Source organism: Ochrobactrum vermis (assembly GCF_002975205.1).
GTDB lineage: Bacteria > Pseudomonadota > Alphaproteobacteria > Rhizobiales > Rhizobiaceae > Brucella > Brucella vermis.
On the sequence record NZ_PCOC01000002.1, the window covers coordinates 1 to 230,686 of the forward strand.

Below are 230,686 nucleotides of genomic sequence, written 5' to 3' on the forward strand. Positions count from 1 at the left end.
GCCGCAAGCCACACCGCGGCAGAAATCCACCTCGAAACCGGCCCATTTGCCACTGGCATCCAGCGTGCTCATGCCGGTTTGAACCCCGGTGGAAACACCGCAATTGAGCTCTCCGCGCGCCTTGATGGCGCCCACGGTATCTACCTTCTGTGCATTTGCACTGCCTGCAACAGCAAAAACAGCGACGACGCCAAAGGTAAGCTTTTGAATTGATTTGAGCATTCCCGTCCTCCCAATGTTGAATTCTGGCATGAGCCTTGCGGTAGTCGGCGATGTCAACACCAAGATGAAGCCAGCCCCCGCCAAAACTCCGTAAGCGATGGCTATTCACAAAGCATATAACATGTTATATATCAAGTTAAATTTATCGACCTCGAGGCTGGAATAAAGCTGAAACGAATTTCCATCGGGCAGCACCAAGCCAGGCTTCAGGCAAATTTCAGGAGTGGAAATTGAACCTCGTCACATTCACGGCAGATGGCCGCAACTATTGGGGGGCGGCTGTCGATAGCGGAGTGCTTGCACTGTCCGAGGAGTTTCCGCAGTGGGCGACCCTGCGCAACGTCGTAGCTGCCAATGCTATACAACAGGTTATCGAAGCTGCCCGGTCGCGCCAGCCCAGCCACCTCGATGGCACCTATACGTTACAGATGCCGGTTCCCGATCCCGGCAAGATCATCTGCGTTGGCGTAAACTTCCCCGACCGCAATGCCGAATATAAGGACGGACAGGCTGCGCCCGCGAATATGTCGTTATTCCCGCGCTTTGCCAGCAGCTTCACCGGTCACGATTCGGCTCTGATCCGCCCTGCGGAAAGTGAACAACTCGACTATGAGGGCGAGATCGCGATTGTCATCGGTAGGGGCGGCCGCCGCATTCCACAGGAAGAAGCGCTAAGCCACGTAGCAGCTCTCACTTTATGCAATGAGGGCACCATCCGCGACTGGACGCGTCACGCCAAGTTCAATGTGACGCAAGGCAAGAACTGGCAGTCGTCGGGCAGCATGGGGCCATGGCTTGTCCCTTTCACCGATGCGGCCCAGATACGCGACATCGGCCTTATTACGCGCGTCAATGGCGAGGTGCGCCAGCAAGACCGCACCAGCCGGATGTTGTTCCCCGTCGCCCGCCAGATCGCTTACATCTCGACCTTCACCGCGCTTGAACCGGGCGACATCATCGTGACAGGCACCCCCACTGGTGCAGGCGCAAGGTTTGATCCGCCCATCTGGCTGCGGCCCGGCGATATCGTTGAAATCGAAGCGGAAGGCATCGGCCTGCTGCGCAACGGAGTAGCGGACGAATGAAATCGCATGAGATCCAGGAAGCAGCAGACGCTCTTTTTGAGGCCGAAACCAGTGGCCACCAGATCGGTCTTCTATCGCTGCAATATCCCCAGCTCGACCTTGAAGGCGCCTATGCCGTGCAGGCCGCACTCATTGAACGCAAACGTTCGGCTGGGCGAAAAGTTATCGGCTGGAAGATTGGGCTGACTTCACGCGCCATGCAGCAGGCGCTCAACATCACGACGCCGGATTCCGGAGTGCTTCTCGATGATATGCTGTTTGATGACGGCGCACAAATTCCAGCCGGGCGGTTCATTCAGCCCCGTATTGAGGCTGAGATCGCCTTCATCATGAATGCGTCCCTCAAAGGCCAGCATGTCACGCGCGAGGATGTGTTGGTGGCGACAGAATTCGTAGCTCCCAGCCTAGAAATTCTTGATACCCGCATTCTACGTGTAGACCCTGCAACAGGAAAGGCGCGTATTATCACTGACACGATCAGCGACAACGCCGCAAATGCGGGCATTGTATTGGGCAAACAACGTCATGCTGTCGACGCTTTCGATTTACGCTGGATCGGCGCTATCGTGAAACGTGACGGTATAGTCGAGGAAACCGGGCTCGGAGCCGGCGTTTTGAATGACCCAGTGACCGGCATAGTATGGCTGGTTCACCGACTGGCTCAATACGATCAAGGAATAGAAGCGGGGCAGATATTGCTCTCCGGCTCATTCATCCGTCCGATGGAAGCGCCTCTCGGCAGCGTCTTCGAAGCCGACTTTGGCTCTTTTGGCAGTGTTTCATTAAAGTTCTGAGGTTTCCAGATGCCCGCACCTTCCAATCATTTCAAACATCGTCTCAAGGCAGGAAAATGCCTGCATGGCATTTGGCTTGGCTTTGCCGATCCGTACGCAACCGAAATGGCCGCCACTGCTGGCTTCGACTGGTTACTGATTGACGGCGAACACGCGCCAAACGACATCCGCTCAATGATGGCGCAGCTTGCCATTCTTGATGGAAAGGAAAGCGCCGCTGTAGTCCGCTTACCGGATGACGACCCAACGCGCATCAAGCAGGCGCTCGATATTGGCGCGCAGAACCTTCTGATCCCCATGATCGAAAGTGCTGAACAGGCAGAGCGCTGCATCCGCGCTGCACATTATCCACCCAAGGGGTTCCGCGGAGTTGGATCTGCCTTGGCGCGCGCTTCCAAATTCGGCGACATCACCGACTATCTTGCCACGGCGAATGACGAGGTCCTCGTCCTTTTACAGGTCGAAAGCATGCGCGGTCTCGATGCTCTCGACAACATTCTCGCTCTTGACGGTGTAGACGGCATCTTTATCGGCCCGTCGGACCTGGCTGCCGATATGGGGTATCTGGGCAATGTTTCAGCGCCACGGGTACGCGAGGCGGTGCTGGATGCGTTGCGGCGTATACGCGCCGCGGGACGCATCGCGGGCGTTCTTTCTGCCGACGCCGCGCTCATACAAGATTGCAAGATGGCCGGTGCTAACTTTGTTGGCGTTGGCATCGACGTCAGCCTGTTCACGAAAGCCTTGAGAACACTTGCGGCTCAATATCGTTCTTAACTGAAACTTTTCGGTCACGTGCCGGCCTGGATTGTGATCGTCAGTTCAATTACGGTTCTGGTCATCCGGGCGGGCAAACGGCCACTGCTGGGACCCGGATGTCATCCGATTCGGTTTCGCTGTGCGTAATTGCAGACGTAATGACTCTTTTGGTAGCGCAATTTTGGGAAACTGAAAACGCTTTTCTTGTAAGCAAGCAATAGCCCTAGCAAACGGGCCTTTCTCGTTATGTTGACAAATGGGGCTTCCAAAATAAGACGGTGAGCGAGAAGTTCGCGAAGTTGGTAGCGGCTACTCACAAGCCATTACCGTGACATCGCCTACTCGGAATCTCAATTTACGAATCTTGCTTTGCCCTAGCTGTCGCGTGGCGCTATCGATTCCACATTGGCTTGCTTTCACGTGAAGATACTGCGTTTTTGACGGTTGGATCGCTTTATCCACGAAGTATATTTACAACGCTTGTTGGTTAATTTTGAAAGGCTGGTTGCATGAATCATTGCTGTGTGCCGAATGACGCCGCACCGGTTCTGGAAACAGAACGGTTGATTTTGAGCGGGCATGAGGCTGGGGATTTCGGCCGACTTGTAGACGTCTGGGCGGAGCCTTCCGTCGTAGAACATATTTCCGGTAAACCATCTACACCTCGGGAAACATGGATGCGCCTCCTGGCCTATAAGGGGCTGTGGCCGCTTCTGGGATTCGGGTATTGGGCCATCCGCGAAAAGACGACGAGTCTTTATGTCGGAGATCTGGGTTTTGCTGATTTTCACCGAGACGTGAATCCGCCGTTACGAGGCATTCCGGAGGCTGGATGGGTGCTTTCGCCCTCTGCGCGCGGAAGAGGTTATGCATCTGAAGCACTTAGTGCCGCTTTGGCCTGGCTGGAAGCGCAGAACCGATTCGAACGCAGCGTCTGTCTGATCTCATCCGACAATCTACCATCCATTCGCGTGGCAGATAAAGCCGGCTACTCTGATGGCAAAACCGTATTGATGAACGGTACAGAGACGTTGTGCTTTTCCCGGACACTCAAAGGCTGCGAAAGGTAAATTGTTTTTTCTAATGATCGCTGATTAAGATCGCCGCCACTGATGACACTCTTCCTGAACGTTTCGCTTGGCCTACTGGAGCAGCCGTTCCAGGTTAATCGCGATCAGCGCAATAGCTGCGTGAAAACTGGTCAAAGCCAATCGAGCCGATCCAACTGGCCTGCGGCATCAAAAGCTAGGGGATCAGTTGCAATTTTTCGTCAACATTGCGGAGTTCTCCTTCTAACTTTCAACACACTGGGAATTTTCGATGTTCAAAGGCCATTATTTCGATGATTCCGTCATCGTTTCGCACGTGCGATGGTACATTGCTCGCAATTTAAGTCTAAGTAACCTGAAGGAGACGATGGCGGAACGCGGACTGAGCCAAATTGTCGTTGAAGGCTCCCAGAGCCAGACGGCAAACTTCTTACTAGCCTTAGACAGGTTTAAACACCCGCGCATGTTTGAGAAGTTCTGGCACTCTACTGGTGTAAACATATTGCAGCTGCCGTCACTGGCATCCCGAACCTGAACGAAGAAGTCACTCCCACTACTCCCAGATGCGCTCTCAGCTTAGAGAAAGCTTTTATGGCAATGACGATATCGCCACCTTCAACGACGGGTGCCGGGAGGTCTAGCGCTCAATTTGGCGATTATCGTGCAACGACTAATCACCACGCATCCGGTTCACGGACCATATGGATGATATTGGCTGGACTGGTAATCCAGCCGCCCTTGAATCCCTCCGGCAGCTTCTCGATAGCATCGCAGCGGACGACGCCAGCACGAGACAAATGGACGGCCGCATCATCGAAGCGGTCGGTAAACAGCTCCAGCCAGACCTCGGCTTGACTCAATTCCGGCGCCTCAGCGACCCAGAGTTTGTTAGGGCCGAACTCGAAGCCGACGTCCGGCAGCTTTTCGGTAATCGGTTTAAGCCCGATGGTATCCCTGTAGAACGCGATCATCGCCTCATATTGGTGAGGCGGCACCTTGATGGCGATATCGATACCGCCATAGAGTTTGGCTGTCATGTCCTCTCCTTTTCAGTCGCTACCTTCGGGGTGCATATGGGCGGGCTGAGCGCCGGCTCGCCCCCAAGCTCTGATTGGTAATAGCCTTCGCGCAGGTTGATGCCATATTCGAGGAACGCCTTCATGCAACTGAGCATCTGCGACCAGCCTTCACAGTTGATGTAGGAGGCTTGGTGTCCTTGGATATCCTCGCGCCAGCCGGCCTCAGCGATGGTCACGAGGGTTGCCTCGTCCTCCAAGGGTAGGAAGTTCATCTCGATGCGCGTCTTGTAGGGGGCAGGACCTTCGGTCACATTCGCGCCGTCCCAATACAGCACGATGCGCCTGTCGGGCACGATCTCGCCAACTTCTACTGGAACCTTGCCCCACCACACCACCGTCGTCCCGGCGACAAGCGGTGCGCTCGCCCCGCCAAGAGTCGTGAAATAGCCACTAAGCTTTCCCGGATTGACGACGGCGTCGAACACTTCGGGGGTTGGCCTCGCTATGCGCGCTGACACCCTAAACTCAGGCCTCATAGCCGATCTCCTCTTGCTTGAAACCATAATATGTTATATAAATATAACATGTCAAGCAGCGATACGGACGATCTGATTTTCAAGGCGCTGGCCCATCCGCGCCGCCGCGCAATCCTCGACCGGCTAAAGGACGAGCCGCGCACCACCGGCATGTTGTGTGAGATGTTAGCGGACTTGGATCGCTGCACAGTCATGCAGCATCTGAAGGTGCTCGAAGATGCTGATCTGATCATCGTCAGGCGGGAGGGGCGCGAGCGGTGGAACCTGCTCAATTCCCTACCGATCAAACGCGTACATGATCGCTGGATCAGCGAGTACGCCGCCCACGCGATGACAATCCTCAATCGATTGAAATCCGATCTATCGCAGAGCTCCTGAAGCGGTCTGCGGCGATCTGGAGCACCATAGAGAATAACCAAGCGCATCATAGAACGGGAAGGAATCCCAATGACAATCCGCCGTTCGATCCGAAGTCCCTCTTGAACACGTAACACTGAAGAACGGGCATATTGATCTGCCGACGTGTGACGCGGGGAAAAAGAACAGCTGCGTGAACTGGATACGCAAACGAGCATGCGCCATTTCGACCGCCTGCGCGAAGGTGCAACCCACAGTATCGAGACGAGCGGCATCCATCTCGACACCATCCGCGACCTCATGCAGATCAACTCGCTTCTCGCGTCAATGACCTAATCCGCCCTCGAAGAATAGGGACTCCTCGGCGATACAGGCTCAAGACTGTCAATTGGTAGGACCTCGGCAGAACTGTAAAATTGTTTCGTAATAACGAGTAAGTGTAGCTGGTTTTAATCGCAGAAAAGGGCGCCTTCATAATTACGTGTCACTCTCGCCTGCAGCATGAATCCTTTGCCTTGACGGAGATATGAACCGGCGACCCGCCATTGGAAAAGCTAAAAGTTTGACACGCCTCGGTGAGGATCATCGGCTTAGCTTACACGAAATGAGTGATATGGGGCCGTTCCTGGGATAAATTTGAGGGTGTGACGGCCATCTGGGAACCTCAGTCGCCGCTAGAATCGTGAATGGCGAGGCCAACAATCTGTGATAAAATTAGGTGCAGCGCACATAGAGTAAACTTCATGGTGAAAGCTGACAGTACATTCTCCGGGTCGGTTCCGGAAAATTATAACCGGTACATGGTGCCTCTCATTTTTGAGGTGTTCGCCGCCGACTTTGCGCGTCACGCATCATCCCTTTCACCTACCACAGTGTTGGAGACTGCTGCAGGGACAGGCGTTGTTTCGCGCGTTTTGAGTCCCCAATTATCTGTATCTGCGAAGTATGTCATAACCGATCTCAATCAGGCCATGCTCGACTATGCGATGACGCAGCAAGCTCCTGACACGCGTATTACTTGGTTGCAAGCGGATGCATTGGACTTGCCGTTTGAAGATGGAGCCTTTGATCTAATTTGCTGCCAGTTCGGCGTAATGTTTTTTCCAGATCGCGTCGTCGGGTATCGGGAAGCAAAGCGCACTTTGAGACCGGGTGGACATTTCTTGTTTAGTGTATGGGACCGCATCGAAGAGAATCTATTCGCAAACGAAGTGGAAAATGCGCTCGCCGACATTTTTGCTGATGACCCACCGCGTTTTATGTCACGTACGCCGCATGGGTACCATGATACGGCTTTGATACGGCTTTGATACGGCGTGAACTGGAGGCGGCCGGCTTTCTGCACATCGGGATTGATACAAAAGCTGAAGTGTCTAGGGCGTATTCATCGAAGTTTCTAGCCGCAGCGTATTGTCAGGGAACGCCCCTCCGTTTCGAAATCGAAGCCAGGTCGAATGGAAAATTGGAAGAGACAACTGATCTTATCGCTTTAGCGCTCGAAAAAAGGCTCGGCAAAGGCGAAGTAATCGGCAAAATTCAGGCACATTTAATTTTAGTGACAAACTGAGTTTGTAACCAGAGTCACGCACTTCACAAGTTAGTTCAACAGTTAACGCCCTGCAGCGGGGTTGTCTACGACGCCCGGCCGACCCACTGCCTGGGGCGGTCCCTGTCAATCTGGCTGAATGTTGGCTCCGGGCTGTGAACGTGACGTTTATAAATCAAATTGCTAGCAACTTAACATGGAGCAACCATGGCCTCATGGCCGCAAAATGATCGGCGACAAGGCTACTTTCAGGAAGCAGCAAAACCGATCTCAACGACCGAAAGGACGGTGCGTTGTGGTTCCCCAGCGATACGACCCCATCTCAGCCGTTCCGCTCCCAATGTTGCCGCCCAAAACCCGCCGGTCATCTGACGACCCAGGTCACAACGAAAGGCGATCTCTGCGGTGCAGCTTTCTGCTAGAGAGAATGTGAAAACTGCGTTGCGATCGGTAAGTCTGTCGCGGGTTTGCATTGCAAGGTCAGCCCGCCAATCACCTCAGCAGTGCAAGCACGTCGTCGAAGATGTCCTCCCACTCGCTGTCATCCATTTCGCGCAGACCCATGAACCGAAGCATGAAGGCGCCTTCAGCAGCTAAAAAGGCCACACGTGCCCTACGACCCTCTTTCGTCGTCATATCGATGCCGCTGAGGCGGCTTTGATACCAATTCCTCACGCGAGTCATGTGCTCAGGCGATTGCAAAAGTGCCGCAATGATGCTGGCTGCCTTCTTCTTCGCGACAACACTCTGCTTGAAGTCAAATACGATATCCCGCCGTACTTCATCGAGAGCATCGATTGGCTCAGGGTACAGAGAGGTTATATCGGCTTCGTATTCGCGACCCCATCTGTCGAACATCGCGGCGATCAGGGCGTCTTTTGAGCGGAAGGAATACTGTAGTCCACCAACTGACACCCCGGCTCTGCGCGCGACGGCCTCGATGGTCAAGCCGCCTGCGCCATTTTTTCGAATGACCTCTTCAGCGGCGTCGAGGATCGTGTTCTCGTCAATTCTCTTGGCGCGGCTCACGCTTGCTCCATTTCAATAAATATGTTCATATTTATAATAGTAGCGACTCTTTTCCAAAATCTCCAGCAGGCTTTCTCGTGACAATACAATCAGAGCCCCATCCAGCGTTCAAGACAGTCAACCGCCGTTCACCAGCCCGCGCCGAAATCGCGACGATGGCCGCCGAGAAATTACCGCTACGTTTCCTGAATTGCGATCTTGAAGAGGCCGACCTTTCCAACATCGACATGACCGGCTGGCGATTTGAAGATTGCATTTTAAAGCATACCAATTTTACCAGTGCCACGCTTGATGAGGCGGCGTTCGTCAGCTGCCGTGGAGCCTTTGTCAATTTCACGGCAGCGAGGCTTATCGAGGCGACCGTCGAGAAATGCGACTTCAATAACGGGAAATTCGTTGGGGCGACCATTACTCTCGCGACCTTCACCGGCTGCAAGCTCACCGGTGCCGACTTCACCAGAGCGCGCACCAATTCCGTCACTTTCAAGGAGACCATCTTGTCGGCAGCACTTCTTCCCGGTGTTTCCTTCCGCAAGGTGGAGATCGAACAGGTAGATTTCAGCATGGCCGACCTCGCAGGATGCGATTTTCGGGAGACGTTCTTTTCTGGTTCGAGTCTCAGGGATGCACATCTCGTCGATGCCCGTTTCGAGGGGGCTGATTTGCGCGGCGCGGATCTTGGAGGCATTCGTCTCAATGACGCCCGCAGATTCAAAGGGGCAACAATCTCGCGTGAACAAGCCGGCGCTCTTCTCGCCGAAATGGGTTTGAAGGTCCACTGACCATGGAATTCGAAGAGGCTATACGGCGAATTGAGCCGACAGAAGATGTCACGTTTAACCGTGTCGACATATCCGAATACCATCTCCATGAAGTGAGGTTTCGCAACTGTGTGTTCGTCGATTGCAATTTCGACGTCGCCCGCATCTCGAATTCGAGTTTCATCGCTTGCAATTTCCGTGAATGCAGCTTTCAGGGCACCGTATTCACCGACTGCACATTTGGCGACGAGGCTCAGGACGGTGGTAGCCGATGGCGGCGCGCAAACTTGGTGGATTCCGAATTTAGGAAGTGCAATCTCAGTTACAACACAATGGTCGACGGAAGTGCTTTTCGGGCCCTATTCGTTGAGTGCAAGGCCGTTGGGATCAAATTCTCGGTCGAAGCCTACCGCCCGGCTAAGAGGCACATCGGAACCGCAACATTCTCTCATTGCGCCATGATGTTCGGGGCATTCGGTCCCGGCGATTACCGGGACTGCGTGTTCGAGCACTGCGATCTGCGCGATTGCGATTTCTCGGAGAGCAACTGCGCGAATGCTAGCTTCTTTTCCTCCAACCTCAACAATGCGCGGTTTCTCCACTCCAACCTGGATGGGGCTAATATCGCCAGAGCGCAGATGGAAGGTTTCCAACTGACCGATCTTTCCTCCTACACCGATATCATGCTCAGCAGGGACCAGCACGAGCAGGTGCTGAAATCCCTTTTCATTCAGACGTTTGACTGAGAGCGGTGCTTGTAAGCGTTGATACACCTGGATGAAACGCCAATTCGTAGGCTTGGATGCGGGCACAGCATTTGTGGTAGCGGCAACAGAAGTCTGTAGTGGGCAATGGACGATGTCCGCTGTTGTAAATTGATCAGCTTAGCGTCCGCTTGCATTGCACTGTCGCCCAAAAGCTGAGGGGCGGGAATCCACCCAATCTCGGACATCCACGAATTGTGAGCGGATCGACCGTTTTCGCGAGTTCTCGAAATTCATTCCAATCACCGAGTAAAGGCGCAAGGCGGGCATTGCGATTATGTTGTGACCGGACAGCATGAACGATAGATGCTACTTCAATTGCTCACATACGATTGATAATTATAGTAGATGAACATGATGCTTCCAGAAATCGTGCCCCCTGACAGCAGGCTAACGGGTCGGCCATAACTGCCCCTTAGAATAGCACAAATGTATATCGGCCAGTCCCAATATGACGCCATGGAACGATTTCAAGATATAATCCGCGCTTGACAAGACTGGAGGTGGCGTTGTCGATCGCTTGATCGACGGCAAATAGCCTTTAAGCGCGCCGACAGCGCACAAGCTAATGACTAATGCTTGCTTGATGTTTCGTTCGATCGTATAGAGGCGCCCGCTTCAAAGTTTCATATACAATTTTGCGGATGTTATCGTTGCGCCTTAGTGCGTCGCGTGCCGCCGTCACAATAATATCAACGTCGGTACGAGCCAGTTTTAGCCGTGTCGGAACCGCATTCAGTCTCCCCAACAATTCAGGGCTCGCTTCGCGAAACGAGATATGCTCAGTTGTTATTGTCACATCCCGGCAATTCCACAGTTTAAGTGTACCGCGCAGTTTCAGAACTTCGGCACGAGACAAGCTGCACCGATAGTCTATTAGCGCGGTCTGCCACTGGTTCAAGGCGAGATCGACTGCATCGAAACTGCTTCGAGTGGCCGTAGAGATGGTGGTATCCGAGGCGGCAATCATCACCTTGTCAAGCCTAGTCGCGACAGGTGACAAGCCCCATTCGTATTGCTTCTGCACACCCGCATCTGTGACGATGAATAGGAAGTTACGCAGTCGTACCGCCTGACGCGGCGAGAGCGGCCCATGGGGTGTTTTAGCTTTGGCCCGTTCGAGTGCGAAGCCAGTGACGCCGAGATTGTCGGTCAGGCCGCCGTCAAGGACGCGGACATAGCTGAGGCTGGTATTGGACTGATAGGACTGAAGAGCGCGCGCGTAGGCTTGCAGGCGGATCGACGGGTTTTGTGCGGTAAGCGCCTGACCGATCCAGTCGGGCTCCCGATAATCGCAATCCGCTTTTGGTGTCTGCAGCACGACGGGCGCAAAAACCCCTGGAAAGGCCGCCGAGGCGCCCACCGCGTCCGCGATCTTCAATTCGTTAATATCGCTGCAAAGAGCTGCAAATGTATCGTTAGTAAAAAGAAACGGTGTGTTGTTGTAAATATCTGAAGCAGTCAACCAGACGATAGGCCGGTTCGCCTTTCGCAAAGCGGCAAAGGTTGCTCCTTCGAATAGCTTTTCATCCAGCCAACGCGAAAAAGTACCTTGGCCATTGGCCCCGCCCGAGACTGCCGCTGTCAGAAGTGTGCCTGGGAGGAAGTCGGTGGCCATGTACGCTTCGGCATCTTCGTAGAGGAACCTACTGCTGAAATCCTCGTAACCGTCTTTACCTTTGTAACCGAGATAGGCAGCCATCACCGATCCGCCAGATGTACCCGCAACTGTGCGGATGTTATCGACCAATGTGCGCTTGTAAGGGACCGTATCCACGACCATGGCATCGAGTTCAAGAAGTGTACCGTACGCCCATGCCGCCGCACGCATTCCGCCACCCGAAAAAGCAAGCGCCACGATCGTGGAGCCGTCATCGCCAAAATCGGGAATGTAATCCGGTGATGGCGTATGCGACTGGCTGGTGACTTTATTGACGGGTGTCGTGTCGACGCTACCGCAACCGGCCAGAACAATCAGTGCGCCTAATACAATACCTCGTAAGAATCCCGCGCTCATGATACCTCCGGTCTGTTACGGATAATAGTGGAAAACCGCGCATACTCGTCAACCAGAACGGGCCTTATCAGCGCCTTGTTCTTCACTTCGGCGAAGGGCAGATCGCTGTTCCCCAGTAGATTGTGATCATAGAGAAATTCAGGCAGATAGCCGGATAAAAGCACCCGATAATCGAACGGAAAAGCCGGTTCCAGCGCACGAACAAGATCGAAGACCACTGTTGTGCAGTTTGAGGTCAGAGTGTTGTAGAATGATGGATTGAGCGCCAAATCATTGGCTTTGTCGGCGTAGCATAGTAGCATCTCGCGTATAAGCGCGGGCTCGACGTTAATTGGGTAGCGATAGACGCGCTCTCCACGGACATTGGTACGCAGATAAACTATATCGCGCTCCTCGGAGGCGACCATGGCTAGTTCGTAGTTTCGAAAGAACCCACCGATCGTAGAAAACTCTTGCCCCCGCTTCTTGCGGATTTCAGCTGAGAAGACGAGATGCCGACCATCCTGGAACCCGAAGGAAACCAGCGTATGCGCTATGGCCGGGTGTGCCCAGTAGGAAAGTATCACCTCCACCCCTTCGATCTCGTTTAGACTGTAGGTTTCGCTCTTCCATCGCGCGTCGTAACCGCCCCCGTCATGCCAGTCGAAATCTCGTATGTTGTGAACGGATATATGCTTGTCGCGCAAATCAACCATTGCCGTATGCGCGACATCATCAGCCCATTCGCGTGTCAGTGAAGGTTGCATGGTTATCCACCACAACATCACGCCCATGACAAAGATGACGAAGGCCATAGCAGCTGCGAAAGTCAACGGGCTGCCGAGACGCGACGAGGCTATCGCCACCGTTTGAAGAATGAAGATCAATGCGATTGCGGCCATGGCACCGATCTTGAATCGCTTTATCGTACGTAGGTGAAACCAAATCGCACAGCCGGCCAGCAGGGAAAAAATGGCGCTACCAAATATCCATACGGAGAACACAACAATATTGATCATAATGCCCCGCCCAAAAAACCTGCCCTTGGAACCTTAATGTTTCTGGCTAGACAGAAGCAACGCAGGTTGAATTTCTCCGACACCATCATAGGGATTAGAATGAATAGCCAGTATCCAGAGGCTGGTCGACGCTGCAAGCGAAAACAAGATCAAGGCCTTCTTGCCAGCGCGAGGACGGTCGGCGTGAGTAACGGCGATGGTTGCGGCCGACAAAAGAGTCAGCATTAAAACCAGATACCATTTATATTGGTCGATTGATGTATTTGCTACTGCCAGCCGGTCGTTACGTGCATCCTGCAACTCATCGAAATCGTTCACGAGCTGGGACACAATCGGGTTTGGCACATCGCTCATCGCAATCGACTGCATCGCAATACGAATGGCGAGAATGGCATTTTCGACATCAGGCGTCGGCGTGATATTGTTGCCCTTCCCCCATTCGCCATCGATTACGAGGGTGCGGTAGTTCTCGACCGCCTGCCGCAGGATCGCATCGTTGAGGACCTGCGTGTGCGCGGTGCCGAGCAGACGATGTATCGCCGAGCGTTCTTTGCTTGCCGCACTGTCGGCACGCGCGTTAACACCCCATACATCTGCAGCCACGAATCCGAGTGACAGTGCCCATGCTGTCGAAATTGTTCCGATGAACGCGCCAATCGGCATGCAGTAGGGATCGCGAAGTGCACCGGCCGATTGCATCTTCAGAAATGCCAGGGCCAGATAATAAAGAACTATACCAAAAGCAGCAAAACCCAGAAAAGAAATGAAAATCGATGCGCCAGCCAACATCGCCATGAAACTATCCCCTCGCCCATTCGGTATGCCCCATTTTCCGCTTACACTCGTTTTAGCAAGAATAATAGAAGATGTTTGATATTGCTTACGATTTATTTCCCATATCCGCACAGCTCGTGCACAAACAAGTAGCTTCTGCCTCAAGCGCAGTTTATGAGGCGATGGGGCAATTCTTTATTATGTCGAACGACGAGACGGTAAAGATTTAGCCGGGGGAATAGGAGGCATTCCATGCATGATGGCGAGGGTAGCGTTCAGGGGACGCTGCAAGATACACATTATTTGTCGCTTGCAATCGTCATTGCCACGGCATCGGTCTTTGGCCTTACCTACAGTCTGACTGCGCCGCTGGTCGCGCAAATTTTGATCAACGATGGGGTGACGGAAACTCTGATCGGTGCCAATGCGGCCATGCACGCACTTGGCGTCCTTTGCATTGCGCCTTTCTTATCGAAAATATCGCTTCGTTACGCTCCCCGCCTGCTGATCATGCTAGCGCTATTGTTATCCGCGCTCATTCTTATCCTGTTTCCCATGGTGCCAAGTTTCTGGCTCTGGTTTCCCCTACGCTTCTTCCTCGGCATTTCCGCTGAGATTCTGTTCGTTCTGACGGAGTCATGGGCAAGCGAACTCAGCACAAACACCAATCGCGGCCGTATCATGGCCGCCTATACGGCATCGCTATCATTGGGCTTTGCCGGTGGGCCGTTGATCCTTTCCTTCACCGGCTTTGAGGGCCCCCTGCCTTTCGTCGTTGCGGCCAGCATTGCATTGGCGGCGCTCACGATCGTAAGCATGCCGGGGCTGCGCCAGATGGAAATGTCCACGCATCGTCAATCGAATTTCCTGCGCATGATTCGCCTATCACCTATTGCCATGGGCACGACCGCCATCAATTCCGCCGTAGAAACTGCAGGGCTTTCATTCCTAGCCATCTATGCGATGCGACTTGGCTGGAACGAAACGCAAAGCATGCAGTTGATTACTGTCTTGATGGTCGGCGCAATCGCACTTCAGCTCCCGATCGGCTGGCTATCGGACAAGATGAACAGAATTTCGCTGATTATTGGACTGACGGCGGTTTCCGCTTTCACAGCCTTTTTCTGGCCAATCCTTCTGTCAATCGAATGGCTCGCCTATCCAGTACTCTTCGTCTGGGGTGGCCTTTTCGTCGGCATCTACACGACAATGCTGGCAGTAATCGGTTCGCAGTACAGAGGTTCCGATCTGATTAGTATTTATGCCGCCATGGGCCTGTTCTGGGGTGGCGGCGCGCTGATCGGTCCTATGCTGGCGGGCGGTTTTCTTGATGTCTTTGAGCATGGTCTCCCAGTATTCGTCGGAGTCGCGTGCCTGACCTTTCTTATTTTCGCAATTCTTATCCGCAACACAATGCGGAGCGTGCCAGTAGACACCGCCATCAATGAGGTAAGTGCATGATCCGCATTCTGCTCATTCTCCTAGGTCGGGAAATTATCCAGCAACATTGGAAGACGCTGCTATGCGCGAGCATCATTTGGCTGAGCCTCGGCGCTTTCATTCTGATCGACGCTCTCGATGGCAAGACACTCATTCATTCCCGATATTTCGGCTATTTCCTGTTGCCCGATGGACTACTGAGCCTTGCGGCGGCTGCATGGAGTACCGGTACAGCTCGCAAAATGCGCATCGTTCAAGGTGTTGTTTTGCTATGCGTCGGGCTTCTGATAATCAGCGCCACGCCAGCCAGTAATTTCGCGCTCGCCATGGTGCTGGGTCTGTGCTTTCTAATCGACGGTGGAATGCGTATCGGAAGTGCGTGGGTTGTACGCTATCCACGATGGCGGCTCGGGTTAGCCAGCGGCATAATGGAAGTCATTATCGCAATCATTACCTTGCAGCCGTGGCCGACTTGGTATGCTGGTACGGTGGGCTTCAATGTCGGGGCGGCGATGATATTCGCAGGCATTGGCATCCTCAATATCGCCCTGCGTTTGCGCAAACTTGACGCAAGCACCACGCTCGGCAGTATTTTAGGACGCGGACATCGTCTGGCGAAGCGCGTCCATAGGCTGAAGCCGGATAGTACCGATCTTATCGTCCATGTCTGGACGCCAACGGGTACGGCCATGACACCGCTTCGCCAACGGGCAATTAGCCGATACATCGCTGCGGTAGATGTCAATGGGACCATTTCTACCGGCCATGCCGCGCTTGAAATGGGCAAGCATGTCTATATCAGCCACTATCCGGCGGTCGAGATCGACCGCTCGCCGAATGAATTCACCCGTATCTTGAGGGCAACCGCTGATAACAATGTGCCTGGCCGTTTCCTGCCAAGCTATGAGGAGGAAGCTGCTGAATGGTGTCAATCAACGGTGCAAGTAACAATTCGGAATATAGACGCGACGAGGCTCCTTCATTTTTGGACCCAATACAAATCCGACCCCACCTATAATCTGACCAACCGCAATTGTTCTAGCGTTGTTGCCGATGCACTGGACGCAGCCCTTGAAGGCGTTTATCGCAAACATCGATGGCCTCTGTTCGCCGCGTTGCATGCGCTCATCTTTCCGGAACTGCGTGCTGCTGCGTTGATCCGCAAACGTGCTGAACTGATGGCATGGACGCCTGGCTTAGTACTGGATTATTCACGCGCGCTGTCAGCTATCATCGATCCGCCCAGCTTTCTTATCAGCTTGTCCCGCCTTCGAATTGTGAGAAAACATACTCCTCTTGGTCAAGAGGACAACTGACGGCGTTTTCAGGTTAAGTTTTCCAGATGCCGCAGGAATCGAGGGGAAGTCATCGAATTGCTTGCGCTGAGCAGCGTTGGTACAATAGCTGCACCCGTTTCACAGCTGGGACAACGTGGTACGGGAGCTCATTCGCCGCGATGACTGGACTGTCGAGCGTATGCGTCGCGCTCTGCATTGCCTGACCTTTCAGTTATCATCGCGATATTATGCAACAAGATTAAGTTTCTCAGGAGGCTCCCGCGCCAAACATTATTGATAGCCGTCTCGCTAATGCGTTCTTCGAACAAGCAGAGCTGTAGGACGGCAGCTTTTTGACTGAGACAATCTCTCGTCAAATTAACGACCGTCGCCGCAAGCAGGCCGGATTGAGGGTCGGCGGCAAGTTCTTGTTGACCACCACAACTTAGCTTCAGCCTGAACGACACGAACCGGGCATTGCATGCTCGCTCTGGCGAACTGGAGGTCGAGATTTTGTTGTCGAGTATAATTGAGATTTCAGTTCGGCGAAGATTGATTACAGACGCCATAACCGTTCGATTTACCACAGAGGTTCTGAAAATCCGGTGCTTCAAAGCTAGGCCCTTTGCTGCAGCGATTGAGGCAACGCGGCTAGCTATACGTTACCTGTTTCGATACCGAGGGCTAGTTCGCCTTACAGAACTGCCCGGCCGTTTGTCCAACTCATCAAAATCGAAACTGCTCCATTGGCTTTTCATGGAAGGCCTAGATTCAGATCAACACAAATGCTGGCGCCTTGCTGATCACCCCGTAGGGCGCTGAGTATATCAGAAACTCAAACTGTTCTTGACCACATAACGATCCCGGTCGGAGCGTCTCATTGAGATCTTGCACAGTAAGCTCGGTTTTTGCAGCATTCATCGCCACCGCAATCGCCTGTCTGTTGCCCCAGACTTTTCCACGCAGCGTCCCATCCAGCGCATCATGAGGACTCGCGATACTGAATTCGGTCCAGTCGGCATCCACGCCATCACAGACAAGATGGCTGACTGCGTGCAGCAATGTTACAGCCATCTCGGCTCGGTGTATTCAAACTAATTCGATTGCAGTCTGACAGTGTCGAACATGCCCGTTGTATCAATTTTCAGAATTATTCCGTTTCACTTGCATCCGCTCACGGAGAAGGAGCTTAAGCCGAGCGTTTTCAGCTTCCAGTTCGGCCAGTTCCTCGTCTGTCACCTGACCATCTGTGATTTTTGGCTTTCGTACACGGGAGCGCTTTTGCGGTGACGTGGGAGCCGCAGCAATGGTGACTTTTCCGTCAGCCTCCACCTCGGTCTCTGGCCCCGCCTGACTTGACGACGCCGCACGCGTCTGCAGTTCGCCGGTATTCACTAGCGCAACTACAGATGGGTTTACCGGCTCTATCTTTGGAATTGTCTCTGCACCGGTTCCATCAAAGTCTTTCGCCGAGATTTTGATCGACAATATTGCATCTGGCTCCTGATCAGGCGGTTCTGGGCTTTGATCGGCTACGCCCTCAACATCAGGTATTTCATCTGTCGTACCGTCGTTCCGGCGCGACCGCCAGTTCTTCAATCCCGCAAGGATACGCTCGCCCCATGATTTCATAATCGATCGACTCCCTGTTTGCACCCAAACGGTTTGAAGCGATGCGTCTGCTGTTATCCAGACAACGCGACAGCCTAATCGACGATAACCCCATCAGGCCTTTATGACCAGAACGCAGGACACTATTAGATTATGCTAAATTCTTGAGACAGAGCACAGTTCAAAGTGAATGCGGATTGAATGAGTGATCATCTACTATTTGAGCTCCGCTGCTCTAGTTGTCTGAGCATTGTGAGCAAGTGCCTATTCTCGACACGCAGTTTCGCGACCAGTTCGCGCTTTAGAGAAGCATTCTCAGTTTCGAGAAACGACAATTCGGCCCGAATATCTGCATCGAGGTCAGATTCTGTTGCGATTTTCTGCATCTGCAGCGCAACGTTCTTCACCCCGCGCCTAACAGGCGGATTTTTCTGCCTATCAATAACGTCCTCGGCGATGTCTGGTTTTTGAAATGGATCCGGTACAATTGGCGTTGCTTCTATTTCAAGAAGACCAATGATGGGAGATTCTTGTACGAGCGGAGCGTTTGCAATCGTCTCAGTAACGGCCACAACCTTTGGCACAACTTCTGTGACATTGGTGTCAGCCTCATTGCTAATTATTTCAGAACGATGCGGCTCCGCGTGAACCTCTACCCGAGATTGTGGTGTATCCTCTTCCACTTCCCGGGCAATGGACTTCAAATCGAGCCCCCCCCATAAGGATACATTCTCCTTGCGAGCACGTCTATTCTTGTACTCGACGACAACATTGCGGACTGGATTTTTCATCCGTGAATAGCTTTCCTAAGGGAATATGACAGCAGGGAGCACCAAGAGCTTTGTCGCTATCTATAGATTTTGTATCCAGATTTCAACGATTGGCACAGCTTCGACGACGAAAATCGCCCTCGAAAGCAAGCCATTTTATTTTCACCCCCATGAAGCACACAACTTTATTTCTACATTAAGCATTCATCTGTATATTCAAGAACCGAGCAATTTCCCTAATGCCAATCCAGGAGAAACTCAAAATGGCTGATGAAACGATTACAGATGCAAAACCGACTGTAACTGAAACCAAAGCTGCTGAACCTGTCGGCAATAAACAAAAATCACGCGCCCCGCGGAAAAAAGCTGCGCCAAAATCCGCAAAGACTGGAGCGGCCTCCGCTTCAACGGCAACTAAAGTTGGAGCTAATCCTGCCAAATCTCCCAAAGCCACTGTAAAGGCAGAACCCGTTGCAGCTCAACCGACAGAGCGCAAGCGCAATAAGTACACCCCGGCGCAGCGCGCCTCCATCCTCGCAGCTGTCGAAAAAGCAACGAAAGGTGGAAAGAACACGCTCAAGGCTGCATTGCAGCAGGTTGAGGTAAGCGAACAGACTTATTACAACTGGAAAAATGCGGCCGGGACAACAGCGGCCGCGCCTTCAAAGGTGTCTTCAAGCGACGATCTTGCAACCTTGGTGGCTCTTGAAGCTGAGAACCTTAAACTGCGCAAGGAACTGGCTGCGAAGCTGCGCACCGAAAACGAAGAACTGCGCAAGCGTCTCGGTAAGACTTGAGAAAGACGCGGGGCATAGCTCCTGCGCCAAGCGTCATCAAAAACAGGTGATTTCGCATAATGAAGTCACCTGTTTTGTTTCTAAGCGAAATCGGGAATTCTTGATCTCTCATTTGAGATGTCGTCCAATATTTTTTGCAAGACCACAAGCGAGGAACAACTCCGCGTAAGCTATGCAGCTATCAATTCTCCAGCCTGGGGATCATGCAGATTGTCTGCACTGTTGGATTATGACCAAGAGCGAATGATCCCTGAAGTAGCGTTTAACACCGTTCATCTAACCCGCATACGGAGCCGCTTGATGATCCTGAACCCCACTCAGGTCTAGGCAATCTATAAAGCCATGCAAGTCCTGAATGATAGAGGAGGTCAGCTGCTTGCTGCGACGTTATACACAAATCCCTTTTCCGCACCCCTATCGGTGCATCTCCGACGCTTGACCTAATCTTGATTTCCTCGCCATTTTCTCGTTAACTCTATAACGTTTCGCGAGTTTTTCGGGGGAGCATGCGATCACCCTCGTTCCGCTCGGACAGAATACGTGGGCTTAGCGCTGGCAGGAAGAAATGGACCCATAGAGCGACCCTCTGCGAAGACGACAACAATGCACCATCACGCGGCATGACTAAACGCTCGGGGTTGTGTCATTTTTGATTTTGATAAGTAGAATAGCGTAATTCTTTCGCTTCCTGGAGCAGTGTTGCCATCTCCAAAGCGGCTAAATCCTCATCATGCTTGAACACAGCATTCGCGACACGTTTGTGACGTGTGATCCATCGATCGTCCTCTTCACTCGTGGCCTTTAATCCTGAATGGAATAGATGACGCAGGCCAACCGAAATGAGTTGACCGAGAGAGACAAACAAACGGTTCCCAGATGCGGCAAGAATCGAGATATGGAAGGCGATATCCTGCTCCACCCTATCGTTGGTGTCCAGATAGGTCGCCATGCCACGCAAGGCGCGCCGGATTGCTGCTTCGTCTTCCGTATTGTAATGCCGCGCCGCCAATCGAGCAGCCTCCGGCTCAATCGTCATACGTAGCGCGTAGAGATCGAGGATCATTTTTTCTGTCTGAACGGGGTCTTGCAACGCCCATTCCAGAATCATGGGATCCATCATGTTCCAGCGTTCACCAGGGCGAACGACAACGCCAATTTTCGGTTTTCCTTCCACCAGGCCTTTGGAACTTAAAATCTTCAGCGCTTCTCGCGTGGCGGTTCGGGAAGCGTTGAAGGTCTGCCCGATATCGGTTTCGCTGCCTATGACAGTATCTGGCGGGTAGACACCCGAAACAATTCGCATACCCATTGTCGTCACGATTGTTTCATGAACTCCAACCGTAGAACTCTCGTTCTCTCCAGTGTCGCCGCGTCTTAGCTTCAAACCCTGCCTCCGATGTTTTGTCGAAAAAGGCATAGCCGAGTCAGAGGAAGAACACAAACAAGCCTATTTAAATTTTAATAATACTACACTTGACATTAATAGTAATATTATTAGGTTCTTGGCGATGGGAGGCGGTGCATTGCGGCGACTGTATCGACAGAACATCCTGTCAGACCTGCTATTTTTCGCGGCGCGGGGAGCGCCCTTTGAGGACCAAAATGAAAATCACAAAGCTCGAAACATTCGTCGTGGCACCACGTTGGCTTTTCCTCAAGGTCTCGACGGATGAGGACATTTTCGGCTGGGGCGAACCCGTTCTGGAAGGTCATGCGGAAACGCTTGCTGCGAAGATCCGAGAACTAGAAACCTTGCTCATCGGGCGTGATCCACTCCACATCGAAGACACATGGCAGATGATCTACCGCAATGGCTGCTATCGTGGTGGACCTGTGTTGATGAGCGCTATGTCCGGCATCGACATGGCGCTGTGGGACATCAAGGGCAAAACTTATGGACAGCCTATACACGCACTTATGGGCGGCAAGGTCCGCGACAGGGTGCGCACCTATCGCTGGATCGGAGGTGACCGGCCCGACAATCTGGTCACAGATGCCAAAGCCTTGATCGAAGCGGGTTACGATGCGTGCAAACTGAATGCTACCGAGGAAGTTCAATTCCTCGATTCCTATGCAAAGATCGACAGGATCGTTGCGAAACTGGCTGACCTGCGTGACGCGGTCGGAACCAGCATGGATTTGGCATTCGACTTTCATGGACGTCTGCATGCACCGATGGCCAAGATATTACTGAAAGAAATCGAGCCGCTGCGTCCGATGTTTATCGAGGATGCCGTCGTCTCGGCTCAGGTCGATCATATGGCCGACCTTGCCCGTTCGACTTTCATTCCGCTGGTAATTGGCGAACGGATGCACAGCCGTTACGAATTCCGGTCGGTCTTTGAAAAGCGTGCAGCTGGCATCGTCAATCCAGATGCCGCACATGTCGGTGGAATTTCGGAAATGGTACGCATTGGACATATGGCGGAAGCCTATGACGTTGCACTGGCACCGCACTGCCCGCTTGGCCCGATAGCACTGGCCGCCAGCCTTCAGGTGGATGCGATCTGTTACAATGCCGTCATTCAGGAGCAATCGCTCGGTATTCATTACAACAAGGGTGGCGATCTGAATGATTATCTGGCTCCCGAAAGCCGGTTCGAGGTAGAACGCGGCTTTCTCGCAATTCCCGATGGTCCGGGTCTCGGCATCGAGGTGAACGAGGATGTGGTCCGCGCCCGCGCCGTTGACGGCCATGCATGGCGGGCACCTGTTTGGCGCCACGCCGACGGCTCGATTGCCGAATGGTAACTCGCGGCAACGCTCTGGTTTTCCGCGATGTTTCTTCAGTGTGATCGGCTTCGCTCACGCAAATCACTAAGCCGGCAAATTTTCGGCAGAAAACTATCAGCAGTTCAATTGCCTGACTTCCGCGGTCGCAGTGTGCGATCGCAAGCGACGGGGCAGCGCCCCGTCATTTTCTTGAGAACAGGAGGAGCCTCATGATCTTGGAAGAAAAAATAATAAAAAAGATAACTTGGCGAATGATGCCCTTTCTGGGGATACTGTACCTCATCGCCTATATTGACCGCCAGAACGTAAGCTTTGCAAAGCTGCAGATGGTCGATGCATTGAACATGAGTGAATATGCTTACGGTCTCGGCGCGTCACTATTCTTTGTGGGATACTTCTTTTTCGAGGTTCCAAGTAATCTGTTGCTCGAGAGGTTCGGGGCAAGCAAGTGGTTCGCCCGCATTCTGGTCTCATGGGGACTGGTCACCATCGCGCTTGCTTTCACCCAGAGCCCGACAATGTTTTATGTGCTGCGTTTTCTGCTAGGCGCATGTGAGGCGGGTTTCTTTCCGGGCGTCCTTTATCTGCTTACTTTATGGTTTCCCTCACAGTATCGCGGCTCAATGGTTGGGTTATTCATGATTTTCAGTGCGATCGCCAACGCGATAGGAGCACCCCTCGGTGGTTCGCTGCTTGCACTTGATGGAATTTTCGGCCTAGCCGGATGGGAGTGGGTCTTCCTCGTTACAGGAATCCCTGCAGTCATTGCGGGTATAATCACCTGGTTTTATCTCGATGATAAACCTGAACAGGCCAAATTCCTCTCAACGGAAGAAAAAGACTGGCTGAAACAGAAGCTGCTCCAAGAAAAGGAAGCTCTCGCGCCGAGTAGTAGCAATCCTTTCAAAGCGATGATCGATCCGCGCGTTTTGCTTATGTCGGTTTGCTTTATTGGCTTTCCGCTATCTGCCTATGGCCTCAGTTATTGGCTTCCGACCGTGCTTAAGAGTTTTGGTATCGGGGATGTTGCCAACGGATTCCTCAACATCATTCCCTGGGTGGTTGTGGGTATTGGTCTCTACGTTGTGCCAGCAAAGGCCGCCAAAGCCAAATCATCAACGCCTTACATCGTCATTCCGGCGGTTTTCGGGGCCGTGTGCCTTGTGCTCTCGGCAGTGGTACCAAACCAGACCGTTCAGTTCATTTTCCTCTGTCTGGCAGCCGGGGGCATTTTTGCTGGTCAGCCCGTATTTTGGAGCCTGCCATCGCGTTTTCTCACGGGTGCGGGGGCAGCGGCAGGCTTGGCGGCCATCAATTCGATCGGCAATCTCGGCGGATTTATCGCTCAGAACGTAGTCCCCTGGATCAGGGACATGACAGGCAGCACACTGACGCCGATGTTCTTTCTGGCGGCCTGTTTGTCTGTTACCGCATTCCTGTCGGTCATTGTCAGCCGTTTGATCAACCGGAGAGACTGATAAGGGAAATAGAGTAAAGCCGACGTTGCTACCTGCACCATCCGGCAAAACGCGGCGTTGCCCAAAGGCCACGCCGCGTTGCAAACAATTTAAATAATGGTTGAGCGAAGCAGGTTCAGCTTGGAATTCCGAATCCGTCTACTTTAAGCGCCGTCAGGTGATCTTTATAAAGGGCGGGATGCAATCGCCACGACGCCCGTTAGAGCGCATCCCGAAAAGTATGAAACGGCTTTCAAAAAAGATGCGCGTTTAAAAGCGCCGGTCCGGTTCATCCGGACTGCGATGCGCTCCGTTGCTTTGTCCTTCAATCATTGCCGTCAGTCAAAGGTCCAAGCGAACGGGCGAAACGCAAGACCATCTCCAATCCAGCCTGGGATGGTCTGAGCGCAGGCGCACGATCAAAAATCTCGATACCTGCTCGCAAGCCAAAAAGACGTTTGCCATAGCACATTAGATGTTCGATGCCTTGCATCGTGTTGACGACGGCAGGAAGCATCGTTTCGTAAGAGCTTTGCGCCTCCTCTTCCCATCCATCCATGAAGAACTCATAAGTCTTGACGGCATAATCGATACAATCGGGCGCCAGAATGAGCCCTTTGCAACCGGCCCGAAGATTATCCGGCAATTCAAGTCCGGCCCGTCCATTGAATACCGGCATGCGCCCAGCGGTGACCTGAATCAGATTGGCAATATCGACGACCGGCCCCTCGCCTTTGATGAGTTGTATATTGGGATGCCGCTCGCCAAGATCGCGAATGTCTTCGGCATTCAGGCCGCGGCCCATCAGGGCCGGAGCGTTCTGGATGGCGACCGGAAGAGAGGTGCTATCCGCGACGCGGCCGAAGAACCCCATATATTCCCGGGCCTGAAACTGGCCGATCATAGGTGGCTGGAGAATAAGCCAGTCAACGCCCAGTCTTTCAGCCTCACACACCTGACGTATCTGCTCTGCAACAGACGAACCGTAAATGGTGATTGCAACGGGCACCTGTCCCCCGGTGTCCTCAACAAGCCACTGCATGACCTTGCATCGTTCAGCTTCGCTCAGCTTAGAGGCTTCGGTGGCCAGTCCCAGCGCAGCCACGCCATGCACACCCTGCGCAAGACACAATTCGGTTTGCCGGCGCATCGCCTCACGATCGAGATTTTCATCCCGATCGAAAAGCGCATAGAGAATGGCGTGGATGCCGTGAAGGGCACCAGGAGAAAAACTGGACATATAGCAATCTCAATGTCTTCTGCTGAAATCGGCAGATTTGCGGGTATCGATAGTTATTTCACGATGTTTTGGCGTGGCGAGCATCTTTGCCAGAGAAATGCCCAATATGCCGCCCAGTATCAGCGCAGCCGACACCAGTGTCAGCGCGAGATCGTAGCTATTGGTTGCGTCCTTGATCCAGCCGATGGCCGGAGGCAGCACCAGTCCCGCCACATTGGCCAGCGCATTGATGAGTGCAATCGAGACAGCAGCTGTCAGTCCGGAAACATATTCCGTTGTCACGGCCCAGAAGATGGGAATAACAGCCCAGTTCAAACCAACGGACAGAACGATCAGAACATAGGAAACATGTGTGTTGCCAGCATAGACGGCCGCGAGCAACAGCAAACCTGCAAGCGTCAGCGGCACACCCAGATGATAGGCCCGTTCACGGGTGGCATCTGAATGGCGACCATTGAAGAACATGAAAATGCAGGCCGCTATGAAGGGTACTGCAGATAGCAGGCTGACTGCCAGGTCGTCACCGCTTGAAATGCTTCGCACAATCAATGGCATGAAGAGTGTAATTCCAATCGTTCCGAATGCCTGCAACAGCCAGAAAGCTGCAAGCAACCAGACATTCTTGTTTTGAAATGCTGTGTGCCAGCTCGCCTTATGAGCAGATTGCCCCGTGTTCTGTTCCGCATCAATCTTTCGCTCCAACGCACCGGATTCAGCCGGCGAGAGCCAGCCGGCGTCCGACGGGCGGTCTGGCAGGAACCGCAGTACGACAAATCCGAGAAGGACGGCCGGCAAGCCTTCCACGAAGAACACCCAGCGCCAGCCTGCCACGCCAAAAGCCCCGTGAGCATGAAGCAGCAACCCCGAAAGCGGGAGCCCAATGACGGATGCAAGAGCGGCACCGATGTAAAAGAAGGACATTGCATGCGCGCGTTCCTGCGAAGGATACCAGCGCGCCAGATAGTAGATAATGCCAGGCGTAAAGCCCGCTTCGGCGGCTCCCAGGAGCAATCGCATCCCGTAAAGCTGATAGGCGCTGGTGATAAAGGCCATACCCATGGCCACCAGCCCCCAGCTCATCATGATGCGCGCAATCCAGCGCCGCGCTCCAAACTTGGTGAGCGCAACATTACTGGGCACTTCAAAAATGATGTAGGTGAGAAAGAACAGACCTGCAGCCAGCCCGTACATACTGCTGGTTAGCCCCAGATCGGCATTCATACCCAGTGCCGCGACCGAAATATTGGATCGGTCGATATAGGCAATCAGGTACAGCAGCATCAAAAGCGGCAAGATGCGTAGATTTATCTTCCGCATTGTAGCCTGGTGTTCCTTACTCATGGTCTCCTCCCCAGTCGACATATAATGGCTGATCAAACATCATACGTTTAACATATGATGTTTGATTTTCAAGGCCGAAGTTTGCTAAGACTGGAGGAGAAGCTCGGGGTCTCGACAGCCAGGATAAGTTCCTGGAGCGCGTTTCGATCTGATTGAACCAGATCGGCGCTCCAGATACTTGTTTTGACGCGCATCTTGTCCGAAAACCGTTTCACACTTTTCGGGACGCGCTCTGGCCTGTTGCCAATCCCTTTCACCCGTGCCAACGCAGAAGTAGACAAACAGAGAAGTCCATATGAATCAGAAGAAGCCTAACCGGACACAGACAGTGGTCGATGCGCTGGGAAGACGTATCGTATCGGGCGAATTTGCTATTAATGCCGTGTTTCCTTCAGAACCTGAACTGGAACGGGAATATCAGGTCAGCCGGACGGTCATCCGCGAGGCGATAAAAATACTGTCCGCAAAGGGGCTTGTCACCGTGCGGCAACGGCATGGCACACATGTCAACAACAGGGAAGACTGGAGCTGGCTCGATGCTGATCTGATCAGGTGGCTGTCAACCAGCACTCTGGCCAAGCAGGAATTACTGGCCTTTTCCGAAATCCGCCAGATCATAGAGCCGGAGGCCGCCGCGCTTGCGGCCTTGCGCGGCGACGAGAGCCAGAAACAACGAATAGTCGACGCTTACCACCGAATGGCAGGTAATCAGGAAGAGGAGAGCAAGGCCGTTGCGGCTGACAAGGCGTTTCACCTGGCGATTCTTGCCGCTACAGGAAATCCGGTCCTGCTCAGCTTTCAGAAAGTCATCGAAGCCATTTTCGACGCATTGTTTCCTTATACGACGAAGGCATTCGCCGATAATATCGAGAACCACCACCAGGTCGCGGAAGCTATCCATCGCGGCGACGCCCCCGCCGCAAGACAGAACATGAAGGAACTGCTTGCGGAGACGGGGCGCTACATCGAAAAAAACACCTGAAGAATGCGCCGATCTTGTACAAACAACACAGTCACGGATATGCGTGACGAAGAACGAGTTGTCGCCGCATCTGGGTTCCCTACGCGCGATGTTGCTGGATGCTCAGCCCGCCGTCGATGGTTAGGCAAGTCGCGTTCATGAACGGGCATTCGTCCGAAATCATGAACACTGCCGCCATGGCGATTTCATGCGGTGAGGCTATCCGCCCGCCCGGATGCAGCGCCATAGTCTCAGCGCGCGCCGCCACGGGATCAGGAAAACTGTTCCAATAGTCGACATTCTTCTGGGTCTCGACATAGCCTGGAGCAATGGCGTTTACCCGGACCTGCTGTGGTGCATATTCCAGTCCCAGCGCCTTGGTCATTCCCATCAGCGCATGTTTCGCGAGCGGATATGGAAATGTATGCGGGATGATAGTGAAGGCATGCGTCGAGGCTATGTTGAGAATAACCCCGCCGCCCTGCTCTATCAGACCCGGCAGAACGGCTTTGCTGCAATTCCAAGCACCCTTGAGATTGACATCGAAGCAACGGTTCCATTCGTCGTCGGTCGTTTCCAGCGGCTTTGCAAATACATTGATGCCGGCATTGTTGACCAGCGCGTTAACGGGTCCGATCTCGTCACTCGCCTGCGCGACCGCTTTGAAGATGGCGGCAGCATCTGAAATATCCGCCTTCGCGAACCCGATTACGGCCCCCTGCTCGCGCAAAGCGATGGCTCCGCGCTCAAGGCGCTCCAGGTCCCTGTCGATGAGGAACAGCCGCGCACCTTCCTGCGCAAAAGCCTGTGCGATCGCAAGACCTATGCCTTGCGCCGCGCCTGTGACAAATATCCGTTTTCCGACAAGCCGGTCAGTCATATCCCTATTCTCCCCTTACCATTCCGCAACGCTACCGTCAGCGTGGCGCCAGACGGGATTGCGCCAGTCATGACCGATCTTGGCCCGCTCTTTGACGTATTCCTCGTCGATCTCAACGCCCAGGCCCGGTCCTTGCGGGATGGCGACATAACCGTCGTGATATTCGAAAACCTCGCGATTGGTAATGTAGTCGAGAATGTCATTGCTCTCATTGTAGTGAATGTTCAGGCTCTGTTCCTGAATAAAGGCGTTGTAGCTCACCGCATCCACCTGCAAGCAAGCGGCAAGCGCGATTGGTCCCAATGGACAATGCGGCGCCAGTGCCACGTCATAGGCTTCAGCCATCGCCGCTATTTTACGACATTCGGTGATACCGCCTGCATGAGACAGATCCGGCTGGATTATATCGACATAACCGCACGACAGGATCGATTTGAAGTCCCAGCGTGAATAAAGCCGCTCGCCCAGGGCAATCGGGGTCGATGTGTGATTGGCGATTTCAACCAATGCCTCTACATTTTCAGACAGCACCGGCTCTTCGATAAACATCAGTTTGAACTGGTCCAGTTCGCGAGCAAGAACCTTTGCCATCGGGCGATGGACGCGCCCGTGAAAATCGGCACCGATGCCGACATGCGGGCCGACGGCCGCACGCACAGCGCCAATCGTTTCGACAATTGCGTCGATCTTGGCGTGGCTGTCCACGATCTGGAGTTCCTGGGCACCGTTCATCTTCAGCGCCGTAAACCCGCGATCCACCATCTCCCGCGCATTGGTTGCCACATCGGATGGACGGTCGCCTCCAACCCAGGAATAGACCTTGATACGATCCCGGCACTGGCCTCCCAGCAGTTCGTGCACCGGCACACCGAGCGCCTTGCCCTTGATGTCCCACAGTGCCTGATCGATGCCTGCAATGGCGCTCATCAAAATGGGCCCGCCACGGTAGAAACCGCCGCGATACATGACGTTCCAATGATCCTCGATCCGTCGCGGGTCCTTACCGACGAGATATTCGGACAATTCGTGCACGGCGGCTTCAACCGTCCGCGCCCGACCTTCGATAACCGGCTCGCCCCAGCCGGAAATCCCTTCATCAGTCTCGATCTTCAAAAACAGCCAGCGTGGCGGAACAATATAGGTCGTCAGTTTGGTTATTTTCATCTCGATCATTCACTTCTGGAGGATTTGGGAAGAGTTTCGACCGCAAGGCGGATTGTTCCACCCAGAGATTCACCTGGAGCAAGAACACTCAAATCGCCAAGATCGCGGCGGTGATGCCCGTTAGCCTTGTGGGTCATAGGCTCAAGGCAAAAGAAATCCGGCATTGCCGTTGCGGAATTTGCTGCATAGGGCAGATACAGAAACGCATGAGCGAAAACCGGGTCGCAACGCATCTCCAGCGCAAGTCCTGTTTCCGGCCAGAGAATGCGGGCTGGTCCTTCCAGACCTGAAAACCCGTTATTGATCCATCGCCCCGGTAGCGGACGCGGCTTTCGAAAATCGAAAGTAGCGCTCAACTCCAGCTCGTCGCCCGGCAGCGAGCCTTCTGCTTCTTCATGAAAGCTCTCCGCCTGAAATTCGAGCAAAGTATCAGGTCGCAATGGAAAATAAGGATGCCAGCCGAGACCGAAAGGCAGGGCATGCGCGCCCTCGTTGACGACGGACATGTGCAGACTCAGGCCATGCTCGTCGACGCGAAATACCTGCCGGGCTGTATAGTCATAAGGATTGGCGCCGTCGCTATGGTGACGGTAACTCAGCGTCAGCGCGTTTTCCGACTGCTCCGCCACATTCCAGAGCGCCAGCCAGCCGTCCCCGTGCAGGTAGAGGGAATCACGCAGGCTGTTGGCTGGAAGATGATAAGTACGGCCTTCAAACACGAAACTGTTGCCGCCAAGCCGGTTTCCGAACGGAACCAGAGGAAATCCTGCACTATTTCCCGGCCCCGGTTGATTGTGTGTTGCAGACCGTAACAATGCAGTCTGCGAGCCGTTCTCCTGTCGCCACCACAGCCCCAGCATGAAGCCGCCTTGCGCGGAGATACTGGCCGACAGCTTGTTTGAACTGATGTGCAAAGCCATGAGAGCCTCTTTGTCAACGCACGGAGCTGGAACATTTCAAATCAAGACGGAACCGCCTCGCATTTTCAGCAAGCAGGCTAAGCCGTTCCAAAAACCCGATCATAGGCCGCGATGGTGCGGCGTGCGTTGTCCCCGACAGTCTCAACCGTGTCTCCAGGTCGATAAAGGCTGGTGCCGAGACCAAAGGTTCGAACTCCTACCTTGGCATAATCGGCAAAGCTCGCGTCGGAAACTCCGCCCACCGCGCCCACCACAGCATCTACCGGAAGGATAGTCTTGATTGCTGCAATACCGGATGGTCCGAGCGCTCCGGCAGGAAAAAACTTCAGCGCCGATGCACCACTTTTCAGGGCGAGAAGGGCTTCCGACGCTGTGTAACATCCGGGCATGGAGTAAAGTCCGCGTGCCGTGGCGGCATTGATGACTTCCGGATCCGTGTTGGGAGTGACCATGATGCGGCCGCCAAGATCGGCCAGCTTTGCAACATCATCCACAGTCAAGACAGTACCGGCGCCAATCAGTGCCTTGTCGCCAAACAGTTTCACGGCCTGCCCGATCGAGGTCCATGGCTGCGGAGAATTCAACGGGATTTCGATCGCCTCAAAGCCTTCCTCCAGCAGAACAGTGAGAATGGCTTCCACCTCTTCATTGCGAATGCCGCGGATAATAGCCACAAGCGAACGCTTGAGCGCAGGCCACACAGGTTTGGTATTCATCTCATACTCCAGACTGGGAATGGATTGAGCGGGCAGCGACCAACAACCCTTCCCTCACGACTTTCTCGCCATCGAAGAGCTGGACGCTGAACCCGGCCTGCTCCATTACGGGCTGATAAAGCCGGTTCAAGCGCTCCGACGCAACCAGCCCCGCTGCACCGCCACCGTAAATGCGTAGCGCCGTGCCGACTTCCGCTCCGATCAGCACACCCGACAAATGCGCGGCACCATCCGCGTGCTGCTCAAAGCCCAGCAGTTGGCTGGCGCGTATCTGGAACAGCATCGCGAGAGCCTGTTCCGGCGCCGCCAGGCTACGCTCGACAGCTTGGGCGAATGCCGCCGTCCCGGCGTCAAAACTGTTTGCGGGATCAACCGCATGTTTGAGTATCGAATGTTGCGACAGCACCGCAAACAGTTCACCGGTCATGAAGCTGGTGAAACCCGTCACTTGCCCGTCGGCAATATTGACCCATTTGCAATGGGTACCCGGCATACAGACGAGCCCGTCGGGCAAGGTTTCAACAACGCCCGCCAGTTGCGTTTCCTCGCCGCGCATTACATTCGCGGCATCGCTTCGAATTTGCGCAACGCCCGGGATGATGCGGATATCACGTCGGGCGCCCGATACCTGAACCGCATTCTCAACCAGCCGGTCCAGCCGCGCGGGAACGGACAGATAGGGTGCTTCCACCCAGCCCTGACGCGCGCCTGCCATTCCGCTGATGAGGACAGGCAGATTGGCGGGAGCGCCGAAATGGTGAAGATGTCGTTCCAGAACAGCGGCAAATCCAATTTCCGCTGCCTTCGTCATGCCTTCGTCGCTTTTGCTTTCACCCAGCACAGCACCATCCTGATCAACCAGCCAGAGCCGGAAACTTGAGGTGCCCCAATCGACCAGAGCATAGAACATGTCATTCACCATCATCTGCCGCCGTCAGCTTCTGAAGGCGATGGTGGAGGAACGCAGATTGTCGAGCAGCACCGCCAGCAGCAGAATGAAGCCGCGCACGACATACTGGTAGAATGCCTGGATATTCAGCAGGTTCATCACATTTTCTGCAATACCCATGATAAGCACACCCACAATCACGCCTGTCATGGCGGCACGTCCGCCAGCCAGCGAGACACCGCCCAATACACATGCCGAAATGACGGAAAGCTCGAGACCTGTTGCCGCATTGGGCTGACCGGAGGTAATGCGCGATGCCAGCAGGATACCTGCGATAGCGCAGATCAGCCCTTGCAGTGCAAAGATCCATACCCGCATCCCGACAACATTGACGCCTGCCAGCCGCGACGCTTCCGGATTGCCACCGATAGCCAGCGTATTCTTGCCAAAGACGGTGCGGTTCAGGATGAAGCCGAACACAATGAATAGAGCGACCATCACCCAGATCGGTGTCGGCACGCCGAGGAACTTTGAAAGAGCCAGCTGATAGAAGGAGGGATCGTTGATACCTACGGCGCGACCATCCGAGGAAATCAGTGCCAGACCACGGACAATCTGCATGGTCGCGAGCGTAGCGATCAGCGCATTGACCTTGAACCGCGCGATGACGACACCGTTGAAGAGGCCGACAACAAAGCCAGCCGCCAGAGCGGCCAGCAGGCCGACGAGAATGGACCCGCTGACATTGGAAGCCATCACGGCAATCATGCCCGTAAAGGCCACGTTTGAACCGACCGAAAGGTCGAAATCCCGCGAAGCCAGGCAAAGCATCATCGTGCAGGCCACGATGCCGATTGTTACGACCGATTGCAGCAGCCCCAGCATGTTGCGCTCGGTGAGGAAATTGGGAACCGTCAGCGCCACGACTGCAAAGGCGATGGCAAAAATCACCACCAGCCCCTGTTCGCCGAGAAGGAGTTTTTTCAAAGCGGTCATCGTGATGCAACCTTCTGACTGTCAAATTGGATGGATGCCGTACGATCCGGTAAGGCCGCGGCAAGAATGGTGCGCTCGTCAAAACCAGCGCGATCTACGGAAGCGGCAATGCGGCCTTCGCACATGACGAGAATACGGTCCGAAATACCCATCACTTCGGGCAATTCACTCGAAACAACGACAATCGCCATGCCGTTTTCGGCAAGACCGTAGAGAATTTCATAGATCTCGGCTTTTGCGCCGACATCGATGCCGCGCGTCGGCTCGTCGATCATCAGAACCTTGACGTTCTGCTCCGAAAGCCAGCGACCGAGAATGACCTTTTGCTGGTTACCGCCCGACAGATGGACGATATCCTGCTTGCGTGACGGCGTGCGCACGCGCAGCTGCTTGATGCTCTTTTCGGCAATATCGGCTTCCTTGCGCGGACTGATCAGTCCCATCGGGGAAAAATGCCGGCGTGTCGAAATGGCGATATTTTCTTCAATGGATCGTCCCTGCAAGATGCCGTCCGCCTTGCGATCTTCCGGGCAAAGCATGATGCCCGCCTCGATGGACTTGCGCGGACTGTTGGCAGAAACCTTCATGCCGTCGACTTCGACACTGCCATTGTGGCGGCTGTCGGCACCATAGAGCAGCCGCAGCATTTCGGAACGCCCGGCACCGATAAGGCCGAACAGGCCGAGGATTTCGCCGCTGCGCACCTCGAAGCTCACCGGATCCGGCAATTCGAGCCCGCTGAGATTGTCGACCCGCAGCCGCACCTGGTCGCTTATCGGCCGGCCGCGCCAGCCCCAGATATCGGAAATCTCGCGTCCCACCATTTCCGCGATCACCTGATCGCGCGTGACACCCTCAAGGCTGCTGTGATGGGCCGCAAGCTTGCCATCGCGCAACACGGTGAGGCTGTTGCAAAGATCGAAGACCTCGTCCAGTCGGTGAGAGACATAAAGGACCACTTTGCCTTCGGCTTTGAGCCGACGGATCAGCTTGAACAGAATTTCACTTTCGCGCGAAGACAGTGACGATGTCGGTTCGTCAAGCGCAATCACGCGTGCATCGACCATGATTGCCTTGGCGATTTCCACCATCTGGCGTTCGCCGATGGAAAGCCGCGCCACCTTGATCGAGGGATCGATGTCCAGGCCGATATCGGCAAGTTTCCTGGTGACCTCATCGGTCAACTGTCGGGAATTTATGACACCGGCCTGATTGGGAAAGCGGCCAAGCCAGAGGTTTTCAGCAACCGTCAACTCCGGAACGAGCTGCAGTTCCTGATGGACGACCACCACACCAGCCTGAAAGGCATCGCGGACCGACCCGTATTTCTGCTCGATGCCATCGATAGTTATCGTGCCGCTATTCGCAGCCTGATCACCGGAAAGGATGCGGATCAGCGTGGATTTTCCGGCGCCATTTTCTCCCATGAGGCCATGGACACTGCCCTTGGCCACGGTGAAGGAAACGTCGGAGAGCGCATGCACGCCCGGATAGGATTTCGAGATATGACTGAACGCCAGAAAGCTATTCATGACATCTCCGGAAGCTGTATTGGCATATGGTGAAGAAGGGACACGGCCGCTTGAAGTTCCAACGGCCGTGCCGGGAAGAGACTGCTCGACTTATTCGATGCCGAGACCTTTTCTCACCTGCTCGAAATTATCGCGCAGGGCAAGTTCACCAGTGGTAAGGGTGAGCTTTTCCGGTTCCTTTTCATTGGCAACCCACTCAAACATATTGAGTGCGGTTTCATAACCGTGACGCTTCGGCGAGATGATAACCGTGCCATAGAAACCGGTAGGGCTAGGCTTCTTGAATTCGTTGATGGCCGAATCCGATCCACCAATGCCCACGGCAATGACATTATCCGACGAAATACCCACGCTTTCGGTAGCGCGAACAGCACCCAGAACCGCCTCGTCGTTGAGACCGACGGCGACCCAGTATTTGATTTTCGGGTTCTTGTTCAGCACCACGGTCGATGCATTCAGAGCCGCTTCTGTATCGGTCTTGGCCTGCGGTGCATCGAAAACATTGCCTTCAGGCAGTCCTGCTGCCTTCATTGCCGAAAGCGCACCTTCGACACGATCAACGGCAGTCGGCAACTGGTCATAGGAAACGCGGACCGCGCCGACATCCTTCCAGTCCCAGCCACGCTTCTTCACTTCGTCGCTGATGGCCTGGCCGACAGCCTCACCGATCTTGGTGGCGGAAATGCCCATGTGGGGCACGTCTTCAAGCGGCTTGCCATCGGCACCGACAAGACGGTCATCAACCGTCATCAGCTTCAGATCGTTGGCAGCAGCTTTCGCCACGATGCCAGGTCCAAGCTTGACGTCAGGCGTGCAGATAATCACGCCCTGCGCGCCTTGCGCACCGAGGTTGTCGAGTGCGGCCTGAACCTTTTCGCCGTCTTGCGCAGCGATCTTGACCAGGGTGAACCCTTTTTCCTTCGCCGCGATATCGGCGAATTTCCATTCGTCCTGGAACCACGGTTCTTCCGGCTGCTTCACGACGAAGCCGATCTTCACGTCCGCGGCCATAGCCGAGGTTACGGTGACGAATGCAACAGTTCCGGCCACGAGCGCAGCCTTAAACAAACTCATGATGACCTCCCAAAAAAACTTGCCCCGTCACTCCCCGACGGTTGCAGATTCGTAGCTTCATTGATCGTATCCGTCAACTATCTAGTATGATGAATTATTTCTATTGTAATATTTATATATACGTATAATCATACAGGAAACCTGATCGACAGGTGCGCGCCGTTATGGTGGATTGAACCGTCGATTTCAGGTAATGCGCCAGAAGCAGCGATTCCGCGCACTGCTTTACAAATAAGCGCTATTACCGCAGCTTTGCATGGAGGTTGAGAGTGACAGCAGTATCATCGAACGAGGCGGCGCCGGTTTCCCCATCTGCTGCAGCGCGCCCACGCGTGAAAAGCAATGTCATTTCAGCGCTTGCTCTCGATATTTGCTCCGATACCTTCGCGCCAGGCAGTTTTCTGCCGCGCGAGAACGACCTTTGTGCACGCTACAATGTGAGCCGGACAGTCATTCGCGAAGCACTGAAAGTACTGGAGGCCAAGGGCCTGGTTCGCGGACGCTCCCGTGTCGGTACCGTTGTTTGCGAGCACGACGAATGGAACATTCTGGACCCGCAAGTCATAGAATGGCTTGGGGATCGGGTTGTTGAATTCAACTTGCTCGATTGTGTGCTGGAAGCAAGGCGTTGCATTGAACCGGCAGCCGTCGTTCTCGCCGCAAAAAAGGCTACCACGCAAGAAATTGCGGATATCGAGAAAGCCTGGCAAATGATGCGAGACGCTGAGAACGATATTGGAAGCTTCACGGAAGCTGACGTGCTTTTTCATTCATGCTTGCTCAAAGCCAGCCACAACCAGGTTTTTCGTCAGCTCTCGCATACGATCAGCGCAGCTCTCAAATACTCGCTTCAAACGTCCAATGAGATTGCAGATACACGTGACGATGCCATCGCAGCTCACGGCAATCTGGTAGAGGCGTTGCGGATGCGGGATGTGGCCAAAGCAATCGAAGCCATCAAGCTGGTGCTCGACATGGCGGAAAAAGATCTGGATCAGGCCAAAATCACGGCATCGTAAACTCGGGAGACAATCACCCCGATCACACTCATAATCAGCCGGCAAACAATTTTTCCGGACAATTGCATATCGCAATCATAATTTGCTTCTTGCTATCTCCATAAATGCTCTGATGAGCGCGCCTGAGCTTCGCTCATTCAGGCATATGGCAGCTTCGTCCATGAACATTTCGCCGGAGTTAATCTGGATTGCCTTCAACCGCATGTCGGCACTGAATTCGGCTTTGGAGACGAAGCCGACACCGGCACCGCTCGCAACGATCTCCCGCACGGCTTCGCGCCCTTCAGCTTCGATGACGGGCATCAGTTGAATACCCTTGCTTGCAGCAAGTTCCTCAAGCTTCTTGCGCGTCTTCGATCCCTGTTCGCGGAAGATCAGCGGCATTTCCGCGAGCTGCTCCAGGGTCAGGGCCTGTGCTTTGGATGCCGGATGATTGACCGACGCAAAGGCAATGATGGGCGATGAACTGAGTTTGTGTATCTCGAAATCCTGGGAATCGGGAACTTCTCCCAGGATGCCTATATCGGCTTCATAACTATAAAGAGCCCTGACGACTGAATCGGTATTCCCCGTATTCACATTGATTTTCACGTCCGGATAGCGATCGCGGAACACACGCAGAATGCCCAGGAGATGATGCGCCGCATCGGCAAAAATAGTCAGATTTCCAGTCCTGAATGCGCGCGACTCGGACAGCAATTCATTTGCCTGTTTCTCTACCTCGAACAAACGATGGGTAATTTCGAGAAGCCTTTGACCAGATTCCGTGAGCGTGACTTGTTTCTTATGTCTGTAAAAAAGCAGGATGTCATATTCGTCTTCGAGCTTGCGCACCTGATCGGAGATCGCAGGCTGCGTGAGATAAAGCGCTTCCGCAGCGCGCGAAAAGCCGCCGTAAATCGCCACATAGTGAAAAGCACGTAGTTGCACGTATCTCATCGCATGACACCTTGCTCATCGGAATTATCATAAATTAAATTTATGGACTGATCTGAAAGAACGATTTTACAAATACTCTTTCAAATCACACTTTATGTCCAGCCATTTGAAGCAAGTCCGATCGCGGCGAGACCGCGCGGAGCTTGATTGACACTCAGATGAAACGCTGGAACAGGAGGTTCAAGCACGATGGCGCTCTATGATATAGCTATTGTCGGTGGGGGCATTATCGGCCTTGCCCATGCTTACGCCGCAGCAGTTCGGGGCAAGAAAGTGATCGTGCTGGATCGGGATGCGCAGAACAATGGAGCGTCGATCCGCAATTTCGGATTTGTAACGATAACCGGCCAGGCACCGGGCGATTGCTGGACCAAAGCGCGGCGCACGCGTGAGATATGGGAAGATGTTGCCAATGCTGCCGGCATCGACATTCTTCAACGCGGCATGTTGCTTGCCGCTCGACATGGCCCGGCAGAAACACTCATCGATGCATTTCTGAAAACGGACATGGGTTCGGAGTGCAAGAAGATTACAACAAGAGAGGCACAACAACGCGTGCCGAACTTGCGGCCGGAGGCCGCTCAGTTCGCTCTATCCAGTCCGCATGAGATCCGCGTCGAATCCCGAGAAGCCCTCCCCCGTCTGGCCGCTTTCCTGCGTGAAAAACTGGGTGTTACATTTCAATGGAATACCCATGTTCACGCGGTCGATGCACCATCGATCCTGACAAGCAACGGAATTGTCGAAGCAGACGTGGCAATAGTCTGTCCCGGCGATGATTTCACGGGGCTCTTTGCCGAGCGGTTGCAGAAGTATGAACCGACACGCTGCAAGTTGCAGATGCTGCGCATTGCTTCGCAAGCAAGAGCAAAATTCGAGGCAACGATTCTCTCCGAGCTTTCACTCGCGCGTTCATCAGGCTATGCTGGGCTTCCAGCGCTGACCGAACTGCAACTTCAGTTGAACAGCGAGATGCCCGACCAGCGCCTGAACGACATCCACTTGATCGTTGCACAATCGTCCGATGGTTCGCTGGTCGTCGGGGATAGTCACCATTACGCCAAGACGCCCGATCCTTTTGGCTCAACCGAAGTTGAGGAGTTCATGCTTGCAGAGCTCGACCGCGTACTGGCGTTGCCGGGACGCAGTGTTTCCACACGCTGGGTCGGCACTTATGCATCCGCGCCCGGGCGCTGGCGCATCACGGATCAACCATCGGATGCAGTGCGGATCGTTGTCGTCACGAGCGGTTGCGGTGCTTCAACGTGCTTTGCAATTGCTGAAGAAACAATTGACGGCCTGTTTGGCAGCCAGGCCATCAATATGAAAAATTCTGTACCTCAACTGGTTTGACGGCGGTTTTAAACAGATGAACGGTTCTTTGGTCCTTTTGCATCTGGCCGGTGCAGTTGCGCTTTTGCTTTGGGCGACGCGGATGGTGCGGACCGGGGTGGAGCGTGCCTATGGCGACCGGCTGCGCAGACGCCTGCGCAACCAGATGCAGAACCCGCTGCTTTCCGTTGCCTTCGGCCTTGCCCTTGCTATCGCCCTGCAAAGCTCGACAGCGGTCACGCTTCTCGTCGGTTCATTCGTCGGTTCAGGTTTTGTCAGCGGTGTCGCAGGCCTCATGGCCGTGCGTGGCGGCGAGCTTGGCTCCGCCCTTGTCGTCAAGATCCTGAGCTACGATCTCACGCTTCTGGTGCCGCTCTGCCTGGTCATCGGCACAGGTATCTTCATGACCACCGAGCGCCGCGACTGGCGCCAGATCGGCCGCATTCTGGTCGGCATCGGTCTTCTCATCATGTCGCTGGAAATGACCGGCCAGGCCACAGAGCCGTTGCGGCAAAGCGAATTGCTGCCAGTCATCGTCGACTATCTGTCCGGCGATCCGATCACAGCCTATCTGCTCGCAGCCCTGATGACATGGCTGTTTCATTCCAGCGTTGCCGCCGTCATCCTGCTCACCACCTTTGCCTCGCGCGGGCTGATCCAGCCCGAACTTGCCGTGGTGATGGTTCTGGGCGTCAATCTGGGGTCGTCGATCATCGCCCCGATCCTGACCCGCCATGCGCCGCCGGAAACCCGCGTCGTGCCGCTCGGTAATCTTTTGATGCGCGGTGCCGGATCGCTCATCATGCTGGTGCTTTACCAGACATTCAAACCGTCGGTCGCCTTCCTTGGCGCCGATCCGGTCTCGCAGGTGGTCAATGCCCATATCCTGTTCAATGTCATCGTGATGATTGCCGGCATTCCGCTTTCCGGCCTCGTACTGCGCGCAACCGAGGCGCTGGTTAATCTCAATGCGGGCAAGAACGCTCCGGCTGCACAGCAACCAATCGAGATCGAACAATATAGCGCGCTCGATACTGCCGTTCTCGACCGGCCCTCGCAGGCGCTCGCCAATGCAACCCGCGAAGTGGTCGGCGTCTGCGACACGATCGAAGTCATGCTGCGGCGGATCATCGAGCTTTATGAAAAGCCCGATCAGCTGCGGATCGATGAGCTGGAAGCCCTCGATGACCGCGTGGACAAGCGCCATGCCGCGATCAAGCTTTACCTGACCCGGCTTGCAACCCATGAGATGACCGACTTCGAGTCATTGCGCATGCAGGAACTGCTGGGCGCATGTGTGAAGCTTGAACAGGTAGGCGACATCATCGTGCGCAACATGCTGGTGCATGTTCAAAAGAAGATGGACCACAAACTGGAGTTCACCGAGGAAGGCTGGACGGAACTCAGCCATTTCCACGCCATGGTTCTGGCCAATGCGCATATGGCGTTCAACGTGATCGTTTCACGCGACGGGCGCACGGCCCGCCAGCTCGTGCAGGAAAAGGACCGGCTGCGGGAACTGGAAAAGCAGACCAGCCTGCGCCATTTCACCCGGCTGCGTGAAGGCGCCACCCGTAGCCTTGAAACCAGCACCATCCATCTCGACACGATCCGAGACCTCAAGCAGATCAACTCGCTTCTCGCCTCAATGGCCTATCCAGTCCTCGAGGAACAGGGCCTCCTCAGCGATACGCGCCTTAAGACGGTCCGACAAGTTGGCCAGCTTCAGGATTAGAGCGCGTTTCGATCTGATTGGATCAGATCGGCGCTCTAATTTCTTCTATTTCAATCATAATCTTATCGATCCTCGTTTCACTCTGGTCGGATTATGCTCTAAGAGAGCACCACACCCAAACGGATGTAGACAAATTACCGGCTCTTCTTTTGCGTCAATTAACGGCACAATAGCCCTTGATACCGAAAGCCTATGAGTATGACTCATGGGTTTTTGGTTAAGCCCGAGTGGCGATTGAACTTCTTCAAGGCGTGATGCGTCAGCATCTAAGCGCCTTGGTATGAGCCGAAAAATTCTCAATACCATCGAGGATTGGACGCTTGCGAGGAGAAATGGTGATGAATGATCTGCGTCCCATATCCAATGAGACCCTCAATGTCGGCGGCGTCCAAGCCACATCTTTAGGCTCCACCGCCGGACATCTGGCGCTCGTGCCGACGTGGCTCCCTTTCGATGTAGCATCAGGTGCAACCGGTAATTCCGCCGGAAGTGGTGGAATGGGCCTTAGCGTTGGCGTCATCAGCAGCGACGCTTCTGCCATATTCGTTCCGTCGAATACTGCCATTGCCGGGCCGGGCGCCGAGGTTGGCGCAGATCAGTTCAACAATGCGTTGATCAACCAGCATGTCGTTGAGATGGCAGGATTGGGCGGCGACGGAGGAAACGGTAATGCTGTGATCGGCGGGACCGAAGGTGCAACCTCCAATCACGCGGGAAGCGGTGGCAACGGTGTTTTTTTTGGTGGACTGGTCAGTTCCGATGTGGCCGTCTTTGCTCCGGTCAATACTGCGGTCGCGGGTGGGTCTGGTTCCATCGCATCCGCCAACCAGACCAACAATGCGGCCTTCCTGCAAGGCGCGGACCAGATGGCAGGTATCGGCGGCTCAGGCGGAGACCATAACCTCGCCGGATCCGTCTCTCCAATACATACAGACACAGGACCCACCTATCTTTTCACCGGTGACAATTACGCCGGGCACGGCGGAGCGGGTATCTTTGCTGGTACCATGATCGATGTGAATGTTGCAATTTTCTCGCCCATCAATATTGCTGTCGCTGCCGCTGGCGGCAATGCAGACGCCCACCAGACAAACAATGTGATTTTTGATCAGGGCGGCACGCAGATTGCCGGAATCGGCGGCAATGGCGGTGGCTTCAACATGGCCTCGGACACAATTTTTACCGGCAGTACGGCCTCGGGAAGCGGTGGAGACGGTGTTTTCGCCGGCAACCAGGTGGATGTGAGTATCGGCTATTTCCACCCGATCAATATTGCAGTTCCCGCTGGTGGAACCGCCGACGCCCAGCAGATAGACCATCTGCTTGTCGATCAGCATGCTCTGCAGATTGCCGGGATCGGTGGTTCGGGCGGGCACGATAATCTGACCGACGCCAGCCATGATGCGCTTCTCGCGAATGATATTCTTGCTCTTCTTCACGTTTGATACGTGCCCACTTGATAGGTGCCATCCGCCCCCACCCTAAAGTAGGTACCCGAATTTCTAGCTAGTTCCGCAGCATCAACACGCGCACTCTTTGAACACGGTCGGTAGCGGTATTTTGCCAATGTCTCATCTGGAAATGCGGACTGCCAAGACCGGTGTTCAATCCGAAACAGGGCCGGGGCCATAACAGGGAGGACTTAGACGATGCCTATTCCGAGTGTTTCCGACACAATTCATCTCAGTGACGTTTACGCAGGCGATGCGAATGCCGGTAACGGTGCTGACGGCTATAATTATGGGAATATCAACTACAATCCCAGTGCGGTCGTGGCCAATACGCAAAGCGTAACAGGCGCAGCTGTAGATGTGCATAGTGGCGATTCCCCGTGGTTAAACGCAACCTGGGATGCAGGTCATGCGGGAGACGGTGGTGGAGCCGATGCAGCCAATGGCTTTCTTGCCAATATCACCAATAATGGCGACGGCGGAGCCGGCGGCGACGCGAACTCCAACGGCAGTCTGGGTTCTTCAAGCGGCGGCAATGTAGCAGCCGGTCAGGCGGATACCAGCGCCGTTCAATATACCGAACTTCTGGCCGACCAACACGCGACGATCCTTGCGGGTGTCGGTGGCAACGGCGGAGACGGGAACATGGCTCGTGGAGGTGATATTTCCTCTGCGCTTGTGCATTCGAACCCGGAAACGACGACAACGACCACCACGACCAACGATATTGCGAGCTTTGTCGACAGCTTTAACGACAATTTTCACGATATCGATCTAAGCCACCTGCCACTCTGACTGGCGGTTGGTTTTGTCGGGTAATCGAAAAGCTTGATTTGGGAGCAGCGACTGAGGTCGTTGCCTCCCATTTTTCCCACATATTTCCAACTGGCTGACGGGCATCGTGAGCGTACGTTAGAGCGCATCCCGGAAAGCGCGAAGCGGTTTTCAGAAAAGATGCACATTAAAACAAATGCTTAGAGCACCGATCTGGTTCAATCAGATCGAAGCGCGCTCTAACATCGGAGATATCGATGGAGGCGGGCCGATGACGGCGGCATTTACGCAAGCACGCTATACGGTGACTCCATTGGTCGCTGCCCTGCGTCGGTGTACCGGTGCCTTCGGCTTGGTTTTCGCCTATAGTTGCGGTTACAATATTTTTCTGCTCGCCCCCTCCATCTATCTTCTTCAGATCTATGACCGTGTTCTGTCGAGCCGCAGCGTCGATACCTTGGTGATGCTGACTATCATCATCGCGATTGCAGTTATTGTCGGTTCTCTGCTCGATATCGTACGTCGTGCCGCGCTTTCCCGGATCGGTAGCTGGGTCGACCGCCAATTACGGCCTATCGTGATGAATGCGTCGTTCGAATACGCGGCGCGCGCCGACGCCGGAATGGCCGCTGAAAATTATCGTGACCTTTCCGTCTTGCGCCAGTTTCTGGATTCACCATCATGTGCGTTGCTGTTCGATGTTCCTTGGGCTCCAGTTTTTCTTGTGTTGCTTTTTCTGGTTCATCCGCTGCTCGGATTTATCGGACTGGGCAGTGCATTATGCCTGCTGCTTTTGGCTTTATTGAATGAGTTCGTGACACGCGAGTTGAGTGAACAGGCAAACATTGCGCAGGCACGAAGTTATTCTCGTTTCACAATGGCGCTCAAATACATCGGCGTAATCCGCGCTATGGGAATGCAACAGGGTGCGGCTCACCTCATTTATAGGGATGCAGAAGCCGTCAGGACAGCTCAGGACGGTGTGGCGCGAAGGACGGAAGTGCTTCTGGCATTTTCGAAGTCACTACGTGCGCTGACCCAGATTGTGATGATGGGAACCGCGACATGGCTCGTACTCCAGAACAACAGCAATCCCGGGATTATTTTCGTCGCCAGCCTGTTGCTGGGGCGTGGACTGGCACCTGTAGAAGGAGCCATAGGCGCATGGCGAGCCCTCGCCTTTGCACGCGGCGCATTCAACCGCCTGAACAAGATGCTCACAATAGTTGCGCCCGGAGAGAATATGCGAACCATTCTGTTACCGGAACCCAAAGGCCAGCTCGTCCTCGACAATGTTAGCTATAGGCTCCCTTCATCGGACCGGTTCATTCTGCGAGGCGTTTCATTTCAAGTCGCTCCAGGTGATTGTGTTGCCTTGATCGGCCCGTCCGGATCGGGAAAATCCACCCTTGGGCGAATTTTGGCCGGCGTTTCGCGACCCACGTGCGGATGCGCTCTTTTGGGCGGCATCGATATTTCACTGCTTCGCCATTGCGACAACGTCCGGCATATCGGCTATCTTCCGCAGGATATTGAACTCTTCGGCGGTGCGATCAAAGACGTCATCGGGCGGCTCGATGGCTCGGATCCGCAAAAGGTCATCGAGGCCGCCAAGCTCGTCGGATTGCATGAGGCAATCATGCGATTGCCCCAGGGCTACGAAACCGATATCGGCGAAGGTGGCGCGTTGCTTCTACGGGCACAACGCCAGCAATTGGGGCTTGCGCGTGCAGCCTATGGCAATCCCCCCCTTGTGGTACTGGATGATCCGAACTCAAGTCTCGACTATGAAGGCGAGCGGCTGTTGTTCGGCGCCATCGAGCGTATGAAGTGCAGGCAGATTACCATTGTGATCATTACGCATCGAATGGGCATACTGCCCGTGACCGACAAAATCGCCGTAATGCGCGACGGTACGGTAAGCGCTTTCGGAGATAGCGAAAAAATCTTCGATGCTTTCCTTCGCGTACCCGCGAAAACCGGACTGTAAGGGGCGCTTCGTGATGACCCTTGTCCATTTCGAACTTCCAATGAAGGTAGCGAATGCATTTAAGTATTCACGGGACCTGCTCTCCTTGCGAATGATGCAGCTGAAGCTTCCGTCTCCTCCGGCACTACCGCGTCGGAAAAATACTTTGCCAGCGCCGCTGACTTCACGACCGCGGCTGCGCGGAGTGGCATGGACAGGAAACATGCTCGTATTGATCTTCGTTGCAGGCTTCGGAGTATGGGCGATTTTGGCACCGCTTAAAAGTGCGGCAGTCGCGGTGGGTGTTGTTGAAGCGGAAACCAGCCGCAAAACCATTCAGCATTTGGAAGGCGGTATCGTTCAGCAGATCTATGCCCACAACGGGGATCTGGTTTCTAACGGCCAGGTACTAATCAAGCTGGACGACACAAAACCAAGAACGGAACTAGTTGGCATTCAGGGACAGCTGTGGGACGCACAGGCGAGCCGCGCTCGACTTGTCGCCGAACAGGCAAACGAGATGCAACTCGCGTTTCCCCCGGAGTTGGAACAACTTGCTCCGCACAACCCGGCAGTGAACGCGATCGTCGTTGGGCAGCGAAGAATATTCGAAGCACGTCGCGATGTCTATCGATCCGAAATTGCCATAACCCACGAAAAAATGGGGCAAGTGAAGGAGGAAATTGCCGGTTTGGCGGCACAAAAAATGGCCCTGTCTTCGCGCATAGAGATCACGCGACAGCAATTGGACATGATAAACCCGCTTGTAAAAAAGGGGCTCGAACGCAAAACGAGCGTGCTGAATCTCGCACGCGAGAAAGCGGATCTTGACGGACAATTAGGAGAAACCACTGCTCAAATGTCTCGCGCTTATCAGGTAATCAATGAAGCCCGGGCCAATCTCGTGAAGCTGGAGAGCGATCGGCAAAATGAAATCGCAAAAGAACTGCGTGAGACCGAGAACCAGCTTTTCCTGTTAAGCGAACGGTACCGCGCAATCAATGATCAACTAATCCGAACGGAAATCAAGGCACCCGAAAATGGGATTGTCATGGATTTACGTATTCACACGACGGGCGGCGTTATCGGTGCAGGCGAGCCGTTGCTCGATCTGGTGCCACAGGACGGTAACATGATTGTTTCGGCTCATGTTCGACCCGAAGACATTAACGTCGTGCGCGCTGGCTTGAACGCACAGGTGCATCTTTTGCCTTATGATCAGAGGCGCGTGCCCCTTCTAAATGGCAAAGTAATCTATGTGTCCGCCGACCGACTCCTCGATAAAATGACAGGACAGCCATATTACGCTGCGACGATCCGTGTGACCGATGATGAACTGCTGCAGGCAGGAGACGTGGAAATGATCCCCGGAATGCCGGTACAGGCTTTGATTGAAACCGGAGAAAGCAGCGTTGCACTTTATGCGGTCAGACCATTGTTGGACAGCTTTCACCGTGCTTTTCGCGAAAACTAAACGACCTGCGCCTATTGAACAGCGCTTCCATTGAAAGCTACTTTCGCACCAAGCGATAGGACGACCTCGGTTCGATTCTGAACGCGCAACTTACGCATAATATGCTGTAAGTGCATCTTCACTGTGTTGTCAGATAGATTGAGTTTCTCAGCAATGATCTTGTTTGAATGACCGTGTTGTAGCTCGGCCAGGACATCAACTTCCCGAGGCGTAAATCCGGCAATGGCCGGTTGATGAGAACTGTAGTTGATAGGAATGACTGCATCTTCTGCTAATTCTGCTTCCAAATTGCCCCTAATGGAGATCGTTTCCTGGTTAGTTCCCTGAGCGCCAAGCGGATGTGGACAGAAAATTCCTCCCGCTAGCACCAGCCGAATGCCAGCCAGGGCGATTTCTATCGGAAGAGATGGCGTAAAGACGCCTCGCACCCCCATTTTGATCGCTTGCGACTCCATCAGAACATCGTCGCTATTAGAGAAAAGGGCAATCGACGCCCCTTGAAAATGGTACTCAACCGTAAGGAGATCTTCTAGAAAGGTGGTGTTATCCATTGCCCTTCCAGCTAAATCTAACGCGATCAGAGCTACGTCACGCCCACTTGCTTTGGCCAGTTCTGTTATTGAACCCACACCAAGAAAATCCCATCCGGCAAGTTCGTATTCGAGGAATTTTACGATGCATGTGCGCGCGAGGGTGTGTCTGGCCACGATAATCATCGTCGGGCGCTTTCGCACTACACGCGGTATTTTTTCATTCTTGGTTGACACTGCAGGCTCCGTTTCTCCAATCACCGGAGATCTTCTCCACGGCTCCGAAATTTTGATCGAAGGATGGATACGCCAAATAAAATTATGAAAACCCTCTAATTCAACGAAATACTTTAGCCATATACCTTACCATAAATGATGGGCACAGAGCCAACTAATCTTTGGTTTATATTTTGAAATCAAGTCTGAATATGATTATTATATCAGACTAACATAGATTAACGTGGTTAATCCTATAATTATGATGGAAATCCGTTGCTTTGAAACTTAAGCACCAAGGTAAACGGCGATGTCAAACCTTATGCTTTGAGACGTTTCGTGCATGAGGGCGCGAGCTCGTTTAACGCGACAGCTTCGGTTTGCCGCAACCGAAAACCAGCGTGATTGTAGAAAAGTTGCATGTATTGATCCCCGAACGTAGTGATCGCCATCGCGTTCGACTAAGAGCGATCTACATGAACTGCGCCGCTATTAAACTCATTTTGTCCGTATGATTGTCGGTGCATTCTATTCGAAGCCGCCTATGTCGAGGTCACAAAATGCCGGGACTAAACATCTAACTTATGCCAACATCAACGCATCCGTGCGATTCTCTTTCTCAACCAGCCAGACCCAATCTCGGCAACCAGAACCAGGCCGATAATGACCAGCAGAATAGCCGCGACACGCGCGGATTCGAGTTGCTGGGTCGTGCGCTTCAAATACCATCCCATTCCTCCGCCTCCAAAGAAGCCGACCACTGTGGCAGCCCGAAACGCCACGTCCCACGTGTAGATGGCAATACCTGTGAAAGCGACCCGCACCTGCGGTAGAACTGCGTATTGAAATACCTGCAGCGGACTTCCCCCGGCTGAACGGATCGCTTCAACCGGCCCCATATCAATAGCTTCAAGCTCATCGGCAAATAGTTTTCCTGCAAAGCCAACGCAGAACACGGTGAGCGCCAGAGTCCCTGCCAGCATGCCAAAACCAAGCACCGTAACGAAGAGGATTGTCCAGATAGTTTCGTGAATAGAGCGACTTCCGATAATCGCTGCCCGACCCAGAGGATATGCGATACGCTTGTTCAATGTGATGTTGCGCGCCGCAAGCCATGCGAGCGGAATTGACATGACCACACCAAAGAAGCCACCAAGCAATGACATTTGCAAAGTGTGCAGCACCGAGCGGAGAAAATCCGTGTCGGAGACATAACTCATATCTGGCGGAAAATATCGCGTCGCGAGAATTTCTGCTAGTCGTGGAAAAGCTCCAAGAACGCGAGTGATATCAATATTGAGCAGAACCACCGACCACGCAAGGAAAACCAGTACTGCCAGAAGCACAGCAAAGCGGGTGGTCGATTGCGGATGTCGGTAGCGGGACCACCTGCGTGTAGTGGCGGAGACGCTTTGAGCCGATGCAAACACCATTTGAACTCCTTGGAGCGCAATCGAAAGCAGTTTAGCGCTTTCGAAAAATCAGGATTGAAGGCCTAAAAAGTTCCGATTATTTGCGTAAATCGGAGATTTCTAAATGACTGCCTTGCGGGCGAAATGCGAAACTACTTCGCCAACGGCAATGAGCGCCAGAACTGCCAGCACGACCAACGTTACTCCGCCATAATTGAACATCGCCATCTGGCGGAAGAACACGAGCCCCAGTCCACCGGCACCCACGAGTCCCATGATGGCAGAGCGGCGGATATTGATATCCCACTCGAAGATGATGGTGCCGATAATGACAGGCAAAATCTGCGGCACTATGCCATAATACATAACCTGGAACTGATTGCCTCCGACCGCACGGACAGCTTCCACCGGTTTCGGATCGATATTCTCGATCGCTTCAGCGGTGATTTTGGAGATGAAGCCTATGGAGCGCATGGCAACCGCCAATATGCCTGGAAGCGCCCCCAGACCCACTGCACCAACGAAAAGAAGCGCCCAGATGATCTCGTGTATCGAACGTGAAAGCACCATCAGAAGCCGACCGAGAGGGTAGAAAAAGTATTTTCCTGGAGTGACGTTTGCAGCGCCGAACCAAGCGACAGGCAAAGAAAAAACGCAGCCAAGCAAAGTACCCAGCGTTGCCATCATTAGCGTTTCGACTGCGGGCATGAACAGCTTTGGAGCAAGCGACCAGTCGATCCAGAAAAAGCGTTCCAGCGTACCGATGATCCCAAGAGCACCACCCATACGAGCCCAATCCGTATCTGCCAGGATAGTATCGTGTATACACCAGCAGAGGACAACTATTGTTGCGAGGATGATGGACCAGTTCTTGGTCCGACGGCGGCGTTTATGGGCGGCCCAGGCGCCAAAGCCATGCTCTCCGATTGAGGCAGTGATAGCAGTCATCACAAGACCTCCATAGCATAGATCTCGTCCAGATCTTGCTTGCGCATGCCCCTTGATGGACCATCAAATTTCTTGCAGCCGTCCTGCATACCGATGATGCGATTGCATGTTTCCAATGCAAGCTGGACATCATGAATATTGCAGAGCACCGGCACTTTGAATTCGTTCGCCAGCTCCCTGATTAACTGCATCACGTCGCGAGAGATTTTGGGGTCGAGAGCTGAAGTTGGCTCGTCAAGCAGCAGGATTTCCGGCTTCTGCATCAACGCACGCGCGATGCCGACGCGCTGCCGCTGCCCGCCCGAGAGCGCATCGGCCCGCTTGTCGATGTGATCCTGCAGCCCGACACGCTCCAGAAGATGCAGCGCCCGGTCTATGTCCTCGCGGGGAAACACTTTGAAAAAACTGCGGAATGCACCAGTATAACCCAGCCGGCCAGAAAGGACATTATCCATCACCGACATACGGTTCACCAGATTGAACTCCTGGAAAATCATCCCGACCCGTCGCCGGAGATGGCGTAACGCCTTTCCGGAAAGAGGTCGCACCGATTGGCCGAACAGCACGATATCGCCTTCTGTCGGCTCAACGAGCCGATTGATACAGCGGATAAGCGTCGATTTTCCCGCACCGCTTGGCCCAATGACAGCGCAGAAGTCCTCCCCGTCTACGGCGAAATTAATACCCTTGAGAATTTTGGGGCCATAGGCTGAATAACTGACCTTGAGATCCTTGACTTCCAGTATCGCCATGGTCGCCTCGCTGGCCAGGGAGCCGCGCGTCGCGCGGCTCTTGGTGATATTGGATTCGTGTTTCACTGGCCCACCGCCTTTTCGGCTGCGACCAATTTTCGAATGATATCGTAGTCGCTGTCCTTCATGGCGACGAACTTTGTGGAATTGATACCCTTGAAGAACGGTTCAGACGCAGGATCTTCATGTAACGTCAAGAAAGCTTCGCGGATCGACGCTTTTAGTGGCTCACAAAGATCACTGCGATACACCATAGGATCTTGAGGAATTATGTCGGACTCCCAGAGCACGCGGAAATCCTCCTTCGCTGCAAGTCCGCGGTCTATGACGTTGTCGAGTCGGTGCGTGGCAACGAAGGCGTCGTCGACACGCCCCTCCTTCACGGCCAAAGCCGACTGGTCATGCCCGCCTGTATACACGACCTTGGAGAAGTACTTTTCCAATTCGGGACCCGTACCGATTTTTTCACCAAAGACCATACGCGGTAAGAGGTTACCGGAAGTGCTGGCAGGATCCGCAAGCCCGACGATCGTACCCTTGAGAGCGTCAATACTGTCGAGCTTGGAGTCCGCTTTGACTAGGAGGACAGCACGATAGCCTGGCCCTTCCTCCTGAAAATGGCCTTTTGACTTAGTGTAGGTCGCGAAGACTTCGAGTGCCGGATCTTTTTCCTTGGCAAGTACGTAAGAATTCGGGCCGTGGACGCCGATATGGACCCAGCCATTCACCATTCCCTCGATGACCGACGCATAAGACGTAGGCATGAAGAATTCGACAGGCTTACCGGTCGTTTCCTTCAACTTGTCGAGGAGAGGCTTGTAGATGTCCAATTCCTGCGTCGTCTCCTCAGTCGGAATAATGGAGAAAACGAGGGTCTCGGGGTCCTTGCAGTCAGCGGCAAGCGCCCCTGTACTTGTGTATGCGATTACTGCACCCAGCGTAGCTAGACCTGCGACAGCGCGTTTCAACAAAATCATTTATTCCTCCCAAAACAAATGAATCCCAACCACCGTGAGCCTTTTGCTCATGGCGCGAGATGAAGTGTCATGCCATGGCCATCGATTGCCTTCCTTCGGTGTCAGCTATTGCAAGGAGAACCTCTCGTTTACCGATAAAGTTCTGGCCACGCTCTCCATCGAAGGCAAACGAAATCAGTTCGCGCCACTCAGCATCGTCAATGCCGTAATGACGATAGTCCGTTTCAACACCCAACCCGTTGAGGAACGCTTGCAACTCATCGGCAGCCTTGTGAACCTCCGTGCCGAAAATCGCATGAAGACCTTCTGCACAGATACCGCCTTCTCCGGCTACACTGCGGACAATCATGGGAAGTGAAAATGAACAGGCGATGCCGTGTGGAACACTGTGCCGGAGTGTAATTGGATAAGACAGCGAATGTGCTATTGCCGTTTTGGTGTTGGAGAAAGCAAACCCGGCAAGCGTTGCTGCCCGCGCCATCCGTGCGCGCAGTTCGACATTGGAAAGGTCTTTGACAAGATGAGGTAGGACAGCCAGGACACCACGTGCAGCAGCGACGGCATGCGCCATTGAAACGGGATTTGCACTCCGGTTCCAAAGACTTTCCAGTGAATGCGAAAGTGCGTCCAATCCGGTCTGGACCGTCAAACCGGCAGGCTTGCCAACCATCAGTTCGGGATCAACGATTGCATATTCAGGATAAAGCCCGGGATGAGCAAGCGAATACTTCTGGCCAGCGGCATTGTCCCATACCGTTCCCCAGCAGGTGACTTCACTTCCTGTGCCAGCTGTCGTCGGCACGGCAATCAAAGGCCATGGAGACAAGGTTTTTGCGTCAGCGCGTTTCTTCAAATAGGCATCCATCGTTGGAAAGTGCCCACGAGCGGCAGCAAAAACCTTAGCCGAATCGATCACCGAGCCACCGCCGAGAGCGACAATTACTTCCGGCTGGCGCGACAAGGCCGCAAACCGTGCCGTTTGAACTTCCAGACGAGCGATATCGGGGTTCGGCGCGATATCATCGATAATCAGGACCGGCGCACCTGCAACCTTCTCAATACGTTTGGCAAGCTCATGAAAATACGGATCGCCATAGGTTATTAGGGCGTAAGCGCGATCACCAATCACATCGACCAACTTTATAAAACTACCGGCGCCGAAACGGACATCAACGGGATTTCGATAGGACCACACTATGAAGTTCCTGTTCGTAAATTAATGGGTGGAATATAACGTGGCAAAGTCTATAATTATTGACCAATATAAATCTTGGCAGATTATCATAGACTATGGCTATAGTATTCACGCACCTGAGATCCTTCCACGCCGTTGCTGAAAGTCGCGGTTTTACCGCGGCTGCGCGCGCGCTGAATGTTAGTCAGCCGACGGTGACAATACAGGTGAAGGAGCTGGAGGAGCGCTACGGCGTTGAACTGATTGTACGCCGAGGACGACGGATTGAGCTCTCCGAGACAGGGGCTGCACTATACGACGTGACGAAGCGGATCATGAGCTTACATGAGGAGGCCGAAGAACTCCTGCTAAGCAGCGGCAAGCTGGAAACCGGCGAACTGCGTGTGGCGGCAGTTGGACCGTTCCATGCAACTGAAATGGTTGCGCGGTTTCTCTCACGCTATCCCGCAATCAATATCAGCATGTTGTTGGGTAACTCGGATCAGACCCTCCAGCGCATAGTTGAACTTGAGTCCGATATTGCAATTCTCGCACATGTGGTGGACGATCCACGCATCTATTCGCTTCCGTTCAGTACCCACGACGTGGTCGTATTCGTTAACGTCGAGCATCCCTGGTACGGGCGCGAAAATGTTTCAATCAGCGAACTCGCCAATCAGCCAATGATTTTACGTGAGAATGGCTCGACAACGCGCCGGGCCCTTGAGCGAGCAGCAGCTGAAGCGGGGATCGCAGTTGAACCCTTTCTTGAAATAGGTAGCCGCGAAGGCGTCTGGAAAGCCGTTGAACGCGGACTTGGTATCGGTGTGGTTGCCGATTTTGAGTTCGTCGCCCATCCACGCCTGGGTACTATTCGATTCTCCGACGCTCAGGTGCAAACGGAATACCGTATTGCATGCCTGCTTGAACGACGACACTCGCCGAAGATCGAAGCCTTTATGAAATCCGTCCTCACATCCTGAGCCATCTCGCCAGTTCCTCGTCAATATGATGCGCGAAGGTTTGGAAAACACAATTAGATTACGCCTTCGCCCCATACTCAGTATCGTGGCCAAAAATCTTCTGCTCTCGAGCGAAGAGTGCGTAGACAAGAAATGGCGTTTTCCGATGAACGCCACGAAAGCTGTCGGCCTACATCCCCGCTTAACAAGAATATGCATCTTTCCCTCAATACTCTTGTTTCTCGGATCGCTTCTCAGCGCTTTACAGAAAAAGGGCGCATGAGAGCGTTGGCGGGTCTCAACCATCGAGACCCGCTCAGCGGCTGTATTCCCGGCAAGCCAAAAAATATTGAGACAAGTGACATACATATCAATTGTGCGCGGACTTAAGCAGATTAACTCGTCGTCGTTACCGCTGCCTATCCCACTCCTACGTGAGCGGGGATCTACCGGATAGCAAGTAACAGGCTCGCACCCGCAAACCATAGCTCTTCTCTATCGATATGATACATAATTGCAATTTTTCATATGAATACAATTGCTTCAAGAATAGCGGGAAGAGAATAATGGTCGGTTTTGCCGGTCGGGTCATCCAACAAGGAATCCTCGTCGTGAACCAAATATCGCCTGTTAATGTCATCGCCAACGGTCGCGTTTATCCCTGGCCGAAAGTACCCGCAATTGCAATCTGTCTTGATGGCTGCGAGCCTGCTTATCTTGACGCTGCGATTGCGGCCGGACTGATGCCGACGCTGGAGCGCATCCGTCAGACCGGCACGGTACGGATTGCCAACAGCGTTATTCCCAGTTTCACCAATCCCAATAATCTTTCCATTGCCACCGGCCGGCCACCCGCCGTACACGGCATTTGCGGCAATTATCTCTACAATCCGACCACGGGTGAAGAGGTGATGATGAACGACCCCAAGTTCCTCCGCGCTCCAACGATCTTCAAGGCATTCTACGATGCAGGTGCCAAGGTCGCCGTAGTTACGGCAAAGGATAAGTTGCGCGCACTGCTTGGCCACGGGCTGATTTATGACGATAATCGCGCAGTCTGTTTCTCCTCGGAAAAGGCCGATACAACCACGAAGGCAGCAAACGGTATCGAGAATGCTTCCAAATGGCTCGGCTGTTCGGTGCCCGAAGTTTATTCAGCGGAACTTTCTGAATTCGTCTTTGCTGCGGGCGTCAAGCTTCTCAAGGAGTTCCATCCTGATATCATGTATCTAACGACCACGGATTATGTGCAGCACAAATATGCGCCGGGCGTGAAGCAGGCGAACGATTTCTATGAAATGTTCGACAAATACCTGACGCAACTCGATGCGCTTGGTGCTGCCATTGTCGTGACGGCAGATCACGGTATGAAGCCCAAACACAACGATGATGGATCGCCCGATGTCGTTTATGTGCAGGATCTGTTCGACGATTGGCTTGGCAAGGACGCCGCTCGCGTTATTCTGCCAATTACCGACCCTTATGTCGTACATCATGGCGCACTAGGTTCCTTCGCCACCGCTTATCTGCCTGACGGCGCAGATCGGGAAGCCATCATGAACAGACTGCGGGCTATCAACGGCATTTATCTCGTGCTTGGTCGCGAAGAAGCCTGCCGTAGCTTTGAACTACCTGAAGATCGCATGGGCGACATCGTCATGCTCTCATCGGAAAACAAGACAATCGGCACCAGCGAACATCGGCACAATTTGGCGGCGCTCAATGAACCGCTTCGCTCCCATGGCGGCCTGACAGAACAAGCTGTGCCCTTTGTGACAAACCGAGTTTTACCCGACCAACCCTATGCACCTGCATTGCGTAATTTTGATGCTTTCTACTATGCCGTGACCGCAGCAGCTCAGTCCGGCCAACCGACTTGATGCATCTCGTCCCTTTATCAAACAGGACCCAGCCGTGACCCATTCACATAGAGCAATCCAAGTCCGCCATGAACCGATGCGCATTGCAGGCAGGAAGGTCGATGCCGATGATGTCATCGCTGTACGGAATCCCTACACAGATACCATAATTGGCACTGTGCCAGCAGGTCGCGCCGAACACGCACACCTGGCTTTTGAGATTGCTGGCAATTACAAACCTAGACTCACGCGTTACGAACGTCAGCGTATTCTTCTGGGCACAGCAGAACGATTAACCGCCCGGAAGGAAGAGATTTCAGACCTTATCACACTGGAACTCGGTATCTCCAAACAGGACTCGCTTTATGAGGTGGGACGTGCCTTCGACGTTTTCACACTTTCAGGGCAAATGTGCATCCGGGATGATGGAGAAATATTTTCCTGCGATCTCACCCCACATGGCAAGGCACGCAAAATCTTTACCTTCCGCGAGCCCTTGAAGACGATATCGGCAATTACTCCCTTTAATCATCCTCTCAATATGGTCGCGCACAAAGTGGCGCCCGCAATTGCGACTAACAATTGCGTGGTGCTGAAACCAACTGAGCTGACGCCAATGACTGCGTTGGTGCTCGCAGATATCCTCTATGATGCAGGGTTGCCACCGGAAATGCTCTCCGTAGTCACTGGCTGGCCAAGCGATATCGGCGACGAAATGATTACCAACGCGAATATCGACCTCATCACCTTTACCGGCGGCGTTCCCGTCGGCAAGTCGATCGCTTCGAAGGCTGGGTATAAACGACAGGTCCTCGAACTCGGTGGCAACGACCCGTTTATCATCCTCAACGACCTCTCGGACGACGACCTCGCCAAGGCGGCGAACCTCGCCGTCGCAGGGGCAACCAAAAACTCCGGGCAGCGCTGCACGGCCGTCAAGCGTATCCTTTGTCAGGAAAGTGTGGCCGAACGTTTCGTACCGCTCGTGCTGGAACGAGCGAAAGCAATCAGGTTCGGCGATCCCGCGGACCGCGCAACGCAGCTCGGCACTGTTGTGCACGAAGCGGCTGCATCCCTTTTTGAAAAGCGTGTCAATATGGCCGCCGAAGCAGGGGCTGATATCCTCTATCATCCAGGACGACAGGGCGCGCTTCTGCCGCCCATCGTGATAGACCGCGTTCCACATTCGAGCGAGCTCGTGATGGAAGAAACCTTCGGGCCAATCGTCCCTATTATCCGGGCGCCTGACGATGATGACGACCTTATTGCGCTTTCCAATTCAACGGCCTTTGGTCTCTCATCGGGTGTGTGCACCAATGACTTTCGCCGTATGCAGAAATACATCGCCGGCCTTGAGGTTGGCACGGTAAACATCTGGGAAGTGCCGGGCTATCGGATTGAAATGAGCCCCTTTGGCGGCATCAAAGATTCCGGCAACGGCTACAAGGAAGGCGTCATCGAAGCGATGAAGTCCTACACGAACGTCAAAACATTTTCCCTGCCCTGGTAACACTGCACGCGATGCTAGCCTGACTTGAACAGGAACAGACAACTGCGGTTCTGAATATTTGTCTCCGCGGTCCAACGAATCCGCAAAATGACGTGGATCAGGCGATGCTACTTTACGCGAAAAGGACACACCCGGCCCAAAAATTAATAGGCTTCGACCATTCGTCGCTATCAATAAACATAACGGCCTTTGTTGTTACTCGCAAACGCCAGATCCCTCAGCTTGAACGAAGCGGATCGCCAGTCTTTCGAACAGCGCCAAATCGTTTGTTTATCTGCATTACTTAATCATCCGCTGATAATCAGCGGATGATTTTACTTCGTTGTTTTGCGGCAAATCAAATCAGGCCACGCGATGCGAGATTGCGCATCAGATGCGACGAGCCGAACCGCCATGGGCTACATTCGGTCGACAGGTGCACTGTGTTGGTGAGAGCGCCAAGCTGCGGATTGGAGATCGTGACCACATCGCCGATCTTGTGCGTAAAGCCCTGTCCCGGCGTGTCGCGGTCTTCCACGGGCGCAAACAATGTCCCCATAAACAGCACGAAGCCGTCTGGGTATTGATGGTGCTTGCCAATCGTCTGGGCAACCAGATCCAGCGGATCACGGCTGATTTCCTTCATGGTGCTGCGTCCGTTGAGAACATAGCCATCCGGTCCTTCGACCTTCAGCGCCAGTTCCGCCGAGCGCACATCTTCCATCGAATAAGTTTCGTCAAACAGGCGGATGAACGGGCCAACCGAACAGGACGCATTATTGTCCTTGGCCTTGCCAAGCAGCAAGGCGGAGCGGCCTTCGACGTCTCGCAAATTCACGTCATTCCCAAGCGTCGCGCCCTTGACCTGGCCCTGGCTGTTGACCGCCAGCACCACTTCCGGCTCGGGATTGTTCCAAGTTGAAATCGGATGCAGGCCTGCTTCGGCACCATGGCCAACCGCGGACATAGGCTGGCTTTTGGTGAAGACTTCAGCATCGGGACCAATACCGACCTCCAGATACGCTCGCGGATCTTCAACGCGAGATCAGGATTGCCGGCAGCTCGTTCCTCGATAACGCGGCCGAGCATGCGCTCCAACTCACGGACGCGCTCTTGCAGCTTCTTTACTTCCGAATTGCCGACAACTGGCTCGTCAGAATCCACCGCTGCAGCACCTCCCTCGCTCAAAAGCCTGCACCACCGGTAAAGCAGATTGGGCGCAACGCCATGGCCGCGAGCGGTCGAAGATACCGTCTCGCCTGGCTCGAAACTTTGCTCAATGATTGTCAGTTTCTGCTCAGTTGTCCACCTCCTGCGGCGGATATCGCCAGTTAGCAATTCAACGTGTCTGAAGTCGTTGGACATAAGCCTATACTCAAGTCTCTGCTTGAGCCTTTCTGCTTATGCCGACTGTCTGGTCGAAATGGGGTGCAGTTCACCGGGCTATTGCGACACAGCGCTGAATGCTGCGCTCGTCAACGATCCCGCTCTCTCGTCATGGCTCAAAAACCGCACGCAAGTCGGACGTTGGGGTACGCCGAGAAGCTTGTTGGCGCGAGTGCATCGCAAACATCGGCACTCCCGTAATCGTGCCTCACAACTCTTTAAGTAATCATATTTGATAAGTTATATTGAATTTACCATCAAATATGATAATTCACATCTGGAGAGCGACATTCGTTTGGTCATTGGCAAAAGCCGGTTCGTAGTCGCGAGCCAGCGCTCCGAGGACACCTTCTTGTCGGAGCGCCTCTCGCCATCCATTCGAGATTCTCTCGGCCGTTTCTCGGATGATCTGGCGAGCATCGTACTCGGTTAGTTCAAAGAATTCGCAGGCTTCAAGGGCAAGCTGGATAGAACGGTCGTGTGTACCGCCCTCCAGGATGGCTGTCTCAAGATGAGGATTGCGGTCGGGAGCCGGGTTGACATCAAAGACTGGAGAGAGTCGCCAACGCCCTGCGCCAGTGTAGATGAACCCATGGTTCTTCAAATGATCATCTTTGTTCGAAACAAGAATCGTGAAGACCATGCGGACAAAGAGTTCGCGGAAATCGGCCGCGGGGTCAGGGGAATGACCGCGCATGAAGTCCACGATTTCGGTATAGGAACCGAGTTCGGCTCCGGTCTTGCCCAACGCGGTCTTGGCGGAAATGTAGGGTATCCGGGCGAGGCCGCGCCTGTCGAAGCGTTGGATTAGAGCGACCGGAAATGGAGTGTCGGCAAGCTCCAGCCTGACTTCCGGTGTGCGAATGCCGCACGCGCGAGCCAATCGTAGCGTCGCGACCTCGACGCGCTCAATCGGATGTTGGTCGTATACCGAGGTAAATTTGGCAAGCCAAAGAGTGTCGCCTTCTCGGACGTTAGCCTTCGGGCGCGCACCGCCCGACCCACCCGCGCCGGCAAGCATCTGCATATCTTCTGCGGAAATAACCCGACCTTGCTCATAGGCGCGAGCAATGATGGTGATTGTATCGAGATCGACCAGGCGCGGCACTGCGTCTGCCGCGCTGCCGCGAATAATCTGCCCGTTCTCATCGAGAAACCGCAGTGCCCCTTGCCGGCAAGTATCGTCGGAGAGAGTGAGATATTCAAATTCGGAAAGGCCCGCCCCATAGGCTCGTTCGAGGAGTCTCCGCCCCCAACTATCCGGAGCAGCGTCGGCGAAGGCGCCAGCAAGTGAGTCACGCGTATGTCCAGGCTGCCCCGATGTATGGTAAGGCCCCCCCTCCAGATGAAAGGTCGGTTGCACGGCGAAGGCACGCGGATTGTCAATCCAGGCGGCGTCATAGGAAAAGGTTGAATACTGGCGCGGTCCGGCTTGGGTGAACCTCAACTGACCGACAGGCGTCAGGCCTTCGCCGACGGCAACGTGTGCGAGAAAATCCGTCATCAGAAGCTCGCGCCGTCCGGATCAACGATATCCGTTTCCATCTTGGCTGTTTGGCCTTTTGCCTTTTGCTTGCGAAGCTTCGCAGCAAAGGAGCGTCCCCGCTGAGGCAACTGCTCTGTCGTCAATGCTAGTCCGAGGTCGTCCTTTCGGATGTCGACCAGATCGGAGAGGCGCTCAATGAGGCCCAACACGACAAGTACGTTGGCCAAGGTGCCGATCGCAGTGCCGGCATCACCCTTTTCGAGACGGGCAATCGTGCTGGCAGACGTGCCAGCGCGCGCGGCGAGATCAGCCACGGCGATGCCGCGCCGAAGTCGTGCGCCACGAAGATCGTGACCGAGCCGTTCCAAGGCGGATCTGGTTTTAGGCGAACTCATCTCAATTCTTCATATACAACCAATACATTACCTTATTCCATCATATATGATGAGTTATAGAATATTTCAAGGCTCAGCTGGCATGCCAGAACCACCTCCTCTTCTGAAGCCGTCTCCACCAATGCACCCTGCCGGACAAGTTTGCGCCACACGTGATTGACAGGGGCTGGTCAACAAGGCCGCACTGACGCACAGCGGCTCACCCTGGCTCCGCCGGTACGCCCTGAACTGGTAAGGGTAGCAAATTGGATTGCTAAAACTGATCCGGCTTAGGGAGCGGCACATTTCTCTGCATGAAGTTAATAGCTTGGCAATAGCATTTCGTCAGCACGTGCAGCCACTTCATGTTCAGATTGCCAGTCAAGAACATCAATGAGATGGATACGAAGGCCCGTGTCGGCAAAAGTGAGGCCCGGCTGGGGGACGTGCCGGGCCTCGTTTCGGAAGGGCTGTGTGGGGTGATTGCCTTTCCGAACTTGCCGGAGAAGCCTAAATGACTGTCCGGTATGCCTTACTCAGCCGCGAGCGCTGACGGCCTGGTTGATACAACTGCTTCTTTTACTGTGTCCTCCGTCGACGGCTTAATTTTGAACCATGCCGCATAGAGAGCTGGAAGGAAGAGCAGGATCATCGCCGTCCCGACAGCTGTTCCACCAATCAGCGTATAAGCCATTGAACCCCAGAACACTGAATGGGTCAGCGGTATAAAGGCGAGTACGGCAGCAAGTGCTGTCAGGATAACAGGCCGCGTGCGCTGAACAGTCGCCTCGATGATGGCGTGATAATCATCAAGACCGGCAGCCTGATTTTCTTTAATCTGTTCGGTGAGAATTAGCGTGTTACGCATTAAAATTCCCGCAAGACCAATCAAACCGAGGATGGCATTAAAACCGAAGGGTTGATTAAAGATCAGCAGAACCGGGACAACGCCTGCAAGTCCTAGCGGCGCAGTCAACATGACCATCGTCATCGTCGACAAACTCCTGACTTGCAGGATAATGACGATCAGCATTGCCGCGATCATTGCCGGAAAAATCTTGACGAGAGCCCCGTTTGCCTTGAGTGATTCCTCAATGTTCCCGCCCATTTCAATGCGGTAACCAGTAGGAAGCGATGCGACCAAAGGCTGAAGCGCTTTCATGACTTGCTGCGAAACCTCTGGAGGCTGGGTCGCTTCATTGATATCGGATCGAACTGTCACAACAGACATCCGGTCCCGACGCTTTAAAATAGGCTCTTCCATTCGAATTTCCGTATGACCTATCTGATCGAGCGGAATCTGACGTCCGTCTCGGCTCATGAGTGAGAAGTCTCCCAATCGAGATGGATCCAGTCTGGTCGGTCCAGCGCTTCTTGCAACGACTGGCACATCACGGATGTTTTCGCGAACTTGCGTCACAGAAAGACCGCTGAGAAGCAGTTGCAACTGTTGTGATGCTTCGACCGGTGACAGGCCGATCAGTTTCAGGCGGTCTTGATCCGGTATGAAGCGCACGACTGGCGTGCGATTACCCCAATCCCGATTGGGCTGACGCACATCTGGAACTGTCTTCATTAGCGCAAGCGCCTGTTCCGAAATCCTGTACAGTATTGTCGGATCAGGTCCGATGATGCGAAATTCAACGGAAAACGGTGTGTAGGGGCCAAAAACAAGCTGCGTTACACGTACGTAAGTTTCCGGCGCAAGACCCTGCGATATAGCTTCGCGAAGGTGGTGTTTGAGTTCCTCGCGCGTTTCTGCATTCGGCGTCAGAACAACTATTTTTGCAAAAGCAGGATCGGGCAATTCCGGAGCCATGGCGAAGAAGAAACGTGGTGCACCCTGCCCAACATAGCTGGTGACAATCTTTGCTTCCGGTTGATCCTTCAGCCAATGCTCCAGTTTTTCAACCGTAGCCGTTGTTGTCTCGATACTGGTACCTTCCGGCATCCGTATCTCGACTAGAACTTCGGGGCGATCGGACGTCGGAAAGAATTGCTGTTTGACGGCGCCCATACCGACAACCGAGAGCGCCATAAATATACTCACGATCGCGCAGGTCATGTATTTATGACGAACGGCAAACTCGATTGTCTGCCGCAGGCGACGATAGTTTGGCGTATTGTAGATTGCCTGATGTCCACCTTCCACCGGCCTGATTGCGGGAAGCAGTTTCACACCAAGGTAAGGCGTGAACACAACTGCGACAAACCACGACACGATAAGAGCGAAACCGACAATCCAGAATATATTACCGGCATATTCCCCCGCGGCTGAACGCGCAAAGCCGACAGGCATAAGGCCAATAATCGTTACGAGTGTGCCAGACAGCATCGGTGCAGCGGTATGGCTCCAGGCATAGGCAGCAGCCTTGATACGATCCATACCTTCTTCCATCTTGACGACCATCACCTCGATCGCGATGATGGCATCGTCGACAAGCAAACCGAGCGCAAGAATGAGCGCACCGAGCGTGATACGGTCAAAAAAACGGCCCGTCTCCAGCATTATGAGGAACACCACGGCCAGCGTCAGCGGAACAGCCAGTGCAACAACGATTCCTACCCGCCAACCAAGACTGACGAGGCTGACGAAGAGAACCACGCCAAGTGCCATGGCAAATTTCAGCATGAATTCACCGACGGCAGCGTCAATGTTCACCGCCTGATCGCTCACCTTGTCGAGCGTCATCCCGAGAGGCAGAGACTGCGCAATCGTTGCCGAGCGATCTTCTAATACCTTTCCAAGGTCAAGTCCGTTCCATCCCTGCTGCATGACCACGCTGAGCATGATTGCGGGTTCGCCCTGATGACGGATCAGATAGGTCGCCGGTTCCTCATAGCCGCGTCTTACTTCTGCAATATCCGACAGCTTTAATGTACGTCCAGCTGCAACAATCGGGGTTTCAGCAACAGACTGGATGCTGCTGTAGGCCCCATCAAATCTTATGAACACCTGAGGCCCGCGTGTATCGATGGAACCTGCCGGCGTGACCGCATTTTGCCGTTGCAAAGCCGTCGCTATATCCTGTGCTGTGATACCAAGTGTGGCCAGCTTCGCGTAAGAAAACTCGACAAATATCTGCTCGGGACGCTCGCCAAGGATATTGATTTTCTTGACGCCCAGAACGTGCAGCAGATCCTGGCGAATTGTTTCTGCCTGACGCACGAGGTCGCGCATAGGCATTCCTTTGGCTTTCAGCGCATAAAGGGCGAAACTGACATCAGAATATTCGTCGTTGACGAAGGGGCCAAAGATGCCTGCAGGCAGATTGCGCGCTTCGTCACCCAGCTTTTTGCGGGCCTGATAAAACTCTTCCTCAACTGCACTTGCGGGCGTGTTGTCTTTCAACGTAACGGTCAGATATGCGTATCCGGGGCGCGTTGCTGTTTCGACCCGATCATACCACGTCAATTCCTGTAATCGCTTTTCAAGCGGTTCTGCGACGAGATCCTGCATTTCTCGTGAAGTTGCGCCTGGCCACACCGCTGTGACGGTCAAGGTCTTGATCGTAAATGAGGGGTCTTCTGCACGGCCAAGGCTGAGAAATGCGTAAACACCTGCAGCCGCCAGCAATATGATGAAGAAGAGAGTTACGGCACGCTCACGCACCGCTAATGCAGACAGATTGAAGCTCATTGGTTTGCTACCTTCAACTGTTGCTCGGTTCGAACAGCGTCACCTTCGTTGAGGAGGTGCGCGCCGAGAGCAACGATCTGCTGTCCGGCTTCGACACCAGAGACGAGAGCATTCTCCTGACCTACCTCTTCTATTGTCACCGGAACCAGATGGACTGTGGAGGTAGCCGAATTAACGACCCACACCCCAGTTCTGTTTCCGTTGTCCAGAACGGCGCTGATGGGCACAGAAATACCAGTGGCGTGACTGCTATCCGAAACCTCGACCGTAACCGTTGACCCAAGAGGCGCAGACGCGGCGGCCCCTTCAAGCACATAGCGCGCTTCATAGGTTCGGGTTTGTGCGTCTGCCGAATCCGATATCTGACGAAGGCGCGCGTTACCGCCGCTTTCGCGATTTCCATAGATATTTGCTCTGGCAACCGATCCGAGCTGGGGCCTCAATGTCTCAGGCAACCAGACGACTGCCTCACGCGGACCATTGTGAGCAAGTTGAACCACGGTCTGACCCGCGGCGACAACCTGTCCCGGTTCGCCCAGAGTGTTTACGACCGTACCGTCAGCATCTGCGGTAAGAACCGAATAGCTGGCTTCGTTTTCTGCAACACGGGCTTCTGCCTCTGCGGCTGATAGCTGAGCCGCAGCCGTGTCTAGAGCAGCCTTAGCCTGTTCGTAACGCTGTGGCGTCGCTGCCAGTCCTTTTCTAACCAGAATCGCATAGCGTCGTTCGTCCGCCTGAGCCTGTACGAGGAGTGCCCGTGCGGCATCAACTGCATTTCGCTTCGCAGTCAATGCCAACTGCAAATCTGTCTCATCAATGCGCATAAGGGCTTGTCCAGCCCTGACTTGTTGTCCGACGTCCACCATGCGCTCAACAATTTTCCCCGGCACACGAAACCCGAGATTGCTCTGGATTCTTGCTTCGACCGTACCGGTAAATGAACGCGTCTGGGTGCCGGCTGCCTGTGCAGCGACCAGTCGAACCAGCGATGGTGCAGTACGTGGATCGGCATCGGTCCGTTCATGGCCGGAGACTTCAAATAAGATGAACGCAGCGACACCCAATGCAGCAATGCCGCTGCCTAATGTCAAAACGTGTTTGCGCTTCATAGCAGGTGGACCTTCTAAACGGACAGATGCGATTTATTTAGATTGCGATTAAAATCTAAACCTGTTATAGATGTCAAATGAAATCTAAAGGAGACGGCAAATGAGAGTCAGCCGAGCGCAGGCGGAAGCCAATCGCGAGACAGTGATCGATGTTGCAAGCAGGCTTTTCCGGCAGCATGGATTTGATGGCATCGGACTAAAGGACTTGATGAAGGGTGCCGGGCTGACACAGGGGGGATTTTATAAGCAGTTCGAATCCAAGGATGATCTTGCGGCCAAAGCATCACGCCGCGCGATGGAAGGCGCTACTCGCAGGTGGGCCGACGCTGCTGCGGGCAACGTCGTCCAATTGGAAGCGATTTTGAATCTCTATCTCTCCCTCGACCATCGGGATGAAATCGGAGATGGATGCCCTCTAGTGGCGCTTGGCGCCGACGTTGCACGCCAAAGCCCGGATGTGAAAGCTCCCTTCGAGGATGGTATCCGAGGCCATCTGGCCGTTCTCAATGAACTGCTCACAAGCACACCATCACAAGAAAGAAGCGACAGAGCCATGGCGCTGCTCTCCATCATGGTTGGAGCCGTTACGCTTTCTCGCGTTGTGAACGATAAAGACCTATCCAGACGATTTCTCGATGCTGCAGCTGCCGAAGCAAGACGAATGAGTGGTCTGGCTGGCACGCCTTCGGAATTAATGGATTGAAATCGGAGTTTTCGTCATGCGTCGTATCGTTGTGACAGGAATGGGGGCAGTCAGTCCCCTTGCAGCCAATGTGCCGGTAACCTGGTCCCGTTTGCTTGCCGGTCGTTCGGGCGTGAAACGACTTTCCGATGACATTGTGGGTGATTTGCCATCGAAAGTCGGCGGTGTGGTACCATCAATATCGGAAGACGCTGAGGCTGGTTTCGATGCCGATAGTATTCTTGCTCCAAAAGATCAGCGCAAAGTAGACCGTTTCATATTGTTCGCCCTTGCAGCCGCTAAAGAAGCGCTGAACCAGGCTGGATGGAAACCGGTTTCGGAAACCGAGAAAGAGCGCACTGCTACAATCATAGCATCCGGCATTGGCGGTTTTCCCGCAATTACCGCAGCTGTCAGAACCGTTGACCAAAAAGGTGCCCGTCGTCTTTCACCGTTCACCGTTCCGTCGTTCCTCGTCAATCTGGCGGCAGGACAGGTGTCTATTCGACATGGTTTTAAAGGGCCAATTGGAGCACCGGTAACCGCCTGTGCGGCTGGCGTTCAGGCAATCGGAGACGCCGCACGCCTCATCAGATCCAACGAAGCCGATATCGCGATATGTGGCGGGACCGAAGCCTGCATCAACGAAGTCAGCCTGGGCGGATTTGCAGCCGCACGATCATTGTCAACGGGGTTCAATGATACTCCGGAAAAAGCCTCTCGTCCGTTCGACACACAACGCGACGGGTTTGTTATGGGCGAAGGTGCAGGCATCCTTGTGATTGAAGCTCTCAGTCACGCCTTGGCGCGCGGTGCCAAGCCGCTGGCCGAGCTTGTGGGTTACGGCACATCTGCCGATGCACATCACATCACGTCAGGGCCCGAAGATGGAAGTGGGGCGCGACGGGCGATGGAGCTTGCCGTATCCCAAGCAGGCATTTCCTATGACGATGTCGCGCATATCAATGCGCACGCGACTTCTACCCAGATCGGGGATCTGGGCGAAATGACGGCCATAAAATCCGTATTTGGAGGCCGGGCCAACCTGGCAGTCAGCGCAACCAAATCGGCGACTGGCCATCTCTTGGGCGCAGCCGGGGGGCTTGAAGCAATTTTTACCATCCTCGCTCTGCGTGACCAGATCGCACCTCCAACCCTTAATCTCGAGACACCGGATATTGCTGGTGAAGGTCTCGGGTTCGTGGCGAAAGAAGCCCAGTCGAAAGTCATGGAATATGCACTTTCCAACGGTTTCGGCTTCGGAGGCGTGAATGCCAGCGTGCTTTTCCGTCGCTGGAACGACGAGATTTGAAACAGAAACAAAATCCGGACAGACAGGCTTACTGCCGTCAGTCGTGAAACACTGAGGACCGCCCCCATGAATCGCTCAAAACCTGATGTTGCTATGGTCACCGGAGCATCTTCCGGCATCGGCCTGGCCACGGCAAAAGCATTGCTTAACGCCGGATACCGTGTATTCGGGACAAGCAGACGCGCAAATTATGAAAATGTCGACGGCATTACCATGGTGCCTTGCGATGTCACTGATGAGACGTCGGTGGGAAAGCTGGTCGAGACTGTCTTGAAGGAAGCTGGCTCGATTGATGTGCTGGTAAACAATGCCGGCATTGGCCTCCTGGCCGGGGCGGAAGAATCCTCAATCGCTCAGGCGCAAGCGTTGTTTGATGTCAATGTTTTCGGTGTCATCCGTGTTACGAACGCAGTTCTACCCGTAATGCGGAAACAGAAGTCAGGCCGCATTATAAATTTGAGCTCAGTACTCGGTCTCATCCCGGCGCCTTACAACGCGCTTTATGCCTCAACCAAACATGCAATCGAGGGCTATTCGGAATCTCTCGATCACGAGGTTCGCACGTTCGGAATTCGGGTGGTTCTGATCGAGCCTGCCTATACTCGCTCCGCCTTTGAGGAAAATGTACTGAAGCCCGACCAGCCTATCGGCCTATATGAGCCGATGCGCTTTACGATGTCGGAGCACTTGCGTGATCAGATCGCTGTCGGAGATACCCCTGAAACGGTAGCGTCTACAGTTGTCGCAGCTGCAACTGCGACCTCTCCCAAGCGCCGCTACACCGCCGGAAAGCTCGCTGGAAAAATACGACTACTGCGTCGGCTGGTACCTGAAGCGGCATTCGATAAAAGCCTGCGTAAACAATCGGGCCTACCGGTCTAGCTTGGCAGTTAGCCCGTAATTTAAGGTGTTTCATATGAGAATCGGTATCATTGGCGCTGGCAATATTGGTGCTACCCTCGCAAGGAAGCTGGCAGCTTCCGGCCATGAAGTTAAAATTGCAAACTCAAAAGGTCCGGAATCTCTTCGCGCGCTGGCACGGGAACTTGGCGCAACGGCAGTTTCAAAAGAGGAGGCATCGGATGACGTCGAGGTTATTATCCTTTCTATTCCATTTTCGAGCTACCGCGAGCTAACCTGTCACTTTCTCAAGGTTTCACGAGGCACAATAATCGTTGATACGTCCAACTATTATCCATTCCGCGACGGTACGATTTCAGGGATCGATGGTGGTATACCTGAGAGCGTCTGGGTCGAACTGCAACTTGGACTTCCAGTTATCAAGGCCTGGAATGCTGCATTGGCGACCACTCTGGCTGAACGAGGCCACACGAAGGGAACAGCGAGCCGCATAGCGATACCTGTGTCCGGTGATGAGCCAGCTTCCAAATCAATCATTATGAGACTCGTCGAGGAAACTGGTTTCGATGCAGTCGATACCGGAGTTTTATCGGAATCCTGGCGACAACAACCCGGAACGCCCGCTTATTGCACGGAGCTTGCCAAGGACGAATTGATCGAGGCACTGGAATCGGCTGACAGGTTCAAAGCACCGGTTAATCGGGAACACCTGATCGAAGAGCTCATGCAGTCTCCAAGTGGCAGGACACATGATGAAATAATTGCGCGGAACAGATCCTCAACTGCTTAGGCTTTTCTCAATGTAGTAACGACTGCTAAAATGTTCACCAAGGCATTTTGACAGTCGTTATTGCTCGCAAGTCGCACTTCAAGTTAGAACCCGCCTCCGGGTCAGAGATTGGCTTGCGGCTCCATGAGCCGATATTCCGCCAGAAGGCTGCGGCGGGGTCGTGGCAGAGGGTCTGGCAACTCTTGACGCTCTACAATGCGGTCAATGCGGAAATGGCGAAAGGCGTCTCGAGTTTCACACCATGCTGCCAATATTTCTGCTTGGTCAAAACAACTCAGTGCTACAGGCCAGACAGTGCGGTTGAGCGTGCCCTCCTCACCAGCTCCACACTTGATCAGCAATTTCTTCTGGTTTCGCATTGCCGCGCGTACCGTCGCCAGTTCTGTCAGTTTGCCGCTGCCGGAAGGCCCCACAGTGAGGCCGTTGGAGCGCATTTCCGCTGCGACAGCATCTCCCATTCCATCAGCAATCTTGGCCAATGCGGTGTCGGCCGCCGCCACGATGCTTTCGTCGCGGCGCATCGAGACTAACCGAAGTCCCAACAAGACTGCATCGGCCTCGATCTGGGACAGCGCCATCGGAGGAAAAAAGAAGCCGGGGCGCAAAATGAAGCCGATTCCCGCTTCGCCTTCCACCAAAACACCTAGCTCTACCAGCGTTTGCATATCTCGATAGATCGTGCGTTCGGACACGCCGAACAAAGTGGAAAGCATCTGGGCTGTCACTGCCGTACGCCGCTCCCGTAGCACCTGAAGAAGTCTAAGAATTCGGCCAGAGCGTTGCATAATGTTTTAAAGTACCAGTTTTCAGGCGTCGTGAAAAGCTGTGTTGTATAGCGTGAGTCCAGTTCGGATATCCGGAAACTTCGAGCAGGGCGTAAAACAGCCCCGAAACTGCCGAAGGAGTTCCCCCAGGGGCATCTATGCCGGGATAGTACAAATTAATTTGAAAGCAAAAAACGGGTGGCCGCACCATCTGCCGCGCCGTTAGACAGCCATGATACAATGTTCAGGAGAGACAAGTCATGGAACTGGAAAGTAAAACTATCATCGTCACCGGCGCGAGCAGCGGGATCGGCGCGGCCGCGGCGCGGCTGTTCGCATCCGAAGGGGCCAATGTGGTTCTCGGCGCGCGCCGATCCGGGGAGCTTAAAGTCGTTTCGGAAGCAATCACGCAAGCCAATGGTAGAGCCGTAGTTTTAGCCGGCGACGTAAAAGATGAGGGCTACGCCGATGCACTTGTTGACCTCGCGAGAAAGGAGTTCGGTGGGCTGGACGGCGCATTCAACAATGCCGGCATCGTGGGTGCGATGCACCCCGCTCCGGATATGGGTCTCGGTAATTGGACCGATGTGATTTCGGTCAACCTAACGGGTGCCTTCCTGGCCGCCAAGGCGCAGATACCGGCAATGAAGGTACGCCAGCAAGGCTCGATCGTTTTCACCTCGTCATTTGTGGGTTTTAGTAATGGTGGCATGCCGGGCATGGGAGCCTATGCGGCATCCAAGGCAGGGTTAATTGGTTTGGTGCAATCGCTGGCATCGGACCATGCCGTCGATGGCATACGCGTGAATGCACTATTGCCGGGCGGCACGATCACGCCAAGTGGGGGGGAAGGAAACCCAACCGCATTGGAACTCATCGCCGGCTTGCATCCCATGAAGCGTATGGCGGACCCCAAGGAGATCGCGCAGGCAGCCTTGTTTCTTCTTTCTGATCGATCCAGTTTCATGACGGGGAGTCCGATGATCGCAGATGGCGGAATATCCGTTCGGTTGACATAGCAACCGCAAGAGTGAGCTCTGAATAGGACCGCCATTCGGAGCTAATTTCACGGAACATCGCTGCTTCAGTGAAGCGGCGCAGCCTCAAGTCCAAGCAGTTTAGGAAAATTGGCGGTCATGATCTTGGCTGGTTCGTCGGCGCTGGGACACAGCACCCCCAACCGTTATCCTTGACGAAATGTTTACAACGAAACTATTCAGGGATGCGTTAGATGGCTGTGTTGCAAAAATCAGTTCAGCTCGTAGCGAGTCTTAACTCCGGACACACTTATGCTGCGAGAGCTGCGAACTGTTGTTTGAGCGCAAGCGACACCATTAAGGCGAAGGTGCCTTGCTGTTGTGGATCATATGAACGAGTTCGACGCCGGAAAGCGTGATGATGGCTGCAACTTCGGACTTGAAACCGAGCATGGATCGTATTCTTCGTTTTTGGGCTGAAATGCAAAACCCAGCGATGCACGGTCGAATGGTCGATAGCAATGCCACACTCGACTATTATCTCCTTCAAATCACGCAAGCTCAGATTATAGTTCAGGTACCATCGCACACACAGAAGGATAACGGACTTATCGAAATGGCGGCCTTTGAACATCGAACAATCCAGCTTTCAGAAAGCTAGAAATCTATATCGTGGGGGGGGGCATTGAAGAAACGTTTGCAACCCAACCAAATTAGGAAAGAAGGTGTCTACAAATTTAGGGGCGGACCAAGCCCTATCGCGAACCATAGAGTTTTTCAAATTCTGTATAGATAAGTAAAAATATCTGAACTGATAGTAAAAATATTCCTAAACAAAGAAGAATTTCCCTTTATATTTCGAAGCAAGATTCTATCTATACTTCGATTCTTTATTACAACACAAGATATCAATAATAGTATTAAAACACGACATTCCAACGCGCCCGCCTATCCGCCAAAATTTTATTCACATTTATTTATATTTTTTTGGGTGGACTTTGATTTGATAAAAATATATTGAGGATTTAAATTAATCCAGCGGGCAATCTCAAGTCTGCTTATAGGCCTATTACATACGGGCCACGTATTCGGCAAATCAGCCGCCTTCGAAACAGTTCGTCTGAACGACGACTGATTTTCATTGCGTGTATTCTGTCGAATATTATCATTAACAAGAACGATAACAGGTCAAATGGATATTCAACAGTTAGGAACTCCACTTACATTATTACTTCTTTTGGTTTTTTTTGGCGGAACATTTTTCATATCCCTATCAATCAGCAAGAAGGAGGAGAACGCCGACAGCTACATGACGGCAGGTAACAATGTCGGATTCGGTATTTCAGCCGCTTCGATGACCGCAACTTGGATCTGGGCGTCATCTCTCTACGCATCGGCGTCCTCGGGTTACACATACGGCGTATCAGGACCCATCCACTACGGTCTGTGGGGCGCCCTAATGATACTTTTCATCTACCCATTTGGAAAACGGATCCGTTTTCTGGCACCCAAAGCACACACTCTCGCTGAGATTCTTCACGCCCGACACGGGCAGTCAAGCCAGATGATATTGGCTGGCTCGAACATTCTGGGCAGCCTCCTGAGCCTGACCTCGAACTTTATTGCCGGTGGCGCGCTCATATCGATGCTCTCACCCATCAGCTTCAGCGTCGGCATCCTGATTATCGGAAGCGGCGTGCTTTTATATACACTCTGGTCCGGCTTCCGGGCGTCGGTGCTCACCGACTTCATCCAGGTCTGCGCCATGCTGGGGGCGGTGATCATCATAGTACCTGCTGTCTTCTTTGCTGCCGGCGGTATGGACATCTTCGTTACCGGAGCCAAGAACCTGACAGTTGAACAACGTTCATTCTTTTCTTCAGATGCATTCTTAAATCAAGGTGCGCCTTACATTGCAGCGGTTCTTGCCTATGCAATTGGTAACCAGACGATCGCGCAAAGACTGTTCGCCGTGCGTGAAGATATGATCAAGCGTACTTTCATCACGGCAACAGTCGGCTATGGCGCAACTGTCATCGGAGTCGGCATACTGGGAGTGATCGCGCTCTATCTCGGTTTACAGCCTGATGGCGGAGACGTTAACAACCTTATCCCCCAGCTCGCATCAACGTATCTTGGAACGGGGCTGCTCTGCATCTTCTTTATCATGGTAATCGGCTCGTTGGCTTCGACAGCCGACTCGGATTTGGCCGCGCTTTCGTCCATCGTGATGACCGATTTTTACGGCAGAGGCGTTTTCAAAGCGTCGAAGGCCAACCTTCGTCTGATGCTTTTTATCGGGCGGATCACAATGATTGCGGCAACGGCTCTGGCTCTGTTCTTCGCCAGCAATCAGTTCAACATTCTGGACCTTCTGGTTCTGGTTGGTGCAATCTGGGGCGCGCTGGTCTTCCCCGTGATTGCCAGTTTCTACTGGGATCGGGTGACGAACAGGGCATTCACCACCGCCGTCATCGTTGCGCTGCTGGCCTTTTTCCCGGTTCGCTTTGGTTACATTCCTCTCGTCGGAACAACGGCCATTATAGCTGACATACTGGCAACCTTTGGCATTGGGGTTGTTGCCGGATTGATGGCTTTTGGGTTCTTCGGAATCAGAGTGGCTTTGGTCATCGGCGCCATCGCATCGCTAATCGCCACACCATTCGCCGTCGGTTCGATCAGCCAATACACCGTTCTGACAGCTTCGCTGCTGGCTTATGCCGTCAGCACCCTGCTCTGTGTCGGTATTTCATGGGGCAACAAATCCCGTTTCGATTTCGCGACCATCGCGATGAAAACGGGGCAGTTTGATGACTGCACAGAAACAAATAAAATATAAGGAGTATTAGAATGACACCTGAATTAATGACAGCGTATGTATTGATCTGGCCTGTAATCGTTGCATGTGTTCTTTTCTATCTTCTAAAAGCTTTCTTCTCCGAGTGGATTGATGCAAAACGGGCGAATAAACCTTTGATCTGACTATAGGATAAGGAAATCGGCCCCATCCCTCGCCCGGTTTGAGACCCTCTGCTGCTTTGGTTAGTCATGTACTCCAATGATGGTTTGACGTCGACGACTGCCCGTCTGCAGATGAACGCGATCACCCCTTGCGTGGTGGTCGCTTCGTTGGTTTCTGTCACATTGATTAGTCGTCAACGTGTCTGCGGTATTTGAGTTTCATGAGTAAGCAGGCCCTGACATACAAAAATCATCGCTTTCCAATCTCGATCGTGGCTCGTGCAATCTGGCTGTATTTTCGCTTCAATCTCAGCCTGCTTAACGTTGAGGAAATGATGCTTGAGCGTGCCGTTAAGGTTTTTTACGAAACGATCTGTCGATGGTGCCGGTAGGATGGCTCTCTGTTCAACGCGCGATTGCGCAGCAAGCCGCCTTCGGCCAATGATGTTTGGCATCTTGATGAAGTCGTTGTTAGTATCGGTGGCAAGAAATGCTGGTTGTGGCGCGCTATTGATCAAGATAGTTATGTGCTCGATGAGATTGTTCAAACCCGCCGCAACACCAAAGTAGCAAAGCGTTTTCTTGTTCGGCTTTTTGAAGAAACAAGATTTTGTCCAAAACGTATTGTCACCGATAACCTTGCTTAAAATTCACTTGCCCGCTTCAGCCCACGCCCACATCAAACAATGTGGTAGCACCGGCGCAAGTTATCTGCAGTTATTGACGAGCCGAGCGTCGCGGTTGATGCCTCCGCGAGGAGCACACAGCCAAGGTCTTGTTCAGATTGCCAGTCAGAATCTGGCTGGCGAAAGACGCGGTATCCCGGCGCTAGTTAGAGCTCAGAACCGATACCTCATATATGTGGGATGAACTTGGAATCGGCGGGCCTGTCGTCGAGCAAATGACCTTCACTCGGCATGCATCGCATAGGCATCTTTTTTGGGTGGAATAGGCGCGGTTCAAGAGCGTCATTTTTGATGGCGGCTCGCTTCTCCGCAAAAGCACACTCACTTTTGCCATACCCAGCGAAAGAATATAAATCAACAGAACTGCTTATCTCGATGCAATCTCCATCATCCCCTCTTTTTCTAAAGTACTACTACGTGTTAGCGACATTTGAAGCAGCTGGACCAGGAGCATTTTTATCCCATAAACAAGTGATGACTTCGCGTATGACTTTTGTTACGCTTTTAATTGGGAGATGCGTATGGATCAGGGCGGGATCCATGAGCAGATATTATGGGAGAACCCATGGCGAAGGCTCTGAAACTAGCTGCACTTGTCGCAGGATTGCCGCTCACAGCCCTAAATCCCGCACTGGCCGCGACTGCCACAGGCAATATGAATGTGCGTATTACTATCCAGGCCGAATGCAAAATTGTGACGTCCACCGACCTGGATTTCGGCACGAAGGGTGTTATCGACGCGAATGTCGATCAGACAAGTACAATCTCTGTCCAATGCACAAATGGCACACCATATACAGTGGGATTGAGCGCCGGCGGTGGCGCGGGCGCCACAGTTGCCGTGCGCAAAATGACGGGTCCTGCTTCAGCGACAATCAATTACACAATATATCGTGATGCCGCCCGCACGCAGGTCTGGGGCGTGACTGCTGGAACCGACGTGGCATCTGGAACTGGTAATGGGAATGCGCAAAGTTTGACAACTTACGGCAGAGTGCCCGCGCAGACCACTCCCGCAGCAGGCGTCTATTCCGACGTGGTGTCTGTTACGGTCACTTACTAATACTACAAATCTGGAGATTATCATGCGTTCCATGCTGAAAAGCATTGCCGCTGCCGCTCTGCTTTTGCTCGGCAGCATATCCGCCCATGCGGCTTCTTTGCGTTTAGCACCAACAACCGTCGAATTGCTTGCACCAGATAGCGCGGCAGTACTCAACTTGCGCAACGAAGCCAAGCACCCTCTCAATGTCCAGGTACGTGTTTTCCGCTGGAGCCAACAAGGCGGAGTTGAGCAGCTAGAGCCTACGAACGACGTCGTTGCCAGCCCTCCCTCAACGAGCTTACCGCCAAATGCCGACTATGTTGTGCGCGTTCTGCGAGTGAACAAAACACCCCTCAAAAGGGAGGAAAGCTACCGTGTTGTTGTGGATGAGCTTCCTGACCCTTCGCGTCGGAAAGCCGGAACAGTCAGTCTGGTAGTCCGGCACGTCATTCCTGTCTTCTTTCGCACACCGGACGCTGGGGCACCTGAAGTATCGTGGAGCTTATCCCGATCCGGCGGAAGTCTGATGCTGGTCGCAAGAAACGCGGGCGGCACGACGATGCGATTGTCCGATGTCCGGCTTTCACAAGGTGGAAAAGCTGTAGCGTCGCGCAAGGGACTGGTGGGCTACGTTCTTGCCGGGGCAACTATGCAGTGGCCGATTGGCAACGCAAAACGGCTCGGTAGCGGTCCGGTTAAACTATCGGCGCAAAGTGCTTCCGGTCCGGTCAGCACGAGTGTTTCGGTCAACCGCTAGGCTGTTGCTGGCGCTGGGTATCTCGCCCTTGGCCTCTTCTTCGTCAGTGGCGCAGGTACAGGCACTTGATATAACCGACCCGACCCCGGCACCGGCGGCAGAGCGCACCTTATATCTCGAAGTGTTCATTAACGACGCTTCGATGAAACTTATCGGGAACTTCAAGCAGTTGTCTGACGGTGGCCTGGCAGCCACGCCTGAGGAGCTGACAGAAGTCGGACTAAAACCGATCGATTCTGCGCGCGCTGACGATGGACTGGTAAGGCTCGACCGACTGCCTAACGTTTCTTACAAAATCGATGAACAGGCTCAGCATCTCTACATTACAACCGAGAACAATGCCCGCGCCGCAAAGGTCATTGATATTGCTGGTAACAACAAAGTGGATCGGCTGACGCCAGAATCTGGCGTTGGCGGTGTATTGAACTACACCTTGTTTGCAAGCTCCAACACATTGTTTGACGACGATGTAGAACTTTTTCAAGGAGTTTCAGGCGGTTTTGACGCACGTATATTCAGTTCCTTCGGGACGTTCAGCCAATCTTTTATTTCCGGGTACAGCAACAACGAACTGGACGCGTTCACCCGACTGAATTCCACCTGGAGCTACTCCGATCCCAAAAGACTCGTCACGTATAAAGCCGGTGACTTCATCACTGGTGGAACAAGCTGGACACGACCGGTTTATCTTGGTGGCTTGCAGGTTTCACGGAATTTTTCGCTCCGCTCTGATCTTGTAACGCTGCCACTTCCGTCGTTTGCCGGCACGGCTGCGGTCCCCTCCACATTGGAAGTCTATACGCAGAACGCACGGACTTATACCGGGACGGTGGGCGCAGGGCCATTTCAGGTAGTCAACCTGCCCGCATTCACCGGTTCGGGCGAAGCGCGCGTCGTCCTCAGGGATAGCCTGGGCCGTGAAACCGTTGCTACGCTGCCGTTTTATGAATCGAAGATGCTTTTACGTAAAGGACTGTTGGATTTTTCTGCAGAATTCGGATTTCCGCGCCGGAATTTCGGCATTGAATCGAACGATTATGATGATCGTCCGATGGGTGTTGCGACAGCGCGTTACGGCTTGACCGACTGGCTGACACTGGAAGGGCATATCGAAGGCGGCGAAGATCTTTTTAATGGCGGGATGGGTGTAGCGTTTCCTCTCGGCCCTCTCGGCGCAGCCTCTTTCGCCGCAGCTGGCAGTTACTCCAATGGTCAGGCGGGCTCACTCGTAAATGCTAGTATCGAACTCAGCTACAAGGACTGGACCCTTTACGGTCGCATTCAGCGGGCTTTCGGTGATTATCAGGACATAGCCGCAATCAGCGCCGAGCGTTCGTTTGACAACAACGGCCTGCCGACATTTAGCGCTGGCGTTCCGCCCGCGCTCGACCAGGTTTCGGTGGGGGTGCCGATGCCATTGGACATGTCGAGCCTTAATCTGTCTTACACCCACCTGACCGACGCGGATGGAGAACGCAGCAGCATCGTCGGCTTGTCCTACAGCCAGCAAGTGTTCAAACGCAGCACGATCTACGCCACCGCCTTTACGGATCTTGAAGAAAAGGACAGTTTTGGTGTTTTTGCAGGATTATCCATTCCCTTCGATAACAATATTACGGCCTCGTCAGGCGTCGAATCCGACCCGGATGGAACAAACGTTGTTGCTGATATCGTGAAGTCCGAACGTCTGGAAAATGGTAGCGTCGGCTGGCGGTTACGGACCTCAGAAGGACGAGTGGCCAATCGTTCGGCCTCTGCCAGCTACCGGTCGCCATTCGCACGATTTGAGGCTGGCGTTCAACAGGTCGACGGCGATGTTCGCGCCACAGCACAGGTTGATGGGGCAATCGCGGTAGCCGGCGGTGGTGTGTTTGCCACCAATCGTATCGACGATGCTTTTGCAGTGGTGGACGTCGGTGCGCCTGATGTCGATGTTCAATACCAGAACCGGCCCATCGGAAAAACCAACAGTCGCGGCAAAATTATCGTATCAGACATGCGTTCATACGAACCGAACACGGTATCTATCGATCCAAGCAATTTGCCGGTCGATGCCGAAATTCCACAAACCAAGGAGACGATCATGCCGGCAGATCGCAGTGGGGTTGTCGTCAAGTTTGGAGTTTCCCGAGGTTCGGAGGCTGCACTTGTTTCTTTTGTGGATGTAAGCGGAACGTTTCTTCCCGTCGGCCTTACCGGAAAGCTCGACGGAAATGGAGAGACTTTCGCAATCGGCTATGACGGCGAAACTTATATTCGGGGGCTTCAGTCTTCGAATGTCGTTGTGATCAGCCTGGATGACGGCAGTACATGTCAGGCCGCTTTTCCCTATCGCCCAACCCCTGGACAACAGGTGGCGATCAGGAAGGTGGTATGCCAATGATGCGCCATTTGAGGTACGCAGTTCTTATTCTCATCGGTCTGACCGCGACTGTTCTGCCGACGGTCGTGCGGGCGCAGAACTGCTCCTTCGGGGTCTCAGCGTTGAATTTCGGGCAAATCGACACTTTAGGCGGCGCACAGACCACCAGTACGGCTACGTTAAGTGTGAGCTGTACCGGCACGCCCTTGGCCCGCATTCTGATCTGTCCAAATCTGGGGAGTGGAACCGGCGGCGCAACGGCCTCGTCGCGCCAGATGTCGTCAGGTACAAACACGCTCAATTATCAGCTTTTTGCTGATTCAGCGCGTAGTCTAGTTTGGGGATCATATAACTGGCCCTACCCATCGCGCGCGCCTGCACTGGCAATGAGCCTGGGAATCCTGGGATCGGGAACCGGCAGCACGACAATATACGGCGCAACGCCTGGAAGTCAGGGAACCGCTTCCCCGGGCAGCTATCTGTCTACATTTTCGGGCGCACACGCGGAGTTTCGCTATCTCTATTCAGCCCAAAGCACATGTAGCACCGGCACGGGTACAATTGCCAGGCCCAGTTTTAATGTGACAGCAACGGTGGCAGCGAATTGTCTTATTGCTACACAGGACGTTGATTTCGGATCCGTTGGCGTGTTGACCTCAAATGTCGACACGACCGGTAGGGTATCCGTAACTTGCACGCCTGGCACGAATTACACAGTTGGACTGAGTAACGGGAATACCGGTACGTCACCCACCGCGCGACGAATGACGCTGGCCAGTCAAGGCATCACATATGGATTGTTCCAAGACAGCGGTCGCAGCCAACCTTGGGGAAACACGGCTGGCACCAATACTATTGCGGGAACCGGAACAGGAACAGCTAAGAATCTGACGGTTTACGGTCGGGTTCCGCCACAAACGACGCCTGGTCCCGGTGTTTACTCCGATGTCGTTGTCGTAACTGTGGTATATTAAGTTTGTCAAAAGTAGCACATATCATCAATCGCAGACGCTGCTAGTTTATCCGTGGTATAGCCTTTGAGAAAATTCTGTCTGGCGCGGGATATTCGCGGCTTGAAATAGCAAAACCAAACAATCTATGATTGTCAGTCAAGATACGCGTGCATTTGCGACCAGGAGTATGGTCATCGCTGGAGCTTGTACTTCCTACAACCACTGTTGAGTGTCTTGAAGATAGGATGAAGGTCAAGGTGTGAAGATCACCGCCATGCAGTATTTGTAGAAGAAATCCAGCGACGCATCTTTCATCGGTCAGAATGCTTTGCACATGTTACATGAGGGTCGTTCAGAAAAGCCTGGACGAACACAAACATTTTGATGCAATTGCACTGGACCGAAGCATCGAGAGGCAAAAGCTGGACGGTCTATTTACCGGGGAAATGGCGCGGACGTATCTCGGCTCTATATCTCAGGCAAATCAGACGCAAAGTCACGTTTAAACATGAAAAAATTTGTCAAAATCATGTTTTTTTGAAGAACAGGGGTGCCGTCGGGCGCTTATCCCGGTTACGTTGTATATAACTAAGATATGTGGAACAGGAGAGGAAGTTGAAGATTTATCATTTGATGTTACCCGCGGTTTTTATTGTGGCAAGTACTCTAGCGGGCTGTCAGTCGCTCGACGAACTTGACCGGGAAGCTTATCAACGCGCTTGCGATAATCTCGACATTCCACGCAGCACGCCTGAATATTCTCAGTGCATGCTGCAGCAACAGCAGATGGATAACGATAATTTCCAGCGTTCCATGGATCGCCAGACGGAAGAGCGTCTTATCACGAAGATGTAGAAGGTTAAATCGGCGTGTGCGTTACCCGTGCAGGCCGTACTCCCTGAAATGAATGAATCAACCATGAGATTATGAGATTTTCCAAAACAAATAGCCTGCTTTCCGCGTTTGTCATTCTGACCCTTTTTCTCAGCGCGATCGGCAGCAGCGTGGCTAAGCAACAGGCCACCCCTTCCCGCCCGTTGATCGTTGGCGTCTATGTCAGCGCGCCATTTGTAACGAAGGATGGCGATAGCTATTCGGGAATGGCGATTGAGCTATGGGAAAAATCGGCAAAGGCTCTGGGGCGTACATACGAATATCGCGAATATCCCTCTTTTGAAGCGCTGATTGCAGCCGTCGAAAATGGCGAGGTCCAGGTCGCGATATCGAACCTGACAATCACAAAAGAGCGCGCCGCCCGAATACTATTTTCTCAGCCCTGGTACGATGCCGGATTGAGAATAATGGTCGCCAATGAGAATAGCGGTGGTTTTTGGCAGGTGATCAACGGTCTTGAAAATGCAGGCCATTTGCGCGCCATGCTGTGGCTTATGGCATTTATTGTTTTAGCGACGATCTTTCTCGCGTTTTTCTATCGGAGGTTTGACAAATCTTTTCCGCGAGAGTGGCACGTCGGATTGGCCGAAAGCTTCTATGATGTCATGTCAGTCACGACATCGGGAAAGATCACGCGGCCAAATGTGCTTGGCTGGCTAGGTCGTATTTCAGGTGGTCTTTGGATGGTGTGCGGGGTGGCGGTCATTGCCTATGTAACATCGTCCGTTACCAGTGTGATGACGGCTCTTTCGCTCACGCACCAGATCAACTCCATTGCAGATCTACCGGGACGAACAGTTGGTGTGCTTGGTGGAAGCGTAGCGGAGATTTATGGCCGTGGATTACGGCTTGATGTTAGAAGCTTTGCGGCGACACAAGACGCTATTGACGCTCTTGATAATGGAGAAGTTGATGCGATTGTCGGAGATGCGCCAGTGCTTGAATATTACGTGCACTCGAATCCGGGGACTGCATTTTCGGTCGTAGGCGCGATTTTCCATCCTGACAAATACGGTTTTGGCTTTCAGCATAATGATCCCATCGGCCATGAGGTGACTTTGCAGATATTAGCCCAACAGGAAACCGGAGAACTTGGAGTTCTCCGTCGCAAATATTTTGGAAGTCAACAATAATCGAAGGAGGGTAATGAACTGGTAATCCCCCCGCCAAATAACGGACTTCAAAAGTAGAATTTTCTCGGGCTATATGATCGAGGAGATTTTGATGAAGACGAGCAGATTCATCGAACCGCAAATCCTTGCCATCCTTCGCCAGGCGGAAGGCGGCGTTCCTGTACCCGAGTTATGCCGGGAACATGGAATGAGCACTGCGTCATTCTACAAATGGCGATCCAAGTACGGTGGCATGGATGCCTCGATGATCAGCCAGATGAAGGCTCTGGAGGACGAGAACCGTCGCCTGAAGAAGATGTATGCGGAGATGAGCATGCAGGCGGAACTGCTCAAAGAGGCTCTTGGAAAAAAGTGACGCGGCCATCTCAACGCCGGGAGATGGCCGGGAAAGCAGTGGCGTTGCGAGGGGTGAGCGTTGCGCTTGCCTGCCGCACCTTCGAGGTCAGTGAGACATGTTATCGTTACAGCGCCAGGCTGAACGACGAGAACGAGCAGATTGCCGATCTCCTGATCGGACTGACGCGGGCAAAGAAGACCTGGGGCTTCGGTCTGTGTTTCCTTTATCTGCGCAATGTCCGGGGGCATCACTGGAACCATAAACGCGTTTGCCGCATCTATCGTGAGCTTGAATTGAACCTCAGGATCAAGCCGCGCAAGCGGTTGAAGCGGGACAAGCCCGATGCTCTGACCGTGCCAGATGCGCCGAATATGGTCTGGTCCATGGATTTCATGGCCGACCGGCTGGAGGATGGAAGGCAATTCCGGCTGCTGAACGTCCTGGACGACTTCAACCGCGAAGGTTTGGGCATTGAAGTAGACTTCTCGCTGCCTGCTGAACGCGTCATCCGCAGCCTCAACCAGATCATCGAATGGCGCGGCAAACCATTCGCAATTCGTGTTGATAATGGGCCGGAATACGTCAGTGGCAACCTGATGGAGTGGGCTGCCAACCAAGGCATCGCCTTGAGCCATATCCAACCCGGCAAACCACAACAGAATGCGTATGTCGAGCGCTACAATCGCACCGTTCGGAATGAGTGGCTCGACCAATACATCATCGAAAGCATTGAGGAGGCGCAGGAATTTGCCACGCAGTGGCTATGTTGAGGTGGACGGCTCCCGGCGGCATCGAATGTGCCAGAATGAGTTCGTTGAAATCTCAATCGAGGGAGACCGCCCGTGGAACAGATTATCCGAATCGGCATGGATACGTCAAAAAGCGTTTTCCAACTGCATGAAGTGAACGTGATGGAGCAGCCCATCTTGCGGAGAAAACTTTCGCGCAAGGAGATGCTGAAGTTCTTCGAAAATACACCGCCAACCACCGTTGCGGTGGAAGCATGCGGTGGTTCTCACCATTGGGCCCGATTGCTAGGTTCGTTTGGCCATGATGTGAAGCTAATTGCTCCGCAGCTCGCCAAGCCTTATGTCAAGCGTGGCAAGAACGACGCTGCAGATGCCGAAGCTTTGTGTGAGGCGATGAGCCGCCCGACGATGCGGTTCGTTACCGTGAAGACGGCCGATCAGCAGGCAGCTTTGATGCTGGTCGGAGTCAGGCAGAGACTACTGCACAATCGCACCCAACTGGCCAATGCCATTCGTGGTTTTGCTATGGAGTTTGGGGTCGTCGCGGCGAAGGGTATGTGCCGAATAGAACCCTTGTTGGAGCGCCTTGCAGCAGATGGATCCCTCCCGGAATTGGCGCGCGAACTGTTCGCCATGCATGGAGAGGAGCATCGCGAATTGCTTCGGAAAATTGAAGTAGTCGATGAAAAGCTGATGAAGTTGCATCGCGCTGACGAATGCAGCAAGCGCCTGGCCGAAATCCCCGGTGTCGGCCCGGTGGGGGCTTCACTTCTGATGATGAAAACTCCAGATCCGCGGATGTTCAAATCCGGTAGAGACTTCGCAGCCTGGATTGGTCTAACACCGAAGGACCATTCCACTGCCGGAAAAGTGCGACTCGGGGTAATCACTCGAGCCGGAGATGAGATGCTGCGAAGCGTACTGGTTGTCGGGGCAACATCTCTTCTTCAGCATGTTAGATCAGGTCGAAGCAGGCATGCCTCCCCATGGCTCCTTGGGCTTCTGCAAAGAAAGAGACCAAAGCTTGTGGCCGTAGCGCTCGCCAATAAGATCGCGCGAATCGCGTGGAAGCTCATGATCAGTGGTGAGACCTACCAGCGGGCAGAGGGCCAGAGGCAGACAGCATAGGAGATTAGCCATCATGGCAAGCGGTGACGAGGTCGCTGCCGTGCTGAGCTGATGCTGTGAACTTGCAACAGAAGAGCAGATGATGCGATCGGAGGATCCAAGACGTGTAAAATCCGTTAGGTCCAATGGCCCTCAAAGGCCGAGGCTATGTTAGGAACACGCGTTGCGGAGATCATCTTGGCCAGTGGTCATGTGCGACCACATCGAAAGGCCGCACATATGGAAGCAAGCTATCCGCTCGAAATTATCTGAAAAAATGCTTGCAAGTGGGAACCGTCCACATATGGACCTACAACAACGAACGTCCCAATATGGGCATCGGCGGCGTAACGCCCGCACAGAAACTGAAAATGGCCGCGTGAATTCTACTGACGAGCCCCGTTAAAAACGGGGGGATTACCACCTGTCGTGGCGGCGAGTTTAACGCCCGCGTTGTCTCGAGCGCCGGGTTTCTACGCGAAATTTATAACTGTGACATTGTTGGTAACGATTGCCGATACGAGCGACCCAGAAATACGTCGTAGTCATATTTTACGCCGTGCGATGAAGTGTAAGTTAAAAAATTTATTGAATCCGTTCACGACCGTGGAGCCCCCTGTCCAGACAGAGTAGTCGGTCGCGTTGCTTTCACTTACGTCTGGATATTCGCAGGTTACCGAAAATGAGGGCAGGACACTTCGCCCCCCATTGTTGATCGCGCCAATTCGCACGCCGCCTGCATATGCGGAAGAAAGCATTGCACCAAGAGTTATCATTGTGACCGATGCAACGACTAACACCATGACGAAAGGCCATTCTAAACTCCAATTTGATAGGAGGAGCCATCGACCAAAACGCAACAGGGCGCAGATCAATCTCCCCCTTCGACGTTGGCTCGTTTATTCTCACAATAAAACATCGCAGATGACTGCCTCAATCGTATAACGCATTCCGACATAGAATAAAATCGACTTTCTCCACAGAAGTTCACGGGATTTAATTTCTCTTTGTCAAATATATTTTGACACAGGTCTGGTCTGGACTGGTGACTTTGGATAGAATTATTTCGTAGATGTTGGCTTGCGATAAGATAATGGATCGACGGAGAAAAATGTGATGAGGATACGGAGAACGTACATTGGCTGCCTGCTCGCAGCCATGGGCCTGAATATCGCGCCCGTCGCGGCTGGTCCCGATATGGGATTTGACGTCATCGTCTCGTTGTCCGACAAAGCGGCGGCAAAGTTGACCACAGATCATGAAACGATCATTGCATTCGCTAGCTACTATGGCGATCCGAAGAAGAGCGCCGCAAAGCATGTCGATGAAGTCGGGCAGATCGATCTTTCCCCAAGTGATGAAACAGTCGAGATTTCCGGTGCAGGTGGCAAGCTGCATATCTCTGGCGACAAGGTCGAAGCAAAGCGTATCGACTGGGTGAATGGGCCTGTTAAAGTCAATCTGAACGTCGCCTCGGGGCGCAAGGCTGGACCTGACAATATTCTGAGTTGCGACTTCATTGACGGCGCTCTTTCACAGGTGAGAAAAAGACCAATAAAGCTCCACTGCTCGCTTATTGTCGAAAACGTCGAGAATAAACTTTTTCCGTGAACCCTTCCGACGAATACCCTTCAACAGGAGCCGTCGCGTGACGAACAGTTAGTGTTCTTGGTGAACGTGGGCGGAGATCTATGGCCGTCCCGCAACTATTTTGGAAACCAGTAATAAGCGGAGAAGCGTAATGATTAGAACTATCGTGGCGGCTAGTGTCGCCCTTTCTGGGGCAATGTTCGTTCCGGAGTTTGTAGGGGAAGCACAGGCACAAAACACGGTGGAATGCAGATCACGTAACTATCAATATGATGAGTGCTACGCAGGCCCACTTTCCAAGCCGCAACTAATTCACCAAACATCGGGGTCTCCCTGCATTCTCAACAAGACGTGGGGCTATAACCCCAACAGCAAGTATTTGTGGGTGGCGCAGGGTTGTTCTGGGGTGTTTGCCGATGTTGGCGGCTATCACCATGGCCGGGGGGATAGTTTCGATCCCGGCGCGCGGATGTATGATCACCGGGGACATGATGTTGGCGGCGTTGTCGCTGGAGCCGTGCTTGGCGCAATTATCGCGGGCGTGGCGGAAGACGACAAGCACAAGCATCGTCACACGACCAGTAACTATCGCGATGACGGCGGCTATAATGGCTGTCACGGCATCGGATGCACGGTCGATAATCCCGACGATGAAATAGATGATCGCCCACAGTACGACAAAAACGGCGAACCGAATTTCGATACAAAGGGTAATTACATCGGCTGTCATGGGGTCGGTTGCTTGGTCGATGATCCAGACAATCCGGACTAAGCGGAGGCCGGTTCATGGCGTCGCCGTCAGGTACCAACCGTTTCGGTGCGGCAGCATCGCCGGTTGATTTTATCATTGCGATCAAGAAATTTTTCGCCTGATATTTCGACTTCAAAGGCCGCGCCAGCCGCTCCGAATATTGGTACGCGATGCTGTTCTATGTGGTGATGCTATTCGTGCTTGCTCGGCTGAATCTGACCGACTCCGTTGCCGCAATTATTCTGCTCGTTAAAGCGGTACTTTTTCTCTACCATGCGCAGGTTGCATGATACGAACAGGAGCGATTGGTATCAGCATGTCTCTTGGATTATGCCCATCGGTACGATCGGGGCAGTGTTCTGGCTAAAAGAACCGGTATGAGATTAGAACCAAATTAGTACACGCTGTTGAAAATTCAGCGGGGCGGTAGGGGACCCGATCAGATCGGGTACATTCTATTTAAAGTGCAACATTCCAATGAATTCATGAAGATATCCATGGAAGAAGTTGGATATTAAATTGCTATTCACAAATCACATTAGCCGAGCGTCGCAGACTGTTTGAGCTAAAGCAGCAGAAAGTCCCTCTCGGTGATATTGCACGACTGATGGGCCGTCATCGCTCGACAATCTACCGGGAAATCAAGCACAACGGCTTTCTTGACATTGACTGTAAGATGGACGAGGTCGAGTCATAGCGGCTTAAGTTTGCGCTCCACGACCCTTAAGGTAAATCCCAGATCCGCAATCCAGCCGCATTTGGTGCGTCCCGGGAACTGGGCTATCCTCCTACATTGAGCATTCTGGGAATTGTCTTCTTGGATTCTAGTCACCTGAATCTGAAGTTCGGTTCATTGTTTTCTGGCAGAAACGCTTGACCGACGCGAGGATTTGATCGGCAGATTTAACCCATTTGTAGGGTGTGGGGCTTTCGTTGTGTGCTTTGATGAAGGCATTAATGTCAGCCTCGAGTTCTGCTGTTGAACGGTGTGCGCCACGCTGTAACTGCTTTCGCGTCAGTTCTGCAAACCAACGTTCGACCTGGTTAATCCAGGATGCCGACGTAGGTGTGAAGTGAACATACCAATGAGGTCGCCGCGCGAGCCATGCTTTGATCTTAGGTGTCTTGTGGGTTGCATAGTTATCCATCACCAGATGGACGTCTGGCCCGTCGGGCAATTCGGCGTCGATCCGTTTTAGAAAGTCAAGAAATTCAGCGGCTCTGTGACGCTTGTAGCAACGACCGATTACCGCGCCAGTGGCAACGTCGAGCGCGGCAAATAGGGAAGTTGTGCCATTGCGCACATAAGTATGCGTCCGCCGTTCAGGGATACCCGGTGCCATTGGCAGAACTGGCTGCTCACGATCCAGCGCCTGGATTTGCGACTTCTCATCTACGCATAGAACAATCGCCCGATCTGGTGGCGACATATAAAGCCCAACAATGTCCTGGACCTTGTCAACAAACAGCGGATCGGTGGACAGTTTGAATGTCTCCGATCGATGTGGTTGCAAGCCAAAGGCTCGCCAGATCCGCCGGATAGTGGTGTGCGAAAGCCCGCTATTGGCTGCCATCGAACGGATGGACCAGTGCGTGGCATCTGTGGGTATAGTGTTCAACGTACGCTCAACAACCTGAGCAACCTGCGCATCGGAAACCGTTCGTGGTCGACCTGCACGATACTCATCTGTCAGGCCTTCAATGCCATCCTGTGCAAACCGGCGGCGCCACTTACCAACAGTATGTTCGTGAACACCCAGGCGTTCGGCAACCTCCTTGCTGTGCAGACCCTGAGCGCACAGTAAAATCATCTGGCAACGATCTGACAAGGAACGTGGCGCTTTATGCTTACGCACCTGGGATTCAAGGAACTTCTTATCCGCCTCGTTCAGAACGACGAGGTCCGCTGGCCGGCCAATCATGATAAAAACTCCTGTTCCTCTGACAGAAGCTAAACAATATGAGGCTTACTTTAGTTCCACCTGACTAGAGCACGATTGTCTTCACCTACAGCGACGGCGGCCCTGATGCGTTCCTGCGCCGTCATACGGCAGTTTCAAAATGGCAGAGCAAAGAGACGGCGGTATTCGCTACCCTTGGGCGTCAGGCTGGGCTCTCAGCCGCGACGACGTCTTATTCTTTGACCGTATCCTTCTCGCCAACATTCCGTATTCCAGTAATAGACAGGACGAAGGGGAGTAATGCGAAGGTACAAGCAAGCCCCGCTTATTCTCTGAAGCTCGAGCCCTCAGATTCACATAATGCCAGTGAGCTGCATCTCTAAATCGCCAAAACGATTTGTTGCTAAAGGAGCGGAACAGGTTCACAGTATCTATTCCAGCAGCCATTTTACGGGCGTTGCTGTTTGAGGGTTGATTACCCTGGCCCCAAGCGAGGAGGACACCATGTCTTCCCTATTTCATTATCCGAAGAAACCCGAATACGCGACCATCGCCGGTTACGTCTTATCAGCAGCCAGCCTTGCCATGATTGCCTACATCCTGGGCGAGGGATTGTTTCGATAGGCCAAAGCAAGGACGGCCAGAAAGGCGGTACTCGAAATGACCGAAAGGACCACGGAAACCGAAATCACATTCACGCATCCGTTTCATTTGAAGTCCCTTTCGGAGCCTTTGGAAGCTGGCACGTATCGCGTGGTCGTTGACGAAGAGTTGATAGAAGGCCTGAGCTTCACGGCGTATCGGAGAGTTGCGATTCATCTTGAGCTTCCAGCGATCTCAGTCGCAATGACCCGCCGCCAGTTCCTTCAGGTATCATCGGCGGAGATCGATGAAGCATTGGCACGTGATGCAGCTAATATGGATGCTGGCCCCAGCGACATCTCCTGATCAGGAGATTGATTGTGCATCGGCAAGCTTCACGTATGGACACCAAGCTTGCGTTAAGTTCCGGGGCGCCATGCTTAATTCCGTTGAGTGCGGGGCGTGACTGCTGTAGCCGCCTTGATGACCATCTTTTTCACCATGCAACGCTTCGGACAGGTGCCGGCTGCCTCAGAGAAAAGCGAACACTCAACCTCGACATTATTGCCGACAGCACAGGATACCTCCTGCTTGCCTTCGCAACGCTGTGACAGATGGTCTTTCCGATCATGCTTCTTCTTGCAGAAGCGGCGTTTCACGTGCCGATGGGAGAAAAGGCCCCAAGTAAGGAAGCTCAGGGCCGGGGTTCGATCGGCTATCAGACTTGTGCGGTTCCGCCGTCAACGAAGACCTCACTGCCGGTCATGAAGCTGCTTTCGTCTGAGGCAAGGAAGAGCGCCACCGCTGCCGTCTCCTCGGGGCGCCCGATACGGCCGAGCGGTATTTGCGCGGCGAAACCTTCCAGGAATGCATCTTCCTCTCCGGGTTTTACCAAGCCCTTGAGTCCCGGCGTCTCCGTGGAGCCGGGAGAAAGTACGTTCACACGGATGCCGGCCCCCTTCAGATCCAGTGCCCAGCTTCGGGCAAAATTGCGGATTGCGGCCTTGGTCGCACTGTAGACGCTGAACGCGGGCGTTCCCATGGAGCCCGTGGTCGATCCGGTAAGGATGATTGATCCGCCGGTCCGCATAAGCGGTAGTGCCTTTTGCACTGTGAATAGCGTTCCTTTGACGTTGACGCCGAACGTCAAATCGAACGACGCCTCGTCGATAGTGCCCAGCGGAGCAAGTGTTCCGAGCCCCGCATTGGCGAACAGAACGTCTATCCGTCCACTCTTCGCGTGCACCATCGCAAACAGCCGGTCAAGGTCCTCCAGACGCGAAACATCGCACTGCACCGCCGTTACGCCGGAGCCGATCGCGTCTACCGTCCTGTCCAACTCCTTCTGGCGACGACCGGCGATAAAAACCTCAGCGCCTTCTGCCACAAACCGTTTGGCGGTCACCAGACCGATGCCGCTGTTGCCGCCGGTTATGACGGCGATTTTACCTTCAAGTCTGCCCATATCGATCTCCTAGAGTATGTTGATTGTTTCGAAATAGGGGCTTGCTTTTATTTCATCCAGTATGCACATTTTGGTAAGTGCCTATTGGAGTATGCGAAATGAACACAACTGGCTTTATCTGCGGACTGGACGCCGCATTGGCTGTCATCGGGGGCAAGTGGAAGCCTTTGATCCTGTTCCATCTTTCCCACGAAGCCCGACGCTATGGTGACCTGAGGCGCGCCATCGGCAGCGTCAGTGACAAAATGCTCATCCAGCAACTGAAAGAACTGGAGGCCGATGGCATCGTCGATCGGTTTGACTTCAAGGAAATACCGCCGAAAGTCGAGTATTCCCTCACTGCGTTCGGTCAGACACTCGCCGGAGCCTTGAAGCCGCTCTGCGCCTGGGGCACAGAACATATGATCGAAGTTGAGAAACTTATGTCACAGCGCGGCACGTCCGCGGCGGAGAACGCCGCCTGACTTCGCGAGTATCTTGCCGGCAAGCCATGGGATGCGTCAGGTGACTATAGCGCAGACACACCGCCCATCTTCATCGCCGACCGACATCAGGCGCGTTAGCGCCGAAGCTCCTTAATCAGATGAAAGGCCGCTTTCCAGCATAGTCGCTCGAAACTTGCCAGTCCCTCTTTCACTCATTCTCAGGCATTGATGCAGGATAAGCGCAACGACCGATTTGATTGCCAGTCAAGAATCGCCGTCGTGGCTTTGTTCCCTCGATTGGCCGTAATGAAACATCCCCATTGCCTGGATAACTCAGGCATAGGGATGTTTTTTGAGTGTATCAAAGAGCCTTCTGCAGCTCCGGCAGCACGGTGAAGAGATCGCCGACGAGGCCATAATCAGCCACCTGGAAGATCGGCGCTTCTTCGTCCTTGTTGATGGCGACGATGACGCGTGAGTCCTTCATGCCCGCCAGATGCTGGATCGCACCGGAGATACCGACGGCGATGTAGAGATCCGGTGCAACCACCTTGCCCGTCTGGCCGACCTGCCAGTCGTTCGGCGCATAGCCCGCGTCGACAGCCGCACGGCTGGCGCCGACCGCAGCACCGAGTTTGTCTGCAACCGGCAGGATCACTTCCTGGAACTTTTCAGCCGAACCAAGCGCACGACCACCCGAGATGATGATCTTGGCCGAGGTCAGTTCTGGACGGTCCGAATCCGAGAGCGCGTTGCCCACGAAGCTCGACAGCGCCGGATCGACCGCTGCATTGACGCTTTCAACTGCAGCCGAACCACCGTCACCCGTTGCCTGGAAAGAGGCGGTGCGGACCGTGATCACCTTCTTGGCGTCGGTGGATTGTACCGTCTGGATCGCATTGCCCGCATAGATCGGACGCTTGAACGTATCCGCCGACACAACTTCCATGATTTCGGACAACTGCATCACATTGAGAAGCGCTGCAACGCGCGGCAGGATGTTCTTGGCCGAGGTCGTTGCCGGTGCGATGACCGTGTCATAATTGGCTGCCAGTGCCACGATGAGTGCTGCCGTCGGCTCGGCCAGACGGTTTTCCAGCGCATCGCTTTCAGCCAGCAGAACCTTGCGTATGCCCTTAAGCTTGGAGGCGGCATCAGCAGCAGCCTTCGCCCCCTTGCCTGCAACCAGAACATCCACGTCGCCGCCGATCTGGGCAGCTGCCGTCAGCGCCTTGGCCGTCTGGTCCGAAAGGGTTGCATTGTCGTGTTCGGCAATAAGAAGAATAGCCATTTATTTCGTCCCTTCCGATTTCTTTAAAGTACGCCGTCGGCCTTGAGCTTCTCGACCAGTTCAGAGACTGAACCGACCTTTACGCCAGCCTTGCGTCCACCCGGCTCTTCGGTCTTCAGGACCTTGAGGCGCGGCGCAATGTCGGCGCCGAAATCGGCAGGCGACTTTTCGTCGAGCGGCTTCTTCTTGGCTTTCATGATGTTCGGCAGCGATGCGTAGCGCGGCTGGTTCAAACGAAGATCGACCGTAACGATAGCCGGGAGCTTGACGTCGATGGTCTGGAGACCGCCGTCAACTTCGCGCGTCACCTTGGCCGAACCGTCGCCCAGTTCCACCTTCGAGGCAAAAGTTGCCTGGCTCCAGTTGAGGAGCGCCGACAGCATCTGGCCGGTCTGGTTCGAATCGTCGTCGATGGCCTGCTTGCCGAGGAAGACGAGGTCCGGCTTTTCCGCATCGACCACGCCCTTCAGCACCTTGGCAACACCGAGCGGCTCAACCGTTTCATCGCTCTTCACAAGGATCGCGCGATCGGCGCCCATGGCGAGCGCCGTGCGCAGCGTTTCCTGTGCCTGAGCAGGACCGACCGAAACCGCTATGATTTCCGTCACCTTGCCCGCTTCCTTCAGTCGGATCGCTTCTTCAACTGCGATCTCGTCGAACGGATTCATCGACATCTTGACGTTCGCAAGCTCAACGCCCGAACCGTCTCCCTTTACACGGATCTTAACGTTGTAATCGACAACCCGTTTCACTGCGACAAGGACTTTGTTCATGATTTCTCTCATATGCAATTTACGTAAATCAGTTTGGCAAGCGTCTTACCCAAGATGTTTGCCAAGTCTCCGCTCCGTTCCGGCCACAAGCCAGCCAAATGGAATTGTCACGACCAGATAAAACAAACCTGCGAGGATCAGCACATCAAGGTAAAGATAGGTCGCGGCGCCAACGCGATAGGCTCTCGCGAGGAGTTCCGGCACGGAGATGGTAAATGCAAGTGCACTTGCCTGAAAGATCAGAATAGCAAACCCCATAAGTGCGGGTACAGCAAAAAGCACGCCCTGTGGGATGACCACAAATCGCATAATGTCTGCGTTTGTCATGCCGAGTGCTAAACCCGCTTCGAATTCCCTTTGAGGAACTGCGTTCAAACCCGCACGTAGAATTTCACTTGTATAGGCGGCAGTAGTTAATGCAAGAGCAACAGCTGCTGCGATGAAGGCACTGGTGTTGATGCCTGCCGAAGGCAGTCCATAATAGACCATTTGGAGCACAACCAGTGCCGGAGCACCGCGGCCAATCTCGACTAGCAGTATCGCCATATAACGCGGCAAACGCATTTTCGTCATCGAAAGGAGGGCAAGCAGCAATCCAAGAGGAAGCCCCATGAGGAGGGCCAATCCTGTTAGCTGCAGGCTCACAACGAGGCCCGCGAAGAGCTGAGGCGCCCATTCGACAAAATTTGCGAGGGTTTCCTTCATCGCGAGAGCCTCCTGCGAAGCCTTTCGTCCAATACACGAGACATAAAGGCGATAGGAATGGACAAGAGAATGTAGATGAGCGCAGCAATGAGGAAGGGAGCAAAGCCTCCCGCCTGAGCTTGTGCCGCCTGGGATGTATACATCATAATGTCACGGACGCCGATTGTTGAGGCCACCGTGCTATCCTTGAGTAGGCTCACAAAGAACGTGGCCATTGCAGGTATAGATACGCGCAAAACCTGGGGTGCGGATACAAACCTTAAAATGTCACTACCCCTCATTCCGAGAGCAGTTGCTGCTTCAGTCTGCCCGCCTGGCAACGAAAGAAAGCCGCCACGATAAATCTCGGCCAGATAGGCTGAAGATACCAACCCCAGTCCGATAATACCGGCCTGTAGCGATGTCAGCCGGATGATGCCGGTTCCCAAACCAAAAAATATTATGAAGAGCCAGACAACAGGTGGAATTCCGCGAGCAACGTCGATAAAAATCCGCGCAAGACCGCTAACCGGTCGAGATTTTGAACGACGTAACAATACCAACGGCACTCCGAGTACCGCTCCCACGGCAAAGCCGCCAACCGTCAAAGCAATTGTTGCGGGAAGGCCTTTGAGCAGATTGAGAAGTAAATCCGTCATCAGTGTCGATCCACAATGGCTCGGAAGAATTTTTGCGTCCGCGGAGAAGACGGATGACGGATAACCTCCGACGGTTTTCCTTCTTCAATGATCTGACCGTCCGCCATCACGATGAGCCGATCAGCGACTTCCGTAGCGAAGGCAATTTCATGCGTGACAACGATCATTGTCATACCGTCCTGAGCCAGCTCGCGCATTACAGCGAGAACCTCCAGACCGAGTTCAGGATCAAGCGCTGAGGTAGGCTCATCGAAAAGCATAACCTCGGGGTCAAGTGCCAAAGCTCGAGCTATCGCGATGCGTTGTTGTTGGCCGCCCGAAAGCCGAGCAGGATAAGCATCGCCCTTGTCTGCTAGATGCACCCGCTCTAGCAACTGTGTAGTGCGGGCATCGGCGTCATTTTTGCTTCGTCCCAGCACGCGCATCTGAGGCAAAGTAATATTCTTACGCACCGACATATGGGGAAAGAGATTGAATGACTGGAAAACCATACCGGTCGAACGTCGCAGCTTCAGCAATTGATCATTCGTCAGCTTGCTGTCGAGGTCAAATTGAAACGCCCCAACTTGCAGTGTTCCAGATACTGGTTGTTCGAGCATATTGATCGTGCGCAGGAAGGTACTTTTCCCCGCGCCACTCGGGCCAACAATGGCAACAACCTCACCCTTTTTAATGTCAAGCGTGACGTTCCTGACAGCATGATAATTACCGTAACGAACATTCACGTCCTGCAAGCGGACAATTGGCTTATTCTGAGACATCTTTCACCCCGTGTTGATGACGGTGTTCTGTTCTTGACTTCCCGGCGTTCCCCTCAGGGAAAGGCAGCACCTTTCCCAAGTTTTATGCCGCCGGAGCATATCGCGCAGCGGCCGGCCGCAATTGTTCGGTTCCCGGAGCAGATACCGGTGCACCATGAAGTGCCCAATCAGTGGCAATCTGACCGATCACTGGCGAAAGCTGGATGCCGTAACCGCCTGCGCCAGCTGCCGTGACAAGAGTCGGTTCGGACGGATCAATAGGGCCGACTAATGGACGCTTGTCGTAGGTCATAGGATAAAGCCCAGCCCAGCCGCGCCCAAGGCGTGCACCGGGCAGATCGGGAACTCGTTCCAAGAGGAGTTCCGCGAGCTCGATACGCGATTGTTCTTCGCACTGATCATTATAAAGATCTGGATTTTCCGGCTCCGAATTCGTCACTTTATGAACTTCAGCGATCAGCTCGCCTGCTTTCTCGTGCCTGAAGTTAAGCCCGGTGCCCTCACCGTTAACGAGGTCCATCACCATGGGCATCGTGTAATCGAGCGGCTGGTCTAGAAGGATGGTAATGGCTTCGTGCCGCTCAGGCTTGACCTGAAGCGTCTGCCCGAAGAGTGCCGCTACCTGTGACGCCCAGGCACCCGCAGCATTGATCACCATATCGCACTCGATTTGGCCTTTAGTGGTTTCGAGCCTATATCCTCCGGCGATCCTCGCGACGCCTTCAAGTTTGCAGAACTGCCTGACCGCACCACCGGCTTCGCGCACCTTCGCAGCCAGCAGTGTGCACAGCTCGTGCGGATCGATGAAACCGTCATCGGGTCCGAAAATTGCGCCAGCCAGACCGTCCGGGTTGAGGTGAGGGATAAGATTGTTCAGTTCGCCAGCTTGATAAACTTTGGAACGGAAACCGGCCTTTTTCTGCATCTCAACTGACTGACGAAAGAGTTCCATTTGCTCGTCAGTTCTGGCAAGTCGTAAATATCCGATGTGATTGATCTGCAATCCCTGGCGCTCAAATTCCTGGAACTGTCGCATTGAATGTTGCCGCAGGAGGATCTCGAAAGGATCGGTAAACTGGGTACCAATTACGCCAACTGATCGTCCACTTGAACCGGACGCGATGGCATTGGCATCGATGACGGTCACGCGGGCGCCTTGCCGGATAAGGTTAACCGCCGAACACATTCCTAAGGTGCCAGCGCCAATGATGACGACATGGGGAGAAGTGGTCATTTCAATTCCTGCTATTGTTTTCGCTGAACCGATATCGGGTTAGAAGTTACGAACCCGATCTGTTCATTTTGCATGCCGCGCTCAATATGACGGGTTGCGTTTCGTAATGTGACACCGTGTCAAGACTGCGAGGCGATGTGTTTGAAAGTGTCATCGATAGCAACAAGTATGGTATACGCATCGGCTTCAGCCATGGGCGTGGATAGGGCGAAAAGCCCGTAGCTCGCAGACAACACTCCTCTATCGAGGAGACCCTTATGGAGAAGGTTGAGCTTGTGACGATCACCTGCGGAAGGATAGACCGAACGATAATCGACGATGTCATTGTCGGTGAAGTGAATCTTGAACAATGATCCGAGCCCCACACAACGACCAGACAATCCCGATTTTCGGAAAATTTCGTTTGTACCGTCTCGCAATATCTCGCCCAGTCGATCCAGATGACGGAAAGATTCTGGCGTCAGTGCTTCCATGGCTGCCAGACCAGCCCGCATCGTCACGGGATTTGCCGTAAAAGTGCCGCCGTGCGGCAGAGCGGGTTTTCCCTTCGTCGGATCAAATACAGCCATCACCTCTGCGCGGCCGGCAACGGCACCCACCGGAAAGCCACCACCGATGATTTTTCCAAGCGAGGTCAGGTCGGGCGTAATGCCCCAAAGCCCTTGAGCGCCGGAGTATCCCAGGCGGAACGAAATCACTTCGTCGAAAATCACAAGCGATCCCGATTGATGTGCCGTTTCGACCAAAGCTTCGAGATAATCTTTTCGCGCCGGAATAAGCCCGGCCCGGTTTGGCATCGGATCAATCAGTACACCGGCAATTTCGTGCCCGTGCACGCGGAAAACAGCGTTTATTGCTTCAATGTCATTGAAGGGGACTGCAATGACATCATCCAGAACCCCTTGGGGCGTCCCTTTTGCATAAGCGGTCGATGCGGGCATATCCCCCCAGTTGCCCGGCGTGCTGTCTAGACTAACTTCGGCGAAATCATAGGATCCGTGATAGGCGCCTTCGATTTTGACAATCTTCGGACGGTTGGTAAAAGCGCGCGCTGCTTTGATCGCCATCATGACGCCTTCTGTACCGGAATTCGCGAAGCGAATTTGATCGACAGAAGGCAATCGCTCGACCAGGAGTTCGGCCAATTCGATCTCACTGATCGTCGGAGCGCCAAAAGCCGTACCAAGAGGAAGCTGCTCGTTTACCGCGTTAATCGCTGCCGGCTGGGCATAGCCATGTATCATGGAGGTGAAGTTGTTGATGCAATCGTAATAGATATTGCCGTCAACATCACGCATTCGGCATCCCTCACCGCTCTGCGCATAGATCGGAAAGGGGTCCATGTAGACGGTCGTGCGCGTATTGCCTCCTGGCATTACCTTTTGTGCACGATCAAAGAGTGCTTGGGACTGAGCGCAGGATTCTGGATACTGTGTCATGAGGTTAAAACTTCGAAAAGGAGGAACTGCGGAGCGTTCTCCGCTCCGCACCAAATGGCTCAACGTGTCATGATCGTGTGACTTTGTTCGCGCATAAACTGGGGCAGGAAATATGCACCTAGTCCCCCCTTGCCACTTACGCCGGTTCCCTTCCAGCCACAGAATGGCTGCGCGCCTGGCCAGGCGCCGGTAGTCGCGCCGCTCGCGCGGTTAGCGTACAGAACGCCCGCCTCTGCATAGTTGAGGAAATGTTGAAGCTCGTTCTGGTCGTTGGTGAAAATACCTGCTGCAAGACCATAGGAAACGTCGTTGCCTTCCTTCAGACCGGCCTCAAGGGAGTTCACACCACGCACCACCACAAATGGCATAAACAATTCATCGCGCGTAAGACTGGATGGACCCGACGTTTCAACAATAGCGGGAACAAAGTAGTTCTTCGGCAAGCCCGCGATTTGTTCACCTCCGAAATGTACGGTACCTTCTGCTTTTGCCTGTCCAACCGCATTGATAAACCGGTCGACTGTTGCATCATTGTAAAGTGGGCCCATGAAGACATCACGCTTGCGCGGATCGGCAACGACAAGTGCCTTCGCAAACTCGGTGCATCGCGCGATGAATTCGTCTTTCACGCTATTATCAACATATACCACCGAGCACGCGGAACATTTCTGACCTTGGAGACCAAAAGCCGAGCGTACCACCCCCTGAGCAGCACGAGCGATATCAGCGTTTGCCGTGACATAGGCCGGGTTCTTGCCGCCCATTTCGGCAATTACGGGCTTCATCCACGGCGAAAGTGCCATGTGCCTGAAGATGCTCATTCCGGTCTTGTGAGAACCTGTAAATGCGACGCCATCAACACCCTTATCTTCGATAAGATTTTCACCGACATCGCCACCACCGAGCACCACATTGAAAACACCTTCAGGCAAACCTGCCTTACGTATGGTCTCGGCAATAAGAAGACCGGTAAGTTGGCATTCTGGCGAGGGTTTAAATACCACCGCGTTACCTGCAAGCAATGCGCCCGTAATCATGCCGATAGACAATGCGAGCGGAAAGTTGAACGGCGCAACGACCGCGAAAACGCCATAGGGACGCAAAATGCTCGTCGCAGTCTCGTGGTCCACAAGTTGGTTCATAGGGCGCACAAATCCGTTGTTTGCCCTCAGTTCTGACGGATAATAGTCGAGCATATCGACCGCTTCTTCCGCCTCGCCTATGGCTTCCATACGCGATTTGCCGACCTCGAAGAGTGCGGCTAGTCCCAACTGGTATTTCTCTTCGGCAAGTACGTCCTTCCAGCGTGCAGCGAATGCGAGCCGTTCATCCAGGCTCGCCGCATTCCAGACTAATGCGCCTTTGCGAGCGGCAACAACTGCTGCACTAACATCGCTTTTCGTGGAAGCGGGAAAAACGCCTAACGTAATTGCGGGATCGATGGGGCTCGCAACGTCTTTTGCCTCGCCCGTCGCAAATGGCGTGGACCATGCCTGACCCAACTGGTTTGCTTCGAAAATTGGCAGGATTTTATCTAGGTGATCATGAACGGGTGAGAAATCGACGCCGATGTTCGAATAGGTGACGCGGGGTAATGGCTGAGTCATCGATAAGTTCCACTTATTGGTATTATTCCCGTATTGTGGTCGGAACTATTTCCAATTGTCAACAGTCCCATTAAACGAAATTAAATCTTATTATCGGAACTCCAAGCCGCTTGACAAACTTTTATAATCGATATTAGTTCCATTTTCGGAGATTAGTACCGATATTCGGTACATAAAATCGGAGGGATATGACGAGCTCCGAGGCAGAGGGCTGCTCACAGAAAATCGACTTCTCAGTCGAAGGTGCACAACAATTCATAAAACGACAATCCAGAGGTTAAAGTAATGAAAACTATGCGTTATTTGATAGCATCGGCAGCGATCGCCTTAGTGACGGCTTCGACGGGGGCAAAGGCCGACACATGCGAAACGAAGTTCAACTTCGAACCGATCAAAGCAGGTGTCCTAACTGTGGCGTTGACGAACACCCCACCCTACTCGGTAGAAAAGGATGGCGTTTCCGGCATCGACGGTGACCTTCTTCAGAAATTTGCGAAAGATAATTGCCTGAAGATCGAGTACGAGATCTTCAGCTATCCTGCCGCAGTTTCGGCGGTGCAGACAGGCCGCGCCGACATTGCTATTGGAGGTTTCTACCGCACCGCTGCTCGTGCAAAGGTGGTAGCGCTCAGCAACGCGGTTTATCTCGACCAGGTTTCGGTAGAGTCCAAAGAAGGTTTCGAGACCGTCGACCAACTCAAGGGCAAAAGTGTGGGAACCGTAGAAGGCTACTCTTGGGTCGGCGATCTGGAAAAGCTTTATGAAAATGTAAAGACCTATCCGTCTTCGCTCAATCTGGCGCAGGATGTTCAGGCCGGGCGTATTGATGCTGGCATTGAAGGTTTTGGCGCCGCCGCTGACCTAACCAAAGGCACCGACGTCAAAGTTAAGCTTTACCAACCGGATCCGCGCGTAAAGGCAACCACCCTGCCTACTCAGACTGCGTTTTTGATGTCCAACAGCAATGCCCCCTTTGCGAGTGCAGTGAATGAAAGCCTCGAGAATTATCGCAAAGCTGGCGCTATTGCCGAAGTACTGACGAGTTACGGTCTTCCGACTTCCGCGGCCGATGTGGGCGACAACAAAGAATATTGATAAGCGGGACCTGTGGCTGCTTCTGCGGCTACAGGTCCCAATGCACATTGGCAGGAGCGTTCCTTTACAGCCGAAAGCTGAAACCTTATTCTAAAACGAAACGCTCTCGTCTCGATGAGACAACACATTTCAGCACCTGACCAGCATAGTTTGCGGGCATCGCACCCGAAGTATGAATTTCCTGCTGTCAAGAATCGGTCTTTAAACAGTATTATCGATCCTGCGGGCTTCTGCACTTTGCTCACCAGCAAAATTTACCTAGCCTCAAACGGAACCGAAATTGACACGTCACCCAGGGCACAGAAGATTGAACGAATGACCGATGCTACGCAAAAAGATAGTCCGCTCGAACGATATATTGCTATTATGGAAACCGTCGCACCGTTTGCCGAGGGACTTACAGCCGTCGAGTTGGAAACGGCACTCGATCTTCCCAAAACGACGGTGAATCGCTTGCTTCACACTTTGATTTCAAGCGGGATGATCAGTACGCAGAATTCACGGAACCGAACATTCAAGCTCGGCGAGCGACTCCTGAAACTACTTCACACCTCTCCCGATACGGGTTGGCTTGTGACGCTGGCGCAAAAACCACTGCAAATATTGGCCGAGAAAACCGGTCAGTCGGCGTTTATATCAAAGTTCGATGGCAGGGACATTCGTTCGGTAACGTGTGTCGCTCCGGACACCCCGGTTCGGACCTATGTGATGCCCGGCATGGCTATGCCTATCAATGCGACCGCATCAGGTAAAGCAATCATGGCCTTTCAGTCACCTGAAACTATCCAGCAACTCCTCACTCGAAATCTGGTGCAATTCACAGATCAAACGAAAATCGGCCCGGAAGCTCTTTTGGCGGAATATGCCGATATTCGTGAACGCGGTTTTGCAACAGATCTGGCAGAGCATGTGGCTGGTCTGGGAACTATAGCATTTCCTATTCGTCTTGCACGCGCCCCGGTGGTTTACGCTGTCGGCGTAACAGGACCATATCGCGCCGTCATTGAAGAGGATTTCGATGGTCATTGTCGGGCAATTAGTGACACCGCACAGCGGCTCGCCAAGCTGATGCAGCTTCGTGGTGCGGAACTGCACGACCTTCGCATCAACGAATTAGAAGATGAACAGAGTTCATAAATCTCCGACCCATCGCTGGCTCAATGTATCAGCGATGGGCTGGACTAACCGCGTCGGCTTGAAGCAATGTTGCGTCATGCCTAGCGTCCGAATTCCAACGGACACCCGCCAGAACCGTTCAATGCGCGTAAGATGGATCCCGCTCGTCAAGAAGCCGACACATCTCGGAGAAATGAGCAAATGGCATTTCCCTGTAATCTTCCCATTCCAGGGCGGTTTTTTCGGCGAGTTCATCAGGCATGATATTAAGCGGCTGATTTGTGGAGTAGGCCAGGATCAACGTTTTGCAGGACCTCTCCAGAAAATAAAGTTCATCATAGGCTTCAGCGACCGTCGCCGCAGTTACCAATATGCCGTGATTGCCCATTATCATCGATCGTTTGTTCCCCAACGCCTGAACAAGCCGCTTGCCCTCTTCGAGGTCGTCCGCAATGCCACCGAATTCAATGTCGATAGCGATGCGATTGAAAAAGCGTGCCGTATTCTGGTCGATCGGCTTGATTTGTGGATCAGCGAGAGCGGCAAGCGCTGTCGCATAGGTCGAATGTACGTGCAGGATGCAACGAGCATCAGGGCGAGCGGCATGTATGCAGCCATGGATCGTCCAGGCAGAAGGATCCGGAGCATCACTACGCGCCATCGTTTGCTCATCATCGACGTTGAGGACTAGCAGATCAGAAGACTTGACCCTAGAAAAATGACGCCAGCGAGGGTTCATAAGAAATCGTCGGCCATCGTCAGAGAGTGCCAAGCTGAAGTGATTAGACACGCTTTCATGCCAGTCATTCAGCGCAGCAAGACGGAACGCTGCGGCAAGCTCTATTCGCAAAGTCGCTTCATCCTTTTTTTGCCATTCGTTACCGATGTTCGAGTGTAGCGTCATGTCTCTTTGTCCTGTTGATCAAACGAAATGTAATTCTGGAAGTGTCGATGGAGACAGGATTAGACGCGTCACAAACTCACGGGAAACGAAATACCAACATAGTGAACATGACGGAACATCATCATGACCGCATTTAGAGTTCCCAGTATAGAACTGCTTCAGACGTTCATCGCGGTCTTCCAATGCAGAAACTTTTCAACGGCGGCTGAGAAACTGCATCTGACTCAATCTGCTGTGAGCCACCGCATAAAACGCCTGGAGGACGAGCTTGACGTGGTACTATTTGATAGATCCCCGCATAACGTTAACGCAAGCGAAGCGGGAGATAGACTATACAGCGATATTCATTCTACATTGAACACGCTCGAAAATGTCTTCAGCAAAATTCAGCAAAATGCCAACCACACGCGTCTGGAAATCGAAGTCGAACCGGCTTTCGGAACGAAGTGGCTCGCACCGCGCCTGAAATCGTTTCTGTTAGAACATCCCCACCTGAAACTTCAGATAAACCTGTCAGACAAAAAACTGGAATTCTCTGGCAATACAGAGATTGCGATAAAATGGGGTCATAAAAACAGCTGGCCTGGGTTTTATTGCGAACCACTAATGGATCTGACCTTTACCCCAATGTGCTCCCGTTCATTTTTGAACGAGCATGGTCAAGTAACGATAGAAAATTTGGCTCGCTTTCCTTTGCTTCACGATCGAGACTACGGCGAGTGGGCAAGATTAGCCGGAAGCCTTGATCTGGCGGCTCTGGACTTCCGAAAGGGACATATAATTGGCGATACCGCTTTATTGGAGCAGGCGGCTATCGAAGGCAATGGGATTGCTCTCTGCGCTCTGGAATTGACTGAGAACGCCGTTCAGCGTGGTGATCTTATCCCGCCCCTACTCGATTTGAAGATAAGAAGCGACAAGTCATACTATCTGTTGCGGCATCAGTCGATTAAACCCACTATCATCGGCGCACAGTTTTCCGAATGGCTTCATCAAACGGTGACTTGAACATGATGCCTAAATCCTTCGCCTTGAAGGGATGTGAATCTGAGGCCCGTTATTTTCATACTCTATGTGCAGAAATTTTAATTTTTTGCAGAGACTTAGCAGTTTCATTCGTTAGTTGCGGCTCGCCGCTCCTTCGCCAAAACCGGCTGCCTGTTTGTAAAACCAGCGATCTTGATGAGTGACGCTAGCAATCCAACCAGCGCTAAAGCACTTGCCGGTACCAGCATAGCCGCGACAGGCGTCCCGACCGCATCTGCAACCCACGGCATGAGATTCTGGGCAATGAACCCGCCGAGATTACCGATTGTACTGATCGCTGCGATAGCCATGGCCACGCGCTGCCCGGAGAAGAATAGTGACGGCAGGAACCAAAGACAAGGAAAGAGCAGTGATATGCAGGGCGTGCCGATGGACATCGCAACCATACGCATCCAGTTCTGAGGGAGCGTGGTGCTGAGATAGAAGCAGATAAGTCCGAGGCACGAAATGGCGACCATTGCGGTGAGCACCGTCCTTTCCTTACGCAGATGACGTGGCACCAGAACCAGAGCAAAAGCTCCGATAACCCATGGAATCGCGCTAAGAAGACCGTTTTCTGTTCCCGATACGCCAAATCCCCGTACCACAGTTGGTAGCCAATAGATCACACCGTAGAGCGATGCCAAGATGAGCATGTAGATAATGGCAAGCAGAAGCACTCGCCGGTCCCAGATCACAGCAAGCGGATTACCGTGCTGTCCATCTGGGGTTTCATTTCCGAGCCGTTCCAGCAACCACTTTCGCTCCTTGGTGGAAATAAACTTTGCATCGTCGGGGCCATTCGGCAGATAGATAAGGACGAGTGGGGTTAACAGGACTGCCGGCAGCCCAGTGGCGAGAAATACCCACTGCCACCCAGCAAAACCGAGAAAGCCATTGAGATCGAGCAAGAAGCCGCTGACGATAGAACCAAACAGGTTGCCGAATGCACTACCCAAGGTCAGAAAGCCAAGAACGCGAGCGCGGTATTCCTTGGGAAACCACAAGGTGAAGTAATAGATTATCCCCGGATAGGCTCCCGCCTCAGCACATCCGATCAGAAAGCGGAAAGCCGCAAAAAGGCTACCCGACGTTACCCAGGCCGTGGCAATTGTTAAAAGTCCCCAGGTCAGAAGAATTCGCGCCAGCCACAGCCGCGCCCCAAAACGGTTGACCGCGTAAGCACTTGGAATTTCAAGCGCCAGATAGCCTATGAAGAACAAAGACGAAGCAAGTCCATAGAGTTGTTCTGTCATGTCCAGTGCGGACACCATCTGCAGTTTTGCGAAGCCTACATTGGCGCGGTCAATAATCGCGATTAGATAAATAAAGACGACGAGCGGCACGATCCGCCAGGTAATTCGCTGAAAAAGCTTCTTTTCGTTGGCGGTGTATATCGCTTGTGTCACGCTTACTCTCCCCTTTCCGTTCGCGTCAGTGTGTGGGCGGATCACCGTGGGATATGATTGCGCCAGTTGTCTCGACGTTCCTGCATCTGTGCGAAAGTCTTGCGGTTGTCGGCAGCTTTGCCGACGAGTTCTTGCGCGGTTAATCCCTTTCGCTTCAGATAATCCTCAAGCTCCACCACTGCATTCGCCAACACACTGTATCCCCGCAGCATGACCTGCGACGACATTTCGATGGCAGAAGCGCCCGCCAACATCATCCGTGCTATATCAAGGCCGGACTGGGCGCCATTTGTGCCAATCAAAGGCTTGCCGTCACCAAGCTTGTGGCGGGTGAGAGCGAGCCAATGACAGGTCAATGGCAAATGCCAGGTTCCTCCGACCCCAAGTGTGGTATCGAGGACAGGTTTGTGCGTTTCAAGGTCGGGAATCAGTCCAAGAAGTCGTCCCGCCATCACCACAGCATTACCACCCGCGTCAAAGGCCGCGTCTGCAAGATTTGGCACACGCTCACTTTGTCCGGTGATTTTTATCCAGAGCGGAATGGATATGGCCGAACGCACAGTATCGACGATTTGTTTAATGCGCGCCGGATCGAGTTCGGTAGACACCGCGTCCTTGGCCGCCTGACTGGCGTAAGGTGTACCGATGTTAAGCTCCAGCACGCGTACGCCTGCGGCTTCTATCTGCTTTGCCATGGTAACGGCGTGTTCTAGATCGGCGAGAATTATGCTCGCGACAACGATAGCATCATCCTTGCTAGCTTCATGATCAAGCCGGGTAGTTTGTTCAAGCCAGGCGTCGAAGGGTTGGGGCGTCAGACCGGAACGACAAGCTATAAATGCATTTCGCGGAGCTGCTGCGTTCCAAGCAATACGCTCCCAGTTTTCATCAAGGACCGCATATTCGGCCTGTTGTAACTGCAAGCGGGCGGCAAGAGATTCATTGGTGGATTTGACGACAACCGCGCTCGCTCCCGCCTTGATTGCGCGTCGAACGCCATCAGCGTCAATCAGGTGTTCAGCCGATCCTGCGATGACCGGGTTCTTCAACAGAACTGAACCAATCCGCGTTTCCAGTCGTGCGTTTGCCATGACTTTCCATTTCTTTTTGCCGCCCACCACTATTTCCAGGATAAAAGGTAGACATACCGGGAATGCGTTCCTCAGCTCTCATTTTGCGGTAGCGGATAGTCGTCCGCGTTGAGGACCCAACCGGTTTTGAGCGAAAAATCCATCCGAGGCGGGCAAAAAATATCCACAAGGTCATTCTGGTCCTCGCTCGTCGCTCTGGTCGTGTGAATGACCGGAGGCGGAATGACGAGCGCCGAAGGCGAACTGACCTCGATTGCCTTGTCCCGTCGCCAATCGTTCATGTCCGTAGTCCAAGGCCAGCGCAAATGGTGGGTGAAGCGCCCAGCCATTGCAAGAGAACATTGTTCGAAATCATCGTGATGATGCGGTGACATCTTTGCAGGATCGCGTGGCCCAATCTGAGCTGGAAGAGCATTGACCATGAATGTCGTGCAGCGAAAAATTCGACCAAAGCGGCCCGGTTCATCGGGAACGTCCAATGAATAGGAGCGCACTTTCCAACCGCCAGCAGGCTCGGGCCAGGACTGGAAGGGCGGAATATGGTCCCGGGGCGTGTCGTAGGCGTGCGTATTTGGCGCCATCGCTACGAGGTCTTTAGACGCGACTGTGAAGAGCCGCACCGCGCTTCCGCCCATAGGAAAGGTGATGCGACTGTCGCCCGGTGGAATAAATGCGATAGAGTTGCCTGCTACCTCCGTTGTCACCCCATTCCACTCAACCGTGGCGGTGTGCTTCTGATCTGCGAGATAAAGGACATACTCGTCGGCTTGAGCTTCGCGTGCGACTACCGTTCCCCGTTCAAGCTCGGAATAGGCGAGAACAAAGTTGCATCCACGCAAGAACAATGTTCGCTCGCCGGGAGCCGTATGATCAGGAGACGAGTTATAAAACTCCGCCAGCTGTTCTTCGGCGATAAGACCGGTGGGGTTCGGCTTGGATGCGGCAGCAAAAAGGTCTGCTCGCGGATCCTTGTCCTTAAACATTGGATTTCCTTTCATTCCCTGGCTGTTGCCAGCATTTGCGCTGCTGATTTGCGCAACAGCGCCTGATCTGATCCGCACACGAAGACGGTGACGCCAAGCTTGTGCCAGCGCGGAATATCAGCGGCATTACCGACAAATAGTCCGACAGCAACGCCGGCCTTCTTACCAGCGTGGATAACCCTTTCGATGGCCGTATCAAGTTCCGCTGACGGAAAACCCGCCCCCATGGATTGCGACAGATCGGCAGGGCCGACGAAAAGAACATCGACATCCGGTTCCTGGGCGATGTCATTCAGTCGATCCAGCGTCGCTTGATCTTCGATTTGCGCCATCACTACGTTTTGCGCATCACAATGGGCTCGATATTCGGCGATGCCATACCCTCCATAGTTGCCAGCGCGTGGCGAAGGAGAAAGGCCGCGTTTGCCCCGGGAAAAGCGGACAGCATCACAGACAGCGGCGGCCTGCGCCGCATCCATGACATGAGGAACCATGACGCCTTCAAGGCCGAGATCGAGAAGCGGCGCAATCCAGTCGGTGGAGTCACCCCACCGACGAGAGAGAAGCGGTAGACCGGCAGCACGTCCGGCTAACGCCAGAATATCCATCTGGGCAATGCTTATCGGGGCATGTTCCTGATCGACGACTGCGAAATCGAGGCCCGCAAAGCCGAGAATCTCAACGATATGCGGTGCGGGCGTCTTGATGAAACTGCCTATCAGCAGTTCACCGTGCCGGATACGAAACCGTAAGTTGGGTTGTGTTATATCTGAAGGCTGTTTCACCTGACACATCCTCAAATTGTTTGTGTTCCGGCGGCGCCGCCAACAGTGCTGTCTTCTTTTCCGGCAATCGGCTGCTCTTCCTCGAAACTCAGGTCGCGACCGTTGGTTTCGGGAAGAAGTGCGATGGCCACAAGGACGAAGATGTAGGCTAGCATGGCGCACAGAGCCATTGCGTCGCGCAGCGGCAGGAAACTGCCGGTCGCCATCATGCCGACAATTGCGGGGCCGAAAGCACCTGCAGCGCGTCCGAAATTGTAACAGAATGCCTGTCCGTTACCGCGGATGGTATTGGGGAAAAGCTCCGTGAAATAGGGTCCAAGTGCGGCATAGATTCCAAGCAGTGAGAAGCCGAGCATGAAATTGATGACGAGAGAGAGCACGCCCATCGGTGGGGTATAAAGAAAGATCGGAATGATGATCCAGTTCAACACAGCGAACAGGAAGAAATTGCGGCGTCGTCCGATCAGATCGCAAAGATAGGCCGCAATGATATAGCCGACGAACGAGCCGAAGGTCATGACAAAAACGTAGTAACCAACGGTGACCGATGAAATCTGGTAATGCGACTTGAGGAAGGTCGGCAGCCAGATCAGGATGGAAAAACCTCCGCCCTGAATGCCAAGCGCCAGCAATGAACACAGGATCGTTGTCTTCAGATAGCGGGGGTGGAAAATCACAAATGGGCTGATTTTCTCTCCACGATCGGCAAGCGCCTTGCGTGTCTTGAGAAAAACTTCAGGTTCCTCGACGCCACGCAATCCCCAGAACACCCAGAATGCTGGGAGCGCGCCGATCCAGAACATCCAGCGCCAGGCATTTTCAGGTGGCATGGTTGCAAACAGGACTGACGACAACAATGCGGCAAAGCCATAGCCCACAGCGTAAGCGCTTTGCACATTGCCAACCGCTTTGCCGCGATAGGCAGGTCGGATCACTTCGCCCATCAGCACCGCGCCAGCTGCCCACTCACCGCCAAAGCCGATGCCTGACAGAATGCGGGCGACAAGCAATTGTTCGTAGGAGTTGGCGAAGCCACTGGCAATCGTAAAGACTGTGAACCAGGCAATAGCAATCTTCATGACGGTGACGCGGCCGATACGGTCGCACATAATACCAGCGATCCATCCGCCTATTGACGAGGAAATCAGAGCCGATGTTCCAAGCCAGCCAGCCTCACTGTTGGTAATTGCCCATAACGCTACCAGTGTCGGGATCAAAAAGCTGAAGAGCTGTGTGTCGAGAGCATCCGTTGCCCAGCCGACATAGCAAGCGTGAAAGGTCTTTCGTTCGGGAGCATTAAGCTCGCGATACCATTGAAACATGTTGTCCTCCCAAAGCCCGGGCTTACTGCACCCGGCTTTTCCCAAAGGCGAATATTGTCCCTAATCCTCTTTGTCAGGGCTGGCTGGAGCAATCGATTGCTCAGCCGTTCAGTCCGAGAACATCGGCGGCGTTTTGCGCCACCATGTCGTGGATGTCTCCATCGCGATAGCCAAGCTCAAGGCAAGTCGCGACGCCACGGCGGAAGCCTTCCAGGGGGCTATAGGTTCCAACCTGTCCAAGGTCCGAGCAAAGAATGGTGCGAGAGGTACCGACTGCGTCGATATGCGCCCGGAAATCCTGCCTGTCGCGTGTCTGGAATTTCGAACCGTCGAGGAAGAAGGCCAGCGAATGTTCGACATAGGCTCCCATGTCCGCAATCTCGCGGGCATCGTCGGGTGTAGCGCCGACGATGTCTTCAGGATGGGTGAAGACCAGGCGTTTGACGCCACGTTTCAACGCCTCTGCGAAAACGGTTCTGGTTTCCGACACATGAATATGGCCGCTTGCAAGCACCATGTCGTTGGCCGCAACAACATCAAGGACATCGAGAAGTTCGGGAAGCATTTTGCCGTCGGCGCCGAAAAGCGGCACGGCGGTTGCCGGGCGCATTTTTTGGGTAGAGGCTGGGTGCGCCCAGCCGGAAGTCTTTTCCCAACGAAGATGATTTTCTGCGGCCAGTGTGGGAAGCCATACGATTTTCCCGCCAAGTGCTGCGGTATGCTCGACCGCATAGGGATTAAGCCCGCCAACCACATTGTTGAGCACAATGCTCGAATAGATCTTCGTTGTTAGTTCCGGGTGGTGTTTCCGGATCATCTGTGCCGCAACGACACCGGAATAATCGTGATCCTTGGTAACAGCCGCAATGAAGCCGGCTTCTGACAACTGGCGCGCCAGTTCGAGATGATCCAGAGCTCTTGGGGCAATTGACGGACCGCTATGGACATGGGGATCAACGCCGCCACACAGAATATCACTGATCTGATGGTGAAGCTCATCGGCGGCTGTATCGGCGGTCGTCATTTCATCCTCCTCATTCCAAAAAGCTACGTCAGCTGAAATCCAGGCTGTTCGGGCCCGGCGGCGTTTCACGACGCTGTTTGCAGAAACCGCATGTTCCGTTCAACGGAACGTTGTTCTGATTTTTATCGCCCAATCGTTTATCAGTGTCAAGCGATATGATTGGGCGAACCGTTCGCTTGAGGCGGGAGGAACGGGAAACGCATGGAAGACAGGAACGCGGCGGAGCCACCAACATTCCCTGTCACGGTTGTTTTCACGATGAGAATCGCTCTGTATAAACGCGCAAGGAACATCGATTGAGGATCTGGCATGGTTGATGACGAGGAAAAAGACGGTGGTAACCTCCAATCCGTAGTTCTAACAATGCAGGTATTGGAGCAGGTCGTCCGCACACCTAAAGGCGTCGGTGTCACCAGCCTTGCAAAAGCCTTAGACACCAGCAAAAGCCGCATTCATCGGCATTTACAAACACTCGTGCGTCAGGGTTATGTGTTTCAGCATGAGGATTCGGAGCGATATGAAGTCGGTCACAGACTAGTTTCATTGGTGCAATCCGTGTCTGATAACGCAGGCATGGTGCACGCCGCCTACGATCCACTTCTCGAACTGCGTGATGCGCTTGGCCATTCCGCGGTCGCTTCTCAGCTCACCCCCGATGGCATGCTAGTCATTGCGACGGTTCCCGGTCGCTCACCGATTGAAATTGGCGTGCGTGTCGGATCGCTGTTGTCGTTTCATAGCTCTGCGCAAGGTAAGGTCGCCGCAGCATTTTCGTCCGAGGCCTTTCAATCCCGCGTACTCGCGGGGCAGCTCCAAGCCTTCACGCCCTCAACGATCATTGAACCCGCCATTTTGGAAAAGGAATTCGTCGAAATCAGGCGTCAGGGTTGGGCAGTTGCACCTCATGAAACGGCTCTCGGGTTGAACACGCTTGCAAGCCCCGTGTTCGACGCATCGGGCATAGTGTGTGGGGCAACCGGCATTGTCGACATGGTGCAGTCAATCGGCGCAGCGCCAACGGAAGAGCAAATAATGAGAACTGTTGAGGCGGCTCGCAAAATCTCGAAGCGCCTCGGGTATCAGGTAAAACATTAGGGATTTACACAGAAACATACTCGAACAACCCTACAACGGGAACTCACTATCTGATTGCCAGTCAAGAATCTAACAGTTGACCGGAACCATGACTACTTCGTCTTGAAGGGATTGACCCCGCTTATTGAAAAGCGAATTCAATTGGCTGCTACCACCTCCTTCACAGCAGCTCGGTTTGCTGCCATGGTAATGATGATCGCAGCGATGATGCTTGACACGGCACTGGCGGCAATCGGAATGAAATAGCTGTGGCCAACATCATATATGAAACCTGCCGCGCTCGGTCCAACAAGGGTTCCTATGGCAACGCTCGTATAGAGCACGCCAATAACACGGCTGGCTTGTTGTGTGCCGAACAGGTCGGCAACTACGGCTGGAAGGATTGCGACCCAACCTCCATAGAATACTCCGAATAAAACAGCGAACAGGGCGAGCGGGTAGAATGATGAGCTAGCCGCCCATATTACGAGAGAGGCAGCCATACCGATATACATGGCAACGAGGAACCGTTCCCGACCTACCTTGTCGGCAATGCCGCCGAGAAAGAAGCGACCAACCGTGCTGCCGATGCCTATCACACCGAGCAGCCACACTGCAATTGTCGGGGTAACCCCATGATCGATCGCGTAACGCGTAAGATGAACAAATGGGACGAACACGCCAAGTGAGCCAACGAGGGATGCGATATATAGCTGGATGAAACGCCGTGTCCGAATGATCCGTGCTACCAATAAACTCGACGGCGGGGAATGTATCTGCAGAGTGGGTGCGTCGCGTGCGCCGTCCGGCTGCTGTCCTCGTTTCGCTGGGTCATCCTCCATCAGTGATGCTGCCAGAAGCCCGAGTACGATCGCGATGAGGCCGAGCACCGTGTAGGCGCTGCGCCATCCGACGGTCGAGATCAGCCAAATTGCAAATGGCGGCATAACAAGCGTCCCAACTCCGATGCCGCTGACCGCAAGACCGGAAGCAAAGCCGCGACGAATGACAAACCATCGCTGCACCGCGCCAAGAGCAGGCACATAGGCACTACCAACGCCAAGGCCGATGCCAATGCTATAGGCCGCATAGACCTGAATAATGGATTGCGCCCGCCCGGCCAAGATAAGCCCTGCGCCCAAGAGGATCATCCCGACCGCAGAAAGAACCTTCACACCGTACCGGTCGGCGAGCGGCGCGGACACGATACCAAGTCCGAAATAGAGAAAGCCCGCGAGTGAGAAGACAAGTGACACCGATCCGCGCGACGCGCCGAACTCGTGCTGAAGTGGTTCAACAAACGAACTGAAGGTATAGGCACTTCCGAAACCGACGAAGGTTATGGTAAAAGCTGCCACGACCACGAGCCAGCCATAGAAAATTATGAACGGCTGCTTCCTGGAGATCATATTAGCCCTCCATTATTTCGATGGAGCAGCGTTGGCATGCAACGTAACAGGACGGTAATTCGGCCCGCTTTTTCGATGCGTATTTCCGTGTTCCAGACTTGTGTGGTGCTTCCCGCATGAACTCGATGCACTTCCCAACATATGAAATGGTTGCGTACAGCTCCGATGAAGTTAGTCTTCAGTTCTACCGCCGCGAAACAGGGCGCGCCGTCGGGCAAGAACGACAGACAGCCAGATTCGCGCGCGGAGCCAGTCAATGTGGCCACAGTTGCACCATTTAGTCGTCTGTGAGGAGAAAGGTGCTTCGGCATTACTTCGACTGGTCCACGAACCGAGCTCTTGCGAACTTCAAGCCGTTCAAGATCGAGTATGCCTTCGAGGCAGCCTCCGAAAGACGCCAAGACTTGCTCGAGCCGGTTCATCGCTTCGTTTCCGCAACACAAAAGCCAGCCTCATTTCCACCAAGGTCCGGGTGGCGGCGATGCCAGTCCGTTACACTCTGGAACGCTGCACCAAGACTAAATAGAGTGCTTTCATCGAATGAGGCTGATACCAATTGCAGACCGATCGGCAACCCCTCCGTCGAGTATCCCCCGGGAAAAGCAAGTGTCGGGTGCCCGCTCATGTCGAATGGGCAGGTGTAGCGTTGCAATTTCGCGATCAGTTCAGGTTGTTCACCCAACGTCGCGATCGTCTTTAGTGTGAGAGGGGCAAAGGGATGGATCGGTGTCAGCACGGCGTCAACGCATAAGAGCAGCGTTTCGACGTCCCTCCGAAACACTGCTCGGCGCAGCAATATCTTTTGATACTCTATACCGGAAATGACCATTCCGGCTTCGATCACCGATGATAAGACGGGCCCATATTGCTTTCTATGGACTGGGTAGGACGCTTGATGGGCTACAGCTGCCTCGACCGCGCAATTTGGCGTCCAATCGGCCACGATCTGCTGAACATCGGGAAATGACACCTCAACAAGCTCCACGCCAAGGCCGGAGAAGACCCTACAAGCTTTAGCCAACGCCGTCTGAATCTCGGGATTGACGTCTTCGCTATTCCAGCGTCGATCTACTCCGATACGTTTACCCCGCACATTGGCGCACGTATCGGCAAGGAAATCGTCAACTGGACGAAGACTTGTTGTGGGATCATCCTCATCATGCCCTGCTATTACCTTGAGCATGGCTGCGACGTCGACCACGCTTCGGGCGATCGGCCCAAGATGATCCAATGAAGGTGCTAGCTCGAACGCTCCGTAACGACTGACACGGCCCCAGGTTGGTTTGATGCCGCTTACGCCGTTAGCAGCCGAGGGCCAGCGAATGGAGCCCCCGGTGTCGGAGGCAATAGATCCGAAGCATAGGCCCGCTGCGGAGGCGACGGCCGAGCCACTGGAAGAAATACCCGCCCAATACTCGCGATTCCAGGGATTACAAACCGGGGGTATCGAAGGATGATAATCCGAATAAGCCCCTTCGGTAAGTTGGGTTTTGCCGATCAGCACTGCGCCCGCTTCTTTCAGTTTTCGGACTACGGTCGCGTCGCGTGTCGGAACAAAATCTCTATGAACCACGGTTCCGGCTGCAGTAGGGGCGCCCTCGACCCAGCAGAGGTCTTTCACGGCAATGGGAACACCGTGGAGCGGCCCTCGATGTATTCCTTCCGCGATCTCCCGATCTGCCGTTTCTGCCTGGAGGAGTGCGCTGTCGCTCAAAACGCACGCATACGCGTTCAAGCCGCCATCTATCCGTTGAATACGCTCCAGAAGTCCTTCAGTCACTTCGACAGAGGTTAGTACTCTCCTTGCGATAAGCCCACCAACATCGATCAGATCACGGAATTCTACCTCGAAAGTCATTCGTCTCAGGCCCTTCTCACCATGCATGCGCGACAGTCCGCACTATCTTATGATTTAGATAATATAGACACCTCTCTAGCCGGAGCTGCGTTGACGTGTCTGATAAGAGACATTAATCTCTCATTGCGTTGTTGAACAAACCAGAAGACTTAAACCACAAGAGTTAGATTTACTAATTCATGATCCGTCGACTCCCCCCTCTCAATGCGCTCAAGGCGTTCGAGGCCGCTGCCCGTCACCTGTCGGTCAAGCTAGCCGCAGAGGAGTTGTGCGTGACACCGGGAGCCGTCAGTCAGATGCTCAAGGTTCTTGAGGAGAGCCTGGGGGTAAGGCTTTTTGATCGTGTGACGCGGGGAATCTATTTGACCGACGCTGGCCGCGACTATCTCCCTTCTATACGCAATGCGTTCCGTCAGATCGCCGATGCGTCCGAGCGTATAGCGGCCCAGGCCGACTCCGGTCTACTCACCGTTGGCGCCACGCCTTTTTTCGCATCCGCTTGGTTAGTCCCGCGATTAGCGTCCTTTCGCGAAGCGCAGCCTGACATCGATCTCCAGATTGTCACAAGCAACGCACTCGTCGATTTTTCTCGCTCGGAGGTGGATGTTGCCATCCGGCACGGGATGGGCCGTTATCCCGGACTTCGCAGCGATCGCGTGTTGGCGATCGAGGTGATTGCTGTGGCGACAGCTGATCTGGTGAAGGAGTTGGGTATTCCAACTCAACCATCTGAACTCGCACGCTGGCCACAAGTTCACGATGCCGAGCGACAGGGTTGGAGTCGTTGGTTTGAAGCGCACAACGTATCCGAGCGGATAGCAGCACGCGGCCCGTCTTTCAACGACAGTGGACTGTTGCTCAAGGCGGTTCTTTCTAGTCAAGGCGCAGGACTTTTGCCCGCAGCCCTGGTCGAGGACGAACTGACGAATGGACAATTGATCCAATTGCTCCCCGCCACGAATATGGAGCAATTCGCTTACTATCTCGTCTGTCCCGATAACAAACAGCACGCGCCGAAGATTGCCGCCTTCCGCGATTGGATACTGAGTGCATAGGCCCGACTTGGTCAGCGCTTTCGCTACACTCGGCATAATCAACCAAATCTGAAATGACGGTATCGACGTCACCTCGCGAGACGACCGCTTTGAGGCAAAGAATTACTTCGCTTCTTGTCCGACATTGCACACAAACCCGCATCAACGAGGAATCGAATGTCGCGCCATGCGTTGGTGCCGTTGCGAACGGCCCAATCCAGCTGCTCGGCGGCTTTATCGTCGTGACAAATATTGGTTGAGAACCACATATCGACAAGGTCCGTCTTGTCGTGAAACGCTCCCGAATCCGTAATATTCTTCTGACTGTAAAGCTGCCAACTACCCTAACCGAGAGCGTATCGCGCAGATGCCCTGGCACGAACGGGTCGATCTGTCGCCGACCGGTCATACAGCGATACCCAAATATTTCTAATGCCTGCTTCGAGATATCGTCGTTTGTCGGGCGAGCACATAGCTATTACGCCTCTCAACCACGCGGTTTATGTCCGTCAACATCTGAGAGAAAGATTTAGATATGAGAAAAATATCGGTATCGGTGCTGGGATTGGCTTTCGGCATGATCGGCAACTCGATCGACGCTCATTCCACACCAGTTGACTGGAGCGAAGCGACAGAGACGTTTAAGATTACCGACCACGTCTATTATGTCGGTACGCGCGGCCTGGCTTCCTACCTGATTGTCTCGAACCAGCAGGCAATCCTACTCGACGGAACGCTGGCAGAGAATGTCAAGCCGATCGAAGACAATATTGAAGCCTTGGGGTTCAGCCTTAATGACGTGAAGATTATCCTGAGCAGCCACGCGCATTACGATCACGTCGCAGGAATCGCGCAGTTAAAGCACGATACAGGCGCGACATTCATGGCCATGGAGCAGGACGTTCCCGCGCTTGAAACCGGCATACCGGAAGGCGACACCAACTATGGCGTGGTCCGGTTCCCTGCGATCAAGGTGGACAAAACACTGCATGACGGCGACGTCGTCACGCTTGGCAACCTTCGTATGACCGCCACGCTAACGCCCGGTCATACGAAAGGCTGCACGACATGGTCGCTGATGGACACCGATGCGGGCGCGAAGCGGCGGGTCATTTTCCCCTGTAGCGTCAGTGTTGCGGGCAATGCTCTTGTCAGCAACAAAGGCTACCCGAATATTGTGCAGGATTTCCGCACCAGCTTTCAACGGCTCGACGCCATGAAGGCCGACATTGTACTGCCCTCACATCCGCAAGTGACCAACCTGTTCGAGCAAAAAGCCGGGAGAGATGACGGGGACATCAACGCCTTTGTCGAACCCGGCCTGCTTCAGAAGATCGTGGAGCAGTCGCGCCTCGCCTTCGAGAAAGAACTCAAGCTCCAACAGAATTAGAATTATTGGCAAAGCGGATATATACCATGAATCGGCATCGCCCTCTTGAAGTGGTCGATGCTGATCCAAACGAGAAAATGCGAAAAGTTGGGGTTCGGCGATGAGTGGCGGTTTGAAGGCACCCCTGATCGCGATTGTACTATACGCAAGCAGCACTCTGGGGATTACTCAGCCAGTGTTCGAAGAAGACGGTCCCTTTCGCGAAGCCGAGGGCTTTGGCATCCCGGCGACCTGCGAGACAATCGATAACTGGATCAATCGCATGCCGGAGTATACTGGCCGTATTACTATGGTCATAAAGGGCGCCATCGAGGAAAGCCATTGGGACGGTGCCCTGGCCTATCTCATCATGTGCAAGCCGGAAGGAATTCAGGTTATGTGCGTGACCTATGCAGAGCGAGAGGCATCACCTCAGTTTGTTCTGTTCGCGGGCGGCTACAGCCGTGTCGGCGAACGCCAGATCGTGCTCGATCCATGCCTGGTATATCCGGTAGATTAATCGACGTGTTCGAGCGTTCTAACGTTCGAATTGACCGCGGTTGCTGTTGCTGGAGCTCTCTGCCCCTTAGGTGCTTGGTGTTGGCCCGTGCACCTACGGACCTATTCCTCGCACGGCCGTCGCCGGTTCGATACAACGTATAGCCTTCCTCCAACACGCGGCTATGGCTATCGTATCTCGGTCTGAAAGCAATAAGAACTGTCTGCTGGGACTCCGACCGCTTTCGCTCAACAAAATCCTGAACTTTGCCTGCCACACTGTTGGGCTGCCGGCATCACCACTGATCATTTCGGCAGTACCCTCCGCTCAGCCCATCCGGTTCATTTGGTATTGAACGTCGAACCTAGCTGTGTTCGCGTTAGGTCAAAGTGGTTCACCGTTGAGCGGTCCTAACTGGCTAAATTCCGAACGTCGATTGACAGAAAGACTTTCTGTTAATCCACCCTTCTTCGACGGTTTTAATTTTGGTGATGCGGCCATTTTCATATAACACATCAATAACGCAGCTAGCGGTTTCATAATGCGCCGGCTTATTCACACGCATCGACATATTACCCATTGATTGATAATAGAGTTGCGACGGAACCCAGAATGGAGCGGACGTTTTCTCCCACCGCAGATGCGTAGATTTTTCGCTAGGCGCTCCAAATCGAGCTTCGAATGACCCGATTGTTTGCCCTTTCCATTCCTTGTCGAGCCTGTTCGACTCTGCGATGAGTCTAAGGCCATCCCCATCACCGCTTACACATCCTGCCAGCGAAACCGCACATAGCCCAACCGATAGTGCGCGCTTTAGAATTCTCATGCCCTCGTCCTTCAACTCGTAATTCCCCCACCATCGTTTGATCCACCATCGGCGTAGCGGTAGTTTCATAGACCGATAGTCCGCTGACTTCAGCAGCCGAGTGCCCCCGCTGCGCGGACAATATTGCACTTTCCGTTTCCTGCCATCAGAAAGCTAAATCCACAAGCGGAAGCGTGCCTAAGCGCTTTCGTTCTGAAAAAACGGTTTTCCAGCCTTGCTGGAACCTTCCGTTTTTTATGCTGACACCTTGCGGTTTTTCCTTCCGGCGAGGTTACGACATAGCAGTCCGAAAACGTGAGCGGGAAGATGTTTTTGATCTTACTATCGAGCGCATCACCGCACGCTTTCCCAAGCGACAAACCTAATTGAAAATTAGCAATCAAAATAAAGCTCTTCTCAAGGCTCTATGCTCTATGACGCATGATCGCCAGTCAAGCTATCGATTGTAATTGGGGCCGAAAGCTGAATGCCCGGTTCTGATGAATAAACCGAGAAAGCGGTCATAAATGTGTGCCGGGAACAGAACTAAGAAACTAATCGGTCCAGTCTTCTACTCGTAAGCCAGGAACACGATCAAACTCCCTGCGATTATTCGTAACGATAATCAGACCACGTGAGCGAGCGTGGCCAGCAATCAACTGATCGTATGGGCCAATAGGAGTTCCACTGCGGGCCAATTCAGCACGTAATTGGCCGGTGTGGTTTGCTGCCGCTTCATCATACGATAACACCTCGAGGCGAGCTGCGAACCCCTCCACGACTGCAAGGTTCTTTTCAGGATGGACAGACTTTTCCGCGCCGTAAATCAATTCCATCAAACTAACCGAGCTGATGCACAGTTGATCGTGGAAGCGGTTGAACGCCTCACGCACTTGCTGCGGTCGGTTCTTGATCGTGAAAATGCATATATTGGTATCCAGCATGTACCTCAGCATTAAAACGCCTCGCGTTCCTGTGAAGCAGGCTGATCACGCTCATTCATGAAGTCAGATGTCGCCTCTAAGCCATCAAACCAGCTATCCCAGACCTCACCAGCGGGTGCTATAATTCGAGTGCGCCCCACAGCAACGATATCGACACGCTTCACATCAGCAGGCAAAGCTACTGCCTTTGGCAAGCGGATAGCTTGGCTTCGATTGTTCTGGAATACTGCTCCCTGTTCCATCTGCGTCACTCCCGATTGTATTCACGGTGATATGACATAAATAGTTCGTCAATTGGGATATGTCAATGGGATATACACAATGGGGCTTGATCAGACGAACAATCGATTTGGCTATAAGAAACTTAAGGCTACCGGCCATGACAAGCGGCGTTGCGTTAGGCACATAAAGCCAACTCCGTGTTCAGATTGCCAGTCAAGATCGAAAATATTGAAGGCTTCTCGTTTCGCTCAGGCATGGAGTCAAATCTTCGAAAGGCACCCCGGCGACCAAGAATGATTGACGATACAGCCCGCTAAACGGAGCGGACGGTGGGTCATTCACTACCTTGGTCGCTCGAGCACTTTGCTCAATTTGTTTTACCGATGCTGACCGCCCCTAATGCGAACGCGTGAGGAAGGGCATTTGCGCATTTTCCTTCCAAAGCCGCCTAATGAATTCAGGTGTAACGGAGGATGGTGCTCCGCCTAATCCCGCAACTCTGTCCATCAGTGCTTGCTTTGCAAACGGTCGGGCATATATCGGCAAGGTCGATAGGATTGTTCCTAGTGCCTCATATGCTTGCACCGTCCATGTCGCCTCGTGGGCCAATCTGGCCTCGCAGAACGTGAACGGGTCGGCTTGTGGCGGACGCACCTGCCGGATCGTTTTCCGCTTATTGTTGGTGGCAGCAAGATCGGCCTGGTTGATGCCGTCTTGGAACACGACACCATAGACCTCCTCGGCTTCAGCTTTACTAACAAAGCCAAAGGCGAGATCCTCAGCCACCTTTTCTGGTGCTCGCAATAGAGGATCTCCGTAGCCGCCTCCACCGGCAGTGGCGAACTCGATCAAGTCCCCAGGTGAAAGACGTACAAAATCCGAACTCTTGGGATGAACGATCTCGTTGGGGCGTCCAGGGTTTGTCCGCAGTTTCCTGGTAAGGCCTCCACATCGCCCACCGAACGCCCCCCACGGAGCAAAGCGCGTCCGCTCCATACCCCGGACTGCCACCGTTGTATCCGCGGCAGTCACTTCCGCTCGCAAGCCAACTCCGAGCCCGCCCCTGAACTCTCCTGCACCGCCTGAATCTTGAACGTATCCATAAGAATGAACCAATACGTCCATATCTGTCTCAATGACTTCAATGGGCGTGTTCTTCATGAACCCCAGCGAATAGTGCGTGCCGTCGTAACCATCTGCTCCGGGCCGCGCGCCAGTGCCTCCAATCAATGGCTGCAGGATATTTACCTTGCGGCGGCCACTCTCCATATCGGGCATCGAGATCACCGGTAACAGCCCTTGCCCGCTTCCAGCCGCCGGGACCTGACCTGGGAGAGCCTGGATGAGGGCACCGAAAGTTGCGTCCATCACACGAATGCCGCTGACGGCTCGGCCACCAAGTGCCGCTGGCTCCACCGCATGGACAATTGTACCAACCGGTGCGTGAACAGAAATAGGGCGCAATACACCGCCATTAACTGGAATTTCCGGATCAGCTGTCAGCAGAAATTGAAGGATCCCCACAGTGAGCCAGGTGTGAGCCTTCTTTCCCGCAGTAGCGAGGTTGATCGCAGCCATTACCTGCGGATCGGTGCCGCTAAAATCCACATGTATCTCGCTGCCAGCCTTGTTCAGCGCCAGACATATCCTCACCGGGTGCGGAGAATTTATATCGTCGTCGAGATAGTCGACGAAGCTATAAACACCATCGGGGATGGATTCGATTACAGTGCGTGCTTTCACCTCTGCATATGAAATACACTCGTCGATCAGCTCGTTGGTGCGCTCCAGCCCATATTTGGTGAAAAGCGCCACCAACCGATCGCCCGCGACATGAAACGCGGACACCATCGCCTGCAGATCACCCCAAAGCTGGTCCGGCACACGGACATTGGTGACGATGAGGTTATAGAGATCTTCGTTGAGCTTTCCCGCCTGATAGAGTTTGGTCGGCGGAATTCGCAATCCCTCCTGAAACACCTCCGTGAAAGACGCGGCCAGGCTGCCCGGTACAGCACCGCCGACATCGGAGGAGTGCAGGAAACTCCAGCGAAAAGCGACGAGCTGGTCTTCGAAGAAGACCGGGGCGATCATCGTCACGTCCGGCGTATGCGTGACCATGCCGCCCGAAAGATACGGATCATTCGTCAGGAGAATGTCACCGGGTTTCCAGGAAGTAATACGGGCCAGGACGTCATCCATCGGCAACGCGACCGCGGTCGGCACGCCGGAGCGCCCGGGGAAAGCGAAAAAGGTCCCATCCGACTTCGCGAGAGCGACTGAAAAGTCCTCGGCCTCCTTGATAAAAGTTGTATAGGCGGTACGAGCGAGTACACCACACGCCTCTTCCGTGATCGCGGTGACGAGATTGCAGAATACCGAAAGCTCGAACCTGTCTTTTGGGCAGAATTCGCTTCTGCTAAGCATTGGTGGTCTCCTTAGTCAGATGCAGGGTGCCATAGTCATCGACCTCGGCGTGCCAGCCACTGGTGACGACGCAGGTCGTATCTGCCTGGTCGATGAGGAAGGGGCCGGTCGAGCGCCAACCTGGATTCAGCGTTGACCGTTGAAAGACGGGAACGTTCAGAGCGCCGCCGCCAAGAAGTATCTCGCGACAAATGTTTGTGTCGGGAGAGTCGACGGATTTCCGGATTGACAGTGGGGGGTGTGTACGACACCCAACCACCGTGGCTCTGAAGGCGATGATCTCCACTGGAGCGTGGCCATGCTGAGAGCCGTAGCGCTTCGCATATTCGGCACGGAAGTTATCATCAATGTCATCAATCGTGGTAAAGGGGATTGAGATTTCAAATCCCTGACCTGCATAGCGCACATCGGCTGTGCGAATGACCTCGAACGTCCGGATGCGATCCCCGACATCGCTCAGAGCCAAACGGGCTTGGTCCTCCTGAGCAGCAAACCAGGCTTCGACATCGGCTTCCAGAAGCGTGCTGAGCAAACCGTAGACGGTACGGACATAATCCAACCGGAAATCGGCGTGCGCAGCGCCGAATGCGCAGAACACGCCTGGCGCGGCGGGAATGACAATTTTGCGGATCTGTAACTCATCCGCCAGAAGGCATGCTTGAGTTGGTCCGGCGCCTCCAAAGGGCAACAGTGTGAAATCGCGAAGATCAATTCCCTTCTTTGCAGCAAGACGCGTCAACTCTGCAACCTGAACGGAGGTCGTGATCTTGATAATGCCCATAGCAGTTTCCGTGACCGTCATACCGAGCGGACTGGCGATGGTTTCGATGGCTGCCAGCGCACGATCGAGGCTTAGATCAATTTCGCCGCCGATGAAGTTTTCTGGATCTATGAACCCGCTGACGAGATAGGCATCCGTCACCGTCGGGCTCGTGCCGCCACGTCCATAAGCAGCAGGCCCCGGATTGGATCCCGCGCTGTGTGGACCAACCCTGAGGAGCCCAGCGTTGTCCAGAAAAGCAATCGATCCACCGCCGGAGCCTATCGCCGAAACGTCGACATACGGCATGATAACCGGCAATCCTTGGATTTCCTGCCCCCAGGCATATGGAATGTTCTCTTTTTCCAGAACACATATGTCCGCGCTCGTCCCACCCATGTCGAAGGTTATTGCACTGGGGATGGAGCTGCGGCGCATTAGTTCAACTGCGGCGACGACCCCTGCCGAGGGTCCTGACAACAGGGTCGAGATCGGTCGCTCAAGAGCCTGCGATACTGGCACCAACCCGCCGTTCGAAGCGGACACATAGACGGGACATTTGATGCCCAAACGCTTCTTTTCAGTTTCGATCGCGGTAAGGTAGCTCCGGGTCTTGGGCAATATGTAGCTGTTCATGGCCAAAACGGTAGCGCGTTCATATTCCCGCAGTTGCGGCCACAGATCGCTTGAAATTGCAACATCCAGTCCTGGAAACGCTTTCTGGAGGCTTTCCTTGGCGATACGCTCGTGCTGTGGGTTCCGATAGGAATGCAGGAAAAGGAGGGCAATCGTCTGCGCACCCATGTCAACTAGCTCTCGGGTTGCCGCGACGAGCTGCCGAGTGTCTAGCGGCTTGATGACAGCGCCTTGCGCGTTCAGCCTTTCTTCGACGCCACGTACCCAGTTCTTCCGGATCAATGGGGGACGACGTACCTCCTTCAGGCTAAACACATTGGTCATCTTGACCCGGCCAAGTTCGAGCATGTCTTCAAAGCCGGCGGTAACGAGAAACCCGACTGGCGCGCCCTTGCGCTCGATGATCGCGTTCAGCCCTACAGTCGCGCCGACAATCAGCTCCACGCAGTCGGCGGCGGCGGCACCCGCCCGCTCAAGGGCGATCTCGATACCGCGGATAACCCCGGTCTCCGGAGACAAAGGCGTCGAGGGCGTCTTGAACACCAGCGCGCTTCCGTCGTCGCGCAAAAGGCTGACATCGGTGAATGTCCCACCGATGTCGATTCCAATTCGGACTGTCATAAGCATATCCAATACATTAACATTTTCATGATGATTTTACTAATCGATATGGCTAAAGCGGAGCTTCTCGTCGACCGCTCCGGCATACCATAGGTCGTTGCAAGCGGCTGCGAACTCCTGGAGCCCTTCAACGATAGTAGCAAAGACGCTACCCGGCCCCGGCCCCAGTGGACCAAACAGAAAGTTGTTGCGCCCGTAAAAGATACCCAAGTCAGCAAGCCCAGTCTGGGGCGCAACCTCATAAAGCTCGGGCGGTAAATGCTGTTTCAACGCGGTGACATAGTTCACGACCTTAACCGGCGGCAGGTGAAAATAGGCGATGTCGCCGGGGATGGGAAAGATGGTCGCGTTTTCCGGCATCGGTTCACCGGTTCCAAATGGAGCCGCAAGTGTATAGATTTCGTTATTGGATCGCTTGGCGTGGAACACGGGCCCCTCGATCGGCAGTGCCGACCATATGAGATCAGCGAGTTTGGGAGCCGCTGTTTCCTGCATCTGGGCGATTGCGGAAACGCCGCGTCTAGTCAATGACACTTTGAACTGTCTGCTCATCGGATACCTCCTGTGAAGAGTTAGTTGCGGAAATCGAGAAAACATGCGGACCATTGTCCCAGCGTGACCTCGCGCAAAGGCGGGCGCTCCAGCGCGCATCGAGCCGTGGCGTGCGGGCACCGCGGATGGAAATGGCAGCCGCTCGGCGGAGCAAGCGGGGACGGAACCTCACCGGAAATCGCGCCGTAAGTCTGGCGCCGCTGATCCAGGCGCGGCGCGGCGGCGAGGAGGGCTTCCGTGTAGGGATGGTGAGCCCTTGAGAAGATATCCTGCGTGTCCGCAAGCTCGACGATGCGCCCCAGATACATGACCGCCACGCGGTCGCTAATGCGCTCGACCACGGAAAGGTCGTGGCTGATGAACAGAAATGACAACGCGAGCGTTTCACGCAGATCAAGGAACAGGTTCAGGATCTGAGCTTGTACTGAGACATCAAGCGCTGAGAGCGCTTCGTCGCAGACCAGCACGTCGGGTTGCACAGCCAGAGCGCGCGCAATGCCGACGCGCTGGCATTGGCCACCCGAAAGTTCATGCGGAAAGCGAGATTTCATGCTCGAATCGAGACCGACCGCCCTCATCAGATCGTCTGTGTAGGCGGCTGCTCGCGCAGGCGTGGTAAAGCCGTGGCGAAGCGCAGGCTCAGCTAAAATTCGGTCAACGCGCATGCGCGGATTGAGCGCCTCGCGCGGGTTCTGAAACACCATCTGAACCGCCAACCGCTGTTGTCGAGCGTAGTGCCCGCGCAACGTCGACAGCGGCTTGCCCGCATAGCGCACCTCACCACCAGAGGCTGCAATCGCTCCTGCCGCGATGCGGCCCGCTGTGCTTTTCCCGCAGCCGGATTCGCCAACCAGCGCCACGATCTCGCGATGGCCCAATGATAGGGAAACGGCTTCGAGTGCCTGCAAAGTCGACGCCACAGGCTTTCCCGTGATCCGTGCCGCCAGCTTGCGTCCAAGCGAGGCAGGGATTTGGAAATGCTTGGAAATGGAGGCAAGTTCAAGTGGCGTGACGGTCTTCATCCTGTTACTCCGCATTCCGGTTCCAACGGCAGCTTCGTCGTGACATGGTGGCAGCTCACCCTGCGCTCTTCCTCGATAAGCCTCGATTGCGGCGCAGAGCGGCAAAGTTCCGTCGCCTCACTGCACCGTGGCGCGAACCGACAACCGGGCGGCAACTGTTCAAGCTTCGGCGGTAGTCCGGGGATTTGGAAGAAACGTTTCTGCTCGCGATGTGGCCCGGTGGCGGAAGCGATAAGGCCGCGCGTATAGGGATGGGCAGGCCTATCGAGGACCTGATCGACACTCCCCTGCTCCACGATCTTTCCTGCATACATAACTGCAAGACGGTCGGCGAGACCCGCCACGACCGCGAGATCATGCGTGATCCAGATAAGGGCCGTACGCTGCTCGGAGCACATATGGCGCACCTCGTGCAGGATCTGCGCCTGCACGGTTACATCGAGCGCCGTTGTCGGTTCGTCCGCAATAATGAGGCTCGGCCGATTAAGAAGTGCCGTGGCGATCACGATCCGCTGGCGCATACCGCCGGAGAACTGATGCGGATAGGCTGCCATTCTTTCCTCCGGCGAGGGTACCCCCATCCGCCCCAGCGCGTCGCGCGAGCGTTTCCAGGCATCCTTCCTCGACACAGTCTCATGTGCCAATATGGCGTCGATCATTTGGTCGCCGATACGAAGCGTCGGATTGAGAGCAGACATCGGGTTTTGAAGAACCATCGACATTTCCGCGCCATGCATGCGACGCAACTCCTGCGCCGGCAATTCCAGCAGGTTGCGCCCGCGAAAATCGACATTTCCCCCCGCAATTCGCATCGGCGGCTCCAGCAGGCCGAGAACGGCAAGACCAGCCGTTGATTTCCCCGAGCCAGACTCCCCGACCAAACCAAGGATTTCTCCCTCGTCGAGATCGAAGCTCACACGGTCGACGGAAATCAGTCCTTTTCCCGAGAGAACGATATCGACCGAAAGGTCCGTAACCTTGAGCAATTGTTGTTTGCGATACATCACAGCACTCTTCATCAATTGGTGTGACGGGGATTGAGGATGGTACGCAACCGATCGCCCACGAGGTTGACACTAGCCACAAGGATGAACAGCACCGCACCGGGATAGAGGCTGAGCCAATAATCTCCGCTCAACACGAATGAATAGCCATTCGCTATCAATAACCCCAGGGAAGGCTCCGTAACCGGAACACCGGCTCCAAGGAAGGAAAGGGCTGCTTCCAGCGCTATCGCGCTTGCCACCTCGACTGTAACCACCACAAAAAGTGGAGCCGAGCAGTTCGGTAGGACGTGGCGGAACATGATGCGAATGGCGCCAAGTTCGAGGCATCGGGCGGCTTCGATGTAGTCGCGCGCGATCTCCGTCTGCGCAGCGCTTCGCACGGTTCTGGCGTAGTAGGCCCACTGCACCATGACCAACGCGATAACGACCTTATCCAGACCCGGACCGAACACCGCGAGCAAGATCAAAGCGATCAGGATAGAGGGAAAGGATAGCTGGATATCGACAATACGCATAACGATCGCATCAAGGGTTCCGCCAGCATAGGCTGCTATCATGCCCGCCGACGCACCTATCGCCACCGCAATCGCCCCGCTTAGGAACGCAATGCCAATGCTGATGCGCAGTCCGTAGAGGATCGCGCTCAACACGTCCCTGCCTTGGTCATCGGTTCCCAACAGATAAAGCATGGCATCTGATCCGCGCGTCATCGGCGGCAGGCGACCATCGAGGAGGTTCAATTGGGCGAGATCGTAAGGGTTTTGTGGCGAGATGAGCGGCGCCAGCAGTGCTATGATCAGCAGCAACAGGAACATACCCATGGCAACAACGGCAATACTACTGTTGCTATACAGGGTCAGAAATTGGCTCAAACGTTTCACTGGCGCGCCCTCGCGATACGCAGGCGAGGATCGATAAGCGCACACACCAAATCGGTCACCAAATTGATCATCGTGAACAGCACAACAGTGAACAACACATAGGCGATGACCACAGGGCGATCGAGCATGCGAATGGAATCGATGATGAGCTTGCCTGTGCCGGGCCACGCGAAAACGGTTTCGGTGACGACGGCAAAGGCAATCAGAGTGCCAGCGACAATACCCATGACAGTGACCACGGGAATGAGGGCGTTTCGCAAGACGTATGTGATCAGGATCCGCCTTGGCGCCAGCCCCTTGGAGCGCGCGAACAGTACAAATTCCGCGCGCAGATTTTCCTGTACGCCGGAGCGCACCAGGCGGATCATCAGGGCCGCCGGATAAAGAGAGAGATTGAGCGCCGGCAACATCAGATGCTGGATTCCGTTCCATGTCCCCAGGCTTGTTGAAATACCGAAGACAGTGCCTATTTCCCCGCGCCCACTTGGAGGCAGCACATGAAAGTGGACCGAGAACATCAGCACAAGCATGATACCGACCCAGAAGGTTGGCAGGCTGAAACCCATGATCGACGCGGCTGAAATAGACCGGCTGAGCAGACCATTGTTCGACTTTCCAGCAATCAGACCAAGTGGCAAGCCGATTGCGGATCCGAAAACAAAAGCCGTGAACACCAATTCCAGCGTCGCTGGTAGTCGCTCTGCGATCAGGTGCAGAGCCGGCTGGCTATAAACGTAGGAGACACCAAAGTCGCCATGAAAGACCTTCCACAGGAAGGTGAGGTATTGCTCCCATGCCGGTCTATCAAGACCGAGGGACTTGATCGCCAGATCGATCGCCTCTTGTGAAGATCTCGGATCAATCAGCGCATATACAGGGTTTCCGATCATGTATACGCCAAAGAAAACGAGGATCGACACCACGAAGAGAACGGCGATCGACTGTGCAATGCGACTTATGACGAAGTCCATTGGTCGCTCCTGAAGAGAATGGTTCGGTCGGTTTGTGGTGGTTCAGTCCGATCAGGGTGATGTGGACACAGCGGTCGCAAGCGTGCTTTCGTCGGCGTGGATACGGTAGTCGAGTCCCTTGCGTGTCGCCACGACGACTGCCTGGTAGTGAAGCGGGATCGTCGCAATGTCGTCCATCGCCACCGCCATAGCCTTTTGTTCCAGTGCATGGCGTTTGGATACATCGAGGACCTTCAAAGCCTCTTCAACCATCGCGTCGAGCTTCGAGTTGGAGTAGTGACCTGAGTTGACCGCACCCAGCTGCTTTCCCGGTTCATAGCTGTGCATGATCTGCCACAGCGCCTCGGCCTCACCGCCGGAAGAACTACCCCACCCGAACATGAAGAAACTGAAGCGCTCACCTTTGTGGTCGAGAATTTTTGGGAAATAGACATTGCGCGGCAAGGTCTCGACTTTGACCTTGAGGTTTATCTGCGCCAATTGCTGGCCAACCGCTTGACAGACCCTGGCGTCATTGACATAGTGGTCGTTCGGGCAATGGATCGTTAATCCGAAGCCATCCGGATATCCTGCCTCGGCCAGCAACTTCCTTGCAAGTTCGCGATTATAGGTCGGCACCTGAATATCGGGATTGTATCCGCCGAAGCCGGGAGGAACCATTTGGCTTGCCGGCACTGCAAGCCCATCCATAACGCGATCGACGATAGCCTGCCTATTGATGGCATGGGTAATAGCTTGGCGGACTCTGATATCTTTGAATGGATTATGCTCCAGCGGAACCCCGTTCTTGTCGGTGACGAACGGTGATTGATCGCGCTCGGTGTCCATTGCCATGTAAATGACACGGTCCGAGGTACCGCTGTGGACGGAAATATTAGGATCCTCGCGCAGCCGCTTCACATCTGCGGTGGCCACGGCGTCCGCCACATCAACGCTACCGGCCAGCAATGCCGCCGTGCGGCTGGCATTGTCAGTGATGAACTTGAAAGTGACCTTATCCCATTCGGGTTTCGGGCCGAAATAGCCGTCAAAGCGCTCCACCACAAGATGATCACCAGGCACGTAAGCCGAAAATTTGTAGGGTCCGGCACCCATGGCCGCGGAGAGATTGCTGAAATCTGACGTGGAAGCGGAGGCGGCAATTCTTTTCGGAATGATTGGTATCTGCGCCGCCTGATATGGGAGCGGCGGCAAGGGGCCATGCGTCGTGATACGTACCAAGAATGGGTTGGGAGCTGTGACCGCCTTGATTCCGGCAATCGCACCCGCATAGGGCGCAGCGGCTCCGGGTAGATTTGCGGCACGATTGAATGACGCGACCACATCCTCAGCTGTCACCGGTGTATCGTCATGGAATTTCGCGTCTTCACGCAATTGAAATTCCCAGGTGGTGTCATCAACCGCCTTCCAAGATTTCGCAAGCATGGGCTGCATCTGTGCTTTTTCGTCCGGCTGCAGCAGATAGCCATATGTCTGCACATAATACGCAGCATTGCTGTTGCTCCACATGAAATGCGGATCCATTACCACTTCCGACCTCATGCCGATCTGAAGTTCGGCAGCAGAGGCAGAGCTCGCCATGGTTAAAACCAATGCAAGGACAGCCGATTTCGTTCGTAGTCCAGCCACGTTCGTTCCCCTTTTTTGTTGCTTGGAATTGAAGACCTAGAGCCTGCGCTCGCGGTCGGATATTTTGGGTATCACTTCTGTTGATGGCCGCATCTCTGCCTCCAGAAAGGAAAAGAGGACTTCCTTCTGCCTCTCAAAGAATTGGTCGTCTGGAGCAATTGCGTTGTAGAAGACGTAACCGCGCAGTGTAGACAGCGTGAAATGCATGAGGTCCACGCGCTTGGTCTTGTCTGGTATACTGTCCATAAAGATCGCGCTCCAAAGCCTTTCCAAAGTGGCCTGTGACTGGATCCTGTGTTGCATGACCAAAGTGTGGAGATTTGCGTCCGCGCGCGTTCCCATCACAATTTCCCAAATCGCCATGTAGCGGCGGCCGGCATAGATGCTACCCAATAATTCGATGAACGACTTCCAAGTATGCTCGACCTTCCGATCGTGCGCGAATGCCTCAAGCTGAATCCGGACTTCTTCAAACTGATACTCTACGACAGCGAGGACAAGCTCTTCCTTGGAAGCGAAATGATGCTGCAAGGCGCCAGAGGTTAATCCTGCCCTGCGCGTAATTTCCCCTGTTGTTGTGCGTGCATAGCCCAGCTCCATCAGCGCGGACATCATGCCCTCCAGCAAGGCTTTCCGGGTTTCCTCCCGCCGCTCCCGCTGAGTCCTCCGCGGCGAGCGCTTTGGCGACACTTGCATATTCGTCCCTTTCAATTTACATAAAACATATTATGCATGATGTAACTTACTTTGCAATCCCTTTCGCCAACCAATTCTGCAGCGCCGCACTTACAGCGGCGGGACGTTCCAGCGTGGTCAGGTGGCCACAATCGGAGAGCACAATAAAACTTGCATGGGGGATTTCCGCTGCCATTTCTTCTGCCGCGGCGACGGGCGTCAACAGGTCGTCCCGACCGACCAAGATCATCGTCGGGCAATGGATATGTCTTAGATCGGGCCGCGAATCCGGGCGAGACATGATGACTTGGAGTTGTCGCGAAAATGCTGCAGCGCCTGTCTCAGAAAACATACGTCGTACCGTTGCCGCAAGTTCCGGATCATTCCAGCTCGTACCGCCAACAAGGTACGGTATCATGAGGTCGCAGACCCTATCCATACCCTCTTCTATGGCAAGTTCAAGCAGCCTGCGCCGCCGGACGGTCTGTTCCTGCAATTCCGGTCCGGCCGCTGTGTCAAGTAGCGCAAGGCGGGTTACGCGATCGGGGGCCTGGCGCATGATCTCCAACGCGACATATCCCCCAAGCGAGAACCCGCAGAGCGCGAATCGCCGAGGGGCATCATCCAGGATCGACCGAGCCAATGAGGGTAGATCATCGCAAGCACTATGGTTGGCGACGGAAAACTTCGCTAGCCCTTCGAGCGCAGACGACTGCGGCGCGAAGAGCTCCCATGTGCAAGCCAATCCTGGCACCATAACGACATGCTCAATCATATGCGCAATCACCTCTAAAAATCCAACGGGCGAACGCAAAATAGAACTGAAATCGTGTGGCGTGTGCTCGTTTTGACCGCGTTTGGCGAGAATTTTTTGCGTAAGCCGATTTGTGTACTGCAACGACAACGCCCATCGGCAAGCTTCGGGAGGAACAGGCAAATGAAAAGCAGACGAACCGATCTAGACAGCTTTGATACAAAGATCCTCGACCATCTCCAGCTGGACGCGCGTCGACCCTTGCGGCAGCTCTCCGAGCTGGTGCATCTGTCAACCGCCGCGGTTCAACGACGAATCCGGCGTCTGGAGAATATCGGGATCATCGACACGGTGGTCGCGGTGCTGAACCCCGCAAAGCTCGGCCGATACACCACAATCATTGTTGAGGTGACACTTGAGAGTGAACGCATCGATCTACTTGAAATGACACGCAAATCATTCCTGGCTTGCCCCCAAATCCAGCAATGTTACTACGTGACAGGTGAAACAGACTTCTTCTTAATTCTAACAGTGGAATCCATGGAGCAATATGACGAGATATGTCAGGTACTGTTCCACGATGACCGTAATGTCAGACGGTTCAGGACAGTTGTGTCGATGAAGCGAGTGAAGTCGGGAGTTCGCATTCCCGTCGCGGATCTATCGGACAGGCCGAGTGGAAGCCCCGTGGGCGGGTCATTGACGGGTTAGCGGGCCTTCCAGCTGAAACTGTCGTCGGCGGGTTCCGTTTTCTGCATGGAGGGGCGAGCGGCAAAACCCTGGTGCCATGTAGCCAGCTTCGGTGCGGTGGGGACCAGATCATCAATGAACCCGCGAAAGCGAAGCCAAGAGATAGCGATAGCAATAGTGATTGTCGCAATATTAACTTGGTTTTCCAATTCGTCGGCGACACTTTCCAGATAACTTAGTCCCTGGGAAATTTTCATCTCTCGTCCGTCGCTCCATATGTCGGATGTCGCCGTCCCGAACCTGTGCAAGTCTTCTCGGCAGGCGATGCCGGCTTCCAACATCCCGTCCGCCAAGGCATGCAGTCGGCCGACCCGCCAGCGCATGGACTGGCTTTGCGGAAATAGCGTCGCGCCACAGTCATGGTCCAGAAACTCACAAATGAGTTGCGATCCGAAAAGTACCTCGCCGCCGTCAGCCAACAGCGTCGGCAATTTCATCAAAGGATTGAAGGTGGCAAGCTCGGGGTTTGGCAGATGCGGAGAAACGAGCACCCGCCGCAACTCGATCTTGTCGGCAATCCCAAGCTCGTGAGCGACCACCATCACCTTTCGCACAAAAGGCGAGGTTGGCGAATAAAACAATCTCATCGAGAGGTCGTCCGATCATCCAGCGTAACCGCGTTCCACTCTCGGCGCAACAAGCTCATGATGTGAACATTCCAGGCTTCAGGCCCGACCCGGACGGCGTCGCGACAGGTTCCCTCCCGGACGAAGCCTAGCCGCTCGTAGACGGCGACTGCCGCAGCGTTGAAATCAAAGACGCGCAGTTCAACGCGATGAATGTCGTCCCGGCCGAACGCGATCTCCAACGCTGCCTGAACCAATGGAGCCGCATATCCTTTTCCCCGGGCGTTGGGCGCGATGGCGACGCGACCCAGGGTCGCCTGACCACAGATCGGATCGAAAAGCAGCTCGAAATGCCCGACGACCTGATGTCCGCTCTTGCGGACCGTCCATGCTCTCCATGTCCCCTCCTGATCTGGAGTGTCAAGCAGGGACTGAAATTGCGAATGGTCGAGTGGCGCACGCAAGCGCGGACCAGCCCATTGGACGACGCTCGCCATATCCGGGAACCAGGTCATGAGTTCGGCAACATCATCGGAAGCAAAAGGATCTACAATCAGGTGCATCAGCGTCTCTACCTTCGCAATGAGGTGTTGGCGTCAGTGGTATGATATCCACCGGGGGATTGGGGTACCGATCGATACGAAATCACGTCAACGGCAGGCGCCGTCGCGCGACAGCCGCATAATAGCGGGCGCCGGGAAGCAGGCCGTCATCGTTAAAGTCGTATTTCGGATTGTGCAGAGGTTCGGATTCGACGCCGTTCCCCAGGAAAACAAAACATCCGGGCACATGGTCGATGAAACGGGCAAAATCTTCAGAGGCGGCCATCGGTTGGGCAGCCATGCGAATATTGCCTGCATCGAACACCGTGCCCGCGGCGGCAAAGGCTTCTTCGGCCAATGCCGGTTCATTGAACAGCGGAGCGAATTCACGGCTATAGGCAACTTTCGCTGTTAGATTGTGGCTCAAAGCTATGCCGTCGGCAATGATACGCATTTGCTTTTCGATCTCCGCACTAACCTCGGGACGAAAGCTGCGCGCGTCACCGAGAATACGAGCCAGTCCAGGCAAGGCATTACGGGTGCCGTCTGAAATCAGTTCTGTCACCGAGACGACCGCGATGTCGGCAGCATTCAGCCGGCGAGAGATGATCGTTTGCAAAGAGATAACCAGTGAGCAAGCAGCAACCAGAACCTCGCTGCCACAGTGCGGACGAGCAGCATGGCCGCCGACGCCCCTCAGCACGATCTCGAAATTGTCTTCCGCTGCCATGATGGGACCAGCGCGTGTCTCGAAATGTCCAACCGGTAGACCTGGCATGTTGTGAAGGCCGTAGATTTCCTCGAACGGAAACCGTTGCATCAACCCATCATTCAACATTGCGAGTGCACCTTTTCCCCATTCTTCAGCAGGCTGAAAGATAAAGCGCACGGTGCCGTCAAACCCACCTTCTTCCGCGAGCATCTTCGCGGCACCAAGCAGCATGGCGGTGTGACCATCATGGCCGCAAGCATGCATGACGCCCGGATTTTGTGAGGAATAATCAGCCTGTCCCTGCTCCGTAATGCGTAGCGCATCCATGTCGGCGCGCAAGGCTATGGCGCGATTGCTGCTGCCTCGCTTCAGCGTACCTACAACCCCTGTTCCGCCGACACCCTGCGCAATATCATCAACGCCCAGTGCCTGCAGCTTCGCGGCAACAAAGGCCGCGGTGCGCGTTTCCTCAAATCCTGCCTCCGGATAGGCGTGTAACGCTCGTCGCCATGCCGTCATCTCGCGTTCCAAAGTCTTCATGTCATTCAATTCATGCCCTCCTCGAACCCCTGTCCTCGATACTCCCGAGAGGCAATCAGCCCATGCCACCGGGCCGATCCTTACGCTCCAGCAACCACCTCTGCCGGGCTCATTCCCACGAGTTGCAAGTAACGGCCGGGATCGGTTGCGCCCTCTGTATTGATGACGAGAACGCGGGATGTAGCATCAAGACCAAGTGCCGATTTGTCGGCAGGGGTCGCCACGGCCCGCATAAGGCCGGCCAGCCCTGCACCTCCGCTCTCGCCTGCGACAATCGCCACATCATTTCCGGTAGGACGTGCAAGGCGGTTCATCGCAGCGATAGCATCCTCCTCGTCGATGGTCATGAATGCATCCGCCACACGAACCAGCATCCTCCAGCCCACGCGCGACGGCTCGTAGCATTCGAGCATCGCCATGACGGTCGGCTCACCAGGCTCAACCCTGACCGGATGGCCAGCACGAGCCGACTCGTAGAGGCAGGCCGCTCGCGCTGGATCGACGACGACAAATACCGGGCGCTGCTCACCCAATGCGACAGACAGATGAGCGGCAACAGCCGCCGCGACACCGCCAACGCCGGACTGCACGAAGACATGGGTAGGCAGGTGTGGAACTTGACGCAATATCTCTCGCACCATAACCGTGTAGCCCTGCATGACGAGGGCGGGAATATACTCATAACCTTGCCACGATGTGTCAGAGACGACGATCCAACCGTTATTTGCAGCAATGCGTGCCGTCTCGGCGACAGAGTCGTCATAAGTGCCAGCGACCCGGATCACTTGGGCGCCGAAAAGCGCAATCGCCTCCATGCGTTCGGCGCTGACGCCAGAATGGACGAATATCCTTGCTCTGGCACCAACCAATTGCGCACCCTGTGCCACTGAGCGGCCGTGATTTCCGTCAGTCGCGCAGGCCACCGTCATTGTCGCGGCAACAGCTTTGACAGCGGACGTCTGTAGTTCGGCAATATCGACACGCCGACCAAATCGTCTACCCGCCTCATCAAGCACTAGGCGGATGACCGCATAGGCGCCTCCAAGCGCCTTGAAGCTGCCGAGCCCCAAGCGATGCCCTTCATCCTTGACATAGATCGCGCTGACACCGAGATCGCTCGCTAAAACTGGCAAACAATGCAGTGGTGTTTCGGCGTGATTTTCGCGGTAGGACAAAAAGCGCTCGACTTCCTGCGCCGCCTCTTCGCCGAACATTTCAGCGTCCGAAGACTGGAGCGGACAACCAAAATCAGGGTGTTTGTTTAGAATGGTCACGTTGCCTCCTAGCGTTTCCAACAACGCTAAATCGCGATAGGCGAGAAATTTGCTTCTTATTGCTACGAAGTATGCATGATTTTTTCGCGGAAAAGCCGGGGATGTGGCAGCATCGCATTCTGCTCCAAAGTCCGGAAAATGGCGCGAGACATCGAACCAGAAACACAGCCAAAATCTTGTTCGCCAGTCAGGAGTGAATTCTGCAGAGCTTCATCGACCGCAATGGGGCCGTTTCCGGACGGTCGGGTTTCGGTCAGGGTCAGCGCTAAGCTGCCACTCGGGATTCAACCTCTTCCAGACCTGATCTCTTGCAGAACCTGGGTTTTGAAGTCCACCAGTTTTCGAAAGAGCCATGATCATGTCACACCCGTTAGCTAGTCGTTTGTGATGGACCTTCCGACAACGGCCGTTCGTCGGTGAATCCAGCGAACGCACGGGCGCGACAACGCATTCGAGAAATCCGTGAGGTCACTGCTTTACGCTAGAGGCCTTCGTTACGGGATCCACTACCCCGTTCCTGGAATGAAGCGCCACAACGTGCGACCTCGAATGCCGGGGATGAGGATTGCGGTATTCCTGGACGACTCCTTCTGGCATAGATGTGAGGTGCCCCCGTCAATGGAGAAGATTGCATGCAACCAGGCGCGAGACATACGTGTCCGCGAGCACCTCGAAAGCATTGGGTGGACTGCACTTCGCTTCTGGGAACAGGAAGCGGCCGAGGCTACTGTTGAAAGAGTAGTCTCGGCTGCCGACACCTCAACCCTTGAAGGTTTCACCTCGATGAAGGGCGGGCGCGTCCCGCCCATAAGTAGGTCGCCATATCTTCTCTCGCCCCGGCCGATCCCCGGCTCCGTTGCCGTCTACCATGTGCCGCGTCCAACGGTACGAAAGACGGCGCTCTGGGTATCGCCGTCCGGATAGCAGCATCCGGCAGTGATCCTCACCTTGTATCCGCCCGTGCGCCCGACGATCCGTCCCGCCTCGAATGAAGGGGAAGGAAACCATTCGTTATTGATCTCATCGACCACCTTCAGGATAGCGGGTCGAAGCCGGGCATTTGATATCGCTGATAGTCATGGGCGCTCCTGCTGCTGACCTGCTGCTTGCATGTGAGTTCGTTCGCAACGTTGCTGCAAATCTGCCAGAATTGCAGCAACGCCTGCTTTTTTCTTGACCAGAACATAAGAGAGAAAACTCAGCGGTTGGCGGCCCGCTGCAGGACGTTCAGTGGTCGCCGCTCAAGCTCGAAGCTATCGACCGCAATGAAGCGGTGATCTAGCGCCAGCATTTCGAACAGCCGTGTCTGATCCCAGAGTGGATGAACGACAACTCCCCAACGCGTATTACGGTCATTGAGTGAGAAGATGGGAATGTCCTTCCTGCCGTCGACTGTCGCCACCCTGTTCCCGGGAATGAAGGTCGTGGTGTCATTCGCGAGGCGGTGGGCATTCGAAGACCAGTCCTGGAGCTCGAACGCCTCGTACTTGTCGTCGAAGCCGCATTCGTAGGCAGGCTCGAGGAAGGCGCGGAGGTGGGCAAGGCCGAGCCTCCAGTCGAGAAGACCGTGAAAGTTCCTGTTGTTGTACCTCTGGAGGCACTTGTAGCAGGACGTTCCACAGCGCTCCCGATGCTCCTCAGCGGACACCGCTCTTTGCGGCCAGGCCTTGGAGTCATTCAGAATGCTTCTGATGAGCTTCGGTACAGGAATTCGGCTGTCGGAAAGCAGGTGCCTGCAGAAGCCCGACCCGTTCGGCAGTGCGTCGGCGATCTGCAGATACGGCAGCGCTGTGCCGTCGGGCGAGCGGATGATGTTCGGTGCCAGGGTGTCGAACTCCTCGGGAGCTATGTCAAGCTCGAGGGCCGCCCTCTGGACGATGATCTCCGTGGCCGAGATGGCGGCAGCGCGGACGCTTGTGCGAGATGCCTCACGCCTCTTCATCGAGACGTCCATCTCCAGAATCCTGAGGTTCGGATTCAGCTTCACGGGGCCGATCTGCAGGGAATTGGTGAACTTCGGGGATGCCAGCCACGCCTTCGTGACTTCGTCATCTTCGCCCCGCCAGCGCATTGTATCCTCTGTGATCACATCCGGATCGATCGCCTGCCCCTTGAGTTTCAGCTTGGGAGCGTTCTTAAACCATCCGATCGTCTTGGCGGCGCCGTCATCGACCTCCTGCACTGTGAAGCCCGTGAAGTCGTCCTCCTCGCGGGAACCTGGATTTACGAGATAGATCTCCGAGTTCTCGGCGAAGTTGACCCGGATGTTGTCATCCACGACGTGGGCATCCGGCTTGCCAAGGCTTGCCAGCGTTATGATCTGGCCGACCTTCGAGGCGATGGCCTCACCCGACGGTCTGAAGTCTGTACGGTAGGCGGCAGGGGTGATGCAGCGTATGGGGTCATCGGTCGGCAGCGCGCCGCACTCTTCGCAGGACATGGTGTGCTCGGTGTCTTTCGTCCAAGAACCGCAGGTGCTGCAGAACCTCAGGTAGAAGTCGTCCTTTTGCCAGGGAGTGAACGGTTCCATCGGAGAGTTGAGATCATCCTTGTGCTGGTCGGGAACCTTCAGCAGGCCTGTGAAGCCGACACATCTGTGTCTAAGCTTTTCGCGGGTGCGGACGTTGCCCGGCGCAAAGTCGAAGATGGCCACGTCCTGATCGCGGTCGATCGTGTCCCAGTCAGCCTCCCACTCGTCGCGAGATTTCTTGACTAGGTCGACGTAGAGATTTCGCGAGCGGGTCGGCATCCCGTAGAGGGGCACGAGGCCGCCTTCGGCGAGGGCGGACGCTATTCCGACTGTCTGGTTCCGGAAATCCTTTCTGAGATTCTCGATCTGCCCAAGGAGGCTTTCGGCGGTCACCCTGGCCTCGATCTCAGATTGCTTGCAGCCGGAGACCTCCGAGAGGATGGTCGCCATGACCTTCCGCCGCGCTTCGGTTCTATTGAGGGCGGCCTCCAGCTTGTCCCTCCAGTGTTGGTTTCCACGCAGAACTGAGCCAGTTAGGCAGATAATTTCCATTGAGAACTGAGCCATGTGAACCTTCCCCCCAACGCGGTGAGCGACGGGGGCAGCGGAGTGATCCACATGGGACTTTTAAACATCATCCGGCGCATGGCGCTGCGAGAGAAGCAGTCGATCCGCGAGATCAGCCGGCGCACCGGTCTGTCGCGCAACACGATCGCGAAGTATTTGAGCGCGGGTACGATAGAGCCGACGTTCACGGTACCGGAACGACCGAGCAAGCTTGATCCTTTTGCCGACAAACTCGCGGCCTGGCTGAAGACCGAGACCGGAAAGTCGCGCAAGCAGCGCCGAACACTGAAGCAGCTTCATTCCGATCTGGTGGTTCTCGGCTTTACCGGCTCCTATGGTCGGGTCGCCGCATTCGCTCGTGATTGGCGGGCTGATCGGCAACGTGAGCAGCAGACGACGGGCCGCGGCATATTCGTTCCGCTGTCTTTCCGACCAGGCGAAGCATTCCAGTTCGATTGGAGTGAGGACTATGCCGTGATAGGCGGCGAGCGCACGAAGCTTCAGGTCGCGCATATCAAGCTATCGCACAGTCGCGCGTTTTTTGTCAGGGCCTACCTGTTGCAGACGCATGAGATGCTGTTTGACGCCCATTGGCACGGCTTCCGCGTGTTTGGCGGCGTGCCTGGTCGTGGCATCTACGATAACATGAAGACAGCGGTCGATCGTGTGGGCCGCGGCAAGGAGCGACAGGTCAACATCCGTTTCCTTGCGATGACGAACCATTACGTCTTTGCGCCAGAGTTCTGCAATCCCGCCGCGGGCTGGGAGAAGGGGCAGGTCGAGAAGAACGTCCAGGATGCCCGACCGCGGCTGTGGCAACAGATGCCCGACTTTCCAGATTTGGGGGCATTGAATATCTGGCTGGAACAGCATTGCCAGGACCTGTGGCGGGAGACAGCGCATGGCACCTTGTCCGGCTCGATCGCGGATGTTTGGGCTGATGAGCGGGCAGCATTGATGGCGCTCCCCGCCATGTTTGACGGCTTCGTCGAGCAGAGCAAGCGCGTCTCGCCGACATGCCTGATCACCTTCGAGCGCAATCGTTACAGCGTGCCTGCGTCTTTTGCGAACCGGCCCGTCAGCCTGAGGATTTATCCCGAGCGACTGGTCGTTGCGGCCGAGGGCAATATCCTTTGCGAACATCCGCGGATCATAGAACGCAGCCACGACAAACCGCCGAGGACGATTTACGACTGGCGCCATTACCTTGCGGTCATCCAGCGCAAGCCTGGAGCACTGCGCAATGGCGCACCCTTCCTGGAATTGCCGCTGGCCTTTCGACAGCTGCAGGAGCAGATGCTGCGCCGCCCTGGTGGTGATCGTGAGATGGCCGATATCCTTGCCCTCGTCCTTCATCACAACGAACAGGCCGTCATCAGTGCTGTGGAATTGGCTTTGGATCAAGGCGTGGCAACCAAAATGCATGTGCTAAACCTGCTGCATATGCTGATCGACGATAAGACGACTGACGGTCCCGACGTCGATACGCCACAGGCACTGACTTTGCTGCGCGAACCCAAGGCCAATGTCGAACGCTATGATGGCCTGCGTGTCCGGATCGTTGGAGGTCGCCATGCGTCATGATCCAGCCAGTGCCGCCGTCGTCATCATGCTGCGAAGCCTGAAGATGTATGGCATGTCCCAAGCCGTCAGTGACCTGATCGAGCAAGGTGCTCCAGCCTTTGATGCAGCCGTGCCGATCCTGTCCCAGTTGCTGAAAGCCGAGATGGCCGAGCGCGAGGTCCGGTCCATCGCCTATCACATGAAGGCTGCCCGCTTTCCAGCCTACAAGGACCTCTCCGGATACGACTTCGCCGCCAGCGAAATCAACGAAGCGACGGTGCGCCAATTGCATAGATGCGAGTTCATCGACGGCGCGCAGAATATCGTGCTTGTCGGCGGACCGGGCACAGGAAAAACACATGTCGCCACCGCCCTCGGCATCCAGGCGATCGAGCATCACCGTCGAAAGGTCCGATTCTTCTCGACCATCGAATTGGTCAACGCGCTTGAGCAGGAGAAGGCTAAAGGCAAGGCGGGGCAGATCGCAGAGACCTTGGTCCGCCTTGATCTGCTCATCCTCGACGAGTTGGGATACCTGCCGTTCAGCGCCTCAGGGGGAGCACTGCTCTTCCACCTTCTGAGCAAGCTCTATGAACGGACGAGCGTTGTGATTACCACCAACCTCAGCTTCAGCGAATGGGCAACCGTCTTCGGCGACGCCAAGATGACAACCGCATTGCTCGATCGTTTGACCCATCGCTGCCATATCCTGGAAACAGGGAACGACAGCTTCCGCTTCAAGGCCAGCTCGGCAGCCGCAGCACAGAAGAGAGGACAAAACGCCAATCCCTTGACTAAACCCTGATCAGAAAACCATACTTAGAGGTGGCTCACTTCTCGGTGGAAAAACTGGCTCAGTTCCGCGTGCAAACCAACACCTAGTTCCCCATCTCTCTGAAATATCGTATCAATTCGTGTTCTTTCGCGTCGCGCCAGGCGGTCGCCCAGGCCTGCTCGCGCAGTAGCACGGCCGCCAAGTCACCGACCGCAATCGCCTCGGCGACGGGCGCCTTAGAAAGCATGTCGGACAATCGCCCGACGATATTAGGATCGGTGGGGTTCTCTCGGCCCATAAGTGAACGGATCGCTTCCTGGGTTCGGGCGGGGTTGCTCTCGAACAGCCGCCACGCCCCCTTGCGCTCGATGTGCGTAGATGTCTCGTACCTGGAGACTTTCAACGGGAAGAGATATCGGAGGACGGATTTCGGAACTGGCACACGCATTCCGTCAGTGCCTGCGCTTGCGATGAAGGCAAGGTTCCGCGGAAGCATGCCGACGCGGCGCATCTCCACGAACTGTGGAAGCCAGTATTCGCACGGTCCGTTGGTCAGGCCACAGAGGGCGACGGGAACGAGCAGATCCGGCCTGTTTCTCGCGTGTTCGATAGCCCCGCCCAGATCGGTGTGATCATCGCGAAGCAAATCCGAAAGGGAGACATGCGTCGGATCACAGAACACGATCGATGCGGCATCGCCGCCGACCGCCATGGCGATGTCTGTTGCGATGCTCGCTGAACCGTCTCCGACAAGCACGGGAACATCCTCCGTCGAATGCAGGATGACCGCCATAACTTCCGCGATGGAGAGGCCGGAGGACGATGAAAGCTCCTCAAGGACTTTGATGCGATCCTCGTCGCTGGCTACGGCCACGGACTCGGAATCTTCTTCGACTTCGACATCGTCCGGCGCATGTTTAATATCCACTGCCTGAGGCACCTCAGGTGCATGTGGCGTGGCGACCGGCTGCTCCAACCGTTGGACCTCTTCGCGAAGACGGTCGACATCATCCTGAAGCTTCCGGAACGCTTCGGACGAATTCCCGACCATGGCCCGCGCTGCCTCGGCGATTTTCTCGTGCAGACGGGCCTCATGCTGCTCGGTCTCGCTGCGAAGCAGCGCCTCGCGATGGGAGAATGTGGCGATACGCGCTTCTGCCTCAGAAACCTGTTCGCGCAACTCCGCCAGGCGGCCCGACTCCGCCTCTGCTTCTTCCGCAAGGCGCTGCCTGACTTCGACCCGGATGCGGTCATGCTCAAGCCTCTCGAAATCACGCAGGCCGTTCTGCCAGCCCGGATCCCGTTCCATCATCTTGGGAATGACATCCAGCAGTGGCGAGCGGGTGGAGAGAACGCGAAGCGCGGCCTCGAGGTCCTCCCGCTCATCGTTTCCGACCGTAGCGGCGATCCGGTTCCTCAGGGCTTCGGCGACGCTTGGCGAGTCAATGCTGCTGGATGTCGCTACCGAGGAGATGCGCGCAAGCCAACCTTCCGCTGAACTGAGGATCTCGGCTTCCGGCCTGATGTCCCTTTCCTGTGTGGGTGACCATCTAGGTGGCGCGAGGAAGACGACCAGCCCCGAGGCTAGCCGCATCACTTCCGGCTTGCCTTCCAGCGAAGACGTGGGCATCGATCTGACACGGGCATCGACCGAGAGGCCGTACAGTCCGCTGGAATTCCGGACGAAGCGGCCCCGCAGCCACACATCGGGACTGACTTCGATGGCTTCGAGGTTGCTTTTTGCCGGAACGGACAGCTTTCCCTCCCTGAGAGATGCGACCAGTTCTTCGTGGCTCGTCTCGCGGGGGCTGAAGCCGACCGTCAGGCGGTTGGCGGTGACGAAGGATACCGCTTCCAGCTTTCCCGACGCACCGATGCCATTGAAGTCCGATGGAAGTTCAAACGCGGAGCTGCCCTTGATGCGGTCGATAAGCGGCGATGTCGCCGTTGAGAATATGCTGCCAGGAGTTTCCTCCTTGCGGGGCACGAAGGCAGCGTCCTTCTTGACCCCGGTCACCAGCCAGAATGAATCGATACCGCCCAGCCAAATCTTGCCATTTCTGACTTCCTTCGGCCGTCCGAGCCCGATCGCTGCATCGTTCTCCTTCACTTCGGTGACGACGGTGATGTCGTTCCCCGAAGTGTGGCGGACGCGGAATACATGCTTCCCTGCTAATGACATTCAGATCTCCCCGGGATCCGTGAACCCCGTATCTTTCCTGCACGCGCATCCCAGATCGCTCGGTTCCTGTTCGATGCGGATGAGGTGAACCAGTCGATCCACGACAGGCCCTTGTTGCTGTCGATGACGATGGAGACGAGGCCTGACAGTGCTCCGACTTCTTCTTCGCCCATGGGGTAGGCGTACAGCCAGTTGTCGGCATGGAGCGCCGGTCCCGCGTTGCAAAGGTTCCGCCCGGCGGCCCAGCGCGCCCAGCTCGCTGGGAGGGACGCACGCGGCGCGATAGCGGTCATCATCGAGCCGTCGTATCGGAAGATCGGCCGGTGGCGCCTTGCGTGATGGTTCAGGATAGCGATCGACGGAGATTCGAAGTTCTCGTCCGGCTGTCCGTTCACGACCGACCGATAGAGGAAAGGGCTCTTGGCCTCGTTCCTTTCGAGGCGGTATAGACCACCCTCCGGAAATTCATCCGCGTCCTCGGAGCGGAAGAAGCCACTGTCTTCATCCAACCGGGCTATGACGTGATACCCATGGACACCGCCTTGATCTCCGCGCCGCAATTCTGCCATGGCAGCCGACGGCGACACCATGTACCCGACACGCTGCATGAAATCCCGCTGTGCGGCTGTGCCGGTGGTTCTGACGACGTATCGGGGAAGCGCCCACGGAGACGCACCGGCATGGGGCTCGAGGGTGGATCCGGCCGCGTCCGCGCATGCGGCCACATGCTCCACCACCGCCAAAGGCGTCGGCCCTTCGATATGGACGAGATCTCTTCCCACGGGCCGAACCGAATGCGGCCGTTGAAGCAGCCGCCGGGCGGGGAAACTGCGGAGCAGCGTCAGGTCGAACCAGCCCGCATCGGAAAATGACCGCAGGATGTCCCATTCGCGCGGAGGGTTGGCTGCACGCGAAAGTCCCCGTCGGATGATCTCCAGCGCCTCCACGAAGGAAAGCCCCCTCGCCGTCCTGGCATACAACGCCTCTGCGATGGTGATCATCTCCTCGCATGAAGTGACGCGAGGTCCGACCCAGCGCCTGGCGGGGGTTGGGATGGATGGTGTGGTCTCGTAGTGGAAGAGGTCTTCGCTGACATGCTTCGTTCTGTCGAATGCGTATCTGAGAGATTCCCCGACCTCGATGGCGCGAGGAACCAGGAATACGCTACAGTCCTCTCCGCGGAAGGAGACAATGGCCTCCCCCGAGTATGTGCCTGGCGGGAAGGCGAAACCGTCCTCCCGCCTTTCCATGGCAATATCGCCGCCATTGAGCGTGACCGTGGCACTGCCGCGCGCGGAAAGAAGCGGAGTCAGAGGCGAGCGGCCGAGAAGGGCACTCCCAATCCTGATGCCGTCGAGCCACCCGAACTCGCGTGCCTTCGGCTTTACCTCGACAGTGCTCGCCTCCTTGCTTCTGAAGGACGCAAGCACCCATTTCGCGTTGACATCGCTGTAGGATCGGATCGCACCCTCATCGCACATCTTCAAGCGAGAGCGATGTATCAGGATGAGGTTCGAGGCGACGTTGCTGGTCGCGCGTAATCGTCCGAACCCCATGTCCTCCATCAGGACGATGCCGCTCCGGATGGCCCTGGAGATCAACTGGGGGACGTACGTGCTGGCTTCTTCGGGACTGCGGATCGGCTTGCGCTCGCCCAGCGGGGATTTGCGGAATAGCTCGCAGTCGCCGAAATCTCCTGCGACGATCTCCAGTTCCTCAAGCGCGGCGTGTTCGGCGACGACAGAATACCAAGCCTGCCAGAATGGGGTCTCCATATACTCGTGCCCACCCTGCTTCCAAGAGCGGTCGAACAGGTCGAAGTTGTATTCGAACGATTGCATCGTGTCGGTTAGCAGATGCCGGGAGGTGGTTAGCCTATTCGAAACTTGGAGTGGGTCAAGCAGGCTGCTCGGACCGAGATCCTGACGAAGCTTCCTGAATACCACCTTGTCCCGCCATGTCGGGAATGCGATACGGAGCGTCCGACCGATCTGGCTGAAAGGATGAATGTCCGGCAAGTCGAGGACAATGCCGTGCTCCTTCGCGAGGTAGTCCCGCAGGAGCTCCCACATTGGGTTCAGACCACGCATGCTCGAGAACTTGAAGCCCGTATGCCTCTCGAGCATTTCCCGGAACTCACGGTCGCCTCTCTGACGGGTCTTCGTCGTCTGCATCCAGCACAGGAACAGGAGGATGCGCACGTAGATCCGCAGGCGGCTCTGCATCGGCGGCATGTCCCCCGCCAGATACCCCTTCAGCAGGTTCATATGCGGCAGCGACTTGACGAACAGCCTCTGGGCATCTGCGAGATCCTCTACCCCGAAGATTTCTTGCAGGTCCTCGTCGGCAACGTAGATGCTGCCGATCGAACTCTCGCTGCCCGGATCGAGAAAATACCTCTCGAGGAATGGATCCTTCTGTTCTGCCAATCATTCCCCCCAGAATGCGGTCATCGCCCTAATTGGGATCCGACCGTGTCAATACTGTCATCCAAATACACCCTTGGAGCCGTCAAAATCGTCAGGCATCTGATGCAGAACCAGATGCGGGCCACGGTTGTCGGAGTTCGCCACCATGTCGGATTCTTCGAAGGCTAGCCGGGCGAACTCCAGCGGGCCTACGACTTCGCCGAACCTGATCGCGCCGTCAAGTTCGATGAATTCCATTGCAGGCAGATCCACCACCTCCCTTTCGCTCAATTGGTCATGGAGGAGTTTCAGCCGGGCGCGGAGGTAACGAACTGGAACCTGCACCTCCAGTAGATCGCCCCTCGCCCCGACGATCGCGAGAAGCTGCACGATCGCCCGGTCGATGGCATCCAAGTCATCTTCACGGACAAGCGGCAGCGCAACCGCACCGTCTGGCACCTGCAGCCGCCGCTGATCCTCGTAGACCTTGATTAAGTCCTGATCGACGAAGCGGTCCCGGTTCACGCGCCATTCGTCACGCCGACGGTACCGAAGCGGGGTGTCCTCTAGCCGATGGCCGTTCGCGGCCACTGCATCGGCCGGGATCGGTTCCCCCCATCCGGCTGGCCAGTAGGTCCCTCCGCCGTATCCGTCGCGGGATCTGGCGGAGTCGTTCTTCTTGTTCATAAATCTCTTTACCATCCTCGGCAGCTTTCGGCCGCTATCGAGAATGGAGGAGGTGATTCTGGCTGGAACGCCAGCCTCGCCGCTCTGCAGGTGCCGGACAAGACGCATCATGAAGTACGGAGGGACGGCGTTGCCCACCTGGCGGAACTGGGCCTCGCGCGGTCCGAGAAATTCATAGGAGTCCCGGAATCCCTGCAGCCGCGCTCCCTCCCGAACTGTCAGCGCGCGGTCGTGGATCGGATGGGTGAAACACCCCGACGTGACATTGTTGAATCCCGCCGAGATTGTATAGGCGGGCGAAGCCTCATGCAGGCGACCATAAAGCGTGGCGTAATCAGTGAGGCGCACCCGCCGAAACCGATCCGGCAGCAGTTCCGGCGGGATATCCTTCCAGCATCCGCCCTGCGGGACATTCGCGACGCGTCTCCGATTGATCTCAGAGAGATTGTTCGCATGATGGTTAGGCGCGAACCCGGAGCCGTCGCGGACGAAGGCCTGGAAAGGCGTGGGGTCGCCGGAGATCGAAAGTCTCGCTACGGCATTGGTGTCCACATCTTCCGTAAGGTCGCCGATCGCTTCCCGCACCGTCACATATCCCTGCAGATCCTCCGTGGCGACCGGTGCGTGGGTATGCCTAGGGAACGTGGCGGGAATTTCATCGACTGTCGCGACGAGAATAAAGCGGTTGCGGAGCTGCGGCAGCCCGTAGTCTGCCATGTTCACGACATCGGCGAAGACATGGTAGCCCCGCTCTTCGAAGAGCTTGAACAGCTCCTTTACGATGACGAGGTTGCGACCGTAAACGACGCCCGGAACGTTCTCCATGACGACCCGGCGCGGCTTTCGTCCCGCTGCCGTGAAGCCGTCCAGCAACCTCATGAAATGTACGAACAGGGCGTTGCGCGGATCCTCCAGGTGGAAAACGCCCATCGTGCTCACAGCCTGGCAGGTCGGCCCCGCGAAGAACCAGTCGATCTTCTCGATTCCGGCACGCTCAACGACATCAGTTGCGGCAACGAGGGAGACGTCGCAGCAGTCCACCACAGCTTCCGGATGAGCCCTCCTGAAGGTGTGGGTGGCGTTTGCGTCGATATCGAGCGCCCACTTGATCTCAAGACCGGGGATAGCGACCGCGGCCCCGGCCGACATCCCGCCACATCCAGAGTAGAGATCGATTGCAGTTTGACTCATGATTCCCCCACTTCACCGTACGCAATCTAAATTAGCAACTTGCGTGTGTCGAGAAGTGCATGCTGGCATGTCCCACGTGCAGCTCAACTCCGCATTCCAGGTGAAGAAAATGTTATCATGAACGGTCTATCTGGGGGGCATATCCGCTTGTTCCAAGATGCATGGCCTCGTTCAATGCGGGGCCGCTATTGTTAAATATCTGTATGCTCTGCCAATTCCAGCGCGTCCTCAATGTCCACACCGAGATACCTGACCGTGTTCTCGATCTTGGTATGCCCGAGCAGGATCTGGATTGCTCGAAGATTGCCAGTCGCCCTGTAGATCATCGCGGCCTTTGTGCGCCGAAGCGAGTGAGTGCCATAGTCTTCGCGTCGCAGCCCGATTGCGGTGACCCACTCATCGACCAACCTGGCATACTGGCGAGTGCTCAGATGATCGCTGTGATTGACCCGACTGGGAAAAGCATAGTCATCCACCGTTCCTCCTCTCCGTTCGAGCCAAGCAAGCAAACTCGCCCTGACGTCAGGTGTGATCTCGAATTGCACGGGGCGGCCAGTTTTTTGCTGGATGACCATGGCACGTGTTCGGATTTCCTGTCCCATGACAAGGGTTTCGATTTTGATCTTGATGAGATCGCAGCCTCTAAGCTTGCTGTCGATCGCAAGATCAAACAGGGCTCGGCCTCTCATGCGCCCCTCCCTATCGAGAAAGAAGCGAATTGCCCAAATTTGACGCTGTTTCAGTGGCTTCTTCACGCCAACCTTTCGGTCAGCGTTCCAGGCTGGCCTACCCAGTGCGGCAGGATCATATTGTGCGATACCCATTTGACTTCTCCTTGGCCATTATTGGCCTTCAGGAAAACGCATCAGCACGAGGATTCGCAGTGGCCGAAGGCAGACTGACAGCTTTTGGCGACAATGAATAAAATAACCTCCATAAAGCGCAGCCCGAACCCATAGTCATTCCGACCTTAGTTGTAGCGGTTCGCAACTTGTTCGCCGATGTCCAGAACCGGACAGAGCTGCAACTTCGATCAGCCACGTACGCGAGCCACCAGAAGTAAGGCTGCCCATCGGCTGTTGGCGATTAGCGTCGAGCCAAGAGTCCGTACCGATCGTTGCCGTCAAGGCCGGTAAACGTGGTGATGCTGGCAAGGCCTTCAATGCTGGCGGGAGGATCAGTATTTTCAATGATGACAAATTGCACTTGATCCTCCAGGCTCGCCAAGTGCTTATAGAAGTTTTCAGCAAGTGTAGTCGCTTTGAGGGCAAGTTCGTCTTCTGTCAGAGCGCCGTGTTTCTCTGATCGCATCGGTTCACGATATGTCAGCAAAGGTGTATCAAGGACCAAAAAGCCCGGATGCGGAAGCTTCTTTTCTATGCAATAGACGAACAACGCCACATTGAAGGCCGCGTGCAAAATCGCGCGAACGCCCTTGCCATTCGATGACCGCGGTTTACCACCGATCGTGATGTCGTTCGTAGACAGGTCAAACTGGGCCTTATCGGCATCTGGGAACTTCCACTCTTTGAGAACTGCCTTTACCGTTTCACCGAAGGCGAACGCAACAGTGGAGTCAGGCCCTACTGCCAAAGCGTCGCCGTCTCGTTTGGTACTCTCGCCATCTATTTTTTCCCTGCTCGCGACTAGCTCGGCGCGGCGGGTATAGAGGTCAGCGATCTTATGCAGTTCTGCCCTTGCATATGCGTAAGTCTCATAATTCGTTCTCGCCATGGCCTCGAGTGGCCTGACGTTTTCGATTTGGCTTTCTATTTCTTCGATCTGTTCAGTCAGTTCCTTGATGAACCGCCGGAGGCTGGCTGCTTCACCCCGTAGCGCTAATACGGTCTGAGTAAGCTCGCGCTGTTCGACCTCGATCTTGTGGGTTTCGGCCGCTGCGGCCGCATAAGCCAGGGCGATCTCTTCACCGGCGTGGTTGTGAACCTGAGCCTCAGATGGCGCCCCGCATACCGGGCATTCCCTGTCCGCTAACGCGACTAGGATATAGCCGCCTTCTTCGATGGACCGTAGTCGCTCGAGATCAGACGAATAGACGGCATTGAGACGGGCGAAGCGCTGCAATGTGATATCGAGCTCGTTGAGATGCAGCTCATGTTCCTGTCTGCGATCGAATTGAGCCCGGCGTTTCACTATGAGTTCATCAAGTGAGGACTGGGCCAAGCGCAACTGGTCCCAAAGACCTTCGGAACTGTTGTCCAAACGATCGAGCTGATCGTCTATTTCGTTTAAATCGGTGACATCATCACCAAGTTGTTCATCAAGCTTGCCGATCCATTCGTCAAGCAGCTCGATCTTAGCGGCCTTGGCCACCTTTTTATCCCCCGGCTTCAGAACCTCTACGGTTGCGGAGTCGTCGATCCCAGTCAGCAGCAATTTGAAGAGATTTTGCTCCAGTGTTCGTTCGGTCGGTGCTCCAGAATAAAGCACGGGGCTCTGCTTGGCGATGATCGCCTCTTCAGAAACCACGGCATAGGGCGACAACAACCGGATCGACAGGTTGTCTTTCGCGCCATTGGCATTCGTAACCAGCTTCTTACCAGCCAGACCGATGGTCTCGAGCAGAAGCTGGGAGACCGTGTCTTTTCTCCTATGGTCATGCTTGCCGAGAAGGGGCGTGCCTGTGAGTGTCCCGGCAGCTTTGACCAGACCATCGTATTTTTTGAATTGACCGCCGCGGACGGCACGGTACAATGTAATATCGTTTCCGTCAGAAAGCGTAAGGCCGAGCCATACGCCGTCATACTTGGCCACCTCTTCCGTGACGGGCAGATTCTTCACCGCGCCCATCATGAAGAGAATGCTCTGGGCTGTGAATGACTTGCCAGTGTTCGAAGCGCCATAAAGGATGTTCAACCCACTGACGAATTTGAGTTCCGCGTCGGGCACATTCGGCCCAGTAAAGACCAGATGTCGTAGTTGAATACCGCTCATATGATGCTCGAGCCAGTTGGAGTTTCATCTGCGCGGAATTCCGCTGTCCAGCGCCCAATGCGGTCCGCAATCGATTGGCGGAGCTGCCCTGTGGTTATGTCGCAAAGCTGTCGCGCCATCCAACTGGCCCGCTCCTTGAGCGCAACTGAATACGGGGTGCGAAGCAGGTCCAAATAGCTGGGGGCGTCTTCGCCCGCCGCAAATTCGACACCAGCCTCAGTTTCGAACACCTCGATTAGATGAACCTGCTGCATTAATCGCAGGCTCCGCTCGATGAGCTGGCGGCGGACCAGTAACTCACCTACCCGGTTGGGCAGATCGGGATGAAGGCTTTCGGGCACGCCATCGCCACCGAGGTCGCCGGTATGCACCACAAGGTGATCAAGCCATGTCATTTCCATCAGGTCGCAGCGCCGCGGATATAGAGCGTCAAGCACTACTAGCGCGCGAATGCCAGTCTCCAAAGTGCTGTTGAATGGATGTGACTGCCTCTTGCCCTCGTCTATGAATGCCAAGGGAGACGTCCTTCATTTGCGAATTGATGACAGGTCCCTTGCTTTACCTGCGGCCCTGCATGCTTGCCCAATATCCCCGAGGCATGGAGAACACCCGCGTGCTTCATGACTTGGGAGAGTTTAACGAGACCATCGGCGTGAACTTCGCCATGGACATCGACAACTCCGAGATAGATTTCGTCCTTGAAGGTCACGAGATAATCCGCCGGGGTCGAGTCGCGATAGAACCGATCGAACGCCTCGGCGTCGAAGAATCGGGTCCGTTGGTCGTTGAAGTGGCGTCCGTATTCGGGGCTGACTGCGGCAGACGCGGCATCCGGGTAAGTACCGGGGCCCTTGGTCCCGTACAGAGCCAGCAATTGGGTGACATAGGACGACTCCTCATTTTGCATTTCTGCTGGCACCACGCCGCGGGGTGCACGACCCGGGTCGTCGCCGAACCATTTGACCAAAGCAGCTTTGCACGCAGGATCATCGACCAACCGCCCCGCGTCCAGCCAAGTGAGTTTCGTAAAATTGAAAGCCTTGATGGCGGCCGTAATTTCGACCGTGAGCGGTATGTTGGCTTTCTCCACTAACCGGTGGGCGATATCGGTATCCCATGTTTCGATGAACCGGTCCTGCAATTTTTGGGGATGCGCGATCGCCTGCTGCACAGCCCGTTGGACTCCCTGTGGTGCCACAAACACGTAGGCCCGAGGCACCTTATATTCGCCGGCTGCCGCGTGCATGAATATCTTGCCAAGCTCCAACAGGACATTGGGCATGGATAGTGTACGGCTTAACTGCTTGCACTGGAAATTGTCCCAATGGCCTTCCATGCGGTGCTCATCGATATATCCAGTGACGTCACGCCCCATATCGCCTGTGCCGCGCCAGAGTTCATGGCCGTGGTAATCCTTAACCCGCTGTGCCAGCCAATCCTTCACAAACTCTTCGAGAGATTCGGGGGGAAGCACTTTTATCTGTGCAGCATAGTTTATCGGCAATTATCGTCCCCCTCTGCAACAACACAAGCAGTATTCCCAATTTGGCAACACTTAGCGCATCACAGCCACCATGAACAGCCACGTCGACCAGGTTTGTGAAGCGATCTTCGCTTGTTACCGAAGATAGCCAGTCTGCGTTCCATCCCTTCAGAGAAGTTGACAGCATCATAAGCCGAACGACCGCGGTGAAAAGCGTGTGCATGCTACACTCTTGTCAGAAATGAAGGCGTATAGCCGCTCCCTCGAATGCCGTTCTTTCGGCTTCGATCGCTAACGCAGGAGACGTCGACGGTTCTGTACGGAAATGCTACTCGGGAGGATTTGAACATACGTCTGCTTTCGGGACTGCCAGATTCGGATTTGAATGGCTGAAATAAAACGCATATCCGCTTGTTCTAAGATGCACGGCCCCGCTCGATGCGGGGCCGCTATTGTTAAATATCTGTATGCTCTGCCAATTCCAGCGCATCCTCAATGTCCACACCGAGATACCTGACCGTGTTCTCGATCTTGGTATGCCCAAGCAAAATCTGGATTGCTCGAAGATTGCCAGTCGCCTTGTAGATCATCGCGGCCTTTGTGCGCCGAAGCGAGTGAGTGCCGTAGTCTTCGCGTCGCAGCCCAATTGCAGTGACCCACTCATCGACCAACCGGGCATACTGACGAGTGCTCAGATGATCGCTGTGATCGACTCGACTGGGAAAAGCATAGTCATCCACCGTTCCTCCTCTCCGTTCGAGCCAAGCAAGCAAACTCGCCCTGACGTCAGGTGTGATCTCGAATTGCACGGGGCGGCCGGTTTTTTGCTGGATGACCATGGCACGTGTTCGGATTTCCTGACCCGTGACGAGGGTTCCGATCTTGATCTTGACGAGATCGCAGCCTCTTAGCTTGCTGTCGATCGCGAGATCGAAAAGGGCTCGGTCTCTCATGCGCCCCTCCCTATCGAGGAAGAAGCGAATTGCCCAAATCTGACGCTGTTTCAGCGGCTTCTTCACGCCAACCTTTCGGCCAGCGTTCCAAGCTGGCCTACCCAGTGCGGCAGGATCATATTGTGCGATACCCATTTGACTTCTCCTTTGGCCACTATTGGCCTTCAGGAAAACGCATCAGCAAGAGGAATCGCTGGGGCCGTAAGCTGTCAGTCCGGTTCCGATGAACAAGGTCGATAAAGTAGACATCCACAGCGCATTCGAAACACGAACTACCGGTTCGAATCTCCTCCGGCGGGCCATGCGGGATAGCGATGAGAACTATATCTACTCCATAGCCTTCTATAGCCCTCCAAAATAGGAATGAGGGGAGGATCGAGCTGCATCACCGTCATCAGATGTGCGTACGGGTCTAGCTATCCGGCATGGCCCGCGTCAGGCCCATCCTCCAAGCTCAGCAGCGACCTTCACGAAATAGCTCGGAATGTGCGCGAGCACCGCGCGTACAATCTCCTCTTGCTGGCAAGCCGCGCGAACGCCGCCGCGGTCGACCACATTTCCCCAGACGAGACCGAGAAGGCTCGCTACATGCCTATCCGCGAACCCAGCCTCGTGAAACGCAATCGCCGCGCGATCGGTCAGGCCGTATTTAATCTGCTTTTGCAGCAGGCTGACGCCCATGTGCAGTGCGTCGTCCAAGCCCTCGGTCAGGTCCGCTATCGATGCAACGATCATCGCAACATCGTAGCCGAAGCCGCTCTCGCACAGCGCAACAGCATCTTCGACGGTGACATGGTCACGCCCGACCCGGACTCTTGCCTCAGCCAAAATGTCAAAGATCACGGCATAGGATCTGCCTGCCACCCACTCCTCAAGAGCGCGAGGAACCAAATTCTGATCGCTAATCGCCTGGAGCGCGCGGGACGTGGTGAAACGGAGTGCCAACGGAGATATTTCGGCGAATAGCCGGTTCTCTTGCACTGCGGCCTGCAGGGTTTCCAGATTCTCAGTCAACCAAGTTTGGAGTTCTGCAACCGCCGCCGGCGGTAGGGGCGACCGTCGAATAAGCGCGCGCTGGTCGCCATCGGTGTTGGCCGTGATCGAATCCCCGATCGATCGAAACACTTCGACGAGACGAACCCGCGTCTCCTCGTCAGCAAGGTGATAAGCCAATGTATTCGCGGCAAGTTCACCGATCCGCGCTGCGACGTCCTCTCCCTCGGCAAAGGTCATATTGGCAACGAGGAAGGCGGCGATATTCTGGACAGCGCGGGCGCGACCTTCGATGAACCGGCGGAATTCCCGCTCGCTGATGTTAGGTTGCGCGGCGAGCGCTGCGTCCACGACCTCGTCTATCCGGGCGGTATCGGCGAAAGCGAGGTCCAGCCAATCGGGCGGAATCTCTTGGACGATCGGCGGTTGGCGCTGCTGATACGCATCGAACAACGCAAGGATCGAGCTGCGAGAGGGTTCAGAGTTTCGAGCATCGAGCAGTTCGGTTGCGCGGTCCCACGTCCATCGGCCGCGAAATTGCAGCCGCTGATCATAGATGGACGGGGTCGAGAAGATGACACTGCCTTCGGTGTGCATTCCTGCGCGACCGGCACGACCCATCAGATTGTGGAAGTCCCGCACCAAAATCTGTTCGCTGCCTTGGCGCGTCGATGTGACAATCAAATATTTGAGCGGGAAATTCACGCCCTGGGCTAGCGTCGAGGTACAAATGACGAACTTCGCCAGCCCCTCTTTCATAGCATGTTCGATCGAGAGCCTGATGCCGTGCGGCGTGTCGGCATGATGAGCGAATATCCCCAGCCCCGCTGAGCGGGTGGCCGACGCGCCAGCTCCGAGCTCAAGTTCGCAAAGCGCGCGAACCTTCTCTACCTCTGCGGCGTCCGAGGTTTCAATCGGCCATTCAAGGGCGACCCCGCGATCGACGATCTCGACAGCACGCGAACAGATTTTCGTCACGCTGTCTTTTCGGCCGCAGAAGATCGCAACACTGCCGTTGCGCACGACGTGCAGCCCCAGGAACAGACCGACGTCGCCGCCGGTCTTCTCAGGAAATCTACGCTGGGCAGTTTCCCTGCCGCGGAGCGGTAGAGCGATGTCGCTGATAATGCGAGGCACGAAATATTCTCGCTCAGCCGGATCCTCCGGCTTCACGTATTCGAGTCGCCCGCGTTGGTCCTGCCAGCTCGCAAAAGCGATGCTTTTGGTCGTCGGTAGCAGACCCTCGGCACCGACAACCGCATCGGCATCGCCGATCAGCCATGCAGCGACATCCGGCGCGTTGCCGATCACGGCAGAGATGAGAATGATCTGGGTTTGAGCGGGGAGCGACATGCGCAGCGAAGTGAGGAGGAGTTCGTAGGTCGGCCCCCGGGTCATTCCGTCGAATTGATGTCCTTCGTCATAGATCACCAATCCGATCCTCTGGGCGAGGTCCGGAGCCCGGCGCATCATATAGAGGAGCTTTTCGGGCGTCACGATGAGCACAGAGTCTTCGGCAAACAGCGCATCGAGTGCGAGGTCGAATTGATAGGCGTCTGATGCTTCGTCCAGGCGCACATTCTCACCGGCAAAAGCTGTTACTAGGTCGCCTCGGATGTCGTGGCAGAGCGAACGATAGGGTGCGACGATCACTGCAAGGTGTGCTCGACCGGATAGAAAGGCCGATCTAATGATGATTTCGGTGGCGCGAGTCTTGCCAGCGCTGGTGGGCATCTGAATGACCACGGAACGTCCAGCGAACACGCCAGCATCCGCGATCCGCTGCTGAGCAGGCCAGAGTTCGATTGGAAAATGCGACTTCGCGAGCGCTTGGCGCCACGCGTCCGGCGCCAAGCCTGATGCTGTTGGCAGGATTGTCCGGGCAGAATTTCTAAGCTTGAGCGCACACAAAGCGCCAGCAATGTCGGCGTAGAGCAATTCGCGCGGTGAGCCGGATCGGTGTAAATACTCGCGGATTCTGCGGCACGCTTCGGCAATGCCATCCGCCCCGGCCTCGAAGCTGAAATAGCCGGCTAGCGCCTGGAGAAGCTCTGTCGTCGCCGCTTGATGAGCATGGGCCGCCTCGGCCGGAACGAAGCTGTTCTTGAGGATGCTGTAGACGAGATGACCAAGCCCGCCCGCGAGGTCGAGGCTCGGCTCCGTCATGTGCCGAATGATTACCGTCGCGCTGCCGACATTCCCGGCGATGTAGTATGCCGCTGCGCACAGGAGTGAAAATTCGGTGTCTAAGTCGGCATCGAGCTGCGCGTTCAAATATGCATCGAAGAAAACTGAGGCAAAGCGTAGCACATCTTGCGGGTCCTCATCCAACTCGTCCCAGCCGGGCGGTTGAGGAAGCGCGGCCGGTGCCACTCCTGCAACATCGAGCGTATCTGCGACGGCGGCCGCAACATCTCCCAAGATGCCGATTGCCAATGAGAAGAGTAGCGACGGGTCGCGCGGCAACGCATTGAAGTCCGCTGGCGCGACGCGGAATTCGTGCATCTTTGCCCGCGCTCGCGCGGTGGATAGGATGGTGAGCGCGGTCGCCTCAGGCCTCATCGGCTGCCCTCTCGTAAAGCGTATGTACGAGTTTCATCAATGACGGTCCGCGGATAACCAGAAGGCGCAAATTCTCTTGGTTAAAATGAGCCGCACCGTTGGTCGCCGCCATGTCGGTCTCGGCGAAGACGGCCTCGTCGAGAATGGCGGCCGCTCCGTTGATCCGGCGAAAGGGTCGGTCGGCCTCGTTTTGAAAGCGCTCGACCTTTCGGGCATCGCCCATTTCGCCCCGATCGAAGAAACGGCGTTTAATCGCATTGAGGCTCATGCCCTCGCGAAGTCTGTCCTTTACGCTGTCATCGATCGCATCCTGGAGCCGGTTCCCGCCGGACGCAGACATGCCAGATTTGGACTCGAAGATAAAAAGCTCGTCGGCCGGACCGGGGTTGTCCTCGTTCGCGAACTTGAACCCGATAACATCGCAACCCTTTGTCGAGTCATTTCGGTTCCAGCGATCCTGGTAGCGCAACTCGCGTGGGCACCAATATCCTAGGAAATATTCGATGAAGTCGGCGACGACGATCTCGCCAAAATCTCCCGATCGGAGGCTCGGTCCGGGTGCCACCTTCGCATCGGGGAAGAGAATGGTCCTTAGATAATCGGGATGGCCGAGTCCCGTTCCGCCAGCCATGAACGGTAAATCGGCATCGGCGATGTAGTGGTTGCGGAAATGCCGAGCCCAGTTTGAAAGGATTTCAGCGTCATCTTGCGGATTTAGTTCCCATATCTCGATTTCACGGCCACACGCCGTTGCTTGACGCTCTCCAGTATCGACCAGCCAGTTCAGATAGCTCGGTGTCGTCACGGTATGCCTCCCCCAAGGCCGATAAATAATATGGCGTCGATTCGAAGCCATCTTTGCAATGCAGAATGCGCGCGTCTCTTACGAAGTATAATTTAAGTCAGATTTCATAATTAGTTCTCAGCAATACCATCGCTTCGGCTCATTTCTAATTTGTAGAAACCTCCTCACATGAACAACCTATAAGGATAAACATTCCGAGGTAGGTCCGGGACGTTCGCTATCGTGCGGGCCAGTTTCTGCGAATAGCGAATGCTAACTGGCACTGGGTCGTAGAGCGCGTCGTTATTCCAATCCATCTTCGTGAGGGCTAACGCCTCATGGGCAGTGAGTTCAAGTGGCCCGCTGCCGGCATGACGGATCAGTTGTAGCGGCCGGGGAATGCTCTTCTTGCCCTGATAGTAATCGCCTTTGGTTGAGACCTCGGGAGCATTGCCCGCCACCCATATCAAGGTAGAATTGCCCGTGCGGATCACCATCGTCCCGCGCGGCACGGGAAACCCCGAAGGTTTTGACGGCGGTTTCTCTACGCCCGACTTGATGAGCCAGACGCCGCGCCAGCACGATGCCGAACTGACCTCGACGCACTCTATTTCCGCTACGCCGGTAAGCGCATCGAACGCGACGAACTGCATGCCGCCACCGTCCATGTCGAAGACCTGCGAGCAGCACATCACATAATGCGCGTCTTGTTGGTCACCGCGCAGGGCATAAGCCAACCCGATGTAGGCGGTGTCCGCCGGCACACCTTTCAGCGGCGCGAGCTTCCATGGCGTGCCCGCAGCCTTCACATACAGTGCGGTTGAAAGACGCCAAGCGAGCGAGGCCTTAAAGCTGAAGTTGAAGACGCGATCGTTCAGAACCTGGGTCGGAATATTATACTTGGCGCCCAGAGCCTTCAGCACGTCGTGTGCGTCAAAGAATTTTCCGCGTGTCGCCGTGTCCCAGTTGTCGGGAAAGTGGACCAGCACAACGTCGAACTCGTTGCGAACGGCGTCGAGGCGGCGGAGCGCGGCATCCATTGCAAGGTATAGGCGATGCTGCGCGTTGCCGTCACCCGGTAACTGGTCGAGGTGTTCAGGCCACTTGATGTGCGCGCTCGCTGGCGCGGGATCGAGCGACACGCGGAACAGGCGCTCGAAACCGGGATATTCCGGCACATATTCTGATCTGTCGGAAGGCCGATGCACGCCGCGCAACAGCTTCATCAGATCGCCACGACGATGGAAAGCGCTCTCCGGGCCAACCGTCGCGATTCGAATGCGGGGAGTGTATCCGCTAAACGATCCTTTCGAATACGGCCCGAAGTTCAGGAGGCCGCGCAATGGATGGACATCTACCTGGGTGGCATCGGATGGGGAAAACGACAGGTCCGGCTCATCCAAGAGCGTGAATGGCGGCAGCTCGGTGAGGGCTGGGTTCGCCATCATTTGCTCCTGTCGAAGTAGGTATGGTGATGCGACGGTCGGCTAAACCCTGTGACGGGTGACACCTTGAACACGGCATCAATGCCAGTGCCGTCTTCGAGTCCGAAAGCGCTTCGAAGCGTGCCGCCCGTCTCCGTCAGAAGCTGGGCCCAGGCCCCAATAATGCTGGCCCAATTCCTATTATAGCGCGGAGCCCATCGTTCCCGGCGCCAGTCACCGGCAGGATCACCTCGTCGCTCGGCTTGGATGCCCATTTCAGCCGCAGCTTCTTGCGCGACCAGACCCTCCGCACCTTCCGTTTGTGGAGTGTCTTGTCGGGGCAACTGGACGAACGTGTAAGGCTCGAAGCCGCACCACCACTTTCCATCGACCTGTTCCAGCTTGAGCTGGACACCCTCCTGAAACGGGAAGCCGAGCTTGGGCACTGTGCCAAACAGACTGGTGCCGTAGGCATCGCGCAGCCGGGATAGGGTTTGTTGCTGACGCCGCGTTCGATCAGGATCATCGCCGTCGCGCGGTGTTGCAACGACGAGCGAATGGCCCGAACGCCTGTAGCGTGGGATGAGCGGGCGCTGTCGGGCGAGAGATCGCACGAGCGTGTCGTAGAGCAATCCCATTGCCCAGCTATCGGCGACCGGATCCAGGTCGATCGTTCCAGCGAGCGATGGGCCAAGCGGAGCCAAGGCATCCAGGATTTCCTGGTCACGCCCGAACACCGCTAGCTCACGCCCCAAAGCGGCCGCCGTCGCCCGACATCCCTTCGCCTTGAAGATCTCGCGCACCTCTGCCGATGTTGTCGGTTGGCTCAACCTGATGCGCCTGGCCGCGGTCGGCATCGATTGGAGCAGAATTGCCGAATAGCGCAGCACCGGGAATGCGCGGGCTTTGGCATTTGGAATCTGAACGGGTACGAGACGCGGCGTAGGTCGCCCTTCCATCACCCGATCAAGAAGCGGCTTGGGTAAATCGGTTACCTTGATGATATCGGCAGCCAGTTCGTCGAAGGTCGCGCACTCAACGACGGCCACATCCACGCCAGCCGCTCCGGCGCGCTCTAGGAATTCGATCACTGCGGGCAATAAACGCGAAGCTGACGACGTGAGCCAGTACAGTCCGTTCGGAAATGGCGAAGGCGCATCGAGAACCGTATTCAGCGCCTCCATGATCGAAGCGTCGCGTCCGCTATAGCCGACGAAGATCATTCCGAAGCGCTTGCCGGATTCCACCAGCACATGCCGCATCCGGGCGTCCTGTTCCTCTAGTTCCGATCCCGTGTTCTTAATCGCGATCGACTGATAATCACCGTGGAGCTTAGCGACCAACGGCCAGTCCGATTCATTGAGGCACCGCATGGCACGGTCGGCGGAATCGATCGCAGCCACAGTCGGGCGGTTCTGGCCGTCTATCGGAAGGATCGCATTTGCCGAATGCGCCGACTCCTCGATAAGCGGATCGAAGTTCGTGGTGAAGACGCTATCGACCTTGCCAGCAGCCATAAGACTGCCAAGCACCTTATGTCCAAAACAGGGAGTACCCTTGGAGATCGCATCGTCTATATACTGTCGGCGATGCCGAGCCTCTGGATAGACCGCTTCGAAGGTCTTGGCATATTCTGTAGGATCACCGTCAGGTGGCAACAGCGAGTTTTGGCGGAAAAAGGCATCGATCCTGTCGATCCAGATCGGGTCAGCGGTATCGATCTCCCGCTTTGACAGGTTTGTTTCGCGGCAAAAGATTTGCGCCTTGAAATCGCGGATCATGGCATAGCCAGTCGGAATGCCAGAGGCGGCTGATGCGCCTGCGCCAAGGAACCATGCCACGAGATTTGGCCTGAGATCGAAGGCGGTCGCGAATTGTGCGGCGGATATAGTTTTTATCGGCACGGACTCCCCCTTTTAAGCCGTCGTGGGGAGCGGGTCGGTTCCCTCGCTCAAGATGGCGAGATATCGCCGGTAACTGAACACGCGCCCCCGTTTGCGCCCGGTGATTTCTTCGACGATGCCGAACCGTTCCAGATCAGCGAGCGCCGCATTGACAGTGGGGGCTGAGAGCCCTGTTTGCTGAACGAGTTGGTTGGCCGTCAGGAACGGGTTTTGCTGAAACAGATCGTGGATACGCAGCGCGGAGCCTGCCCGGTCGCTCTCTGTCGTAATCCGCTCGCGGTCGTCCTTGAACAGATCGACAATCCGGGTTGCTGCTTCGAATGCCTGATTGGCCGTATCCGCAACACCGGCAAGGAAGAAATCGAGCCAGGCTTCCCATGCCCCGTGTTCTCGGACCTCCTGAAGCAGGCGGTAATAGTCAGCGCGATGCGTTTTAAGGTAGAGGCTCAGATAGAGCAGCGGCTTGCGCAGCACACCGTTGACGCACAGGTACAGCGTCACCAACAAGCGACCGATCCTGCCGTTTCCATCCAGGAACGGGTGGATGGTCTCGAATTGGACATGCAAAAGCCCAGCCTTGATCAGAGCGGGCAGACGCGAGCCGTCCTCGTGCATGAAGCGCTCAAGCGCATCGAGACAAGCATCCATCTCTGTCGGTGGTGGCGGCACGAACAGTGCGTTGCCTGGACGTGAACCACCGATCCAGTTCTGAGACCGCCGAAACTCGCCGGGATTTTTCGTGCCGCCACGCCCGCTTTGCAGCAGTCGCTCATGCATCTCGCGGATCAGACGTAGTGACAGCGGCAGGTCTTCTACACGCTCCAGCCCATACATCATCGCATCGACATAGTTCGATACTTCACGGATGTCGTCGATCGGCTGGCCGGCTTGCGCCTCGGTTTCGAAGCGGAGCAAGTCCGAAAGGGTGGACTGCGTTCCTTCGATCTGGGACGAGAGGACTGCTTCCTTCCTTACATACATGTAGAGGAACAGTTCCTGACGCGGGAGCAACATCGTGATCCCGTCCAGACGACCTAACGCGCGTTCGGCCAACCCTAACCGCTCCAGAAGGGCCAGCACGTCTATCGGCGGTTCGGGCGGCAGTGAGGGCGGCACGAAGGCGCGCACGATTTCCCCCGCAACAGGGGTCTCGACAAAGCGGCCTAGCCGGAGGTTAGATGCTGATTCGGACATGCCACATTATGCGAACGCGGCCTTATTTAAGCAATCAGCTTTTGGCTTAAATAGGCGTTGAGCTAAAGTAAGCGCTCTTAAATAAGGGTGCACACCATCATCGGTAGGCACACGCAAAAAATTCTTGGCAGTCTTTTTCCGCTTTCAGCGGCGGTAGCGCCGCCGAGTGTGTTCGCTAAATAGTCCGTCCTCGACAACACGGACGATAGTGCGTCATCCGTAAGATCATTCATTGTTGCCGCCGCTGAGATGTCAGGATTTATCGTAGAAACGGCGGTGATCGACGGTGCGTATGCTACTTGGTGACGTTGCGGCCATCGGCGGTAATCGGCGGCAATATCGCGCTATAGAGGGCAATCGGCGGTGTGGCGGACCGCGCGGGATTCGAACATATACACCGAAGTAATCGGTTGGGGCTCGGCTGCTACATAAGCAGTGTCGGCTTTTGGCAAATCTAAGTTGTCATTCGAACGGCAGGAATTACGCGCAAAGCGGCCATTTCGATTGTGTCCTGACTGGATAGCTTGAGCGATAGTCATTGCTTCTATTGCTCACCGTTATGTGATATTTGGAGCGATAGAAAAGGATGTTATCGCTCATGCCGTGGAACTGGACGCAACCGGACTGGCCAAATTTTCGTTATGACGCTTCGGCGCTACAAAGTCTGGAGCAGCAATTCCTGCTCTCCTCCGGCGAAGTGATCGGTGCGGTGCGCCACATCAATCCGCAACAGCGCGACCTGTTACGCATCGAGCTGCTGAGTGATGAAGCGATCAAAACCAGTGCGATCGAAGGTGAGACGCTGGACCGGCTCAGTGTGCAGTCATCGCTACGAAAACAGTTGGGCCTGGCAACGGATCGGCGTTCGCTGCAACCGCGTGAACATGGCATCGCCGAGATGATGATCGACGTGTATGGCAGTTACGCGTCGCCACTTGACGACGCGACCCTGTTTCGCTGGCATCAGATGCTGATGGCTGGCAACGGGCATCTCGACACCATCGGTGCTTATCGAACGCATACTGACGCAATGCAAATCGTCTCCGGACATCTGGACCGTCCCACAATTCATTTCGAAGCGCCACCCTCAGAACAAGTACCGGACGAAATGGTCCGCTTCATTGCCTGGTTCAATGAGACATCACCCAATGGTATGTCTCCCCTCCCCGCGCTGACACGCGCGGCGCTCAGCCATGTCTGGTTTGAAAGCATTCATCCGTTTGAGGACGGCAATGGACGTCTGGGACGGGCGCTGGCGGAAAAAGCGCTCGCGCAGTCGCTGGGCCAGCCCAGTCTGATCCTGCTGAGTTTTGCCATCGAGCAAAGCCGCAAAGCCTATTATGCGCAATTGGAACAGCATCAGCGCACGCTTGATGTGACAGAGTGGCTGCTGTGGTTTGGGCAAACCGTGCTTGCAGCACAACAACTCACACTGCAACGGGTGCACTTTTATATCGCCAAAGCACATTTTTATGACCGGTTTCGCGGTGTCCTCAATGCACGCCAGGAAAAAGTCATGGCGCGGTTGTTTGAAGCCGGCCCCGAAGGTTTTGTTGGTGGCCTGAGCGCCGACAATTATCTGGCCATCACAAAAACCTCACGCGCCACGGCCACCCGCGATCTGCAGGATCTGGTCGACAAGGGCGCTCTGACGCGCACGGGCCAGTTGCGGTTTACGCGTTACGCGTTGAACTGGCAGCCGTTTGGCGATTGAAATATCATATTAAACTGCATCACATTCAACTCAAATAGCCACTCAGTATGGTTACCGCGACATTAACCATTTTGGCTCCTAAGCTCCGATAAGTATAGGTTATCGGAGGTGATGTGTACGACGAACTTGTACGTGCTTTAAAACAATGGTATCAATGGCGTACGACCAATTTCGGAGGCCCTGATGCCCCAGACAAGCTACAAGATCAGCGAAGCCCGCAAGAATTTCGCCGAAGTCCTCGATCGCGCCAACCAGGGCGAAGAGATCATCATCATGCGTGGCAACGAAGTTTACGCCCGCATCGGTCCAGCAGCGGACGGCGGCAAGCGCCCTTTTGGCCTGTTGCGCCATCGTGGCCTGCCCGACAACCTGTTCGATACAGTTGATGCAGAGCAGGCGGCGATCGATGCCGGAGACTGGAATGATGATACCGGCGTCTGGCAAGGCAAATCCAACAATAGCGAAAACACGCAATGAAAATCCTGCTCGACAGCCACGCCGTCTACTGGTGGACAATCGGTAGTGATCGCCTGTCCACAAAGGCACGATCGCTGATCGAGGACAAGGCGAATGCTATCCTCGTCAGTGCGGTCACGTTCTATGAGCTGGAGAACAAGATGCGCCTGAACAAGCTTGATCTCAAGCCCCAGGAACTGCGGGCAGCCGTCACGGGAAGCGGCCTGCAAACACTAGCCATCACCGATCTGCATGCCGAACTGGCAGCAAATTTTGATTGGGAACACCGCGATCCGTGGGACCGGATTCTTGCCGCTCAGGCACGGCTTGAGCACTGCACTTTCATCTCGGCGGATCTGGCGTTCGACGCGATTCTGCATGAGCGCGTCTGGTAAGGGTAGTGGCGGTGAAGGTATTCGTGGACATTGCCGAGGCAGCGGAGCGATTTGACGAACTAATTGACTTCGTTTTGCGCGATGACGAGGTTGTCATCTGTCGAGCTGGCGATCCTATCGCCGCGATCGTGCCAATTTCGCAGAACCGCCAGGGCACATGGGATGAAGTCTGGGCGCTGGCGCTTAAGGGAAGGCCTGCAAACACGCACCAGACTTCGAACCACGATGAACTATATGACGAGAACGGACTGCCGAAATGAGCAGCTCGTCGTCAGGTTCGATTGAAAAACGCACCGAGACTTTAGATACGATAGCGGCTGTTCTGCCGCTGAACCGCCGCGACATGCTTGCTGGTATTCTGACCGATCAGGACGTCGAGACGCTACGCCATCTGGTCAATGAAGGCGTGGGCGAAAACACGCTCCGCGCGCTGACCTCGGATCTGGCCTATCTCGAAGCCTGGTCGATGGCCGCAACCGGCAACCCCCTTCCCTTCCCGGCGCCCGAAGCCCTGTTGCTGAAATTCGTCGCCCATCATCTGTGGCAACCGCAGCAGCGCGAGATCGAGCCGGATCACGGCATGCCGGCAGGCGTAGAAGAAGAATTGCGCCAGCAAGGCTTTCTGCGTGTATCCGGACCGCATGCGCCGGCAACCGTGCGTAGGCGGCTTGCTAATTGGTCGACGCTGACACGCTGGCGCGGTCTGGAGGGGTCGTTTTCATCGCCTTCCGTCAAATCGGCAATCCGGCTTGCGGTCCGTGCCATCAACCGGCCGCGCAGCCGCAAGAGTGCCAATGCGATTACCAGCGATATTCTGGGCAAGCTGCTGGCGACGTGTTCCGGCGAGGATCTAACCGCATTGCGGGATCGCGCTATCCTGATGGTGGCCTTTGCCTCGGGCGGGCGCAGGCGCAGCGAAATCGCCGGTTTGCGCGTAGAACAACTCGTCAAACAGTCGCCCGTCACTGATGAGGACGGCGCTCCTCTGCCCTCTCTTGGCATCCATCTCGGTCGCACCAAAACCAGTGGTGCCGATCACGACGAGGTCGTCTATCTGACCGGCCGGCCTGTCGAAGCCCTCACCCGTTGGCTGGAAGCAGCCAGGATCGATAAGGGCAGCGTGTTTCGAAAAGTCGATCGCTGGGGCAATGTTTCCGTACGAGCGCTCGAACCCAGCGCCGTTAACCGGATCGTCAAGCAACGCGCGCAAATAGCTGGCCTGGATGCAAGGGAATTCTCTGCGCACGGTCTGCGCTCCGGCTATCTTACCGAAGCGGCCAATCGCGGCATTCCGCTCCCCGAAGCCATGGAACAATCACGCCATCGCTCCGTGCAACAGGCGTCCGACTATTACAACAATGCCAAACGGCGCAGTGGGCGAGCGTCGCGGTTGCTCATCTGATCAACTGCCAGCACTGCCTGCCTCTCCCCTGTTTTCGGCAACGAAATACGGCATCGGTCGTATTGAAGTCGGGCCATTGCGACGATAGACGCGATCATGATATATAAGCCCCATCGCTGTGGGGTCAGCGATTTGAGGGGCAAAATGGGGCAGCAGTTTTCTGATATCGTTTTTTCGCGTGCGCAGCTTTCAAAGCATCAGCGGCGTCTGTTATGGCTCTCTTCCATTGTCTTTGCCTCTACGCTCAGTTTGCCAGTTTCCTGGCAAAGCGGAGACGTGGTTAGGAGGGGCCGGGCAGTGGGGTAACGCTGCCTCATGGAAGGAAGGCACCATTCCGAATGGTGTCGGACACGTTGCGACATTCAATGCCCAAGCAAATATTGCCTATGGCGTCATCTTAGACAGCCAAATCACCATCGGGGAATTGAACCTTCTTGGAGAAACCTCTGGCGGATATATGTTTCAAACCGGCACGTTGACCTTTTCTGCAGCCAATGGAAACGCCGCCATAAATGTGACCAATTCCAATTTTGCCTATGATTTTGGTCTCGTCATTGTCGAACTAGCATCCAATACGGTGCTCAACACCTCCGGTACGACTGCGTCATTGAAATTCACCACAGGGGCCACGATTTTAGGAGCTGGCGCGCTTTTAAAGCAGGGCCTGGGTACGCTTTATCTCAATGAAGCGAACAGCTATTTCGGCGGCACAACGATCGCCGAGGGAACTGTCGTTGCCAATCACGCAACAAACGGCGTCATCGACGCATTGAGTACGGGCCTGATCACGCTGAATGGAGGCCGGTTACACTCTGCTCTCGGGAGCTCCACCCTCAACAGCTATCTCGTTTCTGCCGGAACAACGGGCACGATCAGTACTGCAACAGGCACCGAACTCTGGCTCAATGGCGGATCGGGTCAAGAATTCTCTCTTCAGGGCAATCTGGTGATCGGAGCGAGTGACGGAACAGGTGACGTGGTCATGGACGTTGTCGGCACTCCGACTGCCCAAGATGCAACTATAACAGTTGCCTATGGCCGCCTTGTCGACGGTAACGGGTCACTGGGAAACCTTACAGGCTTCGCAGGGGCGACACGTGTTGCTGTCGGTGCAACCATTGATTTCTCCGGCCATGGCGGGACAATTCGCAACTTGCAGGATGCCGCGCCCGGAAATGGTGGCACGGTGTCATGGTCCAACGATCCTCTGACTGTAAATGGCGGCAGTTTCTCAGGCCAACTCGACAATCCGCTGGGTGGAGAACTCGTTAAGGGAAGCATTGATACTCTTCTTCTCAATAGTGATAACTCAGCATTCCGTGGCACCACCACAGTTGCAGAAGGCAAACTGATTGTCGGCGATGCCAACAACAGCAGCGCAGCGCTCGGCGGTACCATCAACGTTCTATCCGGCGCCACACTAGGCGGTTATGGCTCAGTCGGAGAAACGACGGTTCAGTCAGGTGGTATATTGTCGCCGGGCAATTCCATCGGCATCCTGACTGTCGATGGCAATCTGACACTCGGGCCCGGTTCAACGCTTGAGGTAGAAATTGCGGCAAGTGGCCCCTCAAATCGACGCTCTGATATCGTGGGTGTCACAGGCATGGCCACGATTTCTGGCGGTACGGTTTCTGTGACGGCTATTGATCCGCAAACCAGTTATAAGAGCGTCCAAAACTATACCATTTTGCACGCTGACGGCGGCGTCAGCGGAACTTTTGATACTATTCTCTCGAAATCGGCCTTTCTTGATCTGAATACGATTTATTCGGCAAACGATGTCTTTCTGAATGTCGCCATCAAGCAAGATCCGGTAGTACCTGTCGATCCTGAAACGCCAACGCCCGGTACACCTGTTGACCCGGAAACCCCTGAACCCGGAAAGCCCTCCCCTGCCCTCTTCACGACAGTAGCTCAGACCCGCAATCAGTATGCGACGGCCGGAGGACTGGATAGTCTGGCGCAGACGGGCCCATCACTACCGCTCTATAACAGCCTGTTGATGCTGTCGGCCGATGAGGCGCGTGCAGCCTTCGACAGCCTTTCCGGCGAGGCTTACGCTTCTGCGAAAGGCGTACTGATCAACGACAGCCAGTTTATCCGCAATGCAGCCCTTGGCCGTTTGCAGCAGGCGTTTGGCGGCGCTCCGGCAACGCCGATCAATGCGCTTTCCTATGCAGGTTCGCAAAGGCATGTATCGGCGTCAGCCTCGGCCATTGATACCGTGGCTCCAGCCAGCATTGCTCCTGCTCAAAATCTCTATACCACCTGGGGCTATGCCTATGGTGCGTGGACGAGGCAGGATAGCGACGGCAATGCTGGCAGCGTGAAATCGTCGGTCGGCGGCTTTGTCACCGGTATCGATGGCACCATCCTCGATACATGGCGCTTCGGGCTGCTGGCTGGCTACAGCCATTCCAGTTTCGATATGAACGATCGTGCCTCATCGGGTAGCAGTGATAATTATACGCTCGGTGGCTATACAGGAACCGAATGGACGCTCAACAATGGCCATGCCTTGGCATTCAGGTCCGGTCTTGCCTATACATGGCATAATATTGACATGAACCGTTCTGTCGCTTTCCCTGGCTTTGCCGATAATCTGACCGGTGATTACGATGCGGGAAGTTTTCAGGTCTTTGGCGAACTTGGTTATAAGATCCACTACGGCAAAGCCCTCTTCGAACCTTATGCGGGGCTTGCCTATTTGCGGCTCAAGACCAATGGATTTGATGAAAAGGGCCAGACCGCTGCGGCCCTTTCGGTTCAATCCGGCACGACGGATACCAGCTTCTCGACGCTCGGTCTCCGCGTATCCACAGAGTTTGCTCTGGGCAGCATCACGGCAACAGCACGAACCGGCCTTGGCTGGCGACACGCCTATGGCGACATCACGCCGGTTTCCACCGCGAGCTTCAGCGGCTCCGATGCCTTCACAGTCTACGGTCTTCCGATTGCCGAGGATGCAGCTCTCATCGAAGCGGGGCTTGATTTCAAGCTGACCGAAGATGCCACACTCGGCATCTCCTACAACAGCCAGTTTGCATCAGGCGCTAAACAGAACGGCTTGAATGCAAAGCTAAGTGTGGGATTCTAGCTTCTGGCACGGAGGCTTCTGAACGCCAGGAGTATGGCCCGAAGCAGTTGTTATGAGCTGATCTACTCGCGTCTGAAGCAGGATGGGAAGCAGACCGCCGACTTTTCATGCTGAAGGTCCGCTAAGCGGACCGCCTTAACAAGGCAACGGTGAGAACCTCGGATAGTCAATGTACCCCTCTGGACCTTCGCCGTAGAACGTATCCTTGTTCGGTATGTTCAGGGGTAGGCCCTGCAGAAGGCGTTCTGCGAGGTCGGGAGTGGCGATGTAGTCGCGCCCAAATGCCAGCGCGTCGGCAATGCCGGCTTCGATAAACCGCTCGCCGTCTTCCTGGGACATAAGTTCGTTGGCAATGACCGGGCCACCAAATCGGCGCTTGATCTCGCCGAGCAAACTGTCTTCGGCTTCGATCTCACGGACAAAAATGAACGCGAGCTTCCGCTTCGCTAGTTCGTCGGCGACGTGACCGAAGATCGCGCCGGGATTGCTGTCGCCCATGTCGTGTTCCTCGCCACGAGGCCGGAGATGCACTCCCACACGATCAGCACCCCACACCTCGATCACTGCATCCACGATTTCGAGGAGGAACCTGGCGCGGTTCTCCACCGAGCCGCCATATCGATCGGTTCGCTTGTTGGTTTTGTCCTGCAAAAACTGGTCGATGAGATAGCCATTGGCCGCATGCAGTTCGACCCCGTCGAATCCAGCCACCTTCGCCCGCTCGGCGCCCCGGCGAAAATCATCGACGATTCCGGCAATTTCTAGGGTTTCCAGCGCACGTGGCACGGGATGTGACCGCTTCGGCCGTAGCGACGAGACATGCCCAGCCGCAGGGATAGCACTGGGTGCTACTGGAAGTTCGCCGTCGAGGAGTTCGGGGTCGGAGATGCGGCCAACGTGCCACAGCTGCAGAAACATGCGGCCACCGGCTTCGTGGACCGCTTGGGTGACGTGTTTCCACCCCTCCACCTGTGCACCGTTCCAAATGCCGGGTGTGCCCCAATAGCCGACGCCTTGAGGAGACACGGAGGTCGCTTCGCTCAGGATCAAACCGGCTCCAGCTCGTTGCCGATAGTATTCCGCCATCATGGCGTTCGGAACGCGCTCGACGCCAGCGCGCTTGCGGGTGAGCGGTGCCATGATGATGCGGTTGGGCAGCTCGAGGGCGCCAATCTTCAACGGATCGAACAAACGGGACATCTGCAACTCCTTTGGACTGAGAGCAGATATAACCGCGCGCAAACATGGCGACAATTGCGCTTTTATTCGCCAAATCGTATACTTGAGGATGTCAATCGAGGCGCGTAGGATGGCTATCACAAACACTTTCGCTGGCGTCGAAGTCTTTCTCAGCGCGGTAAGATCCGGGTCGTTCACTGCGGCTGCCGCTCGGTTTGGTATTACCAAGTCAGCCGCCGCCAAATCGGTGGCGCAACTCGAAAGCCGGCTTGGCGTCAAGCTGCTGCATAGGACGACACGGCGGCTGTCACTGACACCGGAGGGCGCGGCGTATCTCGAGCAAGCCGAGGCCGCACTTGATCAGCTACGTTCGGCGGAGGACGCTGCCCGCTCGAAGGCAAGTACGGTGCGAGGTATACTCCGTGTGGATATGCCAGCGGCATTTGGCCGTCTGGTTGCCATGCCGGTCCTGCTGGATATCCTCAGGGCACACCCCGATCTACGCCTGGCAGCGAGCTTTTCGGACCGAATCATCGATCCGGTGGAGGAAGGAGTGGATCTGTGCCTTCGGTTCGGCGAGCTGCCGGACCGCGCCGACATCGCTGCCCGCCCCCTAGGAACACAACGCCTGCTTCTTTGTGCAGCGCCCAGCTATCTAGAAGCGCACGGGGTGCCGGTGAACCAGAATGACCTGCATCGTCACGCCTGTATTTTGGGAAGCCAGCCTGAGCGACCAACTTCCTGGCGCTTTCTCGACGAGGAGAACCGTATCCTGTCTTTTGACCCGCCTGCAACCTACCAAGCCAGCGATGGCGAGGTTATCATCGCAATGGCAACAGCAGGCTTTGGCTTGTGTCAAATGCCGCAGTCACTTGTTCAGTCTTGCATCGATAGGAGTGAGCTGGTCGTGGTGCTACCGGATCGTTGCCGTGTGCGGTCTCCGTTCAATGCGGTTTGGCCAGCAACCCGCACCATGCTGCCGAGGGTCCGTGTTGTAGTGGACGAACTCGTTCGTCGAGCTGGCGCGGGAACTCTGTAGGGCCGGCGCCATCGCCAATTGGATTCTGCTTCAAAAGCAACTGACAGCGAGCCCGAACGTCTCTAATTAAGATCGAAGGCTGCTGTCCGGCCCGAACACTTGCCGGGCGCCCACTTTATTGTCGCGGTGCAAAGACCAGCACAACAGCAATCAGAACTAACAGTGGACCCATCCATTTAAATTGCCGAACAAGATGGTTGAACCATTCCTGATGGCTGCTGAATTTGATGTGGCCAAAGCCGACCACACTCATCCATATGCCCGCAGCAAACATTATCACCTGATCAATGTATTGCACACCACGTCCTCCTCCCAGCGCGTTGAAGGTATCCATCACCGACCACCTTAAACGAGGCGAAAGCGATTTACTTCTTCAGGTTAAACCGCAGATGGGCGGAGCAGTTCTTGACTATACGTCAGCGTTTACACCTCGGAGTTCACCGCAGCCCGGCAAGACTCGCCTTTAGAGCCGCCAACTACCGAGCTGATGTTCTCAGCTTCAATCTGCTGGACCGGACCTGCAAGCTCGGCCGATAATGCTGAAACGGGTCAGTTTTTGCTGCCACTTAATTGGTGGCAGTTAGCGAAATACTCAAGTTGCGCGCATCACGGGATTTCTGTCTGTTGACAGCTAATATTTCGCTCATCGATGAATTGGCGCTGTGGGAAAGTAAGCGCTGCAGAAAACCAACAGCGCTCGCAGATTGCCACGATGGGCCTCGATAGCCTTATAGCGGGCGTACGTTCTCGGCCTTTGATTTTCCAGTCTTGCGATCCTGACCGATATCATAACTCACTTTCTGACCATCCTGGAGTGATCCGCCAGCCTGCAAAATTGCGGATACGTGCACAAAAACATCAGTGCCGCCATTTTCCGGTGTGATGAAGCCGAAACCTTTATCGTGATTGAAAAATTTTACAGTGCCAGTTGCCATGTGATCCTCTTTGATGAAGCAATATAAGTATTGCCGCAGGAGATTATTCAATGAGTCTGCGCTGCGCAACTATTCACTTTGCAGACCCGATGATTGAATCACTATGAAACCGACTGTAAGAGCATAGTCGACCAAAGACAGGAGGAGCAAGCTTGAGCATAGTTTTTCTAAATGGACCAGGCAGCCTGATCTGTGACGGTGTCGATGCCGGACAGATTGAGTTCAGTATTGCAGAGCCTTCTGACGGCTTGGACATGACAAGGCGTGGCAAACTCTGGGGCAATAGGCAGGCGGTTGTTGTCGCAATGAACGCACAGAAGGTCGAACTGATATCGTCCGATCGAGATGAGCGGCTACCATTGGATCTCGAGGAGGTTGATCGGCACGGCGGTGTTTCGTTCAATATTTTGCAAACTGATCTGGATTAACGACGCGCGGGATAGCGCTGAACGAAAACCCCGTGAAGCCGAGGTCCTCGTCCCGCTATAGTATCTCTATTGAACGGGTGATTGTGACGCAGAAGGCATCGGCGGTGGTGCATTCGATGTGCTGGACGGCGGTGGCATTTCCGTCGCCATCGGCGATTGCGTGCTCTGTGAACCTGTCTGGTTACAAGCCGACAGGGCGACAACCGTAATTCCCATGGCAGCGAAAAGATAAAATTTGGGGGTCATATGATGGTCCCTTCAGTTTTAGCCCCCCTTGCGCCGGGCATTATCGGTACTGAAAAACTGAGGTCAACATCAGCTCGGTCACACGTTCTTACGATTTGAAATGAAATCGGTATATGGCGACCGTCATTTGTCCATCTAGAGATTAGCTTGAGTTCGCTTTCGTAGGGCCTAGCTGATGGCTGCAGGGTGGAGCGAGGGATTTCACGATATAGATGCAATCTGGCAAAATATTCTTTAACTGAACGCGTGGATTGGTTACGTATTCAATGTCCGCGGTCCGCTATCTTGAATTGCCTTGATTGCAAAGGCTGGCACTGCCCATGAATTAGCCGGCTTGAGAAGGCCCTTTTTGCTCGAAGCGGTATATGAAATTCACAAAGATCGATATAGTAATCATCCTCGTTTTAATAATCATTGGCGTTTTTCTCTATTCATATCTCGGAGGAGCAGTATCTGGACGAAACTATACTGATGGGGAATACGTGCTTCTTCTGAAGGGAATTCAAGGGGGCATAACTGTTGGGTGGGTCACCTATTGGGGAGAACTACTATATGAGATTACACCGTTTTCTTTTGCAGTTTACTTCATAATCAGACACGTATTTAATTTGAAATAGAAATAGAGGAGGTTGCTATTTCAGGTGCTGGGATCCGTGTTCTAAGGATTGTTCTGGGATTTGCCTTGTCACCTCTGGCATCGGGCGTGCTGCAAATCTTCGTCATGGGAGACTTTCGAGGCTTCGCGATCACCGTCATCAGCTATCCATTCGCATTAACTCTCGGAATACCGGCATTCTTCATTGCTCGATATCTTGGTTGGCTAAGCTTGAAAGCTGTGCTTCTAGGTGGCGCGGGACTCGGAGTGCTCGCCGGGCTTCTTATTACACTCGATGGACTGCACGGGCGCCCCGTCTCGATCATTCTCGGCTTTGGTCTCTTAGCCGCCCACGGTGCAGTTGTTGCAGGGATATTCTGGTTTATCGCCTTCTGGCGAAGTGGCGCCCCGGTGAGTTCAACCTCATTGCAGCATAAAGAGAGTTCATGAAAACAGTTAGACGCAAAATGACACCAGCAGACTGGGGTGTGACAACCGCCGGGTTCGCCGTGGGCGCATTTGCCGGTTTGATCATCGGCGGAATGATGGTTCTGCTATACAGTGGATTATGGATGCTCGTGATCCTGGCACTACCGCTACTTATTTTCCAGTTACTGTTCGAGGGGATGCTTGCCGGGCTTGTCGCGCTCTGGCATCGCTGGCGTGGGCGTCCGCCAGAAGCTGAACCCCTAGCGATCAACCCTGCTGTTGGCCCATGGTTGCGGCGCTATAGTTTCAATATCGGATTTGTCATCGGCGCCGTGTATGGGCTAGCCACCATGCCGCCCCTATAACACGCTTCTGCCGCGTCTAGCGTAGCCAGGGCAAGATCGGATTGGATTCGGCTCGAGCGCCGTTCCATTCTCATCCCGAACCATACTCACGAGAACGGAGATTTAAGATTAATGCATTGGATTTTCGCGTTCGGTATATTGGTTTCACTGCTGTTTGTTTTTGCATTTTCCAACAAGAACCAACCACCGCAAGGCCCCAATCGCTTCGGCGTGGCGGCTTCTCCTGTCGACTGTCTGACTGCGATGCGGAGATTCTATACCGGGTACTTCGATTTCAAAGGCAGAGCGAGCCGCACGGAATTCTGGTATGCGATGCTTTTCTATGTGCTGCTGTTGTTCGTACTGGTCCGACTCAATCTTCCGGACCTTGTTGTATCGATCTTGCTTGTCATTACAATGATCCCGTTTTTTTCCGTCACCGCACGACGCCTGCATGACACGAACAGAAGTGGCTGGTATCAGCTCGTCTCGTGGTTCATGCCTGTCGGCACGATCGTTGCCCTGCTCTGGTTCAATGAGGAACCACGCGATTAAGCGTAAAGGAAGCAGAACGGGAAAACTGGTTCAGTTGACGGTCTGCAACGGTTATGTTTCGGCGTGGAATATTGCCCCCCTCTTGCGGGGTGACCGGCATCGCAAAAGCGCCCCGGAAGCTCGCGCTGTCGCATCAAGATCAATCAGCCCGGATAATTTTGGCAATCAAAGCCTGCCAATCGGCATCGACGGAAACAGATGTTTGCATCCACTCTATGAATCACAAACCGATTCATGCCGTCTATCCCAACTAAGTTAGCGCATATGGGGCAGAGCCCGGCCAAGTGGAGCTGGTCAGGGTTGCGTAGCCTGGACGGGCGCGGGAAGGACGCCCAAACTCAACTAAGACTTAACATGCAAAAAACGATTTGTAGCCGTGATCATTCGTGCAAGTTCAGGTTCCAAAGATGTGCCTTGTCGCCGATGGAGATGACGGCTCGATTGCGAAAGAATTCGTCCTGGCGAAGATGAGTTATGCTTCCGGATTTCGCGGGAAAGGCCAAGAAGCCTGCAGCGTCGATCGAGATTTTCATCCATGCCGCAACCACCATGCTCAGTGTGAAACCGTGTGTCACGATGATCTGTTTTTCGCAGTTGCCTCGTGTGACTTCATCGATAAAGGGAAATACGCGTTTCGCGACATCCCGCCTGGTCTCGGCGTCGGCAATGCCACAATCATGGTCTAGCCGATTGTCATCTGGCGCCGGGGTATAGCGTGCATCAAGCCATTCCTGAGGTTTGCCACCTGCAACGCCGTAGCTGATTTCCCGCAATGCTGGCGTCTCGCGCACCGTATGGCCTAAACGCTTGGCGATTACAGCGGCAGTTTGTGACGCTCTCCGCAGGTCAGAGCTATAGATTCCTACCGCGCCAGGACCGATCAATGTCGCCAAGCGTTCGGCAACGACCTCAGCCTCCTGCAAACCGCGCTGCGTCAGATGGCTGTCGAACCAACCTCCAACCCTATTTTCCAAGTGATGGGTGGCCTCAGTATGTGTAACAACGAAGATCTCCTTCACGGCGGCCAACCTTTACGTGTTTCAGTCTACTTTATCGCTTTACTAACTCAAAGCTGACGCGCTGCAAACGGATCTGTCGCAAATTTTCCACCTCTTCCGCGCTATGCCCGCTTCCTACGGGCTGCGGTCAATGATGCCCGTGCAAGCATCGGTTTAACACCAGAAACAGATTGGGACGAATAAATCAGCGGTCTTGATCAAGCGTCCCAACGAGCAATACGCACATCTCAAGACCATGCACCACTTCTTCCACGTACCCGCATGGAGTCGATGAACAAGCGAACCGACGGTAGCCGTGCACGTCTGGTGTCAAACAGCAGATGAATTGGCAAAGGTGGAGGTGCGTACTCATCCAGTACACTGCAGAGCTCGCCCGTCGCAAGCCTCTTAGCCACCTGATAACTGAGAACGTTCGCTATACCGAGGCTTGCGACCGCAGCCTCAATCTGCGCATCGATGGAAGTTACGATAAGGCGCGGCTTTACGACGGTGACATGGGATTTTGGGCCGAACCACCAATTCGTCCCCGTCCGAATATTGTCACCAGCAATAATGTTATGACCGACAAGCTCCTTAGGCGTTGTGGGTCGACCGTGTTCCGCACAATAGCGGGGGCTTGCCACCAAGACTTGACGCACCATGCCGATTGCCACTGAGCGAAGGCTACTGTCGCGCGGTTCACCGACACGTACAGCAACATCGATACCCTCTTCAATGAGGCGGATGTTGCGATCGAGAAGCATCAAACGCACCGACAAATCTTGATGCGCAGCAAGAAGCTCCTCCACCACCGGAAGTACATGGAGACGGCCGAAGATGACCGGCGCTGTAATATGTAATTCGCCGCGTGGTGCCGATAGACCGCCCGTCGCGACGCGCTCGGCTTCCTGTAACTGAGCGAGTATCTCCCGGGCACGTTCGAGCAGAGCAGCGCCTTCCTCAGTGAGAACAACACTGCGAGTCGAACGTCGAAGAACCGTAACGCCGAGACGCTGTTCGAGTGCAGCGATTAACCGGGTGACTGCAGGAGCAGATATGCCCAGGTGGCGAGATGCTGCAGCAAAACCGCCACGTTCTGCAACCGCAACGAACGTACTCAACTCTGTAAAACGGTCCATACGATTATTCCAGAAAGTGGAATTCTGATGTGTCCATTTAACGGATTATCATCGAGTATTGAAGCAAATACTGTCTCGGTATGTCGAGTTCATACTTTCACCACATCTTCGGCGCGACGGCGCGCACTCTCCAAGAACAGGCTGATTCGCGCACCACCTATGCGCTTCGTGAGGCCCCGTCTGACGACAGCCGTGATATGCTGACTGAGCGAGAACTCAGTTTTCTCCAGGCGCGTGATAGCATTTACCTAGCGAGCGTGACGGCAGACGGCTGGCCCTATGTTCAACATCGTGGTGGCCCGGTCGGATTCATCTACTCCTTGGGCGAAAACCGGATTGGCTTTTCTGACTACCCAGGCAATCGTCAGTACATCTCCCTTGGAAATGTCATGGAAAGTGGGCGTGTCGCCCTGTTTGCGATGAATTATCCTGCTCGGCAGCGCCTTAAGCTTATCGGGCGTGCCCGAAGGGTCGTATCTGCGGATGCGCCCGAGATCGTTCGGACACTCTCTCACTCCGACGCACCACATGCTGACGTGGCCTTTGTAATCGAAGTGATCGGTTTTGATTGGAATTGTCCAAAGTTCATCACGCCGCGTTTTACGTGTGCTGAGATCGGAGCGGCGGTTGCGGCTCAGATCACGTCTGCCGTCGAACGTGAAATTGAACCGCTGCGGGAGGAGAATGCCCTCTTGCGGGCCGAAATAGCGAAGTTGAAGGCGACCAAAGAGTGAGCCTGGCTTGCGCAGACAAACGCTCAATCATTGTCAGGCTCAAAACTGCCAACCGAACGGACTCCTCATTCTGGTTCCGTTGCATTCTCGATGAACTTTAAAGAAGGATTTCAAGTATGTATCGACTATATTATTCTCCGGGAGCCTGTTCACTGGCAGTGCACATCGCGCTCGAGGAAGTAGGCGTCGCCTATGAACTGGAGTTGCGATCGACAAAAGACAGCGAGGGAACCTCCACCCCCGACTTTCTTGCTCTTAATCCGAAAGGCCGCGTTCCGTCACTTCTTGGTGTTTCTGGCCGCTCCGGCGGCGCTCAAAATCTGTTGACAGAAGCGCCGGCCATCCTGATTTATCTCGCGGAAACTCACCCAAATGCCAATCTACTTCCAACCGATTTTGACGTCAGAGCCCGTTGCATCGAGTGGTTGAACTGGTTGTCTGGAACGGTTCACAGCATGTCATACGGTCAGTTGTGGAGACCACACCGCTTCGTATCTGATGAGGCGCTATTCGCGTCCGTACAAGCCAAAGGTCGAGCCAACCTTATCGATCAATATGCCTATATTGAGAGCATCATGTCTGATGGACGTAGCTGGGCGGTGCCGCAAGGCTACAGCGTGGCCGACGCTTTTCTTCTCGTGTTCTGGCGTTGGGGCATGCGTATCGATATCGACATGTACGAAGCATATCCGGCATGGACGCGGGCGACTGCGAGGACCTTTAGCCGTCCTGCTGTAAGACGCGCCCTGCTCCAGGAAGGGCTGGACGGCGAAACTGAACTGAGCAGCGCCCTAGTATAGCCTGCTTTTTAAAATCAGCTGATGGGAAGTTAGACGCTCTTCCATCCGCAAATAAATGTTCAGCGACAGACCAAAAGTCAATTATCCGTTTGGATCGTGATTACCGGTCAGGAACTCATAGGCAATGCTATGAATTCCTGCTCCGACTAATTTAAGTGCGCTTATTAACGTGCCTGCTGCCGGTGCTCGAACATCGAGTTAAGAAAGTCATTGAGCCTGGTGCTTGTCTTATCACAGGACAAGGTTATGATGACGTTGCTTCGAATTGCTGTTTGAGAAAAAGGCGTTTCGAGTGCCGCCAAGTATATCGCGGGTCACGGCCGGCTAGCGTTGGATAGATCAGTCGCGTATCTCTCCGCCCCCTAGATCGAAATAGCTTTGCAAAGGCACTGGTTTGACTGGCAGGTGTGCGCTGAACCGACCTGACGCTTCGATAGACGTCCCTCTTGCGAGGGCAATGCGTGCGGCCACTGTTGCTTCGCAATAACGGCCTTGACACGGCCCCATGCCGCTACGGCATTCCAGTTTCGCGGCACTAGCCGACTGAATGAAAGGATTGCGGGCCAACATCGCCTCGAATCCCCCACTGCGCACAAGTTCGCAACGACAAACAATGGTGTCTTTGGGATACGAGAGCGCCGCGAGCGCAGTGCGCTTCGGTGCGAACATAGTCTGCACCACGCGTGAAAAGCGTCTCGCGCGAGTCAGCATCCGGGTGCTCTCGCCATGGCGTGCTGCGCTTGCAGTAACGCCCATCGATGCCGCAATGGCCAGCCCCGCCACGCGTCCTTCAGCCCACGCGCTTTCCGCACCTGCAATTCCGGTGGGTTCCCCAGCTACGAATATGCCCTCAACACTGGTGCGAAATGCACTGTCGTGGCGGACCAGCCAACCACCAGCCGCCGAATCCCAGTGCAGGTCACAGCCAGCTTGGCGCGCGAGTTCAGTCGAAGGATGAAAGCCGTAGCCCAACGCCACCACGTCTGTCTCTATCGTTCGTGCTTCGCCCTTGAGCGTCCAATCGCTATTTACCTTTTCCAAACGCACACTGGTCAGCGTCTCTCCGCCGTCAGCCTTCGTCACGATCGTATTGTGCGACAAGCGCACGCCATGCGTCACGATCTTTCGCAGTGCTCGCGCCGCTTCCATGAACAACGCCATATGACCAGGCATAGCTGGCAACGCAGCGGCCATCTCGCTGAACCGGGGGAGCCCACGTGCAAAGGCAATCTCGATAATCTCGGCGCGGGCATCCAGCAGTTGGGCAGCAAGGATCAATAAAATCGGATGAGAGCCGGCGAGTACCAGCCTTTGCTTAGCGAGCAGCTTCTGACTTTTTAGCAGCGATTGCACGGCGCCCGCCGTCATAACGCCGGGCAAAGTCCAGCCAGGAAAGGCTACCGGCATGTCATGGGCGCCGGTAGCGATCAATAGGTGCCGTGCCGAGACCAGTCGTCCGCCCTTCTTCGTATGCACTGCCAATCGCAGTCTGCTGCCCGCTTCCCGCTCGTCGCGCAGCACACCGAAGGCCGTGGCACGAAACAGCGTTTCGATGCGGGGATGGTTCTCAAAACGCTCAATCAGGTCTCGAGCCCAAGGATAGGGACGGTAATCGCCATGACGGATGCCCCATTCAGTCGGGGGGCGGCGAAATATCTGACCACCGGCGCTGACTTGTTCGTCAACGACCAGAACGGAAAATCCCGCTTCGGCTACTTCAAGGGCGGCTGCCATGCCGGCCGGGCCAGCTCCGACAATTGCTAAGTCCACCATTATTTCCCCTAATTGGCCCTGAAGCGACTGACGCAATGCCCATCGACCACATCCGTAAGGCAACCGCGCACCAATAGTTGTCCGTCCACGATCAATGCGCAATCGAAACAAGTTCCCATGTTGCACAGAGGCAATCGCGGGTCGCCTTCGCGTGAGATACTAAAAGCCGTGACGCCGGCAGCCAGAAGCGCCGTCACTAGGGTTTCACCCTTATAGGCAATAATCTCACGGCCCTCGAATGTGAATCTGACCATTTCACCGCGAGATTTAGTCTTGCGTTCCCAAGGCATCATCGCTCAGCCTTTCACATAGCGAGCTACGTCAAATTTACTCATGTCAAGCGCCGGCGCACGTCCGGCAATCAGGCCCGTTAACGCCTGCGCGAAACTGGGGCCAAGCGTGAAGGCGGAGCCGCCAGTCGCAACAAAGGCACCCGGGTGACCGGGCACCGGTCCAACCAGCGGGAGCTGATCAGGAGTAATGGTCGTGGTGCCCACCCAACTGCGCAGCATCGGCAAGCCGGTGAGTTCGGGCAACACACGAATTGCCATTTCCGCATTGCCGGCGAGACTTTCGGCCAAAAGTTCCGGCTTGGCATCTAAGTCTGGCTCACCATCCAGATCCAACGGCAACCGTGCAGGCCAACCGCCACCAATCAGAATGTTGCCGTCCCGTGCCTGCTTCAGCGACAACCGTCCGCCAGCGTGCTGTATCAGATGCGACATTAGTTTGGGCAGGCGAAGGCTAACGTTCATGGTCAACGCCAATGGGATAGTTGGTAAGTAAGCACCCATCAGCTCACCAAGTTTCGTCGTCCAGACCCCAGCTGCTATCACGACCGCGTCTGCCGTCACCTTGTCCGACGCTCCGCCGGTCCGATCTTGTAAATCCACATGCCACCGACCACCTTGACGAGAAAGGCCCACGACCTCACAGCGCGTGCGAATTTCCGCACCTGTACGCAAAGCGGCACGGGCCATCGCTGGCGCAGCAGTACGGGCATCAGCCTTCCCCTCAATGGGGCACCAGGCAGCGGCGAGCACGCGGGGTGACAGATAAGGCGCAATACGTTCGATCATGGCCCGGTCGATCACGTTGATGTCCAGACCCCATGCGCGTTCTATCTCGGTTTTCTGCTCCAGCAAGCTGACTTGCGCCGCGTCTTCGGCGATCATAAGCCCACCGGACTGTTCAATCTCAATATCCTCGCCGGTCAGAACGGACAGGTCCGACCACAGCCTCGCTGCCTCAAGATGTAGAGGCATGGCTTCTGCAGCCTTGCGGGCCGCCTCCAACCCTCGCTCAATCATGCGGTATTCGAGTTGGAAATGAAGACTACCAGCATTACGACCAGAAGCGTGCTGGTTTATCTGGTCACGCTCCGCCAACAAAACTTGCCCACCGTCGCGTCCAATCATCCAGGCAGTGATACAACCCAGAAGACCACCCCCGATCACCACCGCATCATAGTTCGGACCCATCAAAGCGGCCGGATCTCGATACCCAGAGAACGCAGGGTATCGGCAACACGCTGCACTTCGGCGTCCGTCAGCTCCAACAGCGGATCACGTACAAAACCGGCCGGCACCCCTCGAAGCCGCAGGGCAGTCTTCATAATCGCCTGCTGATTGCCGAATTGCGCGCCGTAATTGGGCTGGAACCAGGCTTGCATAATCACGCGATCCCGCTCACCCAACCGAATAGCGCCGTCGCGGTCTCCCCCGGCGATGGCGCGCCAGAAATCAGGATGGTCAGTGCCCAGAACCCCGCCCGATCCCATCAAGCCATCCCCATGCCCTAACAGTGCGAGATCGGCACCCAACGCGGAAGTTGGTAAACCGAAATAGCGTACCCGTCCTTCGACCTTATACATGGCTGAAAGGAATGAAGCAAAATCGCCAGTAGAATTCTTAATGGCCACCACGTTATCGATATCTGCCAATTCGTCCAACAGATCCGGATTCATATCCACTATACAGCCACGAGGCCAATTGTAGATGGTGAGCGGAATGTCGGTGGCAACCGAAACCGTGCGATAGAAGTTTACGATCTCGCGCCGGTTCGGCACCACGTAGGGCGGCGGGGTCAGCAGAATGCCGTCCAGCCCGGCCTTTTCGGCAGCCCGCGCATGAGTGATCGCCTCAGCCACCGTGAAAGCATTGCAAGAACCAATGACCACTAGCCCCTGTCGGCGATAACGGGCACCTGCGTCGAACAGATCCGCACGTTCTGCAATAGTCATACTGAACCATTCACCGCTCGTGCCTGCGAGTATAACACCATGCATACGCTCGGCAACCAACCAGTCCATCTGACCCGCGAAGGATTCAAGATCAAGACGTCCAGCGCGGTCGAATGGGGTGGTGATGGCGGGGATATAGCCCGTCCAGGTGACACTGTTGCGGTCCAAGTCGTTTCCTTTCTTTGAAGGGGCGCTTATGCACCCGTCCGAGTTTTGACCGGTTCGCCATTTTCAGCCTCGAAGGTCCGTCCCCACCCAGTCCAGGCAGCAACGATCATAATGGCCGTCAGTACAAGCGGGTAGAGAGTGACCGGAAACAGCGAGAAGGTCGATTGCGCTGGCGTTTCCGCATAACCGGAAGTCAGGAGTGCCCCGATAAACAGATAGGCGCTCAACACCGGTACCACCGAAGCAAGGCCAAGGGCAAAACAGTCCATGATATTCGAACGCCGATACGGATGCAGGCCAACGCGTGCTCCTAGTTCGTCAGCGATTGGGCCAAAGGCTAACATTGCAGCCGAGTTCACACCACCGAATAGCAATGTGGTGGCTGACACACCGATACCGATAGCAAATTCTACGCCGCGCGGCGTCGAAGCCATGTTGCCAGAGGTTATGCGATCGATCATCATCTCCATCACGCCCGCACCGCGCAACACACCCATGATACCGAAAACAGAGATCACCAGCGCCACTGTCCCCAGCATGGAGTTTACGCCGTCATAGAGGAAACCAGCCGGTTTGCCGTCAGACACACCAATGATTGCATCGACAGTCAGCAGACCGGTTGCCAGCCCTGTGACAGATCCGAGAACGAGCCCCACCGTCACCGCCTTGAAGATATCACGGGTAATCATCGCTACGATCAGCATGATTGCTACCGGGATAAGCATCAGCAGTGGTGCTGGGCTGGCATCGCCGATAAATTCGTTCACCACAGTTCCCGCATTTTCCGAGGACATGCCGATTAGCAGATACAATAGCGCTGAAATGACAGCCGCTGTCAGCGCATAGCGCGCACGGTGTCGTACGACACCGCCGATATCAGCAACCGCATCCCGTGTCCGGTAACGTTGGGATGAGGATGAAATAATCGTGGTGTCCGAGATCGGTGCCAAGTTGTCGCCGAGGATTGCTGCCGATAGGATCGCGCCGGCCAGCGGTGCTGGAGCAGCGCCGATAGCAATGCCAGCCGCATAAAAGATCGGGAAGGCAGTAAACATGGTGCCAATCGAAGAACCTGTGGCCATTGAGATCGCCGCAACAGCTATGAACACGAAAAACGTGTAATAGCCCACGTTCAACCCGGTCTCCTGGGCCAGCCAGACGAACCCGGAGGCAACGCCCGTCGTTTTGATCATCGCAGAGATCATGCCGACCATAAATAGGATAACAATAATGGCCACAGAGGTCTCGCTGCTAATACCTCGCAGCGTGTGTTCCCAGAATTTCGAGTAATCGCGGGCAAAAATAGCACCAATCAACAGTGAGACGAATCCCCCCATTGCCAGTGCTGTCATGTCGAAAGCCTTGAAGACGACGAAATAAAGTACACAAAGGATCAGAAAGATAAAAGCCGGCAAAAATGCCATCCCTATACCTCCCCGGAAGCGAAGGAGCGAGTTGTTCACGATAGTTTCCCCGATGGGTTTCAGCTCTGGAGGGCGCGCAATACGAGGTCGCTGGCCGGGTCAGTGATCTGCTGCAGTTCGACGAAATTGCCATCTGGGTCGCGGCAGTAGCATATACGCATCGGCCCCACATCCACCGGCGCTGAAATGAATGGTACCCCAGCCGTTAATAGCCGCTCATGGTCAGCAATCACGTCGTCGCTGTCGAAGCAGACATGCGCAAAGCCTTGTTGAGACAAAGAGCGGTCGTCGTTGCGACTGGATTGGGGCTGCTTATATTCAAACAATTCCAGGAATGCATTGCCCGCCTTCAACAGGACTGAACGTGCGGTTGAATTCGATATCCCGGTAATCCCGGCGGCAAAGTTCGACATCTCGGTCCCGCTTTCCCAGCCGAAAGCGAAAATTTCGGTGAAGCCCAGATGGTCTCGATAAAATGGTAATAGGCGATCCATGTCGCCGGTAGTAATAGCTGGATGATGAATACCTCTGATCATCGCGACCTCCCTCTCACGCACAGGCCATGGCTTCGACCTCAACCAGCAGATCGAGCGAGAAAAGGCGGGTGACGCCGACAAGCGTGCTAGCCGGGGTATTCTCGGCGGCGCTGAAGGGCGCAATCAGTGACTCCCAGTTCGCCAGCGTGGCATCCATGTCAGTCGTATAGACCCGGATGCCGGTGACATTGGAATAATCCATGTCTGCTTGCCTCAGCACCTCTCCCAGATTTGCCACCGCGAGTCTCAACTGCGCCGCCATATCATCCTTGTACTGAGGGACACCATTGGCGTCGGTAGCGCATTGTCCCGATAACATCAGGAGGCGGTTAGCGCTCTTGAGCTCCTTACCGTGAGCAAATCCAAAGCCTGCCTGCCAATTCCAAGGATTAATTTCGCGTGTTTCCATCATGTCCTCCCATGCCGGTTTACCCGCTCCGCTTACAACACAAGCGGCGACAGCTATCATTCCACACGCCGCAACGGTTGCAATCAATGGCAGATTCGTCCAAACTTCGTTGCGTTTTACGCAACGATATTACGAATATTCCGCGACTTAGCTCCAATACGACATTATGTTGTGCCAACGATGAATGAAACGCAATTCCATGAGGGTAGGCATGACAATTGACGACCGCCGCGTACGGTTCCTCTTTCAGGCATGGCGCAGCGGTTCAATGCGAGCCGCTGCCGATGTGCTGGAGGTCGCACCGTCCTCTATCAGTCGCCAGATCGCGCAGCTTGAACGTGAGGTCGGGAACCGTCTGATCGAACACGGCCAGCGTGAGATCCGTCTTACCGAAGCTGGTCAGGCGATCATCGAATACTACCGCACTCGACAGGCTTGCGTTGAGGCGCTCCGCGGCCAACTTTTAGATCTTTCAACTGCCCGTTCAGGCCATATGCAGCTCGCACTAGGCGAGGGATTTTTGGGGGAAGCGCTTTACGACACGCTTGATGGTTTTATGGACGCCTGGCCGGGATTTACATTGTCGGTGAATGTAACCGACACTCCACGAATGGTGCAAGCGCTCCTGAATGACGAGGTGCATTTCGGACTTGGCTTTCATCCGTTGTCTCATCCGCAGATCGTTTCACGTTTTCGAGCAGCGGTACCGCTAAAAGCAATCGTTCACGCCACACATCCTCTGGCTGAGCGCACCAGTATCTCGATCGTAGAGCTTTGCGCGCAGCCGCTAGCGTTGATGGGTCAAAGCTTCCGTATCCGTCAGACAATCGACACTGCCGCCACCGATGCTGGCCAGACGATAGCACCCATATTGACTACCAATTCCATCGCGTTGCTTATTCGTACCGCTTGCGCTCGCCGGGGTGTGACAGTCCTACCAGAATTTAGCGTGGGATCTGAGATAGCCAGCGGTAGGTTAGTAGCCGTCCGTATTGATGTCGCCCAACTGCAAGCCGTTTATGTTCATTTGATAGCCCGCCGCAACCGCCAGTTTTCGCCCCAGCTTATCGCGCTGGCGGAGCAAATTGGGAAGCGGTTAGTCCCTGCCGCGCTCAGTGAAACACGGCAGTTGTGAATGAAGGCAAACCGCATCTGTGGACCATCCCCTCGTTGCAAGAACTCTTTGAGGGTTTGATCGGATCAATCGCGTGCGTATGTCCGGCCTGATGTTGCGCTCGCACGCGAACGCTGGCTAAGAGAGTTTGCGTGACTTGGGTCCAAGCCTTTCGTCTACGAAGCTTGCTTCAAGACTGCTTTGTGAAGGTCGTTATGAGCCAAGGCGATCTCAGCGAATCTGAATGGCACGTCCTGAGGGATTTATTACCGATTGAAGAGACCAATCGGGGACGCGGTCGTCGCTCGGAACAAAATCACGCAATCATCAACGGGATGCTCTGGAGACTTCGCTGCGGGCACGTACTGGTGGAATGTTCCATCTAAATACGGCAATTGGAATACGATCTATCGGCGGTTGCGAAGCCGGAACAAAGCCAGGGTCTGGGGGCTGCTTCAGTCACACTTGCCGAGACTTCAGCGGCATGGTTCATATTACTACGACCAGATACTGGCTCAAACTTGGCCACGCTGCCTAGCGTGCGGTATTGTCAGAAAATGTATTTACCTGATAGGTTAGGCTTCTTTCGTCTACTGCCTCTACATCAATCCGAATATTCCTGATCTCAATAGATCGTTGTTTGGACGGAAACTCGACAGTTTGCCCTGTATTAGGATGTTGCAGGTCGGCCGCGGTATAACCGCGAATTTCGAAGCGCATGCTACCATCGACAACCCCCATGTAAACTATATCAAAGATCGTGCCGGACTCGATGGGATCATACTGGTCCGGATTTGGTATCTCCAAGCTTTTCACATAATCGCGCGGCGGGATGATCGGATCGCCACTCAGCACGAACTGCGTCTGACCAAAGGTGTCGGTTGCCGGGGCATTATCATGCGATGCTTGCTCAATTTCAGCTGACACCTCGGCGTCTGCTGCTGGCTGTGCACGCAGGTCCGACGGGACACTTAGAATACAGAACACGGTCGAAATGATTGCTAGCCATCGAATAGTATTTGAACCCTTACCCATCTAGCTACTCCCTTTCCAGAATCACAATCAATGGCGTTGTTATGGACGAAACACCACATGCGGACAATTCGGCATATCAAATCCTGTTTCTGCGTTCGACCGACACGAATGGAAGGTCCAATAACTGGGAACTTGGATGTATCACAGGTCACGTGATGAAGTATTTTTCGTCTAGAGACCGACGTCTCAAACCAGTCACTGGAAACTTAGGCAGCGTGGACGAATTTGAGCCAGTATCTTGGGGTGGCAATATGAACCATGCTGATGAAACTCTCGGCGAGTTGGTCGTATCGGGTGGCAATGGCGCGGTTGATTTTCAGTCGGCCAAACATCCGTTCGATTAAGTTGCGCTGTTTGTACAGCGTGCGATCATATTCAATCTTCACGCGACGGTTTGCTCTGCCAGGAATGACGGGTTCGATATTGCGGCTGGCAAGATCATTACGAATAGCATCCGCATCGTAGCCCTTATCAGCAAGGAGCGCCTGTGGCGCTTGCTCGGGTAAGCTGATCAATGTGTCATAAGCCTTGCAATCTGCTGTCTCGCCAACCGTTAGGTGGAAGGCAAGCGGTCTTCCTCTGGCATCAGCCAGACAGTGAAGTTTACTGGTGAACCCGCCCCGCGAGCGGCCAAGAGCGCGTCGATGAATCCCCCTTTTCCACCCGCTGCCGAAATATGGGCGCGAACCGTGGTGCTATCGATGCTGTAGTGGCCACTGTCAGCCATGATCTCAGCAAGGGTGACTGAAACGGCCTCCCAGACCCCGGCTTCGCTCCAGCGCCGAAAGCGTCGATAGACCGTATTCCAATTGCCGTATTTGGGTGGAACATCCCGCCACGGCGTACCGCAACGAAGTCTCCAAAGTATGCCGTTGATGATTGCACGATTTTGCTCCGGACGACGCCCCCGTCCCCGATTGACGGCTTCAATCGGAAGCAAATCCTTCAAGACACGCCATTCGGATTCGCTCAGATCGCCTCGGCTCATAACTGCCTCCAAAAAGCAGTCTTGAATCAAGCTTCGATCAATACGTCAACCAATTCGTCCACGCTGCCTAGCACCCCACCGCCACCTCGGCCTGAAGCGGCATTTCACTGCAATCGTTTCAACGAACTTCGATCATCGTGCCATCAGAATGAGGTGCCCAAATTTTTCGTGAAACAATTAAACGTAGTTATGTTCGGTTCCGTTGCAAAAATTTGTCCAGCGAAAAGCGCGCCCTAGTTCTGGTCGACGTCATGCCGCGAGCGTTGCTAATAGTTGCTTGAGCAAAAGTGCTCACGCTGATTTTGAATATACCTGTTGCATGCGCATCATGTGTGTGAACAAGTTGAACACCAGCCAAAGTAATACTGGCAACGGTTTCTGACATGAAGCCGAGCATGGATCTTAACCGGTACTCCCGACAGCACGTCCACAAAACTAAGTGGCAACCTGTAAGCGGATTGTACTAAAAACAATTATCTCATTCTCCAGCCCGATCCGTTCGGATCTGCCGTAACATGTTTCGTCCCGCGAGAAGTAACTCGTACAGGAATGCAACGAGAGACAGTATAAGCGAGACGATGGCGCCTCCAAAGAACCAGAAGAGATTTTCTTGACGGAGCCCGATCGAAAGAGCTCCAGCGAGAAGATTCAACGTTGCCGCGCCCGTGCAAACACCGGCGATGACCCCCAGCGCCACGGCAATCTCGAGGGCAAGCGTCCGCCGCCGTAGATAGGCGAGCTGCATGCGCGATGTTTCACTTTGCTCGAACCTGTCAGAGACCTCATTGAGGCGATCTGACACTCTCCCAAGACGCGTTGTGTAGATGTTCACGAAGCCCGCCGTGCCCGCTAATAGAAAGACAGGAGCAAGCGACGTTTGTATGACGGAAGCAAAATCAGTAATGACAGGAGGCGTATTCATCAGGACCCTCAAGTAGACTTTGACGCGACCAAAATAATCAACTGCGCCGGGCGTAACAATGGGGCCTTGATCCGGCATTGCCTCCCGAACCGCCGACAATGAGAACGACGGGAACCGCTGCGTCTGTAGCTCCCATGTTCCCCTAACTCCCCAATGTGCCGCGGAGATTTTCTGTGACCGTAGCGCGGCAGCGTCGAACACCAGCATGGACGCAAACAGAAGCATGATGAACGCCTAGGGAATGATCGCATTTTCAGGACTTGGAATGCGACCAATACCGGCTGGTTGACGCCGCCAGCGTCACGCCAATCGCAGAAATCGCACAGACACGGGCGTCGCAAGCGTTCCGACTGTTATCTCTTCGTATGATATTCCCAGTGGATCGCTATCGCGGGGATCAGAAACAGGACCACGTTTAGAACCTTCCAAAACCCGATGATGTTAGCCATGTACATTTGTGTTTGATCGGCGCTGAAGTTAAAAAAATTGAACATCAGGCTTGCTGTGACGCCGCTGAGGGACATCAGCCAGGCACAGATAATGACCAACAAATTGATGAAGAAGGCTTAGCAGGATGTTTCTGATTCTAAGCGGCGTTTCCATCGAAATGCTCCTTCCTCAGAGAGATGGCGTTACTGGATTATTCCGCATGAAAGTTCTGATTATAGCGTAACCCATGCGCTTTCCCGCTGGGTTTCTTCAAATGTTTATGCTGGACACAATAATGCCTTCTCGCGGGTTGTTTCGCGAATTCCAAGCTCAGCGCTGAAGTTTGATCCGGCATAGCGCTGTCGTCGAATGGCTAATAGGGTCTCGCGATCGTTTCATGCAGCAGATGCTCGACTATTCAACGATATTGCAAGGTGCGGGCGGCCGTATCCTCGCATGCAGCCCTCGCACAAGCTTCCTGCTACCACAAATGTCGCGGAAATCGAACGCCGGAGCCGCATTTTAATCGCGCTTTTTGTGTCAACTATGTATTTAGCTTCGGCCTGTTGGCGGTAATCCAGTCGATGACAGAACGTGTGAGTAGCATATTCTCTTCTGACAGCCCGGGCCTGATGTGGGCGACGAATTCAACGTCGGGCAACAACGGCAGTAGCTCATTGGCGTCTGCCGTTTGCAATTTTGCGGGGATAGAACTGGAGTTCAGTGGAGTGACCGCGAGGCCAGCCGCAACCAAAGCCGTCAAACTGCCCAGACTGGGACTGATGCTGGCTATCCGCCATTTGCTGTTTTTCGCGGCAAGTCCGGCAAGGGCAGCATCCCGGTAGGGGCACGGTTCGGGAAACACGGCGAGCGGAATGAGTGTTCCGGCTTCGACGAGGGTCTTTCCGACTGCCCATTTTAGTGGCTCACTCCAAAGATGGGTACCGGACTGGTCACCCCGACACCGACAGCCGATGGCCAAGTCGAGTTCACCTTTCTCCATCGTTTCCAGCAAAGAGGCTGTATTAGAAATCTGTATTTCCAGCGTCCGCTCCGAACGGGAGTTCTGAAACCTTTTCAACACTGATGGCAACCATGTGCTCGTCAAGTCATCAGATGCACCTATGCGCAAATGAAACGCGTTGGTGCTTCCTTTCATAAGGATCCGCGCTTCCTCACTCAGGCGCAAGATCGCCTTTGCATAACCCAACAGCGCTTGCCCCTGCGGGGTCAGCGCAACCGTGCGGGTATTGCGTTCGAAAAGGACGCTTCCCGCCTGTTCCTCTAGCCGGCGGATATGTGCGCTGACGGCGGATTGCGTCAAGTTCAGTTGCTGCCCCGCCCTTGTAAAACTCGATACGCCAGCGACTGCCTCAAAGGTCCGCAACAGCACGATATCGAACATTGTTTCACCTCGGATCATGATTAATAGCATGATGATAAATCGTTTCTCATGATCAATAAAGTTTGGTTGACTCTGCCTCGGCGGGAGATGGGAGGTCAGTAGTATGTTGCTGGAAACCTGGATACCGTTCTTTCTTGCCACACTGGCTTTCGCATTCATGCCGGGCCCAGCCATTCTGTATATGTCGGCGCAGACTCTGGCTTACGGGCACAGGGCCGGTTTGATGGCAGCCCTCGGCATCCATATCGGATGCTATATCCATATAGTGGCGGCAGCTGTGGGATTGGCTGTGCTGCTCGACAATGCGCCTGCGCTCTACTCGTTCGTCCGGATGGCCGGAGCGCTCTATATGTTATGGCTGGGTGGAAGGATGATCTTTCCTGGCGCGCAGCAAGAAACTAAAGCTCCGACGCAGCACAGAAGCGTTCTGCGCGACAGTATAGTGGTCGAGGTTCTCAATCCGAAGACCGCGTTATTTTTTCTGACGTTCCTGCCCCAGTTTGTGGATCCGCAAGGACCGATGCCAAGCTGGCTTCAGTTCCTGCTGCTGGGCATTATCGTCAACGGTGCATTTTCGCTCGGCGATCTTGCCTCGATTGGTATTGCGTCTTTTGCCTCGCCGTTTGTTTCCTGTTTCGGCTCCAGGATTTGGGTTTCGAGGGTCAGTGGCGCTATCCTGGTCGGACTTAGTGCTGCGATCATGGTGCATGTTATTTGAGAGCCCTCGTCCATCAATTGCGACACCGAGGTGAGAAATGCCGAGCTTTCTGATGAAATTCTTTGCCGTAACCTTGTCCATCTTACTCGCAGGCTGGCTCGTTACTGCATCGACCCGTAAGTGGAAGGTCTACACCAACGCGCGCTTCGGCTATTCTATTTGCTATCCGGCCGATCTTCTGACCGGCCATCTGGAGGCCGACAATGGCGACGGCCGCCTGAACAACAGAGTTGAAAACGCACACCGCCAGACCAGGAAGCGAGAGAAGATCATGGGGCGGTTCAAATCGCCACGCCAAGCACAGCGCTTCCTGTCAGCCCACGATCCGATAAATACCGTCTTTCGCCCCCGCCGGTACAACCTCTCAGCCCGCTCCTGGCGAGACGCCAGGGCAGATGCCTTCTGCCTGTGGTCCAACTACACTGCAGAAATGACTGCTTGAAGAAGCAGCCGCCGCGCCGCCTTGCAACCAATTACAAACAACTTGGCAATACCCTAAAGACCAGTCGAGTTTTCGGACCAAGTGGCCCGGAAAATTTGCAAGATTATCACGAGCCAGCGAAGCTTACCTGGTTGCCTTATATTCCTGCATTCTTTCAATTTCGCGAATGAACTGCTCCGCATATTGAGCTGTATTCTTATAATTCTGCTCATCTGCACCAAGAGTGTGATGGCGGGTAAACACGGCTTTCAAGCGATCCAGAAACCGGGGCTCGGTCTCAGCCAGATGGCCGATAAGAACCTGAAGTATCTGTTCATGAGCCAGAACCTTCCGTTCCAGTGCGGTCGTATCATTTGTCATTGACTTCGCTCCCTGTCGACAGATGACGTGCCGAACGCGACCGGGAAAAGCCACCGCACGCACGCCGCAAGATGTTTGCCAGCCTGGTCCAGTCCCGGGAGGGTGAGTTCATCTGTCGATGAGCATTTCTAAGGTCGCCTTTGCTTGCTGCCTGATCCTCTTCGTGGCGCGGACGTACTGGATTATTTTGTTCCGGAATTTTGGGTGGACGCTCCTTTTTCATATCAGCCTCCAGCTATTCTATGCTTGCTGTCGCTCTAAAGCGCTTTCGCAAGCTCATTGCTGCACGCTATTGCGAGCGCAGCATTCGGTTGCTCTGTTCCCAGCGGGGTGGCCCAGCCTGATTTTTCGAAAAGCGTCCGGCGCGAGTAAGATGGCGCAACTTTATATTCCGCCAGTATGCTTGTAGCTTTTGGATCATTTTTCGATTTCTCCAGGCAATATGGCGTAAGCGCGACCGCTACACCGTCGGACATACCGGACGCGATCAGACGTTCTGACGCCCCTCCCGTCACCCATCCGCCGACGGTAAAGCCAACAGCCATTGTTGTAATCGCGCCAACCAGCGCTCCGCCAAGTGCGGATTTTATCCATTGTGCATTGTTCATGGTGGTATCCGATCTTCAACGATCGAACGCGCCCGATTGCGCGTTATGAATGCATTCTACCACGGCTGTAGGTAATGCGTTCATGAATTCACAAGCTGGGCAGAGCCTTCGCGTGCGGTTCTGTTGCAAAATTTTTAGCCGTTTCAAAGCGGCCTTATTTCTGGACAACTTATGCCGCGAGCTCGGCAAAGACTTCGAATGGCGAGCGGTTGTCGTTTGCAAGTTGCTGCGCCCGTAATCTTCAGGATATTTTTTATAGCCTGCGCACCAGCCAAATTAGCTCCACTTTTATCAATGATAATCTTGTTCGGAATGCCGTTGTTTGCAATAGCCTTTTTAAAGAAACGCCGTGCAGCGCCAAGGTTTCGGCGCTCGGAGAGCATAAAATCAAGGGTTTGGCCATCACGATCAGCGGCCCGGTACTGATACGTCCATTTCCCTTTGACCTTTATATAGGTCACATCAACACGCCAAGAGCCAAGTATTGGGCGTTTACGGATTTATGCCTGAGCGGCAATCTGAGGTGAGTATTTAACACCCCACCGGTTCAATGTTGCATGGTCGAGCTCCACACCACGTTCAGCCATTATCTCCTGAAGATCACGATACGAAACTGAATAACGAACGTAAAAGAAAACGGCATACAGGATCACACTTTTAGGGAAATGAGCTCCTTTGAAATCAATCGACATTGCCCTTCACCTCACTCAATTATGCCGTTGATCCGAATTTAGTTCTGAAGAAGTGAAAATTTTGCGACAAAGCCACCGGTAGCCCCTTCCCGGCCCCCGAAGTCCTGTTGCTGAAATTCGTTGCCCATCATTTGTGGCGGCCGCAGCAGCGCGAGATCGAGCCCGGTCACGGCATGCCGGCTAGCGTGGAAGACGAATTGCGCCAACAAGGTTTTTTGCGTGTGTCCGGACCGCATGCGCCGGCCACAGTCCGCCGTCGGCTTGCCAACTGATCAACGCTGACCCGCTGGCGTGGTCTGGAGGGTGCGTTTTCGTCACCGGCCGTCAAATCAGCCATCCGCCTCGCCGCCCATGCCATCAACCGGCCGTGAGGCCGCAAGAGTGCCAATGCCGTCACCGGCGACATTTTGGGCAAACTGCTCGCGACCTGTGCCGGCGACGATCTGACCGCGATACGCGACCGGGCCATTCTGATGATGGCGTTAGCCTCCGGCGGGCGCCGTCGCAGCGAAGTTGCTGGATTGCGAACCGAACAACTCGCCAGACAGCCGCCGGTCACCGACGAGAATGGCTCTCCCCTCCTCTCGCTTGGCATTCATCTTGGCCGCACTAAAACCAGCAGCGACGATCTAGACGAAATCGTTTATCTTACTGGCCGTCCCGGCGAAGCCCTTACCCGTTGGCTGGATGCGGCGAAGCTAGACAAGGGCAGCGTGTTTCGAAAAGTCGATCGATGGGGCAATGTTTCGGCGCGTGCGCTGGAACCGAGCGCCGTCAACCGGATTGTCAAGCAGCGCGCGCAAATGGCTGGCCTCAACGCGAATGAATTTTCGGCCCATGGTCTGCGTTCCGGCTATCTCACCGAAGCGATGGAACAATCCCGCCATCACTCCGTACAGCAGGCGTCCGGCTACTACAAACAATGCAAAACGGCGCAACGGGCGAGCGTCAAGGCTTTTGTTATAAAAAGTTGATGATCCAACTTCCTTGGGCTTCATTAATAGTGAATATCCGCTATGCGTTTATTTTCCAGCGCATCGATGAACCGGTGCCAATATAAAATTTTTTAATCTATAAAGCTGCAACGCAGTGGTTTACTGCGTCTCAGGGGGCAATGATGGCGCGACAATTCTCGAACACTAAATCTTCTGACACGTGTTTTTCAGCCCTGAACCGTTCATCCTGGCTTTCTCCTGTTTCTAGTCATCAGCTTTTGCGTATAGACGCACCGAAAAAGTCATGGTTTGTCGTGCTCTCCAGCGCGGCTGCGCTGCTTTTCTTCTCGTCAGCTCCGGCGGCCTATTCTCAAACAACTTCGACGTGGACGGGAAATGCGGATAACGCCTGGACAAACACCGGCAACTGGTCAGGAGGCATTTCTCCCGGGAACAATAATCGAGTATCAATAGAAACCCCGGTCGCGCTGAACCGTCAGCCGCACGTTGAGGCCGGCTTTGCGGCGCTGGCCAACAGCATTTATCTCGACCAAGGCAATAGTCTGACGGTCCGCGATGGTGGCAGTCTGATCACTACTGACCTGATAAGCATTGGTGGCGCGACCAATGTGCCATCCTCTACAAGTTTATTGCAGGTTGTGTCAGGTGGTACTGTGGGAACGGACCGGCTGTTTATAGGTGATGGACTAAACAAGGGGGCGGTTCTCGTCACCGGAGCAGGCTCTACATTATCAGTTAATCTTTCGAAGCCAACCGGCAGATTTGTCGTGGGGGCATGGGGAGACGGCGAGATTGGTGTGGCGAATCGCGGGGTACTATCCGTTGGCGGTGCCGGCCTTATTGAATTGGGCAACGACTACAATGGCCGTTCAGCAACGGGCACACTACGTATCGGTGATACCGGTTCGGCGGGCACTGTTTCAGCGCAGGAAATCCGCTTCAACACATCTACCTCTCAGATCATCGCCAACTTTACGGATAGTTCAATCCTTAGCGCGGAGATTACAGGCACTGGATCGGTTATCAAGGATGGCGTTGGTACGCTGATGCTAAGCGGCGCCAACACTTATAGTGGCATCACGAGTATCAATAACGGCGTTCTGCTCGCTGGTGCTGCGAACACGTTTTCCGTCAACAGTGGCCTTGGTGTCTTTGGGTTAGCCGTTCTCGATCTCAACGATTATAACCAAAGCATAGGTTCGCTTGCGGGAAGTGGGACTGTTAGTCTGGGTAATGCAACCCTGACGACCGGCGCCAATAACACGAGTACAACCTTCAGCGGTCGCATTCAGGGTACCGGTAAACTGATTAAATCCGGCACAGGTACGCTGACACTGACGGGCAGCAGCAACCATACTGGCGGAACGGTCATTTCAGGCGGAACTGTTTCCGTCAATCAGGGATCAGCTGTCATTGATGCACTGGGTACGGGCCTGATCGCCCTTGATGGAGGACGACTACACTCTGCTTTGGGCGGTTCTACGATTAACAGCTATCTGGTTGCGCCCGGCACAACGGGCACGATCAGTACTGCAACAGGCACCGAACTCTGGCTCAATGGCGGATCGGGTCAAGAATTCTCTCTTCAGGGTAATCTGGTGATCGGAGCGAGTGACGGAGCAGGTGACGTGGTCATGGACGCCGTCGGCACTCCGACCGCCCAAGATGCAACTATAACAGTTGCCTATGGCCGCCTTGTCGACGGTAACGGGTCACTGGGAAATCTCACGAGCATCGCAGGGGCGACACGCGTTGCCACAGGCGCAACAATCGATTTCTCCGGCCATGGCGGAACAATTCGCAACTTGCAGGATGCCGCGCCCGGAAATGGTGGCACGGTGTCATGGTCCAACGATCCTCTGACTGTAAATGGCGGCAGTTTCTCAGGCCAACTCGACAATCCGCTGGGTGGAGAACTCGTTAAGGGAAGCATTGATACTCTTCTTCTCAATAGTGATAACTCAGCATTCCGTGGCACCACCACAGTTGCAGACGGCAAACTGATCGTGGGGGATATCAATAGCAGCAGCGCTCTGGGCGGTAATATCTCCGTCTTGTCCGGTGCCATTCTTAGCGGTTATGGCTCGGTCGGGAATACAATCATTCAGTCAGGGGGGATACTGTCGCCTGGCAACTCCATTGGCACCTTGACCGTCGATGGCAATCTGACGCTCGCACCTGGCTCAGCCCTTGAGATCGAAATAGCGGGCAATGGTACTTCTGATCGTGTTGATGTGACCGGAACAGCAACTGTTTCCGGTAGCAATGTCTCGGTCACGACTATAGATCCCGAAACCAGTTACCAGAATGGCCAACTTTATCATATTCTGACGGCAGACAGCGGCATAAGTGGTGAATTTGCAGGCGTTGTGTCGAACTCCGCCTTTCTCGACATAAGCGTCGTTAATGATGATAGCGCGGCCGATCTCAGAATATGCCTGAAGACCGATTGTCCGAAACCGGTTGATCCTGAAACACCGGGTCCCGGCACCTCGGAACCGGAGCCTGAAAAGCCATCCCCTCCCCTGTTCACGACGGTTGCGGAGACAGATAATCAATATGCGACGGCTGCAGGGCTGGATACGCTGGGACAGACAGGTTCGTCTCTAGCCTTGTATAATACCTTATTGATGCTGTCGGCCGATGAGGCACGTGCTGCCTTCGATGCCCTTTCCGGTGAGGCTTATGCTTCAGCCAAGGGCCTTTTGATCAACGACAGCCAGTTTGTCCGCAATGCAGCACTTGGCCGTCTGCAGCAGGCGTTTGGTGGTGCCCCGGCAACCCCGATCAACGCGTTGTCTTATGTGCCTTCGCAAAAAACCGCTTCGGCTTCAGCCTCTGCTATTGACGCCGTGGCTCCAGCCAGCACCGCTCCTGCTCAACCCCCCTATACTGCTTGGGGCTATGCCTATGGTGCGCGGACCAGACAGGACGGCAATGGCAATGCTGGTGACGTAAAATCGTCCATCGGCGGCTTTGTCACCGGTATCGATGCCACCGTTCTCGACACATGGCGTCTCGGGCTCCTGGCGGGCTACAGCCATTCCAGTTTTGATGTGAACGATCGTGCCTCATCGGGTAGCAGTGATAATTATACGCTCGGTGCCTATGCGGGATCGGAGTGGACTCTCAACCATGGCCATGCCCTGGCCTTCCGCTCCGGTCTTGCCTATACGTGGCACAACATCGACATGGACCGTTCTGTGGCCTTCCCCGGCTTTGCTGATAATCTAACCGCCAATTATGATGCGGGAAGTTTTCAGGTCTTTGGCGAACTTGGCTATAAGATGCGCTATCGCGCAGCACTATTCGAGCCTTATGCGGGTCTTGCCTATCTTCGCTTGAAGACCGGCGGGTTTGATGAAAAAGGCCTGACTGCTGCCGGCCTTTCGGTTCATTCCGACACGATGGATACTGGCGTCTCGACGCTCGGATTTCGCGCATCGACAGAGTTTGCTCTGGGCAGCATTATAGCCACCGCACGAACCGATCTTGGCTGGCGTCACGCCTATGGCGACATCACGCCTGTCTCCACCGCAAGCTTCATCGGCTCTGACGCCTTCACAGTCTCCGGTCTTCCGATTGGAAAAGATGTAGCCCTCATTGAAGCAGGTCTCGACTTTAAGCTGACCGAAGACGCAACGCTCGGCCTCTCCTATACCGGCCAGTTTGCATCCGGTGCCAGACAGAACGGTCTCAATGCAAAGCTAAGTGTGAATTTCTAGCTTCTGACTGACACATCCTGAGGGCTTCTGAACGGCAGGATTGCGGCCTGAGGACTCGTTACCGCTAATCAGCACGAGTCTGATATGGGGCTGGAAGCTGGCAGACGGCTGGCTAGAAAGCAGCGCTTAGGTATCCGCAAAAGTCCCCACGATCCCTACGAGTTTTGCGCCCGACTTTTACGACAGACGTTCTCTTTCAGTTTCAGATTCAGCCGAGTGTCGTGAAACGTAGGCAGACTGTCCTAAAACCCAGTGATCATCTGTTCTTATAGGTCCTCATCGTTTGTCGATGCGGGTTTTCCGGAGATTTTCCGATCATCTACGTTTGGGACGGCATGGCAATTAGAGTAAAAACACGAATCCAAACAGACCCATGCCGCCAACGTTTGCTGCCTGGAGGAATGAACAGGTCCTCAGTGCCGCCGATTATGCTTCTCGGTACACATGCGGGTTTCGCTATCCGGCCGCCGCCGTTGCTATCATTCGCACGACGCCAGCATGGTCCTTTGTTACCAAATCTGCCCGGTGGGTAATCTGTCCCGAGCCATTGCTGACCCGAGCTGCTCCCACATCCGGCGTGAAGGAATCTGGTTGATGCCGATCAGACAAGGTCTGTCGGATCGGCCTGCTGTTGAAAAAGAGGCTGCGGCAAACGCTGTGTCACGATTGGTTCACCCCATTTTCTCTTGTCACTCGACGGGTTCAAACTCCCCCGGCTTCCAGGTCTTGTCGAACCACGGCTCCAGCGGGCCGTAGAGGCGAAGAAGGACGTTCCAGCCCTTGCCTGGAATCGTCTGAACCCAGTTGGCCTCATGACCTTTCGGTGCTGTCGGTCCGAACCAGACATCGACTGAAGAGTCAGCGTTGATGACAATGTCTTTCTTGTCGCTGCCGATGCTCGGAAATTGTTGGTCCGTCTGCAGCATCGACCGTGTTTGGTTGTCGTACACAACGAACGACCAGAATTCCTTTGCCGGAATGTTCGGCGGCAGATGTATCTTGTAGGTCTTGCCGCCATCGAACGGCTTGCCGTGCCTGTCGGTCGTGGCGCCGGCGTATTGCGAACCGATACCAACGCGCTTTATCGCCATCGCGGGCGTGACACCCGTCGCGTAGTAGTGGAACAGGACCCGGGCATCCAGATAACGAACGCCGGGCTGCAGAAGAAACTCGTAGTTGCCGCCGACAAAGCCGGTGAACCAGGCACTGTCGGGATAATAATAGGCGTCCTTCATGCGGGACCTGAAGGTGATTGTGCGCGCCGTAGCATTGCCGACTGCCACGGCTTCTGTGAGGATCTTCTTCATCCGCTCGTCCGGTGCGAAAGGTTTGCCTTTTACAATGCCGATGGCGGCGAGCTGTCCCAGCACTTCCGCGTGGTAGGCCTCGTTTGGCTCGTATTGGACGATGTTGTTCACTTCCTCGTAGAAGTGAAAATCATTGGCATGGATGGTGTTGAACTCCTTGCCCGAGACATTGACGATTTTCATCGGCGGCGGATTGCCGGCCTCCGACAGGGGATAGACCTTGGCGAACTTCCTGGTGTTTTCGACCGCGGTCGCGGTGCTGCCATTGTCGAGGAAGCCGCGCCAGAAGAAGAGATTTCCGTAGGTCGACGTCCGCAACACAAAATAGCCTTCGGGAATTTCGCCTTCATAGTCCGGCGGCAAAAGCAGGTACTTTCCACCCTTGCCCTTGTCCGGACCAGCATTGCCGACATCGCCGACGTATTCGAACCAGTGGTTGTCGATCATGCCCAGGATGTTGGGCGGCGTCTCGATGACCAGCGGACCAGCCTTCGTGTCCAGCCACATCAGATTGTAGATGCTCTCGGTGTTTCCGGTAAGGAACAGCGAATGTGAGTCCATGAGGCTTTCAAAGATCAGGATGGTCTGATTGTTGTCGGCTCCCTGGCTTGCCAATCCCACCCGCATGGCTTCGACCGACGCGCCGGGCATGGCATTAAGAAAGACATCGACGCCGCGCATGAAATCGAGATTGCCGTAAATCTTCTCCGAAGTGGCGTCGTCCGGGAAGCCGTCGAAGAAGTTCAGTTTGCCAATCCTGGTGTCCACACGCTCCGGTGTGACGATCGACGCTGGTATAGGCGTCGTCATCTTCGTCCTGGGTGCAGTTTGCCCGTACCCGGCTCCAGCAAGAAGCGCTAACGCCGGGGCCACTCCAAGCAGGGTTTTCGTAGATAAAATCATCACGTGGTTCCTTCACTAAGGTCCGATTTTGCGAGGGCGGTAACGTACGTTGTGAATATTCGTGGCGCTTCCGGTGCGCGAAGAGAAGTATGTTACGGTTGCGCAGGCCGTAGGATACAGCGTTCAAAGCTGCGCAGCCGAGTTTCGGCTAGAACTTCACCGCCAGTCGCGTGAAGGTGCCGTGTTGGGTGGCGTCATAGCGGAAGCCGCCGTCCGTGTAGTCGGTGTAGAGCGCCTTGTAGCCGAAAGACGAAGCGACCGTGTCCGTCCAGTTGTAACCGACCGTCGTGGTACCCTGAAGCGTGATATCAGAGGAGACGACGAAGCCGCCGACATCTGCCATGACGTCCACGAACCATTTATTGTTGATGTCATAGTGCATAGTAAAACCGACAATCGGATCGACCCAGCTTTGCGAACCGCTGCGGTCGACCGCCGGGAAGAACGCAGGATCGATGCTGAGTTTCACCTCATTGTGCTGGTACCGAAGGCCGCCGGTCGCGTAGAGCTGCATATTCTCGACGTTAAGAGGCAGCTCGTAGCCGACAAGAGCCGTCGCGACGATCTGTTTCTGCTCGAAGCGAGCGGTTCCACCCAATGGGCCGACATCGGCTTCGGTTGAAATCTTGACCCACATAACATCCGTGTAGAGAAGCCAGCTGTCACCGACCGCTTGAAACGATCCCGCGAACACGCCGTCCAGGTTCTCAAACACGTCCACAGGCGAGACGTCGACGGCTGCGGCGGGAAGGTCACGCAAACCGATGTCGCCATTCAACCCCGCCAGCCAGCCGTCGAGCGTGACCTGGTATTTCCATCCGGTGTTGACGACGGCCGATCCCGGCCCCGATATATCGGCTGCGCCCGCAGGTGCCCCAGCGAGAGCCAATGCCAACCCGCAACAGGTGCTCTTCATTTCTATCATGCAAGCCGTCTCCCCGTCTCACCGGCTCCGGCAATTGCCAGAGTTATTCCCGCCATCATCTTATCCGATAAAGCCGGAAACATCCGTATGTTACCGTATCATCGGTCCCGTCGGACTATTGGCGCGACCACTTCTGCGACTCGCAGACCACCTTCATCACGCAGCCCTAGAGGTTGACCGTGTCGCCAGAGACACTGATGGTTCCGTTGTAGGTCATCTTCGCATCGGGATCAGTAGTTCTGCCGGAATAGCTGCCACCTCCCCCTTCGAACGCGCCGATCTTCTCGCCTGCATGCTTGCCGCTCTTGAGCATTATACAAAACCCGCTACCGCACGGCTGGGTCGCGGCGGTGTCACCAAGCGTCGTCTTCCAGTTTCCGACAATCAGCTCGGCTACGCTCGCAAGTCCGCTTGTCATCAATAGCGCGGTGATAGAGATCAGAATGGATTTCATGGCAACGTCCTCGCATGGCTGGCCCGCCAATGAACCGATAGCCGGATGGACCACATGTGCGCTGCCGTCCGCAAGAAACTCGTCGTATGTTACTGTAACCTACATGGTGTGGGCCGGATTCTGTGTCATCATTCATAATGACTACGCGGATGTGAAGGAGTCCCTCACATCACCGGGCCGGGAGCCGATGGAATGGAAAACTACACGGAGTTCGCCAAGCGCAAGTTTCCCGAGCACGCGCTAGAGATCGAAGCGCTTGCCTTGAGAAATGAAAGTTTCCGAGAACTGTGCAACGACTTTTCCATCGCCGACCAACTCGTACGCGACTGGGAGCTGTCTACGGCTCCAGAGCGAGACGAACGGCATGCCGAGGCGCTTGAACTCATGGACGACCTCGGCAAGGAGATCCACTTCATGGTTGTTCTCGCCAAAGTCGTGCCATTCACTGCCGTCAGATGAAGGCGCGATCTCCGCATCATCGCGGCACTGCGGCGGCCTCTAGAAAGGAATTACATGGCTCGACTGATGGCGACCATTCTCATCTTCAGGTTCGACTGATCGTGGGAAGCCATCGACACGTCGATGCTGCTACGCCGTAACCTACAGTAACATACTAAGGAAATCGCGTTGGTCGAGGTAAAGTGCGCCTTGTCAGAAATCCGCGAGGAGCAGTTTCACCACGCCCTCAGCCAGGGACGGAACTAATGAACCTCTACAAACTCACTCAGCACTTTCAGAAACTCGCGACGGCCACGGTCCTGCTGACGATGGTGGCCGCACCAATGCTCGCTCCGTCCCAGGCCGAAACCCGTCGTGGGGTGGCTGGCTGCGGAACCAGAGGATGTGCGGTCGTTGGCAGTCGCGGCGCTGTGGCAGTCCGTCGCCAGCCCGTCATGAGCGGGGTCGTCATCGTCAACCCTCGCCGTTATTGGCCTGCGGGTGGTGCGATTGCGGCGGGAGCTGCCATCGGCTTCATAGCAGGCGCGGCGGCGGCATCAGTCGCTGGGACACCGCCCCAGTCAGGCATGTGTTGGTATTATACCGACAGCACCAAAAAGACGGGTTTCTGGGACGTCTGTCCGCGATAACACGCGAACAGCATAACTGTCTGTCGTATTGACAACTACGGTCTTCATTCGGGACGCTTGATTGCGCATCGATGTGGGAATGCTAATGGGGATGACTTGCTTGTCTAACGCGTCGACTGCCGGACATATCCGGCGACTTCTTCCATGCCTCGTGCTTTTCGTGCTCGCGGCTTGCGGCGGACACCCGAAAGACGTGCTTAGCCCCGTTGCGGACACCGTGCCGGCGTCCAGCCGCGTCGACATGCTGGTTGCGACGACGCGCGCCCGATCGCCCGTCCCAGGCGAGATGTTCACGGGCGAACGCGCCCGAACGCCGTCCTTCGCACAGATGAGAGTCTCACTGCCTAAAGTCCGCAAGAAGGGCGACGTCGCCTGGCCAAAGAAGCTGCCGTCAAATCCGGAAACCGACTTCGCCACGCTGAAAGCCGACGAACTCAATCTTGATGGCGCGAAAGGCTGGCTGAACGCCTCGGTTAGAAGAAACCCCGACCAAAGCGTTCTGGTCTTCATCCACGGCTTCAACAACCGCTTCGAAGACAGTGTTTACCGGTTCGCCCAAATCGTCTACGATTCCAATGTCCGCAGCACGCCGATCCTTGTGACATGGCCATCGCGCGGCAGCCTCCTAGCCTACGGTTATGACCGCGAGAGCACCAACTACACCCGCAACGCCCTTGAGACGCTCTTCCAGTATCTCGCTAAAGACAAAGAGGTAAAGGAAGTCAACGTGCTGGCCCACTCAATGGGCAACTGGCTGGCGCTAGAGGCGCTCCGGCAGATGGCAATTCGCAATGACGGTCTTCCGGCGAAGTTCAAAAACGTCATGCTCGCCGCTCCGGATGTCGACATCGATGTGTTCCGCTCTCAGATCGAGGATATGGGCGACCCACATCCGAAGTTCACCCTGTTCGTCTCGAGTGACGATAAGGCGCTCGCATTCTCACGGCGGGTTTGGGGCGACATCCCGCGATTGGGGTCTATCGATCCCGAAAGCGCGCCTTACAAGGCTGAACTTGCCGATTACAAGATTTCTGTCATTGATCTGACGAGGATTAAGGTCAGCGACAATCTCAATCACAGCAAGTTCGCCGAATCCCCGGAAGTCGTCCAGCTCATCGGCACGCGGCTATCCGAAGGGCAGACGCTCACCGACAGCCGGGTTGGTCTTGGCGATACCATCCTGGCCGGAACAACTGGTGTGGCGGCCTCCGCCGGCAGTGCAGCGGGGCTGGTTCTTACGGCTCCAGTCGCCGTGCTTGACGCAGATACGCGGGGGAACTACGCCGATCATGTTGGCGGCCTGACCGGACAAGTTAGCGGAAGGCAGAAGATTGCGGTCAAGAACTGTGCAGTAATGCCGACCGACCCGGCGTGCAGGAAGCAGCGATAGCAGTGGCTGTACGCTAGAATTCTATCATCCTTGGCCTGATCGACTTCTTCCGCCTGTTCCGGGTTGATCGCTGATCGGGCAGTCTCATTCGTAGCCGACTACCAGACTATCATTTGGACACCGGATCGAAGGACGTGACGACCAATGGACGGCGGTCGTTTGCACGTTGTTTGCCCTTGCCCTCGGGCTGCCGATTGATCGGCGAACAGTGTCCACAACAACACCGAAGGCCAGTTGCGGCCCTCCGCTGCCCGCTTGAGGTAACCTTTCTGTTCTGCATGCAGGTCTCTTCGCGGCCCGGCCCGCGGCTGCTGGCAGAGGATCGACTTATGAGGCATTTCGTGGCAGCCGGTTTAAGACTGCGGACGCACAAGGACGCGTGAGGTTCGCTTTCCTTCGAGACAATTTGTAGACGACCGCCGCCGAGGGTCGTGCCGTGACATCCACGCCCTTGAGACGGAGGAACCTGTGTAACTCGCGTCTTCTATGAAACTCGCTGTACCCCGGGCGGCTGCCATGTCCCTCCACCCGCTGGCAAGATGGAAGGTGGTGTAGTCTTCGGCCAATAAAGCCGCATCACGAGATAGATTGTACCATCTGGGGCAGGAAGCCAATTTGCTTCCTTGTCCGCACCAGGGTTTTCTTTTTGAATGTACAGTGTCAGCGAGCCATCGACGTCCTTCTTCATCTCCGACAACATTGGCGAATTGATGAGGTAGCGATTGACCGGATTCTTGACCAATAATTGGCTCTTACCGTCATACATCGTTACCGACCAGAAGGCGTTGACCGGCGGCAACTGGCCGGGTGCGAAGGTGATGGTGTAGTTATTCTTGCTGCCGTCGAGCGGCTTACCTGTCGCATCCGTTCTGGTGAACGGGTACATGGCCTCGACCGCATCGTTGCCATAGAGGCCGGCCTTGGCGGTCGCTGCCCGCAGCAACCAATCGCCGTTGTAGAAGGCCTCGTCGCCAGGAAGTGAGCTGACATTCCAGCCATTAATGGGTTTGTTTCCGTTGGCCAACCAATTGGTCACCTTGTCATCACCCTGCTTCATGCCTATCAGTATTTCGGCCTTATATTCGAGCGGCAGATCTTTGAACTCCAACCTCTTGCCTGGACCGATGCCAATCTTCGCTAGTTTCGCGCGAATCTCTTTGTCCCTTGACGTCTCAGGAACGAACTGCAGCGCTGCCTCGAGATACTGGAAGAAGTTCTCCTTGATGCCAGCAGTAGTGGCAGGAAGAAACTCGATCGTTGGCGCGGCGCGGCTAGCGGGTTGATTGAGAAACGCAGAAAGCGGCGCCGCCTTGTAGCCGCCCTGGATTTTTTCGACGTTCGGCATGTCGTCGGAGTTGAAGAGTTGAGTGCGGAAAAGCGCGAGTGTGAACGCCGTCGTCGATTGGAAGACCTTCTTGATCCCTTTGATCGTTTCACCCTTCCAACCTGGGCCGACCACCAGATAGTCGCCTGGCTCGGCCTGCGTAGCACGCGTGCCGATATAGCCGAAATTGTAGGTATTGCCGTCGATGAGCTGAACAGAGTAGTAGCGGTCTTTTTCGACCGGAGGCACCGAGATAACCATCGGTTCAGCGCGCAAATCCAGCCAGATGAAGGAGTATGGGGTGTCGCTGTTCGGCGTGATGATCGCCGTATCTTCGGGGCTCGCGACCGTATGCATATTGTTGATTTCGTTGAACGGTGCCTTGAACTGTCCGGAGTTCTTGTCGACGGCGAACTCATGCATGACCGCATAGTTCATCACGAGCGGCAGGCCGTAGATGAAGCCTTCCTCGCCGATACTCCTGGCCTCCAGTAGGCTGGGCCCTTCGGCTTTGTCCTGCGCCACAGCCGTTGTGGACTTCGCCATCGCGGTGACGAGTACGGCCATCGCGGCTGAGCGAAGCAGATCGCGTTTTGTTAGCATTTGAATGTCCTTTCGGTTCGAAGCGTGCGATCAGGCATGCTTGAGTAGCAGGATAAGGTCATGCGTCCGCGGAGATCGATAAGATTGTGCCGATCGGGCCAGAGCCGTGGTCATAGTTCAATTGGAGAGGTGGGCGTTATTCCCATGTCGAGCATCGCTGAGACAGCCAGCGTCAGGGATGAATTTCGAAACAGGGTCGATGCGTTCGTGAACAAGGCATTGCTCTCCGTCTGATGCCGAGGCCTGATGGTAAACCAGGCCGGGATGGTCTCATGTCCCGGCAGAATGACGGAACTGGGCGGAAAAGAAACGTATGTTACTGTAGCATACGGCTTTCAACGGCCGTCTAAGACGTAGAAAACCCTGAAGTCAGCTTCGACGTCCGTCGCGCTTGGTACTGGCAATCCGGCGCGGCGAAGCGCTTCAATTATACGCATACTGTCCTTCGACTGCAGGTTTCTCTTCCGGTTTTCGGCCACGATGTTGGGCAGATAGTCAGGGCGCATTTTCATGAATACCTCGCCCTCGCGCTTCGCCTCTGCCAACAGCCCCGCCTCAGAGTAGATGACCGCCGCAACGCCGTGGAAGAGTGGAAACTTCTTCAGGTCGGCTTTGCGGATCAGCCGTACCGCTTTGTCGTGATCCTCAAGCATGCATGCGATCAGGGCACGCGTCCCGAAGTAATATCCCGCTCCGCCGGGGTTGAGTTTGATCGCACGATCCAGCAGTTCCGCGCCACGCTCCCATTGCCCCGAGAACGCGACGCGCGTTCCGAGCTCGCCGAGGAACTCCGTGTCGTTTGGGTTGGCAGCGAGCGCCTCCTCGCCGACTTCGAACGCCTCCTTCGTCTCGTTGTTGAAGAACAGCGCCGCCATGAGCGCCTGAAGGGCGCGCATGTTTCCGGGTTCAAGCGAGACTCCCCGGCGCGCTGAACCGAGCGCGCGCTCCATCGCGGACCCCTTGTCACTCTGCGGATTGAACTCGAACCGACCTTCGTCGAGATAGATGATCGAGAGCATCGACCACGCCGTCGCATAGGTGGGGAAACGAGTCACCGCGCGCTCGAGGCAATCACGGGCTGTCAGATGCGCTTCCGGGTTCAACTGCTCGCGGTACGCGTAGAAGCGCAGCGTGCAGTCATGAACGCCAACGTCGTCTGGCGGCGAGTTGACCGCCAATGATTTCGCGATGATGCCGTATGGCTGGGCGATCGCGGTCGCTACTTTGCTGGCAACGTCGGACTGGATGGCGAAGGATTCATGTGTGTCCAGATCGTCGTCGTAGTTCTGCGACCACAGGATGGATCCGTTGGAGGTGTCGACGAGGCGCACCGTCACGCGGACCTTGTTCCCTGCAACGCGGACCCCTCCTGCGAGAAGGTAATGCGCGCCCAGTCCGTCGCGCACCTGCGATGCCGCGACACCGGGAGGCAATGCCTTCGACGTCTCGCGACCGAAAACCGTGATCTCTTTGAAGCGGGGAAGGGCAGTGAGGAGTTCCTCAGTCAGCCCGGCGGCATAGCGTGCAGCCTGGGGGCCATCTCCCATATTAGCGAACGGGGCGATCACGAGCGTTGGCTCGTGCGGAACCTGTCCGGTGGATCGACGGGTGTCGGGGCCCGTCAGAGCGCCCGCGAAATAACCAAGCCCCGCGCAGAGGAACGCCACGAAAAAGGCCAGCAGGGGCCAGCAGGGACGCCGCACTGCGAAGGACTGGCGTGCGATCAGGGCTTCGTTCGGCTCGTTGGCGGTCTCTTCCGTCGGCGCATCATTCCAGGTGAAAGTCGGCACGTAGCCGCCCTTGGGGATGTCGATCCGGATCGGATCGTTTTGCCCGGCAATGAGATAGTAGCGTTCGATGAGCCGGCGCAGCCGTCCGGCCTCGATCCGCACGACTGGATCGTCCTGGGAAAATCCCGCGCTTCTGTCGAACACTTCGATGGCGACGGAATAAGCCTTGAGACGGTTCGCCCGGCCTGCGAGCGTTTCATCGGTGATATATTTTAGGAAGGCTGCGCCGCGTCCTCCGCTGGGAAATTCGCGACTGGAAAGAATTCGCTCAAGCTGTGCCCTGACCTCATCTTGGGTCGGACAGGGGCGCTCCGCCCGCTCAACCGGCGGCGACACCGAGGTCTGCATTTGCATTTCCCCCATCCGTCACAGAATAGGCCGACGGTTATTGTTTTTCTTGAAAAAAGTCCCGTTTGCAATCTACCTCCCGAAAAGAATTCCGTCCACTGTTGAAGGAGGCGTTTGAGTAAGCAATGTCTATCTTACACATGCATCGTACGTCAGAGCAGCAAATCGGATCCAGCTTCCAACCTCGATGATTACGCATACATTTTAGGATTCTTGGCAATTCGTTCGTTTCAGTGATGAAATGTTTGTTTTGCTTATCGGCATCTGGGTTGTTCGCGAACCTTGGCTGGTGCCCATCAACCTAAACGTGATGGGTCGAATAGCACCATAAGGAGCTCTGCCAAAGCCGTGTCTTCTTGCACTAGGCGATATTTGGCTCGCACTTTATCTTCGCCGTTATGAGCGAAGACGAATGGAACTTTGCGATTTGAAAGTGACAAAATGACTGGCGCAAACTTGAGGGGTATCACGCTCGAGTCCAGAATTGATTCAACAATATGCAATAGACGCAGCATCATCAGCGCACTGGTGGGGCTTGTCACGGGACCTAGAATGGTGGCTCCAAGCGCTTCCAGTTTAGTGCGAACGGCAGGATCTACAAAATCGCCTGCACCAAACATCAGTATCCGGGCGCCATCGACGAGCGCCGCCATTTCCCCAAGCCCCAGTCATCATGGATAGTCTAGCAAGTCATGCTTTCTGCGCCACCCCCCACAATATCTGAAAGCAATATTGTAGAATAGTGAAAATGAGCTTTGGTGCAGCGATCACTCTCTAGACGCAATTTGATCTTTGAAGTTGGTTTTTATGTTGTCGTTTGCTTGACGCGGACGGAATCCGGGCGTGCGCATACCAACTTCCGATTGAGAATGCTGCAACGGCGTGAAGCTTCCGCCTGCTGATTGATGAATGAACGCGCGTTCAAATGATGACCGCCGTTTCGCTTATAACGGCTCACGGTGGTTTCAACCAAGGAACGCTTTCCGTAATCATTGTCTGTCTGCCATCGCATGCGGCCGTCTGTTTCAACGCTGTTCACATGTGCTTCACGCTGTGTCGGTGGGCCGTGGATTTCTTTGACGATAGATTGCGGACGAGGCGGAATGACAATCTTTGCTGACGCGCTGCGCTGCCTGATTTTATCGTAAGACGACTGACCATCATACGCCCCATCTGCGGCGAATTGGTCTATCGTTGTTTGTATTTGATCAAGCAAGCTTTCAAGCTGACTGACGTCACTTGTATTCTGATCGGCAAGCACTTCGGCAACGATGTCACCACTGTCAGCATCAATGGCTATATGCAGCTTGCGCCATTGTCTAAGGGCTTTCACACCGTACTTTTCCTCAAGCCAATGGCCCGTGCCAAAGATCTTCAAGCCTGTGCTATCAACAACGACATGCAAGGGACCGTCTGATGGTGTACTATTTACCGCTTGTTGCATATTCCTACGCGAATGACCGGACCGCCGACGTAAAATCGTGTGATCCGGGACAAGCCGTTTCAGCTGCATCAACTTGAAAAGAGATGTCACAAATCCTTCGATTTGGCGCAGTGGAAGTCCAAGCACCAGTCCCAATGTCAAAACGGTTTCAATCGCCATACCCGAATAGCGGGGCTGGCCACCGCGTGCTCTTCTCTTCACGGCATGCCATGCTGCAATAGCTTCATCGCTCATCCAGAACGTAATGCTGCCGCGCTGACGTAAGCCTGCTTCATACTCCCGCCAGCTCTTCAGTTTGAACTTTTGCTTGCCGATGTGGTGACGGCGATTGGCATTATGTTTGAACGGCATCGCGACAGTGTCCCGTTGTCAGAAACCGCCCAAATATCCAATACTCATGAATAATTTGGACATAAAACGCGATCGCTGCACCAAAGCTCACTCACGCCGCTGCCGATCTTGATGTCCTGAAGGGCTGCGGCCGTCTTTTGCTGTTGCAGAAACTGCAATCGCTCAACGATGCGCCGTTTCAGATCCATCAGCATCGCTGCATCCAGACGCGCAATTGCCCGGTAAAATGGCACCGCCAACCAATCTGCTCCGGTTACCCTCCGCACCCTTCGCGGAGCCTCAATATTGACTCTATTATTACATTGAAAAATATAGCCGTTTTCGGAGAAACTAAAACTAAGAAGGCTTTAGTTTTCGTCTGGCTGACAACTAATATCCACTATTGAGAGGAGCATTTGCTGCGAGAGAAGGTTCCGATGCAACAGCGTTAGCGAAACCTTTTTACATTTTCGATGCTACCCTAATTTGGTTAAGAAAACCATCCCCTAAGGGTAGGATGCCCCGACAACCAACAGGCTCATATAGTTGCGCCAGCCTTCTAGACAGCCCTGCCCCGCACTATCGAAATCGGCAAATAAAAAAGAACTCGGCATTAGAATCGGTAACGAGTCGAGCATAACTCGGCTTCTCCCTTCTGTAAAAGAGGTTCTTTGGACCTTTTTTCGAGAAGCGCCCCCTCGCCCTCGCAGTACGACCATTAGAACGCGTTGCACGCGCTTCCGTCACGCTACTTCAATTTCGTAACTCGTGCGACTTCCTACAAATGAGAGCTGCATCGTGAGCTCGAGCCAGTATGCTGCTACAAAGTTGTACTGGCGTACGATGCGCAAGCAACCCGCATAGTTGGCTGTCCAAAGCTGATCTCTAGCCAGGTAGACTGTTGCATACGCTGCAGTTGAAGACTGAGAGCAAGCTTCAGCTTACATCACGCGAAAAAGCACAGCGCACGTGATAACGCATCGGGCTTCATTTCGCTGACAATTGACGTCTGAACCCTATCTTCATATCCGAACCGTCTCGACCTCTTACGGGACCGAAACAATACAGCGGCCATTTTTCAGAGACTGAGGCTATGACCGCCATCATTTCGGTATCGCAATGATGGCCGCGAATGCACTTTCTGAGAATCAGTTCAGACACCATCCTCCACTGGAAAAAGATCTCATTCTCTTGTTGAAACAGACTCTTCTCGATTGAAATTCCTGTAGAAACAAAGCTGCTGCATTTTAGACGGCCGTCTATTTTCCATAAAACGACACAAAAACAAATAGATAGAGCATCATTCGTCGAATCGATAAAATTTTGTTTAATTTTAATGCTGGCACTAACTCTTTGTTAATTAGCCTACCTCTTGCAGTAGAATAAGAATCGGACATAATGACGGTATTTAGGCGGTATCAGTTCCAGTGCCGTCACTAGGGATCCCAAGTAATGAATACCGCAAATTCAGCAGCAGCTTTGTCGTTTGACGACATGATACTATCGCAAGGGCGCGAGATTTCTCGCAAGCTCAATCTGCTGCGTCACGAAAACTTTCCGCCGGATGCACGCAAGAGCATGCTGCGTCAGTTTTCTATGGCCGAGGCTGCATATTTCCTTGGTGTCTCTCCTAGCAATCTCAAGAAACTACATCTGGAAGGCAAAGGCGTCGAGCCTACAATTCTGTCAGGCGGTCGCCGAGCTTATAGTGTCGAACAGATCCAGGAACTGCGCCAGTGGCTCGATCAGAATGGCCGCGCCGAGGTAAAGCGCTACGTTCCGCATCGTCGCGGCAATGAAAAACTTCAGATCATTGGAGTCGTCAACTTCAAGGGCGGGTCCGGTAAAACTACGACGGCTGCGCATCTGGCACAACATATGGCCCTGACAGGCCATCGCGTGCTTGCAATCGATCTCGATCCGCAAGCTTCACTTTCGGCTCTCCATGGTATTCAGCCAGAACTCGACGATTTTCCGTCTCTGTATGAAGCAATTCGTTACGATTCCGAAAAGAAGCCTATTCGTGAAGTTATTCGGCGGACTAATTTCCCGGGACTTGATATTATTCCGGCGATGCTGGAGTTGCAGGAATATGAGTATGATACGCCGCTTGCTATGCAAAATGGCGGTGAGGGGAAAACATTCTGGAACCGTATCGCCCAGGCTCTGTCTGACGTCGACAGCGATTATGATGTCGTAGTTATCGACTGCCCTCCCCAGCTCGGCTATCTCACCCTCACGGCACTCTCGGCGGCAACCTCAGTGCTCATTACCGTCCATCCGCAGATGCTCGATCTTATGTCGATGTCACAGTTTCTGCTCATGCTCGGCGATATTCTGAAAACAGTTCGCCAGGCGGGCGGCGCAGTGCAACTCGATTGGTTTCGTTATCTGATCACTCGCTACGAGCCAACCGACGTTCCCCAAGCACAGATGGTCGGCTTCATGCAGAGTATGCTCGCCTCGCATATGCTGAAGCACCAGATGCTGAAATCAACTGCGATATCGGATGCTGGCCTTACTAAGCAAACGCTTTATGAGGTCGATCGTTCATCGATGAATCGCGGTACCTATGATCGCGCCATGGAAGCCATGGAAGCGGTCAATGCTGAAATTCGCAGCCTCATTCACGAGGCATGGGGGCGCTAGACTGCCGTCTAAAGCGGCGAATATTGAATAAAATCAGGTCTCTGACCGGTTGAGGACGAGAGAATGGCAAGAAAGAACATATTCGAAAGCGTTATGCGGGACGAACCGGCGGCCGAACAGACCTCACAGCCGGTCGACAACGTATCGCGTCGGTTCGGTGCCGCCAAGTCTCTTTCCGCATCAATTGACGAACTGGCAAAGCAGGCTGCTCAGAAGCTTGATGGTGAAACAATTGTCGAGCTTGATCCAAATGATCTTGATGCTTCCTTCGTGGCTGATCGTTTGCCTGATGCAAGTGACGAAGATTATCTGGAGCTTCTGGAAGCCATTCGCGAGCGCGGTCAGGACACCCCTATTCTAGTTCGTCCGCATCCCGAGACCAGTAACCGCTATATGATCGTCTTTGGTCATCGCCGAGCACGGGTTGCCAGAGAACTTGGTCTCAAGGTTAAGGCCGTCATCAAGCCTCTCGCCAATTTGGAACATATTCTCAGCCAAGGTCAGGAAAACTCTGCACGTGCAAATCTGAGCTTCATCGAGCGCGTTTTCTTTGCAGCTCGCCTTGAAATGCTCGGCTTCGAACGTAACGCCATACAGGCGGCATTGACAGTCGATTATCAGACTCTATCGAAAATGCTGACCATTCCAAAAGCCATCCCCGAACACATTCTTCTGGCAATTGGACCAGCAAAAGGTATCGGACGTGACCGCTGGCTGGAACTGCGCAAGCTGATCGAGATTCCAGGCAAAAAGGATGCTGCAGAAGAGCTTCTGGCGACGCAGGCATTTGAAAATGCGTCGTCAGGTGACCGTTTTGAACAGCTTTACGGCTATCTGAAAGGCGGAAAGCAGAAGAAGCCTGTCACCAAAGCAGCTTTGCGTCCCGGAGCCAACTGGACGGCCTCGGACAAGTCGGTCAGCGCTATTATCAAACAGAATGGCAAATCAGCTACATTGGCGCTTGGTGCAGCCAACGGACCTCGTTTTGCCGATTGGATTTCTCGCAATCTGGACCAGCTTTATGCGTCGTTTCAGAATGAGGAGAAGTAAGTGAGTAAGCGTCGGGGCCAAAAGCTTTTGCTGCGGTTCAATTGTGTAACCCTAATTCCGAAAGAGTAATCAAAGTCGGAATTAAGACATGCGTAAAAACAAATAGTAAGCGTATTTGCGTCGAAACTGTTCAGGAAGAGGAACGAGACAGCAAAAGAAAAGGCCCCCAAACGTCGCCGTGTGGAAGCCCTTCTCATTGGTTTAGCAGCTAGAGAATCGCAAATCCACGAATCACTGTCAAGTGTAATTAGCGTCATTTTGGCGGGTTGATTTCTTTTGCCTTGTGGAAGGTGAAGGAAAATGGAGATTCAGTTAGCCTCGACGCCGTTTGGCAGTCGATCGATGACGCTTGCCTTGTTGGCAAGTCAACAGAAGACAAAACAGATTGCGCCGGGAACAGTTGTCGATAAATGGCAGCTGCATCGCTGGTTATGTGAAGCAAAGGCCTGTTTCGGTCTGAATGACCGTTCTCTCGCGGTTCTTTCCGCGCTGATGTCGTTCTATCCGGAAACAGAGCTGAATGAACAAAGCAGCTTGATCGTATTCCCGTCAAATAAACAACTGGCACTACGCGCCCACGGAATGGCGGACGCCACCCTGCGCCGTCACCTGGCAGCACTGGTCGATGCTGGTTTTATTCACCGTCAGGATAGCCCAAATGGTAAACGCTATGCGCGCCGTGCCAAGGGTGGAGAAGTGCAAATCGCGTTCGGTTTCTCACTGGCACCGCTCTTGATGCGTGCTTCCGAACTAGAAACAGCTGCCGAACAGGTGAGGGCTGAGAAGTCCGCATTACGCGAAATGCGTGAACGTCTGACATTGCTGCGCCGCGATATTACAAAGCTCATCGATTTTGCCGCTCAGGAGAAGCTTGCCGGAGACTGGCGCGACATTAATCATCGCTTCCGCTCCATTGTAGACAGCATTCCGCGCCGTACTGACCGTGAAGAGCTCGCCATGCTCATTGAAGCAATGTGGAATATTCGTGTAAATATCGATAACACATTGAAACTTCATGAAAATATTCAAATTTTGAGCGGCAATGAATCTCAAAATGAGCGGCAGCAAATTGAATCAAAACCAGATTCCCATCTTGAAAAGGCAACATCTGAATTTATCGACCAGCGCGTAACTGAAATCACCAGCGCCCCAGTTGAAACTCTCGTCTCGCTCGACATGGTGCTTCGTTCATGTCCGGAAATCACCACTTATGCGATCTCATCTATCCGACACTGGCAGGATTTATCCGATACGGCAGAGAAAGTGCGTGCCTTCCTCGGAATAGATAGAAAGCTCTACGATCTTGCAAAGAAAACACTCGGAACACATAACGCGTCGATTGTGATCGCCTATATCTTGCAACGGTATGAACAAATCCACTCCGCTGGAGGGTATCTTCGAATTCTCATCGAAAAGGCGGCTACTGGTGCATTCACTATCAGGCCTATGTTAATGGCCGCTTTAAACATGCAGAACCGATGACAGTAATCGACGCCTTGTTATGTGGTTGAACGACGAAATGCAGCCGCGCTGCTGCGGACAAGAAGCGTACCAATCGAGCTTGGATATCTCAAACCGCAGAACACCACGACCTGGATGATGGCTTTGCGATTAAGGACACTACGCCGTGTGGACGAATTGACTCAGGTATAAGTTTTCCGGTTCCAGACTTTCTCTCGACGTGATTCACATATTGCTGACGTGATTTGGAGGTCAGTAATGTGCACCAAGATGACAGAAAATGACTATGAACTGGCACTTGAGGTTTTTCGGACTTGTCTGCCAGCCGTTGGCGCGAAAGCTAAAAATGACCGCCTATTCCTTGAGGCGTTGCATTATTTCACCCTTCACAACATCTCATGGCGGGCTTTGCCTGAGCGGTTTGGTAACTGGAACAGCGTATGGAAGCGTTTTGACCGTTTAGGTAAAGCAGGTGTTTTCGAGGACTATTTTTCCATTTTGGCTGGGCTTGATGAAAGCGCTCATCTTATCGCTATGTTCGACAGCACCGTCATTCGCGCCCATGTATCTGCAGCAGGCGCTAAAGGGGGCAGGAAGGTCAAGCGCTCGGCCGGTCTCGTGGAGGGTTCGGAACCAAAATCCATCTGAAAACCGACCGAAATGGTCAGCCCCTTGGCTTTGAACTGACCGGAGGCGAAGCCTCCGATAGCAAACAGTTTGAAAGCCTCATGGACACGGGCCCTCAAGTCAGGCACCGCGCTATCATTGCTGACAAAGGCTATGATAGCGACGTTAATCGAGAGATTGCGCGAAAGGCTGGCGCTATCCCTGTGATCCCCTACAGATCAAACAGGCGTAATATTCCGAAGCATTTTGCCACGGCGCTTTATCGAGGTCGCGCACGTATCGAACAAATGATGGGGAAGCTCAAACGGTTCAAACGTGTCGCATTACGCTGCGAGGAAACAGCAAGAAACTTCCGATCCATCGTCGCAATCGATTCTGCTTTCATCTTAATCAAATCCGTCCACACGGCCTAGGTTATCCGACAATGTAGCGGAAGCGTATCTCTCCATGGGCCTTGGTGCCGAATTGCATAAGTCATGCGTCTTTATCGTTGCACTTAAATCTTAGCCCCACACCTACATTTCGATTTGCCGGGAGGCTTTGCCAGATGCCAATGAAGTTTACGAAGACGCAACTTCTGCCCGCTTTGACCTGCCACTAAGAATTTCCTCCAGATTGGATTAGAGTTCGGCCCATTGAGGACGGACTTATGAAGAAGCAGAGATTTACGGAAGAGCAGATCATTGGGGTGTTGAAGGAGCAGGAGGCGGGCGTTAAGGCCGCTGATCTTTGCCGCAAGCACGGGATTTCCGAGGCGACCTTTTACAACTGGAAGGCCAAATACGGCGGCATGGAAGTGTCGGAGGCCAAGCGTCTGAAGGCGCTTGAGGACGAGAATGCCAAGCTGAAGAAGTTGCTGGCCGAGCAGATGCTGGATGTTGCCGCTCTTCGTGAGCTTCTCGGAAAAAAATGGTAGGGCCTGCCGCAAAGCGTGACGCCGTTGCACATCTGAAGGATATATTGGGTCTTTCGGAGCGGCGGGCCTGCCAGATTGTGTCGGCTGATCGCAAGATGATCCGCTATCGGTCCTGCCGACCGCCGGAGGTCGAATTGCGAGCAAAGTTGCGCGATCTGGCCAACGAGCGACGACGGTTCGGCTACCGACGGCTGTTCATTCTGCTTCGGCGAGACGGAGAGCCTTCCGGGGTTAATCGCATCTATCGGCTGTATCGCGAGGAAGGTCTTTCCGTGCGCAAGCGGAAAGCCAGGCGTCGTGCTGTTGGCACGCGTGCCCCGATCCTCGTCGAAGCAAAGGCGAATGCTCGCTGGTCGCTGGATTTCGTCCACGATCAGTTCACCTGCGGCAGACGCTTCCGCATCCTCAATGTGGTTGACGACGTCACACGTGAATGCCTGGCGGCGATCCCGGACACATCTATCTCCGGTCGCCGTGTCGCGAGGGAGCTGACGACGCTTGTCGAGCGAAGAGGCAAGCCCGGCATGATTGTTTCAGACAACGGGACCGAACTGACCTCAAATGCCATCCTCGCCTGGTCGAAGGATCACAAGGTCGAGTGGCACTACATCGCGCCGGGAAGACCGATGCAAAACGGTTATGTCGAGAGTTTCAATGGCCGCATGCGCGACGAGTTACTCAACGAGAGCCTGTTCTTTGGTCTCGATCATGCCCGGAGCGCCATTGCCGAATGGGCCGACGATTACAACAATTTCCGGCCCCACTCATCGCTCGGATACCAGACCCCGGCAGATTATGCAGGGATCATCGCCGCAACCGGCTCCAACGCTACGCAATTTGGAAGCTTCGCGTTTCCGCCGGTTGCTCCCATCACGCCATGTGGCGTATCAAAAACCGCCGAGGCTCTAATCGCAGCCGGATGAAACTTCAGTGGCAGGTCAGCTTGTCAGAAACGAATACAGCTGCCTCCAAAGAGGATCATCAAGAGCCAGTGCCAACTAGTCGGTTTCCAGATCCCAACTAACTACCGGATAAAAAAACAAAAGGCAGTTCTGCAATAGGATGTGCTCGAAAGCTTCCAGTCTCTTTCTGGCCCAATTCAGATCGCAGGCAATGGGCTGTCGCAGGTTTGATCATCTTTCAAGGTGAGACGACCGCGTTCAGCCAGGCAAGAACCAAAATTTTAACTCTTGATCTAAATCCCAAACAGCTATCTCGTTGGTTAGTGGGTATGCAAATTAGGCATACCGTAAAGCATACTTTCGATTTCTATTTTCGACATCGCGGACGTATGACGAAGTATCATTCATCTGCAAGGTGCACTAAGCGAAAATTGGGTATAAATCGATGGCGTATATAACGGCAGAAATAAGACCTTCAAAAGTATATCATGGATATGATAAAGATAGGAAACCTGTTGTCGATGATTTAGACGGAGGTGATTTTGTAAGTAAACTTATCAAGGTTTCTAGGATTCTTTCTGTTACTGAAATTTATATTTTTATTGATTGCCCTCATAACACAGTGCAGACCTGGGAATATAAAGGAACGCTAGAGGAATTCAGGTTGAAACTGCGACGAGCAGGTGTCCCGGCGGAATAGGCGTTTGGAATTCATGCTCGAATGCATTTGAACCTAAAAATCGCGAAATTCCGACCCAGTTGGTGGTTGAGCCGCGTCTTTCGGGACTCCTCCGCTTGATGATCACAAAAGCCTGAAACCGAAGACGCCTGGAGACAGGCTTCTCTTGCAGTGGATATGGGAAAATGAAAATCACGTCCGTCAACGTTTACTATGTGCGTGGACAGGGCTTGAAGCCGGTTCTGGTGCAAATTCACACAGATGAAGGCATATCAGGATTAGGCGAGGCCGCTATTTCATATGGAAGCGGAGGTACAGCCGCAGCTGGCATGATTACAGAACTCAGCGAACGGTTTTTGCTGGGGGGTGATCCGCTGACCATCAACCGGATCGTTTCGGATATATATGACCAGGCGTTCTGGCTAAAGAATCCCGGCGGAATAGCATGTGCAGGGATGAGCGCCATTGAGCAAGCCTTATGGGATATTCGAGCCAAAGCATTGAATGTACCGGTATACGAACTTTTTGGCGGGAAAATTCGCGATGAATTGAACTATTATGCGAACGGTTGGTACTTCGGAGCCAAATCTAAGTTAGATCTGATCAAGAAAGCTGCTGATGCAGTCGACGATGGTCATCATGCCCTGAAAATGTATCCGCTGGCACAGATACAGCCGAACGGAACGTTGCGACATCCACGTGGACGATATTCTGACAATTTCGACGCAGTTACTGCTGGAATCGAGTTAGTGCGCGATGTGCGAAAAGCGGTGGGACCAGATATCAGACTAATGCTTGACTTCGGTGGTGGAATTTCTGTCGCAGATACTGTGCGGTTTTGCGAGCGCACGAAAGAATACGATATCGAGTTTGTGGAGGAAATCACTGATCCGGGTGACCTCGGTGCCTTGTCTCAAGTCGCTCCATCAATTGATATTCCGATTGCGGCCGGGGAACGGCACTATCTCAGACAGGGGTTCCGTGACCTTCTTGAGAAGCGCGTGATCAGTATATTACAGCCGGACATAGGCAATGCGGGAGGTTTTGCTGAGGTTCATAAAATTGCGGCTATGGCTGACGCTTACGGGTTGAAGGTTCAACCGCATGTGTGTGGAAGTTCTGTTGCAGCCAACATCGCAACCCATCTGAGCGCATGCTTGCCCAATTTTTATATTCAGGAACATTTCCCTTACTGGGCTGACATACCCGGATATATCGAAGTGGCTACCGTATCCTTTGACGCAAAGGCCAGGAATGGAAGTCTTCCGGTCTCCCAACAGATTGGGTTCGGAGTTGAACTGAATGAAGCAATAATGAAGGAACATATTTGGGCGGTTATCGGTTAAACGCCGTCAAACTGCATACTGACGGGCAAGGTGCGATCTGCTGTCGTTGAGTTGGCTGCAGGAACCAAGCTTTTAGCGTGGTTGTTGCCGCTATTTTCGTTTGCCCTTGGCACTGTTGTAGGCGAGTGTGTGCCGCAACTAAAATGTCGGGATGATATCTGATGAAAAAGCCAGGAAAACAGAACTGGGAAGTAGGGATGAACCTCATCTACTTTTCAGCCTTCCGGGCAGTGATGTTAACTGGAACGGTGAGTGCGGCTGCCGAACTTATCGGGAGAAGTCAGCCCGCCGTCAGCCGGCTTCTGAATAAGCTTGAGACCGAATTGGGTGTCACTCTATTTGAGCGAAGAAAAGGACTGATTACGCCGACATCGGTTGCGCACCTTCTTCTGGATGAAATCGATCGAGCCTATACGTCTCTCGATTCTCTGAGAAATTTTGCGGCAACGGTTGCTGAAGGTGAGACCAGTCGCGTTACTGCCGCTGTTATGCCAGCCCTTGGGATAAGTTTCATGCCCCAGGCACTAAAGAAGTTTAAAGCCAACTGGCCCCAGACACGTGTTCAGCTGAATATACGTCTTTCTGCCAAGATCGAAGAGTGGGCTGCGTCACAGCAACTAGATTTCGGTCTCGCTGAACTCCCATTCCGCAGATCCGGCTTCCAAACAGAAGTTTTCAGCGATGCTCCATATATTGCTGCGGTGCCATGTGACCATCATCTAGCCAACCGTGACAAAATTGAACCTCCGGATCTTCGGAACGTGCCATTTGTTTCGTTCGCCTCATTCACCGCTGCCGGCCCGATCATTACACAAGCGTTCCGCGCGTCGGGTGAAAAACTCGACCCAGCTTATGAAACGACAATTTCTGCTGCCGCATACGAATTTGCCAAAATTGGACTGGGCGTCGCGCTAATAGACCCTTACACAGCCATTCACCAATTGGATGAGCGTGTAAAATTGGTGCCATTCCTGCCGAAAATACCCTTCAACGTGGCGCTACTTCGTCCCTATTCCCGTCCACAAAGTCGCGTGTCGGGAGCACTTCTCGACCTTTTGTTCAGCGAACGAGACGCAGTGTTGGCGAAGTTGCCGCATTTTTAACTGACAAGAATTGTTAAGTGTCAGGAATTTCCCCGTTCCTAAATCATTATGCATTTACCGCATAATGGAGGCCGATTTTTCTATTTTGAGCATTCCGAATTAGCTGATGTACTCGCCGGATGCAGAGGAGGGGAACAGCTAAATGAACATGGAGACTGCGCGGGCCCAAAGTTATGACGTGATCGTCATAGGTGGCGGTATAAACGGTACCAGCGCTGTCCGCGAACTCTGCGCCGCTGGCTATAAGGTTCTGCTTGTCGAAAAGGGTGATTTCGCAAATGGCGCATCGAGCAGGTCGTCCAGAATATTGCACTGTGGTCTCAGATACTTTGAGACCAAGCAGCCGGTCCGCACTTTCGCATTGTCACCTTATAAGTTGAAGAATGCGGTTTCCATGGCTCGTGATGCAATGAACGCACGAGAAGAACTGGTGCGCCTCCGGCCGGAACGATGCAAGCCCTTTAAAATGTGCTTTCCCTTATACGAAGCGGATGACTTGCGTGGATGGCACCTGGATATTGGATTTTCGCTCTTGAAGCGCCTCGGATCGGGCCGTCTGCCACTGGAGTACCAACGGCATAAGCGCAACTTTGACACCTCTGTGCCGCTAGCAAAGGATCTACGTGATCGAAATCAACTGCGGTCTATAGCGACTTACCGCGAATATATAATTGACTGGCCTGATAGGCTTTGCGTCGATGCAGTTATTGAAGCTGAAGAACTCGGCGCTGACATTCGTTTGTACACTAGCGCCAGCATTAGGGAAAAAAACACTGAGGGTTTTTGGCAGGTTGATCTTAGCTCTGCAGATCGTGAAACAAGCAGTGTATTTGCACCGATCATTCTCAATCTAGCAGGAACATGGATAGACGACCTTCTAAAGCCCGTGTTCAAAGGAGAGAACGATCGTCTAATTCATGGGACGAAGGGCGCCCATATCGTTGTTCGCTTGCCTGAATATTACCATGGGCACGGGGTGGCGGCGCTCAACAGATTGGGGATGCCCATTTATTGTCTGCCGTTCAAGGATGAACTTTATCATATTGGCCCGACGGAAACCTATTTCGAATCTGATGCCAGTAACGTCAGCGCAGATGACGACGATATCGATTTTCTACTCGATGAAATCAATTTTCTTCTCCCCGCTCTCAACCTGACGAGGCGGAATGTCGAATTTACCTGGGCTGGTGTGCGACCGTTGACCTTCAATCCCCAAAACCCCGACGGCGACAGAGTTAGGCAAATCCATGATTTGAAGGGAAGGGGCTACCCGGGAATTTTTGCGATGACAGCCGGGCCGGTCATGAGCCACCTGAGCGCAGGAAGAGAGCTCCTGGCCACGGTAGATGCAAACATTCCTGTACGGCGCCATCGGCAAAAATGCCAAATGCAACGCACGCATGCGCCGCTAGGCACGGATGCGAGCACACCATCGTTTCGACACTACGTATCGCACGAACACGCCCATGATCTGAGAGGTATCTTCTATACACGCAGCGGCATCGGTTGGGGGCGGCACATAGACCGGGCCACTGCCACACATGCAGCCAATGAAATTGCCGATCTGCTAGGATGGGAGCCCGAACAGATTGAGCGGGAAGTAGACAGGTTTCTTCAATTCCAACGGGAAATTCACCGTTCGGGAGAACCTGCAAAATCATAACGAAACAAAAAAGAGGAGTGAACTGAAATGGGTATGCGCAGACATCAAAATCTTGCTTTGGTGGCAGTTTCCACGCTTTCTATGGCGATTTCGCTTTTTGCAAGTCAAGCTCATGCCGAAGGCGAGCGGTTGAAGGAAATCCTGGAGCGCGGTACTCTCCGTGTTGGTTTGCAAGGGGCGTTTAAGCCCTGGTCTTTTCCAGGCGCAGACGGCAATCTTCAAGGCATCGAAGTTGATCTCGCCAAAAGCGTCTCGGATGCACTAGGTGTCAAACTCGAGCCTGTCATTATTACGTCTGCAAACCGCATGCAGTTCCTCCAACAGAACCGGATCGATCTAATTGTCGGTGGTATGTACGATACCGCGGAACGTCGCAAAGTCATTGGCATCATTGAACCTGCCTACTGGGCGTCGGGACCGACCTTGCTTGCCAAGAAAGGTGTCATCAAAAGTTGGGACGATATTGCGGGAAAGCCAGTGTGCGGAAAGCAGGGAAACTATTATAATCAACAAGTCGAACGGCAATTGAAAGCTAAGCTGATTGCATTTACCGGAAATGCCGAAGGTAAGGAAGCCCTGCGCGCCGGACGTTGTATTGCCTGGGTCTACGATGACGTCAGCATTATGGCTGATCTGGAGACACCGGAGTGGCAGGATTACGAGATGCCAGTTCAAGCACTCTATAACAACCCTTGGGCTGCAGCTGTCCCTCTTGAAGAACGTGATAAGGGCTGGGGCGTGTTCATGGCGGGCATGGCATACCGTTGGCAAGCTGATGGTACGCTCATTGAACTTGCCAAGAAATGGAAAGTTGCACCGTCTGAATGGTTCACTGAGCAAAATAAGAAACTCCATTGGGATACCGCTTACCTCGAGCCAAAAGAATGAGGCTCGTACTTTCTGATCAGCAGTAGCTCGGAGTGATGATGATCGAATATATATCAAGTTTCTTCCGCAATCTGAACGAGACTGCGGGCTTGAACTTTATTGTCTTCTATGACGACTACGAGTTCAGCCGCTTTCTCGAAGGAGCGTTGATTTCACTGCGGCTCATGGCATTTTCCATCTTGTTATCGCTAGTGATCGGCGTTTTAGGAGCTTGGGCACAAACGTCAAAAAATGCGATTATTCGCGTGGCGGTCGATGCCTATATCCAGGCGTTTCGAAATACACCTCCGATGATCCAGCTTTTGTTTTTCTATTTCGGTCTGGGTGCGTTCACGCCGGCCGTGGATATGGGGGGATATTATGAGCCTATCATTTCTTCCTTTGGGTGGGCAGTAATCTCGCTCGGTATCTTTGGCGGGGCGTTCAACGTCGAGATATTCCGGGCAGGCCTGGAAGCCGTTCCTGAAACAACAAAAGAGGCCGCTGAAAGCCTCAGCTTTTCGAACTGGCAAATCTATATGTATGTAACACTCCCACTGGCTTTTCGGATTAGCCTGCCAGCGTTGACGAATAATCTGGTGAGCTTGGCCAAAACAACTTCGCTCGCCTATGTTATCGCCGTTCCAGAGATGACCTATGTCCTCAATCAGGTTTGGTCGGACAACATCAACGTCCCTGAAATGATTCTCGTGCTTTTCCTTTTCTATGTGGCCGTTGTGAGTATTCTGGCCTGGTTCCTGCATACACTCGAGCGCCGTTTGGCACTTCCGGGGTATGGACATGAATAGGCGCGCTTTCACAATCGTTCCTTCGCAATATGGAGTAGCGGCCTTTTCTACCGCGTTTTCTTTGCGATACGGAATTATTCTCTTCGCAGTGTTTTTCGGGTCGCTGTGCATCGCTTATGCACAAACAACGAATGCCGAAACGCCAACAGCAGTCGAGACACTTTTCGGTTGGATTCCCTTTATCTTGCGTGGCTTTTTGCTGAACCTCTATATGAGTTTTCTAGCGATGGCTTTGGCGACAGTTCTCGGAATCTTTCTGGGTCTGATGCAGATCAGTTTGTTCAGGCCGGTAAGCACCGTGGCCCGTCTGGTAACGCATCTGCTTAGAAACTCGCCTTGGCTCGTTATTCTCTTTATCACCATGTACATGATGCCTGAGGATTTTCGTCTACCGGGCGGGATTGTAATACCGTTCCCGGGTTGGATGAAAGCAACGGTCGCTTTCGCACTTCCAGTAATGGGTAACATAAGCGAGATCGTCCGCGGCGCGGTTCGTTCCATTCCGTCAGGACAATGGGAATCGGCCGAAAGTCTTGGGTTTACCCGTGTTCAAACGCTTTGGAATATCATTCTGCCGCAGAGTTTCCGGCGTTCAATTCCGCCTTGGATGAACTGGTATGCGCTTCTCACTCTCTCTACTCCGATGGCATCGATTTTCAGCGTAAGAGAGTCTGTTGCCAATGCGCAGGCTGCAATGGAAGCGTCTGGCGGACGGCCGGAGTTTCTCTTTCCGTTCTACCTGTTCTTACTCTGTTTGTTCTTCGCGTACATCTATCCAATCGCGCTCCTGACAAGGAAACTGGAGAAAAGATATGCTGCCTAAAAAGAACATCGATGCGCGCCCTCTGGTTTCTTTAAAGGACGTGCACAAGGCATATGGCGATCTGGAAGTTATCAAGGGGATCAGCCTTGACGTTCGAAAAGGTGAGGTGATCTGCATCATAGGCCCGTCTGGATCGGGTAAATCCACTCTTATTCGTTGCATCAATGGTCTAAGCCCAGTGCAAAAGGGATCGATAATCGTTGACGGACAGGAGGTGAATGACCCGAAGCTCGACAAACTCGCATTGCGGCGAAAAGTTGGAATAGTCTTTCAGCAGTACAATCTGTTTCCGCATAAGACAGTCTTGCAGAACGTGATGATGGCACCGATCAAGGTTCTGCGCGAGCCGAAACAGGAAGTTGAGGAACGAGCGCGCTCCTTGATTGCAAAAGTTCGGCTTACCGGCAAGGAAAACCAGTATCCGGGTCAGTTGTCAGGTGGCCAGCAGCAACGTGTGGCCATCGCGCGAAGTCTGGCCATGCGTCCTGACGTTATGCTTTTCGACGAAGTTACCGCAGCGCTCGATCCCGAGACTGTTAAGGAAGTGTTGGCGACTATAAAAGAACTCGCGTCCGACGGGATGACTTGTATTCTGGTTACCCATGAAATGGGCTTTGCACGCGAAGTGGCCGATCACATATACTTCACAGATCGAGGCGTTATCGTAGAACATGCACCGCCGAAAGAGTTCTTTACCTCAGCAAAGGATCCTCGGACCCAACAGTTCTTAAGTCAGATATTCTAAGCTTAAAACGACACGACAATCATCAGTAGCATCTGGAACATACCAAGCCGACCGCTTGGTGTGAACGGGGTTCTATTAGCTAAAGGGAAAAGCGATGTACCAGCAAGCCTCCAACAGTGTCAAAAATGACCCACTGCTACAGCCGCTGAAACTCAAGCACCTTGAACTTCGCAACCGCATCATGAGCACCAGCCATGCGTGCGGACTGGAAGTCAATGGAATGCCGCTTGAAGCTTATCAACGATATCACGAAGAAAAGGCCAAGGGCGGAATAGCGTTGTCGATGTTCGGTGGATCGTCCAATATTGATATCGATTCCCCGAATGTTTTTCGACAATTGAATGTGGGAACAGACGACATCATTCCTCATTTTCAACAATTTGCCGAGCGTATGCACCGCCACGGTGCAGCGCTCATGTGCCAGATCACCCATCTGGGCCGGCGCGGGGAAAGCTATGGTGGCGACAGGTTGGCGATGATTGCGCCATCCCCCCTCCGGGAGACGCTTCATCGTAGTATACCCAGAGAAATGGATGAGAACGATATTAATCGTGTTGTGAAGGCATTTGCCACGGCGGCACTGCGATGTAAGGAGGGAGGACTGGACGGCATCGAGACCCATGCCGGTGGGCACATGATCGGACAATTCCTGTCACCGATTTCAAACCGCAGAACCGATCACTTCGGTGGATCGCTTGAAAACCGTATGCGCTTTCCGCTGATGGTGCATGAGGCGATCAGGAAGGCCGTAGGCGATGATTTCGTCGTTGGTATTCGCATGGCCGTCGATGAGGGGCCCGATGGCGGGATGGGTTTTGAGGAATCCCTGAAAGTCGCGCAGGCACTTCGCGATATTGGCGGGATCGATTTCTTCAATGCGATCTACGGCATGATGGACACGACCCGTGGACTTGCCGAAGACGCTATGCCTGGAATGGGATCGCCACTCGCACCGTGGGTCGAGCCGGTTGGGCGCTTCCGCCAAGAACTCGACATTCCGGTATTCCATGCTGCGCGCATTTCGGATGCGGCTTCCGCGCGATACGCTATCCGTGAAGGCAAAATGGATATGGCGGGCATGACAAGAGCACAGATCGCAGATCCATACCTTGCTAGTAAAATCGCGTCGGGACGTGAAAGCGAAATCCGGCCATGCGTAGGGGCCACGCATTGCCAGTCGCCGCATCGTCCTGCTTGCCTTCATAATCCGGCAACAGGAAGAGAGACGGTCCTGTCTCAAGTTTTTGCGAAAACAGAGAACGGCAAACGTAAAATCGTCGTGGTTGGCGGGGGGCCGGCAGGCCTTGAGGCTGCCAGAATATGCGCCGAACGTGGTCATGAGGTCTCGTTGTTTGAAGCGGCGTCCGATTTCGGCGGTCAGCTTCTTCTTGGGGCGAAAGGATCGTGGCGCGGTGATCTCATGGGCATCGTGGAGTGGCGGGTAGCCGAACTCCATCGTCTTGGCGTGTCGCTTCAAACAAACGCCTATCTCGATGAAAATGAGATCCGATCGCTGAACCCAGATGTTGTTTTGTTGGCAACGGGCGGCATGCCGCAAATCGATCTTCTGCATGGAAGCGATCTGTGCGTTTCGACCTGGGATATCCTTGCTGGCCAGTCCAAGCTATCGGGTGAAGTGCTGGTCGTCGATGGTACCGGACGACATCCAGCTCCCTTGGCAGCTGAGAAGGCGATTGATCTGGGCGCCAAGGTCCAGTTTGTCACGATTGATGCCCAAATCTGCGAAGAGCTGACTTATGCCGAACGGGTTCGCTGGAAAAAGCTCTTTCTAAAATTCGGTCTGTATCCCAAAACTGAAACGCGTTTGACGGCAGTCCATCGCCAGGACAATCGCTTGGTCGCAACGCTTGTGAACGACATTAACCGAGATACAGAAACGGTTGTGATTGATCATGTTGTTGTGGAGCAGGGGAGCGTGCCATCCAACGAAGTTTTTGAGGCTCTTCGATCCAGTTCTTCGAACAATGGTGTGACCGATCTGCGCACCATGGTTGACGCAAAGCCCCAACCTGTCCGCGACAGACCCGGGTTTGAGCTTCATCGGATAGGAGATGCTCTGGCCAGTCGGAACGTTCACTCCGCGATGTTGGACGCAATAAGAATATGCAGTCCGCTTTGAGGATTTTGAGCGCGTGTCTAGCGTCCGATTTTATCCAGCAGTTGATACCAAGCTGCTACTGTCCGGACGGCTGGCGCTCTCATCGAGAAAAAAGGAATGCCTTCTGGCTTCTGGCGCTGCATCAGCGCCAGATCGGGCTTTTCGCCTTGCAACAGGTCAATCGCGTAGCGCCCAAGAAGACTCGACATTGCAATGCCGGTTCCGTTGTAGCCGAGCGAAAACGCAACATCCTTGTTTATCAGTCCAGTTTGAGGAAGGCTGTCCATAGTCATAGCGACAAGCCCCGACCAACGATTGGTGACCCTGTATCCGTTCAACTGCGGGAAGGTGTCATACATTGCTTTGGCAAGGGTCGAATAAGCGGCAGCAGAGTCATTTTTGCCGAATGCGCCTCTCCCACCAAAAAGAATGGAGTCTCCGCTGCGTCGGAACCAGCGCATCATTCGGCGCGTCTCGCTGTAGCTCCGATTGTTGCAAAGAATGTCGTCAAAAACAGAGGCAGGCAGCGCTTCGGTCGAGATGATTGCGCTTCTAAACGGAATGATTGTCTTTCGCACATCATTGGTAACAGAGGTGATGTCAGAGTAGGCATTCGTTGCGATCAAAAGTTGTTTGCATCTGACCGATCCATCTTTCGTATAAATACGTCTTTCCGAACCTTCTTCGATCATACGAAGAGCAGGACTGTTCTCATAAATCAGGCCTCCGCCCACGAGCACTGCATTGGCCAAACCTCGGCAGTAATTGAGAGGATGAATGATGCCGGCATGGGAGTTCAAAACGCCTCCGAAGAAGCGCGTGCTCCCCGTCTCACTCGCAACTTCATTTGCATTAAGTACGGTGATACTCGTATCGCCGAATACGCCTCGGGTCGTATTTGCTTCTTCCACGAGCATCGCGAACGCGGCCTTGTTATGCGCACAGCGAATGTTTCCCGTTTTGGAAAGATTTGCATTTCGGATCTGAAACCGTTCGACATAATTTTCAACGCAATCCATCGCCGCATGACCGAGCGTGTTCATGCGTTGAGCGACTTCCTTACCGTGAGCTTGCGCCATGGTGCTTAGCGATACACGATACTTCGTCGACACCACCCCGCCGTTTCTTCCAGAGGCTCCGAAGCCGACTTCTTCTGCTTCAAGGACGACAGGCTTCAACCCACGTTCGATCGCTGTTATTGCTGCAGATAACCCAGTATATCCACCCCCGATGATGACCACGTCGGCCGCAATATCCTCTTCCAGTGTATTGCAGTTCAGGGGTGGCGTTGAAGTCTCACGCCACAATGATCTAGATAGGGCGAATTCTCGCATCTGGAAAAACTCTGAGCTTGCTTACAAGTTATTGTCTCTCACCTTCGACTGCATCAGCGAGTTCCCTCAATGTCGAAAAATGGAAATCCGGCTTCGTTACAACCGTGGGAACTGGTGTTCCACCAAAACCCTCGAGACCCTTTCGGCGCTCGATCCAGCAAACCTTGTACCCAAGTTCTCTAGCGACGCCAATATCGTGATACTGGCTTTGGGCCACGTGCAGAATTTCATCCTGCTTGAACCCGAAAGCCGATTGGCGCCCAAGGTTGTAGGAAAAGAAACGCGAATCTGGTTTCGGATACTGGGCATCGTCAGCAGTGACGCTGTCATGAAAGGGATTGCCGAGTTTGTTCGCGTTTGCGCTGAAGCCGACCCGATCATAATTGGTCATGGCAACCAGTCTGAAGTGTCTGCGCAATCGTTTGAGGGCTTCAGCAGAATCCTCGAATGCGGGGAAGTCAAAGAAATGGCTATGGAACTTGTCACCCGCAGCGCTGTCGTCCGACAGTCCGAGTTCCTTGGCAGCGTAGAGATAAACGTCGCGCATGACTTCACTCGCACGTCCCGGAAACCTTTCTCTCGCTTTGAGATAGGGCTGGAAAATCTGGTCGTCAGTCAGTGTCTTTGCAGCATCTCCTCCTGCGGAGCGGAAACCGTCCAGAATACCTTTCTCGAAGTCGATACACGTTCCCACAATATCAAAAGTCAGAACTTTAAAATTTTCGAAGGCCATGAAAATTGTCTCTCCTGTTCCGGGCAAAAGCCAGCTGTCTGGCCACTTTGGGATGCCAGGGACAACTTCATCAATTCTAATAATAGTCATCTCGGAGGTTACATTTTGTAATGTCACACATTCGACGGCTTCTTCCATCCCTCAACGCACTTGTCGCTTTCGAGGCAGCGGTCCGGTGCGGAACATTTGCAAACGCAGCCCGCGAGCTCGGAGTAACAAGTCCCGCCGTTAGCCGGACTATCGGACGATTGGAGCTGCATCTAGGTATGCAGCTTTTCAAGCGAACTCCAACGGGAGCAGAACTAACGGAACATGGGGGGGATCTCTTTGCTGAAGTCTCTAAAAGCTTTTCCAATATAGAACGTGTTTTAACCGGGATAAGGCAAATCGCACAAACGAAGCGACGGACGGTGCGAATATCGGTCTCAGGAGCTTTCGCAACGCATTGGTTTATGCCGAGGATGAATAAGTTTCAGGTAGCATTTCCAGATGTAGAGATTCAGTGGCAATTGATCATTGGTCCACTCGATTGTCCGGTTAGCGACGCCGATATCGCGATGCGGTTCGATCCGAAAGTGGATGATCGGCATCGAGTTTACCCTCTTATGCCAGAGCTTCTGATGCCTGTGCGATCTCCTGCGTTCGACTTAAATTCTACACAATCCCGGTCGGGTTTGAATCAGGTGATTACCCTCAGTGGGTCGCAGTTCAGATGGGCTGATTTGTATTCTGGAGATGCGCTCAAAGAGATAGCGCGGGAGCTTCAGTTCTCCGATTACAATGTCGTTGTTCAGGCCGCACTTATGGGACAAGGCAATGCTATCGGCTGGCTAAGTGTCGTGTCGACGTTGCTAGCTAACGGTTCGCTGGTTCCGTCGCATTCAGTTGTGGTTACAACCGGAAGACGTTGTGATTTGGTGACTTCAATTAAACCGAACGAATTCGTCATTGACGATATTTGCGACTGGATCGTGGATGAATATCGGCGGGATGTGAGAGAGATAAACAAGACTTACGAAGGATTGATTGAGGAGTTTTGAGATTCCAGACCACACGCCTAGCAAGGTCATTCTCGATCCGGAAATTTCGAGAGCCCCCGCGGGCACGTGGAGATGTTTTGGGGTTCGTATCCAGTCCAGACACAATTGAGCGATCCGCGCCTGGAAGAAAAAGGCCATTGGTTGCTGGAGACACATTTCGAAGAATTGCTGCCAATCATCCGCTGCTTTCTCATGCGGGCAATGTCAGCCGATGAGCCATTCTGATCGTCCTCGTGACTGATACGAAGTCCGTATTGCGGCCGTGCAACTGTGATCATACGGTCACCTCCGAACAACAGGCGTGCTTTTCAACGCACAGTATGTAAACTGACAGCGTTCAATGCTGAGGGAGGAAACGCCGGTGCCCCGATTTCTCGCTGTTTACACTATGAAGCCCGAAGACCTCGCTTCATTTCGACTCCTGTCCAAAGCCGAGCAGGATGCTGTCGATGCGGCCGGCATACCACAATGGGTGGCATGGGAAGAGCGCAATGCCGCGTTCATCCTTGATCGCGGCGGTATGGTGGGCAAGACGACGCGTGTGACAAAGGACGGTGTCACCGAAGCGGTGAATCCGTACTGCGGCTATCTGGTCGTGGAAGCGGAAACGGCTGATGCCGCCGCAAGGATGTTTCAAGACCATCCGCACATCACTGTGTTTCCGGGCGACGGCGTAGATATCATGCCTTTTCTGACGTGAATCTCCTTGAACGAGCGCCGTCTGCCTCAATCTTTTACCAACCCAGGATCCGGGCGTGTGACTGTCTCGCGTGGGAAACGGACTAGCAAAACTCGGGCGATTGCGCCGAGGAGTTATCTTTCGCTGGGACCAAACTTCGGCAGCTTAGCGGCTTGTCTTTCTGTCGTTCGATTGGATGATCGCCTCAAAGAAGCCTTTTTGGCACAAGTTGGCTAAATGTCGGGGAAGGGGCCAGACCGGCAGGTTTGAGAACTTAGTTTAAGTTGCTTCAGATGGCCAGACACTGTCCAATACAGCTGTCACGCGCAACAATAAGCTTTCTAGTTCACCACATTGGGTGCATGTGGCGCGGT

Annotated in this window: 199 protein-coding genes and 15 pseudogenes; 99 read left to right on the forward strand and 115 right to left on the reverse strand. The window is 54.4% G+C overall.

Annotation, left to right across the window (positions count from 1 at the left end; genetic code table 11):
• Window positions 1-222: pseudogene (locus tag CQZ93_RS14140) on the reverse strand (amino acid ABC transporter substrate-binding protein); the annotation flags it as partial.
• 230 nt (window positions 223-452) lie between these two features.
• Between CQZ93_RS14140 and CQZ93_RS14145 the strand changes: the two are divergent.
• The 4 genes from CQZ93_RS14145 (at window position 453) to CQZ93_RS14160 (ending at window position 3,930) form a co-directional block, all read left to right on the forward strand.
• On the forward strand, window positions 453-1,307 hold the full coding sequence (locus CQZ93_RS14145; protein ID WP_105543324.1) for a fumarylacetoacetate hydrolase family protein: 855 nt from the start codon (window positions 453-455) through the stop codon (window positions 1,305-1,307).
• Window positions 1,304-2,101, forward strand: coding sequence for a 2-oxo-hept-4-ene-1,7-dioate hydratase (gene hpaH / locus CQZ93_RS14150; RefSeq protein ID WP_105543325.1), 798 nt, complete (start codon window positions 1,304-1,306; stop codon window positions 2,099-2,101). The genes CQZ93_RS14145 and hpaH overlap by 4 nt, the downstream gene beginning before the upstream one ends.
• 9 nt (window positions 2,102-2,110) lie before the next feature.
• Window positions 2,111-2,878 (forward strand): aldolase/citrate lyase family protein, encoded by a 768-nt coding sequence (locus CQZ93_RS14155; protein ID WP_105543326.1) that lies wholly within the window; start codon window positions 2,111-2,113, stop codon window positions 2,876-2,878.
• Between the two features lie 506 nt (window positions 2,879-3,384).
• The gene (locus CQZ93_RS14160; RefSeq protein ID WP_286153538.1) at window positions 3,385-3,930 is read left to right on the forward strand and encodes a GNAT family N-acetyltransferase; all 546 of its coding nucleotides are present in this window, start codon (window positions 3,385-3,387) and stop codon (window positions 3,928-3,930) included.
• Window positions 3,931-4,583: 653 nt separating this feature from the next.
• Here the strand turns inward: CQZ93_RS14160 and CQZ93_RS14170 are convergent.
• Both CQZ93_RS14170 and CQZ93_RS14175 read right to left on the reverse strand, forming a co-directional pair.
• A complete protein-coding gene (locus tag CQZ93_RS14170) occupies window positions 4,584-4,946 on the reverse strand; it encodes a VOC family protein (RefSeq protein ID WP_105543329.1) in 363 nt (120 codons plus the stop codon).
• Window positions 4,943-5,464 carry an SRPBCC domain-containing protein gene (locus CQZ93_RS14175; protein ID WP_105543330.1) on the reverse strand — a complete coding sequence of 174 codons (522 nt, stop codon included), beginning with the start codon at window positions 5,462-5,464 and terminating at the stop codon, window positions 4,943-4,945. The genes CQZ93_RS14170 and CQZ93_RS14175 overlap by 4 nt, the downstream gene beginning before the upstream one ends.
• A gap of 48 nt (window positions 5,465-5,512) precedes the next feature.
• Here CQZ93_RS14175 and CQZ93_RS14180 point away from each other — a divergent pair, with 48 nt between their 5' ends.
• The gene (locus tag CQZ93_RS14180) at window positions 5,513-5,842 is read left to right on the forward strand and encodes an ArsR/SmtB family transcription factor (protein ID WP_105543331.1); all 330 of its coding nucleotides are present in this window, start codon (window positions 5,513-5,515) and stop codon (window positions 5,840-5,842) included.
• A gap of 722 nt (window positions 5,843-6,564) precedes the next feature.
• Window positions 6,565-7,388: pseudogene (locus CQZ93_RS14185) on the forward strand (class I SAM-dependent methyltransferase).
• Window positions 7,389-7,859: 471 nt separating this feature from the next.
• Here CQZ93_RS14185 and CQZ93_RS14190 read toward each other — a convergent pair.
• Window positions 7,860-8,396, reverse strand: a complete 537-nt coding sequence (locus tag CQZ93_RS14190; RefSeq protein ID WP_105543332.1) for a TetR/AcrR family transcriptional regulator — start codon at window positions 8,394-8,396, stop codon at window positions 7,860-7,862.
• A gap of 77 nt (window positions 8,397-8,473) precedes the next feature.
• On the opposite strand from CQZ93_RS14190, the gene CQZ93_RS14195 reads away from it, so the two are divergent.
• Both CQZ93_RS14195 and CQZ93_RS14200 read left to right on the forward strand, forming a co-directional pair.
• Window positions 8,474-9,178 carry a pentapeptide repeat-containing protein gene (locus CQZ93_RS14195; RefSeq protein ID WP_210201095.1) on the forward strand — a complete coding sequence of 235 codons (705 nt, stop codon included), beginning with the start codon at window positions 8,474-8,476 and terminating at the stop codon, window positions 9,176-9,178.
• Between the two features lie 2 nt (window positions 9,179-9,180).
• On the forward strand, window positions 9,181-9,903 hold the full coding sequence (locus CQZ93_RS14200) for a pentapeptide repeat-containing protein (RefSeq protein ID WP_105543334.1): 723 nt from the start codon (window positions 9,181-9,183) through the stop codon (window positions 9,901-9,903).
• Between the two features lie 583 nt (window positions 9,904-10,486).
• Here the strand turns inward: CQZ93_RS14200 and CQZ93_RS14205 are convergent.
• The 3 genes from CQZ93_RS14205 to CQZ93_RS14215 are packed head-to-tail and all read right to left on the reverse strand — an operon-like array spanning window position 10,487 to window position 13,731.
• Window positions 10,487-11,938 (reverse strand): patatin-like phospholipase family protein, encoded by a 1,452-nt coding sequence (locus CQZ93_RS14205; protein ID WP_105543335.1) that lies wholly within the window; start codon window positions 11,936-11,938, stop codon window positions 10,487-10,489.
• Window positions 11,935-12,936, reverse strand: coding sequence for an Lnb N-terminal periplasmic domain-containing protein (locus CQZ93_RS14210; RefSeq protein WP_105543336.1), 1,002 nt, complete (start codon window positions 12,934-12,936; stop codon window positions 11,935-11,937). Before CQZ93_RS14210 ends, CQZ93_RS14205 begins: the two co-directional genes overlap by 4 nt.
• Before the next feature lie 33 nt (window positions 12,937-12,969).
• Window positions 12,970-13,731, reverse strand: coding sequence for a bestrophin-like domain (locus tag CQZ93_RS14215; RefSeq protein ID WP_105543337.1), 762 nt, complete (start codon window positions 13,729-13,731; stop codon window positions 12,970-12,972).
• A 231-nt stretch (window positions 13,732-13,962) separates the two neighbouring features.
• Here CQZ93_RS14215 and CQZ93_RS14220 point away from each other — a divergent pair, with 231 nt between their 5' ends.
• The 3 genes and pseudogenes from CQZ93_RS14220 to CQZ93_RS26955 form a co-directional block, all read left to right on the forward strand.
• Window positions 13,963-15,171 (forward strand): MFS transporter, encoded by a 1,209-nt coding sequence (locus CQZ93_RS14220; protein WP_105543338.1) that lies wholly within the window; start codon window positions 13,963-13,965, stop codon window positions 15,169-15,171.
• Window positions 15,168-16,466 carry an HdeD family acid-resistance protein gene (locus CQZ93_RS14225; RefSeq protein WP_181153387.1) on the forward strand — a complete coding sequence of 433 codons (1,299 nt, stop codon included), beginning with the start codon at window positions 15,168-15,170 and terminating at the stop codon, window positions 16,464-16,466. The genes CQZ93_RS14220 and CQZ93_RS14225 overlap by 4 nt, the downstream gene beginning before the upstream one ends.
• 88 nt (window positions 16,467-16,554) lie before the next feature.
• Window positions 16,555-16,644, forward strand: a pseudogene (locus CQZ93_RS26955) (recombinase family protein); the annotation flags it as partial.
• Between the two features lie 554 nt (window positions 16,645-17,198).
• Here the strand turns inward: CQZ93_RS26955 and CQZ93_RS14235 are convergent.
• The 3 genes from CQZ93_RS14235 to CQZ93_RS14245 form a co-directional block, all read right to left on the reverse strand.
• Window positions 17,199-17,501 carry a hypothetical protein gene (locus tag CQZ93_RS14235; protein ID WP_105543339.1) on the reverse strand — a complete coding sequence of 101 codons (303 nt, stop codon included), beginning with the start codon at window positions 17,499-17,501 and terminating at the stop codon, window positions 17,199-17,201.
• 63 nt (window positions 17,502-17,564) lie between these two features.
• The gene (locus tag CQZ93_RS14240; protein ID WP_146114446.1) at window positions 17,565-17,915 is read right to left on the reverse strand and encodes a hypothetical protein; all 351 of its coding nucleotides are present in this window, start codon (window positions 17,913-17,915) and stop codon (window positions 17,565-17,567) included.
• A 332-nt stretch (window positions 17,916-18,247) separates the two neighbouring features.
• Window positions 18,248-18,829, reverse strand: a complete 582-nt coding sequence (locus CQZ93_RS14245) for a hypothetical protein (protein WP_105543341.1) — start codon at window positions 18,827-18,829, stop codon at window positions 18,248-18,250.
• A 242-nt stretch (window positions 18,830-19,071) separates the two neighbouring features.
• On the opposite strand from CQZ93_RS14245, the gene CQZ93_RS14250 reads away from it, so the two are divergent.
• Window positions 19,072-19,605 (forward strand): transposase, encoded by a 534-nt coding sequence (locus tag CQZ93_RS14250; protein WP_105543342.1) that lies wholly within the window; start codon window positions 19,072-19,074, stop codon window positions 19,603-19,605.
• A gap of 643 nt (window positions 19,606-20,248) precedes the next feature.
• Here CQZ93_RS14250 and CQZ93_RS14255 read toward each other — a convergent pair.
• Window positions 20,249-20,989, reverse strand: coding sequence for a FadR/GntR family transcriptional regulator (locus CQZ93_RS14255; protein ID WP_181153388.1), 741 nt, complete (start codon window positions 20,987-20,989; stop codon window positions 20,249-20,251).
• A 218-nt stretch (window positions 20,990-21,207) separates the two neighbouring features.
• Here CQZ93_RS14255 and dgoD (CQZ93_RS14260) point away from each other — a divergent pair, with 218 nt between their 5' ends.
• Together dgoD (CQZ93_RS14260) and CQZ93_RS14265 are read left to right on the forward strand one after the other, a co-directional pair.
• Window positions 21,208-22,356, forward strand: coding sequence for a galactonate dehydratase (gene dgoD / locus CQZ93_RS14260; protein WP_105543344.1), 1,149 nt, complete (start codon window positions 21,208-21,210; stop codon window positions 22,354-22,356).
• Window positions 22,357-22,547: 191 nt separating this feature from the next.
• Window positions 22,548-23,816, forward strand: coding sequence for an MFS transporter (locus tag CQZ93_RS14265; protein ID WP_105543345.1), 1,269 nt, complete (start codon window positions 22,548-22,550; stop codon window positions 23,814-23,816).
• Window positions 23,817-24,120: 304 nt separating this feature from the next.
• On the opposite strand, the gene CQZ93_RS14270 is transcribed toward CQZ93_RS14265, so the two are convergent.
• Together CQZ93_RS14270 and CQZ93_RS14275 are read right to left on the reverse strand one after the other, a co-directional pair.
• Window positions 24,121-25,035 carry a dihydrodipicolinate synthase family protein gene (locus tag CQZ93_RS14270; RefSeq protein ID WP_105543346.1) on the reverse strand — a complete coding sequence of 305 codons (915 nt, stop codon included), beginning with the start codon at window positions 25,033-25,035 and terminating at the stop codon, window positions 24,121-24,123.
• Between the two features lie 9 nt (window positions 25,036-25,044).
• The gene (locus tag CQZ93_RS14275) at window positions 25,045-26,376 is read right to left on the reverse strand and encodes an MFS transporter (protein WP_181153389.1); all 1,332 of its coding nucleotides are present in this window, start codon (window positions 26,374-26,376) and stop codon (window positions 25,045-25,047) included.
• A gap of 328 nt (window positions 26,377-26,704) precedes the next feature.
• Here CQZ93_RS14275 and CQZ93_RS14280 point away from each other — a divergent pair, with 328 nt between their 5' ends.
• Window positions 26,705-27,358, forward strand: a complete 654-nt coding sequence (locus CQZ93_RS14280) for a FadR/GntR family transcriptional regulator (protein WP_181153390.1) — start codon at window positions 26,705-26,707, stop codon at window positions 27,356-27,358.
• Window positions 27,359-27,437: 79 nt separating this feature from the next.
• Here the strand turns inward: CQZ93_RS14280 and CQZ93_RS14285 are convergent, their stop codons facing one another.
• From CQZ93_RS14285 to CQZ93_RS14320, 8 genes are all read right to left on the reverse strand, one after another.
• Entirely contained in the window at window positions 27,438-28,217 is a 780-nt protein-coding gene (locus CQZ93_RS14285) for an SDR family oxidoreductase (protein ID WP_105543348.1), read from the reverse strand.
• A 15-nt stretch (window positions 28,218-28,232) separates the two neighbouring features.
• Complete coding sequence (gene dgoD, locus CQZ93_RS14290) at window positions 28,233-29,381, reverse strand: galactonate dehydratase (RefSeq protein WP_105545137.1); 1,149 nt, start codon at window positions 29,379-29,381, stop codon at window positions 28,233-28,235.
• A gap of 5 nt (window positions 29,382-29,386) precedes the next feature.
• Window positions 29,387-30,301: an aldose 1-epimerase gene (locus CQZ93_RS14295; RefSeq protein WP_105543349.1), complete on the reverse strand. Its 915-nt coding sequence runs from the start codon at window positions 30,299-30,301 to the stop codon at window positions 29,387-29,389.
• Between the two features lie 77 nt (window positions 30,302-30,378).
• Window positions 30,379-31,017: a 2-dehydro-3-deoxy-6-phosphogalactonate aldolase gene (locus CQZ93_RS14300; RefSeq protein ID WP_105543350.1), complete on the reverse strand. Its 639-nt coding sequence runs from the start codon at window positions 31,015-31,017 to the stop codon at window positions 30,379-30,381.
• A 1-nt stretch (window position 31,018) separates the two neighbouring features.
• Window positions 31,019-31,939: a 2-dehydro-3-deoxygalactonokinase gene (locus tag CQZ93_RS14305; RefSeq protein WP_105543351.1), complete on the reverse strand. Its 921-nt coding sequence runs from the start codon at window positions 31,937-31,939 to the stop codon at window positions 31,019-31,021.
• A 12-nt stretch (window positions 31,940-31,951) separates the two neighbouring features.
• Window positions 31,952-32,902 (reverse strand): L-arabinose ABC transporter permease AraH, encoded by a 951-nt coding sequence (gene araH / locus CQZ93_RS14310; protein WP_105543352.1) that lies wholly within the window; start codon window positions 32,900-32,902, stop codon window positions 31,952-31,954.
• Window positions 32,899-34,434, reverse strand: a complete 1,536-nt coding sequence (araG, locus tag CQZ93_RS14315; RefSeq protein WP_105543353.1) for an L-arabinose ABC transporter ATP-binding protein AraG — start codon at window positions 34,432-34,434, stop codon at window positions 32,899-32,901. The genes araH and araG overlap by 4 nt, the downstream gene beginning before the upstream one ends.
• A 90-nt stretch (window positions 34,435-34,524) precedes the next feature.
• Complete coding sequence (locus CQZ93_RS14320; RefSeq protein WP_105543354.1) at window positions 34,525-35,508, reverse strand: arabinose ABC transporter substrate-binding protein; 984 nt, start codon at window positions 35,506-35,508, stop codon at window positions 34,525-34,527.
• 263 nt (window positions 35,509-35,771) lie between these two features.
• On the opposite strand from CQZ93_RS14320, the gene CQZ93_RS14325 reads away from it, so the two are divergent.
• Window positions 35,772-36,527: a FadR/GntR family transcriptional regulator gene (locus CQZ93_RS14325; protein ID WP_422616097.1), complete on the forward strand. Its 756-nt coding sequence runs from the start codon at window positions 35,772-35,774 to the stop codon at window positions 36,525-36,527.
• Between the two features lie 75 nt (window positions 36,528-36,602).
• Here the strand turns inward: CQZ93_RS14325 and CQZ93_RS14330 are convergent, their stop codons facing one another.
• Window positions 36,603-37,466, reverse strand: a complete 864-nt coding sequence (locus CQZ93_RS14330; RefSeq protein ID WP_105543356.1) for a LysR substrate-binding domain-containing protein — start codon at window positions 37,464-37,466, stop codon at window positions 36,603-36,605.
• 189 nt (window positions 37,467-37,655) lie between these two features.
• Here CQZ93_RS14330 and CQZ93_RS14335 point away from each other — a divergent pair, with 189 nt between their 5' ends.
• The 6 genes from CQZ93_RS14335 to CQZ93_RS14360 all read left to right on the forward strand — a co-directional run bounded on the left by CQZ93_RS14335 (window position 37,656) and on the right by CQZ93_RS14360 (window position 46,201).
• Window positions 37,656-38,819: a TIGR03364 family FAD-dependent oxidoreductase gene (locus CQZ93_RS14335; protein WP_105543357.1), complete on the forward strand. Its 1,164-nt coding sequence runs from the start codon at window positions 37,656-37,658 to the stop codon at window positions 38,817-38,819.
• Between the two features lie 16 nt (window positions 38,820-38,835).
• The gene (locus CQZ93_RS14340; protein WP_105543358.1) at window positions 38,836-40,533 is read left to right on the forward strand and encodes a Na/Pi cotransporter family protein; all 1,698 of its coding nucleotides are present in this window, start codon (window positions 38,836-38,838) and stop codon (window positions 40,531-40,533) included.
• Window positions 40,534-40,871: 338 nt separating this feature from the next.
• Complete coding sequence (locus tag CQZ93_RS14345; RefSeq protein WP_105543359.1) at window positions 40,872-41,978, forward strand: hypothetical protein; 1,107 nt, start codon at window positions 40,872-40,874, stop codon at window positions 41,976-41,978.
• Between the two features lie 204 nt (window positions 41,979-42,182).
• Entirely contained in the window at window positions 42,183-42,779 is a 597-nt protein-coding gene (locus CQZ93_RS14350) for a PE-PGRS family protein (RefSeq protein ID WP_105543360.1), read from the forward strand.
• A 250-nt stretch (window positions 42,780-43,029) separates the two neighbouring features.
• The gene (locus tag CQZ93_RS14355) at window positions 43,030-44,748 is read left to right on the forward strand and encodes a type I secretion system permease/ATPase (protein ID WP_105545138.1); all 1,719 of its coding nucleotides are present in this window, start codon (window positions 43,030-43,032) and stop codon (window positions 44,746-44,748) included.
• A 13-nt stretch (window positions 44,749-44,761) separates the two neighbouring features.
• A complete protein-coding gene (locus CQZ93_RS14360; RefSeq protein WP_105543361.1) occupies window positions 44,762-46,201 on the forward strand; it encodes an HlyD family type I secretion periplasmic adaptor subunit in 1,440 nt (479 codons plus the stop codon).
• 11 nt (window positions 46,202-46,212) lie between these two features.
• On the opposite strand, the gene CQZ93_RS14365 is transcribed toward CQZ93_RS14360, so the two are convergent.
• From CQZ93_RS14365 to CQZ93_RS14390, 6 genes are all read right to left on the reverse strand, one after another.
• Complete coding sequence (locus CQZ93_RS14365) at window positions 46,213-46,968, reverse strand: response regulator transcription factor (protein WP_422616098.1); 756 nt, start codon at window positions 46,966-46,968, stop codon at window positions 46,213-46,215.
• Window positions 46,969-47,540: 572 nt separating this feature from the next.
• Window positions 47,541-48,380 carry a phosphonate ABC transporter, permease protein PhnE gene (gene phnE, locus CQZ93_RS14370; protein WP_105543363.1) on the reverse strand — a complete coding sequence of 280 codons (840 nt, stop codon included), beginning with the start codon at window positions 48,378-48,380 and terminating at the stop codon, window positions 47,541-47,543.
• A gap of 99 nt (window positions 48,381-48,479) precedes the next feature.
• Window positions 48,480-49,307 (reverse strand): phosphonate ABC transporter, permease protein PhnE, encoded by an 828-nt coding sequence (phnE, locus tag CQZ93_RS14375; protein WP_105543364.1) that lies wholly within the window; start codon window positions 49,305-49,307, stop codon window positions 48,480-48,482.
• Window positions 49,307-50,125, reverse strand: coding sequence for a phosphonate ABC transporter ATP-binding protein (gene phnC, locus CQZ93_RS14380; protein ID WP_286153567.1), 819 nt, complete (start codon window positions 50,123-50,125; stop codon window positions 49,307-49,309). Before phnC ends, phnE (CQZ93_RS14375) begins: the two co-directional genes overlap by 1 nt.
• Window positions 50,122-51,036, reverse strand: coding sequence for a phosphate/phosphite/phosphonate ABC transporter substrate-binding protein (locus CQZ93_RS14385; RefSeq protein WP_105543365.1), 915 nt, complete (start codon window positions 51,034-51,036; stop codon window positions 50,122-50,124). Before CQZ93_RS14385 ends, phnC begins: the two co-directional genes overlap by 4 nt.
• A 67-nt stretch (window positions 51,037-51,103) precedes the next feature.
• Complete coding sequence (locus tag CQZ93_RS14390) at window positions 51,104-52,231, reverse strand: phosphonoacetaldehyde reductase (protein ID WP_286153571.1); 1,128 nt, start codon at window positions 52,229-52,231, stop codon at window positions 51,104-51,106.
• A 95-nt stretch (window positions 52,232-52,326) separates the two neighbouring features.
• Between CQZ93_RS14390 and CQZ93_RS14395 the strand changes: the two genes are divergently transcribed.
• The 3 genes from CQZ93_RS14395 (at window position 52,327) to phnY (ending at window position 56,541) form a co-directional block, all read left to right on the forward strand.
• The gene (locus CQZ93_RS14395) at window positions 52,327-53,193 is read left to right on the forward strand and encodes a LysR substrate-binding domain-containing protein (RefSeq protein WP_105543367.1); all 867 of its coding nucleotides are present in this window, start codon (window positions 52,327-52,329) and stop codon (window positions 53,191-53,193) included.
• Window positions 53,194-53,783: 590 nt separating this feature from the next.
• On the forward strand, window positions 53,784-55,052 hold the full coding sequence (gene phnA / locus CQZ93_RS14400; protein ID WP_105545140.1) for a phosphonoacetate hydrolase: 1,269 nt from the start codon (window positions 53,784-53,786) through the stop codon (window positions 55,050-55,052).
• Window positions 55,053-55,086: 34 nt separating this feature from the next.
• Window positions 55,087-56,541, forward strand: a complete 1,455-nt coding sequence (gene phnY, locus CQZ93_RS14405; protein ID WP_286153574.1) for a phosphonoacetaldehyde dehydrogenase — start codon at window positions 55,087-55,089, stop codon at window positions 56,539-56,541.
• Window positions 56,542-56,878: 337 nt separating this feature from the next.
• Here the strand turns inward: phnY and CQZ93_RS14410 are convergent.
• The 3 genes and pseudogenes from CQZ93_RS14410 to CQZ93_RS14420 form a co-directional block, all read right to left on the reverse strand.
• Window positions 56,879-57,885 (reverse strand): annotated as a pseudogene (locus tag CQZ93_RS14410) (transposase).
• Between the two features lie 292 nt (window positions 57,886-58,177).
• Window positions 58,178-59,410, reverse strand: coding sequence for a type II toxin-antitoxin system HipA family toxin (locus CQZ93_RS14415; protein WP_105543369.1), 1,233 nt, complete (start codon window positions 59,408-59,410; stop codon window positions 58,178-58,180).
• Complete coding sequence (locus tag CQZ93_RS14420) at window positions 59,410-59,787, reverse strand: helix-turn-helix domain-containing protein (RefSeq protein WP_105543370.1); 378 nt, start codon at window positions 59,785-59,787, stop codon at window positions 59,410-59,412. The genes CQZ93_RS14415 and CQZ93_RS14420 overlap by 1 nt, the downstream gene beginning before the upstream one ends.
• 344 nt (window positions 59,788-60,131) lie before the next feature.
• Here CQZ93_RS14420 and CQZ93_RS26660 point away from each other — a divergent pair, with 344 nt between their 5' ends.
• Window positions 60,132-60,284 carry a hypothetical protein gene (locus CQZ93_RS26660; RefSeq protein WP_181153391.1) on the forward strand — a complete coding sequence of 51 codons (153 nt, stop codon included), beginning with the start codon at window positions 60,132-60,134 and terminating at the stop codon, window positions 60,282-60,284.
• 14 nt (window positions 60,285-60,298) lie between these two features.
• On the opposite strand, the gene CQZ93_RS14425 is transcribed toward CQZ93_RS26660, so the two are convergent.
• Together CQZ93_RS14425 and CQZ93_RS14430 are read right to left on the reverse strand one after the other, a co-directional pair.
• On the reverse strand, window positions 60,299-63,406 hold the full coding sequence (locus CQZ93_RS14425) for an efflux RND transporter permease subunit (protein ID WP_105543371.1): 3,108 nt from the start codon (window positions 63,404-63,406) through the stop codon (window positions 60,299-60,301).
• Window positions 63,403-64,515, reverse strand: a complete 1,113-nt coding sequence (locus tag CQZ93_RS14430) for an efflux RND transporter periplasmic adaptor subunit (protein ID WP_105543372.1) — start codon at window positions 64,513-64,515, stop codon at window positions 63,403-63,405. Before CQZ93_RS14430 ends, CQZ93_RS14425 begins: the two co-directional genes overlap by 4 nt.
• A 100-nt stretch (window positions 64,516-64,615) precedes the next feature.
• Here CQZ93_RS14430 and CQZ93_RS14435 point away from each other — a divergent pair, with 100 nt between their 5' ends.
• The 4 genes from CQZ93_RS14435 to CQZ93_RS14450 all read left to right on the forward strand — a co-directional run bounded on the left by CQZ93_RS14435 (window position 64,616) and on the right by CQZ93_RS14450 (window position 68,160).
• Window positions 64,616-65,218, forward strand: coding sequence for a TetR/AcrR family transcriptional regulator (locus CQZ93_RS14435; protein WP_105543373.1), 603 nt, complete (start codon window positions 64,616-64,618; stop codon window positions 65,216-65,218).
• 16 nt (window positions 65,219-65,234) lie between these two features.
• Entirely contained in the window at window positions 65,235-66,509 is a 1,275-nt protein-coding gene (fabF, locus tag CQZ93_RS14440) for a beta-ketoacyl-ACP synthase II (RefSeq protein ID WP_105543374.1), read from the forward strand.
• Window positions 66,510-66,575: 66 nt separating this feature from the next.
• Complete coding sequence (locus CQZ93_RS14445; protein WP_105543375.1) at window positions 66,576-67,391, forward strand: oxidoreductase; 816 nt, start codon at window positions 66,576-66,578, stop codon at window positions 67,389-67,391.
• A gap of 34 nt (window positions 67,392-67,425) precedes the next feature.
• Entirely contained in the window at window positions 67,426-68,160 is a 735-nt protein-coding gene (locus CQZ93_RS14450) for an NADPH-dependent F420 reductase (RefSeq protein WP_105543376.1), read from the forward strand.
• Window positions 68,161-68,261: 101 nt separating this feature from the next.
• On the opposite strand, the gene CQZ93_RS14455 is transcribed toward CQZ93_RS14450, so the two are convergent.
• On the reverse strand, window positions 68,262-68,945 hold the full coding sequence (locus CQZ93_RS14455) for a helix-turn-helix transcriptional regulator (RefSeq protein ID WP_105543377.1): 684 nt from the start codon (window positions 68,943-68,945) through the stop codon (window positions 68,262-68,264).
• 239 nt (window positions 68,946-69,184) lie between these two features.
• Between CQZ93_RS14455 and CQZ93_RS14460 the strand changes: the two genes are divergently transcribed.
• Window positions 69,185-69,943, forward strand: coding sequence for an SDR family oxidoreductase (locus tag CQZ93_RS14460; protein WP_105543378.1), 759 nt, complete (start codon window positions 69,185-69,187; stop codon window positions 69,941-69,943).
• 430 nt (window positions 69,944-70,373) lie between these two features.
• On the opposite strand, the pseudogene CQZ93_RS14465 reads toward CQZ93_RS14460, so the two are convergent.
• Window positions 70,374-70,535 (reverse strand): annotated as a pseudogene (locus CQZ93_RS14465) (IS6 family transposase); the annotation flags it as partial.
• A gap of 558 nt (window positions 70,536-71,093) precedes the next feature.
• Between CQZ93_RS14465 and CQZ93_RS14470 the strand changes: the two are divergent.
• The 15 genes and pseudogenes from CQZ93_RS14470 to CQZ93_RS14535 all read left to right on the forward strand — a co-directional run.
• On the forward strand, window positions 71,094-72,740 hold the full coding sequence (locus CQZ93_RS14470; protein WP_105543379.1) for a sodium:solute symporter family transporter: 1,647 nt from the start codon (window positions 71,094-71,096) through the stop codon (window positions 72,738-72,740).
• Between the two features lie 26 nt (window positions 72,741-72,766).
• Window positions 72,767-72,883, forward strand: coding sequence for a putative transporter small subunit (locus CQZ93_RS27245; RefSeq protein WP_350308595.1), 117 nt, complete (start codon window positions 72,767-72,769; stop codon window positions 72,881-72,883).
• A 200-nt stretch (window positions 72,884-73,083) separates the two neighbouring features.
• Window positions 73,084-73,503: pseudogene (locus tag CQZ93_RS26965) on the forward strand (IS6 family transposase); the annotation flags it as partial.
• 610 nt (window positions 73,504-74,113) lie between these two features.
• The gene (locus tag CQZ93_RS14480) at window positions 74,114-74,611 is read left to right on the forward strand and encodes a Csu type fimbrial protein (protein ID WP_105543381.1); all 498 of its coding nucleotides are present in this window, start codon (window positions 74,114-74,116) and stop codon (window positions 74,609-74,611) included.
• Between the two features lie 22 nt (window positions 74,612-74,633).
• Entirely contained in the window at window positions 74,634-75,350 is a 717-nt protein-coding gene (locus tag CQZ93_RS14485; RefSeq protein WP_105543382.1) for a fimbrial biogenesis chaperone, read from the forward strand.
• A 142-nt stretch (window positions 75,351-75,492) separates the two neighbouring features.
• Window positions 75,493-77,733, forward strand: a complete 2,241-nt coding sequence (locus CQZ93_RS14490; RefSeq protein WP_105545141.1) for a fimbria/pilus outer membrane usher protein — start codon at window positions 75,493-75,495, stop codon at window positions 77,731-77,733.
• Window positions 77,730-78,686: a Csu type fimbrial protein gene (locus CQZ93_RS14495; RefSeq protein ID WP_105545142.1), complete on the forward strand. Its 957-nt coding sequence runs from the start codon at window positions 77,730-77,732 to the stop codon at window positions 78,684-78,686. The genes CQZ93_RS14490 and CQZ93_RS14495 overlap by 4 nt, the downstream gene beginning before the upstream one ends.
• Before the next feature lie 594 nt (window positions 78,687-79,280).
• Window positions 79,281-79,520 (forward strand): hypothetical protein, encoded by a 240-nt coding sequence (locus CQZ93_RS14500; RefSeq protein WP_105543383.1) that lies wholly within the window; start codon window positions 79,281-79,283, stop codon window positions 79,518-79,520.
• A 71-nt stretch (window positions 79,521-79,591) separates the two neighbouring features.
• A complete protein-coding gene (locus tag CQZ93_RS14505) occupies window positions 79,592-80,692 on the forward strand; it encodes a transporter substrate-binding domain-containing protein (RefSeq protein WP_105543384.1) in 1,101 nt (366 codons plus the stop codon).
• A 91-nt stretch (window positions 80,693-80,783) separates the two neighbouring features.
• A pseudogene (locus tag CQZ93_RS14510) lies at window positions 80,784-81,793 on the forward strand (IS3 family transposase); the annotation flags it as partial.
• Between the two features lie 78 nt (window positions 81,794-81,871).
• Window positions 81,872-82,906 carry an IS110 family RNA-guided transposase gene (locus tag CQZ93_RS14515; RefSeq protein WP_105543385.1) on the forward strand — a complete coding sequence of 345 codons (1,035 nt, stop codon included), beginning with the start codon at window positions 81,872-81,874 and terminating at the stop codon, window positions 82,904-82,906.
• A gap of 1,095 nt (window positions 82,907-84,001) precedes the next feature.
• Window positions 84,002-84,496 carry a hypothetical protein gene (locus CQZ93_RS14520; RefSeq protein WP_146114447.1) on the forward strand — a complete coding sequence of 165 codons (495 nt, stop codon included), beginning with the start codon at window positions 84,002-84,004 and terminating at the stop codon, window positions 84,494-84,496.
• A gap of 130 nt (window positions 84,497-84,626) precedes the next feature.
• On the forward strand, window positions 84,627-85,247 hold the full coding sequence (locus CQZ93_RS14525) for a DUF3011 domain-containing protein (protein WP_105543387.1): 621 nt from the start codon (window positions 84,627-84,629) through the stop codon (window positions 85,245-85,247).
• 113 nt (window positions 85,248-85,360) lie between these two features.
• Window positions 85,361-85,607 (forward strand): annotated as a pseudogene (locus tag CQZ93_RS27380) (DUF805 domain-containing protein); the annotation flags it as partial.
• A 130-nt stretch (window positions 85,608-85,737) separates the two neighbouring features.
• Window positions 85,738-85,890 (forward strand): annotated as a pseudogene (locus CQZ93_RS14535) (helix-turn-helix domain-containing protein); the annotation flags it as partial.
• Between the two features lie 160 nt (window positions 85,891-86,050).
• On the opposite strand, the gene CQZ93_RS14540 reads toward CQZ93_RS14535, so the two are convergent.
• A complete protein-coding gene (locus CQZ93_RS14540) occupies window positions 86,051-87,148 on the reverse strand; it encodes an IS630 family transposase (RefSeq protein WP_105543390.1) in 1,098 nt (365 codons plus the stop codon).
• Window positions 87,149-87,787: 639 nt separating this feature from the next.
• Between CQZ93_RS14540 and CQZ93_RS14545 the strand changes: the two genes are divergently transcribed.
• On the forward strand, window positions 87,788-88,075 hold the full coding sequence (locus CQZ93_RS14545; RefSeq protein WP_105543391.1) for a hypothetical protein: 288 nt from the start codon (window positions 87,788-87,790) through the stop codon (window positions 88,073-88,075).
• Window positions 88,076-88,427: 352 nt separating this feature from the next.
• Here the strand turns inward: CQZ93_RS14545 and CQZ93_RS14555 are convergent, their stop codons facing one another.
• The gene (locus CQZ93_RS14555) at window positions 88,428-89,174 is read right to left on the reverse strand and encodes an SDR family NAD(P)-dependent oxidoreductase (RefSeq protein WP_105543393.1); all 747 of its coding nucleotides are present in this window, start codon (window positions 89,172-89,174) and stop codon (window positions 88,428-88,430) included.
• Between the two features lie 98 nt (window positions 89,175-89,272).
• On the opposite strand from CQZ93_RS14555, the gene CQZ93_RS14560 reads away from it, so the two are divergent.
• On the forward strand, window positions 89,273-89,638 hold the full coding sequence (locus CQZ93_RS14560) for a winged helix-turn-helix transcriptional regulator (protein WP_105543394.1): 366 nt from the start codon (window positions 89,273-89,275) through the stop codon (window positions 89,636-89,638).
• Window positions 89,639-89,960: 322 nt separating this feature from the next.
• Here CQZ93_RS14560 and CQZ93_RS14565 read toward each other — a convergent pair whose 3' ends face one another.
• The 8 genes from CQZ93_RS14565 to CQZ93_RS14600 form a co-directional block, all read right to left on the reverse strand.
• A complete protein-coding gene (locus tag CQZ93_RS14565) occupies window positions 89,961-90,890 on the reverse strand; it encodes an electron transfer flavoprotein subunit alpha/FixB family protein (RefSeq protein WP_105543395.1) in 930 nt (309 codons plus the stop codon).
• 23 nt (window positions 90,891-90,913) lie between these two features.
• Window positions 90,914-91,663 (reverse strand): electron transfer flavoprotein subunit beta/FixA family protein, encoded by a 750-nt coding sequence (locus CQZ93_RS14570; protein WP_105543396.1) that lies wholly within the window; start codon window positions 91,661-91,663, stop codon window positions 90,914-90,916.
• A 45-nt stretch (window positions 91,664-91,708) separates the two neighbouring features.
• A complete protein-coding gene (locus CQZ93_RS14575) occupies window positions 91,709-92,368 on the reverse strand; it encodes an amino acid ABC transporter permease (RefSeq protein ID WP_105543397.1) in 660 nt (219 codons plus the stop codon).
• Window positions 92,365-93,006, reverse strand: a complete 642-nt coding sequence (locus CQZ93_RS14580) for an amino acid ABC transporter permease (RefSeq protein ID WP_105543398.1) — start codon at window positions 93,004-93,006, stop codon at window positions 92,365-92,367. Before CQZ93_RS14580 ends, CQZ93_RS14575 begins: the two co-directional genes overlap by 4 nt.
• On the reverse strand, window positions 93,006-93,767 hold the full coding sequence (locus CQZ93_RS14585; RefSeq protein WP_105543399.1) for an amino acid ABC transporter ATP-binding protein: 762 nt from the start codon (window positions 93,765-93,767) through the stop codon (window positions 93,006-93,008). The genes CQZ93_RS14580 and CQZ93_RS14585 overlap by 1 nt, the downstream gene beginning before the upstream one ends.
• Window positions 93,768-93,849: 82 nt before the next feature.
• Entirely contained in the window at window positions 93,850-95,001 is a 1,152-nt protein-coding gene (locus tag CQZ93_RS14590) for an NAD(P)/FAD-dependent oxidoreductase (RefSeq protein WP_105543400.1), read from the reverse strand.
• A 119-nt stretch (window positions 95,002-95,120) separates the two neighbouring features.
• Window positions 95,121-96,440, reverse strand: a complete 1,320-nt coding sequence (locus CQZ93_RS14595; protein WP_105543401.1) for an aspartate aminotransferase family protein — start codon at window positions 96,438-96,440, stop codon at window positions 95,121-95,123.
• A gap of 59 nt (window positions 96,441-96,499) precedes the next feature.
• Window positions 96,500-98,047 (reverse strand): aldehyde dehydrogenase family protein, encoded by a 1,548-nt coding sequence (locus CQZ93_RS14600; protein WP_105543402.1) that lies wholly within the window; start codon window positions 98,045-98,047, stop codon window positions 96,500-96,502.
• Window positions 98,048-98,332: 285 nt separating this feature from the next.
• Between CQZ93_RS14600 and CQZ93_RS14605 the strand changes: the two genes are divergently transcribed.
• Window positions 98,333-99,142, forward strand: a complete 810-nt coding sequence (locus CQZ93_RS14605; protein ID WP_105543403.1) for a substrate-binding periplasmic protein — start codon at window positions 98,333-98,335, stop codon at window positions 99,140-99,142.
• Between the two features lie 315 nt (window positions 99,143-99,457).
• Window positions 99,458-100,279 (forward strand): IclR family transcriptional regulator, encoded by an 822-nt coding sequence (locus CQZ93_RS14610; RefSeq protein ID WP_181153393.1) that lies wholly within the window; start codon window positions 99,458-99,460, stop codon window positions 100,277-100,279.
• Between the two features lie 118 nt (window positions 100,280-100,397).
• Here the strand turns inward: CQZ93_RS14610 and CQZ93_RS14615 are convergent, their stop codons facing one another.
• Window positions 100,398-101,162 carry a class II aldolase/adducin family protein gene (locus CQZ93_RS14615; RefSeq protein ID WP_105543405.1) on the reverse strand — a complete coding sequence of 255 codons (765 nt, stop codon included), beginning with the start codon at window positions 101,160-101,162 and terminating at the stop codon, window positions 100,398-100,400.
• Between the two features lie 123 nt (window positions 101,163-101,285).
• On the opposite strand from CQZ93_RS14615, the gene CQZ93_RS14620 reads away from it, so the two are divergent.
• A complete protein-coding gene (locus tag CQZ93_RS14620; protein WP_105543406.1) occupies window positions 101,286-102,170 on the forward strand; it encodes a LysR substrate-binding domain-containing protein in 885 nt (294 codons plus the stop codon).
• Between the two features lie 104 nt (window positions 102,171-102,274).
• Here CQZ93_RS14620 and CQZ93_RS14625 read toward each other — a convergent pair whose 3' ends face one another.
• The 6 genes from CQZ93_RS14625 to CQZ93_RS14650 all read right to left on the reverse strand — a co-directional run bounded on the left by CQZ93_RS14625 (window position 102,275) and on the right by CQZ93_RS14650 (window position 108,802).
• A complete protein-coding gene (locus tag CQZ93_RS14625) occupies window positions 102,275-103,597 on the reverse strand; it encodes an MFS transporter (protein WP_105543407.1) in 1,323 nt (440 codons plus the stop codon).
• Window positions 103,598-103,638: 41 nt separating this feature from the next.
• Complete coding sequence (locus tag CQZ93_RS14630) at window positions 103,639-104,715, reverse strand: tRNA-dihydrouridine synthase (RefSeq protein WP_210201097.1); 1,077 nt, start codon at window positions 104,713-104,715, stop codon at window positions 103,639-103,641.
• Between the two features lie 44 nt (window positions 104,716-104,759).
• Complete coding sequence (locus tag CQZ93_RS14635; RefSeq protein WP_105543408.1) at window positions 104,760-105,671, reverse strand: cupin domain-containing protein; 912 nt, start codon at window positions 105,669-105,671, stop codon at window positions 104,760-104,762.
• Window positions 105,672-105,682: 11 nt separating this feature from the next.
• Window positions 105,683-106,456 (reverse strand): HpcH/HpaI aldolase family protein, encoded by a 774-nt coding sequence (locus tag CQZ93_RS14640; RefSeq protein ID WP_210201098.1) that lies wholly within the window; start codon window positions 106,454-106,456, stop codon window positions 105,683-105,685.
• Between the two features lie 11 nt (window positions 106,457-106,467).
• Window positions 106,468-107,778 carry an MFS transporter gene (locus tag CQZ93_RS14645; RefSeq protein ID WP_105543410.1) on the reverse strand — a complete coding sequence of 437 codons (1,311 nt, stop codon included), beginning with the start codon at window positions 107,776-107,778 and terminating at the stop codon, window positions 106,468-106,470.
• 100 nt (window positions 107,779-107,878) lie between these two features.
• On the reverse strand, window positions 107,879-108,802 hold the full coding sequence (locus CQZ93_RS14650; protein WP_105543411.1) for a DUF6282 family protein: 924 nt from the start codon (window positions 108,800-108,802) through the stop codon (window positions 107,879-107,881).
• Between the two features lie 309 nt (window positions 108,803-109,111).
• Between CQZ93_RS14650 and CQZ93_RS14660 the strand changes: the two genes are divergently transcribed.
• Entirely contained in the window at window positions 109,112-109,897 is a 786-nt protein-coding gene (locus CQZ93_RS14660) for an IclR family transcriptional regulator (RefSeq protein WP_105543413.1), read from the forward strand.
• A 137-nt stretch (window positions 109,898-110,034) separates the two neighbouring features.
• Here CQZ93_RS14660 and CQZ93_RS14665 read toward each other — a convergent pair whose 3' ends face one another.
• From CQZ93_RS14665 to CQZ93_RS14675, 3 genes are read right to left on the reverse strand one after another with little or no spacing between them, the layout of a single operon-like run.
• Entirely contained in the window at window positions 110,035-111,285 is a 1,251-nt protein-coding gene (locus CQZ93_RS14665) for an MFS transporter (RefSeq protein ID WP_105543414.1), read from the reverse strand.
• On the reverse strand, window positions 111,282-111,707 hold the full coding sequence (locus CQZ93_RS27255; protein ID WP_105543415.1) for a hotdog domain-containing protein: 426 nt from the start codon (window positions 111,705-111,707) through the stop codon (window positions 111,282-111,284). Before CQZ93_RS27255 ends, CQZ93_RS14665 begins: the two co-directional genes overlap by 4 nt.
• On the reverse strand, window positions 111,704-113,143 hold the full coding sequence (locus tag CQZ93_RS14675; protein ID WP_105543416.1) for an amidase: 1,440 nt from the start codon (window positions 113,141-113,143) through the stop codon (window positions 111,704-111,706). The genes CQZ93_RS27255 and CQZ93_RS14675 overlap by 4 nt, the downstream gene beginning before the upstream one ends.
• A 179-nt stretch (window positions 113,144-113,322) precedes the next feature.
• On the opposite strand from CQZ93_RS14675, the gene gcvA reads away from it, so the two are divergent.
• From gcvA to CQZ93_RS14690, 3 genes are all read left to right on the forward strand, one after another.
• Complete coding sequence (gcvA, locus tag CQZ93_RS14680; protein WP_105543417.1) at window positions 113,323-114,198, forward strand: transcriptional regulator GcvA; 876 nt, start codon at window positions 113,323-113,325, stop codon at window positions 114,196-114,198.
• A gap of 514 nt (window positions 114,199-114,712) precedes the next feature.
• The gene (gene bla, locus CQZ93_RS14685; RefSeq protein ID WP_286153604.1) at window positions 114,713-115,567 is read left to right on the forward strand and encodes a subclass B3 metallo-beta-lactamase; all 855 of its coding nucleotides are present in this window, start codon (window positions 114,713-114,715) and stop codon (window positions 115,565-115,567) included.
• A 100-nt stretch (window positions 115,568-115,667) separates the two neighbouring features.
• Window positions 115,668-116,066 carry a hypothetical protein gene (locus CQZ93_RS14690; RefSeq protein ID WP_105543418.1) on the forward strand — a complete coding sequence of 133 codons (399 nt, stop codon included), beginning with the start codon at window positions 115,668-115,670 and terminating at the stop codon, window positions 116,064-116,066.
• Between the two features lie 397 nt (window positions 116,067-116,463).
• Here the strand turns inward: CQZ93_RS14690 and CQZ93_RS14695 are convergent, their stop codons facing one another.
• The 13 genes from CQZ93_RS14695 to CQZ93_RS14755 all read right to left on the reverse strand — a co-directional run bounded on the left by CQZ93_RS14695 (window position 116,464) and on the right by CQZ93_RS14755 (window position 130,101).
• Complete coding sequence (locus tag CQZ93_RS14695; protein WP_146114448.1) at window positions 116,464-116,871, reverse strand: hypothetical protein; 408 nt, start codon at window positions 116,869-116,871, stop codon at window positions 116,464-116,466.
• Between the two features lie 533 nt (window positions 116,872-117,404).
• A complete protein-coding gene (gene vapC / locus CQZ93_RS14700; protein ID WP_105543420.1) occupies window positions 117,405-117,806 on the reverse strand; it encodes a type II toxin-antitoxin system tRNA(fMet)-specific endonuclease VapC in 402 nt (133 codons plus the stop codon).
• Window positions 117,806-118,036 carry a type II toxin-antitoxin system VapB family antitoxin gene (vapB, locus tag CQZ93_RS14705; RefSeq protein WP_105543421.1) on the reverse strand — a complete coding sequence of 77 codons (231 nt, stop codon included), beginning with the start codon at window positions 118,034-118,036 and terminating at the stop codon, window positions 117,806-117,808. The genes vapC and vapB overlap by 1 nt, the downstream gene beginning before the upstream one ends.
• 376 nt (window positions 118,037-118,412) lie before the next feature.
• The gene (locus CQZ93_RS14710) at window positions 118,413-120,443 is read right to left on the reverse strand and encodes a hydantoinase B/oxoprolinase family protein (RefSeq protein ID WP_105543422.1); all 2,031 of its coding nucleotides are present in this window, start codon (window positions 120,441-120,443) and stop codon (window positions 118,413-118,415) included.
• Window positions 120,436-122,460: a hydantoinase/oxoprolinase family protein gene (locus CQZ93_RS14715; protein ID WP_181153394.1), complete on the reverse strand. Its 2,025-nt coding sequence runs from the start codon at window positions 122,458-122,460 to the stop codon at window positions 120,436-120,438. Before CQZ93_RS14715 ends, CQZ93_RS14710 begins: the two co-directional genes overlap by 8 nt.
• Window positions 122,461-122,499: 39 nt before the next feature.
• Window positions 122,500-123,012, reverse strand: a complete 513-nt coding sequence (locus tag CQZ93_RS14720; protein ID WP_105543424.1) for a DUF3830 family protein — start codon at window positions 123,010-123,012, stop codon at window positions 122,500-122,502.
• Window positions 123,013-123,032: 20 nt separating this feature from the next.
• Complete coding sequence (locus CQZ93_RS14725; protein WP_105543425.1) at window positions 123,033-124,034, reverse strand: ABC transporter ATP-binding protein; 1,002 nt, start codon at window positions 124,032-124,034, stop codon at window positions 123,033-123,035.
• On the reverse strand, window positions 124,031-125,038 hold the full coding sequence (locus CQZ93_RS14730) for an ABC transporter ATP-binding protein (protein WP_105543426.1): 1,008 nt from the start codon (window positions 125,036-125,038) through the stop codon (window positions 124,031-124,033). The genes CQZ93_RS14725 and CQZ93_RS14730 overlap by 4 nt, the downstream gene beginning before the upstream one ends.
• A gap of 14 nt (window positions 125,039-125,052) precedes the next feature.
• A complete protein-coding gene (locus CQZ93_RS14735) occupies window positions 125,053-125,922 on the reverse strand; it encodes an ABC transporter permease (protein WP_286153612.1) in 870 nt (289 codons plus the stop codon).
• Entirely contained in the window at window positions 125,919-126,893 is a 975-nt protein-coding gene (locus tag CQZ93_RS14740; RefSeq protein WP_105543427.1) for an ABC transporter permease, read from the reverse strand. The genes CQZ93_RS14735 and CQZ93_RS14740 overlap by 4 nt, the downstream gene beginning before the upstream one ends.
• A 51-nt stretch (window positions 126,894-126,944) precedes the next feature.
• A complete protein-coding gene (locus CQZ93_RS14745; RefSeq protein ID WP_181153395.1) occupies window positions 126,945-128,417 on the reverse strand; it encodes an ABC transporter substrate-binding protein in 1,473 nt (490 codons plus the stop codon).
• Window positions 128,418-128,558: 141 nt separating this feature from the next.
• Window positions 128,559-129,149 carry a TetR/AcrR family transcriptional regulator gene (locus CQZ93_RS14750; protein ID WP_181153396.1) on the reverse strand — a complete coding sequence of 197 codons (591 nt, stop codon included), beginning with the start codon at window positions 129,147-129,149 and terminating at the stop codon, window positions 128,559-128,561.
• Between the two features lie 115 nt (window positions 129,150-129,264).
• Window positions 129,265-130,101, reverse strand: a complete 837-nt coding sequence (locus tag CQZ93_RS14755) for an alpha/beta fold hydrolase (RefSeq protein ID WP_181153397.1) — start codon at window positions 130,099-130,101, stop codon at window positions 129,265-129,267.
• 33 nt (window positions 130,102-130,134) lie between these two features.
• Here CQZ93_RS14755 and CQZ93_RS14760 point away from each other — a divergent pair, with 33 nt between their 5' ends.
• Complete coding sequence (locus CQZ93_RS14760; RefSeq protein WP_105543431.1) at window positions 130,135-130,662, forward strand: Lrp/AsnC family transcriptional regulator; 528 nt, start codon at window positions 130,135-130,137, stop codon at window positions 130,660-130,662.
• Here the strand turns inward: CQZ93_RS14760 and CQZ93_RS14765 are convergent.
• From CQZ93_RS14765 to CQZ93_RS14780, 4 genes are all read right to left on the reverse strand, one after another.
• The gene (locus tag CQZ93_RS14765; protein ID WP_105543432.1) at window positions 130,659-131,288 is read right to left on the reverse strand and encodes a glutathione S-transferase; all 630 of its coding nucleotides are present in this window, start codon (window positions 131,286-131,288) and stop codon (window positions 130,659-130,661) included. The two genes, CQZ93_RS14760 and CQZ93_RS14765, sit on opposite strands and share 4 nt — an antisense overlap.
• Entirely contained in the window at window positions 131,285-131,830 is a 546-nt protein-coding gene (locus tag CQZ93_RS14770; protein WP_105543433.1) for a GNAT family N-acetyltransferase, read from the reverse strand. Before CQZ93_RS14770 ends, CQZ93_RS14765 begins: the two co-directional genes overlap by 4 nt.
• Before the next feature lie 82 nt (window positions 131,831-131,912).
• Window positions 131,913-133,061, reverse strand: a complete 1,149-nt coding sequence (locus CQZ93_RS14775) for an amidohydrolase (protein ID WP_105543434.1) — start codon at window positions 133,059-133,061, stop codon at window positions 131,913-131,915.
• 80 nt (window positions 133,062-133,141) lie between these two features.
• The gene (locus CQZ93_RS14780) at window positions 133,142-134,335 is read right to left on the reverse strand and encodes a diaminopropionate ammonia-lyase (protein WP_105543435.1); all 1,194 of its coding nucleotides are present in this window, start codon (window positions 134,333-134,335) and stop codon (window positions 133,142-133,144) included.
• A gap of 420 nt (window positions 134,336-134,755) precedes the next feature.
• Between CQZ93_RS14780 and CQZ93_RS27260 the strand changes: the two are divergent.
• Both CQZ93_RS27260 and CQZ93_RS14785 read left to right on the forward strand, forming a co-directional pair.
• Window positions 134,756-134,923: pseudogene (locus tag CQZ93_RS27260) on the forward strand (PDDEXK family nuclease); the annotation flags it as partial.
• A gap of 30 nt (window positions 134,924-134,953) precedes the next feature.
• Window positions 134,954-135,259: a PDDEXK family nuclease gene (locus tag CQZ93_RS14785; protein WP_286153619.1), complete on the forward strand. Its 306-nt coding sequence runs from the start codon at window positions 134,954-134,956 to the stop codon at window positions 135,257-135,259.
• Window positions 135,260-135,533: 274 nt separating this feature from the next.
• Here the strand turns inward: CQZ93_RS14785 and CQZ93_RS14790 are convergent, their stop codons facing one another.
• Window positions 135,534-137,255: a hypothetical protein gene (locus CQZ93_RS14790; protein WP_181153399.1), complete on the reverse strand. Its 1,722-nt coding sequence runs from the start codon at window positions 137,253-137,255 to the stop codon at window positions 135,534-135,536.
• A 168-nt stretch (window positions 137,256-137,423) separates the two neighbouring features.
• Between CQZ93_RS14790 and istA the strand changes: the two genes are divergently transcribed.
• Together istA and istB are read left to right on the forward strand one after the other, a co-directional pair.
• Complete coding sequence (gene istA / locus CQZ93_RS14795; protein WP_032963552.1) at window positions 137,424-138,956, forward strand: IS21 family transposase; 1,533 nt, start codon at window positions 137,424-137,426, stop codon at window positions 138,954-138,956.
• Window positions 138,946-139,740, forward strand: coding sequence for an IS21-like element helper ATPase IstB (gene istB / locus CQZ93_RS14800; protein WP_036589678.1), 795 nt, complete (start codon window positions 138,946-138,948; stop codon window positions 139,738-139,740). The genes istA and istB overlap by 11 nt, the downstream gene beginning before the upstream one ends.
• 73 nt (window positions 139,741-139,813) lie before the next feature.
• Here the strand turns inward: istB and CQZ93_RS14805 are convergent, their stop codons facing one another.
• From CQZ93_RS14805 to CQZ93_RS14865, 13 genes are all read right to left on the reverse strand, one after another.
• Window positions 139,814-141,892, reverse strand: coding sequence for an AAA family ATPase (locus CQZ93_RS14805; protein WP_105543437.1), 2,079 nt, complete (start codon window positions 141,890-141,892; stop codon window positions 139,814-139,816).
• Window positions 141,883-144,321, reverse strand: coding sequence for a hypothetical protein (locus CQZ93_RS14810; protein ID WP_105543438.1), 2,439 nt, complete (start codon window positions 144,319-144,321; stop codon window positions 141,883-141,885). The genes CQZ93_RS14805 and CQZ93_RS14810 overlap by 10 nt, the downstream gene beginning before the upstream one ends.
• A 57-nt stretch (window positions 144,322-144,378) precedes the next feature.
• A complete protein-coding gene (locus tag CQZ93_RS14815; protein WP_105543439.1) occupies window positions 144,379-146,178 on the reverse strand; it encodes a DNA cytosine methyltransferase in 1,800 nt (599 codons plus the stop codon).
• A 191-nt stretch (window positions 146,179-146,369) separates the two neighbouring features.
• Entirely contained in the window at window positions 146,370-147,002 is a 633-nt protein-coding gene (locus CQZ93_RS14820; RefSeq protein ID WP_105543440.1) for a tyrosine-type recombinase/integrase, read from the reverse strand.
• A gap of 262 nt (window positions 147,003-147,264) precedes the next feature.
• On the reverse strand, window positions 147,265-149,130 hold the full coding sequence (locus CQZ93_RS14825) for a coiled-coil domain-containing protein (RefSeq protein ID WP_105543441.1): 1,866 nt from the start codon (window positions 149,128-149,130) through the stop codon (window positions 147,265-147,267).
• Complete coding sequence (locus CQZ93_RS14830) at window positions 149,127-149,645, reverse strand: ABC-three component system middle component 2 (RefSeq protein WP_210201099.1); 519 nt, start codon at window positions 149,643-149,645, stop codon at window positions 149,127-149,129. The genes CQZ93_RS14825 and CQZ93_RS14830 overlap by 4 nt, the downstream gene beginning before the upstream one ends.
• Window positions 149,633-150,634 carry an ABC-three component system protein gene (locus CQZ93_RS14835; protein WP_105543442.1) on the reverse strand — a complete coding sequence of 334 codons (1,002 nt, stop codon included), beginning with the start codon at window positions 150,632-150,634 and terminating at the stop codon, window positions 149,633-149,635. The genes CQZ93_RS14830 and CQZ93_RS14835 overlap by 13 nt, the downstream gene beginning before the upstream one ends.
• Window positions 150,635-151,068: 434 nt before the next feature.
• Window positions 151,069-151,701 (reverse strand): tyrosine-type recombinase/integrase, encoded by a 633-nt coding sequence (locus CQZ93_RS14840; RefSeq protein WP_105543443.1) that lies wholly within the window; start codon window positions 151,699-151,701, stop codon window positions 151,069-151,071.
• A gap of 300 nt (window positions 151,702-152,001) precedes the next feature.
• A complete protein-coding gene (locus CQZ93_RS14845; RefSeq protein ID WP_105543444.1) occupies window positions 152,002-155,121 on the reverse strand; it encodes a DEAD/DEAH box helicase in 3,120 nt (1,039 codons plus the stop codon).
• Window positions 155,111-155,977 (reverse strand): Hachiman antiphage defense system protein HamA, encoded by an 867-nt coding sequence (locus CQZ93_RS14850; RefSeq protein WP_105543445.1) that lies wholly within the window; start codon window positions 155,975-155,977, stop codon window positions 155,111-155,113. Before CQZ93_RS14850 ends, CQZ93_RS14845 begins: the two co-directional genes overlap by 11 nt.
• A 113-nt stretch (window positions 155,978-156,090) precedes the next feature.
• Window positions 156,091-157,350: an argonaute/piwi family protein gene (locus tag CQZ93_RS14855; RefSeq protein ID WP_105543446.1), complete on the reverse strand. Its 1,260-nt coding sequence runs from the start codon at window positions 157,348-157,350 to the stop codon at window positions 156,091-156,093.
• The gene (locus tag CQZ93_RS14860) at window positions 157,350-159,233 is read right to left on the reverse strand and encodes an SIR2 family protein (RefSeq protein WP_286153622.1); all 1,884 of its coding nucleotides are present in this window, start codon (window positions 159,231-159,233) and stop codon (window positions 157,350-157,352) included. The genes CQZ93_RS14855 and CQZ93_RS14860 overlap by 1 nt, the downstream gene beginning before the upstream one ends.
• A gap of 12 nt (window positions 159,234-159,245) precedes the next feature.
• Window positions 159,246-160,427: a Fic family protein gene (locus tag CQZ93_RS14865; protein WP_105543447.1), complete on the reverse strand. Its 1,182-nt coding sequence runs from the start codon at window positions 160,425-160,427 to the stop codon at window positions 159,246-159,248.
• A 598-nt stretch (window positions 160,428-161,025) separates the two neighbouring features.
• On the opposite strand from CQZ93_RS14865, the gene CQZ93_RS14870 reads away from it, so the two are divergent.
• From CQZ93_RS14870 to CQZ93_RS14895, 6 genes are all read left to right on the forward strand, one after another.
• Entirely contained in the window at window positions 161,026-162,141 is a 1,116-nt protein-coding gene (locus tag CQZ93_RS14870) for a Fic family protein (RefSeq protein ID WP_105545148.1), read from the forward strand.
• A gap of 183 nt (window positions 162,142-162,324) precedes the next feature.
• The gene (locus CQZ93_RS14875) at window positions 162,325-162,618 is read left to right on the forward strand and encodes a type II toxin-antitoxin system Phd/YefM family antitoxin (RefSeq protein ID WP_105543448.1); all 294 of its coding nucleotides are present in this window, start codon (window positions 162,325-162,327) and stop codon (window positions 162,616-162,618) included.
• Complete coding sequence (locus CQZ93_RS14880) at window positions 162,615-162,992, forward strand: type II toxin-antitoxin system VapC family toxin (protein ID WP_105543449.1); 378 nt, start codon at window positions 162,615-162,617, stop codon at window positions 162,990-162,992. The genes CQZ93_RS14875 and CQZ93_RS14880 overlap by 4 nt, the downstream gene beginning before the upstream one ends.
• A gap of 11 nt (window positions 162,993-163,003) precedes the next feature.
• A complete protein-coding gene (locus tag CQZ93_RS14885; RefSeq protein WP_422616099.1) occupies window positions 163,004-163,252 on the forward strand; it encodes a type II toxin-antitoxin system Phd/YefM family antitoxin in 249 nt (82 codons plus the stop codon).
• Complete coding sequence (locus CQZ93_RS14890) at window positions 163,249-164,394, forward strand: site-specific integrase (protein ID WP_105543450.1); 1,146 nt, start codon at window positions 163,249-163,251, stop codon at window positions 164,392-164,394. The genes CQZ93_RS14885 and CQZ93_RS14890 overlap by 4 nt, the downstream gene beginning before the upstream one ends.
• Window positions 164,395-164,851: 457 nt before the next feature.
• Complete coding sequence (locus CQZ93_RS14895) at window positions 164,852-167,494, forward strand: autotransporter family protein (protein WP_105543451.1); 2,643 nt, start codon at window positions 164,852-164,854, stop codon at window positions 167,492-167,494.
• Window positions 167,495-167,629: 135 nt separating this feature from the next.
• On the opposite strand, the gene CQZ93_RS14900 is transcribed toward CQZ93_RS14895, so the two are convergent.
• Window positions 167,630-168,694 carry an alkene reductase gene (locus CQZ93_RS14900; RefSeq protein WP_105543452.1) on the reverse strand — a complete coding sequence of 355 codons (1,065 nt, stop codon included), beginning with the start codon at window positions 168,692-168,694 and terminating at the stop codon, window positions 167,630-167,632.
• A 109-nt stretch (window positions 168,695-168,803) separates the two neighbouring features.
• On the opposite strand from CQZ93_RS14900, the gene CQZ93_RS14905 reads away from it, so the two are divergent.
• Window positions 168,804-169,712 (forward strand): LysR family transcriptional regulator, encoded by a 909-nt coding sequence (locus tag CQZ93_RS14905; RefSeq protein ID WP_105543453.1) that lies wholly within the window; start codon window positions 168,804-168,806, stop codon window positions 169,710-169,712.
• Between the two features lie 115 nt (window positions 169,713-169,827).
• Here CQZ93_RS14905 and CQZ93_RS14910 read toward each other — a convergent pair whose 3' ends face one another.
• Both CQZ93_RS14910 and CQZ93_RS14915 read right to left on the reverse strand, forming a co-directional pair.
• A complete protein-coding gene (locus CQZ93_RS14910) occupies window positions 169,828-170,046 on the reverse strand; it encodes a hypothetical protein (protein ID WP_105545150.1) in 219 nt (72 codons plus the stop codon).
• 394 nt (window positions 170,047-170,440) lie between these two features.
• A complete protein-coding gene (locus CQZ93_RS14915) occupies window positions 170,441-170,647 on the reverse strand; it encodes a cold-shock protein (RefSeq protein WP_105543454.1) in 207 nt (68 codons plus the stop codon).
• Between the two features lie 152 nt (window positions 170,648-170,799).
• Here CQZ93_RS14915 and CQZ93_RS14920 point away from each other — a divergent pair, with 152 nt between their 5' ends.
• From CQZ93_RS14920 to CQZ93_RS14940, 4 genes are all read left to right on the forward strand, one after another.
• A complete protein-coding gene (locus CQZ93_RS14920; protein ID WP_105543455.1) occupies window positions 170,800-171,075 on the forward strand; it encodes a hypothetical protein in 276 nt (91 codons plus the stop codon).
• A gap of 928 nt (window positions 171,076-172,003) precedes the next feature.
• Window positions 172,004-172,366 (forward strand): hypothetical protein, encoded by a 363-nt coding sequence (locus tag CQZ93_RS14930; RefSeq protein WP_286153632.1) that lies wholly within the window; start codon window positions 172,004-172,006, stop codon window positions 172,364-172,366.
• Window positions 172,363-172,710 (forward strand): hypothetical protein, encoded by a 348-nt coding sequence (locus CQZ93_RS14935; RefSeq protein WP_146114451.1) that lies wholly within the window; start codon window positions 172,363-172,365, stop codon window positions 172,708-172,710. The genes CQZ93_RS14930 and CQZ93_RS14935 overlap by 4 nt, the downstream gene beginning before the upstream one ends.
• Before the next feature lie 111 nt (window positions 172,711-172,821).
• Window positions 172,822-173,244 (forward strand): DUF805 domain-containing protein, encoded by a 423-nt coding sequence (locus tag CQZ93_RS14940; RefSeq protein ID WP_105543459.1) that lies wholly within the window; start codon window positions 172,822-172,824, stop codon window positions 173,242-173,244.
• A gap of 380 nt (window positions 173,245-173,624) precedes the next feature.
• Here CQZ93_RS14940 and CQZ93_RS14945 read toward each other — a convergent pair whose 3' ends face one another.
• Together CQZ93_RS14945 and CQZ93_RS14950 are read right to left on the reverse strand one after the other, a co-directional pair.
• Window positions 173,625-174,263, reverse strand: a complete 639-nt coding sequence (locus CQZ93_RS14945) for a histidine phosphatase family protein (protein WP_105545151.1) — start codon at window positions 174,261-174,263, stop codon at window positions 173,625-173,627.
• Window positions 174,264-174,490: 227 nt separating this feature from the next.
• Window positions 174,491-175,381: a LysR substrate-binding domain-containing protein gene (locus CQZ93_RS14950; protein ID WP_105543460.1), complete on the reverse strand. Its 891-nt coding sequence runs from the start codon at window positions 175,379-175,381 to the stop codon at window positions 174,491-174,493.
• Window positions 175,382-175,461: 80 nt separating this feature from the next.
• Here CQZ93_RS14950 and CQZ93_RS14955 point away from each other — a divergent pair, with 80 nt between their 5' ends.
• Together CQZ93_RS14955 and CQZ93_RS14960 are read left to right on the forward strand one after the other, a co-directional pair.
• A complete protein-coding gene (locus CQZ93_RS14955; RefSeq protein ID WP_105543461.1) occupies window positions 175,462-176,115 on the forward strand; it encodes a pyridoxamine 5'-phosphate oxidase family protein in 654 nt (217 codons plus the stop codon).
• Between the two features lie 116 nt (window positions 176,116-176,231).
• The gene (locus tag CQZ93_RS14960; protein ID WP_105543462.1) at window positions 176,232-176,915 is read left to right on the forward strand and encodes a glutathione S-transferase family protein; all 684 of its coding nucleotides are present in this window, start codon (window positions 176,232-176,234) and stop codon (window positions 176,913-176,915) included.
• Window positions 176,916-177,254: 339 nt separating this feature from the next.
• On the opposite strand, the gene CQZ93_RS14965 is transcribed toward CQZ93_RS14960, so the two are convergent.
• Genes CQZ93_RS14965 through CQZ93_RS14995 form a run of 7 tightly spaced genes read right to left on the reverse strand, consistent with a single transcriptional unit; the run spans window position 177,255 to window position 183,527 of the window.
• Complete coding sequence (locus CQZ93_RS14965; protein WP_105543463.1) at window positions 177,255-178,688, reverse strand: FAD-dependent oxidoreductase; 1,434 nt, start codon at window positions 178,686-178,688, stop codon at window positions 177,255-177,257.
• Window positions 178,689-178,696: 8 nt separating this feature from the next.
• On the reverse strand, window positions 178,697-178,942 hold the full coding sequence (locus CQZ93_RS14970; protein ID WP_210201101.1) for a (2Fe-2S)-binding protein: 246 nt from the start codon (window positions 178,940-178,942) through the stop codon (window positions 178,697-178,699).
• Between the two features lie 42 nt (window positions 178,943-178,984).
• Window positions 178,985-180,169 (reverse strand): NAD(P)/FAD-dependent oxidoreductase, encoded by a 1,185-nt coding sequence (locus tag CQZ93_RS14975; RefSeq protein ID WP_105543465.1) that lies wholly within the window; start codon window positions 180,167-180,169, stop codon window positions 178,985-178,987.
• The gene (locus CQZ93_RS14980; RefSeq protein WP_105543466.1) at window positions 180,169-181,098 is read right to left on the reverse strand and encodes a dihydrodipicolinate synthase family protein; all 930 of its coding nucleotides are present in this window, start codon (window positions 181,096-181,098) and stop codon (window positions 180,169-180,171) included. The genes CQZ93_RS14975 and CQZ93_RS14980 overlap by 1 nt, the downstream gene beginning before the upstream one ends.
• A gap of 26 nt (window positions 181,099-181,124) precedes the next feature.
• Window positions 181,125-182,522, reverse strand: coding sequence for a Na+/H+ antiporter NhaC family protein (locus CQZ93_RS14985; protein WP_105543467.1), 1,398 nt, complete (start codon window positions 182,520-182,522; stop codon window positions 181,125-181,127).
• 59 nt (window positions 182,523-182,581) lie between these two features.
• Complete coding sequence (locus CQZ93_RS14990; protein WP_105543468.1) at window positions 182,582-183,058, reverse strand: VOC family protein; 477 nt, start codon at window positions 183,056-183,058, stop codon at window positions 182,582-182,584.
• 13 nt (window positions 183,059-183,071) lie between these two features.
• The gene (locus CQZ93_RS14995; protein WP_105543469.1) at window positions 183,072-183,527 is read right to left on the reverse strand and encodes a RidA family protein; all 456 of its coding nucleotides are present in this window, start codon (window positions 183,525-183,527) and stop codon (window positions 183,072-183,074) included.
• A 151-nt stretch (window positions 183,528-183,678) separates the two neighbouring features.
• Here CQZ93_RS14995 and CQZ93_RS15000 point away from each other — a divergent pair, with 151 nt between their 5' ends.
• Both CQZ93_RS15000 and CQZ93_RS27385 read left to right on the forward strand, forming a co-directional pair.
• Entirely contained in the window at window positions 183,679-184,602 is a 924-nt protein-coding gene (locus tag CQZ93_RS15000; RefSeq protein WP_181153402.1) for a LysR family transcriptional regulator, read from the forward strand.
• 194 nt (window positions 184,603-184,796) lie between these two features.
• A pseudogene (locus CQZ93_RS27385) lies at window positions 184,797-185,063 on the forward strand (transposase); the annotation flags it as partial.
• A gap of 52 nt (window positions 185,064-185,115) precedes the next feature.
• On the opposite strand, the gene CQZ93_RS15010 reads toward CQZ93_RS27385, so the two are convergent.
• From CQZ93_RS15010 to CQZ93_RS15030, 4 genes and pseudogenes are all read right to left on the reverse strand, one after another.
• The gene (locus tag CQZ93_RS15010; protein ID WP_105543471.1) at window positions 185,116-185,616 is read right to left on the reverse strand and encodes a hypothetical protein; all 501 of its coding nucleotides are present in this window, start codon (window positions 185,614-185,616) and stop codon (window positions 185,116-185,118) included.
• Window positions 185,617-185,822: 206 nt separating this feature from the next.
• Window positions 185,823-186,604, reverse strand: a pseudogene (locus CQZ93_RS27390) (IS5 family transposase).
• 478 nt (window positions 186,605-187,082) lie between these two features.
• The gene (locus CQZ93_RS15020; protein ID WP_105545152.1) at window positions 187,083-187,526 is read right to left on the reverse strand and encodes a DUF2721 domain-containing protein; all 444 of its coding nucleotides are present in this window, start codon (window positions 187,524-187,526) and stop codon (window positions 187,083-187,085) included.
• Window positions 187,527-188,499: 973 nt separating this feature from the next.
• Window positions 188,500-189,360, reverse strand: a complete 861-nt coding sequence (locus CQZ93_RS15030; RefSeq protein ID WP_181153403.1) for a LysR family transcriptional regulator — start codon at window positions 189,358-189,360, stop codon at window positions 188,500-188,502.
• Window positions 189,361-189,463: 103 nt separating this feature from the next.
• Here CQZ93_RS15030 and CQZ93_RS15035 point away from each other — a divergent pair, with 103 nt between their 5' ends.
• Window positions 189,464-190,078 carry a LysE family translocator gene (locus tag CQZ93_RS15035; RefSeq protein WP_105543474.1) on the forward strand — a complete coding sequence of 205 codons (615 nt, stop codon included), beginning with the start codon at window positions 189,464-189,466 and terminating at the stop codon, window positions 190,076-190,078.
• 217 nt (window positions 190,079-190,295) lie between these two features.
• Window positions 190,296-190,520: pseudogene (locus CQZ93_RS15040) on the forward strand (IS6 family transposase); the annotation flags it as partial.
• Between the two features lie 123 nt (window positions 190,521-190,643).
• Here the strand turns inward: CQZ93_RS15040 and CQZ93_RS15045 are convergent.
• The 3 genes and pseudogenes from CQZ93_RS15045 to CQZ93_RS15055 all read right to left on the reverse strand — a co-directional run.
• Window positions 190,644-190,880, reverse strand: a complete 237-nt coding sequence (locus CQZ93_RS15045) for a hypothetical protein (protein WP_105543475.1) — start codon at window positions 190,878-190,880, stop codon at window positions 190,644-190,646.
• A gap of 257 nt (window positions 190,881-191,137) precedes the next feature.
• Window positions 191,138-191,488: a hypothetical protein gene (locus tag CQZ93_RS15050; RefSeq protein WP_105543476.1), complete on the reverse strand. Its 351-nt coding sequence runs from the start codon at window positions 191,486-191,488 to the stop codon at window positions 191,138-191,140.
• A 230-nt stretch (window positions 191,489-191,718) separates the two neighbouring features.
• Window positions 191,719-192,180: pseudogene (locus CQZ93_RS15055) on the reverse strand (IS6 family transposase); the annotation flags it as partial.
• 71 nt (window positions 192,181-192,251) lie between these two features.
• On the opposite strand from CQZ93_RS15055, the pseudogene CQZ93_RS15060 reads away from it, so the two are divergent.
• Window positions 192,252-193,146, forward strand: a pseudogene (locus CQZ93_RS15060) (tyrosine-type recombinase/integrase); the annotation flags it as partial.
• 283 nt (window positions 193,147-193,429) lie between these two features.
• Window positions 193,430-196,861 carry an autotransporter domain-containing protein gene (locus tag CQZ93_RS15065; RefSeq protein ID WP_286153646.1) on the forward strand — a complete coding sequence of 1,144 codons (3,432 nt, stop codon included), beginning with the start codon at window positions 193,430-193,432 and terminating at the stop codon, window positions 196,859-196,861.
• A gap of 689 nt (window positions 196,862-197,550) precedes the next feature.
• On the opposite strand, the gene CQZ93_RS15070 is transcribed toward CQZ93_RS15065, so the two are convergent.
• From CQZ93_RS15070 to CQZ93_RS15080, 3 genes are all read right to left on the reverse strand, one after another.
• Complete coding sequence (locus tag CQZ93_RS15070) at window positions 197,551-199,071, reverse strand: DUF1254 domain-containing protein (RefSeq protein ID WP_105543477.1); 1,521 nt, start codon at window positions 199,069-199,071, stop codon at window positions 197,551-197,553.
• Between the two features lie 148 nt (window positions 199,072-199,219).
• Entirely contained in the window at window positions 199,220-199,996 is a 777-nt protein-coding gene (locus CQZ93_RS15075) for a hypothetical protein (RefSeq protein ID WP_105543478.1), read from the reverse strand.
• 166 nt (window positions 199,997-200,162) lie between these two features.
• A complete protein-coding gene (locus tag CQZ93_RS15080) occupies window positions 200,163-200,450 on the reverse strand; it encodes a DUF2147 domain-containing protein (RefSeq protein WP_105543479.1) in 288 nt (95 codons plus the stop codon).
• A 192-nt stretch (window positions 200,451-200,642) separates the two neighbouring features.
• On the opposite strand from CQZ93_RS15080, the gene CQZ93_RS15085 reads away from it, so the two are divergent.
• From CQZ93_RS15085 to CQZ93_RS15095, 3 genes are all read left to right on the forward strand, one after another.
• Window positions 200,643-200,909, forward strand: a complete 267-nt coding sequence (locus CQZ93_RS15085) for a hypothetical protein (protein WP_105543480.1) — start codon at window positions 200,643-200,645, stop codon at window positions 200,907-200,909.
• 245 nt (window positions 200,910-201,154) lie between these two features.
• Window positions 201,155-201,538, forward strand: coding sequence for a hypothetical protein (locus CQZ93_RS15090; RefSeq protein WP_105543481.1), 384 nt, complete (start codon window positions 201,155-201,157; stop codon window positions 201,536-201,538).
• 100 nt (window positions 201,539-201,638) lie between these two features.
• The gene (locus tag CQZ93_RS15095) at window positions 201,639-202,928 is read left to right on the forward strand and encodes an alpha/beta hydrolase (RefSeq protein ID WP_286153653.1); all 1,290 of its coding nucleotides are present in this window, start codon (window positions 201,639-201,641) and stop codon (window positions 202,926-202,928) included.
• A 484-nt stretch (window positions 202,929-203,412) separates the two neighbouring features.
• Here CQZ93_RS15095 and CQZ93_RS15100 read toward each other — a convergent pair whose 3' ends face one another.
• The 5 genes from CQZ93_RS15100 to CQZ93_RS26665 form a co-directional block, all read right to left on the reverse strand.
• Window positions 203,413-204,855 carry a DUF1254 domain-containing protein gene (locus CQZ93_RS15100; RefSeq protein WP_105543482.1) on the reverse strand — a complete coding sequence of 481 codons (1,443 nt, stop codon included), beginning with the start codon at window positions 204,853-204,855 and terminating at the stop codon, window positions 203,413-203,415.
• Window positions 204,856-205,190: 335 nt separating this feature from the next.
• Window positions 205,191-206,993 (reverse strand): tetratricopeptide repeat protein, encoded by a 1,803-nt coding sequence (locus CQZ93_RS15105; RefSeq protein ID WP_105543483.1) that lies wholly within the window; start codon window positions 206,991-206,993, stop codon window positions 205,191-205,193.
• Window positions 206,994-207,289: 296 nt separating this feature from the next.
• Complete coding sequence (locus CQZ93_RS15110) at window positions 207,290-207,646, reverse strand: hypothetical protein (RefSeq protein WP_105543484.1); 357 nt, start codon at window positions 207,644-207,646, stop codon at window positions 207,290-207,292.
• Window positions 207,647-207,798: 152 nt separating this feature from the next.
• Window positions 207,799-208,788: an IS5 family transposase gene (locus CQZ93_RS15115; protein WP_105543485.1), complete on the reverse strand. Its 990-nt coding sequence runs from the start codon at window positions 208,786-208,788 to the stop codon at window positions 207,799-207,801.
• Between the two features lie 44 nt (window positions 208,789-208,832).
• Entirely contained in the window at window positions 208,833-208,982 is a 150-nt protein-coding gene (locus CQZ93_RS26665; RefSeq protein ID WP_181153518.1) for a hypothetical protein, read from the reverse strand.
• 1,237 nt (window positions 208,983-210,219) lie between these two features.
• Between CQZ93_RS26665 and repA the strand changes: the two genes are divergently transcribed.
• The 15 genes from repA (at window position 210,220) to CQZ93_RS15190 (ending at window position 226,547) form a co-directional block, all read left to right on the forward strand.
• Window positions 210,220-211,416, forward strand: a complete 1,197-nt coding sequence (gene repA, locus CQZ93_RS15125) for a plasmid partitioning protein RepA (RefSeq protein WP_105543487.1) — start codon at window positions 210,220-210,222, stop codon at window positions 211,414-211,416.
• A 63-nt stretch (window positions 211,417-211,479) separates the two neighbouring features.
• The gene (gene repB / locus CQZ93_RS15130; RefSeq protein WP_105543488.1) at window positions 211,480-212,466 is read left to right on the forward strand and encodes a plasmid partitioning protein RepB; all 987 of its coding nucleotides are present in this window, start codon (window positions 211,480-211,482) and stop codon (window positions 212,464-212,466) included.
• 300 nt (window positions 212,467-212,766) lie between these two features.
• The gene (gene repC / locus CQZ93_RS15135) at window positions 212,767-213,948 is read left to right on the forward strand and encodes a plasmid replication protein RepC (RefSeq protein WP_105543489.1); all 1,182 of its coding nucleotides are present in this window, start codon (window positions 212,767-212,769) and stop codon (window positions 213,946-213,948) included.
• A 237-nt stretch (window positions 213,949-214,185) separates the two neighbouring features.
• Window positions 214,186-214,575, forward strand: coding sequence for a transposase (locus CQZ93_RS15140; protein ID WP_095444932.1), 390 nt, complete (start codon window positions 214,186-214,188; stop codon window positions 214,573-214,575).
• Complete coding sequence (locus tag CQZ93_RS27265; RefSeq protein ID WP_350308596.1) at window positions 214,572-214,967, forward strand: transposase; 396 nt, start codon at window positions 214,572-214,574, stop codon at window positions 214,965-214,967. The genes CQZ93_RS15140 and CQZ93_RS27265 overlap by 4 nt, the downstream gene beginning before the upstream one ends.
• Before the next feature lie 236 nt (window positions 214,968-215,203).
• Window positions 215,204-216,393 (forward strand): IS3 family transposase gene (locus tag CQZ93_RS15150; RefSeq protein WP_105543491.1). Its coding sequence is split into 2 segments (ribosomal slippage): window positions 215,204-215,456 and window positions 215,456-216,393, totalling 1,191 coding nucleotides; the frame shifts between segments, so codons are not numbered across the junction.
• Window positions 216,394-216,817: 424 nt separating this feature from the next.
• The gene (locus CQZ93_RS26380) at window positions 216,818-217,072 is read left to right on the forward strand and encodes a hypothetical protein (RefSeq protein ID WP_146114452.1); all 255 of its coding nucleotides are present in this window, start codon (window positions 216,818-216,820) and stop codon (window positions 217,070-217,072) included.
• Window positions 217,073-217,236: 164 nt separating this feature from the next.
• The gene (locus CQZ93_RS15155; RefSeq protein WP_105543492.1) at window positions 217,237-218,397 is read left to right on the forward strand and encodes a mandelate racemase/muconate lactonizing enzyme family protein; all 1,161 of its coding nucleotides are present in this window, start codon (window positions 217,237-217,239) and stop codon (window positions 218,395-218,397) included.
• 161 nt (window positions 218,398-218,558) lie between these two features.
• Window positions 218,559-219,500 (forward strand): LysR substrate-binding domain-containing protein, encoded by a 942-nt coding sequence (locus CQZ93_RS15160; RefSeq protein WP_286153663.1) that lies wholly within the window; start codon window positions 218,559-218,561, stop codon window positions 219,498-219,500.
• 142 nt (window positions 219,501-219,642) lie between these two features.
• Window positions 219,643-221,163 carry an FAD-dependent oxidoreductase gene (locus tag CQZ93_RS15165; protein ID WP_286153665.1) on the forward strand — a complete coding sequence of 507 codons (1,521 nt, stop codon included), beginning with the start codon at window positions 219,643-219,645 and terminating at the stop codon, window positions 221,161-221,163.
• A 27-nt stretch (window positions 221,164-221,190) separates the two neighbouring features.
• Entirely contained in the window at window positions 221,191-222,051 is an 861-nt protein-coding gene (locus CQZ93_RS15170) for a transporter substrate-binding domain-containing protein (RefSeq protein WP_339561727.1), read from the forward strand.
• Window positions 222,052-222,089: 38 nt separating this feature from the next.
• Entirely contained in the window at window positions 222,090-222,839 is a 750-nt protein-coding gene (locus CQZ93_RS15175) for an amino acid ABC transporter permease (RefSeq protein WP_105543494.1), read from the forward strand.
• Window positions 222,832-223,662 (forward strand): amino acid ABC transporter permease, encoded by an 831-nt coding sequence (locus tag CQZ93_RS15180; RefSeq protein WP_105545157.1) that lies wholly within the window; start codon window positions 222,832-222,834, stop codon window positions 223,660-223,662. The genes CQZ93_RS15175 and CQZ93_RS15180 overlap by 8 nt, the downstream gene beginning before the upstream one ends.
• Window positions 223,652-224,407, forward strand: coding sequence for an amino acid ABC transporter ATP-binding protein (locus CQZ93_RS15185; protein ID WP_105543495.1), 756 nt, complete (start codon window positions 223,652-223,654; stop codon window positions 224,405-224,407). Before CQZ93_RS15180 ends, CQZ93_RS15185 begins: the two co-directional genes overlap by 11 nt.
• Before the next feature lie 94 nt (window positions 224,408-224,501).
• On the forward strand, window positions 224,502-226,547 hold the full coding sequence (locus CQZ93_RS15190; protein WP_105543496.1) for an NADH:flavin oxidoreductase: 2,046 nt from the start codon (window positions 224,502-224,504) through the stop codon (window positions 226,545-226,547).
• Window positions 226,548-226,564: 17 nt separating this feature from the next.
• Here the strand turns inward: CQZ93_RS15190 and CQZ93_RS15195 are convergent, their stop codons facing one another.
• Window positions 226,565-227,860, reverse strand: coding sequence for an NAD(P)/FAD-dependent oxidoreductase (locus tag CQZ93_RS15195; protein ID WP_105543497.1), 1,296 nt, complete (start codon window positions 227,858-227,860; stop codon window positions 226,565-226,567).
• A gap of 28 nt (window positions 227,861-227,888) precedes the next feature.
• A complete protein-coding gene (locus CQZ93_RS15200; protein ID WP_105543498.1) occupies window positions 227,889-228,593 on the reverse strand; it encodes an HAD-IA family hydrolase in 705 nt (234 codons plus the stop codon).
• A 110-nt stretch (window positions 228,594-228,703) separates the two neighbouring features.
• Between CQZ93_RS15200 and CQZ93_RS15205 the strand changes: the two genes are divergently transcribed.
• A complete protein-coding gene (locus tag CQZ93_RS15205; RefSeq protein WP_105543499.1) occupies window positions 228,704-229,633 on the forward strand; it encodes a LysR family transcriptional regulator in 930 nt (309 codons plus the stop codon).
• Between the two features lie 361 nt (window positions 229,634-229,994).
• The gene (locus tag CQZ93_RS15210; RefSeq protein WP_181153405.1) at window positions 229,995-230,333 is read left to right on the forward strand and encodes a hypothetical protein; all 339 of its coding nucleotides are present in this window, start codon (window positions 229,995-229,997) and stop codon (window positions 230,331-230,333) included.
• Window positions 230,334-230,686 lie beyond the last annotated feature (353 nt).

Coding starts and splice junctions, on each gene's coding strand:
- CQZ93_RS14340 (WP_105543358.1), top strand. CDS start 38,836: ATGAACGGTTCTTTGGTCCTTTTGCATCTGGCCGGTGCAGTTGCGCTT.
- CQZ93_RS14730 (WP_105543426.1), bottom strand. CDS start 125,038: ATGTATCGCAAACAACAATTGCTCAAGGTTACGGACCTTTCGGTCGAT.
- CQZ93_RS14865 (WP_105543447.1), bottom strand. CDS start 160,427: ATGTCCGAATCAGCATCTAACCTCCGGCTAGGCCGCTTTGTCGAGACC.
- CQZ93_RS26380 (WP_146114452.1), top strand. CDS start 216,818: ATGGCGTATATAACGGCAGAAATAAGACCTTCAAAAGTATATCATGGA.
- CQZ93_RS14320 (WP_105543354.1), bottom strand. CDS start 35,508: ATGAGTTTGTTTAAGGCTGCGCTCGTGGCCGGAACTGTTGCATTCGTC.
- CQZ93_RS14345 (WP_105543359.1), top strand. CDS start 40,872: ATGAATGATCTGCGTCCCATATCCAATGAGACCCTCAATGTCGGCGGC.
- CQZ93_RS15050 (WP_105543476.1), bottom strand. CDS start 191,488: ATGAACAATGCACAATGGATAAAATCCGCACTTGGCGGAGCGCTGGTT.
- CQZ93_RS14650 (WP_105543411.1), bottom strand. CDS start 108,802: ATGACGACCGCCGATACAGCCGCCGATGAGCTTCACCATCAGATCAGT.
- CQZ93_RS14215 (WP_105543337.1), bottom strand. CDS start 13,731: ATGGCGATGTTGGCTGGCGCATCGATTTTCATTTCTTTTCTGGGTTTT.
- CQZ93_RS14605 (WP_105543403.1), top strand. CDS start 98,333: ATGAAAACTATGCGTTATTTGATAGCATCGGCAGCGATCGCCTTAGTG.
- CQZ93_RS14275 (WP_181153389.1), bottom strand. CDS start 26,376: ATGAGTAAGGAACACCAGGCTACAATGCGGAAGATAAATCTACGCATC.
- CQZ93_RS14295 (WP_105543349.1), bottom strand. CDS start 30,301: ATGGCTTTGCACATCAGTTCAAACAAGCTGTCGGCCAGTATCTCCGCG.
- CQZ93_RS27245 (WP_350308595.1), top strand. CDS start 72,767: ATGACAGCGTATGTATTGATCTGGCCTGTAATCGTTGCATGTGTTCTT.
- CQZ93_RS15030 (WP_181153403.1), bottom strand. CDS start 189,360: ATGTTCGATATCGTGCTGTTGCGGACCTTTGAGGCAGTCGCTGGCGTA.
- CQZ93_RS14610 (WP_181153393.1), top strand. CDS start 99,458: ATGACCGATGCTACGCAAAAAGATAGTCCGCTCGAACGATATATTGCT.
- CQZ93_RS14250 (WP_105543342.1), top strand. CDS start 19,072: ATGGCTGATGAAACGATTACAGATGCAAAACCGACTGTAACTGAAACC.
- CQZ93_RS14425 (WP_105543371.1), bottom strand. CDS start 63,406: ATGAGCTTCAATCTGTCTGCATTAGCGGTGCGTGAGCGTGCCGTAACT.
- CQZ93_RS14645 (WP_105543410.1), bottom strand. CDS start 107,778: ATGTTTCAATGGTATCGCGAGCTTAATGCTCCCGAACGAAAGACCTTT.
- dgoD (WP_105545137.1), bottom strand. CDS start 29,381: ATGAAAATAACCAAACTGACGACCTATATTGTTCCGCCACGCTGGCTG.
- CQZ93_RS14695 (WP_146114448.1), bottom strand. CDS start 116,871: ATGAGAATTCTAAAGCGCGCACTATCGGTTGGGCTATGTGCGGTTTCG.
- CQZ93_RS14965 (WP_105543463.1), bottom strand. CDS start 178,688: ATGGTGGACTTAGCAATTGTCGGAGCTGGCCCGGCCGGCATGGCAGCC.
- araG (WP_105543353.1), bottom strand. CDS start 34,434: ATGAATAGCTTTCTGGCGTTCAGTCATATCTCGAAATCCTATCCGGGC.
- CQZ93_RS26660 (WP_181153391.1), top strand. CDS start 60,132: ATGTTCAGATTGCCAGTCAAGAACATCAATGAGATGGATACGAAGGCC.
- CQZ93_RS14900 (WP_105543452.1), bottom strand. CDS start 168,694: ATGTCCCGTTTGTTCGATCCGTTGAAGATTGGCGCCCTCGAGCTGCCC.
- CQZ93_RS14745 (WP_181153395.1), bottom strand. CDS start 128,417: ATGGATCCGCATTTCATGTGGAGCAACAGCAATGCTGCGTATTATGTG.
- CQZ93_RS14565 (WP_105543395.1), bottom strand. CDS start 90,890: ATGGCTATTCTTCTTATTGCCGAACACGACAATGCAACCCTTTCGGAC.
- CQZ93_RS14890 (WP_105543450.1), top strand. CDS start 163,249: ATGAGCAGCTCGTCGTCAGGTTCGATTGAAAAACGCACCGAGACTTTA.
- repC (WP_105543489.1), top strand. CDS start 212,767: ATGGAGATTCAGTTAGCCTCGACGCCGTTTGGCAGTCGATCGATGACG.
- CQZ93_RS14220 (WP_105543338.1), top strand. CDS start 13,963: ATGCATGATGGCGAGGGTAGCGTTCAGGGGACGCTGCAAGATACACAT.
- CQZ93_RS14580 (WP_105543398.1), bottom strand. CDS start 93,006: ATGACGGATTTACTTCTCAATCTGCTCAAAGGCCTTCCCGCAACAATT.
- CQZ93_RS14225 (WP_181153387.1), top strand. CDS start 15,168: ATGATCCGCATTCTGCTCATTCTCCTAGGTCGGGAAATTATCCAGCAA.
- CQZ93_RS15105 (WP_105543483.1), bottom strand. CDS start 206,993: ATGCAGACCTCGGTGTCGCCGCCGGTTGAGCGGGCGGAGCGCCCCTGT.
- CQZ93_RS14450 (WP_105543376.1), top strand. CDS start 67,426: ATGAGAATCGGTATCATTGGCGCTGGCAATATTGGTGCTACCCTCGCA.
- CQZ93_RS15140 (WP_095444932.1), top strand. CDS start 214,186: ATGTGCACCAAGATGACAGAAAATGACTATGAACTGGCACTTGAGGTT.
- CQZ93_RS14385 (WP_105543365.1), bottom strand. CDS start 51,036: ATGATTTTGTTGAAACGCGCTGTCGCAGGTCTAGCTACGCTGGGTGCA.
- CQZ93_RS14235 (WP_105543339.1), bottom strand. CDS start 17,501: ATGGCTGTAACATTGCTGCACGCAGTCAGCCATCTTGTCTGTGATGGC.
- CQZ93_RS14175 (WP_105543330.1), bottom strand. CDS start 5,464: ATGAGGCCTGAGTTTAGGGTGTCAGCGCGCATAGCGAGGCCAACCCCC.
- CQZ93_RS14740 (WP_105543427.1), bottom strand. CDS start 126,893: ATGGACTTCGTCATAAGTCGCATTGCACAGTCGATCGCCGTTCTCTTC.
- CQZ93_RS14915 (WP_105543454.1), bottom strand. CDS start 170,647: ATGGCAACTGGCACTGTAAAATTTTTCAATCACGATAAAGGTTTCGGC.
- CQZ93_RS14825 (WP_105543441.1), bottom strand. CDS start 149,130: ATGAGCGGTATTCAACTACGACATCTGGTCTTTACTGGGCCGAATGTG.
- CQZ93_RS14180 (WP_105543331.1), top strand. CDS start 5,513: ATGTCAAGCAGCGATACGGACGATCTGATTTTCAAGGCGCTGGCCCAT.
- repB (WP_105543488.1), top strand. CDS start 211,480: ATGGCAAGAAAGAACATATTCGAAAGCGTTATGCGGGACGAACCGGCG.
- CQZ93_RS14590 (WP_105543400.1), bottom strand. CDS start 95,001: ATGACCACTTCTCCCCATGTCGTCATCATTGGCGCTGGCACCTTAGGA.
- CQZ93_RS14935 (WP_146114451.1), top strand. CDS start 172,363: ATGAAAACAGTTAGACGCAAAATGACACCAGCAGACTGGGGTGTGACA.
- CQZ93_RS14955 (WP_105543461.1), top strand. CDS start 175,462: ATGTCGAGTTCATACTTTCACCACATCTTCGGCGCGACGGCGCGCACT.
- CQZ93_RS15185 (WP_105543495.1), top strand. CDS start 223,652: ATGCTGCCTAAAAAGAACATCGATGCGCGCCCTCTGGTTTCTTTAAAG.
- CQZ93_RS15115 (WP_105543485.1), bottom strand. CDS start 208,788: ATGCCGTTCAAACATAATGCCAATCGCCGTCACCACATCGGCAAGCAA.
- CQZ93_RS15195 (WP_105543497.1), bottom strand. CDS start 227,860: ATGCGAGAATTCGCCCTATCTAGATCATTGTGGCGTGAGACTTCAACG.
- CQZ93_RS14855 (WP_105543446.1), bottom strand. CDS start 157,350: ATGGCGAACCCAGCCCTCACCGAGCTGCCGCCATTCACGCTCTTGGAT.
- CQZ93_RS14600 (WP_105543402.1), bottom strand. CDS start 98,047: ATGACTCAGCCATTACCCCGCGTCACCTATTCGAACATCGGCGTCGAT.
- CQZ93_RS15110 (WP_105543484.1), bottom strand. CDS start 207,646: ATGGCGGCGCTCGTCGATGGCGCCCGGATACTGATGTTTGGTGCAGGC.
- CQZ93_RS14540 (WP_105543390.1), bottom strand. CDS start 87,148: ATGATTGGCCGGCCAGCGGACCTCGTCGTTCTGAACGAGGCGGATAAG.
- CQZ93_RS14200 (WP_105543334.1), top strand. CDS start 9,181: ATGGAATTCGAAGAGGCTATACGGCGAATTGAGCCGACAGAAGATGTC.
- CQZ93_RS14300 (WP_105543350.1), bottom strand. CDS start 31,017: ATGAATACCAAACCTGTGTGGCCTGCGCTCAAGCGTTCGCTTGTGGCT.
- CQZ93_RS14775 (WP_105543434.1), bottom strand. CDS start 133,061: ATGAAGACTTTGGAACGCGAGATGACGGCATGGCGACGAGCGTTACAC.
- CQZ93_RS14620 (WP_105543406.1), top strand. CDS start 101,286: ATGACCGCATTTAGAGTTCCCAGTATAGAACTGCTTCAGACGTTCATC.
- istB (WP_036589678.1), top strand. CDS start 138,946: ATGCGTCATGATCCAGCCAGTGCCGCCGTCGTCATCATGCTGCGAAGC.
- CQZ93_RS14460 (WP_105543378.1), top strand. CDS start 69,185: ATGGAACTGGAAAGTAAAACTATCATCGTCACCGGCGCGAGCAGCGGG.
- CQZ93_RS14785 (WP_286153619.1), top strand. CDS start 134,954: ATGGAGAAGATTGCATGCAACCAGGCGCGAGACATACGTGTCCGCGAG.
- vapB (WP_105543421.1), bottom strand. CDS start 118,036: ATGGAACAGGGAGCAGTATTCCAGAACAATCGAAGCCAAGCTATCCGC.
- CQZ93_RS15080 (WP_105543479.1), bottom strand. CDS start 200,450: ATGAAATCCATTCTGATCTCTATCACCGCGCTATTGATGACAAGCGGA.
- CQZ93_RS14940 (WP_105543459.1), top strand. CDS start 172,822: ATGCATTGGATTTTCGCGTTCGGTATATTGGTTTCACTGCTGTTTGTT.
- CQZ93_RS15090 (WP_105543481.1), top strand. CDS start 201,155: ATGAACCTCTACAAACTCACTCAGCACTTTCAGAAACTCGCGACGGCC.
- CQZ93_RS15190 (WP_105543496.1), top strand. CDS start 224,502: ATGTACCAGCAAGCCTCCAACAGTGTCAAAAATGACCCACTGCTACAG.
- CQZ93_RS14910 (WP_105545150.1), bottom strand. CDS start 170,046: ATGGATACCTTCAACGCGCTGGGAGGAGGACGTGGTGTGCAATACATT.
- CQZ93_RS14975 (WP_105543465.1), bottom strand. CDS start 180,169: ATGGGTCCGAACTATGATGCGGTGGTGATCGGGGGTGGTCTTCTGGGT.
- CQZ93_RS26665 (WP_181153518.1), bottom strand. CDS start 208,982: ATGCTGATGGATCTGAAACGGCGCATCGTTGAGCGATTGCAGTTTCTG.
- CQZ93_RS15155 (WP_105543492.1), top strand. CDS start 217,237: ATGAAAATCACGTCCGTCAACGTTTACTATGTGCGTGGACAGGGCTTG.
- CQZ93_RS14725 (WP_105543425.1), bottom strand. CDS start 124,034: ATGAAGACCGTCACGCCACTTGAACTTGCCTCCATTTCCAAGCATTTC.
- CQZ93_RS15035 (WP_105543474.1), top strand. CDS start 189,464: ATGTTGCTGGAAACCTGGATACCGTTCTTTCTTGCCACACTGGCTTTC.
- CQZ93_RS14720 (WP_105543424.1), bottom strand. CDS start 123,012: ATGAGCAGACAGTTCAAAGTGTCATTGACTAGACGCGGCGTTTCCGCA.
- CQZ93_RS14330 (WP_105543356.1), bottom strand. CDS start 37,466: ATGAGATACGTGCAACTACGTGCTTTTCACTATGTGGCGATTTACGGC.
- CQZ93_RS15020 (WP_105545152.1), bottom strand. CDS start 187,526: ATGAATACGCCTCCTGTCATTACTGATTTTGCTTCCGTCATACAAACG.
- CQZ93_RS15160 (WP_286153663.1), top strand. CDS start 218,559: ATGAAAAAGCCAGGAAAACAGAACTGGGAAGTAGGGATGAACCTCATC.
- CQZ93_RS15205 (WP_105543499.1), top strand. CDS start 228,704: ATGTCACACATTCGACGGCTTCTTCCATCCCTCAACGCACTTGTCGCT.
- CQZ93_RS15200 (WP_105543498.1), bottom strand. CDS start 228,593: ATGGCCTTCGAAAATTTTAAAGTTCTGACTTTTGATATTGTGGGAACG.
- CQZ93_RS14615 (WP_105543405.1), bottom strand. CDS start 101,162: ATGACGCTACACTCGAACATCGGTAACGAATGGCAAAAAAAGGATGAA.
- CQZ93_RS27255 (WP_105543415.1), bottom strand. CDS start 111,707: ATGAACCGGCTCGAGCAAGTCTTGGCGTCTTTCGGAGGCTGCCTCGAA.
- phnE (WP_105543363.1), bottom strand. CDS start 48,380: ATGGTGTTTGCATCGGCTCAAAGCGTCTCCGCCACTACACGCAGGTGG.
- CQZ93_RS14805 (WP_105543437.1), bottom strand. CDS start 141,892: ATGTCATTAGCAGGGAAGCATGTATTCCGCGTCCGCCACACTTCGGGG.
- CQZ93_RS14575 (WP_105543397.1), bottom strand. CDS start 92,368: ATGAAGGAAACCCTCGCAAATTTTGTCGAATGGGCGCCTCAGCTCTTC.
- CQZ93_RS14760 (WP_105543431.1), top strand. CDS start 130,135: ATGAAAAGCAGACGAACCGATCTAGACAGCTTTGATACAAAGATCCTC.
- CQZ93_RS14270 (WP_105543346.1), bottom strand. CDS start 25,035: ATGTCCAGTTTTTCTCCTGGTGCCCTTCACGGCATCCACGCCATTCTC.
- CQZ93_RS14880 (WP_105543449.1), top strand. CDS start 162,615: ATGAAAATCCTGCTCGACAGCCACGCCGTCTACTGGTGGACAATCGGT.
- CQZ93_RS15170 (WP_339561727.1), top strand. CDS start 221,191: ATGGGTATGCGCAGACATCAAAATCTTGCTTTGGTGGCAGTTTCCACG.
- CQZ93_RS15070 (WP_105543477.1), bottom strand. CDS start 199,071: ATGATTTTATCTACGAAAACCCTGCTTGGAGTGGCCCCGGCGTTAGCG.
- dgoD (WP_105543344.1), top strand. CDS start 21,208: ATGAAAATCACAAAGCTCGAAACATTCGTCGTGGCACCACGTTGGCTT.
- CQZ93_RS14210 (WP_105543336.1), bottom strand. CDS start 12,936: ATGATCAATATTGTTGTGTTCTCCGTATGGATATTTGGTAGCGCCATT.
- CQZ93_RS14470 (WP_105543379.1), top strand. CDS start 71,094: ATGGATATTCAACAGTTAGGAACTCCACTTACATTATTACTTCTTTTG.
- CQZ93_RS14560 (WP_105543394.1), top strand. CDS start 89,273: ATGAACACAACTGGCTTTATCTGCGGACTGGACGCCGCATTGGCTGTC.
- CQZ93_RS14350 (WP_105543360.1), top strand. CDS start 42,183: ATGCCTATTCCGAGTGTTTCCGACACAATTCATCTCAGTGACGTTTAC.
- CQZ93_RS14950 (WP_105543460.1), bottom strand. CDS start 175,381: ATGGACCGTTTTACAGAGTTGAGTACGTTCGTTGCGGTTGCAGAACGT.
- CQZ93_RS14265 (WP_105543345.1), top strand. CDS start 22,548: ATGATCTTGGAAGAAAAAATAATAAAAAAGATAACTTGGCGAATGATG.
- CQZ93_RS14850 (WP_105543445.1), bottom strand. CDS start 155,977: ATGGCTTCGAATCGACGCCATATTATTTATCGGCCTTGGGGGAGGCAT.
- repA (WP_105543487.1), top strand. CDS start 210,220: ATGAATACCGCAAATTCAGCAGCAGCTTTGTCGTTTGACGACATGATA.
- CQZ93_RS14520 (WP_146114447.1), top strand. CDS start 84,002: ATGAGGATACGGAGAACGTACATTGGCTGCCTGCTCGCAGCCATGGGC.
- CQZ93_RS14690 (WP_105543418.1), top strand. CDS start 115,668: ATGAGTGGCGGTTTGAAGGCACCCCTGATCGCGATTGTACTATACGCA.
- CQZ93_RS15010 (WP_105543471.1), bottom strand. CDS start 185,616: ATGGGTAAGGGTTCAAATACTATTCGATGGCTAGCAATCATTTCGACC.
- CQZ93_RS14815 (WP_105543439.1), bottom strand. CDS start 146,178: ATGAGTCAAACTGCAATCGATCTCTACTCTGGATGTGGCGGGATGTCG.
- CQZ93_RS14355 (WP_105545138.1), top strand. CDS start 43,030: ATGACGGCGGCATTTACGCAAGCACGCTATACGGTGACTCCATTGGTC.
- CQZ93_RS14495 (WP_105545142.1), top strand. CDS start 77,730: ATGATGCGCCATTTGAGGTACGCAGTTCTTATTCTCATCGGTCTGACC.
- CQZ93_RS14485 (WP_105543382.1), top strand. CDS start 74,634: ATGCGTTCCATGCTGAAAAGCATTGCCGCTGCCGCTCTGCTTTTGCTC.
- CQZ93_RS14960 (WP_105543462.1), top strand. CDS start 176,232: ATGTATCGACTATATTATTCTCCGGGAGCCTGTTCACTGGCAGTGCAC.
- CQZ93_RS14790 (WP_181153399.1), bottom strand. CDS start 137,255: ATGGCGACCATCCTCTCGGAGGTCTCCGGCTGCAAGCAATCTGAGATC.
- CQZ93_RS14595 (WP_105543401.1), bottom strand. CDS start 96,440: ATGACACAGTATCCAGAATCCTGCGCTCAGTCCCAAGCACTCTTTGAT.
- CQZ93_RS14395 (WP_105543367.1), top strand. CDS start 52,327: ATGGCTATAGTATTCACGCACCTGAGATCCTTCCACGCCGTTGCTGAA.
- CQZ93_RS14360 (WP_105543361.1), top strand. CDS start 44,762: ATGACCCTTGTCCATTTCGAACTTCCAATGAAGGTAGCGAATGCATTT.
- CQZ93_RS14845 (WP_105543444.1), bottom strand. CDS start 155,121: ATGAGGCCTGAGGCGACCGCGCTCACCATCCTATCCACCGCGCGAGCG.
- araH (WP_105543352.1), bottom strand. CDS start 32,902: ATGACCGCTTTGAAAAAACTCCTTCTCGGCGAACAGGGGCTGGTGGTG.
- CQZ93_RS14305 (WP_105543351.1), bottom strand. CDS start 31,939: ATGGTGAATGACATGTTCTATGCTCTGGTCGATTGGGGCACCTCAAGT.
- CQZ93_RS14205 (WP_105543335.1), bottom strand. CDS start 11,938: ATGAGCGCGGGATTCTTACGAGGTATTGTATTAGGCGCACTGATTGTT.
- CQZ93_RS15175 (WP_105543494.1), top strand. CDS start 222,090: ATGATCGAATATATATCAAGTTTCTTCCGCAATCTGAACGAGACTGCG.
- hpaH (WP_105543325.1), top strand. CDS start 1,304: ATGAAATCGCATGAGATCCAGGAAGCAGCAGACGCTCTTTTTGAGGCC.
- CQZ93_RS14905 (WP_105543453.1), top strand. CDS start 168,804: ATGGCTATCACAAACACTTTCGCTGGCGTCGAAGTCTTTCTCAGCGCG.
- CQZ93_RS15085 (WP_105543480.1), top strand. CDS start 200,643: ATGGAAAACTACACGGAGTTCGCCAAGCGCAAGTTTCCCGAGCACGCG.
- CQZ93_RS15045 (WP_105543475.1), bottom strand. CDS start 190,880: ATGACAAATGATACGACCGCACTGGAACGGAAGGTTCTGGCTCATGAA.
- CQZ93_RS14765 (WP_105543432.1), bottom strand. CDS start 131,288: ATGAGATTGTTTTATTCGCCAACCTCGCCTTTTGTGCGAAAGGTGATG.
- CQZ93_RS14875 (WP_105543448.1), top strand. CDS start 162,325: ATGCCCCAGACAAGCTACAAGATCAGCGAAGCCCGCAAGAATTTCGCC.
- CQZ93_RS14415 (WP_105543369.1), bottom strand. CDS start 59,410: ATGACGGATTTTCTCGCACACGTTGCCGTCGGCGAAGGCCTGACGCCT.
- CQZ93_RS14435 (WP_105543373.1), top strand. CDS start 64,616: ATGAGAGTCAGCCGAGCGCAGGCGGAAGCCAATCGCGAGACAGTGATC.
- CQZ93_RS15180 (WP_105545157.1), top strand. CDS start 222,832: ATGAATAGGCGCGCTTTCACAATCGTTCCTTCGCAATATGGAGTAGCG.
- CQZ93_RS14820 (WP_105543440.1), bottom strand. CDS start 147,002: ATGGGTATCGCACAATATGATCCTGCCGCACTGGGTAGGCCAGCCTGG.
- phnE (WP_105543364.1), bottom strand. CDS start 49,307: ATGACTGCTATCACTGCCTCAATCGGAGAGCATGGCTTTGGCGCCTGG.
- fabF (WP_105543374.1), top strand. CDS start 65,235: ATGCGTCGTATCGTTGTGACAGGAATGGGGGCAGTCAGTCCCCTTGCA.
- CQZ93_RS14585 (WP_105543399.1), bottom strand. CDS start 93,767: ATGTCTCAGAATAAGCCAATTGTCCGCTTGCAGGACGTGAATGTTCGT.
- CQZ93_RS14895 (WP_105543451.1), top strand. CDS start 164,852: ATGTTTCAAACCGGCACGTTGACCTTTTCTGCAGCCAATGGAAACGCC.
- CQZ93_RS14870 (WP_105545148.1), top strand. CDS start 161,026: ATGCCGTGGAACTGGACGCAACCGGACTGGCCAAATTTTCGTTATGAC.
- gcvA (WP_105543417.1), top strand. CDS start 113,323: ATGATCCGTCGACTCCCCCCTCTCAATGCGCTCAAGGCGTTCGAGGCC.
- CQZ93_RS14665 (WP_105543414.1), bottom strand. CDS start 111,285: ATGATCTCCAGGAAGCAGCCGTTCATAATTTTCTATGGCTGGCTCGTG.
- CQZ93_RS14710 (WP_105543422.1), bottom strand. CDS start 120,443: ATGCTTAGCAGAAGCGAATTCTGCCCAAAAGACAGGTTCGAGCTTTCG.
- CQZ93_RS14660 (WP_105543413.1), top strand. CDS start 109,112: ATGGTTGATGACGAGGAAAAAGACGGTGGTAACCTCCAATCCGTAGTT.
- CQZ93_RS14455 (WP_105543377.1), bottom strand. CDS start 68,945: ATGCAACGCTCTGGCCGAATTCTTAGACTTCTTCAGGTGCTACGGGAG.
- CQZ93_RS14170 (WP_105543329.1), bottom strand. CDS start 4,946: ATGACAGCCAAACTCTATGGCGGTATCGATATCGCCATCAAGGTGCCG.
- CQZ93_RS14570 (WP_105543396.1), bottom strand. CDS start 91,663: ATGAACAAAGTCCTTGTCGCAGTGAAACGGGTTGTCGATTACAACGTT.
- bla (WP_286153604.1), top strand. CDS start 114,713: ATGAGAAAAATATCGGTATCGGTGCTGGGATTGGCTTTCGGCATGATC.
- CQZ93_RS14840 (WP_105543443.1), bottom strand. CDS start 151,701: ATGGGTATCGCACAATATGATCCTGCCGCACTGGGTAGGCCAGCTTGG.
- CQZ93_RS14445 (WP_105543375.1), top strand. CDS start 66,576: ATGAATCGCTCAAAACCTGATGTTGCTATGGTCACCGGAGCATCTTCC.
- istA (WP_032963552.1), top strand. CDS start 137,424: ATGGGACTTTTAAACATCATCCGGCGCATGGCGCTGCGAGAGAAGCAG.
- CQZ93_RS14990 (WP_105543468.1), bottom strand. CDS start 183,058: ATGATCAGAGGTATTCATCATCCAGCTATTACTACCGGCGACATGGAT.
- CQZ93_RS14675 (WP_105543416.1), bottom strand. CDS start 113,143: ATGACTTTCGAGGTAGAATTCCGTGATCTGATCGATGTTGGTGGGCTT.
- CQZ93_RS14555 (WP_105543393.1), bottom strand. CDS start 89,174: ATGGGCAGACTTGAAGGTAAAATCGCCGTCATAACCGGCGGCAACAGC.
- CQZ93_RS14285 (WP_105543348.1), bottom strand. CDS start 28,217: ATGACTGACCGGCTTGTCGGAAAACGGATATTTGTCACAGGCGCGGCG.
- CQZ93_RS14430 (WP_105543372.1), bottom strand. CDS start 64,515: ATGAAGCGCAAACACGTTTTGACATTAGGCAGCGGCATTGCTGCATTG.
- CQZ93_RS14155 (WP_105543326.1), top strand. CDS start 2,111: ATGCCCGCACCTTCCAATCATTTCAAACATCGTCTCAAGGCAGGAAAA.
- CQZ93_RS14525 (WP_105543387.1), top strand. CDS start 84,627: ATGATTAGAACTATCGTGGCGGCTAGTGTCGCCCTTTCTGGGGCAATG.
- CQZ93_RS14335 (WP_105543357.1), top strand. CDS start 37,656: ATGGCGCTCTATGATATAGCTATTGTCGGTGGGGGCATTATCGGCCTT.
- CQZ93_RS15165 (WP_286153665.1), top strand. CDS start 219,643: ATGAACATGGAGACTGCGCGGGCCCAAAGTTATGACGTGATCGTCATA.
- CQZ93_RS15000 (WP_181153402.1), top strand. CDS start 183,679: ATGACAATTGACGACCGCCGCGTACGGTTCCTCTTTCAGGCATGGCGC.
- CQZ93_RS15075 (WP_105543478.1), bottom strand. CDS start 199,996: ATGATAGAAATGAAGAGCACCTGTTGCGGGTTGGCATTGGCTCTCGCT.
- CQZ93_RS14995 (WP_105543469.1), bottom strand. CDS start 183,527: ATGATAGCTGTCGCCGCTTGTGTTGTAAGCGGAGCGGGTAAACCGGCA.
- CQZ93_RS14770 (WP_105543433.1), bottom strand. CDS start 131,830: ATGCACCTGATTGTAGATCCTTTTGCTTCCGATGATGTTGCCGAACTC.
- vapC (WP_105543420.1), bottom strand. CDS start 117,806: ATGCTGAGGTACATGCTGGATACCAATATATGCATTTTCACGATCAAG.
- CQZ93_RS15100 (WP_105543482.1), bottom strand. CDS start 204,855: ATGCTAACAAAACGCGATCTGCTTCGCTCAGCCGCGATGGCCGTACTC.
- CQZ93_RS14480 (WP_105543381.1), top strand. CDS start 74,114: ATGGCGAAGGCTCTGAAACTAGCTGCACTTGTCGCAGGATTGCCGCTC.
- CQZ93_RS14635 (WP_105543408.1), bottom strand. CDS start 105,671: ATGTTTAAGGACAAGGATCCGCGAGCAGACCTTTTTGCTGCCGCATCC.
- CQZ93_RS14985 (WP_105543467.1), bottom strand. CDS start 182,522: ATGGCATTTTTGCCGGCTTTTATCTTTCTGATCCTTTGTGTACTTTAT.
- CQZ93_RS14970 (WP_210201101.1), bottom strand. CDS start 178,942: ATGGTCAGATTCACATTCGAGGGCCGTGAGATTATTGCCTATAAGGGT.
- CQZ93_RS14715 (WP_181153394.1), bottom strand. CDS start 122,460: ATGACAGTCCGAATTGGAATCGACATCGGTGGGACATTCACCGATGTC.
- CQZ93_RS14505 (WP_105543384.1), top strand. CDS start 79,592: ATGAGATTTTCCAAAACAAATAGCCTGCTTTCCGCGTTTGTCATTCTG.
- CQZ93_RS14545 (WP_105543391.1), top strand. CDS start 87,788: ATGACCGAAAGGACCACGGAAACCGAAATCACATTCACGCATCCGTTT.
- CQZ93_RS14420 (WP_105543370.1), bottom strand. CDS start 59,787: ATGAGTTCGCCTAAAACCAGATCCGCCTTGGAACGGCTCGGTCACGAT.
- CQZ93_RS14245 (WP_105543341.1), bottom strand. CDS start 18,829: ATGAAAAATCCAGTCCGCAATGTTGTCGTCGAGTACAAGAATAGACGT.
- CQZ93_RS14490 (WP_105545141.1), top strand. CDS start 75,493: ATGAAACTTATCGGGAACTTCAAGCAGTTGTCTGACGGTGGCCTGGCA.